Source organism: Candidatus Nanohalobium constans (assembly GCF_009617975.1).
In the GTDB taxonomy this organism is placed as follows: Archaea; Nanohalarchaeota; Nanosalinia; order Nanosalinales; family Nanosalinaceae; genus Nanohalobium; species Nanohalobium constans.
Genome location: NZ_CP040089.1, coordinates 493717 through 704624, shown reverse-complemented (window position 1 = coordinate 704624; position 210908 = coordinate 493717). Strand labels below are relative to the sequence as shown.

Sequence of the window (210908 nt, the reverse complement as noted above, 5' to 3'; positions counted from 1 at the left end):
TCAGAGTTCTTCAGAAATTAAATAATTCTTCTGGATTTTCTTGGTAGCGGTCGTCTTGATTGAGTTCTTTTTCTAATTCTCTTGCTGATTCCTTGCCGTCTGCTAGGTATCGCTCATCTAGCTCAGAAAGCGTTCTGTAAACTGCTGTAGCTGTTACTGCAGCTGACGCAGCTACTTCTGGATCATAGTCCTGGTCTCCAAGTACAAATGAATAACCTGATTCTAGGATTGTTCCCTGAATTAGTCCGCCTACGACTGTTTGAGTTTCTAGAGAAAGATCTTCAGTATCTATTCTATCAGATTTATCTTGGAAATAAAATGAGATTCCTCCGTTTATACCTATGGCTGCTCCGGCAATTATGTTATGGTTATCTATGCTCCAGTCGACTAAATCTTCAACCATACTTCTAAGAAAGATATGAAAGAAAAAATTGTTTTAAAGAGCGCCTATTTCTTTCAAGTTCTCTTCGAGTGTGGCGATTCCTTCTTCTACATCTTCGTAGGTTCTGCCTCCTGTGCAGACTAGGTTTCCACTGCTGAAGAGTAGGAATACTACTTGTGGTTCGTCGAGTCTGTATACTAGTCCTGGGAACTGTTCTGGTTCGTATTCTGTTCCGACTAGTTCGAATGCGATCCTGTTCAGGTTCAGGTTTGCGCCTAGTTCGCTGGAAGCTACGATGTTTTGTACTGTTACTTCTGGTTTGTTGCCTATTTCTACATCTGCTTCCTTCAGTTCTTCGATGATCTTGTGTGTTGCTTCTTTGGCTTGTTCTGGGCTTTTGGTTCCTGTGCAGACTACTTTTCCTGATCCGAAGAGTAGTGCGGCTGCTTTTGGTTCTTTCAGCCGGTATACTAGTCCTGGGAATTGTTCTGGTTCGTATTCTGTGTTTTCGAGGTAGATTGCAATCCTGTCCAGAGGAAGTCTCTGGTCGAATTCTGCGGATGCAACTACATTCTGAATGTCGATGTCGTCGTCTTCAACCATTTTTCTTGATTCACCTTGTGTTTAGAGTTTTTTCCACGAGAGCGAAAATATTCGGGAAAAAGCTGGCCTCGTTTAAAAACTATATATACGGTTTATAAAGGAAACCTTTTAAATATGGTTTAAGTTAAGTTGGTCTAAGTTCAAAGGGATTTTAGTGTTCCAGAAGCCTTCTCTACACTAAGAAATGTATCGTCATCGAATCCGGTGTTAAGTGTTAAAGCAGCCCTAAAGTCATCTTCCATTTCTCTATTAATCTTGACAACTCCTTCCTGTTTCTCTTCATCAAACTTGTTTCCAATAATCCACAAATCGCATTTACTAGCTCCTTGAGTACCCATGTACTTCGTGGCGGAATCCCAAACGGCATCCACGACTTCGCCAATCTCTTTATATTCGCCTCTAACTTTGAACTTGAGATAGCGCTGATTTTCTTGAATGGCTGGAGGAATACGCTTCACTAATCAACCACCTCATGTCCAGCGTAATCAGAACTCTTTCTTCTGGCTTCCAGGTTTTTCTCTAATATTTTCCCGGGCACTTCTGAAACTGCCTTTCTGCCATCGTATCCCAAAGAGCTAATAACTGCTGCCATGTCTCTAGGAGCCCTCAACTGATGTGAACTCTCGGCTTCTGTCGTAAGAATATATGGCGCATTATATTTTTCACAAAGCTTCAGGTTTCTTCTCCAATCTCCAAGTACCTGACTCTGCCTCTTGGAATCTCCTGGAACTTCTCTAAGCGAAAAACAGACTGCGACATCATTCTCAGCAGACTTCTCTGCGTCCACATGATTCATGCCGGAATCCTTCCTCCCTTTACCAGGATGAAGTACTACATCCATCTTTGGTGTGGAGAATGCTTTCCGGTTTAATTCGTGGTTTCCGCCCTGGAAAGCGAGTATATCATAATTTTCCCTATTCTCGTTAATCTTCTGCTTGAGTTCGCCCCAATCATTCGCTTCAAGTATCTTGACTGAAGCACTGATGCTTCCATTGCTCCATCCTAATTCTTCGGCCTCTTCCTCTAGTCCTGGATTTATGAAAAAGTCGTGGAACTGGGGCATAGAAGTTACTGGAATCTAAAATGATTTAAGAAATCCTGCCTGAGAAAATGGGGTGTACAATAGAAATTGATAGGATAGAGGGGAAAGTAAAAAGTTATTTGGTCTTGCCGTCGTTAGCTGCCTGTGAAGGCCTTACTTTTTCCGCGCCTTTGCCTTTGTTGCTTAGTCCTCTGCTTTCTTTGGCTGCTGGTGTCTGACCGTTCTCTGCACGGTTTCTTTTGTCGCAGATCCAGTTGATGTCTTCGTCGTTTTCGATTTCTGGGTGGTCTGGGTCTACCATGATGACTTCGAACCATTTTCGGTTTCCGTCTTCTGCTGCCCAGTAACTGTTCAGTACTTCTAGGTTCTCGTATTTTGAGGAAGCTCTCTGTTCTGCTATTACTTGTTTTGACTTTTTTGAGCTGTACCGGCTTTGTCCTGTATTTGAAGGTGCTCTTCCTGCGTCAGGTCGATGTCTCTTGGTTCCTCCTTTGTCGACCTGGACACGGATTACGTTGAAGCCTTGTTTTGCTTTGTAGCCGAGCTGTCTTGCCTTTGGAATTCTGGTAGGGTTTTCCTGTTTGACCATTTTTGGTTCTCTTCTCCAGTCCTGGAGTCTTTCGCTGTATATTTCTTCCAAGTTCTCCTTGGGCTGTTCGTAGTGTTCCTTTGCATATTTGTAGAAACTCATAGTTTTGCTCAGCTCGTATCCAAACATTTTCCGGAAAATATTATAAATGGTAAACAGAGGTAGCCGTTTCGTTAACTGGTCTGATTGAATCAATCCTACTCGTTCTCAATTAATATAAGAGTTTTTTGTTATTGTGTAGTTGTGATACAATGAGTCCGGTACTGAAAATTTTCGTAGGAGCACTAATGATGGTGCTAGGAATCTTTACATCAATAGAATTCTCAAACCAGCTTCTGAATCTTGTGTTAGGAGGTATTGGTCCGCTGCTGATACTTGTCGGAGCGTTCATCGTCTGGCTTGAAAGCGATGAATGGAAGGTACAGCGACAGGAAAAACAGGAGAAACAACAGAAATCCACTCAGTTCAACGGTCAGCAAACACTTCAGGAACAAGAGACTACGCAAGAAACACAGAAAGACGTGGAAAGAGAGACAAGAGAAGCAGCAAAAGAAATCAAACAAGCAGTCTCATCCAGCACAAGCAATGGATCAAGAGCAGAAGAACTAGTAACAAGCAGCACAGTACAAGAAGTCAAAGAAGCTGTCCAAAACAGAGAAGATATCACAGCAAAAGAAGTCCTAGAAGCAGAGAAAAACAACCAGAACAGGAAAACACTAGTCAACTACCTAGAAAGAAGACTAGACTAACCTAAATTTCTCTCCTTTCTTTTACTTCTGATCCTCATACAAACTTTCAATTTTCTCCTTGGAGTCTGCTTCTTCTTTATCGTCTCTGAAACTCTTTAGTCTTGGGAAGCGCAGTGCGTATCCTGAGTTGTAGGTTGGGCTTTGCTGTATTTCTTCGTATTCTACTTCTACTATTATGTCTGGTTGGACCCAGACTTTTCGACCATCTTCCTTTTCTATTAACGGCTTCAGCCTCTCTGTTATCTCTTCTAGCTGTTCTTCTGTCAGTCCTGTGGCCATTTTTCCGACCTGTTCGTATTCTCCTGTTTCCTTGTTGTAGCATCCGAGGAATAGTCTGCCTAGCCATCCGGCTCTCTCACCTTCACTCCATTTGGCTGCCACGATCGCCAGGTCCAGTGTCTCCATTACTGGCTTCAGCTTGACCATGTATCCGACCCGGTTTCCGGGCTTGTATTCTGCATCCAGCTTCTTCATCATAATGCCTTCATGTCCTTCGGACAGAGATTTTTGCTGCATTTCCTGAACCTTCTCCTCTTCATCGGTGACTTCTCTGTCGACTAGTCTGAGTTCTCGCTCCTCTTCATCGACTATTCTGTCCAGTTTCTCAAGCCTCTCGCTGTACTCTTCCTCAAGGATCGGCTCGTTAAGGTATATCAGGTCGAAAGGTCTGACCTCTACAGGGATCTCGTTCACCTGCTTCTGAATATCATACTTTCTCTTAATCCTCTTGGACAGCTTCTGGAACTCTATCATAGATCCATCTTCGGGATTAAAACCGACTATCTCCGTGTCTAGAATACAGTTTTCAGCATCTATATGTTCCTCAACTTTTTCTACTACATCTGGGAACTGTTCAGTGACATCTTCAAGTCTTCGAGTAAATATTTTGACTTCTCTATCCTTGATATGGATCTGAGCCCTCATCCCATCATATTTATAATCGATAACGGCTGGTTTACCTACTGAATCGAATCCTTCTTCTATTGTATCTACTTTCTTGGCTAGCATCGAGTTGACAGGTCTGAAAAGCTCTAACTTCAGTTCTTCCACCTCTTCTATTCCTTTTGTACATGCCTGGGCCACTTCTGTGAAATCATTGGTGAAGTCGTATGCTCTCTGAATCTTATCCTTGTTTTCTCCCTCGAAGAATGCCTCTGCCAGTGCATCTCTGATTGTTCCTTCTCCAATCCCTATTCTTAGGTGGCTTAGTACGGTTCTTGTTATGTATCGTGCTTCAAGCGGTTCTGATGAGCTGATTAAATCTGCAATTTCTTTTTTCTTCTTGTCTTGGCTTACGGATTGGCTGGACCCTTCTTTACTCATCTCTGCGACTTTCCGCAGTCTTTGAATCACTTTCTCCACTGTCAGTGTTGTGCTCATGAGTTTCTGCTGTTTTTTGTTTTTGGCTAGTTCTTCTGCTGCTAGTCCGAGGTCTCCTTCGTCTCTCCAGAGTTCTTCGACTTCTTTCTCTGTGTATCCTGTTGCTTCTGCTATGATGTCCTGCATCATGCTGCTGGAGAGTCCTATCTCCACTTCGTTCCATTCTGGGTAGATTCGTCCTCTTGCCAGGAGTACCAGGTATTCTAGATCTTCGCCTCCTTCCTTGAATAGTTCTGCTAGAATATCTGTTTTCTCGAGTGTCTTCTGAGTGGATTCCAGTTCCTGGTATTTTTCAGCTAGCTCCGAGTACTTCACAGGAAAAACTTCGTAGCCTGAAAGTTTAAACGCTACCGCTGAGTAAAGTTTGTTTATGTCAAGTTTCGAAAATATCAGATCGCTTTCCTCTTTCCGGCATCCAAGAGATGAGGTGATTCCTCGGGACGTGGTTGGAAAGATTTTGGAGGCTGGACGGAATACTCCTTCTCCGGGGAATGTGCAGTCTTTGGAGTTTATTGCTGTTGAGGATGACCATAGTTTGGAGAATCTGGGGCAGATGCTTGGTGATCACAGGGTTGCGGAGGCCCCTATCAGTGTCATTGTTCTGGCTGATGAGGAGAGGATGAATCGGAAGTTGGGCAGTAATGTCCGTGAATTCTGCTTCTCTGAAGGTGCGACGGCAGTCCAAAATATGCGGTTAGTGGCCGAGGAAGAGGGATTGAGTTCGATCTGGAAGAGCGGTTTCGATGAGCACAGTGTCGCTCAGAACTTCAAGGTGCCGGATGGGAAAATCCCTGTTTCGGTCGTCAGCTTTGCCTTTACGGATAATCCTGTTGAGAATGAGCCTCCGTTCGGCATGAATGAGGTTGTCTATTATGATGAATATGGTCATCAGATCGGCAGTTTCTTTGATGGCATGGAGTGGAGGGGATTAGATGAGGAAACGCGGATTTTCCAGAAAAGGGCTGAAGGGTTTTTTACCCGGTTGAAACGCCGGGTTGACAAGGTTTTATAAATATTCGAGTTCTATTGTTTACTGTTGAATGATAAAATCGTGAGGCCTTTCTTGGAGCCGGAAATAAAGTTTATAACTACCGGTTAGTAAAGGCTTTACAAGGTGTTTCCCACAAAATGGTAGCAAGCAAAGAGACTTTAGACAAGCTCGAGGACATCGGACTGAACATGTACGAGAGGAAGATTTATTCTGCACTTTTAGGCAGAAGTGTCTCCACAGCTGGAGAACTCTCCGAGATGACCAATGTCCCGCGTTCACGAGCATACGATGTACTAGAATCCCTGGCCGAAAAAGGCCTGGTTGTCATAAAATCCTCAAGCCCTATGGAATATGTCTCAATCCCGCCAGAACAGGCAATTGAGAACATCAAACAACAACATAAACAAGAGCTTGAAGACAAACTTGACGATCTTGAAAACTTCAAAGATTCTGAAGCAGTAGACGAACTAGAAAGTCTCTACGACCAAGGAGTAGAGCTTGTTGACCCTGCAGAAATGAGTGGGTCGCTGAAAGGGGAACACCAGATCAATCAGCACATGGGAACCATGATGAAGGATGCTGAGGAAAGTATCAAAGTCATGACTTCGGAAAAAGGATTGAACGACTTGATGGAGAATCATTCCGATCTTCTACAGGAAGCTAAAGACCAAGGAATTAATGTACAGGTACTGGCTCCAGTCACGGACCAGAACCAGTCTTCCTACGAAAAGATGAAAGACTTCGCTGAGGTAAGACACCTTGGCGGTATGGAGGAAAAACTTGAAGGACTTGACGCTCCGGAAGGAGAGTTTACGATCATCGACAACGACGCACTCACAATGTCAATGACTCATGATGATGTTCACTCTACACAGGATACAGCATTCTGGAGTCAAAGCGATCACATGGCAGAATCAGTACTTGATCCAATGTTCAATGTACTCTGGCATCACAGCTCAAATCCGGAAGAAGGTCCGGAGAAACCAGGAAAAACTCCTGGAGACAGTCCAGCAGAATAAAAACTTTGCTAAACTGTCTTCCCTTTTTCAATTTTACTTCTATTCTAAAATATTGAAGCTTTCAATGGAGAACTGCTTTTAAACAGGTCTCCAAGACTCAGCTCCGAACTGAACAATGATAGTAGGGAGAAGCTCGTTTCACTCTTAACTTCAAAAGTGGTCATGTTTTTTCCTGTAAGGTTTTCAGCAGCGGTTACTGCTGTATCACGACCTCCTAACTCATCGACAAGTTCCAGTTCCTCTGCTTTCTCACCTAGGAATGGCTGTGAGGTTGAAACTTCTTCAGTTGAGTTTTGTGACAGGTTTCTCTCAGATTCTACCTGTTTAACGAAGTTCTCGTGCAATGTGTCAACCTGGCTCTGCAAGACCCTCCGTTCTTCGTCGGAAATATTTTTGTACGGGCTGGCTACTCCTTTTAGACCTCCTTTAGAAATGTTCACATACTCGACTCCTAGTTTGTCCAGAAGCCCTGAGTATTCTAGGTAAGAGCTCCTGACTCCGATGCTCCCGGTAAGTGACGCAGAGTCCGCGACAACTTTATCGCAGCCTAGGCTGATCATGTATCCTCCTGAAGCTGCGACATCCCTCATCCGACAAACTGTTGGAACTTCCACATCCTCAATATCACGGTAAACTTCTTTTGAGGCAACTATTGCACCGCCTCCAGAGTTGATCTCGTAGATTACTGCGTCAGCACCTTGATTAACCGCTTGATCATTTAATTCTCTGACATTACTTGGTGTTATCCCTGAGGTAGAGAATGCTCCGCCGCTAGAAGAAGATATCGTACCTGAAAGATCTATCAAAGCAGCTTTTCCACTGTTTTGTCCAAAGCTAAATCCTGAGGCTCCCGCTGATAAAAGCAGCAATACCGATGCTAAAACTAGTTTCTTCATAAATATTACTTGGTTCGGGCTCCGTTTTTAACTCTCACCTTACACTTCAACACACATGTCTGACCTGAAAACCCTGTCCCGAAAAGTCATAGAAAAGATAGAGGAAGAAAACATAGAAGACAAGCAGGAAGTAGAAAAGTTGAAGAAGAACTTCTGTAGCGAACTAGGCTTTAACGGAATGCCAAAAAACAGTGATATACTTAAATTTGCTGAAGAAGACGAAAAACAAGCCAAGAAGACTTTGAAAACCAAACCGATGCGAACAATCTCCGGCATCGCCAACATAGCTATCATGGCAAGACCGGCACCCTGTGGCGGAGGCTGCATTTACTGTCCTAAAGGAAAGGATGCGCCACAGAGCTATACAGGTAAAGAACCAGCGACTAGGAGAGCGATCAGAAACGAGTACGACCCCTACGACCAGGTCCACGACAGGCTTGGACAGTACGAGAAAAATGGTCATAGCATCGACAAATCCAAGCTAATAATCATGGGAGGAACCTTCCCATTCCAGGATCCAGAATACCAGAAAGAGTTTCTGAAGGAAGCATTCAATGGCTTCAATACTTACAGGGAGAATAATGAAAAAGTAGATACTTTAGATGAAGCTAAGAAGATTAATGAAACAGCTGAGATCAGAAATGTCGGCGTAACATTTGAGACTCGTCCGGATATTTGTGAGACAGAGCATATTGACAGGATACTGGAGCTGGGAGGAACCCGGACGGAGATGGGAGTCCAGACAGTCTTCGATGAGACTCATGAAATCACTAACCGTGGACACGGCATGGATAAAGTCATCGAGGCTACAAAGCGCCTGAAAAACGCTGGTTTCAAGGTAGCATACCACTTGATGCTGGGGCTTCCTGGAGAAGGCTATGAGGAAGATATTGAGAAGTTCAGGAAGACTTTCTCTGACTCTGATCTTCAGCCTGACGAAGTGAAAATCTATCCTTGTGAAGTGATTCAGGGAACAGAGCTCTACCGTCAGTATGAGGAAGGAGACTTTGACCCGATAGATGACGAAGAAGCAAAGGAAAGGTTGAAGAAGGCGCAGAAAGATATTATTCCTCCGCATGTACGAGTCAAAAGAGTGATGCGTGATATTCCAAGTACAGAGGTCGATGCTGGTCCACAGTTGACTAATATGCGGCAGATGGCTCTACAGGAACTTCATGAAGAAGGAGAGAGGTGCAGCTGCATTAGATGTAGGGAAGTAGGGCATGTCAAGAGGACTCATGATCTAGAACCGCATGAAGAGAATATTGAATTGATTGAAAGAGACTATGAAGCATCTGGAGGACATGAGTACTTCCAGAGCTTTGAAGATACTGAAGCAGATATTATCCTAGGATTTACTCGTCTCCGAGCACCGTCTGAATCATTCAGGGAAGAAATCAACGATGATACATTAATAGTCAGACAACTAAAGGTAATGGGGTCAGCAACCGATATAGGTTCAGAAGGAGATGTCCAGCACAAAGGCTACGGAACGAGGTTGATGGAAAGTGCAGAAGAGAAAGCCAGAGAACTTGGAAGGGATAAGGTAGTTGTTATCTCAGCCGTAGGAACCAGAGAGTACTACAGGAAGTTTGGTTATGAGAAGGAAGGTCCTTACATGGTCAAGTATCTTGACTGATTATTCTCTTTTCAAAATCTGTTTCCTCGACTTTACAGGATTCTTTGATTAATTCGAAGTAGGGTTTTCTCTTTCCTTCAACTTTCTTAGTGTGGTAGATTACTTTTTCCGGTTTCTTCATTTTCAGGAATTTTTTGACTTCTGGCAGCAGTCTTTCAATATCTTCTTTCCTAAGAAGCTTGTCGTACTCTGGTATAGGTTTTTCAGATGGTATGAGACCATATTTGCCAGATAGGATTGCGAAGTCTTTCTCTTTTCTATCTGCGAGTTCCTTTACTTCTCTTATCCTGCTGGAGTCGTATCTTTCTATTGCAGGTATTTCTCCTTTCCCTGTTTTCTTGTCTTTAGAGCAGTAGGTAATATGCAGTCTCATGTTCATGTGTACTAGATTTGGATGGTAAAATAAAGAGAGAAAGGGTAAAAAAGTGTGAAGTGTTTTGAGAGCCCCCTCCCCAAGGAGCTGTGCTTGCTGATGAATTGGTCTTTAGTTGGAGTGTGTTGCTTTGAGGGTTTGCCATTGCTCGGAGAACTCGTCTTTCATGTGCTCCAAAGCAATCTTTTCCTCTTCGCTTAGTTCGTTATTTTCTACTATCTCTCTGTAAAGCTTGTATGGGTGGGTAGGAACATCATCATTCATGTTTTTTTGGAATCGCTTCTCGAATTTCTCTCTATGTTTTTCTACTTTGTCTTCAAGAACTCCTTCCTCTTCCCATTCATCAGCGAGCTTCTCCTTCTTGCTCTTTCCGAGGTCCCAGAGGCTCGCCATAATTCAAAAACTGGTATAAACCTTTATTAACATAACGCAACGCTCAGCGCCGTTTAGACAACTCAAAGCAGAATTGTTGTCATCAATAAGAGACAAAGAACTGTGGTGAACGGTTAAAATTGCTAAAGATAAGAAAAAGATTTAAGATGTTTATTCAGCCTTGAAGGGTCTCAACAAGCTCTTCTGCAGCTTTCTCTGCTTGACCGTCTTTGTTCTCGATTATCTGGAAGTAGGCGCCTGTCAGGATTGATACTGCTGATGCCATCTGTTTTGCTGTTTCTCTATACTCTGTGATGCCTTCGATACCGGCTTTTTCCGTGTCTCTGTCTCTGTCTGCTTCCTGGCTTCTCTGGTAAATTGCTTCAGAACTTGCGTCCAGCATTATGATCTTGGAAGGATCCAGTCCTTCAGCAACCCACTTCGGTAGTCCGGGGATGTAACCATAAGGTGATTTGATCGCTGCATGTGTCTCTACAATAATATTCTGGTCTTCTGCGTCCTCTGCAATTGATTCAGCAGCATCAGCTTGAATCTCTTTGTAAGTATCAGTATCGATGTTCTTCATTTCGTCTCTGTGATCTGCAAGTCCTTGCTCTTTGGCGGTTTCAAACATTCTGTCTCCATAGTTTACGACTTTGTAGTCTTCATCTGCGAGCATCATTGCTTCTTCTAGTACTGTTCCTTTTCCTACGCCTGAAAGACCTACAACAATGTTAACACTGTATTCGCTCATACACGCAACTTCTCAGCCAAGTAATTTAACCATTCCTCCTCTCCGGAAAGAGGATCCACAAAACTCAACTCATCCATACAATCAGCCAAATGATCCGGGACACCGGACTCCTTCAACTCCTGGGAGTCCTGATTGAAGAAATCCTTCAAAAACTCTCGAGCACTAGTATACTCGCGCTCAGTCTTCGCAACCAAACGATCATCCTGAACAAAAGTATTATCGTACTTCTGAGTGAACTGCCGTAGATGCTTAGCATTGTGGAAAACCTGAGGGCCTTTCAACTCCTCAACTTTAGGTAGTTCTTCATCTAGCTCAAAGAAGAGTCTTAGTTTTCCGTTCCATGAATGAAACCCTTGTTCATAGATTCTGAAGTCGTTTTTCTCCAGTTTCTGGGTCAGCAGACTCATCAATTTTCTCATCTGTGGGTAGACAAGGTCGTCAACTTCTTTAGGGCGTTCAAAATCTACAACGATAAAGTCGCCACGACCCTCAACCTCCTTCTTCAGTTCGAACTCTGTATACTCGTACTCATCTTCTTCAAAGAAATCTAGACCAGGATCCTCACTGAACTCCCAGCAGAGATGTACAAACCGGGCATAGTTCTCCTCACTGAGAACCGAGGCAACATTCCTCTCTGGATCCACAGGATCAATCAAAATCAGAGAGTCCTCAGAGAACTTGTTTTCCAACTCCTCAGGTAACTCTTCATGATGTCCCTCAGGATCGAACATCTTTTCTCGCTCCCAGTTCTGAGCTGACTCAACTACCTCCCGAAAACCGCCGTATTCAATTATCAAGTTTTCACATAGATAACCGGAGAAGCCCTCAACTTTCAGAGAAGATCCATATAATCCGTTAGATTTCAGAAACTTCTTCAGGATTACAGCATCCTTCCTCAGTTCGTCGTCAATATTTTCCCTGACCCATCTGGAATGATGGGGGCTTCTATCTACTGCAGAACGGATATTCTCTGGTTCAACATCGAAACAGGGAACAATCTCGACTTCATGCTCGTTAATCTCACCTTTTGTGTATGGATGCTCGGCGTAGTCAACTTCGAATTCTCCATTAAATTCCTTGAAAACTTTCTTACCTACTGTCAAGCCTTTCTCTTCTAACTCCCGCCTATCAGTATTTTTTGGGAAGAGAACGAACACATCGATATCCTTGTCGCCAGTCATACAGGTACCTCGACCAGAAGAGCCAGCAAAATGAGTCTCCAAACCGAATTCCTCTAGAATAAAATTGGAAATATTCTGGTACAGTTCTTCTGCTTCTTCAAGTTCTTTACTTTCAGGATATACTTCCTCAAGTATTTTTTCACGAAGTCTTTTCCAGTTCATATATGTTTGAGTTAAGGTTGAGAACCGTATAAAAACAAGGGATAGGAAAATGTAGGAAGAGATTATTTGTTGAGACCTTTGACGAGTTTTCTGTCGTCGATGACCCAGTATTCTATTTCGTCTCCTTCTCCTGCTGTGAGGTCGTCTGGGAGTTCCATTTCGTCTGTTTCGTATGTGTCCATGTCCATGACTTGTGCGATGTTTCCGTCGCGTGAGACGACTTGTCCGATTTTTTTGTCGACATCGGGGCTCATCATCATTGTGTCGCCGGGCTTTGTGATGTGTCGGTCTTTGTCGTCGAATACGCCTCTTGCTTTGATCTTGGCTTTAGCACTTCCGTGCTTACCTGGAGAAGACATTGAAATACTTCTAACTTCGCATGGTTCTCCGTCGATCATTAGGTATGTTCCTTCTGATGCGTCGCTTGCTTCCATCTGTGTTGGCATTTAGAAATCAACTCTGTTAGTATGGATTTAAGAAGACATGATGGCCTTATTGTGTGGCCATGTCGATGTCTTCTTTTTTGACTGTGTTTCTTTCTGCGTGGTCTGCCATCTGGATTGCGTCTCGGCTGATTTCTTCTCCGAGGTCTTCAAGTGCGTTTCTTAGTTCTTCTACTGCGTCTTTTGATACTCTTTCTGCTCCAGCGTTTCTTAGAATCCGTTCTACAGGTGCGTTTGGTAAGCTCATTTTGATCACAAAATTAAAACATCGGTTAACACTTTAAAATATGAACGCATCCAACCTCAAGAAAGCAGTCGTAGATGCCAATGTACTTATCCATAGCAGAGGACAGTTCTCTTTCAACTCTGCCTTGATCCCTCCTAGTGTAGAGCACGAGGTTAAGTCAAACATGGCTCAGATGAAGATGCAGAAACTAGATCTAACTGTAATGGATCCCTCTGATTCTTCTCTAGATTCTGTAAGGGATAAATCTGATGAGATTAACTCTCCGACCAGTGAACAGGATGAGGAAGCCTTGGCATTAGCTATAGATAATCAAGTTCCCTTAATCACGGATGATAAAGCTCTTCAAAACCTGGCTCTGCATTTAGGGGCTGAGTTTGATTCGTTCAATACTGAGAAAGTAGATGAGAAGAGGAAATGGAAGAGTGTATGCGGTAACTGTGGTGCCGAGATTTCTACTCCTCCGTGTCCTCGCTGTGGACATCGCTCTCTACATCGGAAATCATATCCGAAAAGCTGAGAGCAAATTCTTTAGTTAGGATCAGGACAACAGGTCCAAGGATTAGCCCTTTAAATCCTAGAACAAGCGGTCCTGCCAAGAATCCCAGGAAAACAATCAGAGGATGCTCATCAAGCCTCTTCGAACCAATGTAGGGACGCAAAAATATTTCTGGCATAATCTGAAGGAAGATTAGTCCAAAGGTAATGACCAGCATTCCTTTGATAGGTTCTCCGGCACTTGTCATGAAGTATCCTCCGAGAGGAACATAAATCATGAAGTTAGCTACAAGAGGGAGTAATGATGCTACTCCCACCAGGATTGCCCATAAAGGTATCAAAGGTATTGGCGTAGTCAGTGCTGATATAAGCCATAGACCTAGCCCCATTATAGCTCCGAGTATAACTGCTACGATTGCCTGGGTTAGGAAGACTCCTTTAAAAATATTTTCTGTCGAGTTAACCAGGTTTTGGATAATTCTTTTCTCGGTAGGTGGAAGGCTCTTCAGCAACCTATCCAACTCTCTTGATATCCTTCTTCTATCCTTGTACAGGTAAGTAGAGGTTACCAGGAAAATACCTAGGTCAATAATTATTGCAGGCAGTGAAGCAAATAAATCGATCAGTATGCTACTTATGGACTGTGAAAAATTATTGATATACTGTCTGATGTTTTCAATGAAGGTTTCAGGAAGATCAAGGGGTTCTAGAGCACTTATGATTTTATCTTCTAGAGATCCTGTGAATAGGTTTAGCTGTGCTAGTATCTCGAAGAAGTTGTTGATGAAGAAGTACAAGCCTATGGCTACAAAAGCGAACACTGAGAAAATTATTATTGTAGAGGAAAGAAATTCGTTCTGAATATGAGGATTAAGTTTGTCATGCACCTGGGAAAGTATATAGGAGACAGCGGCACCAATTAATATCGCATCAAGGAATGGAAATACGATCAACATGCTTCCTAGTATTAGTATGCTTACAACGAGAAGAGTTTCCCTCTTTGCTCTCAAACCTTCATCCATAATAACTAGGTGTCTGCCAATACATTAAATTTTCTTCGCTCCAATTCGACAAAAACCGAAACAGTTGTTTTGTCACCGCAGAGTAGTCTTTATCGTGAAAAGGTATTTAAAACTTGCGGCGGGTTTTATATCTTACTAGGTGTTCTAAAAAATATGTCAGAAGCTCCACAAAATATTCCACGAAGACAGATTGACGACTACGAAGTACCGGAAGAATGGGAAGAAGACGAAGAAGAGCAAGATGAAACTCCAGAAGGAGAGTTTCCAGACGATGAGGAAGCAGCTCCGGAAGAAGGAGACGAAGGATACGAAGTAGTCCAGGAAGAAGCAGAGGAAGGAGACACAGTACTAACATGTCCAGAATGTGACTCTCAACGCTTCGAAGAAGACTCCGCAAAAGGAGAACTCATCTGTGTAGACTGTGGAATGGTTATCGACGAAGATAGAATCGATGAATCCGCAGAATGGAGAGCATTCAACGCGGAAGAAAAAGAGAAGAAAGCAAGAGCAGGACAACCACTAACATATACCAAACACGACATGGGAGTCTCAACAGAAATAGGAAAAGGCTCAGGAGAACTCTACAAAGTCTCAGGAAACAAACGTGCCCAGTACTACAGACTAAGAAAATGGCACAAAAGGTTGACGAAGTCTAAAGACCGTAACCTAGGGTTCGCACTTTCAGAGCTCAACTCAATGATCTCAAACCTCAACCTGCCAGAAAGCGTACACGAGGAGACAGCAAGACTATATGAAAAGGCAGTTGACCAGGGACTCGTCAGAGGACGATCAATGGAGAGCATTATTTCGGCCATCATATACATAGTAGCCCGTAAACAGGGTACACCGAGAACACTCGACGAAATCAGCGACGCATCAGGAATCGAGAAGAGAGAGATCGGACGCGCATACAGATACGTCGCAAGAGAACTCGGCCTCAGAATCCTACCAGCAAAACCACAGGACTATGTACCAAGATTCGCAGGAAAACTCCAGCTATCGGGAGAAGTCCAGGCAAGAGCAAGAAAAGTAATCAAAGAAGCAAGCGAAAGAGACCTCCTCTCCGGTAAAGGGCCTACAGGAATTGCAGCAGCAGCACTTTATATAGCAGCAGTGCTTGAAGGCGAGAAGAGAACTCAGAGAGAAGTAGCAGATGTAGTCGGAGTAACAGAAGTAACAATCAGAAACCGTTACAAAGAACTAGCAGAAAAACTCGGACTTGAAGACGAGCTAGAAGAGAAAAGTAACTAGCCCTTCAGTTTTTCATTTATCTTTATTTCTTGTTATTCTTAGAAATTCTTTCTCAATTTTGTCTCTAAGAGATAAAATAGCTAAGAAGCCGATAAGGCCTATTAATGTTGCTGCAGCTGAGAATTTAGTGAGTATAAGGATTAGACCTAGATAAATGCTTATCATGCTCCATTCTAACATTTTATCCTGTAGGATAAGCGCAGTTTTTCTAATTTGTGCATAAGTGCTTGCTTGGATTGATAGGAAAAGTAGTATGACAGCCCAAATGAAAAAGACAAATATGCCTGATTTAATAGATTCTTCTTTGGTTATGAGGATTGAGAAGCCTGGAAAAGCTAATCCTAGGGTAGTAAGTGCATTGGTTCTGATTTCTCTGCTTTTCCTTTGTGTCTTCTGTCTTTCATTCTTTTTAGGGGGACAATCTTGGAAGTGCGGAGGATTTCGTAAGAGAGTATATATTTCAAATCCGATATACACTAACAGCATTGAAAATGCCGTTAAGGGGCTGCTAAGAAGAGTTGATGCCACGGAGACGAGTATGTCTGCCATTAATAGTCATTACCACAGTTAGGACATACTGGCTTAGTTTCATCAAATCTTTCGTGACATTCTCCACATTCTACGAGCCCTATTGACTTTTTACTGATTCTTTTAACCATAATATGCCTATTCGGATTGAATTTTAATAATATCTAAAACATCATCTAGCGGTGCGTCTGTTCTGATTCCGGTTGGGCAGAAATGTGTGGGGGATACAGGATAACCGGTTTGTTCCAAGCTCTCTATAACTTCTTCCAGCTTTGGAACCTGTAACTTATGTTTAGAACATAGTTCGTGTATGTCGTAGTAAGGGGTTACTATTTCTGCTTCTCCATGAACTTTTTCCAGGAGTTCTACAGAGTCTTCCCATTCTTCTGGTATTTCTTTCAGCATTTCCTGGGTAAATCTGCGGTCTGCTATTTTTCCGATCCACAATGGTCCTGCTTTCTGTGTTTCGGTTTCGCATCTAGGACATTCATCTATTCTCTCTAGTTTTCTCCATCCACAGTTGCTGCAGTGGCTTATATAGCCGATGTTTTCCAGGCTGTTGTTGCAGCGTTGTTTGGATTCTGTTACTCGCCCCATGATTCGTGTGTAGTGTCTTTCATGCCAGCAGATCTTCGGGTCAAATGCTTTGTCGTATCTAGCATAGTTTTCAAATACTTCTTTCAGATAGATTCGCAGTCCGGTTTCGTGCATGAAGCTGTTCTTCAAAGGTTTGCTGCCATAGCGCCGCTGACATACTGTTGGGTAGCTTCCTGCTGGTGCTGCGTTGTCTGTAGCGCTGAAACCTGCGAATCCGTTGTGGTGTGTTGCTCGTGCTGCGGAGTCCAGGAAGTTTACGAAGCTGCCATAAGGATCGATGTCGACGAAGTGGTAGAAGTTCTTGCTCTGGCTTAGGAAGACATTGGTGTCCTGTTCTGAAACTTCGGCGTCTAAATCGTTTTCTTCAAGCCCTTTCTTCATTGCTTCTATTGCTGAGGGGTTGGCATCGTTCATCCAGACCTTTCCTGAGTCGGTGTATCTCATTCCTCTTATTCCGGAGGCGGCGAGTGCGTCGCAGATCCGCATTTCTTCATCTATCTTTCTTGAGTATACTTTTGCTGCGATTGCGGAGAGATCTCTGTTTGTACGCATTTCTTTGTTGAAGAAGACTTCTGTGTCCATCTCTGCTTCCTTGCTGGAGTAGAATTTTACCCCTCTTTCCTCTCCTTTTTCCATACAGTAAAACAGGTGGTCGACAAAACCTTTTTAAACAAGTCCGGAGAGATCGGTTCAATCGTTTTTATAAACTTTTTAGGGGTGTGTGTTTGATGCGGTGTAATACTAGTGGCTCAAGTTGTAGAAGAAGTTAAGCAGGCAGAGGAAAAGGCTGACAAGATAATTGAACAGGCCGAAGAAGAGAAAAAGCAGAGAATCAGTGATGCAGAAGACAAAGCCGAAGAAGTAGTAGAAGAGGCCAAGGAAAACGCTGAACAACTCAAAAAGTCACGGATGAAAAAATTCAGAGACAACCTAGAAGATGAAAAAGAAAAAATCATCTCTGACGCTGAGGAAGAATCTCACGAAGTCAGAGAATCCGCATCACAGAACATGTCGGAAGCAGAAAACTTTTTGCTAGGAACATTTACAGAAGAATTCCTAAGGTGAACCAGAAATCAGACCTGCAGAAATGACCAAGATATCAGTAACAGGATCCAAGAAATACCTGGACAGAGTCATCGATGAACTCCACGACCTGGAACTGATGGACATCGATCAGTACGAAGGAGAGTTTGATACGGGAGAACCAAATGAAGAAGCAGAAAAACTCTCAGAACTTCTCGTCGACATAAGAAGCGTTCTATCTAAGCTACCGGAGACAGAACCCGAAAAAGAAACTACGACAATCCAGGCAATTCAGGAAAACCTGCCTGAAATAACAGACGAACTTGACGGCCACGAAGCCCAAGAAGAACAGTTAAAACGGCAGATTGAAGGAATCAAGGAACAGAAAAAATTCTTCAAAAAATTGCGTGGATCAGGACTTACAGCAGAAGACCTGAAAGAATCAGAAACACTAAATGTATTCACAGGAAGACTCGACAAAGACTCATTCCTAAAAGAAATAAGAAACGATAGGTTCGAAATATTTGAAGGAGACTCAGCCACAGCAGTAATCTACTCCGAAAAATACGCTGAACAGACAGAGCAAGCAATACAGAACAACAGCAAAAAACAGTTCACAGTTCCAGACACAGAACTTCACGGAACATGTGAAAACATCTATAACAACCTTGAACAGAAAAGAGATCAGCTTGAGACTCAGATTGAATCTGTTGAGAGTCAGAAACGGGAACTAGCGGAAAAATGGAGTGGCAAACTAAACTATATCGAGGACTTCCTCACACAGAAGATTGAGAAGGCGGAAGCACCGATTAATTTTGCTACAACAGACAGAACATTCATGGCATGGGGATGGATCCCAGAAGAAAAGTTCGAGATACTTGAGGAAAGACTGGCAGAAGCATCAGAAGGAAAAATACATGTACAGCGAGAGGAACTAGAAGAAGACGAAGAACCGCCGGTCAAACACGAAAACAATCGTGCAGTACAACCATTTGAATCACTGACAGACCTAGTCTCGGTACCAAGGTACAATGAACTTGATCCGTCCGTAGTTCTATTGTTGACATTTCCATTGTTCTTCGGATTTATGATAGGTGACGCAGGATACGGTCTAACTACACTAGCTGTTTTCTACGCAGGAGCCAAGATGTTCCCGAAGGGAAAAGAGATTTTCCACTCCCTAATGTATGCATCAGTCGCCACAATCATATTCGGTCTGGCGTTCGGTGATGCATTCGGCTATGTCATATTCGGTCACCACAGTGAACTAGCCGCTGCTACAGGCATCCAGCTTTTCGAACAAATACCGATCCTATGGCACAGAGCAGAACACCTAGGACAGGTATTCACAATCTCAGCATTAATCGGACTAGTCCACGTCAACCTAGGATACGGCATCGGATTTTACAACGAATACATTAAACACGGATTGAAAGAAGCATTCCTAGAAAAAGGCAGCTGGTATGTACTACAGGCAGGAGCAGCACTCGCATTCCTAGTCAGCCCGACAGCAGGTCTCCCAGTAATGATCTTAGGATTCCTGCTTATCTTCCTAGGAGAAGGCGTAGAGGGAATGGTCGAAATCCCATCACTACTAGCCAACATCCTATCCTACCTCAGAATCTTCGGAGTATCGGTCGCAGCAGTCGCATTAGCCGCTGTAGTAAACAGCATCGCCAGTACAGCTTATGGTGCAGGCGGACTAGTAGGAATAGTACTTGGAACACTAATCCTAGTCGGTGGACACATCTTCAACACGTTCATTAAAATCATGGAAGGCTTCCTTCAAGGCATCCGTCTACACTACGTGGAGATGTTTGGAAAATTCTATGAAGGAGGCGGAAAAAAATACGCTCCATTCGGAGCACAGGAACCGTAAGGTTCCAGTTAGCAGAAAATCCCTTCGATGGATTTTCAAAACAATATTTTGAGGTGAAATCACAACAATGGCAATAGGAAGTTTCCCAGCAATCAGTGCAGCAATCGCAATCGCAGTATCAGCAATCGCTACTGCATACGCACAGGCTAAAATCGGATCAGCAGGAATCGGAGCTCTCGCAGAAGACGACGACCTATTCGGTTCAGTCCTGATCCTTACAGCCATCCCGGAGACAATCGTAATCTTCGGACTAGTAGTCTCACTGGTTGTAGCAGGATTCATTTAAAAAACAATTTCCAAGGAGGCCGGCAACGGCCTCTCCACATACAATCTTAAACAAAAAAACAAGTACAGGAGAAAAAGAATACTATGGGACTTCAAGACGTAAAAAACGACATTTTGCAGGAAGCAAGAAACCAGGCTTCACAGCTGGAAGAAGAGGCAGAGGAAGAAGCAGATAAGATCTTAAAAGAAGCAGAAAACAAGGCAGAAGAAATCAAAAAAGAAGCTGAAAAACAGGTAGAGGAAGAAAAAGAAGCTGAACGACAGAAAACTGTCTCAAGCGCTAGAATGGAAGCAAGAGAGAAAAAACTCGAGGCAAAGCAGGACAAACTACAGGAAGTGTTTGAAACATTTGAAGAAGAGCTTAGAGACCTGGACGAGGATGAGAGGTCAGAGTTTGTTGAGAAGTCAATTGAAGATGCTGAATTCGAGGTTTCAAAGATAGAAGCCTCAGAAGACTTTGCCAATGCCATTGATGGCAGAAAGTATGACTTAGAAGAAATAGAAAGTCTTGACGGTTTTGTAATTGTATCGGAAAACGGTGAGAGAAGAAAAAACTTCTCAGTTTCCAAAATTGTAGATTCTTACGAGGATAAATATCGTCAAAAAGTCGCTGAAAAACTGTTCGAGGACGAATCATGAGGCTGAACAAAGACTACCCGTACATGTATGCTCGTGTATCGGCAAAGAGAGCGAAGCTGTTCGACCAGAGCGACTACCAGAACCTTGTGAAGATGGGTCCGAACGAGATAACCCGTAAGCTAGGTGAGGGAGAGTACAAAGAGGATATTGACCAGCTTGGATCAACATACTCAGGTGTTCAACTAGCGGAGCTAGCTCTAGCCAAAAACATGACTAGGGAAATGAGTGAACTGGTGGAGATGGCTGATGGAAATCTTCAGGAAGTAATCAAGACCTACCTCAGAAAGTACGACATTCTTACAATCAAAAGAATACTCAGAGCCAAGAAGACAGGGGAAGACTTTCAAGACTACCTTACACCGATATCCGGCCTCAGCTCTGAAGAAATCCAAGAAATGAAGGACAAAACCTTTGAAGAAATCAAAGCATCAATCAGCTTTGAAGACTCAGAGATAGATTATCAACGGAGAATTCAAGCCGCAGACAATCTCTCACAGATCGAGTCTGGACTAGACCAGGCATACTACGACGACATAATGAACCTAGCCAACAAGGCAAAGAACCAGCAACTAAAGGACTTCATACAGGAAGAAGTAGAATACGAAAACCTGAAGATGGTCCTGAGAATGAAAAAATACGGCGTAGAAAACGAGGAAATCCGGGACAGACTGCTGAAAACAGAAAACGGCAGAATCGTCGAAAAAGTAATCAAAAAAGACTTTGAAGAAGGAATGAACCACCTTATCAGAGAAATGAACCTACAGGTCAACCCAGAAATAGAGAAAGTAGAACACGCACTCGAAGTCCACAGACTAGACAACGCAATCAAAATGCTTCACACACAGCCACTCGGACTATCAAGCATCCTAGGATACATCGTCGCAAAGATTACAGAAGTCAAGAACCTAAGAATGCTTCTCAGAGCAAAAGAAACAGGAATCCAAAACCAGGAAACCATTCAGAGACAACTAGTCCTAGCCAGATAAAAAAGGTGAAGAGAAATGAACCAAGAAAAGAAAAAGAAAATAGCAGTAATCGGCAGCCAAGAATTCACACTCGGATTCGAACTCGCAGGAATAAGCAAAACATACAACCCGGAAAACTACGCGGATAAAATCCAGGAACTCGTCAAGAGAGATGACCTTGGAATCCTCGTCACAGAACAAGGGGACATGGAAGAGCTTCCAAAGCGTGTAAGAGGTCAGGTAGAGAGCTCAGTCGAACCAGTAGTCGTAACGCTCAGTGAAACTGCTGAAAGCGAAAGAATGCAGGAAAAAATCAAGAAAGCGATTGGAGCAGACATCACATAGTCTAAAATTGATACTATAGGTGACAAATTAAACATGACAAACAACGAATCTCAAGGAGAGATCTACAAAGTAACAGGACCGGTTGTAATCGCAACCGACATGAACCCACAGATGTACGACGTAGTAAGCGTCGGAAAAGAAGAACTGATGGGAGAAGTAATCCAAATCGAAGGCGAAAAAAGCTACATCCAAGTCTACGAAGACACGACCGGAGTCAAACCGGGTGAACCAGTCAAAAACACAGAACAACCGCTATCCGTAGAACTAGGGCCAGGACTCCTAGGCAGCATCTACGATGGGCTACAAAGACCGCTACCACAACTGGAAGAGCAGTCTGGTAGCTTCATCGCAAGAGGAGAAGAAGCACCAGGAATCGACCTAGACGAAGAACACGACTTCAAACCAACAGTAGAAGAAGGAGACGAAGTAAGCCAAGGAGATGTAATCGGAAAAGTCGAAGTCGACTACGGAACACACAAAGTCCTCGTACCTCCAAATGTCGAAGAAGGAGAAGTCGCAGAAGTAAACTCAGGAAACCACACAGTAACAGAAACAGTAGTCACACTAGAAAACGGCGAAGAAATTCAGATGAGACAAGAATGGCCAATCAGAGAAGCAAGACCAGCAGCAGAAGAAAAACGGCCAGAAGTACCGCTTATCACAGGACAGAGGGTACTTGATGGAATGTTCCCAATCGCCAAAGGAGGAACAGCAGCAATCCCAGGACCATTCGGATCAGGGAAAACGGTAACACAGCAGAGCCTTGCTAAGTTCTCAGACGCAGACATTATCGTCTACATCGGATGTGGGGAAAGAGGAAACGAGATGACAGAAGTCCTCGAAGAATTCCCAGAACTAGAGGACCCACAGACAGGCGACAAAATAATCAATCGAACAGTACTTATCGCGAACACATCAAACATGCCTGTAGCAGCAAGAGAAGCATCAATTTACACAGGAGTAACGATCGCAGAGTACTTCAGAGACATGGGGCTGGATGTTGCACTGATGGCAGACAGTACTTCTAGATGGGCAGAGGCAATGCGTGAAGTATCGGCAAGACTCGAAGAGATGCCTGGTGAAAGAGGATACCCGGCATACCTAGCATCAAGACTCGCAGAATTCTACGAGAGAGCAGGAAGAGTAGAACCACTATCCAACCAAGACCCAGGATCAGTATCAATTGTTGGAGCTGTTTCACCTCCTGGAGGAGACTTCTCAGAACCGGTAACACAGAACACTTTGAGAGTTGTCAAGAACTTCTGGGCGCTTGACTCAGATCTAGCAGAGAAGAGGCACTTCCCATCCATCAACTGGGACGATTCTTACTCGGGATACAGCGACAAACTAGCCGAATACTTCCAGGAGGAAGTAGAAGATGATTGGCCGCAGAAGATCCAGAGAGCAAGAGACTTGCTTCAGAAAGACGGAGATCTTCAGGAAACAGTGCAGCTTGTAGGAAAGGATGCGCTTCCAGATAGGGAAAGACTTACACTGGAAATCGCTACGATGGTCAAGGAGTTCTTCCTGCAGCAGAACGCTTTCCACCCTGTAGACCAGTACTCAAGTCCAGAGAAGACATATCATATCCTAGACTTGATTCTGGAATGGGGTGACAGTGCTTACGAGGCACTTGAAGACGGAGCAGTCGTGCAGGATATAGTGACGCTAAGCAGCAAGAACCGTATCTCAGAGATGCAGACATCAGAGGAATACCTCGAGCTCAAACAAGAGCTTCAAAAGCAGATGCAAGACGAATTTGAAGAGGTAGTTGAGGAGTAGAGGTGATCAAGAATGAAAATCAGAGATTTTCAGGATAGCCGAAAACATAGAGGTGTTTTCAACTAATGACACAACAAGAATACCAGACGATCAGCGAGATTAAGGATCCACTTGTATTTGTGGAGAAAACCGAGAATGTAGCATACGGAGACATCGTAGAAGTAGAGACACCAGACGGAGAAGTCAAGACAGGAGAAGTCCTAGAAACTTCCAAAGATGTAGTAGTCGTACAGCTTTACGAAGATACACAGGGAGTCGGTAGAGATGGCAGAGTCCGGTTCATGGACGAAAATGTCAAGATGCCTGTAACCAAGGATCTCCTAGGCAGAGTACTTGACGGAACAGGGGAACCAATGGACGATGGACCGGAAATCATTCCGGAAGAAGAAAGAGACATTATTGGGGAAGCAATCAACCCATACTCAAGAGAGCTTCCGGAAGACTTTATCCAGACGGGAGTTTCCAGCATAGATGTCATGAACACACTGGTTAGAGGACAGAAGCTTCCTATCTTCTCAGGCTCTGGACTGCCACACAACGATCTTGCTATGCAGATCGCCCGTCAGGCAGATGTCAAAGGAGAAGACACAGACTTCGCAGTAGTATTCGCGGGAATGGGAATCACAGAGGAAGAGAGCCAGGAATTCATCGAAGAACTAGAAGAGACAGGAGCACTAGAACGATCAGTAGTATTCCTGAACAAGGCTAGTGACCCTGCACCGGAAAGAATTATCACACCGCGAATGGCATTGACAACAGCAGAATACCTGGCATACGAAGAAGGAATGGAAGTACTCGTAGTCATGACAGACATGACAAACTACTGCAACGCACTGAGAGAAGTCTCAGCAGCTAGAGAAGAAGTACCAGGAAGAAGAGGATATCCAGGATACATGTATACAGACCTGGCAAACCTCTACGAGAGAGCAGGAATCATCGAAGGAAAGGAAGGATCAGTAACACAGATCCCGATCCTGACGATGGTTGGAGACGACATCACTCACCCAATCCCTGACCTTACAGGATACATCACTGAGGGACAGATCGTAGTTGACAGAGACCTGGACAACCAGGGCTACAAACCGCCTGTAGATGTACTTCCAAGCCTTTCAAGACTGGAAGACAACGGAATAGGTGAAGGATTCACGCGTGAAGACCACGGAGATCTTTCCGACCAGCTGTATGCGATGTACGCAGAAGGAAATGACCTGAGAGACCTAGTATCCATCGTCGGAGAAGACGCCCTTTCAGACAGGGATGAGAAGGTTCTGGAGTTCGCGAGAAACTTCGAAAGCGAGTTCATCGACCAGGGATGGAATGAAAACCGTTCAATCGAAGAAAGCCTGGACAAGGCGTGGAGTCTGCTTGAAGTAATCCCAGAAGGAGAACTAACCAGAGTTGACCCAGAGCTTAGAGAGAAGTACCTAAACACAGAAAGCGAAGAGGAGGAATAACCTCCTCAGGTGATTTTCAATGTCACAAGATGTAAAACCAACCCGTAGCGAAGAACTAAGGCTGAAGGAAAGGATTGAACTGGCTGAGAACGGCCACGAAATTCTTGAGAAGAAGAGAGACGGTCTTATCCACGAGTTCATGGAGGTAATCGACGATGCCAAAGAAGTAAACCAGGAACTGGCTGATCTCTACTCTCAAGCCCGTTTGAAGATGATGCTGGCTAAGATCTACGATGGAGAAGACTCCATCAAGGCTAACGCAATGGCAGAACAGAATGATCCTGAGCTAGAGACAGAAGCACAGAACATAATGGGAGTAGTCGTCCCTGAGATTGAATCAGGAAGTATTCAGAGAGGAGTATTCGACAGAGAGTATGGAATCAGCTCAACCTCTTCAAGAGTTGACTCAACAGCTGACAAATACGAAGAACTGCTGGAGAAGATTGTCGATGCTGCAGAAACTCAGACCAAAATCCTCAAACTTTTGAATGAGATTGAGAAGACGAAGAGAAGAGTTAACGCACTGGAACACAAGATTATTCCAGAGATGCAGGAAGGGCTAGATACTGTTTCACAGGTGCTCGAGGAACGGGCTCGTGAAGAGACTTTCCGTATGAAGAAGATTAAGGAGATGCAGGAACAGTAATTTTCTCTCTCTTTTAGCTTTCTATCTCTTTTTGTATTGCTTTTTCTATTTTATCTGGTTGGAACCCTAAAACGGTTTCATCTCCTATAAATGTTTGAGGCACTCCTCTCTGACCAGTTCTCTGTATCATTCTTTTGGCTTGTTCCTTGTCCTCGCCTACATTATGTTCCTTGTAGCTGTGGTTGTTCTCGTCGAGCCATTTTTTAATTTTTGTGCAGTATGGGCAGGTTGGTGTTGTGAAGACTTCAATTTCTTCCGACATAGTTTGTGCGAGAGAGTTGAACTTTTATACATCTTTTCTATATTTTGTCAAGAACGCTGAGTTTTTCTTCTTCCCATTCTTTCATCCTCTTTCTTACCTTCTCCTTCATTTCCTCCTTGTCTGAAACAGAGTATACATAGTGCCTGCCCTTTCTCCCTTCCTCAACAATGCTTTCTCGCTCAACTAGTCCGGTAGCTCGCAGCTTAGAAAGGTATCTCTGTACAGTAGATCTGTCTTTATTCAGATCTTCTGCAATCTCGGATGCACGAGCCTCCTTTTCGCAAAGATAATACATAACCTCTGTCTCGGAAGTAGAAAGGTTGTATAGGACTTTTAGCAGTTCCTTGATTTCAGTAGGGCACTCCATACTATCTTGTTTCATAGCAAGATGTAAAATTCTTCTCTACAACCCTCATAAAAAGTTTGTGTAATAAAGTTGAACTAAATGCAACAGAAAAAATGGTTGGAAAAACTCACAGAGTTCCAGGAGAACCACGCCCTAGAGGTAGTCTTGTTTTTCATTTTCCTTTCAATGGCTATGATTCCTGGAATGGCGAGAGTTGAGACAATTGTTGCACTGGAAAACATGATGCCAGCCAGTTCAACACCGGTTGAGGGAGTCAATAACTTGAGAGCGGAAGGCATTGGTAAAGACTCTATCGCAGTAAAGATATCGACAGGAAACAAAGAGGATGGAGTTCAGAGTATCCACGAAAACAGTACAGCGGTCTATATCGAAGATCTTTCCAATGATATCAGAGATATCCACGGAGTTACTCAGGTGATGTCACCGTTACAGAGGGAAGGATTAGTAGATGAGAGAGATCAGAACGCCGTAATAACAGCTTATACCTATGTGGGAGATTCTGGAAATGAGATGGACAGAATATTCAAGGATATCGAAAATGAGGCTGAGTATAAGATGCCTGAAGGTGTCGAAACTGAGATTTCAGGTGTTCCAGCAGTACAGCAGAGATTATCCAGCATGGTTGAACGCGATAAAAATGTTACTACGATGATTTCACTTGGCTTAGTATTCTTGATCACTCTAGGTCTTTTTCAGGGTAGTTTCTCTTCCGCATTAATGCCTATAATAGTTGTCGCACTTTCAGTCATCTGGCTCTACGGAACAATGGGCTACTTGGGAATTCCGCTTTCAACGCTTGCTGGATCAGTTGCAGCGCTCGTAATAGGGATAGGAATCGACTACTCGGTTCATATACTCAATACTTACAGGTTCCACAGGAGAGACAACACTATCGGCGAAGCACTCTCTGAAGCAGTCGGTGAAACCGGAGTAGCAATCGTCGCAACATCTATAACCACAATCAGTGCTTTCATGGCATTTTTGTCAGGTGCGATGCCTGAGATGCATCGTTTCGGTTTAATAATGTCGATAGGAATCGGTTATGCTCTCTTGTTCAGTTTCTTCCTCCTTCCAAGTGTTTTCGTGCTTGAGGAGAAAATCATGAAGAAAATCCATGAATCAATCGACTGGAGGCACGACTTCTAGTGGCCGAAAACAAGTTTTCTGAGACGCAGGAAAACCTCTCAAGAGGTGAACTTTTCCGGTGATAATAGAGGAAATGGCTTCAAGACTGGTAGAATACCAGATAGAACAGCCCAAGAAAGTTCTAGTATTGATGGGAGTTCTCACTTTACTTGTTATTCCTGGAGCATTGAACTTGGAGGTCAAGCCAAGTACAGAGGCGATTCTGCCTGAAGATGATCCGACCGTTGAATCTCTGGATACTCTGCGTGCAAAGTTCTCAGGTGACACCACATACATCGTATTCGAATCAGATCAGGACATCAGGAATACCGAGCTGCTGGAGGAGATGAACAGGATTGAGAACCGGATTCAACGGAGTGAAAATGTTCATTCAACCGAGTCACCTGCCTCAATGCTCGTCCAGAAGTATGGTCAAATACCTGAGGACAAGGATAGATTAGACAGGTTTGATTACCGGAGCATGATCTCAGAAAACTACAGAACCGGAATTGTGGCTGTTAGGACTGATACTCAGGCGAATTCTGGTGAGATACAGAAACTCTACGACGACATCCATACAGCGGTACAGTCGGAGACCACTGAGGACTACTATTTAACCGGTTATAATATGATTGACTTGGCAACTTTCCAGGTCATTATATCTGATTTCATGATGATAACAGGGGTCTCGTTCGCAGCCGTCCTACTTGTTTTATTCGGCGTTTTCCGCGACGTTAAGAGGATGATGTTCCCGATTGTACCCGTCATGTTTGGTTTGATCTGGATGCTCGGACTTGGAGGTTATCTCGGCGCCAACCTGACTATAATCTCAATGGTTTCAGCAGCGATGATAATGGGGCTCGGTATCGACTTCGGCATCCACGTCACCAAGAAATACTTCAATACGGAGAGAGGGGCAGAAGGATTAAGCAAGACAATGGTGGAACTTTCAAGAGGACTGCTAGGAGGATCCACAACCACAGGAGTAGGATTCCTTGCATTACTAGCAGCAAACCTTACAGGTATGCACGCACTCGGAATCTTCCTCTTCACAGGAATCATCTCAGCCTACATAGGAGCTGTTTTCCTACTTCCAACCCTGATAATCATGATAGACGGCAAACAAACAGTCTCGTAAAAATTGATACTATGAAACGAAACAACACACACTCAACAGCTCTCAAAATTGCATTAACACTTTCAATTATTACAGTTTCAATCGGGGCAGCTTCATCAGCTCCAAAACTTGACGCAGTAAGCTTCGACCCAGGATTCATAACAGCCGGAGACAGAGTTAACATCTCAGCCAACATGCATGAGACAGATTATCCTGACAAGAACTGGGACGAGGATAAACACCTCAAAGTAGTTCTAAAACCAGATAATCGTTTAACTCGTGAATACATCACTATAGAGGATGACAGAGATGAATCTATAGGTTTCCTTTATCCAAACGGTGTCTGGAATCAGCGCTACCAGGTTAAAGTCGATTCAGGTGCTCCAACAGGAATGTATGACTTCGAATTACATATACAGTATCTGGAAAACGGCGAACCAATAGAGATTCAGACAGAAGACGGGGATTACAACTTTACGGTTATCCGGGATTTTTCGATGCCTGTAGATAATGAAGGAGTGGATCTATCCAGTAACGTCGTCTCGACACAGCCTTCAGTACCGAGGCGGGGAGATAACTACGTTGAGGCGCAGGTAAGATTCACGAACACCGGCAACAAGCCTGTAGAGGAGATTGATCTCAGGCCTTCAACTCCTGAAGGAATACAGCCCTCTTACTCCAGTGACGAAAAATTCTACATCAACAAGTTAATGGAGGGCGACTCAGCGGAGAAAACAATATCCTTCAACCTTGACGAAGATCTTGAGCCAGGTCTGCATACAGTTGATCTATCAGCGACCTATGAAGACGAATCAGGCAACAGCTACAGCGAAGGACTTAATATTCCACTCAGAGTCGAGGGGAGGCCGGACCTGGAGATTGTCAACTCCAGTATGGAGATGAAGGCAGGAGATACATCTCAGCTCAGAGTCAATGTCAGGAACACCGGTGAGCAGGATGCTGAGTCAGTTACGGCAAGAGTGATAGCTGAGAGAAGCCAACCATTCGGCTTAGAGGACCGATCTAATTATATCGGTGAGATCGAATCAGGTGAAACTTCAGAGGCAGTCATGAAGATCTCTGCTGATAGGAGCGCATCGCTGAAGAGGCATCAGCTTAAAGTTCAGTTCCGGGCAAACGGAGACAGCGAGGAAGGTGATCAATCAGTCTACACCTTTACAGAACAGACTGGAATAGAGCTGACGGGGAGAACACAGTCTCCACTTATCTACATCGGTGTCGCAGCTGCTTTTCTTGTACTGGCTGCTATAGTTTACCGTTACAGATCCGGAAGATCTCAGAAATCAGTGGAAGGAGGTGATTAACAGTGAATGCACTTTGCTTTCACTTCGCAGAAATCTCCGGAGGTGATTTCGAGTGAAGAAAAAACAGTTTGTGCGCAGGTTTGCGGGATCCGTGATAACAGCAGCTTTCCTGGCAGGATGGTTTATCCACGAGTACTTCTACCTGGTAACCCTGTTCGCAGGTCTGAATCTTCTGCAAAGTTCTTTCACAGGGTTCTGCCCGCCGGAGAAATTCTATGACAGATTTCTTTCAGGATGAAATCTCTCTTAATAGAATCTTTTTCTTCTTTCTTATTCAGAAAGTTGATATCTTCAAACGAAAGAGATAATACATTTCAGGCTCCATTATCTACTATGTCACGAAAACTTCTACGCACGGAAAGTATGATGAGCAGAGAGGATGCAGCCCAGAAACTTCATGATCTGGCTGATAAAATTGGAGACGGCAAGGTTGAGCTCAAGGCTGGACAGGACAGCATAGAGTTAACACCGTCCGACCAGGTAGAGTTCGAGATCGAAGTCGAGGAAGAAAAAGATGGCGATCTGTCGATCGAGATGGAAGTAGAATGGTCTGAAGAAAGTCAGGGAGAAGATCTGGAGATAAATTAAATCACTGATTTTTATCTGCTGTTTTTCCCTTTCTTAATTGAAATTATTAGTGGATCAGGGTGGATGCTGAATTTGGGTGTTATTTGGGTTGTTGTGTTATAAGAGATCTTCGGCAATTCCTTTTTGGGTTTTCCAAAATCTGAGAAGTTAAATGGGATTATTGTAGTTTTGATGATAGCGGTTGGAAAATGGATAATTTCAAGAAAGCACTTTGGTGGCTTATCGCAGGGAGTAGAGGAGGAGATAACAGGTTGAGGATTATAATGTTTCTCCGGGATAGCCCGAGTAATGCCAACCAGCTTTCAGAAGTGCTTGATCTTGATTACAAGACGGTAGAGCATCATTTGGAGAAGCTTCAGGACAGCGAGGTTATAGAGACGATGAGAGAAGGCTACGGTAAAAACTATTTTTTGACAGATAAAACGCAGAAATACATGGATGAAATAGAAAGAATCGCAGAACAATCAGGTGTAGAGAAATGAAGCCAGAAAACGAGCTAAAAACAATAATCGTCGGAAGCCTAATATTTGGAGCAGCCACAGCAATACTTGCCAACAACCTGATGACTTTCTTCGGCCACAGAAGAATATTCGAAAACATCATACTCGCCAAAGTCTTCTTCACATCAGCAAACATCGTCCTCCTGTCAGCACTCTCCATCAACTACTACAAACTCTACAAACAGATGGGAACAGACATGGGCAGAAGCCTCACAATCTTCAGCCTTGCACTCCTGATGTATGCCACAGCATCCAGCCCGCTGGTACAGACACTCTTCGGCATCAAAGGAGGCCTCGGACTCGGAGTATTCGCCTACCTACCAGACATGTTTGTGACAGTGGCCTCTGGTGTTATTCTCTACGAAACCTATCAGTAAACCGTACACCATCTAAAAAGACGGTGTACTTTTGAATTAAGATGGGAAAATCTATTCACATGTATGAAGAGAAAGAAAAATTACTGAGGAAAATAGTAAATCATGAACACTTTGACCCATACGAACATATAGAAGAACTCAAAGAACTTGACAGAGCTGGCTATATTGACGCAGAAATCAAAAATGATGATGTGTCGCGAAGAACCACATTCATAACGGATGTCGATGAAACCAAACTTAGAAATTTAGATCAATATGACTTAGAAAGAGGCTTAATTAAACCTGAACCGGAAGGAGATGAATACATCTTAAAGTTAGATGGTAAAAATAAGAAAAGTACTTTTTCCCTTATTCAGAACTTTAATATCACCGGAATAAGTATTGCATTCGAATCTTTGATAGATCCGTTTAAAGAGTTATTTAAACATTTAAAGAAAACTTTAAGCTCTGATTGAATTTGGGTGTTAGTTGGGAGAGGAGGGTTTAAATCCCTGTGAACTGTTTCTGGGTATGAAAGAGAACTATTTCAATAAGTTGAAGGACGAGTCTACTAAAATCGTGTTAACGGTCTTTTTCCTGTCTATTGTGTCGGTCGCGGCTTTGATGGCTTTACAGGCCTCAGGTGATGGTTCGACGGAGAGTAGCGTTGAAGAGGTGTTTTTTGTCGGTGGTGAAGGCCCTCAGGAGCGTGCGGAAGTGTATAAGTTCAGTGATTCGGAAGGCGGCGATCCTGTCGTGATGGTTCCGGGTCTAGGCCTTGACGAGTATATTTACACGGATACTCCGGATGATAGAGATGGCTGGGCTCAGATATTCGATGAGAAAGGGTACACTTCTTATGTTTACAATCCGCCGAACATCGTCGACTCGAATGAGACAGTGGATGATTCAGTAAGTACATCTCAGTGGAGTCTTGGTCGTGCGTGGAGCAAGTGGGGCTTCGGACCACAACAGGGAGAAGCTTACGACGACAGCAAGTATCCTGTCAGCCAGATTCAGGAACTTGAGGATAACTTCCCGCAGTACACATCGACCCGTTCAGGACAGGGAGGAGCTTCAGGTCAGTCTAGTAGAACTGAAGGTCAAGGTGGGCAGTTCGATGGAAACCTCTCAGGACAGAGTCAACAGTCAGGAAGAAGCAGTCAAGGTTCAGCTCAGGGAGGCATGAGCTTCGGCTCGGAGGCCTCCACAGAAGCACTGATCGATCTACTTGAAAGAACCGGTCCTGCAACAGTAATCGTTCACTCGGCGGAAGGAGCCACAGGTTTCGAGGTAGCAAGGCAGAGGCCTGAGCTTATTGAGACCTTAGTCGCTGTTGAACCTGTTGGATGTCCTGAAACAGAAAGCCAGGTGTTCAGCGGCACGGAGTTCGTCGCAGTCTACGGCGACTACGTCCAAGAAAGAGGACAGACAGGTAGAAAACAGGCATGTGAAACAACCATCGACCTCATCAACGAGAACGGTGGAGAAGCAGAGATGATCTCACTACCAGACATGGGCATAGAAGGCAACTCACACCTGTTGATGCAGGGAGAAAACAATCAGGAGATAGCAGAGAAGGTTATGAGTGAAGTTCAGAGTTAATAAATTCTATTTTCTTTTTCCCTCTTTTTTGAAAATCCCAAATCCTCAGCTTGCTAAAAGATACAATTAGCACTTAATCGCTTGGGACACGCTACTCAGAAATTTTAGAAAAGAAAAAGTGAGAAAATTTTATTCTCTAGTGTCCATGCCTAATACGGAGTAGAGTCCACATTTGCTTGTGAATCCTGTTGCCAGCAGTGCGATCGCTACAACTCCCAGGATTGGTGATGCAATCTCGGGTAGTGTCAGACTGGAAGGCAGTACATCAGCCAGTATTCCAAGCGATAGTAGCCCTGCTACTGCTCCTAGTGTGATGCGGACGATGCTGTCAGTGTCTCCCACGTTTTCTTCCATATTACTGGTTATGGGTTCTTTACGTAAATATCTGTCGGGGTTTCAGGTGTTTATGTTGAGTTCTACCGGTGTTTCGTGGTTGATGTTGTCTCTGACAGGGCATCTTTTCTCTGCTTCTTCGAAGATTTCTCTCAGTGTTTCGTCGTCGGTGTCAGCTTCTGCCTTTATGTTGAGTTCGATTTCCTGGAAGCCTGCTCTTTCATCTGTTTCCTTTCCCTGGAATTTTGCTGGATTGAGTTCTCCGGAGGCATCTATCTCAAGTGATTCAAGTTCAACCCCTTTCTCTTTTGCGACCAGATGCGCTACAACGTTGAGACAGCCTGTAAGTGCTCCGAGTTCATACTCTACAGGATTTGGAGCGGAACCGGTTCCACCTTCTGCCTCTGGTTCGTCTATCTCAAAACTGTATCCTCTGACATTTACTTCTACCTTTGTCTGGTTCTTTGATTCTGCGTGTACTTTGGACTTCATTTTATCACAGTAGAAAATTTTGAAATGCGGGGGTTTATAGCTGGTCTTTATTTCACCCATGCTTCATCTTTATTTCCTTCTCTTAGGTTGTCTTGTCCCCAGGAGATCATTTCTTCAACGAGAGGGATCAGTTTTTCTCCGAACTCTGTTAGGTCATATGTGATCTTCACAGGCTTGTCGTCCTCTACATTTCTGTTGATTATGCCTTGTTCCTCCATTCTGTCCAGGTTGTTGCTTAGGGTCTTGTTGGTTATGCCACCCACTTCTTTCTTTATCTCTGAGAAGCGAATTTCTTCGTTATCATGAATGTGGTATGTGATGACAGGAACCCACTTGTGACCGAGAATCTTTGAAGTAGATTTCAACGCACACCACTCCTCACTTTTACACCAGACAGGGATACTGCCCTGTTTTTTAGACATGCCGTATCGACCTCGAAACCATGTATCACTAAGTCCACTTGACCCTTTAATATCCTTTGTAAACCTTGTATCAATATGAAACCAGAATTCTTGTCAGAAAATATGAGTTCAGATAGTAAATCAGCATACTCAAAAATTAGAGAGGGTCCAGAATGACTGAAGAAGGTTTAACACTTGAATTTACTGCAAAGCAGGCTGCGATTTTCTCTCTCGCAGCAGGTCTTGTAGTTGGCGGTCTAGGAGGGTTCGCTGCAGGAACAATGGCGGCACCTAACCAAGATAAGACTGGGACTGAGAACTTAGATCCTAACCCTGGTGATGAGGCAGAAGCTTCAACCGGTCAGACTCCAGAGGAAACATTCCGTCAAATCTCCAACGATCTAGAGCTCGATACGGATAAGGTGATGCAGTGTTACCAGGAATCAGATAACGAGGAAGCCTTGGAAGATAGAAATACTGCAGCTCAAAAATTGGGCGGCTTTGGAACTCCAACATTCTTCGTAGGGAACCAGGAGAAAGGTTTCGTCAAGATTACGGGTGCACAGCCGCTTTCAAGATTTGAACAAGCATTCAAAACAGTCAGAAGCGATAGTCCCGGAAATTTGACAACTTTAGATGGAATTGAGCTTGAAGGCGAGCCGAGCAAAGGCGATGAGAACGCATCGATCAAAGTCGTAGAATACAACGAGTTTGGTTGTCCGTTCTGCGCTGAATGGCAGGGAATAGATGCCTCAGGCAGAACTCCTATCGACAAGATGAACATCGCAAGTAATCTTGAAAGCCAGTACATTGACACTGGCGAAGTAGAGTTCATCTCGAAGGACTATCCTGTCCCACAATTACATCCGAACGGACCTATGGCTCACCAGGCAGCGAACTGTGTATATGAGCATGAGCAGGATAGTTATTGGGATTTCCATGACGAACTCTTTGAAAGAAGAGATCAATGGATGGCAGGATAAGATGGCAATCCAAGTAAAAGTGAATCCGCAGGCATGGAAGAGAGGTCTTTCACAGGGTCTCAAGGGCTCTGTTTCAAATAGGAAGAGGGCTCTAGGTACTGCAGCGGTATCGCTCTCAACCTTTCTCCTCACTATTTTCTCTGCTAATCCTGGTTACTCGCTCCAGATGCTGTCTTCAGGTATGCAGTACTGGAGTATAGCATTTACAACTCGCTTAACTGGTATGATAATGAATGCGGGTTATACAGGTCTTCTACTTACAGCAGGGTTTTCAATGCTTGTAGGAGTGACGATGACCAATACGGTCGTTCAGCTCAGAATGAATAGAATCAACCTAAGCTCTCTGGGCGCCCTTCCAGGATTTCTTGCAGGAGGATGTGCTTCTTGTGGTGTTGGGGTACTCTCGCTCCTCGGTTTTGGCGGAGTACTAGCATCAATGCCGTTTGCGGGGAACAGTCTGAGGCTTGGAGGGGTTTTACTGCTTGTAGCCCTCATAATAAGAACAGGAAACCCTGACGCCTGCAAAATTTAAACAAAACTTTTCTCACTATCCATTTTTTTAATTCAGCCTTCCTCAGCAATATGTGTATGAATTTCGGTTCCTTCATCAAATCTTACCCTGAGAAATATCTAGGGAAACTGTTTTCGAAGATTTTTTGGCCTCCACCAACTGTTGCAGTACTGGCTCATGGTGAAAACGATGATGTTCTTGCTTTAGAATTGGATGGAAGTTACCGTCTTCCAGGAGGCTTCATGGACGAAGATGAGGATTTGAAAGAAGCAGCCAGAAGAGAAGTTAAGGAGGAAACCGGTTTCGAAGTAGAGATTACACAATTACTGGATGTTGAACAGAACGGAAGCGGAGGACCGGAAATATTCTTTGAAGCAGAAGTAGTTAGAGGAGATAAAGATGGGTCTTGGGAAGGAAAACCTGAATTCATCGATAAAGAAGAGATTAAAGAAAAAGTGTGGGAATTAAAACACTCACATATCCATGAGTATCTTTTCCCAGATGACTAGTTACTTTTCTTCCTCCTCAGAGTCTTCTTCACTTTCTACTTCTTTCTCAGCTTTTTCCTGAAGGTTTGGAACCATTTCCTCTGTGTCTGCTGCTTTGGCGACTGAGGTGGTGTCCATGTCTGGTGCCATCTTCTCTGCTTCCTCCGTCTTCTCTTCCTTCATTTCTTGGTACTCTTTGCCTACTTTCTTGACGAATTCTCTGGTTTCGTTCTTGAGCTCGTAGATTTCTTTGTCTTCTAGGTCGTCCATCTCTTTCTCCTTGACTTTTTCAACTACTTTCTCCCATCTGTCGAACATTTCCAGGTGTTCTTCGTCGACATCAAGGTTCTGCTCTACTACCTGTGGGAGGTCGTCCTTGTCTTCCGGTGGTTCGACATCTTGTGCTCTGAGTGCTGCGACATTGGCCTTGAGGAACTTCTTGTAGTCGTCGACCAGTCCTCTGACCTTCTTCTTTGCACCCATCTGAGAGACCAGCTTGTGCATTCTTCGGACATAGTCGTCTGTCTTCTCCATCATCTCATCTAGTTCTTCACCAGTCACTTCCTCAGGATTTTTCTCACCTTTGTCACCGAAGTCGTAGATTTCCTGAGCCATGTCAACATACTCCTGCTCAAGCATATCCTGCTCTACAAACATTTCCTCAAGCTTCTCTGGAACTTTCTCCTTTGGAGGAGGATTTGCTCCTGAAAGCATGATTGGTGCCTGACCGGCGTTAGCCATTGCCTGTTCGAGTTTGTGAGGAAGTGAAGACTTCATCGTTTTCTCTGCTTTCTTGTATCCTGCTGCACCAAGTTTCAATCTTTTCTTGACTGATTCCTGTGTTCCACTGATCTTTCCTCTTTCCAGCAGTCTTTTAGCTGGCATAAAGATCCCTGTGTCGTATACCGGGCTGCCGTTACGCACGGCTTCGATAGCTAGAGGTTCTCCTTTCCTAAGTGAGTCCCAGAACTCGGTAAGGAACGGGAAGTACTGGATAGTAATTCTATCATCTGTTTCCTTAGCAAGGTCTGTAACCTTTTTCCTAATCTTCTTTTTAGCATCTTCAGGAACATCTTTCTGTAATTTAGTATCATCTAAAACAACAAGTGTATCGATATCTGAGTCGTGTCCGTGCTCTCCTTTGGCAACGCTCCCCCAGACGGCTACTACTTTCACTTTGTCGCCGAGTTTATCTAGTAGTTTGTCTGAGAACTCTTGTGCAGAATCCATCCTTCTTTCCTGGGACTTTTCACGCATTTCTTTCATTTTATCCTTAGAACTCATGCTATCACAATTCCATGTTAAGACCGCATCCTTTTATACTTTACTAAATATTTGTTACTTTGTGGTAAACAATAATTTTCGTGGTTGGGTGAAGGAGGAGTTGGGTAGAAGTATTCAGCCTTATTCTGAAGAAATGTCGCGGCAAGATGCTCTAGATACAGCCAGTTACTTTTTCGATGATTTTGAAGATGCTGATCAGTTAATGTTCCATGCAGGGAAGAGTGAAGCCGAGAACAGTGAGAGATTAGAGCTGGCGGAACAGACAGCTTTCCTGATGTACTCTGCAGGTCACAACCCTCAAATTTACGCACATGAATATCATGAAGACTTGATAGAAGAATCTGAAGTACTGCATAAAGATATAGTTAACTTCGTAGATCCAGAAACAACCGCTCAGGAGATGCACAAGATGTTGGAGGATGATCCAAATGCTAAGAGAGTTTACGCTACAAATGAATACCATGTAGATGGAGTTGAACAAATAGCACAAAAACTAGATGACAATAATTATCTCGTTCTAGGCTATGGAGACGAACCGGAGATGCGGCTAGGAGAAGCAGCCAGGATGACAAGAAATGGACTATTTACTCCAAGATACAACGGCGAAGACAGGATTGAAAAAATAGGCAAGAAAGCTCTCAAATACATAAAATCCAAGTTCTGACTACTGATATTCTTCGCCTTGCCATTCTTGAGGTCTGTTCTGTCCTTGGTCAACAGCTGCCTTACTTGAGAAAGTGTAATCGAATTCTTCGGCTTCTAACAGTCCTTTCAGTGGGTCGAAGGCGTGTTCCTCGATTTTTGCCCATTCGCGGCTGTAGTTGGCTTGCTCCATTCCGAAGAATCGGGCGATCATAGCTTCTCTCTCGTCTTCTGGTTCTTCTCCTGGTGTTACATTGCTTGGGTCCAGTTCTTCAGGTGTTACACCTATTTCAATTAGGTTCATTGTAAGCCGCATCATGTAGCTGGACTCTGCTTTATGCTCCGCTAGCTCAAACAGTATCGTGGACGGCTCGTTCTCATTCCGGGTAAAACCGTTGTCCACAAACCTGTAAAGCCATTTATACAGTAGTTCATTGCCTCTTTCAAAAGCTCCGTGGTGCGTACCTCTCTGACCTTCAACACCTGGATCCATCAAGTGCATCTGCCGCAGAATATTTGCTACAGGTTTCTCAGAGTCAATATCCAGCGCCCAGTCAGAATCAGCCAGGTACTCCTCCATCTCGAAAAATCTCTCCATCTCATCCAAAGGCGGAGCACCCAGAGAAGCAACATGCTCCATATCAATCGTAAACTTAGCAGGACGCCCATCAATCTCATCATTCAACTCCTCCAAACCGCCCAACTCACCATTCTCCTCAAACATCCTTCTAGTAGTCAAATTAATCGCATGAGCAGCAACAGCAATATCCTTCGGACGCCACACCTTAAACCGCATCTGAGGACTACCAGCCATAGTCTCCAAATTCACACCAATACCAAAACGATTCATCCACTCAACCCAAGTCCAACCCTCATTCTGAACTTCCTCAACCTCATCATCACTCAAACCAAAGTCACGACCCTTCAAATCAAACTTAGCCTTCCTCTGAGTAAAATGAGCCCAACAATAACAAGCACCAACAGCCGCAGCCACATCACGCTGGAACTCAGGATTATCCTCTAATAAATCCAAGTAATGGTACACATCCTCCTTATCATCATCGTCTTTATCCTCATAAACACCGTTACGAGGATTTTCTAAATCTAAATTGACATCATCCCTATCACCCCATCTTTCCTCCACAATACTCTCCCAAATAAATCGAGGAGCATCCCAACCCTCATGATCATCATTCTCAACCTCATCTGAAGAAGACATCCAAGCCGGAATAATCAAATAAAAAATAATCGACTCCTTCCACATCTCACGCTGAAACTGTTGGCCCTGTAAAATACGCTCGAGGAGATCCTCGTGCATATCTTCCTCATCCATGTCTTCCCGGTCGCTTGCATCGAATTTGCTTAAGTCTTTTCCCGCAAAGACCGTAGCAGCCTCTTCTTCAATATTGTATTCATTTTTTCCAATTTTGTAAGCATTCTCTAATAATCTGATTTGTTGGATTTCTAAATGGCTCTGTAGACCGCTCCATTTTGCATCTTGAGACATGTATTGATCTTCGGGATCCGGACTCTTTCCATCCCATAGCTTATCGAAGGCGGTTCCTATAGCATTTAATGTTGAGTCTCGGACTTGCTTGATATCTACCTTAGAGGCTACATCTTGTCTGAACCTTTCTCTATATTCCTCTGGAATTTGATTAAAAGGCGCTAAATCATCTATCGATAGACTTTCTATTTGATAAAGTACATTGTCCATTCTCTGTAATGGTGGGGGACTTTCTTCCGCTCTCGCATATCTTTGAGTGAGTAGTTGCTTCAAACTGGTAATTTCTTCCTGAATAACTCCATTATAAGTTGTTGGATTTCCTTGATCGTCTCTTTCTATATCTGGAGCGAGTATAGGAAATGCAACTTCTAGCTCTATCTCTTGGTCAAGTATTTCTAGCCACTTCCTTCCAACTCCTTGATCCTGTCTTCTTCCTGTTAATATAGTTCCCAACTTGTCAGAGATATCGTCTGCTTCATCATGGAAAAGTTGCTTTGCTGCCTCATGTTGAGATTTTCTCCACTTGATATCGAATGTATCTGAATATGTAGAGAAGCTTTGATATTGTTGGAAAGGATAGTTAGATATTTCTAAAAAAAGCGTGTGGTATAATTTTCTGAGGAATTCAGGGTTTTTGTAGATGTTTTCTCCTCTGTAGTTTCTTTTTTTGATGCTGTCTTCGTCGTATTTGTTTATTTCGTATCCGAATGGGTCTAGTCCTACGTCGTTGGCCATTCTTTCTTCGAGTGCTGGCATAGGTGAGGTGGAGATGTGTGGGTTCATTCGACCGATGTTGAAGAGTGGTTCGTCGTCTTTGCCCATTTTTTCGACGTGTTTTTTGAATTGTGCTAGTTCTTGGAGGTAGTTTGTGAAGTATTGTTCGGTTGTGTCGTATCCGTATTCTTCTCCTCGGGCGCTTTTTTCTGCTGTGCAGAATCCTGCGTTCATGTCTGGGTGTGTTGTTATGTCGAGTCCTAGTTGGTGGATTGTGGAGATCATGGAGTCTCTTTCTAGTGTGAATGTGGCGGGGTTGGTGATTTGGAGTTCCATGACGCTGCCGCCTACTTGTGCTGCGTAGCCGATTCTCTGGTCCATGGGTGTCGGTACTTCTCCCACATCCATCGCAGAAGAGTTGCCGATCAGGTAGTTCATGTCGGGGAAGCCTTTCTCTTTGTCTTCTTCGTCGTCTCCGCCGAATTTCTCTTTCATCCGTTCTAGTATGAAGTTTGCCATTTTATCGCCTATTTCATTGTGTACATTCCGAAGTCTAGTTTCAATCCCCAGTAGTAGTTGTACCGTAGTTCTGTGGTGAAGTCGTCGAGAGGTTTACAGCCGGAAGGTATTTTGAATTCGTCGGTTTGGCCTGTGAATTCTCTTAGGGTTTTGGAGAAGCCTTCGTACATGTCATCATCGTTGTCGCTGTCTTGATTGTCTGGATGGAGTTCTATATCTAGTATCTCATCGATTTTTTTGAGGTATTTGTCGTTTATTGCTTCTGTGGCTGTTTCTAGTCCGTCTTCCACTCTTCTGATGTCTGATGAGAGCTGTATTGGTGCTTTTTCATCGTCGTCGAGTTTTTCTCCTACTTTTTCTCTCAGTTCTCGGACTGACATTTCTTCGTCGTTTCTGGCTTCCTTCAGTTTATCGCCTTCTTTAGTTTCGAATTTGCCGGTGTAGTCGTCCATCATGTCTTCAACCAGTTTTTCATGCTTATCGATCTTAGGTTGTACGAAGTTGTCGAAGACGTGTTTGCATGTGAAGAAGGGGTACCACATTACTATTCCGGCTGATGGTCCTTCTGCAGGTGTTTGTGGCTGTGAGAATCCTGCGATGTTGGCGTGGATGGTTTTAATCATCATTACGCGGTAGTGCGTTGGTTCTTCGTCTAGTTCGTCTGCTATCATCATTTCTCCTTCGTGCAGCCGCATTCCTTTGTGGACGATCCAGTCTATGGTTCGGAACATTGTGGAATTGCCGCGGATATTCAGATTTGAGGTTAATTGGGCTTGGTCGTCGCCCATCCTGTTTATCATCGCGGCGTCCCGTACATAGGGCTCCAACCATTCCTCTGTTTCTTCGATGGATCGCTGAATGTTCTTCATCTGTCCTTTCAGATCGTTCAATTTTCTTTCGACTTCGGAGCCGTAGAGGTCTTTCCATTTTTCGTACATCTTCCATTTCTTCTTCAGCACGGCTTTCTCGTTTGTAGGTATGTCCGCCAGGGGACCATCCTCTAGATCGTCTTCGTCCTTGTCATCGTATCTTTTGGCTCGCTGCTCTGCAGTTTCTAGGTCCTCAACGCCTTCCATCTCGTTGAAGTCTGCTACTATGGAGGGATAGATGTTCTGGTCTCTGTAAGCTTTCAAACTCATCTGATCACCGCCCTGCCGCGGACTTTGTCCTGCTCCATCGACCAGTTCGATGAAGTCTCCTTTCAAAAGTACTTCGTCATGTGAATTGATGGCTTCTACTCGAGACCTCAGTTTTCTGATATCGTGTTGAAGCATGTGCTTCTGTTTCTCCAGTTGTTGGTAGCTCTGCATCGTCTGCTTAATATTGTTTTCCGCCTGTTGTTTTCTCTCCATGAACTGGGCGTGCATCTGGCTCTGAGGGGAGATATGGATTGATTCGGAAATCTTGTTTATTTCGTAATCTAGGCTTGAGTCTAGTTCATCGACGGCTACCCACATTCCTGTGTAAGCTGTTCCCTGATCGCTTGAACGGAACTTCAAGTATTTCCACCGGTTCAGCATACTCATCAGGGATTCGCCTTCGCCAAAATCGTCCAAGTGCTGAACTTCGCCGTTCTCTATCTTCTTCTGCAGATCATCGTTGCTACCTTCTTCCCAAGCCTTGAAGACATGTCCGAACTTGCAGGTTTTTCCGGGTTTGCCACCGTGGCTCATCAAGTAGTGATTGGTTTAGGTTTTACTTAAAATTGGGACTCTTCTGCATAAACGGTTAAAACCCTGGCAATACAATTTTTTGTTTAGTAATGGCTCAACCACTTTTGAAACGACGGCTGAACCCGCTGCTCCTGATCTCTACCGTAGCTGCTCTTTCGCTTTTGGCGGGTGTTGCAGTTTTATCTCAGGATCAAATCAGCGATAAACAGAACAGGATCAGCGAACTCAAGGAAGAGAGAAACAGTTTGGATACTGAAGTAACTCGGTTGGATGCCCGTGTTTCCAACATGTCTGTTAAGCTTCGTGAGTATGAGGGAGATTTAGGTGAGTTGAGGGCTGAGAAACAGAACTTGAGTGATACTGTTGATGAGAAAAATGATAGGATTTCTGAGTTGGAGAGTGAGGTTGAGAATGCTCGGGAAAGCAGGGATTTAGAGGATACTCTAAATGATATTAACTCTTCTATGAGTGTTGTATGTGCGGAGAGCTCTGGAGGTTCTGGAGCAGAGCATAACTGTAATCGATGGGGTCATGAGGTAGGAACAAGCAATGAGGGTTGAGAAACTGCTTAAGCGGCTTCGAAGAGAATTTATCAAGGTCAATCTTATCCAGGCTTTCCTGGACTCGTTAACAGCCTTTCTAGCTGTAAACCTTGTCCTGTTTATTTTGAATATTACTCTTGTCAGTGATTTTCTACATTACCGGATCTTAGCAGCCTCAGCTTTCATCTTTCTCTTGGCTGATTGGGTTTATCGTTCTCGGAAGTATAGGTTGGAGATTTATGAGGAGGAGAATCCTCAGCTCCGTGAGATTTTGAGGACTGCGCGGGATAATTTGGATAGTCAGAATGTTGTTTCTCAGGCGATGTTTGATGATTTGATGCAGAGGGCGAGGAGTGTTACTTCTGAGAGTATTATTCCGGGGGCCGAGATTATTAAGAAGATTGTTTTGATAGGTGTTTTGAGTTTTTTGACTGCTTTGTCTGGTTTAACTGATTTTCAGCCTGTGCAGGAGAGTAGGGAGGTTTTCTCTCAGTTGCAGCCTGAGGATATACTTAATCCTGAGCCTGAGCAGTTGAAGAATGGGTCTGAGATTTATGGTGAGGCTAAGGATATTCAGGGCTCTGCTACTGATCTTGAGATAAATGTTACTGGCGATGCTAGTGGAGGTTCTGACGGTTCTGGTGGTTCCGGGGCTTCTGAGGATTTTGTTTTCCGGTCTTCTGATCCTAGTATGCCGGAGGATGTTGAGTTGGCGAGAAGGTATAGCCTGGCTATCAGGGACTCGGGTTAAAGTTTAGTTGCAGCGTTGTAGTATAGAATTTAAATTCTATCGTGGTCTAGTAATTTTCTATGAAAGTAAGCAGTATGGATGAATCCGGCAAGTACGATAAAGCGAATGAACGCCTTGCGCAGGTCAAGGAAGAAGTAGGAAAGGTAATGGTCGGTCAGGAAGATGTTATAGAGCAGGTCCTGATATCCATACTTTGCGATGGGAACATACTTCTCGAGTCAAACCCGGGAATGGGTAAGACAAAGATGATAAGCACTATATCAAAAGTTTTAGGTCTGGAGTTCTCCCGTATACAGAATACGCCGGATCTGATGCCGTCCGATATCACAGGTACGCATATAGTCGATGAATCGGCAGATACAACTGACTTCGTATTCCAAAAAGGACCTATTTTCGCTAACATGATTTTAGCGGATGAGATTAACCGTGCTACTCCTAAAACGCAGTCCGCATTACTTGAGGCGATGCAGGAGAAGCAGGTAACTGTAGGCAACAATTCTTACAGCCTGGATGACCCGTTCTTCCTTATGGCTACGCAGAACCCGATTGAACAGGAAGGAACATATCCATTGCCGGAAGCACAGAGAGACCGTTTCATGATGAAGGTTGAACTAGATTATCCAAGCCTCGAGGAAGAGAACAAAATCGTAGACCGGTTTACCTCTGAGCTGGACTTTGAGCCAGAGCTTGAGAATGTTATCAGTCGCTCTTCTCTGATCCGTTTGCAAGAGTTCACTAGAAAAGTTCCTATAGCGAATGATCTCAGGGAAAAAGCCGTAAACATCGCCTCTGCCACTCGTGAAAAGGAGGAACTGGATTATGGTGCTTCTCCAAGAGCCTCGATGAACATCGTACTGGCATCGAAGGCTCGTGCATTGATCGAAGGAAGAAATCATGTCTCAGAGAAAGATATTAAGGAAGTAGCTAAACCAGTCCTACGCCACAGGATTGGATTAAGTTTCCAGGCAGAGAAGCAGGGGATGAATGAGGACAAAATTATAGATCAAATAATCGAACAACAATGACGAAGACAAGTTTTCCCTATCAGCCTTCAAAAGGTGAAATCTGAGTGATAGAGATAGACTTCCTGGATGAGCTGGACAGGTTTCAGCGTGCTCTGGATAAGAATTCTGTCGAAGTGAATCAAGGGGAGCAGAAATCAGATTTTTCCGGTCAGGGAATGATCTTCAAAGACCACAAAAAATATGTTCCTGGCGATGATATTCGGAAAATAGATTGGAAAGCGTATGCCAGGACCAAGGAACTTTTTGTCAAGAGGTTTCAGGAGGAGAAAAATGTTACTCTTCATATAGTGGTGGATAGAAGCAGTTCCATGGACTACGGCAGTGTAAACAAGTATGAGTACGCCGCTAAAATCGGGTTAGGTCTGGCTTACATGGCTAACAAAACTAATGACCGGTTCAGGTACTCTGTGTTCTCAGAGACACTTACTGACTTGACTGCCGCCCGCAGGAACGCCAATCTCGGTCAGCTGGTAGATACAATGAACTCTCTGCGTAAAACTCCGGAAAGCCAGGTAGGAGAATGCTTGACACAGTACAGCTCAAGAATCAAAAACAAGTCTATCGTAGTGATTCTTTCCGATTTCCTGGTCGACATCGAGAAAATTGAGGATGCATTGCAGAGTTTGGCTGGCTCAGAGGTTGTCCTAGTTCAAACACTTTCCGGGGAGGAAATGGATCCGGACATGAAGGGCGACAAAATTCTAGAAGATCCTGAGTCAAGCTCAACTCTTAGGACATACTTGACAGGGAAAGTAAAGTCAAAGTATCAGAGCAAGCTTCAGAATCACATCGGTGAGATACAGGAGAAAGCAGCTGAGAACAAAGCAGATTTTGTACAGGTCAACACAGAGGACGAATTCTTCGAATCATTCTTCAATGTATGGCAAAGGTTGAACAGGTAGAAAACATTTTAGGCAGAACAATGTTTTGAGATGAAGTTCCAGGGATTCAAAACGGTAGAAGGCAAGCCAGCGATTTTCCATGAAGAGATGGACTTACTGGTTATAGCTGACCTACACCTAGGCTTGGAAGGAAGTATGACCTCGAAAGGAAGTTATGTGCCTAAATTCCAACTCGATGACATCAAGGAAGAGATCCAGGAACTTCAGGACGAGACACAGGCGTCACGGATACTTGTCAACGGCGACCTGAAAAACCAGTACTCAACCAGTTACACAGAAAAACAGGAACTCGATGAATTCCTAGAATTCCTGCAAGAAACTTTCGAAGAAGTCATCCTGATCAAAGGAAATCATGATACGATACTCGATAACACAGCTGAAAAACACGGCTTGGAACTAAAAGACTACTTTGTCGAAAACGATATCCTGTTTACACACGGACACATGAAGCTCGGAAATTTTGATGAGGAGTATGATACGGTCGTCATGGGTCATGAACACCCTGCACTAGCATTAACTGATGACGTAGGAGTGAAGGAGAAAGTATCCTGTGTTCTGTACGGAGAACTCGAAGAGGATTTGAGCCTCATTGTCTTGCCAGCTTACTCAAAGATCTCTAATGGTTCTGAAGTCAACAATATGCCTCGCAGCGAATTCCTATGCCCGGTTCTAAGAGAATACGGCGTAGATGGTTTGAAGGCGACAGCAGTCTCCAGAGAGGCCGGAAACTTCGAGTTTCCAGAGATCTCAAAAATCAATTAGGGAAGCAAGCAGTATCAGCCCTGCTACACCGGATGCAGCGATGAAAGAACCGTTCAGGCTCCAGATTGATGCTACTGTTCCTGCGAAGAACGGTCCGATGGTCTGCCCGATGTGTTTGGCTAGTTCGTTGAAACCTGTCATCTCTCCTTCTATCTCGTTAGGTACTTCCTCATCGAAGATTCCGTGGATGGCGGGAGACATTCCTGATGTGAATACCCGGGCTAAGAAGAACAATGCACCGGTCAAAACCAGGCTTTCTACCAGTGACATGGCGAAGAGAGTAGGTATCAGTAAAACTGTCAACAGTCGTACTGTACGGTGTTTTCCGATCTTGTCTGCTATGTCGCCGAAGATAAACTGGAATATTTTAGACAGGGCTGCAAATCCAAAGATTAAACCCATTGTAGTGAAATCAGCGTTCATCTGATCTAGTAAAAGCGGAACAGCAAGCCAGTAAAACGAGAAGATAATGGAGTAAAGAAATATGAGTGAAAGTTCCTGCCTCAAATTAACCCAGTTCTCCTTCAAGTGATGGAAGTCGTTGAGGTATGTGTTGCGGTGCAGCAAATCCTCGGTAGAGCTTTTCAAACCTTTCTCAGTCTCCGCCCCGATATAGAAGTAGTAAACTAAAACCGCTAATGAGGATGAGAGAACCCACAAAGCCATTGGAATCCCGAATCCGTATCCCTGTATCAGGAACCCGCCAATCACAGGACCGATAACTATCGCCATGTTAATCCCTAAAAGAAATACGGAAATTGATTCAGAGCTGTTCTCCTCGCTTGAACTCTTCAAAGTCAAGCTCCAGCTTCCATTCCAGATCAAGGACTTTGCAGCTCCTTCGACCAGTTTTCCAGCAAAAAGCAAAGGTGTAAAAGCAGTGTAGTAGAAGATTGGGGGAAAAATGGCTGTTAACAAACCGATTAAGATAACTATTTTCTCACCTGCTCTCTGAACCAGGTTGCCGACCGGGATATCCAAAAGTATAGGTATTGCCGAACCTATGGAGGTCAAAATACCTACAAGAAAAACAGACTCAACATTATTCTCGAAGAACACGGGCAGAAAGTTCCAGACTGTGCTCCGACCAATCCAGGCAAAAAGAAAAACTGCGGACAAATATTTAGCAATATCAGGTATTTTGTCAAGCTCCATGTACAAAGATTAAGTAAAAACCGGTTTTAATAGGTTACGAAACCAGGATCTTCCTCAGTTTCCTCCTCTTCTTGCTCCTTCTTTTCCTGCCGCTCCTTACGCCTTTCCTCCTGCTTCTTATACTCTCTCTTAGCCTTCTCCTTAATCTCGTTATAACGCTGCTTCGCAGGATCAGTATCCTCGGTCCCGGCCTCTTCCTTCTTCACCTTGTTATAACGATCCTCAGAATCCTCAGAACTGGAAGAATCTTTAGCCGCCTCAACAAACTCGTTCAACTCTCATCACCTTTTTTACCTGTGAAAGGAAGCTTACGGGCAAACTCAATCATCCTACCAATATTCTCAGCGGTATCCTCGATAGACTCGGCAGACTCTTCAGCCTTCTGAACCAGGTCATCCATCCTCTTAAGCATGTACAGAGAAGCCACGAAAACTGCTAGAAAAACTATTTTCACGATGATATCCAATCCCAGATTCACGGCCTGCCAATCAACCATAACCAATTTTCACTTACCAGCGGGTTTATATCTATCGGTAAACTAACTCAACATTTCCCGGGTTCTGCAAAGCATTAAAAGCTTCTAACCCGAATTTTTGCCTGTGATAACATGGTAGAAGTCCCAAACGATACTGAAGTAGAAGACCTTCCGTTCACACATGCTAGAATCAAAAGAATGATCAGAGACAAAGCCGGAGAAGGACAGTACGTCCGATCAAACGTATACTACGGTCTCAACCTTCTTCTAGGAGAGATCGCACAGGAAATCATCGACAACATGATGGAAACCGACGCAGCATATGTCGAAAAACACCATCTCGACACAGCAGCAAGGAAATACGAAAAAGTGGAAAACATCATCAAAGAAAAAGAACGAGTCAGCCGCAAACTAGAAGCACTCAGCGCAGATATAGAAAAACTATCACGGGAAGTCAACCAGGCAGACCACTAACATTTTCTTTCTCCTCTGTTTTTCTCTCAACTTATTCTTCTTTCACCATGGTTTGATTTAACAATATCACGGCGTTATCATTTACTGTGAAATTCGAATCTGAAGTAGTAACTGAAGAATTACTTCCTGCGGTCAGAAGCGTAGTAGCTTCAAGACTCCAGGACGAATACGGCCTAAACCAGTACGAGATAGCGGATCAACTGGAAGTTACTCAGCCGGCGGTCTCCCAATACCTGAACCAGAAGAGAGCCAATCAGAGGATAGTAGAGGACCTGAAAGAAGACCCGCAAACCGGTATACTGCTCAACGATATCGCAGACAAAGTAGCGAAAGATGAAAGCTATGTAGAAGAACTAAGAAACATAATCACCACAGTAAGAGACAAAGGAATAATGAAAGAAGAATTTGGAGAAGCCGAGAGAATAATCTAGCTCCTTACTTGAAGCTGTAACCTGTCTCTTCCTCAACTTCTTCCTCAGCCTCGCCTACAAGCTCCTCAACCTTCTCTCTTACACCGATCTCAGGCATCTCTTCAGGTAGCTCTACGTCCCAATCCTCCGGAATCAGCTCGGAAACATCTTCCTCACCGCTGTAAAGATAGGCTGCGACTCCACCGCCACCTATCAAAACCAGTAAGAAGAATCCGATCAAGTACATCTGATTCCTCTGCTTCTTCTGGAACGTATCCTTTTTCTCGGAGAAAGTTTGAGACGCCTGCTCAAAGCTTGAATCAATACTTGAGAGATGAGACTTTACCTCGTAGTAATTACCTTTCTCAGCAGCCTTCTCAGCCTTTGAAACCGTCTCAGTAAACTGACTGATATCCTCATCGCTGGCTTCAAGATTTCCAATTTTGGAAATATTCTCGTTCAAAACATCTCTCTTGCTCTTCCAGTCCTGAAGACTTGACTCGATACTCTGCTTCTGATCCTCGGTCGCCCTTACAACAACTTCAACAGTTTTTGAGGCATCATAGTTAGCAGTCTGAATCTTCAAATCGTAAACACCGACGTCAAGGCTGGAAGCATCGACAGTAATACTTCTCTTAACGCTGTCACCTTCCTCAAGCCCTGTAACTGTTCTAGTCCCGTCCCAGGCAGCACTGCTGGAAGTAACTTCAACGCTGTTCAAGAAGAAAGGAGCGCCGTTTTCAATACTTAAATCAAAGGTCTTCGACTCCCCTGAAGTCACTTCAAAACGGTCAGGAGCACCCAGGTTAATCTCCGGATTCCTGTTAGGATAATACTCGAAATCAAAGCTTGAGACATCGGTTAATCCGGTACCGTCTTCAGCACGGACATAAACCGTATGACTCCCTCTGCTCAAGTCACCGGGCTCCACCTTGAAATCATGATCAATAACAGTAGACTCGGAATCCTCCAGATCAACCTGGCTGCCCTCACCTAACTCGGTACCAGCATCAAAGTAATACTCCAAGGACTCAATACCCGAAGCATCATCATTAACCAAAACACTCAAATCAAAACCACTGTTAAAAGTAGAAACACCTTGAGGCTGCTCCAAACGATCCACACTAGGAGCATCAGTATCCCAAACCATACGCTTCTCATCAACCAACGTCTCACTGTTACCAGCCTCATCCTCAGCCTCAACAGTCAACTCAAAACTACTGCCAGCATAATCATCACTATCAAACTCACAACTAGCAGTCTCATCCTCATCAGAAGCATCGATATTTGCATTGTCTACCTCATCACCATCAACCTCGCAAATAACAGTAGTGTCGGAAACAGTATCCGGCTGGAAAGAAATATCCAAATCCTGATCCTCATCCTCAAAACCAGTCAAAACACTACTCTCAGACTCAACCCACTCAACACTAGCACTAGAATCACCATCCCATTCAGAATCAAGAGTGAAAGTCTCATCCTGCTTCTCTATATTACCTGCTTCATCATCAGCAGTTACAGTTACTTCAATCTCATCTCCTTCTTCTAAGTCTTCAGTATCAATATCAAATTCAACATCACAAGTATCGTCTACGTCGCAGTTAGGGTCTTTTTCATCATCTCCATCGACAGAGACATCCCCGTCGTTAGAATCAACGCTGATCTCAGCTCCAGTTACTTCACTGTACTCATCAGAAACCTCGAAAGTGACTGTAGGATCCTTTTGGACAAACTCGCCGTCTCCATTGTACTCAACTTGGGGCTCTCCAACATCTAAAGTAACTGTTCTATCGTCTGTGGAATCTTCTCCTGAGGTATTAGCCTTAAGCTCTAAACCTTCATAGCTTCCTATATCAGAATCAACGCCGGTCTTAGTATATGTTCCTTTCGTGGAAGACTCACTCATAGAGTCTGCTGACTCCCAGCCGTCGCCTTCATCATAATACAACTCTACGTCATCTAGCCCATCATTGCCAGTTACTGTTAGTTCAAATTCATCGTTTATGTGGGCGTTTTCATCGGGTTGGTCCCACTGAAGTGCTGTTCCTAGGCTGATTGTTAGGGTTGTTAGTGTGAGTAGTAGAAGTGTTTTTTTCAGAGGTGATCTGATAGTAATCACTGTTTATTGTATTGGCTATCGGGTTTTAAGTAAATTTGATGTTTGTGGTGGGAGAAGTGTTTTTTTGGGTGTTATGTTTTGTTTTTGGTTGTTGAGGCTGTTTTTGGACTAGTTTTTTGGGTTTCGGGAGGGGTTTTGCTGAGGTTTTTTACTTTTTTGTTTCTGTTTGTTTTGTTGTGGGTTTGTTGTCTAAGTGGTTGGAGCGTGGTGTTTTTGCTTTTGTAGTTGTTGTGCTGTTGTTGTTTGGTGTTTTTCAGGGTGTTCAGGTGCAAAGTTTTACTCTGGATTTGTTTTTTGTGGTTGTTGAGTTTGCTTTTTTGGATGCTGTTTCTTCCAGTCTGGGTTTTGCTGCTTTTTTCTTTTTCTCAGCCTTGATTTTTGGGTATAGGCTTTTTTCTTGGAGTGATGTTGACTATGGTGATGCAGGGGGTTCTGTTGTGTGTGTTGTTCCGAGTTATCAGGATGCTGATGTTCTGCATAGAAGTGTTGAGTCCTTACTAGGATCGGATTATGAAGATTTGAAGGTTGTTGGTGTTTTGGAGGAAGATGATGAGGAAGGTTTGAATATAGCTGAAGGGTTGCAGGAAAGGTTTGATGGATTCGAGTACATGGTTAATGGTTATCCGGGAAGTAAGGCGGGTGCGTTGAATTATGCTGTTGAGAATACTGAGTCTGATTATGTTGGTTTCTTTGACGCTGATCAGGTGGTTGATGAAGAGTTTATTTCTTCTGCAGTAGTAGAACTCAATAATTCTAGTGATGTGGTGCAAGGGAGAAATATGCCTGAATCTCAGGATTTTTTTGGAGGTTTGACATACTATCAGGATTTGTTCTTTAAGCTACCTCGCCAGCTAACTAGATATATTACTGGGTTCAGGCTTGTACTAACGAAATCAACAATTTTCAAGAGAGAAAAATTGAATAAATTAGGGAAGTTTGATGAGGAATTACTTACTGAGGATATAGATTATGCTTTCAGAACTTATAGGAATGATTTGAATGTGTCAACTTTTCTTAAATTGGGTTCAAGGGAAGCTTCTCCTGTCTGTTTTGATGATTGGTGGTGTCAGAGAAAAAGATGGATGTTGGGGTATTTCCAAGTCCTCAGCAAAAATATAGGTATTTTAAGGAGAAATTGGAGTAGTAGAAGTTTTTTATCTGTATTGCTGGGAGTATTTAGTATCTTTGGAAGTTTTTTTATGCTTCTCCTTGTATCTAAGTTCTTGTTGCTGGTCTTTATGGGAGTAAGTTCAATCTACATCCTCCCTGTATTAATAATTTATCTGATTGCTATATCTGGTCTCGTGAATAATTCTCTATCTGAGAACCGGATTGGAAGAATCAAATCTTGGCCTGTTTCTCCCTTTATCTTCCCTATATTCAGCTTGATAACGATAAAATCCTTTGTTGAGTTTCTATTAGGGAGAAATAAGACATGGTATAGGGTAAAAAAGAAAATCTAATCTAATTGAGTTTTTTTATAATTTGAGAGTAGAGCTTGCCACTATCTCTAATATTTCTTTCCAGATTGTTTTCATAATCTATTTCTATTAAGCCGAATCTAGGCCAAAATCCTTTATCCCATTCAAAATTATCTAGCAGGCTCCAGTGGAGGTACCCTAGAATCTCTGTGTTTTCAGCATTTTCCAGTTCTGAGAGAGACTCCTGAAGATATGATTTTCTTTTCTCATCATTACTGTCTGCTATACCGTGTTCTGTTATGAGTATAGGTTTGTCCCATTTTGACATTTCCTCAACTACTCTGACAAGGCTTTGTGGTGACTGACTCCAGCCAAGATCTGATTTTATTTCTTCTGATGTTCGACCTAACAAGTCAATATCATGTTTAAAATAATGATTTACTCCGATGAAGTCCTGCTCCTCTATTGTTTTCTCAATTAGGTAACCTCTTTCTATGCGTCTTAATGCCTTCGCAATCACCTTATTTGGTATTAAGTCATTTACTGCGTTGAAATTCGTCATATTGTTAGCTGTTGCAACCATTGAATCAGGGTGATTTCTTTTTATCTCAGCGTAGGTCTTTTTATGCACTGATAGGAAATTTCTAAGGCATTTAAATGCGGAGTAGGGTGCTTTTCTCCCTGGAGCCCAATTACCCATTATATACGCATTAAAGATAAATCCTAAGGGTTCGTTTAAGGTTATCCAGTATGTAACTTTGTCTCCAAATTCGTCTATTACTTTTTCAACATATCTGAGAAAATAATCTTTGTTTTCTGGGTTGGTCCATCCTCCTTTTTCAGAAAACCATTTAGGATTCGTGAAATGCCATAGAGTGACTATTGGCTCCATTCCATTTTCTCTGACTTCGGAGATATAATCCCGATAGTAGCTTATTGCTTCCTCTGAAAATTCTCCTTCTTTTGGTTCTACTCTAGACCATTCAATTCCAAAACGGAAAGCATTAAGACCCATATCTTGTGCAAGCTGTATATCTTCCTTGTACCGGTTCTTATGGTTGATAGCTTCGCCTGACATGTAATTTTGGGGAGAAGTAGCTTTCTCACTTATTTTATCCCAAATTTTTAACGATCCAAAACTGGATTCTGCCTCTTTTGCTAACTTCTCAGCATTATTCTTCTCCCATTCTGTCCAGTTATTTTCATTATGTCCCTCAACCTGGTGTGGAGACATGGACGCACCCCAAAGAAATTCTCGACTCACAGAAATGGGGTAAAATCCTAATCTTTTTTATCTTCAAACCTCTCAACAGCCTTCTTCCTCTCCTCATCATGGTCGATAATAGGTTCAGGGTAGTCTTCTCCTATTTTTACTCCGCAGTTTTCCTGTTCGATTTGATTCATCTCATGCGGCTTGTGGATATGTTCGTCGGGAACATCTTCGAGTTCTGGAACCCATTTTCTGATGTATTTTCCGTCCGGGTCGTAGTCTTCTCCCTGAGTGAATGGGTTGAAGACTCTGAAGTACGGCTGTGCATCTGTTCCTATACTGTAGGCCCACTGGATTCCTCCGACCATTGAGGCGATCTCCGCATCGATAAACATCTTGTTGAAGTATTCGTGTACGTCTTTCCAGTCCAGCCAGAGGTCTTTACATGCAAATGATGTTACTACCATCCTTAGTCGGTTGTGCATCCACCCGGTCTTTTTCAACTGTCTCATGCCTGCGTCGACAAACGGTACTCCGGTTTCTCCGTTTATCCATGCTTCCCAATCTTCCTCAGCTTCCTCTTTTGAACGCCACTCTATTTCCTCGTACTGTTCTAGGAATGGTTTTTCTGTGGTTTCTGGCCAGTTCCAGAGTACCTGTATGTAGAAGTCTCGCCAGGCCAGCTCCTCTTGCCAGGTCTTGATTCCGGAGGTATCGTCGTTTGGGTTTCTGGCTTTGATTCTCTCTGCTTCCCAGAATACCTCTCTGATTGAGACTGTTCCGAACTTTAGGTGAGGGGAAAGTTTGCTGGTCGCATCTTTCCATGCATAGTCTCTATTTTCGTCGTAGTTCCAGATCTTATCTTTGAAGTCTTCTATTCGTTCCAGGCCGTTTTCTCTTCCGCCTTCCCAGACTTCCATGTCTTCAGGTTTTTCGTATCCTAATTCTTTCAGCGAGGGGATTTCATCAGATTCTAGTTCTGGTGTCTTGTATTCTTTAACTTCCTGCGGTCTCTTCTTTTCGTTTTTGAACCATTTTTTGCTGTAGTATGTGTAGACTTTGTAGGGGGTTCCTGAGTTAGTCAGTATTTCCTCTTTCTCGAACATGACGATGTCCTTGAATGTCTCAACAGGTATCTCCAGTTCTTCTTGAACTTTCTGGTCTCTTTCCCTGCTGTACGGGGTATAGTCTCTGTTATGGTAGACTGCGTCCGCATCAGTTTCTTTTATTAGTTTCTGTAGTTCTTCGACGGGTTTGCCTTTTCGAACTATGAGCTCTTTTCCCTTTTCATCGCCTAGATTATCTCTGAGTTCTTTCAGGCTGTCGTGCCAGAACTTAACTCTTGGGTGGCCTAGAGTCGAGTTTTCAAAGTAGTTTTCGTCTACGCAGTAGAAGGGTATTACTTTTTCGTGTTCTTTAGAGGCTTCTACTAGGGCTGTGTTGTCGTGTTCTCTGAGGCTTCTTCTGATCCAGACTATGGCTGTCATTTTTACTTCAATTGATTATTGGTTCCAGGGCATTTTGAATTCTTCCTCTTCATTCGCCTCTGATTCTGCCTCACTTAACAACTCAAAGGCTTTCTCATACGCCCAGTAAGCGAATTTAGTTCTTTCTTCATCGAGCTCGTCAATACCAAGTTCTTGATAGGAGTCATGAATATCTTCCAGTGCCTCATACACCCGCCTAGAATTTTCGTTAAATTCCTCTTTTTCTATGCAGCCGCTATTCTTCGCGTTCTCCTTAAGGTATTCAGACTCCTCAAGGAACCTGCCTATTTTTTCCCTATGCAAGCTCACATTCTAAACGGCTTATAAAATCTTAAATCATTGATTCTGGAAGAACTTGTCCAGTTTTTCTTTCTCGTCTTGAGGTCCTATAAGTATTATTGAGTCTTCTTCCTCTATCTCAGTTTCTGGTTCGGCATTCATGGTGTCTTCTTCTTTTATTATTGAAGTGACGAGGAATTCGTTTGGGAATTTCTTTCGGTGTTTCATCTGTTTGATTGTTTTTCCACGGAGAGAGGAGTCGTCTTTGATTGATGCTTTCAATACTTCTCTGTCGCCTGAAAGGTTAGCCAGTTTCACGAGGTAGGGGTGTTCTACTGCTGATAGGAATTCTGAGAGAAGTAGGTCTGTGTGTCCGATGGCTTGTGCGTCGATTATCTGGAATGCTTCGAAGTATTCGTCGTCTTCCATCCGTGAGACTACTTTTGGCACACCGTATTTTTTCCCGAGTGAGCATACTACCATGTTTTCGTTGTCGTCTTTCTGTGTTGAGATCAGTACATCGGCTTGTGTTATTCCAGCGTCTTCCAGTGCTGAAAGTGTTGACGGTGCTTTGTTAATGACTGTTGCCCCGCTTGAAGAGTACAGTCTCTCACATTTGTCTTCGTCCTCTTCTATTACTACCACATCGTGTCTGCCTTCCAGTCTGTCAACCAGTCTTCTGGAAAGTGTGTTGATTCCGGTGATTACAATGTACATTACTTTGAATCTGGGAGAAAGCTCCTATTAAATATTGCCAGAAGCGGAAGCATCTCCAGACGACCCGCCAACATCAACAGGATCCAGATACTTTTGCTCATCCAGCTCAGCTCTACCATCTGTCCGCCCTCCATAAACACCGGTCCCATGTTTCCTGCTGAGGAAACCGCCCCAGACAGGGCTGCCTCGAAGGTAACGCCATCAAGAGCTAGAACAGAGACAGTGCCAGCGAAAACGACCACAACCCAGACAAAGAACAGCACTGAGATGGTTCTGATGGTCGACCTATCCATTATTTCTTCATCAATCTTAACCTCGTTAACAGCAGTTTCCGGAAGGCTGTAAGCTCGGATACGGGTTTTAACAAGTTCTATCAATGCTTTCAATCTGAAAACTTTGATTCCTCCCGCAGTTGAGCCAACAGATCCTCCAGCAAACATTGCAGCAATTATCACAACTTGAATTGCTGTTGAAAGCGTGAGGAGTGAGGCAGTCCCAAATCCTGTGGAAGAAATAATGGCTGCGGACTGGAAGGCTGAGTCGAGAAGAGCGCTGCTACTTCCCATATATCCGAGGAAGAAGACTCCTGTCATGGCGATAAAGATCTGCATATACATCTTTAATTCGGAGTTCTTCAATGCACTAGCCTCTCCACGCAGGAACCTGTAAAGTAAGACAAAGTTAACTCCACCTATAAACATGAATGGGATTGTGGCAGCCTGGATCTCCGGCGAGAAACCTCCAAGGCTTTGGCTGGTCGTTGAGAAGCCTCCTGTAGATAAAGTGGAGAAACCGTGAGTGATAGCGTTGAAAGGCGTCATCCCTAGGGCGACGAATGTTCCTATGATTACTGAGGTGATGAATCCGTATACGCGCCAGAGTTCGATTATAGACTTTCTAAGTGAAGGTCTTATGCTGCCTGGATCTGTCTTATGTGTCTCAGCGGAGAAGAGTCTGCGGGAGATGCCTCCGCTTTCTCTTATAACTGCTATGAAGAAGGTTAGAATTCCAAGTCCGCCAACCCACTGCATCAATGATCTCCAGAAAAGTATTGAGTTAGGTAGTTCCTCGGGTGTTAGAAACATTGATATCCCTGTGGTTGTCAGTCCTGCTGCTGATTCAAATACTGCGTTGATGAAACTCATCTCTGATAGAAGCGGTACGCCTCCTAGAAAGGTGGCTATGCTCCATCCTAGTACTGTGGCTATAAGAGCTTCCTTTACAGAAGGGTCGCTGCTCTTTCCTCCGTGTTTCAAGATAAAACCAGCGATTAAACAGGCGATCGATGCGTAGATAAAAGGAGCTAGTATGTGACTAGGCTCTGAGTAGTAGAGTCCTATCAGCACGGGTGAGGCAAGTATCGGGGCAAAAACCAGCATGAACCTTCCGATTATCTGAGAAACCACTCTAAGCCTCATACACTTAACCGGTTCTCAGTTCTCGAATAAAAATTCATACCTGCAACACATCCTCATTTGATTCAAAAAGGTTGTCTCCGATTTGTTTCATGCTCGGGAAACTGAGGTAGATTAAATTATGCAAATTACAATCGGAACACAAGACGGCGAAACATTTCAGACGGAATCAGAAGAAACAAGCCAGTTAGTCGGAAAAGAAGTAGGAGACGAATTCGAAGGCGGAATAATCGGTCTATCAGGATACACACTGAAGATCACTGGCGGAAGCGACAAATCCGGAATCCCAATGAGAGAAAGCATTGAAGGAAGCGAAAGAAAAAGAGTAATGATAGGAGAAGGACAAGGAATCAACGAAGATGAAGATGGGGTCCGAAGAAGAAAAAGTGTTAGAGGAAAAAGAATTTCAGACGAAATCCAACAATTAAATACAACAGTCGTCGAAGAAGGAAGCAAATCAGTCGAAGAACTTCTAAGCGAAGACGAAGAAGAATAAATTATGAACGAAATTCAAAGAATTTCTGGACTCACAGAAAATCACTGGGTGATTTTCGAGTGACAGATCAGATTCCAGAAGTAAACATCGGCCTAGTAGGGCATGTAGACCACGGAAAGACCACACTGACACAAGCACTTTCCGGAGAATGGACGGATCAGCACAGTGAGGAATTGGAGAGAGGAATCACAATCCGAATCGGTTACGCTGACATCACATACTACAACGATGACGGCGAACTAAATGTCGAAGGAAACGGGGAAGAAGAGAGAACTGTTTCTCTTGTCGATGCCCCAGGCCACGAAACACTGATGGCAAATGTACTCTCCGGAGCAGCCATTATGGATGGTGCAGTCCTTCTAGTAGCTGCTGACGAAGAAGTGCCACAGCCTCAGACCCGTGAGCACCTGGCCGCACTGGACATCGCTGGAATCGACAATATCGTAATAGCGCAGAACAAGATTGACCTGGTTTCCGAAGAGGAAGCCAAGGAAAACTATGAACAGATCAAAGAGTTCGTTGAGGGCACGGTAGCTGAAGACGCACCGATTATTCCGATCAGCGCCCAGCACGAAGTCAACATTGATGCGCTTCTAGAGGCAGTTGATACTGAGATACCTACCCCTGAAAGAGATCTTGAGTCAGATCCTAAGATGCTTGTAGCTCGTTCTTTCGATACTAACAAGCCAGGAACATTCCCAGAAGAACTGAATGGAGGAGTGATTGGAGGAAGCTTGGTCAAGGGAGAACTAGAGCCTGGTGACGAAGTTGAACTCAAGCCGGGAATCCGGAAAGACGGGGAAAAATTCGAAACAGTCACTACTGAAATCCAGAGTATCATCCAGGGTAACTCTCCTGTGGAAACAGGAAGGCCTGGAGGACTGTTAGGAATTGAAACAGATCTTGATCCGTCAATGGTTAAGTCTGATGGTCTTGCAGGAAATGTCTTAGGGCTTAAAGGAGAGCTTCCGGATGTTACAGATACTGTTGAGGTTGAGGTCGAGTTGATGGAGCGTTTGGTTGGTGCTGAGAACGATGAAGAGATTGAGAATATCAAAGAGCACGAGCCACTGATGCTTAACATCGGTACAACGAAGACTGCAGGGGTTGTAACTCAGGCAGGTAAGCATGTACGCCTCGACCTTAAAATGCCGGTATCCGTAGAGGAGAATGACCGAGTAGCGATTTCGCGACAGGTGGGCAGTCGATGGCGGCTAATCGGTCACGGACGGATAAACTCGACAGAATAAAAAACGCAGAGTTTTTAAACAAGGAATCAGTTACTGGTTAATATTGATGGCAATTCTATCCGAAACTCTGTCCAACTTTGCTTCAGGACCTATGTTGCGTATACTGGGCGCACTCCTAATCTTAGCATTAGGACATCTCAGCATTAAACTGGGTTTGAAAGCAGTTAGAAAGTATACTACAGAAAAAGCTACTGTAAAAGAGCTGCGTCAGCATGAGGATAGAATTAAACTTGTTTCTAATACTCTAGATGCTATAGTAGTTGTAGTTGCATTGGCATACCTGAATGTGGGCATAAGCTCCCAACTGCAACAAACTCTTGTTCAGAATGCTCCGAATGTATTGTCAGCTATTTTAATAGGTTTCCTTGGCGTGATAACGATAAACATAGCTGAGAATGTTTTCAAGGACTTTTTCCAAACATTGGGGTTAAAGAAGTATGTCAGAGAGGCAGGTATTTCTTCAGCATCATTTAATGTTCTTTCTACAGGGATCAAGGGTTTTCTGTATCTTGTGCTGGTGCAGATACTGCTTTACCAGCTGCAGTTGAATATAGCATTGGTAAATCAGTTGCTTAACGCGTTTGTATGGGCATTTGCTTTGTTGGCGGCAGGACTGGTTTTCTACTCCTTGAAAGACTTGTTCCAGAATCTCGGCGCAGGTTTGTATCTTAAGAATTCTCGGGTTATCAGACCGGGTGAAGAAGTAAAGCTTGATGATGAGACTGGTGAGATAAGGGAAGTATCTTTGTTTGGCACGACTCTTGAAACCAAAGATGGTTATACGTCTCTTACGCCTAACAGAAAGGTCTTGGATTCTGGGATCAAGTTTAAGAAGTCCAAGAATGACTTGGAGACTCTTCAAGAGATAAACTCTTACTTTAAGTCTTCTGAAGATGAAAACACAGCAGCCACTGCCCAACTAGCTCTTGAAATATTTGAAAACTACTACAGCAGGGATGATATAATAGATAAGCTAGAAGGTGAAGAACCCGAGGATGTTCAGAAACTGGTTGAGGATGCGTCTGAAGGAGAGATTAAGACCGCCTTTATAGAAGCTGATAAAGTTTCAGATCTAGGAACTGAGTTCAAATCCTGGTTCAATGATGGAGCCTTAATTATCTCAAAACTGGATAAATCAGGGCTGTTCATGGATGCTGAAGATGACTATACTTTGTCTGTAGCTGTTGAATCGGGAGAGGTATTGAACATTGATACTCGGAGAGGATCTGAGAACGGAGTCTACTATGTCGCAGGCAACAGGATGAAAGAATTAATGAGCGGTGAGGATGGCTACATCGTGTTAGCACGAGAAGGCACCAATGCGCACTGGAGACTGAAGAACGATCTTATCTACAGTGAAAAAGAAGAGTACGAAGATCTGTCTAAGACACTGGAAAACAGGCTTAGAAAAATCATGAGGCAAGGCAGAGTGCTGACAGATGTGATGCCGGTATCAGTTAGGGGTTACATTGAGAAGTGGAGCAGAGAGAAAGACGAATTTTCAAGAGAATGGGGCGTAAACAGGGAGGATACAAGTGGATCTTCTAAGAATCAGTGACTCGGAAACAGAAGAAGATTTCGAAAACTTCTTCGAACAAGTCCAGACAAAGTCACTTGACCAGTTAGCCCCTCAAGTAATAGATCAAGTGCCGGATGTCAAAGTAGACGGAGAAACAGTAGACAAATACGACGCAGTCTACGCCGAGATACCAAGTAAAAACGCTGTATTCGGCAGAGTACTTCTAGAAATGATAGAAGAAAAAGGAATACCAGTCAACATATCCTCAACATCATTCTTCACAGCAGCAAAGAAAAACTACCTATACCATGTACTAACACAGAAAAACATTGAATGCCCGAAGACAGTTTCGATAGCCTCAGAAAAAGCTGCAAGAGGAATAGAAAGACACATCAAAGGCCCAGTAACAGCAAGAAGATTCGAAGAACTAGAAGAAGTAGAATCAAAGAAACTTGACACAGTAGAATCCATACAAGGATTTACAGAGGGAGTAGAATATGGAGAAGAATTTATCCTCTTCCAAGAATACAGTTCAGGCGACAAATACTACTGTCTGGTTCTAGGAGATAAGGTAATATCGCTTAAAGATAATACAGAAGACTGGAAGTTCTCAAAAGATAAACTGAAATACTCTAACATTTCGAACGACAAGAAAGAGATAGTTCAAGGTGCAGCAAATGCCTTAGGTGCTGATATCATAGAGGTAAAGCTTAGAGGACAAGAAGTGGTCGACATGAACCCTCAACCGGATCTCCAGATGTATGAGAGAAAGGCAGGGCAGGATGTACATCAGAATGTCTCCCAGGTTCTCAAAGGTGAACAAAAATGAAATTAGGAATTATCTATGGAGAAATCTCCACAAAACACCAGTTACTGATGGAGAGAGCAGAAGAAATATTCGACTCTGTCCTCGCAGCACCCATAGAAGGAATAAAATTCGTGCATGGAGAAGAAGAGGAAAAAGTACTTTACAAAGACACAGATCTCACAGAGTTCGACGCAGTATACATAAGAACAGCCGACAACGACATGATGTTCTCAGAACACCTAGTAGAGGTACTAAACGAATCAGGAGTCGTCACCCAGGCAGAGAACGACACATACGCATACGAATCAAACAAGTTCTACAGTATGAAGATACTAGCTGAAAACGGAGTAAATGTTCCTGACAGTATATACACGCTTTCCCCAGAAGTAGCAGTAGAATCTGCCAGAGAACTAGGCTATCCTGTAATCATGAAAACAGTCAGAGGTGCAGGAGGAGAAGGAGTGATGAGAGCAACATCAGAAAACGAGTTAAAACCTGTAATGGATACAATGAAGTCCTTTGAACAGGAGATATGCCTCCAGGAATTCAAAGAACACGGAGGAAAAGATACCAGAGTCACCAAGATCGGCGACTACATAACAGGATACTCCAGAAGCAGCAGTGGGGACGAATGGCGTTCAAACATATCCGGAGGAGGCGACAGAGTCAAAGCCAACATAACAGATGAAATGAAGCAAGTAGCTTTCGCAGCCTCAGCATCCATGGGATTCGACATCTGCGGAGCAGATATAATCGGAGAAGAAGAACCATATGTACTTGAGGTAAACGGCTCATTCGGAATAAGCGAAGAAATGAACCAGCTTATAGGAGAGGATGTAATCCTCAGAATGGTAGAAAGAATGCACGAAAGAGCAATGGAAAAACAAGCACATTAACTACTCTCAGCTAATTCTCCTATGGCTTCAACTACTTTTTTCATCCAAGGCTTCTCTCGACTCTCTTTCCTGCCAGGACCGTGATAATAAATACCAGGCTGAGAGTTGAGCTCCACGATCATAGGTTCTCCGTCAGAAAACATGACATCCACAGTATAGATTACCGGTCTATAATCGTCTAATTCACTGGCTACTTCCTCAACTATACTCAAAGCTTCCTTAGGAACATCATCCAAATCAACATACTTTTTCGATCCGCCCTGAGCCACATTACTGAGCAACTCTCCCTCTTCAGGGATTCTAAGGTAACTGCCAATAACCTCATCGTTCACAACTATCACACGCAAGTCATGAGGACCCTCCACACCCAGCTCGTCTGTACCTAAATTCTCCATAATTTTCTGAACTATCATTTCATCCCAGTCCTCAGGCACCTCAAACTCAGAAACATCCTCCACAACACTAATACCCTCTCCAGAAGACCCGTAACGAGGCTTAACGATAACCTTACCATACTTTTCGATCATCTCCTCTACATTTTTCTCACTAGCCTTCCTGGTTTCAGGTATGTACTCCTCAAACCTTTCGAATGTCTTCAACTTGTCTTGACACAGCTCAGCAACCTCAGGATCATTCAAAATACCGACATCCTCTTTCATCTCTTTCTTCAACTCGTACTTCCCTTTATCATGTCGGAAGAGATCATAAACGCCGTCTAACTCAACTTTTTCTACTTTTCTCCATTCTTCGCCGTTCCAATGCCAGGCCTTTTGCATGCTCTCATCTCTGTACCATGTGTAGTCTCCGCAGACTACTCTGATATCTTTCTCTGCCAGCATCTCCATGTACTCTGCGTAGTCCTGGCTTTTCCAGTCTTTGGAGAAGGGTTGGTCTGCGTTTTCCCATTGTACTTCTCCTTCCCACCACAGGAATGCGACGGTCTTATTCATCTTGTTCAATCCTCTTTCGAAGCATCTTCAAAATATTGCGGATTTTCGGCAACTCCTTCTCCTTCTTCTTAACAGGGTGATGGTAGTAAGTCCCTGGTTTAGAATTCAACTCCACAATAACAGGAGTCTCCTCATCGTCAAACATGAAGTCAACCGAGAAAATACCGGGCTGGAACTCTTCAAACTCCTCCTTAATCTCTTCAATTATCTCTACTACGCTTTCAGGCAGTTCATCTCTGTCCACATACTTCTGATTTCCACCACGAGAAATATTGCTGATTAAGCCATCCTCAGGAACTCGGATATAGTTACCGTTCTGAATCTCACCATCAATAACAATCGTCCTCAAATCATGAGGACCCTCCACACCGAACATCGGCGCGCCATCAGTAGGAACAAAACGCTGAATAATATGCAACTTCGGATCCTCTGGTTCATTAAACTCGCTGGTATCCTCTAAAACTTCTACTCCTTTCCCGGCAAAACCGTAACGAGGCTTAAACACGATTTTCCCGTCTTCAAGCATTTCCTCAGAATTCTCCCTAGTTGCGGTCCGAGTCTCAGGAACATAATCCGAGAAAAGCTCATAAGTCTTCAACTTATCTTTACAGATCTCCTCTAACTCAGGGTTATTGGCAACAGGTAGCTCTTCAAAAATCTCCTGCTTCAAATCTTTAGTTTCGTTGTCAAATTTGTATTTATCATAAACCCCATCGAGACCCACATCTCGAACCTTCTCCCAGTTCTCCCCGTTCCAGCACCAGGCTTTATCCAGTTTTCCGTTGCTATACCACTTGTATTTAGCGAAGTAGACTTTCAAGCCTTCATCATGGGCTATCTCAGTGTATTTTTCGAAGTCCTTGCTTCTTTCTCCTTCAAATGGTTTTTCTCTATTCCATTCAACTTCTGCATCCCACAGGAAAGCAATATTTTGCTCGCTCATGAAATCATAACTCTTACTTCAATACTCTTTAATTCTTCTGAAAAGACTGGTTAACTTATGCAGCCTGAGGAAATCGACCAAAAGCAAGAAGTCCTAAAATTTGATCAAGATAAGATCATACAGGAACTCTCAACAGCCGCAGAAAAACTGCTGGAACAGGCTTCATGGATCTCCAACATCAACATACAAAACAAAAAACAGGAAAGAAAACGATTCAAAAAAGCCAGAGAAAAAGAAGAAAACTTCAAACCAAACTTTGAATACAGCAAAACATCCTACGATGAAGAAAAACTTCTTGAACTTATTGAACAATGCATAGAAGCTGTAAAACTAATTGAAGAAGATAATCTGGAGAAATATGGTGCAAAGAAGCTTACTTCACAGGAAATGCAGAACTTCTTCCAGGAAATATTCCAGGAACTCAAACTCTACACCAAATTAGCTGCCAATATAGAAGATGAAGGCTCTTGGAGAAGATATTCGGAAGAGATCTGGTCAATGGTCGGTGAAGAAACTGTTCAAGACTCGCTACAGAAACTTCAGGAACTGGAAAAAGAAGAACTGGAGGAAAATATTTCTCCTGAAGAACTCAGAGACATGTTCGAAGCAGAAGTAGAAAGACTGGGAATGGACTACCAAGTAGAGCTTAGAGAAGTTTCAGGCTGTTTCAACATCCCTGAAAAAGAAACAGTTGTAGTGTCAAAAGGCGAAGATAGTCAAAGGATGTATTCCGAGGAAGAAGCCAGGATGCTGACCAAACATGAACTGTTTCACGCAGCAAGAGCATACAACGGATTCAAAGCAGGACAGAAAAGCGGCTTTCCAAAAATCCTAGGGCTCCACACACCGTTCTACGACAGAGCCGAAGAAGGCGGAGCACTATACAGAGAAGAAGCAACAGGAACAGCATACAAAAACAAAGCTTTCGACTACCATCTCAGACTAGTCGCAGCATACAAAATCAGCCAATCCGAAAACTATCGAGAAGACTTCCAAGAAATAGTCGAAGAACTAATAGAACTAGGCGGTTCAGTAGACAGAAGCTTCTACCTCGTAGCCAGAAACCGGGAAGCACTAAGGCACCACATATACAAAGCAGGAAGAAACGACTGGAAAAACATAGAAGACAAAGACAAGATGCTCATCGGCAAAGTAAACCAAGAATGGGCTGACAAACTCGAGAAAGAAATAGGCGGCATGATAAAGGAACCAGAAATAACTGCTGACAAACTCTTCAACCCCTCAATTTAACGATTAAACTCAAGTCAAAAATTATGAGCCGCGAAATCATACTCGACACCAACTTCCTCACAGCACCATTCCAACTCGACTCAATCGACATATTCCAAGAAATAGAAAGAATCTTCCCAAATTCTGAGATTTATACTATTGATGATGCGCTCCAAGAAGCACAAAGCATAGAACAAGGAAAATACGGCAACCTAGTCGAAAAACTGATAGAGAAAAAAGACATAGAAGTACTCGAAACAGAAGGACAAGGCGAAGTAGACGACCTACTAGTACAAATCAGCAGAGACTATGTAATCGCCACCAACGACAGGGAATTGAAGGAAAGGTTGCTGGAGGTAAATGCTGAAGTCATTCATATCCGAAATGAAAGCTACCTAGAAGTACTGAACAGGAAAGATCCCGGATTCTAGTCTTGAGATTTTCCTGTTTTTTCCGCAGGTTGCTGGCTGAAAAGTACTTGATTATCTGCATCTAATCCGTCAATCATCCAGTTATCGCTTTTTGCTTGATGATGACACAGTAGTCTTCCGAAAGATGCATCACCTGTAAAGTCCTTATGGCCAAATAGATTCCATCCCTCGTAGTCTATTACATCAGGACTTGAGATTATTGTTTCAGTTCTCTCTGCTATTCCTTTTACTTTTCCCTTGTCTTTGTAGAGTGTGGTCCAAACTAGAGTGATTTGATCTACATCGAAATCTTCGTAGTTTGACTTTATTACTTTCTTGACTTGCTCAATGTCTTCTTCCTTACATCCTTCGACTTCGTATTCTGTTCCGTTACCGGTGATTTTTCTCTTTTCAGAGGAGTAGTCTGTGATTCCGATTAAGAGGTGCCTTTCACATTTTTTGATATCCTCTAGATTTTCAGTACTGGGAAACTGTTTTCCCGATGCCTTGCTGTAATGAGTCTCGAATTTTCTTTCGATTTCTTCATCTTCTAAATCCACTATAGAATTGAATCTCTTGCATTCGACAAGTTGAGTTTCCTTATCTTCTTCCTTGATTATAAATTCACAGACGCTTTCGTGATTGCACTCTTGTGTCAAGTCAGGAAAAGTTTGGTTCAAATGATTTCCATACCACGCTCTAACTCTGCTTTCGAAAAGCCAGGACCTAGACTTGCTGGGGCTTACGCTGTTTAATCCCTCTTTTCTGTCGCTTTCTTCTCCAATATTTGTGATTTCATCGATTGTTAGTTCTGATTCTGTTGGCTTTTTCTCTATATTGCCGCTTAGAATGCTGAGACATGTTGCATCTAAAGTAGATTTCAAAAGTGCCTCAGAGGCATCAAATCCGATTTCCTGTTCTGACGAAATTTCCTCAAGTTTTTCAAGACGATTTTTCAGAAGGCTATTTTCTTTTATTTCTGTCTCTGAGCTGGCTATCACCAAGAAAAATTCTCTTAGAGAATCCGCAAAGTTTGGCATATTGCCAGTTTATCACGAAACTCTCATCTTATTTTTGGTAACTGTGAAACTCTTGTTGAGTGGGAATGCCATTTAAAGCTTGTCTTCGATTTCAGTTTTGTCTTGTAGAGGTAGAGGAACTGTATGTACAAAAGATTAACAATTCAGGATTCCGTCCGTGTTCCACCGCAGCATCTTGGTGAAAATGTTTCAGACAGCGTCAGAGATGGCCTTAGAGAAGAGGTTGAAGGTGACATCGTTGAGGATGTCGGCGTTGTTATCGGTGTCGAGGATGTGAACAGTGTTGAAGGCGGCGATATCGAGCCTGAAGACGCAGGGGTTCACTACCAGGTAGAATACGAAGCAATTGTCTACGATCCAGAACTGCATGAAGTGGTTACTGGTGAAGTAGTTGATATTACAGATTTCGGAGCATTCATCCGTATCGGGCCATTCGACGGTCTATGCCATGTTTCACAGGTAATGGATGAATATGTCAACCTGGACGAAGATGCTCAAATGCTTATCTCAGAAGATCAGGACAGAGCATTGGAAGTCGGTGACACACTTACAACAAGAATTATCGCAGTTTCTCTTGGTAAGAAAGATACTAATAAGATTAACCTGACGATGCGTCAGCCAGGACTCGGTAAAGAAGAATGGATCGAAATGTACGAAGAAGAAAAAGCCGAACAAGAACAAGAAGACGAAGAAGAGGAAGAGTAATTCATGGCTGAGAAAGCATGCAGAGACTGCAACAGGATTGTAGAGGATGAGTCAGAATGTCCTGTATGCAGAAACAACGACCTATCCGACTCTTGGAGCGGACTAGTCGTAATCTACGACCCGGAAGATTCTGAAATCGCAGATAAAATCGGTATCTCAACACCTGGCAGATACGCTGTCAGAGTCAAATAAAAAAAGTGAATACTATGGAAGTTCAACTAACATCAGTTAAGGAGAATCCACTTCTCGATCGCAGAGAAGCAGAAGTCAAAGTAAACCATGAAGGAGAAGAAACTCCTTCCAAAGAAGATGTCAAAAACCGTGTAGCAGCAGAAAACAACCTGAACGAAGAAGAAATCAATGTAGACTCGATTTACACAGGCTATGGTAAAAACAATTCCACAGCCACACTCAAAATCTTCCAAGAGTTCGAGTACGATGAAGAACTACAGGAAGAAACAATCGAGGAAGAAGTCGAAGTCACACAAGACCTGGCAGACGCAGTAGCAGGAACAATCACAGAAGCCAAGGAAACACTTCAGGCAATGGAAGAAGTCGACTGGAAAGCCGCAATCGAAGCAGAGAAACAAGATAAAAACCGTACAACACTAATTGACTGGTTAGAGAACCAGAGGTGAACCAATAATGGGAAAACATGAGAAAGTTCAGATTCACGAGAAATACGATGAAGAAGGGAACTCACAGGGAGAGAAGTGCCCAAGATGTGGATCATTCCTAGCAGACCACGAAGACCGCATGAGCTGCGGCAAATGCGGCTACACAAAACACTCCTAAACTAACTACTTTTTTCTCTTGCAGTTTCTCTACATGAAAATATACTTCGCTACCGGTAACTCTGGTAAGGTTGAGCATGCACAAAATATTCTTTCTGAATGTGAAGTTGAACAGTTAGATGTTGAAACTGTGGAGCCTCAGTCCGGTTCAATCGAGGAAATTGCTCTTTCTAAGGTGAAGCAGGTTGTTGAAAAGTCGGATCTTGAGGATAGTACTTTTCTTATCGCTGATGACTCGGGTCTCTTTGTGGATTCTTTGAATGGGTTTCCAGGTCCTTTAAGCTCTCCTTTCGACAGTATGGTCGGAAAGGAAAGATTACTCGACTTAGTTGATCCAGGTGCTGATGCCAAGTTCAGAGCGGCTATAGCGCTGCATGTTCCTGATGGTGAAGATCGGGTTTTCACTGGCAAGGTTGAAGGAGAAATTGTTGAACCAAGAGGTGAAGGAGGGTTCGGTTACGATCCGTTGTTCCTGCCAGAAGGAAATGATAAGACCTGGGGCGAAGATCCAGAGTTCAAGGATGAAAATTCTCACAGGGAGGAAGCTCTTATTCAGCTTAAGGAATTCATTGAGAGAAAGTACTGAAAACTCTTTCTTCTAATTTATTTGATATGAAAGTTCTTGGAATTGAAAGCACTGCACATACATTTGGAGTTGGAGTAGTCAGTGAAGACGAAGTGCTGTGTAGTGTGAAGTCGATGTTTGAGCCGGATGAGGGCGGTATTCACCCTCGTAAGGCGGCTGAGCATCATTATCAGCATGCTTTGGAGAAGTTGAATGAGGCGAAACAGAAAAGCGCTGATTTTGATGAACTTGATGCGATTGCTTTTTCTCAAGGCCCGGGTATTCCTCAGTGCTTGGATGTTGGGGCAGTCGTGGCAAGAAGCCTGGCTGAGAAACACGACATCCCTCTTCTAGGAGTCAACCACTGCTTATCACATATCTCCATCGGCACTCGAACCACTAATGCGGAGGACCCTACCACTCTCTATGTCTCCGGAGGAAACAGTCAGATAATAGAATACAGATCTGGGCGATACCGAGTGATCGGAGAAACACAGGACATCGCACTGGGAAACGCACTAGACAAACTGGCTCGTGACTTGGGTTATCCACATCCTGGAGGACCGGAAATAGAGAATCAGGCAGGTAAAACTGATGAAATAATCGAATTAAGCTATCCTATCAAGGGAATGGACTTCTCCTTCTCTGGATTAGTCACGGAAACTCAGAGAAAGATTGGAGATGTCGAAGAACCGGTTCTCTGCAACAGCTTCCAGGAACATGCCTATGCAGCTGTAGTAGAGGCACTGGAAAGAGCGATGAGTCAGAGCGGTTCGAAAGAAGCACTTCTTACAGGAGGAGTCGCAATGAACTCTAGACTGCGTGAAATGGTGGAAAAGATGTGTGAACAGAGAGATGCAGAAGCATACTTCCCGCCGCCAGCATACTGCATGGATAACGGTGCGATGATTGCCCACCAAGGATTAATTCAATTGAAAAATGGTGATAAAGGGCTTGATTTGACGTATTCAGGTGTTAAGCCGGGTTGGCGTCCAGATCAAGTCGAAGTTGATTGGATTTAGTAGTTTTAAGCTATTAAGAAACTAGTTATAGGTTTAGAAAGGGTCTTAAACTTGTATAGAAAAGTAGAGGGCGTGAGATACTATGGTTGACGGCAATTCTTTAGGTAGGCGTGACTTTCTTGAAAAATCTGCTGGAGGGATTACTGAGTTAACCAGAGGTACCACTGCAGAAACTATGGAGGACGAGTATGGAGGATTTTTCAATCCAAATGAAATTTAAAAAAGTTATCCTAATAGGCTTCTTACCTCTTTTATTACTGGTAGTTCTGCTTTTTTCCTTACCAAAAGAAGTTGATTATGGTCCTGAACCTGTTGAAGAGCCTGAGGTAGATGCTAGGTACTATGAAGGGAATGAAACGCTGGTGTATGAGGTAGTTGATGGAAAATTCACATCTAAAAGCAGCAAATTGTTCTTTACCAAGGAATTTGAAGATGAGAATTATACTTTGAAAGCCGGTGGAAAGACTAAGAAAACAAGTGTCTGGGCGGAGGAATCATTTCTAGGTTTATCCGATTCTGGAATCGTGGATTTTCCGGTGACGGAAGGTGAAAAAGTAGCTATAATCAGTGATGGTACGGATTCAGACGGGGATGGGCATATCGGTTTAGAGAAAGGAAGAATATTTCTGAACAGTAAGTATCGCGGTAGGGATGCTATGATCACTTACTACAGCATAATCAACGGCACAGCATATGAAATGGGAGTAGTCAATTCAAGCACGACATAATCTTACCCGGGTCAGGAACCATTTTTAGATTTTAGCTGCGAAAACCTTGACTGTGAAGAGAGGGTAAATTAAGTATGAATCTCCAGGAATACCGAGGAAGATTAGATGAAGGCAAAATCGGAGTCTATCCAACCGAGACAGCGTATGGAATCGCAGCAGACGCATTAAATCAAGAATCAGTGGAGAAAGTATACGAAGCGAAGCAGAGACCGAAGTCTAAGCCTTTGACAACTATCTGCTGTGACTTGGAGCAGGTTGAAGAACATGCTAATTTGACTGAAGATGAAAGAAAATTGATTGAGGAGTTTATGCCAGGACCACTAACTTTAGTCGTAGAGAAAAAGAGTCATGTGCCAGATAACTTGAATGAAAGTTTTGTCTTCCGTATTCCAGGCAGTGAAACTGCTCGAAAACTGGCTGAAGAAGGACCTATAACTGCTACCTCTGCAAACATCTCGGGCGAAAGTACTTCTTACAGCGTTGATGATATCTCTGATGAATTACTGGAGAAGGTTGATTTCGTGGTTGATGAAGGTAAGTTGAGTGATGGTCCTACTTCGACTATCGCAGAAGTTAATAACGGAGAAGCCGTACTTCATCGTAGGGGACCGATCTCTGAAGAGGACCTCCAAGAAGTGTTGAAGTAATGGTTGTAGGAGTACAGGCAGCGGCGTTAGCAGTGGTTTCAGCAGCAGCCCTAGCCATAATCTTCCACAAGCTCAGACAGCCCACGGTAATCGCATACATTTTAACAGGACTGGTTCTAGGACCAGCGGTATTCGGAGTAACTTCACACAGCGAAGCCATCAAACTGTTCTCAGAACTCGGTCTTGCATTCCTACTGTTCCTGATCGGCTTGGAAATCGATGTTGAGGATGTAAAGGAAATTATAGGTCCTACACTTCTAATAGGAGGTCTTCAAATGGTCTTCATGTTTATATCAGGCTTCATAATAGGAAACCTGCTTGGCTTTACAACTGTCCAGGCAGCATTCACAGGAGTATTCCTGATGTTCTCCTCAACGGCAGTAGTAGTAAAAATGCTTTCCGACAAAGACCAGATAACTTCTCTACCAGGAAGGCTGGATGTAAGCATACTCTTACTTCAAGACATAGTTGTTGTCCTAGGTCTAGCCGCTTTAAACACTTCAGCCAACAGCTTCACTGCCCTAGGATTTAAAATAAGTGAAACGATTGTATTTATACTTTTAACAGCTGTCGTATCTGTAATATCGTCTAAGTATCTTCTTTCAAGACTATTTAATTCGTTTGCTGAGGAGAAACACGGATTCCTGATCTATGCAGTTGCCTGGCTCTTCATTTTTATCCAGGTCTCTCAGTTCCTAAACCTGTCGGTTGAGATCGGCTCATTTCTTGCAGGAATCGGCTTGGGAAGGCTAAAGATCAGTGAAGAGGTTATGGAAAGAATCAGACCGCTCACAGATGTATTCATGGCAGTCTTCTTCATAGGAGTAGGACTCAAGCTTACACAAGACGCCATAGCAATGTACTGGATGGAAGCAATCATAGTATCACTGCTGGTTATCCCACTTAAGTTCTTCTCAGGCTTTCTGCTTACAGATTACTCCAAGTTCTCACCTGAAACCTCATTCCTATCCAGCATAAACATGGCACAAATCAGCGAGTTCTCAATTGTCCTAGCAACGCTAGCCGCATCCAAACAAATGATTTCCACAGAGTTCGTCGGCTTTGCCAGCCTCACAGCCATAACAACCATGACAGTATCCTCGTACCTCATAAACTTCAATACCTCTCTTCATTCCAGGTTTGAACACTTGCTTGAAGGATTCAAGTCAGAGGAAAAGAATGATGTAGATATCAGTCGATTAGAAGATCATGCGGTTATCGTAGGCTACGATGCAATATCCCGTGGAATAGTTACAACTCTGGAAGAAAGCTTTGACGATATACTTGTTATTGACTCTGACTCCAACAATATAGATGAACTGAGCGGCTCAAGCTTTGAGTATATCTACGGTGATTTCCGGCATGGTGAGATAAGAAACTCTTCCAGGCTTCAAAGCGCTGAGCTCGTCGTCTCGGTGTCCGGTCAGCACGAGGTAAACCTTCAAGTGCTTGACGATGTAACTGATGCCACAGTCTTCTTAAGGGCTGAAAGCTTGGAAGAAGCCCTGGAGCTGTACGAACTCGGCGCACATTATGTGATACGCAGGAACGAGTTGACGGCAGAGCAACTGCTCGACTACCTCAACCTTTACAGGGAAGAACCGGAGCTATTCAAACAGGAAATAAAAGCTGAAAAAGAAAAAATCAAGTGGCAATCAAGATGAGCGAAATACTGTTTACACTTACACTTATCTTCACGGCAGCAGCAACAGCACTGCTGATTTCCAGAGAACTAGACCAACCAGCTGTACCGCTCTATATACTATCAGGGCTATTCTTAACCAATTTCATGGAACTAAATCAGGTGCTTGACCTATCAAGAGTGGGCATAGCATTCCTGGTTTTCATCTATGGTGTAAAGTTCAGCACACGCAAACTTCAATCAGTCGCAAGAAACGGAGGACTAGCCGCCGTCGTATCCATAGTCATGACAACGACCCTAGCACTGCCCACAGCACTTCTACTACAGCTAAGAGGGATTGAAATAGCAGTATTTGTATCTGCATCAGCCCTATCATCTTCCCTAGTTGGATTAGAGCTTATCAGCGACGACTTAAGAAAAGAACTGGTGCACAGCAGACTAATTGAAACAGTTCAACTCCTTCAAGATCTGGCAGCTGTAATACTGATACTTCTGATCTTCTCAGTAACTCCTTTACACGCCGTAACCTACGGTTTAGTCCTGTTGATCCTGTCTTACAGCTTTAAAAAAGGATTTACAGTTTTCGCGAAAAGCTTCAAAGACTCAACAGAGACAATAATGGTTTTCTCACTTGGAACGCTCGCAGGATTCGTAGGAATCTCCTATATACTGGAAATTCCAACCGTCGTCGGAGCGTTCGCAGCAGGTCTAGCTCTTTCAAAATACCCTTACAGCCTGGAGATAATCGACACAGTTGGAACTCTCAAAGACTTCTTCACAGCAATACTGTTCGTATCCATCGGAGCAATAGCGGCAACCGCAGACACCCAAGTATTCATCACGGCTGCGGCAATAACAGCGTTTACCCTAGTTGTTAATCCTTTCGTGATTTATACTGCTTTGCGTACGGTAGAAGAGAACAGCAGGGTAGCATTCCTAACAGGTCTTGGACTGGATCAGGTAAGCGAGTTCGCAGTAATCATCGCGATACAGGCATACCTGCTTGAACTCATACAGATAGGTCTCCTTCAATCAGTGGTAGTAGCTACTGCAGCAACGATGACATTATCGGCTTACACCAGCAGAAACCAGCAAAAACTGTACAAAATATTCTCCAACCTCTTCGCCACACCAGACGGAATGGAGTCAACCGTCGACGAACCGGAAAACCACATCATCCTCATAGGATATGATGTACAAGGCAAGAAAATTGTCGAAGGTCTTGAAGAGAAACCGGTTGTCATTGAATACGATCCAGAAAAAATAGACGGACTGAAAGAACGAAACATAGACTATGTTTTCGGAGATGTAATGCATCAAAAGCCATGGGAAGAAGCAAACTACAAGGAAGCAGACCTCATAGTCTCAACAGTACCGCTTCGACATGTATCAGACAAGATCATAGGGTTAGATACTGAAGCAGATAAAATACTGCGATCACCGGACGCAGAACAGGCACACCAACTTATGGAAGAAGGAGCAACATTCGTATCAGTACCCAAACATCTCGCCGCGCAGAGACTTACAGAGCACATAAAAGGGATATTTAACAGTCCTGAATACAGACACGAACTGAGACGCAAAAACATGCTACAACTCAGAAAGGAGCTAAGAGAAGAATGAAACAGATACAAGGAGCAGAAGCCACAGTAACAATCAAAGAAAAAGAAGTAGAGAAAGACAGAAAAAAGAAACAGTACCGACACCCAGAACTCGACAAAAGAATAAGAACGGAAAGAAACAAGCAAGAAGCACGAGTACTGCAGAAAGCCCGGCAAAACGGCGTAAAAGCACCGGAAGTAGTTGAAGAATCAGAAACAGAATTTAAGATGCAGAAAATAAAAGGAAAACAACTGAAACAGATAATTGAAGAACAACCAAGCCTCATCGAAGAATTAGCGGTTCAGGTAGCAAGACTCCACTCAGTAGACATAATCCACGGCGATCTAACCACTAGCAACGCAATAGCCCAAGATCAAGAGGTGTACATGATTGATTTCGGTCTTGCATATCATTCTGAGAGGGTGGAGGACAAGGCAGTAGACCTACACTTATTGAAAAATATTCTGGAAACCAGTCACGCCGATAAAGAGGAGCTTTGGAGTTTGTTCTCGGAGAAATACGGGGAAGAAGGAAGTGAAGAAGTACTGGACAAGCTGCCGGAGATAGAAGAGAGAGCAAGGTACAAATAACCTAGTCTCTCTTCGAAGAAGACTTGAAAGACTCAAACACTCTTTCAAACAGATTCTCGGCTGTTTCCTGATTTATATCGATGGCTCTCGGGTTGCGGGCGAAGGCATAGATCCCGGCAGTATCCAAGATGAGGCTTGACAGCTTCAGTCTTCTCTGGAAAACTGAGCGACTTAGATCAAGGTTTTGAATCCGGTAATAAGGAGTTACAGAGGTAATCCTGTTCCAGAATCCGTTTCTTGTATAGAAAAACTCTTTCCCTTCGTAGAAACCTCTATGAACATACTTTAGGCATGCTCCAATGCCTGAAGCAATGGTTAGAGGGACCAGTATATATGGGTTAAATACTGTCTGTGTGAGCTGCGTTGCTCCGAAGTAAAGTCCTGTCAGGACGGTTGAAGCAGATAGGTATCTGCCAAAGTATCTTCTGAAGCTTCGAGCCGGGACGCCTTGAATATCGTAGCTGCCGTGCTGGAAAATCTCGTTTGAAAGCTCTTCAACCCGGCGTTTCTCGGCGAGAGGTACTGCCACTTCCGGACCTTGCTGCTGTTGATCTTGTCCTGAATAACCTGCCGTCTCCACCTTCAAAGTAGCATAACCGAAAAACCTCTGTAACGGGTTCTCCTCAATCCTCAAGTTCTGAATCTTTTCAAACGGAATGCTGCCTTCAGAACGGTTAAGAAGTCCGCGCTCAAACTCAAGGCTCTTACCACGCCGGAAAAGCTTGAAATCATAATACTTGTTCAAATTGGATGCCGCGCTCGCAACCAGACCTCCAAAAACGATAATCCCTCCTAGAATAACCGCTACTGAGAGAAATGTAAGATTGATTGCGTCGTCGATTGCCGGACCAACAGCTCCTAGAAGCCCCATACCGACAAATACTGTGGACAGAGCCTTCCAGTTCAGGGATGTAAGGCTCAGGACAGTAAGCTCCTTCTGACTCAAGGAAAATATCGGAGACTCTTCCTCATCAACTTCCTCTATGTCTTTCCCCTCCTGTTTAAGCTCTCTTACCTGTCTCTGAATGTCCTTAGCTCTCTCCCTGTCAACATACTTCAGTGACGCCTCACTGGTCTTCCCGCCAGCCGTCTCCAAGTTGATTTTTGCGATACCTAGTATCCGTTGGAAAATACTTCGACTGATATCAACATTCTGAATCCTGTGAAGAGGGATCTCACGACGCTGCTTCCGGATAACACCGGATTTGATGTCAAAAGTATCCTCGGTAATCTCAAAGCTGAAGTTCCTCCAGACAAGGTAAAACCAACAACTTATCCCTAGAGATCCTGCAAAAAATATTCCAAGCATAGCTAATGCGTAGCCCGGGGCGAAACTCAGGCTTTCCAATGAACTGAAGGCTCCGATCGCCAGAATGGTTCCAGCTGACTTAACGGCTCTGTAAGGTATCGAAATTTTCGACAGTTTCATACTGCGTCACCGAACTCTTCCTCCGACTCAACAGCAACTTTTCTCAGACGCTCCTGAATATCATCAGCATCCGCCGGTAGAAGCCCTGGAATACCGACATCAGCACCTCTGCTACCGGCAGTATAGACAACAAGCTGTGAAAGCCCGAAAATCCTGTCAACAAGGCTTCTCTGTGTGTCAACATGCTGAACACGGACATAAGGAACCTTAGTCTTCACCTTCGTAACAACACCATGCTCCAGATATAGGTAGTCGTCTCTCATCTCGAAACCCCAGTTCCGGTAACGCAAAACCATGTAGACACTCGTCAAAACTGTTAAAACCGCAAATAAAACTGATGCAACGCTGATACTGAATGTTTCCAAAAATACTAGGCTGCCACCAACTATCGAGGTCAGTACTATTGAAACAAGTAAACCGGTTGCAAGCCAAGGCGCCAAAATCTTCTTCTCCAAGTCCTTCATAACAAACTTCTTGACCTTGCGTCTTTTTTATTCTTCCTGCAGAAAAATGGACTAGAAAAGCTTCCGAATGAACCAACAAACAATAATCACAACCCTACTTATCACAGCATTCACAATATCAGCTGTTACAACAGCAACAGACATAAACTCGGGAAAAACAAAGCAGGCAAATATTACAGCAAAAACCGTAGAAGTAATCGACGGCGACACAGTCGACATACAAAACAACGGAAAGGACACTGTCAGAGTCCTCGGAATCGACACACCGGAAATCAGCGGACAAAACATCCCCAAGGAATACTTCCTGGAAAACACTTCCAAAAGCAGGAAATGCCTCAGAGAGATGGGAGAAAAAGCCTCGGAGTTCGCCCAGGAAAAACTAGCTGACAGGGAAATACAGGTAGCAACAGATTCGGAGGCAGATAGACGCGGAGCCTACGGTCGACTGCTTGCTTATTTAGAATATAATGGTTCAGATCTGGGTCAGGAACTACTGAAGAAAGGATACGCCCGGGTCTACAACTCCAGTTTTGAGAGAAAGGAAAAATACCGTGAACTGGGGACAGAAAGTAGAAGAGAAGGAAAAGGTATCTGGAATGAAAGCTGTGGAGTTTAGCACCTTCAGTACGTCCTGTCCTTAACCTCTTCCAGATATACTTTTGAGTAGACTCTGTCGCGGTGTTCTATGCCGTATGCGACGAACTGGCTCTGGTATGCTGAGATTATCATTCTCTAGTTGACTTCTACAGGTTTTTATCGGTCTTGATCTTCAACCTGTAACAATCTATATCCTGTTCTTCATCTGCCTTTGGATGAAAGTAGAGTTTCACTCCTTCAAACCTTCATCTTCAGCAATCTCATCCATAGTCCGCATATCGTCAAGCCCAATCTCTCCTTCTTCAACTTGTTTCATACGCCGCTTAATCTCCTCAGCATACTCCTTATTCAACTCAGCTCGCTCAACCTCACTCCTCTCCTCAAGAAGCCTCCGAATAGCATCACGAACCAACTCGGACTTATTCTGATACCTGCCCTTCTCAACCTCAGAATCAATCTCCTTCTCTAAACCATCCGGCACATCAACAGTCAAAGTCATAACATGTTAACACCATGATGTTACTCTTATATTTTTTTGCTCTCTTTACTTACTCATCTGCTGATTGTCTGTTTTAAAACATTTTTCTCCCTATCTGTTGTTAGACCAGCACAGTCTTGAGTGGCTTGGCTGGCATACAATCGGTGAAATTATCAATGAGTAGAATGCATAAAGAAGCGCATGGTAGTTCTGGTAGTTCTAAACCTGTTGAAAAAGATAATCCTGACTGGGTTGAGTTTGAGGAAGACGAGATAATTGAAATTATCCTTGAGCTCCGTGAAGAAGGTCTTCAGCCTGCCCAAATCGGTTTGAGGCTTCGTGACGAATACGGTGTCCCGAGTGTTAAGCAGGCAACCGGTAAGAAGCTGACTGAAATCCTTGAAGAAGAGGATGCAGCTCCTGAGATGCCTGAAGACCTGAAGAACCTTGTTGAGAAGGCAGAAAGTATTCAAAGCCATCTTGATGAGAACCCAAGTGATGAACAGGCTCAGAGACAGTTAGAGCTTGCTAAGGCGAAGGTTAGGAAGGTTGCTGACTACCATCGTGAAGAAGGCAATATTCCCGAAGACTGGGAGTACGCAGCCGACGAATAACATACCTTCTACTTATCTTTTATTCTATTCATAGACACTTTGATTCTTTAAACATTCTAAGTTTTTCTAGGGATTATTTTGCTGTTTAACAAGTGGGAAAATAAGAATGGGAGAGATTGGAGTTTTTTACAGGTCTTGTCTCATGAATACTGTGTAACTGGCTGTGAACATGAGGATTGTTTCGCTTATTAGGAAGATGAGGTAGCCTATCGCGTTGTCGATGCTTTCTGATACTGTTGGATCTATCTCATTTCCTGCAGTCTGTAGCAGCATCGTTGAGGTAAAGCTTTGGTATGCTGTGGTTGGTGAGAGGCGTGATACTTTCTGTTTGAATCTGTCTCTCTGTCTGCGAACCTCTTCCCGGCTAATTCTCCGGTCATCGGATTCTTCTACTACTGTTATTCCGTTTGGAGTGGTTCTAGTTTCGCGCATCTGGGTTCCTGCTGTTGCGTCGTACTGGTAAATCTGGCTGGCTGCTATCTGTGCCATCAACGGTGTTGCAAGCGACAGCAGCAGTATAAATATGCTTAGTCCTAAGGCTCTCCATCTTGATCTTAGTAGCGTTGAGAATAGTGTTCCTAGGGCTGTGAAGAATCCCATGTATACTATGGTGCCTATCCAGACAAAGCTCAGTCTTATCACTTGGTTCATTGTCGGCAGTGTGTCTGTCAGGTATATTGTCAGTCCTGATGATGCTAGGAATGCTAGTAGCAGGGCGAATCCCAGGCTGAAGATTCTGGCGATGAACTTGCCGTTTATAATCTCGTCACGGTATACCGGGTATGAAAGCAGTAGTTCTATCGTTCCTTCACTTCTCTCATCGGATATTGCTGCATAGCTGAAGGCTATGGCTAGTCCTCCTGCTGCTATAGGCATGTTGAACCCCATCATGAAGTTGAATATGTCAAGCAGGGTAGGCTTCTCAGGAACCCATCCACCGCTTTGGAATTGATCCATCTTCATCTGGTAATCCTTGAATCCCATGAAGACGGCTCCCATGGAGAAGAGTGTGAAAAGTACTACCATGCCTAGGAATTTTTTGCTGGAGAAGCTGTCTGAGACTTCTTTAGAAGCTACATCCCACATAGAGCCCATCAGGCTTCACCCGTCAATTTCATGTAAGCGTTTTCAAGGGTTTCCTCCTCAATCTCAAAAGTCTTAACGTCTACATCATTTTCCAGTAAAATTCGGAATAGTTCAGACCGTATGTCATCCTCAGTAACTACTTCCACTTCAGTATCATCCACTAAGACCTCGACGTCAAGGCTGCTGTCCTCAACTACTTGGACTAGTTTGTCTGTGTCCTCTGCTTCGATAAGTATTCCTAGGTCGTTGTCTGTCTCTTTGCTTAACTCGGCTTTAGTACCGCATGCAACTATTTCCCCATCCTTCATTATCCCGAAACGGTCACAGAGAGGTGAAATCTCGGTAGTGATGTGTGAAGAAATTATTATCGTTTTGTCTTTCTCCTTGTTTATCTTTTCAGCGTGTTGCCTGAACCGTCTCTTGCCTTCAGGATCTAAACCGGTCGTCGGCTCATCGTAAATAATGATTTCAGGATCCTTAATCAAGGACTGAGCAATCCCCAGCCTCTTTTTCATTCCTGTCGAAAAATCCTTCGGATTCCTATCCGCATCTTCCTCCAAACCAACAAGCTCCAAAAGTTCATCAAAATCAGGCTCAGTGCCTGCTAACTGTGCAAAGTATTCCAGGTTTTCACGAGCCGACATACCGCCGTAAAAACTTATATCAGAAGGCAGGTAACCAATTTTACTTCGTACTTCTTTCCCTCCAGTGTGTTCCTCGCCTTCAATTTTCACTGTGCCGTCGTCTTCCCTCAAAAGCCCGATAACTGTCTGGAAAAGAGTAGTCTTCCCAACACCATTGGGACCGAGAAGCCCAAAGATTTCTCCTTCCTTCACCGAGAGATCAAAGCCCTTCAAGACCTCATGGCTTCCATAACTTTTCTCTACACCCTGCAATTCAATCTTGGACATCCGGATTCACCTCCTACCCAGTCTTCTGTAGACTACTATGAGTAGCACGAGGCTGAATCCCATTATACCTAATCCGATGTATCTCAGGTTGCTTTCCTGTTGAACTTCTACCCTTACTCTTTCAGGTTCTTCTGTAGCCGTCTCATCGGATGAAGCCGAGACCTCTACAAAGTTGTCACCTGGCTGGGCGTTTACAGGTGCTTTGACTGTTACCATGGTTCTAAATGAGTCGTACTGTTCGAGGCTGGGACTGCTGGACTGTGTTAGTTCGGTTTCCCATCCTTCAGGAGCTTCTACATCTACCTCAATGTTGTCGATTGTCACTGTTCCCCGGTTTCTAACTCTTACAGGTATCTGCTTTTCCTCCCCTGGTTTGACACCTATGAAGCTTTCCTCAGCATCTAATGAGATTCTTCTTCGCTCACTGGCATCGCTGCTTTCCCTGATCTCTACAGTAATGTTCTCAGATACTCTGCTCTTATCCTCAGCATAGAGTTCGAAATGGTAAGTTCCTTTCTTCGCAGTCTCCGGAACATCAATCTTGGCGCTGATAGATTCTTCCTTTCCATTGTCAACCTTCAGCTTTGTCACGTTGAAGTCCTGGAAGTTATAAGAGACTTCTGCAGATGTGTTATGGACCGCTCCAAGGCTGAAAGTCTGGTTCACGATTCCAGTGTTCTCAAGAGTCAAAGGGATATCAACTTCTTCACTCTGACCTACAAACACTCTGTCAGGGGCAGAAGTCGACATGTCGGCGTCTGCGAAAATGTTTTCCGAGGCCTTCAGGCTTAGGTTGAGACCTACTCCGTTTTTATCTGAGGTCATTTCCTTGAGTTCGATATCCAGTTCGTCTGAAATATCGAAGGTATGTGGTTTTTCCAGGTCGTAGAGTTCATCTTGAGTTTGTTGCTCAACTAAAAAAGTAGAACCGTCTCTTTCTACAGTAACTTCAAAATATCTCGTACCGTCTTGGTCATCGTACCGAAAAGTGTACTCGTTTAATTCAACTTCCTCCCCGTAACTTAAATCAAGTTCCTGGGTGTTTTGAGCAGTTACGCCCACGCTCATCAAAGATATAACCGTTAAGAATAGTATGTATTTCCTCATGGAAACTAAATGAAAAGGGTTGTGTTTAAAAACTGTGCTAAACTGTTCGAGTATAATCGAACCAAGTTCTCCAACCAACTCTCCATCGAAATACACAACCAATTTAATGCTCCTCCCTCTCAGAATAATCTAGAGATGGTAGACGATATCCTAGATGAAGCCGAACCTGCAGCACAGCAAATCAAAGACTTCGATGGAAAAATCCGTTTAATCGGACAGTACGACGCAGACGGGATAAACGCAACAGCAATCAGCCACGAAATGCTGGACAGACTCGACAAAAACTTCGAATACGAGATACTGAGGCAACTATACGAAGAAGATGTAGAGAGAATAGCAGAAGAAGACGAAGAACTACTCCTATTTGTAGACATAGGATCAGGACAGTCAGAACTTATTCAAGAACACATAATCGAAGAGACGGATAAGGAAGTAGTCGTCGTAGACCACCACGAACCACAGATAGAGGGAGACTTCACCCACCTCAACCCACACTTCCTCGGCATTGACGGAGGAGAAGCCATCTCAGCAGCAGGAATGGCTTATCTCTTGGCTAAGGCAGTCGACGAAGACAACCAGGACCTCGTCAAGTACGCCTTAATCGGTGCCACAGGAGACGTACAGAAACAGGAAGGAGAGTTCCTGGGACTGAACGAAGAACTAGCGGAAGAAGCAGTAGAAAACGATATAATCGAGAAAAGGCAAGGACTTGACCTATACGGAAGAACGACCAAACCTCTGCAGAAAAGCCTGATGTATACCTCCGACCCTCACCTTGAAGGCGTCTCTAACGATGAATCAGGAGCAATCCAATTAGTTAAGTCAGCCGGAGTTGAAATTCGTGAGAACGGCGACTTCAAGACACTGGCAGATCTATCCGAGGAAGAGGAAAAACAGTTAATCCACAAGATGATCAAGAGAGGCTACGAGGTACCACAGCTCCTCAACGACATCTACACACTGCCAAACGGATATGAAATCGACGAATTCTCAACCATAATCAACGCATGTGGAAGACTAGGAGAACCACGGAAAGGAGTTAAAATTTTATTGGAAGATGATTTAGACCTGGCAGAGAAGATTTCAACCAAATACGGTCGAAAAATCAGTTCAGCCCTCAGATACTTCGAAAACAACAAGGAAGACAACGATGTAGTATACGAAGACACAGTAGGCATAATCGACGCAGGTTCAAATATAGGTGAAGACTTCATCGGAACAGTCACAACCATCACCATGAGCAACGGAGCCTTCGACTGTCCGGTAGTCATGGGTGCAGCACATGCAGAAAAAGAACAGATCAAGATTTCCTCCAGGGCGCGGAAAGAAGTAGTAGAAGATGGCTTCAACCTCGGAGAGATCATCGGAGAAATCTGTGAAGAAGTTGATGGTGAAGGAGGAGGCCACAATATCGCAGCAGGTGCGAAGATACCACGAGACAAAAAGGACGAGTTCATGGAAAGTTTGGAAGAAAAAGTGGCTGAAGAGGTCTAAAACGAACTACAAACCTGTCTGAGCTATTGCTTCTTCCATTGTTTCTGCAGTGGTTTCTTTGACTTGGTAATTTCCATCCAAGCCTTCTCCCATTATCGTCTCCTGAAGTGTTTCTGCACTGGTTTCTTCCAGTGGTTCTCCGTCACCTAAGACTAATTCTATTGCTTCACGGTATGTTTCTGCAACGGTTTCTAATGAGTAATTTTCTGAATCGTATTCATTTTCTTCTTGGTTCATTTTGCTTCCCCCTCCTCAGATGTATTTTGCGCATAATTTTTATAAATTCTCCGGTTTCCAGTCCTCTAAATTGAAGTTCGGAATCTTCATTTGATCTAATTCGGTGCTTTCCTCCCAATCTAAGAAAACCGAGTAACCGTTTAAATCCTGAATCAATACATGTTCTGTCTCTGGTACTGTGGTATTTCGAGGTGTTGAGGTGTCGTATGCAGCCATATCGGTCAGATAGAACAGTGTGTCCTGTTCAAGATTGTGCTCGTCGACAACTTCTGTCAGAAGTTTTCTCAATGATTGGTCTCTTCCAGTCCAATCTGTCTTCTCACTTGGACTGATCGAGTGATGATTTTCCGGGTGTTCGAGTTCCATCTGCCTTCTTCCTGAACCTGGGTATATGGAGTAAAAGTTCTCTGGTTCGAAAAATGTCCTGTTATCTACTAATGTTTCAAAATCATCTATACCTCCATTTGGAACGCCATAAGAATCCATAACTAATAATGGGCTGGTATTGTCCCTGTAACTGTCCTTAGTAACGCCATTGAAAACAGGCAACACTTCTCTAAAGCTTTCGTGATCTCCAACATTTAATTTAACGGCATAAGGAGGATCTTCAAGGTTTTGAGGAAGGTAGTCTTGTTCCATGTATGCTAAAGACCCCACAACATATATAATCCGATGCTAACAGAAAGTGAGAAATTTGTGGAAGATATGGAAGAAAAAGTTGCTGAGGAAGACTAATTAAGAACTTCGCTTAGAGCTCCTTCTACAATATTTCTTTTATCAGCTAATTTTGGTATTTCGTCTATCTCGTAGCTCTTTTCGTTTATAATGAGTTTAACTATCAGGTAAGCTATTTGATAGCCCTCAGCTTTTATGCAAGGTTCTTCACCGTTCTGAAATATGTTATCAGGTTGATATGTTCTATCTTCGTCTAAAACATTGATTATTGTTTCTGAATTGACATCTGGGTTTTGATTTGATCGGTAGTGAGGTTTCCAGTTGACTCCTATTTTTTCAGAGACTTGTTCAGCTCTATTCATGGCATGGCCTTCGAAAATAAGATTCTCCAGATTAGTATAAGGAGCACTTTGATTTCTTGAGTAAAATTCCTGGTGAGCCATCTCATGCGCCATCATGTTGATCAGGCAATCTTTCCAGTTCTCTCTGTACCTGACAGCTCTAATCATAACTACATCTCTTTCAAATCCTTCCATCCATTCAGCAAAAGAAAAACCATGAACATACCGGTTGATTGGAGCATCTTCATCAAAAGTTGAGCAGTCTGTCATCGCAAAGTAGAGTTTGAAATCTGTGGAAGCTCCGGTAATATCAGAAATATCCTGGGCGATACTCTCTAACTCTGACCTGAAAAATTCCTTCTCATCACTCTCTGGCTCTCTAGAATACTTTCGGTACTCGTCCAGAAAGTAGTCGTGTTTCTCTTCATCGAAGAACTCTATGTCCATATTCTACCTCTGCTCCACACACCGTTTATAAAGTTTTGACCCGGGTGTTTTGTGTATGGCTAAGGCTGTACTTCAAAAGAACTGGTATAATATTCAGGCGCCGGATATCTTCGATGTTGACGATGTCTCCGAGACGCCTGCAGAAAAGGCTTCACAGGTAAGAGGCCGGACAATCAGAGAAAGTCTAAACGAACTCTTAGACGACTCAAGCAAATACTACATGGATGTAACCTTGAAGGTTACAGAAGTAGAAGGTAACAAAGCCTTCACAGAAATCCAAGGACTTGACTGTTCCTCAGAATTCGTCTCAAGAATGGTTTCCAAGAGAAGCGACCGATTCGACATGGTCCACGATGTAACCACAGAAGACGATAGAGAAGTCAGAGTCAAAATAGTAGGATCAACACTCAGAAAAACATCATCCAGCACACTCTCAGCAGTAAGAGAAGAACTGCAAAACATTCTAGACGAGAAAGCTGGAGAACAGATGTACAACGAGTTCATGGAGAACATCTTCACAGACAACATCCAAGAAGAAATGAGAGAAAAAAGTGAAGAAATCTACCCATTCAGAGAACTCGAAATCCGGAAAACAGAACTCCGGGAATAAACCTTTATTCTTCCAAATTTTCTCTATAGTTCCCGTTCTCTTCTACACTTCACCGTTACAATTGTATTAAAAGAATTTCCGGAAACCACTCTATACACAGACCAAGGGGCCGGTAGCTCAGTCTGGCAGAGCACCAGACTCTTAAACTCGGGCAGAGTTTAATCATGCTTTGCCGCATTTCCTGCGGAAAGCGACTCTTCCCAAAAACAAGAGTTATCTGGTAGTCGCGGGTTCAAATCCCGTCTGGCCCAAACTTTCAAGCTAGGTTTGGTCAACCGTAAGGCGATTTTTAGAAATCTGATTGGTCATTTTTTGATTTGGAATTATTCGCGATATTTCCGTGATTGTCGCCCATTACAGTTACATTTTGAGACTCTTCAGAATTGAGTTCTTCACCGTCTTCACTTATTCTCCTAAGAAATTCATCTACTACTGGTCCTATAGTATCTGGCTTTGCCAGAGCGCCTAAACCTATCAGACCTAAGAAAACCGCAATCACTAAGATCAAAATATTATCAGGTGAGGAAGTGAAGTACATAGTTGCGAAAAGCACAGAAACGAAGATAGAACCTAGACCTGCAACAGCACCATCTCTACTATCTTCATCCATGGTTTAAGATTGGAACTTATCTCTAAAAATTTTTCCCTTGCTAAAACACCTTTGCTTTCTCTATTTTTGGCTGGGCATGCATCGTGCAGTAAGCATCCTCCGGATTCTTCTCGAAGTAGTCTTGGTGTTTTTCTTCGGCTTTCCAGAACTTATCCAACTCCTTCAGTTCGGTGACTATTTCGTCTTCGTATTCTGGTTGTTTTTCTTCTAGGAAACTCTCCGCAACTTCTTTCTGTTCTTCAGAACTATACAGTATTATTGAGCGGTATTGGCTGCCTGTGTCTGGTCCTTGTCTATCTTCTGTGGTTGGGTCGTGGATCCGGAAGAAGAACTCCAAAATCTCCTCATAAGATAGCACTTCCTCATTGAATTGTATTTTGATTGCTTCTGCGTGTCCGGTGTTTCCGTTGCATACTTCCCTATAGGTGGGTTTGTCTGTGTGTCCTCCGGCGTATCCTGAGATTACTTTTTTGACTCCTTCTAGCTGTTGGTATGCTGCTTCGGTGCACCAGAAGCATCCGCCGCCGAGGACTGCTGTTTTCATAGACCTGTATTTGTGTCTGAGTTGGTTTATTTGTTTAGAGTTTGATGCTTCTTTTGATTATCCGTATTATCCGTGATATTTGTGCTGCGATTGGCAGGTTGGTTAGTGCTTGTTCGGTTTCTTGTTCTGCTAGTGTTTCTTCTATAAGTGTTAGTCCTCGGAATTCTTTCAACAATGTGAATGCAGGTATTACGAGGAGTGCGTCGAACCAGTGTTGTTTCAGGAATTTTCTGTCACTTTCTGCTAGTCTGAATGCCATGGCTAGTCTCAGGCTGAAGTATGCTACAAGTATCCAGTTGGCGTAGTTGATGTAAACACTCATTTTAGCTGTCACAGGAACCAGGTAGTTCACTGTCAACAAACTACCTAGCATTATCAATGCGAAAGGCATGAAATGGTCTAAGAAAACCTTGGTCTTGGCAGCATAACTCCTGGGAAAAACACCTTCAACCTCGTCCTCAACCGACTTGACTCGGCTCGCTACATCATCCTGCCAACTCACAAAACACAACTAGTACCAGACCGAAAATAAAACTAACTACCAATAACCTGTACAGAACCAGGGAAAATTACAGTTTCCACAACACCCTTTTAGAAACTTACCACCAAACAAAGAAATACACACGGACCGGTAGCTTAGCCAGGTTAGAGCGCCACGCTGATATGGACTGGTTACGCTCAGATCCACACGCAAAAGAGCATTCTAACGAATGCACTGTGGAAAAACGCGTACAGACCGAGGAAACGTGGAGATCCCCAGTTCAAATCTGGGCCGGTCCACTCCTAATTCTGTTCAATATATTCGTGCAATTTATCAATCTCTACAAGCACCCCCAAGCGAGATTTTTTGGATTTAATTGATTACATATTATTATGCCGAAGCTTTCTAACTGGCTCAGAGAGTATTCTTTAATTTTCAAGCTCCTTATTGTGCTTGCACTTACGATGTCCTGTGAGTGGCTATTTTTTAATCTAGAAGGGTTAAATACAATAAAAACTATTGGGCTAGTATTAATACCTATTTTAGGGGGTATAACAATTTTTTACCTCTTAAATAAGCATAAATTCAATGAAAAAATTGAATTAGGCACGATTGTATTACTTCTACTAATTTTTGGTTTCAGCTCATATACATTGGCCTCAGGAGCCCACCAGAACGAATTTAATAAATTTGAAATTGCTGTGAATGCGCCTGAAGGTGGCCTAAATGAAGTATGGGTTTTTCCAGAATATGGCCTTAATTCAATGACGGGAGAGGCTCAATTTGATAGTAGAAAGAATCAGACACTAAACATTAGCGTTGAGGGCGATGGTTGCTATCTCAAGGATAAATCTAGGTCAATAAATCTAACTATTTCGTCTTCATCTGATGAGTCGATAAAATTTAGGTGTTCTAACTTCAAAAGTCATATTAGTATAGCAACTGCTGAAGAAGGAAAGGTAGCTGATGTAATAAAATATCTGAAATTGAAATCTACAGGATTATTTTTCTCCAGGAACGATGTAAGCTCTCCAGATACAAGTTTGGATGTTGATCAATTCACATCTTATTCTGAGTTAACTGCTATGGAAGACAGTTCTTGGAGACTTAATTTATTTTTAGAACCAGAGAACCGGTTGCTAAAAGTATTTTCTCTTATTTATCGGTCCTTAACTCTAGGATTAGGTGTTGCTTTGGTAGAAAGAGGCTTGAAATTTGTAGAAAAATGATATCTGAAGAATTATCCCGAACAAGAACATTTATGTGGGTCCGAGTGTACGCCAAGCATAAGTATCACGCTTGTGTATAATTGATGGATAGCTCCTTTCTCCAAAAATATTTTTTATCTGAAAAGAAAAATAGAAAGTTAGTTTCTTCCCTCTCAGGACAAAAAGCATGTCTGATAGGTCTATACTTTGGACTATGCCTATCTAACTGAAGAACATACTTGTCCTTGTAGACTCTGAGCTGTACGCTTTCTGAGGTTTGTCTTCTCGATAGACTACCTCAGCAGATGTATGCACTTTTTTGTATATTTTTTGGTGTAGAGGGTGTTTTTACCTGTGTTTTCTCTGTCTTGTTTGTATGGTTTCTGGTAGTGATTGGGAAGGTTTTCTTGAGCCGGTTGGTGGAAAAGTTGAGCGGACTGCTGAGTTGTTGGATGAGGTAAGTGGTGGTGAGAGTGTTGTTTTGAAGCCGTTTACTGATTTTGATGGTCCGGTGCGTAGGCGGAGTTCTGGTGGTGATGTTTTTCACCGAGGTGTTTCTGATGGTTTTGATTCTTTGATCGAGTCTGAGGATATTTTGAATCCGGGCATTATTTCTGGTCGTGGCACCGGTTTTTTGTTGGAGCAGGTCGATTTCCTTGGTCTTGAAGGTGTTGATGTTGCCGGTGAGATGGGTGCTGTTTATTACTTGGCTGAGGATCTGGAGTCTGTTGCTGATGCCCGTGATCCGCGTTATGTCGTTCCTGAAGGAGAGGTCGGAAGAGAGGATATATACAGGTTTAACATGAAGTTCTTCGAATCTCTAGCTGAGGAAGGAGTCCAGTTTATGTACGGAGACAACAAGTCCAATGTAGTAGGCTCAGCTGCCTTAGAAGCTGTAGGAGTAAACCTTGACCAAGATCGTTTCTCTGTAGAAGGAACAGTGTATGAGCATATCTATAGTGATTCGAATGTTCAGAATGTGATATCAAGTATAAAGAACTATCCGGATACCGATGTTGAAGAATTATTCTCGTTTCAAAATGACAAGATCTGCTTTGAGAAAGATTTAGCTGCGGTTGAGGCTGTGACCAATGCCTTTATCGGTAATCCTTTCATCCCATGGCGTTTCTACGATCTAGGAGACGAACTGGCGATGGTGCCATCCTATGAGGCTGATGAAGACTTCAGCTATGACGAATTCGAAAGCATGGTTGACTCTATCACTGAAGAAATAAACCAGGAGTTAGACGCTGATTACTGGTCCAGTCCCTACCACGATTTCTCCTTCGACTTCGGTATAGAAGGTTATCAGAACCTGAAGACCAGGGCAGCACAAACCATAATCTCAGAGCAAAACATACCAAACCAAGGCGTAGTCCTAACGAACACTGGGGATAAACCAACGGATATAATCCAATTAGAACAAAGTGAGCAACAAGTACCGTATGTAGAAGGCAGCCTGTTCTTCGCCCAGGAAAAAACAGAAGCAGAAGAGTACTGCTTGGAAAACGATATTGACCATATCTCTGTTGAAAGTTTCACTGAATCATCCTATATCCAAAATCAAATGGCTGGCAGTTAGAGAGGTATCCGAAGTAGAAAATATATAATTTACTATATTATGTAACTATGATGGCTTCGGCTCAGAATTCTTCAGAATATGTCGAATTGATCGCAGGTCTTCATGATGGATCAGAGGTTGTAGCTGTTGAAGAAAGATTTCCAGGCATATTCAAGGAATATAACGGTAATTACGATGGAGAGGTTGATTTACTTGTATCTGAAGGAGGAATTCCTGAGAAACTAAGGGCTTATGAAGTAAAGGATGTTGAAAGCCTAAATCAACACACTATAGTTTCTCATGCTGCACGAGCAAGGGAACAATGCGAAAATATAGAGGAGCACTTTGAAAGTTTAGGGTATGAAGTTGAAGCTGAATGCCTAATAAACCCTCAAGGTCATCTGGCTGCGGTAAAAGAGATGTATGATTCCTTCGAAAGAGATCTCTTTGATCTTGATGATGCTAAAGACATAATTTCTGAGCCCGGTAGAATGCCTCATCTTAAAGAAGAAGCCTTAGAAGAAAACGAAGAAGGGTTATATAAAATAAATAACGAGTTAGCAGCGGTTCTAGAATCTGGACTCATTCAGCCATAATGCTCTTCCAGGTAATCCACGATATCATCGCTTTCCGGCATCACGGTGTCGGTGTTAGGGTCAACTAGTACAGGTACATTCGTTTGGCCCGATACTTCTTCTACTCTGCTTCTGTCTTCTGGGTCTACTGCTCTCGCTATGAAGTCTATCCCTAGGTCTGTGAATTTTTGCCGTACTTTTGAACAGAATGGGCATCCTTCGAACTGGTAGAGTTCCAGCATCTCGTCGGGTTGTGTCATAAGAAACGGAGGGGTTTAGACTTTTTTCATTCTTGGCTTACTATCTCAGCTGCTCTCTCCAAAACCTCAACATTGTTCTGATAAGTCAGAAGACCTTCCACATCTTTCTTTTTCAGGAAGAATCCTTGTTCATGTTCGTCGTGAGGGTTCTCAGTAATGTCGATCTGAGCTTCTTCGGACACTCTAACTATGAATGCTTTGTATTCTCTCTTTATCTCTTCTCCGTCTTCTTCAAAGGTCCACTCTGCAGTTTCTTCTAGATCGGTGATTTCTTCTATTTCGTCTTCTTTTATTCCTGCTTCTTCGCCTAGTTCAAGTTTAACCGTGTCTTCATAATCATCTTCCTCTAGGTGACCTTTAGGTAGCTCCCAGCCTTCCCAGTTCTTCTTCCTCTTCAGAATGGCGTACCGGTTGTTTCTCCGGCTTTCTTTGTAGGCCACTATGATTACTCCCTTTTCGGTCTTCATATCTCCGATTTGAGATGTCAATGTTTTATTTTTCTCTGTGGAGGCCGGGAAAATCTGTTGTTGGAAGGGTTTGACAGGGAATGGTTTTTATAAGTCGTCTTCGAACTTGTTATTGAGCGGTGTCAAAATGATAGGGCGTCTTAAAGATTTGTTCAGCAACCTGTTCGGTGACTCCGAGAAAGATGATATCGGTATAGGGATTTATGGTCCTCCCAACGCAGGTAAAAGTACCTTGGCCAACGAAATCAGTAAAGACCTGACAGGAGAGGAAATGAGTAATGTATCGGAGGTCCCTCACGAAACAAGGGCTGTAGAGAAGAAAGAGAAAGTAACGATCGAGTCGGACGACGGTAGAAGCCTTGATCTTAACCTTCTTGATATGCCTGGAATCTCAACAAATGTTGACTTCAAAGACTTTACAGAGCACGGTATGGAAGAAGATAAAGCAAAAGGTCGAGCTAAGGAAGCTACGAAAGGGATAGTGGAGGCAATCAAATATTTGGACGATGTTGATGCGTGTCTAGTGATTTTTGATTCCACAGAAGATCCTTATACGCAGGTAAATGTTACTATAATTGGGAACTTGGAAGCTAAGGATATCCCGATTTTGATTCTAGCTAATAAGATTGATAAGGAAGGATCTGATCCTTCAAGAGTCCGTGATGCCTTCCCTCAGCATCCGGTGCTTGAAATCTCCGCTAAGGAAGGAGAGAATATAGATAAACTTTATGAGGAAATAATCGAAAGGTTGTCATAATGAGCGAAGAGGAAGGAGTCACAATAGAGTTCATGTCCGGAGAGAAACTATCCGGCAAGAAATTCCAACAGAAGCTCGAACTTGTACTGGAAAAAGTAACGGACAACTCAGTACTCGTACTGGATGAATCCTGGACTCCTGAAGAAAAAAGAGAACTAATCCAGACATCTATGGAGAAAGTCGATGAAGACTTTCCCGGCGTCGAATTCTTGGGGCTTGACTCAGGAGAATCACGATTTGAGAAAGCTCGAAGCCTTTTCTATGAAAAAATACTGAATGAGAAGACACGGCAGGGCATGACTATTGTAGGTAACAGCCGTGTAATGGAGAAAATCAAGGAGGAACGTGACACAGTCAGCTTCCTCGCCAAACTTGAAGATCAGGCTGATACCTCAGACTAAGGTGATTTCTGATTCCTCATCGTTGTATGAACTGCGGTCGGACATATGAGGACGATTCTGATAAGATTGTTGACGGCTGTGAGTGTGGTTCAAGTCTTTTCATGTATGAGAACGAGCCTGAGATGAGTGAGGAAGAGTTAGAGGAGGAGAAGGCTCAGGTTAAGGACGATATTGAAGAGATGGTTTCTGAAGGAGAAAAGGAGAGGGAGAACATTCGTTTGGAGTTTGATCTGGATTCTATCAGTGTGCAGGAGGAAGGAGTGTATAACATCAATGTTTCCCGCCTGTTGAAGGAGATGCCTCTGGTTATTGAGAAGTCAGAAGGTATTTACAAGATTCACTTGCCTTCGGCGTTTAAGCCTGAGGATAAGGATGTAGAGATTGAGGACTTGAACTAGGCTGGTTTTGCGGAAGTTTTATACGGAGACTGTTCTAAACTAGTTTTTAGGACTGATTTAATTTATGGCAGAACAAGAAGACGATGAAACTGTTAGAGAGGAAGATATTTTCGGACTTCCCAAGCTCTCCACTAACGCCGAGGTAGCAATCTCATTCACATTATTCGTTCTAGGAAACCTGCTGCTGTTCACAGTATTTTACGCTAGTGGCAGACTTGAAGCAGTACCTTTACTAGGACTGACATTGAACGCAGTAGCATACCTCTTCATGATGGAAGCAGTAAGAGAGTTTGAAGAGAAAGACCACTTCCTCTCCAGAAAACTGATGAAAGACTAAGTTAATCAAATCTCCCTTTTTCCCCCTCATTTTTTCCTGCCCTAAACCGGTCGGAATACAAAATGATTAAAACTTTTTACCTATCGATAACTAATATGAGCAAAGAAGTAGACCTGGACTTCCAGTTCTCAAACGATGAACTAGCCAACTTCCTAGAAAACTTCGCAGATAAAATAAGAGAAGGCGAAGTCGGACTAAGCTTCAAAGGAAAAGAAGAAGTCCAGATAACTCCAACACTTCAGAACCAACTAAAACTAGACTTCAAACAACAAGAAGACAAGAAAACACTTGAACTAAACATAAAACTGTCAGAAGAAATAGAAACAACAAGCCAGGGAAGACAGAAAATAGAAGTAGAAATAGTCTAAAAAAACACGCTCTTCCTACTTTACTGTCCGAAACTCTCCAATATTTCAATCATCTTCTGATTCTGCTCAATAATCTTATCCAGTTTTTCTTCTACTCCGCTCATATCCTGAGAACTGCTTGAACCTGAGTTGGAGTTGGTTAACGGGTTGCTGTCCGAATTGGATGGACTGGAACTGGTCTTTCTTTCCTCCTCCTGCTGTCGCTTTTTAGGGCTTTCCTGGCTTAATCCGTCTTCTTCCAATACTTCGATAGGAGTATCATCTCCTTCCTGCTCTTCTTCGGAGGTTTTCTCCGCGTTTTCTTTTAGTGTATCGAAGTTTCCTCCGCCTGCTGAACCTGTATTCTTTTTGTTATTTTCTCTTACTGAATCTTTCACGCTATCATAGTACCCCATTCAAGTCACCATCAAAGTTTTCATCATTCTTTTCATCCTTCTTCTCATTTTTTCTGTCTTCGTTAGTCAGTTTTTCAAGCAGTTCAATTATCCTTTCGTTCTGCCTGTACAATTCTTCGACATCCACATTTTTACCGCTTCCGCTGTTCGAAACCTGGGAACCTGAGGCCACACTCGAAACCCTGTCGCCAGAGCTACCTGAACTGGTGGAACTGTCTACTACTTTGTCCTCTACCTCGGACTTCAACTTACTTTCATTCCGGCGTTGAGAACTGTTTTCCTCAGGATTAATAGTTACTTCGTCCCTACCTGATTCTTCATCCTTGTCAAAAAGCCCCATGCTTAACGCATTACAATCCCTCAAATAAAAAGATTTCAAGGAGATAGACTATTCTATGAAAGCCAAGGTAAAACCTGTAGAGAAAAAACAGGCATTGAAAGAATACCTCAAGCCCCGTACAGAAAACATCAAAGAGACAGAAGACGGGAAACTGGAAGTAGAGATTCAAGAACCAGAAAAACTTTCCAAAATATCGGGCGTAGACTCTTACACTGTTGACGGCGAAGAATATGATGGGATCGGAGGAACACCGATCCACGGAAAGGCCTTTGCCAAGATAGAAAGCCGGAAAGATGCAGCACGAGCATTTCTTGCTACACTAGACGGCTACACACTGTATATCGTAGGTTCGAACCGTGAATGGGATGTACGATCCTTGAAGCAGTACAATTCTGAAATCATCGAACTGAAGAGCCCGGAAGTAGCAGAGAAGTTTGACTTCGACAGAAAAGTAAACTACGGAGACGAAGACTTCCCCGTCAGTGAGGAAGAATTACTTAAGATTTACATGGAATTCCTGGCTTAATTGTCTAGTATTTCTTCTGGAGTCTTAGCACCGAGGTCTATCAGTTCGCTGTCAAAGCTGATTAATTCTGCATCGGCATTCATGGCTAAAGCCATTATTATGCTGTCCATTGGATATGCAAATGTGTCTTTCTGAATCTTGTTGGCTTCCAAGAAGTCTGATGAGTCTGGGATGATTATGTCGACTGAGTTGATTATTTCTTGCTGGATTTCTTCTATTTCGTCTCTTTCGTGACCCTTCTTTTTGGACAGCACTGATCTAATCTCATAAGGTTCAACATAGAAGTAGCCAAGTCGTGATCGGAATTCAGTAATTCTTTCGCGGAAGAAAAGCGATTTTCTTCTTCCGTCAGAACAGCTATAAAAATATTTGAGTCGATGAAAAACTTCATTCTCTTTCCCTGAGTTCCCGTACTTCTTTGACAGAGTCAACATCTAACTCCTTGAATCTAGAAGACAGCCTATCACCCAAGCTATCTTCACCTTCCCCGGAAAAGGTAGCTATATCTCGTGCGAATATCTCCATACTCCACCATCAAGATTCAACTATATTAAATCTAACGACAGAAACCTGTGATACGAAACTTGAGGAAGGACTTAAAACTTCTTAGAAACATACTTTGGATGTGTTAAACGATGGAAAAGGACATTGACTTCGACAGGGTAGAATACTCAACAAACCGGAAAGTACAGAACGATGAAGGAGAGAAAACCGGAAGAGTCAAAATGTTCTCCTACGACAACGAAATGTTCCACTACGAACTCAAATGCCCATACTGCGGCAACGAATGGGAAGACAGCCAGGAACTAGGAAGCCGTCCATGGTGGATCGAATGCCCAGAATGCACAAGAAGCATCAATGTCAACCGCATCAAAGACGCAATGGAAAGAAAAATCAAAGACAGAGGTCCAGACGATGTAGACGACGCCGATGTCGATGTAACCTAAATTAACTTACTTTCCACGACATAGTCATTCTCTTCTCTAATCATTTCTCTTACCTTCTCCAATAAATTCTCAGAAAACTCTTTCAAATCATCTATCTCTTCAACTGTTATTCCAGTATCATGTGACTTCGAAAGTGGCTTACCATCTTCATCTCCGATCATCGGTGTCAGGAAGTATTCTGGTGTTTCTCCGCAGGCGAGTTCAGTGATTTTTCTGACTTTTTCTACTTTAGGTGTTTTCTGGCCTTTACCTGCGTCCCTGTAGTCGCCGCCAAAGACATGGATGGCAACATCTCTCGCCGGATCACGCACCGGATCTACCAAGTAGTATACTCCCTTTCGGCTCTCAGAGAGCGAGGTCGTCATAAAACCGTTTGGACAGTCCGGATTCCTACATGCAGACACCAATTCCCTGGTTTCAGAGGAAAAACTTGAACCTTTCGCATCAGAAAAACCGCATTTCTCACATACAGCAGCCACAGGGCTACGATATCTTCTTCTGAAACCTCCTCCAAAAATCTCATCGAACTCGCCCATGTTGTTCAAAATATTTCTCAACGCGTCATCATACTCCTTACTACTGTACTCCGAGAGGTAGTTAACCTCGAAATCAACAGTCTCACTCTTCAAAACACTAAGAAACTCTGAGATCTCATCAACACGATGCTCCGCAACATTCTCATGATTACCACAAGAACATTCTCGCTGGAAAAACAGTTTCATAACACGGTTCTCCTCCGGTAAATGATGCTCGTGAATATGCGCACTCCAATCGGTATCACAGACCATCAAATCCAACTCCAAATCCAGCTCATCCGCCAAAACAGCAGCATAACAGATGGTCAACAAATTGCCGACATGCAGAGAACCGGAGGGCCTGAAACCGACAGCAACTTTTTCACCATTTAAGTCTGCTTCGCTCAGTTCTCCAAGTGTATTCTTCATCTTTGGACCTAATTAGTCTTCGTATCGGGCTTTTTATCATTTTTACTGATTATCTCTGGTTGGGGAAATGGATTTAGAGTATACTTGGTTGGCAGGAAATCCTGAACACGCTGATACGGACTATTTTGAACTAGGCGACTACCGCTTTAATCAATCCCAGAGATTGTTTCCTCAAAATGAGATGCTTGACGAACATGTAGAACAAAAGGGAAGATACGCAGAAATCTACGGTTTGGAAGATAAAGTAGTTAAGCTGTTAAATCCTTCTAAGTTCGAAAATCAGTGTCTTCCACAGAACTCGGAGCAAAATAGGGAGGCTTACCGAGTCCTAGAGGACATAGATTGTCCAAATGTTTTGACGCCGACAGAAGTTATAAGCGGAGACATACTCTCAGACGGACAAGAAGTAGTGGCTGAAGACCAGTTTGCAACAGTCATTGAGAGAAGAGAAGACACAAGCACTCTCTACGACCATGATACTTCAGGGATCACATGGCAAGAAGCAGAACAGATAATCTCGGATGTGGCTTCAGGCCTATCAGACCTACACAGCCACGGCGTAGTACATCACGATATCCGCCCAGCAAACATATTCTACGACCAACAAAACACAATCCTCTTCGACTTCGACCACTCCACTACGCCATACACCACAGAACCACAAGCACCAGGAGACTACACACTAGAAAAACCTCCAGAAATAAAACAAGGAGGACAGATAGACCAGAGATATGACATCTTCCAACTAGGACAACTCTGGACGGCACTAACACACCAAATACCGAGAACAGCACCACTAGGAGAAACAATCCACAAACTGGACCCAGAAACCGAAATAAACGAAGGAATAAATCCAGAAGTACCTCAGCAACACAACCAACTCATGAAACAAGCACTAAGCTTCAAACCAGAACAACGACCCCAAAATGCAGAAAACCTACTAAACCAGATAAAAACCAGACCAAGTCCAACTATTTAACTCTTAACCGAACCACTCAACAATACAACGCCTCGATAGCTCAGCTTGGCTAGAGCAGTTCCCTTGTAACAAACACATCTTCCCCTTGGGAAGCATGTTCTGTCTGGTTTATCAGACAGGAAAAGCAAGACAGGAACAGGTCCAGGGTTCAAATCCCTGTCGGGGCTTAAGATTCCGACTTTTCTTCAGAATCAGAAACTCTGGCGAAGATATCTTAGACTAACAACCTCGGTTGTGTAGGGTTGCTGGTTATTTCTGACTCAAGGGGTTGAGAAGACTAAGTTCAAGGCAAATCCGATAACTCCTGATAGTATTATTGCGGTAGCTGCAAGGGCTTCTCTTTTCCAGTCACTTCTATTCTGCTTGTAGTCCTGAAATTCATCTTTTGGCAGCCATTCTCTTTGGTTCTCCTTGTAGTTTTGAAAATCTTTCTCTAGTCTTGCTATTCGACCTTTGAGTTCTTCAACTTTGGCCTTATTTTCCCATGTTTGGCTATCGGGATCTCTTGAATCACTCATTTAACATCCCTCTCAGCGTCTTGATGTAGTTCTTTATCTCTGAATATTTTTCATCTTCATACGATCCAAGCCCTATTTCATATCCAGTAGCTATATCTAAAGTGATGGCGCCATGTAATCTTTGATCGTTCTTGTTTATTCGAATCCTGCCTACATTTTCATACTTATAGTATATGTAATCAATCATTCTGCCTCCACTATACTCTAGAACTAGTATATAATCATCTAATAATACATGCAAATCTAAGGCATCCTCGTCGTATTTTTGAGGCTCTGATTCAGAACCATTGAGAATTAAAAAATCAATCATCTTATCAAAATCAATAATATCATTAAGTTCCTCTGAAACATAATCTACTTCGGATTCTGTATAACCCCATGATAGGAGTTGAGATGAAATTTTTCTATGCAGCTCTTTATCTTCTGATGGCATAATTCTTATCTAAAAAACAAATGCTAAAAATTTGTCGGTCAACAACTCCAAGAACACTATAAGGAAGCGTAACATCTGATGGTGCATCAGGCGCCTACTTAGAAGGTCATGGAGGAGCTTTCTCAGAGGAATTTTAGGTGCAGCCTCTGGAGCGGACAAAGAATAAAGTTCAAAAACTCATAAAAGGAACTGTTTATCTATTTTGAATCCAGAATCAGTTCGTTCTTATTCTTTAGACGCCACTCAACAGAATCCTCCTTAGACAAACCCAGGATTGAGGCTAGTGTTTTCGGCAGTTCTACTAGGTATTTTGAGCCTACCTCTTCCGTGATTTCGTCCTCTGAGTTTTCGCCTTTCCGATCCTGGAAAGTATATGCCCCAATATTTTCCGTATCAAGTTTGTCTTCTACTTCTTTCTTCCGGGTGAACCATATCTCTGCGTTTACTTCTCTAAAATCTTTCAACCATTTCAACTGAGTGTGTCTGAGTCCGTCTCCATCGGTTTTTATCTCCACAAACTTGTATTCTCCTTTCTGGTTGAAAGCTAGGAAGTCCGGTACGCCTGGCTTGAAGATATTTGAGATGTCCTTTTGTGCATCTGCTCTGATCTCTCTGCTGAGTGTTTCACAGACTTTAGGGAATCTTTCTTGTAAGTCTTCCAACATTCCTGGTGTGGTCCTGACTACTTGCTCCCAGTTCGCCTCCAATAGTTCCTGTGCATATTCTTCTGATGGTGTTAGTGAGGCTTGTTTTTCGAATGGTATCATGTTCTGTCTTTGATTTTCCGTGTTAACTGGTTTTGAAGTTATTTATTTTTGTGTGGTTTAATTGTTATGTGGGTTGAGGATGGGAGTTACTGAGGAGCATTCTCGTAGGGCGGAAAGGTATGCTACCTTGATCGGTGGTTATGTTTTGGGTTCTATGAGGCGTAGGCTTAGGGATAATGGGTTCTTTAATTATGTTGCTATAGATCCTGAGGATGTTTCTGAAAGTTTTGATGTGTCTCAGGCGGTTGTTTCTCATGCCTTAAGTCATTTGGAGGAGGATAAAGATTATTTGAAAAGGACTTCTGAGGCATTTGGGATCCATGTTGATAATTTTGACTACGATGAGTCAAGTAGCGTTCCTAAAGAGGATCAGATGTATCAATACTTCTTTGATTGTGCGCATGATTTGATTAGATCGGGATCGGCACCTACCTATGAGCATGAGGCTTATGTCTTAGGATTTCTCGCCAAGAATAATGGTGGCGAAGTTTCTACCTCAAAGGCTAAAGATTTCATAGATAAAATATTCTACACCGGTGAATTAATGCAAGGACTAGATTTTGAAGAAGAAAGACTGAAGAATAGGGTCTATACATACGACTGGGTTGAACGCAGAGATGGAAAAATAATATTTAAAGAGGAAGAATTACCTAGTCTCTGACTTACTCTTCCCTTGCTTCCTTCTCTTTCTCGAAGATTTCCGGTAGTTTTTCGACGATGTGGTCGACTGCTTTTTCGTCGGTGGGTACTGTGAACCGTTTGTTGTAGTTCACTGATTCGTCGTCGTTGTAGTAACCTGTGGCAATCTGAATAAAGCTGTTTTCGCTTCCGTCGTCCTGGATGGCTTTGTTTCTTGATACTTCGATGAATTTTTCTCCTGGGAAGTTTCCGTAGTCCTGGCGTTCTTTCTCTATTGTCTCGAATTCTACCATGATTTGATTTTTGCAGCTACAGTAATTTAACAATGATTTTATTGTTGTAAGGATTGTATGCTTTTGGAGTATGAAGGTGAACCGGAAGATTTTCCTAAAGGGATTTATGAGGATGAGACTGAATTAGATGAGGCAGTAGATTATCTTCAGGAATTGATCGGTATTCAAAATGACAGAGCTCTCTTCAACTATGGGAAATCCCGGATAGATGATTTCTGGGGAGTTACATTGGAAGAGCTGTACTCTGAGGCTTTGGAAATTAAAAGAAGAGAAGAAGATGTGGAAGAATTATTCTTCCGGCGTGAAACTCGGAAATCACAGGATACTTGGTTTAAGCTTTGAAAGCTTAGTCGATTGTCAGGTTTTCCCTGGTTTGCTCGACTACTTCTCCGTTTACTGCGACTCCGACACTTGTCTGGTATTCTCCGTCTTCCGCTTGTAGTTCTTGCTCGAAGTTATACTCCGTGTCGCTGGTTTCGTTCTCTGTTGGTTCAAGACTGAACAGGAACTGGATATGCGTCTGATTCTGGAAGATCCTGGTTGATGTACTGTAACTGTTACCATCGGAGTAACTTCCTTCTGCTGCTACAGTGTTCCCTGAGGATGATAGCCCGATGGAACTGGCTACACTCTCACTGTTTGTTGTGTCCTCCTGACTTTCGTTCTCCGTATCTACAGTCATGTTCTCTGACTCATTCTCCGTTTCGTTCTCTGTTTCGTTTGTTGTTCCGGATTCGTTTGCTTCTTCCATAGTTTCGTTTGCATTTTTGAATTCGAGTTCGCTCACTAGGTCTTCGTTGATTAAGTCGTTCCAAGTCTCTGAATTGTTTCTAACAAGATCTATTGATGTCTCTACTTTGTCTGTTACTTCTATGAAACTTGTTTCACGTGACTGGTTTATTTCTCCGGTTATTTCCTGTCCTAGTTCTGGTTCTCCTATGATATTGAAGGTGTCAAACCCTGAACCGTTAATCATTTGGATATCCTTCTCGAAACTGTCACGAGTTACTGGGAAGGTTACGGTACTAGGACTTGAATAGGTAGGAATACCGTAGTTAAAGTTCGAACCTGTTGTCGCAAATAGGTTGTCTTTCTCAGTGTTTTCAAATGTCTCATTGTGAAGCCTAGCTGCCAGTACTTCCGCACTGCCATTTTCGAAACTTGCTTCTATACTGTTGTTCTCGAAAATGTTCTCTAACTCTGTAATATTCTCATCCGTTGTGTGCACTGTTGCTTCCTCTACGCCCTGATCCTCGAGTTCTGTTAAAGCTTCTTCCGACATGTTCTCATCTTCCAGAATAACAGGGTTTTCAGCATCATTCGCCAGCGCCGACAACACTCTATACGATTGAATGGTGTCGTAGAGATCGGTTTGAACTATGTTAACCTGTTCATTATCTTCCGACCAGAAATAGTTTGAAACCTCTAACGAAGTATCTGTAGCCGTCTCACCCCAGACACGGATAGTATTCTCCGTCTCAGTTCTTATCTGTTCCTCAACATTTTCAGATAATGCTGCAGGACCTCCAACAATAACAGCATTATCTACTCCTGAGAAAAACTCAGCTTCTTCATCAGAGAGATTTTCCGGTCCTGCTAAAACCACAGGAACTCCTAAACGTTCAGATACAACATCGGCAATAGTAGGATCTATATGACTGGCACTTGAAGCCACTAACACAGTATCCAACTCAGCCGAGGACTGATTCAACCCGTCCGTCTGATTAGAAGTATTTTGAGCCATTCCCATACCAGTTACCAAAGCCAATGCCACACCGACAACTAAAGCTTTCCATTTCATAACAATCTAAAAAAAGAACCTCACACTACTTAACCACTGCTAGCAAAAAACAAATCCAAAAAAACGCACCTATCTGCTTCCCTACGCGAAGACGGAAATCCTATTTTAAAACTAGTGTACCAAACCAGATAATACAGGAAGGCGGGATGGTGTGACTGAACGGACTGGTTACGCTCAGATCCTACGAAAACCGAAAGGTTTTCTAGAGCAGAAGACCAAATGGTCTTCAACGCACGCAAAGCATGGTTCGCCGAACCATGCACCTTGATGATCAAACTTTCAGAAGTTTGGCGGGATGGTGTAGTGGACTATCATTGGCCGTTTGGGACGGCCAGACCCCGGTTCAAATCCGGGTCCTGCCAAATAATTTTTCTTACAAAATGTGATAAATTTTTTTGCACCGGTAACGGAACAATTCGTCTTTAGCGAAGGTATTTTCTCCGGGGTATTTGCAGACCAAATTAATTAACAAGATAAAAAGAGGGGAAATGTTCCCTAAACTCCTGGTACTCCTATTGCTTCGAAGCCTCCGATTCCTATGGCTGCAAGCAGGTAGAGGATTATAAGTACTGAGATCCAGGCTATGAGTGCGATTGCTGCTGCGTTTATCCAGCCGCCTTCGTAGCTTATTTTTATCACTCCTAGCCATGCTATAAATGTGATTAAAGGTCCAAGGAATGGTATTCCTCCTAGGAAGAAACCGACTATGCTCCATACTACGGCACCGATTAATGCGGTTTTAACTGCTTTGGAGAAGTCGGCTCTGCCTAACGTGAACATTGCTCCAAAATGTATTCCCAAGCCTCCTATTATTATTCCGACGATAAAAACTATAAGATTGTCTAGTAATGCCATGCAAACAATTTATTTCCTCCTTTTTAGTCCTCTTCCGTCTAATTAAATATACGACTGTTTGAAGCTTTCTACTATGCTTGTTTTATTTCAAAGATTCATTGATACATGTTTTATTCTACATAAACCGGTTTAACAGACTCTTGACATCAGTAGGTGCATGCGTGACTATCCAACTTTCGATGAGTTAAGGAAAAAGATGGAAGAGGAGTTCAGAGAAAGGGAGAAGAGAAGGAGAAGAGGAAGAATTAAGAAGAAAATTCAAAAGGCGTTCCTGGTTATGACAGGGATAGTACTGGCTCTCACAATAGCTAAAACTATGTTAGCTCGAAGCAAGGACAGAGACTAACTCAGAAAAATTAATTCTTACAAGCCTTGAGATCTGCTGCAGAATTTGCTCTGCATTTTCCGAAGAGCCTAACAGGTTTCGAAAACTTATAGATTTCGGGCATCAATTTGTAGACAATGAGAATTACTTCGCCAGAGTTTGAAGATGGTGAGAAACTACCTGAAAAACATGGGTATCCGCGGGAGAACACTAGTCCGGAGCTTGAGATAGAAGGTGTTCCGGAGAAGGCTGAATCACTAGTTGTTATAGCCGATGATCCTGACGCGGTTGAACCAGCCGGAAAGATCTGGGTGCACTGGACGATGTGGAACATCCCAGCAGACGCAGATAGAATTGCTGAGGATGAAGCCCCGGGGATTGAAGGTACGACCGACTTCAGAAAAACAGGTTACAACGGTCCTAATCCTCCGGATGGAGAGCACACTTACTACTTCAGACTGTACGCACTAGACACAGAACTTGACCTGGAGGAAGGAGCTTCCCGAGAAGAACTCGATGAAGCCATGGAAGGACATATAATTGAGGAAGCAGAGTTAACTGCCCGATGCGGCAGACTCTCCTGATTCTTCTTTCTTCTTTACCTTTGGTCTAATAAATCAGAGATCAAAAATAATTGACTGTGAGCGAGAAAATAGTAGTTCTCGGCGCCGGATTTCTCGGTGTAAACGCCGCATTAGACCTGGTTAACGCTGGAAAACAGGTAACTATAATAGATGAAACTCTGAAGCATCAGTACATACCAGGAACAGTCGACATAATCAGAAACCGTTTCCAAAGAGAAGAACTGGAAATCAACCTAGAAGAGTTCTTACCCGAACAAATAGAACTGAAAGAAGCCACGGTAAAAGATGTAAGACCTGATGAAAAAACCGTTGAAACACGGAACGGATTGATAGGCTACGACAAACTTGTAACTGGATTAGGAGGCGCACCCGAAAACTTTGGAATCGATATATCCCCAGCAGAACATGCATGGGGCATAAAACCAGCACAAAAACTTTCCAAGAAAGCAGAGAACGCTGAAAAAGCAGTGATCGTCGGAGCAGGTTACGTTGGCATCGAAGTAGCAGGAGAACTAACCGAAAAAGAAGTTGAAACCACTCTCGTAGAAGCAAACACACGACCAATGTCCTACCTGGATCAGAAAAGCTCCGAGAAAATGCTTGAAATACTTCATAACAAAGACATCAAGTTTAAAGGCGGTAAACAGGTTTCTGAAGTCGCTGAAGGATCCGTCACCTTTACTGATGGTGGAGAAGAGGCGGCTGACCTAATTGTATGGGCTGCAGGAGTTAAAGCAAGTGAAACAGTAAAGCAAATATTCTCAACAGGCAGAAAAGGGATTGAAGTCAACCAAGGACTGTCAGCTATAGGCTACAATGATATTTTTGCTGGAGGAGACTGCGTCGATGTCTCAGGGCAGAAAACAGCTCACAAAGCAATGAAGCAAGGAGAAGTAATAGCAGAAAACATTGTATCCAATAGCGAACCGCTGAACCAGGTCGAATCTGAGCAAAACTTCCTTATAGTCAGTATCGGCGATAAAGCAGGGCTTATCTTCCAAAACAAGCTTGTATTCTCAGCAAATTTCCTCAGACACTTCAAAGACTTGGTAAAAACCTACTACTTCACACGACTGAAGATTAAGAAAAAACTGTTTAATGCAGATTTCCTTCCCTGACATCATCGTCAAACGCAAACAAAGCATAACCGACTTTCTCAGGTGTAAAACCCGTTTCCTCCGCTATTTCCCGGATATGCTTCATCATCTCAACATAGTCATCAGGACCGAAACTCTCTTTCCTATCCTCTACATAGTCAAACCTTTCAAGCGATGCCCAGACACGCGTATCGACTATAGCATGTCTATCAGGGTTTAAAGCAGTTAGTACACATGACGCGGTCGGCGCCTTGAAACCTGACAAACCACAGATCAACGAGATTTGCGAAAAATCGCCTTCAACATTCAAGACATTCTCTGTTACTTCTCTACATCTTCCCTCCGAATTTTTTCTTACATGGTATGCGCTACGAGTCGAAGATTCAAACGCTATATCGTAGAGCTGGTCCTGAGTCAAGAAACCTTGTTCACGGTATTTTTCTCCAAATTCCTGGATTTTCTCAGGAAGAACTCCCTGAGTCTTCCTATAGTATTCAAGATATTTTTCTATGAAGTCTGAGTCTAAATCTGTCATTATTGGCTTTTTACCTTTTCTGCAAGTTTTTCCGCGGCTTCACCTGACTCTCTTTTCCCTCTTCTCTCGAAGACTTCTTGGCTTTCTCCCGAACTATCTAAGAATACTTTCTGCACTATTCCTTTCTCTACTTCCAGATCTAGTATCTTTCCAATCACGGGTTCCATGTAGTCCTCGGAAGTGTCACAGATCACGATGAATGCTTCTGCACTACTTCTACTCATTTTTCCAGGAATATCTACAAACTCTGTCTCACTGACTTCGGCTTCTAGCTGAAATTCGGCCAACTGGCTATATGCATGTTTTCCAAATTCCTTTTCTGTTGAGTCCAGGATAAGTACATCCATACTTACTTTCTCTTTCATGACTTGTTAAATTAGCTGCGAAAAATGGTTCAGGTTAAAAATAACTGAGGTCTATTGCATGTGTATGAGTGATGATAAGATCCCAGCATGGTGTGCCGGCGAAGAATGGTGTCCAATGACCGCCGCCTCCAATATCATCGGGAAAAAGTGGCACCCTGTAATCCTCTCAATGCTTATAGAAGAGGAAAAAGGGTTCAACGACCTGAAAGAACAGGTAAAAGGAATATCCAGCAAAGTACTAAGCGAAAACCTGGAAGACCTCCAGGAAAAAGGCTTGATTGAAAGAAAAGTTGTAAGCGAAAAACCTTTCCGAGTAAAATACTCGGTCACACAGACAGGAAGGGAACTAGGACCTGTACTTGACCAGCTACATGACTGGGCAGCAAAACACCTAGAACCTGCAGAAAAACAGGAATCAGTAATTTAATACAATGAAAGAACTGCTCTGGAAATACATCGTAGGACCGATAGTAGCCGATGCAAAAGGAGCAGAAACAGTTTTGTGGAATGGTGTTACAGCAACACCTGGATACAACCCAGTCAACACAGTTTTCTACATTCTACTAGCCTCAGCAACAATATATGCAATCTACAGGCTTTTCCACTCCCGAGAATTCGACATCACTCCTAAGACAGCAGTATACACAACCCCGTTCATACTGCTAGGGGGCACACTCAGATTCCTAGATGATGCTCAACTAGTCCAGTACCCGTACAGCATACCTCTAATAACACCTCTCATATACTTCTTGATAGCTGCAGTATTCCTGCCAGCTACCTACAAACTAGAAGATAAGAAACTAGGATACACAGGCACAGCACTACTCCTACCGGTAATCGCTTATGCTGTAACCGGCTTCAAATCACTTAACATTCTTTATGTTGTAGGCACAGCCGCTCTAACGTTATCAGCAACCGGAATCTACTATTTCTTAGCTGAAAATGACTACAGTTCAACATCGATGATTTTGCTGGCTTTCACCCAGTTCTTTGAAGGATCTGCATCGATGATAAGCAGTTTCTACAGTTACAATCCTAAACAGCTACTGGCTCAGGCTTTCAACTCTATCCTAGGATTTCCGGGTGTATTCGTGATGAAGACAGGAATCCTTCTGCTAGCTCTCTCCATCATCACCGATCTTGAAGACGAGAAAATGAAGGCATTGGCATTGATAACGCTTTACTCAATCGGGCTAGGCACAGGATTCCGAGTATTCCTGAGAGTAGCAGCAGGAATCTAAAAAATTTATCTCTGATCCAACCCGGTTGTATAATAAAATCAGCTGAACAAATAACATCTTAATGAAGAAACTAGTTTTACCGGCTGCAATAATCTTACTCGTATTCACAGTATCTGCACTGGAGACCTCAATAACACCGGTAAAATCATCGGCAAACCAGTCCTCCCCCGCAGTGTTCAACGTAACCCTACAAAACCAAAACCCTGACAACCAGACCTACTCCGTATCCATTCTATCACCAAAATCATCCTGGCTCTACTATCCCAAAACCATCAAAGCACCAGGATACTCAAACAAAACATTCCAGATAACAGCTTCGCCAGTAGAAGACGCGCTACAACAACGATACCGCTTTGACGGAAAAATAAGAGAACAGAAAACCGGCAAAACTAAACAATTCACAGGCATCTTCAACGTCCAACAACCCTACAAACTACACATAATAGACCTAAAACAAGAAAAAACAAGCTTCATCCCCGGAGAAATAATAAACACAGAAATAGAAGTCAAAAACCTAGACAGCCAACCAATAGAAAACTACCAAGTCAAAGCAGCCTACAAAAACAAAACAAAGACAGAAACAGGCACAAGAATACTTCCAGGAGGAACAAGAAGATACGAATTCAGCTTCAGAACAGACAAAAACGCCACGCCCGGAACAAACCAGATAGAATACACCGTAACAGCAGACAACAAACTACAGACCACAGCAGCACAAAAAACCACGATAGAAACAGTAAAGAACATTTCAGAAACACAACAAACCAATAACAAAATCCTAGTATTTGAAAAAACAGTGAAGGCAAAAAACACAGGCAACTCACCTACAAACGTAACATTAACCGCTGAAACACCAGCATACCTACAATCAATCACATCAACAAGCATAAAACCTAACCAAACACAGGAAATAGACGGAAAAACCGTTTACACCTGGCAAAAAACACTTCAACCAGACGAACAGTTCTCAGCAACATACCAAGTAAACTACTGGATCCCGGTAGCAGCCATAACACTGCTGATACTGATGCTGGCAGCGATCAAACTCCTCGGAAACAACATATCACTGATCAAAACCGCAGAAACCGACGGAAACAGCATCAAAATAAACCTAGAAATAGAGAACAACGGCGAAAAAACAATAGAACAACTTGAACTAGAAGAATTCATCCCAGACATAGCAACGGTAGACGAAAGCTTCTCCATGAACACGCCAAAAATCAGGAAAACAAACGAAGGAACCAAACTAACCTGGCAAGTAGAAGACCTAGAGCCAGGAGACCAGAGAATCATACAATACAAGATAAGACCAAAAGTACAGGTAGAGGAAGAAGTAGACTTCCAACCTGCCACCATCAGAGACACGGAAGGAAAGAAAATAGCAGAAAGCAACACCACCTCCGCAGAATTCAATACCTGAACACACCTTAAAAACTTTAACCAGTAAACCAATTCTTACAACACCCGACTAAGCTCAGACGAAAACCTGGCGGTTTTCTCAATGAGTCTAACTCGGGCATATACGCACCCAACTTAGCTCAGTGCGAAGCCAAGTGCTTCTTGAATGAAGCTAAGACAACAAACCCGACTTAGCTCAGTCTGGCAGAGCGTCCGCCTGTAGAGCGGATTGTCCCAGGTTCAAATCCTGGAGTCGGGACTTTACCAAAATTTTTCCTGTGGTCACTATGTATTTCTATGATTTGTCTTGAATCCCATTAGGTGTTCGGTTTTTTCCGAACAACTTGTTGCTGTTTTTAAATAAAACGGTTCTAGAGACTTTTTCATGATAGAATTAATTGATTCACAAAGAGCGTTCTTCGTATTTTTGATAGCTGTAATTATATCCTCTGGCTGTATTGAGACAGGTTCTGCCAATCTAAACTCTGATTTCGGTCTTGATTACAAGGATGTAAATTTAGATTCTTCGGGTCTGGAGGTCTTCGAAGATTCGATGTCTAGAGTAGATCAAGTCTCAGAATATAGTTCGGAGTCAGATAATAGTATGGTGATTAATCTGCCAGGTTTTAGTGTCTCTGTGAACATGACCTCTAACGGAGTTTTTGACCAGAACAGTTCGACTGTAAATACTTCAGGAGTGATGGAACTGGATTTTGTAGGAAACTCTAACTCTACGGAGTTCAGCACCCAAGTCAAATCCGGTGAGAATGGTACGGAAGTTTACAGGGAGGCAATGGGTAAAGAAAACCACACGGAAAAACAGTATAGCAGAGAGGAACTAGGAGTCACACTTGAGGCATTGAGAAGTATTGGTGTTGAAAATGCTTCGGTCCTCGGCGTCTCCAACATTAGTGGGGAGGAAAACATTCTTCTCGACCTTGATGTCAACAGTTCTGAACTGCTGCGTAATTCAGAACATATATTTGAAGCTCACTCGATAGTAATGGAGTCAACCGACAGCGGTGAAGGATTGAAAAGTTCGGATGCCTTCAATCAGACGGAAGCTTACCTCTGGGCTGATAGAGATGACAGAACTCCTTCAAAGTTCGCCTACTATGGTTCAGTGGAGAACGGGTCTGTTCAGGTAAGAAGCGTAACAGAATACAGTAAGAGGTAGAAAGAAATGGGTCTGGATGTCAATGTAGGTGGAAAGAATTCGAACAGTCTTAGCCCCAACCAGGTTCTCCTGTTCTCATCTATTTTCATGATCCTAGGTCTTGCAATTGCTGGCTATGGATTCATGCAGTACCAGGGACAATCAGAAAATGTAGACAAGGCTGTCAATATCACTGCCACAGTGACTGATACTAACATCCGGACTGACTCATCCAGGAGAGGTGGAGTCGACTATCAGGCAGAGATAAGTTTTGAGTACAGTTTTGAAGGAGAAAATTATTCCAGCGACTTCATTCACCCTCTGGACCGCGACAAGGAATTCAACCAGGAAACAGAAGCGGAAAAATTTATTGAAAACTATCCTGCAGGGGAAAAAGTCGATGCTTCAGTTAATCCTGAGAAACCTGGCGAAGCGTTCCTCATCGCAGAGAGATCCGATCAGCCGCTGCTGTTCATGATTATCGGAGGATTTATGGTTATGCTCGGAGCCTACAAAACTACAAGAAGCTTCATCTAAACAATTTAATCATTACTATGAACTACGCCTACCTACTTCCAGCAACATCACTTCTAGAAATCATAGGAATACTGACCTTACTAACAAACAAATCAATTATAGGACCTATCGACATAGGTTTCAGCATTCCTTACCTAGTCTCAGCCAATATCCAGGGATTCGCATTGCTTATAGCCGGATCTATCCTGACAATGTACTTACTCATGCAGATGCAGGAGTAATCCTTCTCAATTTTTTATTATTTCTAATTTGTGGTAAAGATAAAGCTGGGAGATGACGGTTTAATGTCATCTATTAAAAACTTCTTCCTCATCACTGAATTTTAGGTGCAACTCTTGACAAATAAGAACGGCAGTTTACACAGTATTTCTGAAGCAAAGGTCTTCCACCTATCTCTAGTAACTCTTATACTGTTTACTGGTTTCCATTCGGCTACTGCCTCAGAACCACATATTGACTGCAAAGACTCTACTTCAAATCAATTAGAATGCGGCATAAAACTTCCTGAAGACAACAATAAATCCATTAATAAAACAAAATGGAGTATAGAGCACGGAAATATAACAGAAGAAACTAATGAGTATGTTAAAATAGGAAATAAAACAGAGAGAACAAATCTAGATGCTGAAACAACTATAGAAAATCAAACGTACAACTTCAGCCGTCAAATACGTGATAAGAAACTAAGAAAACCTGGGAAAATTGGCGAAAAACAAGATAAAGAAGAAAACATAAATCTAGGTGACTTCACAGACAAGAAAAATGAAAGCAATATAAAAAACAAAACGAATGAAAAAATAAGAAAACCTCCTAAAGAATCATTTAATTCTATTTCAGTGAATGTTAAGTGCCCTGAAAAAGTGAATACCTCGGAGACATTTTACTGCAGCGTTGACATAGCTAAAAACACGTCTTCGGAGTTAGAAACAGAATGGTTCTCAAATGAATTAGACCCAAAAAATCAAGAAGAACTCAAAGCAGAGTTTGAAACAGGGGAAAAATCACAGACAGCACTGATAGGATACAAAATAAGCACTTCCACAACGAAAATCACATCTACACAGAAAGTAGTAATCAAAAATCCCAGAGATATCCGACCTCCTGTGCAAAACCCGGAAAAAGAAGAGAAAATTAAAGAACTAAACAACGCTATCGAGGAGAAAAACAGAACGATCGAAAAACTTAGAAATAAAGTGAAGCAGCTGAAAGAAGAATTAAACAACACTAAATCAAATACTACCATCGGTAAACCGAGAAATCAGTCAGAAGACAACCAAGAAGTTAGAGAAAACGAATCAGAAAACAGTCCGCAACTACCTGAACCAAAAAATAATACAGAGAAAAATCCTAGAAACAATAGGGATAACCCTAGCAATCAATCAAAAGATAGAGGAGATGAAGGGACTCAATCAAGAAATACCTTGATGGACATGATATCTTCAGTACTCATGTAAAAAAGAAGTTATAATGGAAAAACTCCGTTTTTAGGTCTTACTCTAGTCTCCCAAAGCTTTAGCCCATCAATAAACTTCTCAAAATCAAGTATAAAGATTGAACAGTTTTTATTGAATTAGATAATTGTTCCTGGCTTCAAAATGGTTAAAGCAATGATTGACAGATAGAGAATTATCGCTGCGATTCTTAGAAAACCTGCAGCCAAGTTTTTCTTCTCAGGAATAAACTCGGAAAGCCCTGTCAGGAACATACCTGTGAACATGATCAATGTGAAAAGACTGTCATCCACAAAAAGGTGCATCCATAGGAAAAGTGCTGCACCCATGAAGTACACAATACTGACCTTTCTGCGTCCTGAAGGTCGGAAGATGTTTTCCCAGAGTTTTTCTCTAAGCAGTGTCATGTCTGAGTATGTAGGGTGCTTCTTCATAAAAATGAATGTAGGGGGAAATCAGGACGCCTGCAATCTGAAGAAACTTGCTCTGCATTGACTGGCTAGAAAAGGGCTGTTCTAGTTTTGATCGTCCTTTTGTTTAGGCAGCTCTGTATAGTAATTGAACATATCAGTGTAAGATGGATCAATAGACTGCATATTTTCCATTTGAATACTGTTGTCAGATACGAAACCTCTTATTTTGTCATCAACTGTGAAAGTGAAATTATCTATAGCATGTTCTCTCAATTGCTCATTGTTTTCAAGATCAGTTTCCAATACCTCTGGAAGCTGATCCATCAATTTTTGAGGCGAACCTTCAGCCACTATTTCACCGTCAGATAGGAATGCTATACGATCTGCTATCCGGGCATCCAGTGATAGATGAGTTGAGATTACGAATGCAGCATCAGTATTTTTATGTTCCTTGATGATAGCGTGAGTATCTCTAACGGTCTTGAGATCAAGAGCTGCAGTAGGTTCATCTAGAAGATAAACCGGTGCATCATTGCTTAAAGATATCGAAAGTTCTAGCTTCCTCCTCATCCCGCCGGAATAGTTTTCGACTTCTTTATCAAGCTCGTCGTTAATACCCATCTCCTGCGTATATTCTCTCCATCTTCCGGTAAATCTAGGATCTGCTCTCTGGTAGAACTCTATGTTTTCCTTGCCAGTAAGCCGGTCAAGACACAGTGAATCCTGAACCAGCAGACTTGCAAAACCATCTACTCCTCTCACCGAACTCCCAAAAGACTCGATCCTTCCTCCATCAATCTCCTTACTTCCTGCAAGGCAGGAAAGAAGCGTTGATTTTCCAGAACCATTAGCCCCCATGATAACAAGGGTTTCTCCAGGCTTAACTTCCAAATCAAGACTCTTAAGTATTCTATCGCCGTCTAAAGATTTTTCTAGATTCTCAGCATGTAGTACAGATTCGCTCATTTAGGCAACACCTTCTTGTTGTGAAGTTTTCGTACAAGCATGACTCCTGCCAATGCAGAAACCACTCCATAAACAGTCAGCAGACCTAAGGATTCAATGCCTGAAGGCATTGCTGGCGGTACAAGACCTGCCTCCGTATATGCACCTCCCTCAATCAGATGATAACTGAGGACTCGAGTTGAAAGCGAGTTCGGTATGATGTTTAACAGATTTTCACTAACCATAGCTGCTTCCGGCATCACCCCGTTGTTTCCGGTTATCAAAGTAGCAATCACGGCTGTTATGGTGGTTAAAAGCTCTGCATATCGCTCATTACTGGCTGTCATAACCATTGGTATTGAGACAATCATCCATAACACACACGAAAAAGCAAATGCCGCAATAATCACAGGAATAGAATTAAGCCCTCTTACTGAGTACGATGCTCCCGTAACCAAGCCTATAAAAACTGTTGTCAGGAATGCTACTGAAGATATAGTTATGCCTGCAGACAATCTGCCTGCTAAATCTGCTGTAGGCATCATAGGCATAGAACGATAGGTCTCATACCGTTGATCCTCAAGATCAATAATTAACTGATTGCCAAATACATAAAGACATACAATCATAGATCCAAAAATACCTATACCAATAGACAATCCTGCCTTCATAGTCGGAGGCGCTGAGCCTAAAGATGCGTTGTAAACAAGATACATGAATGGAGCAAAACCAAGAGCAATAAATATCAAAGACCAACTATTCAAAAATTCATGTATACTGCGTAAGTAAAACGCCTTAAACTGTTTACACCAGTTTGAAAAGCTTCTATGATCTTGACTATCGGCTTTCTCTTTTGACATTCTAAAACCGCCCAATATTTTATTTATAGCTAATTAACATTAAAAGCTGCCTGTGCTGCGTCCTAGGGATCTCAAGATATTCTCCTTGAACTTCTCAAAATAATTCATAATCACTACTTGGGTTCTTCAAAAAATTAAATTAAGAAGGGAAGAAGGAGAGGAAGAATCTCTAGATTTCCTGTCGGGTGAACAAGACAAAGCTTGCTCCGAAGAACAGAACTGTCTGCCCTGCTAATAGTCCTAGATTGCCTAGCGATGAGTTCAGGCTTTCCATCACCGATGGCTCGTTCTCTGCCTCGCTGCCGCCAGTACTGATTCCTACGCTACTTGGGTCTTGTCCGAGCATGTAGGACATGAAGTTGCCGTAACTTCCGGAAGGCGCCAGCTTCGTGATCGTGTTTCTGATCTGCATTCTTTCTTTATATGATTCACTGAGACCTGTGCTTCCTTCTCCAACCGTTATGTCGTTTCCTTCAGATTCTTCTACGAGCACATCAGAAAGCATGAAAGCCATCTGAGGCACTACGAGTGTTGAAAGAACTAGCACAAGTATTCCTCCAGTGAGTGCTGTCGAGCTGTCGTTGAATACTGTGGAAAGCAATGCGCCTAGTCCAAAGATGCATGACATATAAATGACTGTACCTCCGAGCATCAGCAATATTCGAGACGCTGCGACTCCAGTCACTGCTGCACCGGTCATGCCTATGATTACTGCTGAAGCAACCATGAATGATGCTGCTGAAGCAATTGTCAGTGTGAAGATCCCTGCCATAAACTTTCCAGTGATGATACTGTCCCTATGTAGTGGATATGAGGTCAGCAGCTTCAAAGTGTTCTTATCCCGTTCACCGGATACTGTGTTGAAGCTGAGCAGCAAAGCCAGTAAGCCTCCGATAAGTGGGAAGTTAACACCTTGCGTCAATGTGGTAAACGCGTCAAGGACGGAAGGTTTCTCAGGGGCAAATCCGTACTGTGAATCAGAGTTCTGAGACTCCTGGAACCTATCCATACTGTCTTGATAACTCTGTGCGCCCTGGAATGCTGTGGCTGCTGTAAGAAGCAAAAGCAGCCCGAATACGATCAGGAACTTGTTGCTGTTCATCTGGTCGGCAATCTCTTTCCGTGCGACTGTCAAGGCTTTCATCGGTAATCACCTCTTGTTATCTCAAGATAAGCTTCCTCCAATGTATCTACGCCCTCTTCCTCAATGATTCCTTGAGGCGTGCCTGAGACCTTGATGTTTCCATCCTTTAACACTCCAATTCTGTCACATATGTCCTCTAACTCGTGGAGGATGTGCGAGGAAACGATTACAGTAATATTTTTTTCCTCGTTGATGTCTCTGATGAGGTCTTTGAAGTCTTCCTTTCTTTCCGGGTCGAGACCTGTGGTTGGCTCGTCGAAAAGAATGATCTCAGGATCTTTAATCAGGGTTTGAGCGATTCCCAGCCTTTTCTGCATTCCATGAGAGAAACCTGAAACCTTCTTATCGGCTTCATCTCCAAGATTAACCAGTTCCAATAGCTCATCAATGTCCGGATCCTCTTCAACAAGGTCTGCAAGGTATTTCAGGTTCTTTCTTGCTGTCAAATTGTCGTAGAACCTGATGTCCGCAGGTAGAAAGCTGACATCCTTTGCTACTTCGAAAGTATCTCTATAGGCGTCCTCTCCCAGGATTTCTACATCTCCAGATGTCGGAGTCAGCTGCCCCATAATTGTTTGGAACAACGTGGTTTTTCCTGCTCCGTTCGGTCCAAGCAGTCCGTAGACTTCACCTCGCTGTATCTCCATTTCCAGGTTTTCCAAGGCTTTAAAGCCGTCAAAACTTTTGCTTAAGCTGTTTATCTCCACAACTGTCATTTTAAGTTAATTCACCTTCTTCCGAATACTTTGTAAACTCCTAAAACAAGTAATATAGTGATTAAAGCAAGGACAGCACCGATCAAGCCGAAGCCACCGCTGCTGTCCGAAACATTAACTCTAACATTTCTTTCATCAAAATCCTCAGTATTCTCTAAACCTACATCAACAAAATAATCGCCGCTAGTCGCAGTCGAAGGAACAGAAACACTTAACTCAAAATCCTTAAACTCTCCGTCCGTAATATTCTCTGTTTCCTCCGGAGAAACCGTGTAGTTCCAGTTCTCAGGCGTCGTAACACTGGGTTTCACATTTTCTACTGTTGAGCCACCGATGTTTTCCACTCTTAGTGTAGTCTCAACTGTTTCACCAGAGCTCTTCTCTAGGTAGCTCTCGTCTAAAGTCATTCTAAGCTCTCTTTCCGACTCCGAAGAATTAACAACTTGGAAACGAAACTCTTCAAAAGAACTACTCCTGTCAGAAACTGAAAAATTGATTATTGAAGTCCCTGAGGTCAGGTCTTCATCCAAGTTTATGTCGGCAGTAACCTCTTTCTCTTCGCCTGGCTCAACAACGAGCTTCGTAACATTATATCCTTCATGAACAAAATCCGTTGATACCAGTTCTGAGGATTCCGCCCTCAGATCATATGCTTCCTCTACTCCGCCCGAGTTTTCCACTGTCAAAGGTATTTTGAAGTCGTCTCCAGACTGCTTAACTATGTATTCTGGCGCCGAAATGTTGATTTGTGAAGAACCGAACGCTTCCTCACTTGTCCAAACAGTCATGTCTAGGCTGTCTTCTTCTCTATCCATTTCGTTTATGCGAAAGTAAAGATCCTCGTCAACCCTCATTTTCTCGCCAAGTAACTCATAGAAACTGTCACCTGAAAATTGCTCTACCAAAACGCCATCAGAATCTGTAATAGTCAAAACATCTCTGCTGTGGCTGTCGACAGACCTATAAGAGAATTCATGGCTGGTCCACTCTACTTCATCTCCAGAATGTATCTCCACTTCCTCCTGGAATAAATTTATCTCTCCGCCGCTAACTGGTGAAATCCCGGATGCCATAGGGATCAAAATAGCCACAAAAACTATGCCACAAGTCTTGAAATTTGTCATAAATCACTCTCACTTCCAGCAAGATCTTAAATACTTTCTTTCCGTTCGGCTCCAGTCGAACAAAGATTCTCCAAGCATATTGGTCTCACGCGTTGCCTGTAAGACATCATGAAAAGTAAAGTCTGCTTTACATTTATAAGTGTCAAGGTTGCTTTACATTGTGTGGTATTATGAGTTTCGGAAACTGGACTAAGGCGAAAAAGATACATCACGGAGTACTTCTAATAGGCATGATTCTATCAGTTGCTGCTTTTGGTGCTGGTATGGAGCTGATTTCAGCAGGAGTGATAATTTTAGCCATCGGCACGATGGCATTAATCAAAAGGCAGAGCGATCGACCTGTCTACGATGAACGGGATATAAGCCTTGCTGAGGAGTCTACTCATCAAGCTGTAATGCTTTCAGGAGCGTTCCTTGGAGTCGTGATGATAGTTATCTCTATAGGAATGGGTCTAGGAAGATGGAGTTATCCGGAGTGGATAGCACCGTACTACCTTTCATGGGGTGCTATAATCGGATTAACAATTGTCATTGAAGTACTGAAACGATACAAGGTGATAGAATAATGGCGAAAGACATTGGAGACAAGCTTAAAGAGTACGGATTTATTTTCGCAAGCGGGCTAGCAGGAATAATATTCGCAACAACAGTACTGCTTAACGAACCAGGAAACGCCTTTGACTACCTGGTGATTCCTTCGGGAGTTGTGATCGGAAACATCGCAGGTAGGAAGATTCGTAGATCCATGGGCAAGCCAGCCTCAGATGAACGAGACATCCAGAACTATGAGAGCGGTATGAGCTGGGGATTCATAACATTTGCAGTCCTGACAGCAGTCCAAGCCAGCACAGCCCTCAACATAGCTGTAACTGAAATCCTGATGTGGTCTGTTGGAGTAGCATTCACAGTAACGCTGTACGCTGAAATCAGTCAAAGCGGGTTGAAAGGATTGATGGCGCGATGAATTGGGATAATCTGCTTTCGATGCGGATGAATGCCTTAATTTTTGTCTATTTTTCCGCAGTTTCCTTCGCAATCGATGGTTTACTCGGACAGAACCTTCTCTATATCTCCTCTCTATCTGCCTTAATAGTTCTGGGAGAGAACATATGGAGTATTAACCGTGAAACCCCTGTAATAGATGAGAGAAAGGAAGAGTTGTTAACAAAGGGAATGGCTTGGTCCTATATTACAGCTACACTGGTTACAGTATTTATGCTCGGAACTAATGCCGTTGTAAATGCTGAAGCAGTCACTGGTGTGCTCGAGTTTGGCATATGGACCTTTGTCATGTATATCTCATTAAACCTGCTGTACCAGCAGTTCGGAGGCGATGGAAAATGAAGGATGAAGATGAACGCCAGAGAATAATTCACGCGGAAAGCGGAAGGAATGCAATGCTTGTCGCAGTACTGCTTTCATCAGTCTTCCTCTTACACAGACTCTATACTACAGGGGAGATCGACTCAGGTCTGATGTACAGCTTTCTAGGAGTATTAACTGCTTATGTTGTATCGGTACTGTATTACAGAAGGAAAGGCGTAAAAAACAGTCTAAGTCTATCAAGCTTGAGGTAAGATTAAGAGAGTATGAAGATAGAAAACCAGATGAAAAAGTTCCGGAAAAAAGAAGATATTACGCAGGCTGAATTGGCGGAAGAAGTAGGTGTATCCCGTCAGACAATAAATGCTATAGAGACAGGGAAATATGATCCTAGTTTAGAGCTGGCTCTTAAAATCAGTGATTTTTTCAGTACTGATGTGGAAAAAATATTCAAACTAAAAAGAGGATAGATACTATGCAAGCCGTAATGACTACACTCGCAGCAGGCTTATTCATTGCAGCACTTGGAATCCTTATACGCTACAGAGGAGCTACTTCTCTTATCGCAGGATTTGACTTAGAGAAAATCAGTGACGAAGAAGGATTGTCAAATTTTATAGGGCTTAATGCAGTCTATGTTGCATCTCTAACAATTGTTATAGGTCTGATAGAGTATTCGCAGTTCCAGAGCAAAATTTACTGGTACATCTACACTGCAGCAGTTGTACTCCTGATTCTCAGAATGATAGTTGGTGCTAGAGATTACAATTAAACCTCGGAAAAAGTCTTCCCCTCCGATTTTTCTTTTTCCCTCATCTATCCATTATGGTGTTGTAGTTGAGGAAATCTTTGGTCTGGAGTCGAAATGATTAAGTCTGTGGAGTTCTATTTGTTTATCAGGTGAATTAACATGGGTTTCTCTATCTCCGGTCCTTTCCCGTTTTTCATGAATGATGAATGGGAGAGAAGCATCGTACTAAGATTCGGATCATACACAAGAAGCAGAAGTTCAGGTATCCACTTCAAAATACCGTTTATAGAGAAACCAGTGACAGTACCTGTCTATGAGGACTCTGTCGACGTGATGAAGCAGGAAGCGATCACTAGAGACAACGTTCCTGTTGAAGTCGATGGAGTAGTATTCTTCGAAGTAAAGGATAATACAGAAGATGTCAAAGATGCTATAGTCAATGTCGGAGACTACAAGAGACAGACTTTGAACTACGCTACCTCTATCTTGAGGGATCAGGTCGGTAAGAAGGAGTTAGACGATCTCTTGCAGAGACGGGATGAGATTGGTGATGAGATTCAGCAACAGCTGGATGATAAGACGGATTCGTTCGGTGTTAATGTCCTTGATGTGGAGATTCAGAACATTAACCTGCCTGAAAAGATGGAGAGGGCTATGGCCGCACAGGCAGAGGCTGAGAGAGATAGACGTGCCCGGCGAACCAATGCTCAGGGAGAACTGGAAGCCGCTGTCAAACTCCGCCAAGCCTCCGAAATAATAGGTGACAAAGGCTACAGAATGAGAACACTACAAACACTAGACAGTGTCGCAGCCGAAAACTCCACCATCGTAACATTCCCAACAGAACTGATTGGGGGCATGAGTTCGGGAGAATCAGAGACCGGTCTGAAGGAGATTCTAGATAATGTTTCAGATCTTGATCTTTCCGAGTATGATATCGGTGATGTGGCTGAGAACTTGAAGGACGGGGATATTGATATCCGGTAGTTTCTGTTTAAATTTTTTTCTTCCTGTTATCTCTAACTTGTGATGTTTTCAACAGATAGGATCGGTGAATATCTTGAACCTGAGGTTTTGTCTGAAGATGTTCCACCAGACTATTTTGACGCCACTGAACTCTATGAGTCGGTAGATGACGTGTTAGACAACCATGACGAAGCGGTTATCAAGGAAGATGGGCTCTATGTCCCTGGAGATTCTGTTAACTGGTCTAATGTAAATGAAGAATTTTTTCAGGAGTCTACTGAGAAATTTAATGGTTATGCAGTGTATAGAAATTGTTTAGAAGTAGCTGCAGGTTTAGGCATAACCTTCGCTGGCTTCAGATATAGCGATTCTTTCTTAACTGGTATAGGAGCTGCACTAGGTGCAAAAGGAACTTACTCATTGATAGAAAATATTTCACATCTCGAAAAATAAGAAGGATAAAAAGGGAAATCGAAATAAAACCTATTCGGCTTAGGCTCTATGCGAAGGTTCTTTCTGGTTTATCTGACCTCGTGTTTTTGGGTTGTGAACTGGTTTTTCGGCAGCTGTTTTTGTTTTTTGGTGGAGTTCTGGGTGTTGGAAGCGAATCTTCTCGACTTTTTCGTTGTTTGGTATTCTTTGTTTTTGTTGAGGTGTCGTTGTTTGTTTGGTAGCTGGTTTTCCAATCTGCGTAGCTTCGACCTGGAGGCAAAATATGTCCGAGTTTTTTCGATCGGGTTCCTTTCTTTCCTGTTCCCTGAGTTGAGAACCAGGCAAGGAAGCCCAACCTACTCACCATGTATCACATATACACGGTAAACAGATTGGAGATATTAGTCGAGAAGATATACTTGCAACTCACAGAGTCCACTGCAAATCCGCGAAGGTGGCTCATGTGAGTCATATACCAACATTGTGATCTGGCATTTAAAAAAGTTTCTGAGAACAAGAGTTTTCTACACTTGTTTTAGTTAGGAGTTCTCTCGACCACATAGAAGTTAAGGAAAGAGAGAAAGGAGGAATTATCCGTGGAATTCTTTGAAGTCGCCTATCCGGTCGCCGTATTTTCTGGAGAGCATTCTTCTGAATAGTACTTCTACTATTACGAATACTCCTAGGCTTGCTGCTATGTATCCCCACTGCTGTAGTGTGAGCGGCACCACATTGAATAGGTCGGCTAGTGGTGTGTAGAGTACGGCTAGGTGACTGGCGATTGAGAGTCCTATCATTGCTACTAGGTACTTGTTGTCGCTGAGGTTGAGACCGTAGTCTCTTCGGATGATTGGGAACATCAGTAGTTCGAAGAATGCCAGTGCCATGAACAGCATCGTCTGCGCCATGACAAAGTTTCCGATGTTCATGAAGAACAGTGGCAGACAGATTAGGGCTGCAACCGGTCCTGTGAAGGCTATCATTGACAGGATTTTCTTGTCTATGATAGGTTCGTCCCTGCCTCTCGGCGGGCGCTCCATTATACCTTTGACCTTCGGGTCCTCGCCCAGGGCAATCGCTGGCGGACCATCGCTGGCGAAGTTAACCCAGAGAATCATTACGGCTGTCAGAACAACTGACTCGGAAGTATTGAACTGTTCAGGGAACAGGAATCCACCGATAAGAGTGCCAAGGAACACAAACATTACCTCTCCTGAGTTGGTGGATAGAAGCTGGTTAGTAACCTTCCTGATATTGTCAAAGATGTGACGACCCTCAGAAATAGCGTCTCTAATCGTAACAAAGTTATCGTCCTGCAAAACCATGTCACTTGACTTCTTCGCGACATCTGTACCTCTCTGACCCATCGCAATACCGACATCCGAGTTCTTCAAAGCTGGGGCATCGTTTACTCCGTCACCGGTCATCGCGACATTGTAGCCCTGGTTCTGAAGAGCCTTTGAGATCTTGACCTTGTGTTCGGGGGAGACACGGGCGAAGATTTCCACCTCTGTAACTTTATCTTCAAGTTCTTCTTCACTCATCTCCTCTATTTCCTGGCCGGTCAGAGCTCCTTCAGGATCGAAACCAAGCTCTTTTCCGATCGCCTTGGCAGTCTCGATGTTGTCTCCTGTCGCCATGACTACTCCGATACCAGCGGTTCTACAGTCCTCGACAGCGCCTTCGACTTCCTCACGGGCTGGGTCGATCATCCCTTGTAGGCCAAGGAATACCATGTCGGATTCAATCTCTTCTTCATCTGCTTCGGGTTCACTTACTTCCTTCCGTGCGAATCCCAGAACTCTCAATGCATCTTTGGCGAACCGGTCGTTCTTATCAAGTAGTTCCTGCTTTTTCTCCTCTGTAAGCTCTTTCTCTTCTCCGTCGATCAGTATTCTGTTGCATCTATCTAGTACTGTTTCTGGAGCGCCTTTCATGTAGGCGTTGTCGTCCTCCGTGACGACTGTCATCCGTTTTCTGTCTGAGGAGAACGGTATGGCTCTTTTTCTTTCCTTATCGTTTTCCAGTCCTGCCTTCATCGCTGATACAAGTAGTGCGACTTCGGTTGGCTCTCCTCTAAAGTCGAGATCCGGATCTGCCTCAGCTTCCTCTGCATTGTTGCAGATCATTCCACATTCAAGCAGCGGCTTCAGATACTCTGAATCTGTTTCGTGGCCGTCTCTCATGAATATACCTTCTTTACTGGTTCCTTTTCCTGTTACATCGAACTCCTCTTCTTGGAAGTAAAGTTTCTCTACTGTCATTGTTCCCTCCGTCAATGTTCCTGTCTTGTCGGTTACGATGTGGTCTACTGATCCTAGTGCCTCGACAACCGGCAGTCTTCGAACTAGTGCATCTTTCTTCAACAGTTTTTTGGATCCTAGGGATAGTGTCAGTGTTACGATGGCTGGAAGTGATTCGGGTATTGCTGCGACCGAAAGACCGATTGCGAGAAGTAGTACTGTCATTGGTCCTGCTCCAGTCAGGAATGCCTGTATAAGTGCAACGACAGCCACAATTCCGACTACAAGGTAACCTATTCTCTTCCCCAGTGCATCTACTTCTTCTTGGAAAGGCGTCTGACCTTGCTCTGCCTCTTCTATTTCTTCGGCGATGTTTCCTACTTCTGTATCCATTCCTGTATCGGTTACAATCATTTTTCCTCTTCCTTTCACTACATGAGTGTTTTTGAACGCCATGTTTGTTCTCTCTGCGATAGGAGAGTCTTCTTCAACCGTTCCAGGTGACTTACTGATGTTCTGGCTTTCACCTGTCAATGCTGATTCGTCTGTGCTAAGGGATTCTGCTTCTAGGATTCTCCCATCTGCTGGTACAGCATCGCCTTGCTCAAGGAAAACAATATCGCCGGGAACGACCTTGGTGGAATCGAGTTCAAGTTTTTTACCGTCTCTCAGTACTGTTGTATTGGGTGTTGACATCTCTTTTAATGCTTCGATCGACTTTTCAGCTCTGTAATCCTGTATAAAACCAAATATGCCGTTGGCGAAAAGTATGGCAAAAATTATAGCTGTCTCGGTCAGATTGGCTTCATGTCCTGGTAGAAAACCTACGAGAACTGTTAGAAGTCCTGCTGCCATCAAAAGATAGATCAGGTTGTCCTGAAACTGGCTGATGAAGATATCCAGCATCGAAGTAGAGTCATTGTCTTCTATCCTGTTCTCTCCGTATTCCTTCAGGCGGTCTTCAGTTTCGTCAGAACTTAATCCGTCTTCAGTTGTATCAAGATTGGAGAAGACTTCTTCCTTAGTATCGCTGTGCCAGCTCATTAACCACTAATAAGTTCAAACCTAATTAAAAATCCCTTCTTTCAACGCAAGTGGGTGCAGGTCCTGTCTGCTTTTTAGACCTCTCTGCTGTCTGCCCAGTCTTTCAATGTATCCAGCTCGGTCTCGCCGCAGATCCATTCCTCTGATTCTGTGTTGTAGAAGAACGGTACTCCGCCGCATTTTCCATCATCCAGTTCTTTCTGCTTCTCGGCGTTCTCCTGATTGTTCCAGACTTCCAGTTGTTCAACTTCTACATCTTCCTCTTCTTCCAACTGGTCGACTTTCGGCGCCATCTTTTCGCAGTGTGGGCATCCGTCGCCAAAGAACTCGTAAAGTGTCATGATGAGTTATTGTTTTCTGCGTGTTTTTATTCGGGTGCTTACCTTAAGGAAAGAACAAAAAATAGCAGTTTTGTCTGTGGAATTTGGTGCTGTTTCTGGGCTCTTTTCTGGTTGTGTTGGGGTTTTTTATCTGCCTATGAAGCTGTTTTCTATATTGAAGATTCTGCCTTTGTTGTCTGATACTCCGTAGAACTGGTGGTAGCCCTTCTTTTCTTCGATGTCTGCTTTTACTATGTGCTCCAGTGTTCTTCCTAGGTCTTTATGGCTCCAGTATAGGCTTGAGTAGTACGGCTCGCCTTCCAGGTGGTCCCTATCTTCCGGGTTGACTCCGCCTATTCTGATGCTTACTCCGATTTCGAACTCTTCTTCTTTTACTGCTTCCCTCATTTTTCTCTCGGTTTCAACTTTTGATTCTCCGTACGGGCTGTCAGGCTCGTTGTCTCTTGGATCCAGCAGTTTTTCCGGATCTTCTTTTCTCAGGTCGTAGTCATCTTCAGGATCGATGCTGCTTCTGTATGGTTCTGGAGTGTTTTCTAGGCTGGTTTCGGCAGTGTAAGCAGGGATGTTGCCTGTTCCAGCGTGGATTGAAGAACCGTTGATGAATATAGGTACTTCTGCTTTTTCCGCAGCTTGCATAACGTTTTCAAACATCTGCATGTTTCCTTCCCATTTCTCTCCTGTGTTGAAGTTCTCCTTTGAGACGTTCCAAGCTAAGTGGAAAACTGCGTCTACGTGTTCTAAAATCTTCTGTAGTTTTGTCAAGTCTTTTTTGTCAAGTAAATCTAATTTGTGGGTTTCTGTGAAGTAATCTGAATCTTCGCCAACCGATCTGCTGACTCCTATGACGTGGATTCCTTGACTGGTCAAATATTTGCCTGCTGCTCTTGCAACTGTGCCGCTTCCGCCAGTAATCAGAACTTCTCGATTCACGGAATATTTTATACTTGAACTTATGTAAAAAACTGTGTTTTGGCATGTTTAGGGAAAGTTCATGCTGAGAGCGTCTATATCGTGTTGAAGGCTCTCTGCACAACCTCATTCAAGGCAGGATGAATGTGAACTGTGTCCTTGATATCTTTCACATTTTTGTTGCCGGATTTCATCGCTACCAGTACTTCATGAATGAGTGTAGAGGCTTCTGGTCCTATGATATGGCAGCCGAGGATTTCTCCGTCAGGAGCAGCTAAAACCTTAACGAATCCATCTTCTTCCTTCAGTGCCATGCCCATGCCGGTGTCTGAGTAGTCGTAGGTTACTGATACGAATTTTTCATTTTCTTCCTCGAGTTCTTGCTCTGTTTTTCCGACTCCAGCGATTTGGGGATCTGTGAAGACGGCGTGCGGCATCGCAGTATAGTCTACAGGATATTTGTTGCCTGCGTGACTGTTCTTGAAGACATGTTCGGCTTCCAAGTTCGCAGAATGCTTAAACATGTAGTTCCCTGCTATATCTCCAAGTGCGTATATTCCGTCAACATTGGTTTCCAGGTATTCGTCGACTTCTAGGAATCCTCTTTCATCTTTTTCCAATCCTGCGTTCTTTACTTCGAGTTTGTCGGTATTCGGTACTCTTCCGGTTGCGACTAGTACTTCGTCTGCTTTGAATCTGTGCTCTACTCCGTCTTTGTTTTCCGCAATCACTGTTTTTCTTCCAGCTGCTTTCTCCACCTTTTTTGCGGAGAACTCTGTGTGGACATTGTATTTTTCTTCGGCTAGCTCTGTTATTTTCTTGGATATTTCTCGGTCTTCTCTCTTCAGGAGTTTTTCTCCCATCTCCAGTATTGTTACTTCTGATCCCATGCTGCTGTAGAAATAAGCTAGTTCGAGTGAGATGTATCCTCCGCCGATCATCACTATTTCTTTCGGACAGTAGTTCAGCTTCAATGCATCCTTGCTTGTCAGGTAGTCTAATTCATCTAAACCTTCTATAGGAGGGGTCATTGGTCTGGAGCCTGCGGCCACGATTATTTTTTCCGCAGTGATCTTCTCGTCTTCTACTTCTAGTACTTTTTCGTCTGTAAATCGGGCTTCTTCTCTGTAGAGCGTGTGTTTGTCGCTGGCTTCCAGTGCTTCCTCTATATTGTTTGAATCTTCGGTTACTTCGTTGTTAACTTCTTCGATTATTTTCTGGAAGTTGACATTGTTTATTTTGGAGTCAATGTGGAAGTCCTCGGATTCTTTGATGTTTTTGACAATATCTGCATGATGTATCAGCATCTTACTGGGTATGCATCCGCGGTCGAGGCATGTTCCTCCGAGTGGTCCTGGTTCAATGACTGCTACTTCTTTTCCTCTGCCTGTGTACGCTGAGGCTACATCTAGTCCGGAACCGGAACCGATTACGATTACATCAAACTCTCTCATGTGTTACAGATTGGTTTTACTCTTGTTTAAATCCGGATGTTTAATCTCTTGCTGAGAATTGGAGGAGGGCTGGACCGGTTTTTTAGGATAACTTAATTTGTCTGGTATTCTTCCCCTGTGATGTATTTGATGAATGCTTCTTCTTTCGCTTCTAGTTCCTCTTCTTCGGAAAATTCTGCGCCTGTTTTCTCCTCAACTTCGATTACTGCCTGAGACATTTTCAACTCCTCGTACTTGAGTTTTACATCTTCTAAATACTGTTGATCGGAGAGGAATACCAGTTTTGAACTATCTTCGAAGTTGTCTTTGGCTCTGTCAAGCGCATCCCTAATTTCCTCCCTATAGTTCTCATCTTGATCGTTAAAGGATTTTTCGCAATATTTTTGGAAGTCAAGTATGGCTTGAGCTTTGTTTCGCTGCTTCTGACTTATATCCGAGTTTTTTCTCAGCAGCTCATTGATATCTTCTATACTTCTGAATCTGGGAGATGTGAGTCCAGCTGCCTTGATAAGAGAAACTTCATCTATTTCGCCGTCTTCAGCCACAAGAAAGTGTTAATCTCAAACTATTTAGATGTTACTTTTTAGTGACATCTAAGGGTTTATTTTCCTACTACTCAAATTTTAATATATGGCTAATCTTTCTGGTCAAGTATGTACGGCTTGCAGCGGCGACGCAGAAAAACTTAAGGCAACCGAAGCACTTCAAAAAATGGATGAACTCCACGACGACTGGGAGTTAGAAGACAACCATCACATCAAGAGAGAATTCGAATTCGAGGATTTTCAAGAGGCATTAGACTTTGTTAACAAAGTTGGTGAAATCGCTGAAGAACAGGGACATCACCCAGTAATCAATGATTTTACATGGGGTAAAGCTACAGTCAAGCTTTACACGCACAAGATTGATGGTCTTCACGAGAATGATTTTATCATGGCTGCGAAGATAGATGAAGTATATTAGGCAGAGAAAGAGGTTACAACATCTCTTACAAACTCCCTAACAGTTTCATCTAGTTCATCTTCATTTCTTTCTGGTGTAATATAGAAACCTCTCTTGTCTTCGTTTTCAACATACCAGAATTCTGCATTAACTTGCGGAAGATCGTATTTGGTCTCTTCAAAAACCCTCTCGTGAGAATTAATCCTTTCTGGAAATGTTGTTTCTCTATAAGCTGAGAATATCTTATCCATTGCAGTAACTGTCGGAGCTCCGATTGGTGCTGTCGCAATCCAAAATAATGGATCTTCGCCCTCAACGATACTACGGGCTGTTTCAACTAGAGTTCCTCTGCTATTCAACCGTTCATCTGATTCGGCATAATCTTCAACCATTTTCTGGAAATCTGACTCATTAAAACCGCCCGGTGCTTCTACATAAAACCCATTGGGGTCTAATTCACTTGGCATTGAGTCAGGACCATATTCTGAGATAGTTTCGTCATAAGTAAACGGCAACAAACCCATAATTCCGAATTTGCAGAAAATTTTTATATCTCTGTTGGCGCAGTCAAAACATGGTAGAAAAGATAATCAAAATACCAGAAGAAACAATCAAAAACTCTGAACCTGGCTTCAGTGAAGGTCTCAAAACCTCAGCAACTTCAGGTTTAGCGTTAGGACTATTAATTTCACTCCAACTCCTTTACCTGGACTTTATCTCAATGATTCAGATTCCTATACTAGCTACTACAGGGGTTTTAATAGGTTTAATCGGTCCGGCGATGTCGGCTGTGTCAGTACATCCTTTGATCTATTATTTTGGAGGTAGAAGGTATGAGGAGACCTACAAAGTTTTTGCTTTCCTTACTCCGCATTCGCTTGTTGGCTCTGTTCCCGGCGTGAATATCCTGGGTTTGCCGGCAGTGTTTTTCCTGCAGATCAAGGCTTTGAGTGAGGTCCACCAGCTTGAATGGAGTAGAGCGGTTCTGGCAGCTGCAGTACCTGGAATCGGATTAACAGTTATAGGTGCCTTAGTCTTTGCAGGGGTCAGGTTGTACACACCTTTCCTCTGAAAAACCTTTTCCCCTTCTTTTTAGTTAGACTAAAAATAGTCTTCCCACTGAAACATAAATTATGACCTTCAAAGAAAAATACGGCGATTTCTTCGAAACACTGCATCCCGACTACTGGGAAGAAGAAAGGTTCGTCCCGGCAGTAGGTCCAGAAGACGCAGAGGTTATGCTTGTAGGCGAAGCACCAGGAGCCAACGAAGTAGAAGAAGGCGAGCCTTTCGTCGGCAGAGCAGGGGAAAAAATGAACGATGTGCTTAGAGATATCGGAGCAGACAGAGACGAACTCTACATCACCAACCTCGTCAAGATCCGTCCACCAGACAACAGAGATCCGAAAAAAGAAGAGATAGAAGCATGGGCGCCACTCCTCGAAGAAGAGATAGAGGCAGTCGACCCTGATATAATCCTTACACTAGGCAACTTCGCATCCAAAGAAATGCTAGACACAAAGAAAGGCATAAGCCAGATACACGGCCGAATATTCAGCAGAGAAGGAAGAAAAATAATGCCAGTATACCACCCGGCAGCAACCCTCTACGACAGAAGCAAAACACCAGACCTGGAAAAAGACCTGCGTAAAGCACTGGGAAAGGAAGATACTGGGCAGCAGAAGTTGAGTGATCTCTAAGGATTATCTGTTTTGAAGTTTTCGTTTCAATTAGTTAATTATGTCTCAGGTCTCCGAAGCTCATGAGGGTCAGTTACTGAGATCTCTCTATGAAGAAGATTTAGTATCAGTATATCTTGAAGATGATTCTGGAGAAGAAAAAGATAGTTTAGAAGATGCTCAAGATGCCGATGAACTAGAAGTTGTTCTAGAGTCTGAGTACGAGTGGTCGGAACCGGTTTCAGAAAGAAGTTATAACGGGCTCATGGATTTCGTCCTTCATGCTCTAACAGACTTGTACTCTGAGTATTTAGGTGGAAAAGGAGAAATCTGCCTAGATCCTAGTAATGAGTACCCTGACGGATTTGCGACTAAAGACCAATTGAAGCCTCGAGACTTTCGACACCTCGTTAAAAAATATCCGGGTGCTGAATTTGGCGATCAAGATTTTTCAGATGATAATAAGAACTTATCGAAAAAGCTAAGAATTTTAAGTCAACACGCAGGGAGAGGCGATCAAAAAGTCTTCCCTGAAGGCTTAGCCGAAGGCGAAATCAATGAAGCAATTGAAAAAATGGAAGTGAGTGGAAATTGGATAGATACAAACCTTTAATCGACGACTGGAATGCATTCAAAGAACAGGCAGATAACCATCCGCTGCAGGGAATCCGAAGAAATCCTCTAAAATCCAAAGATGATTTCGAGGAGAAACTAGGTCAGAAATTTGACTACGAGAAAAGTTCTTGGAACGAAAATGTCCACAGAGTCAGCACTGAGACGCCTGGAAAGTCGATGCTTCACTGGAGAGGAGAGTACTATGTCCAGGAAGAGTCAGCAGCACTTCCAGTCACGATTATGGATCCTCAGCCAGGTGAGAAAGTCCTTGATATGTGTGCTGCGCCGGGAGGTAAAGCCACGCAGATGGCAGCCAGAATGAACAACGAGGGCTTGGTTGTGGCTAACGATGAGTCGGCTCAGAGGATGAAAAGCCTTCATGCTAATGTTTACAGAACTGGAAGCAAGATCGTCTCTGCTTCAAACTACGATGGCAGAAATATTCCGGAAGACGAAAAATTTGACCGGATCTTGGTTGATGCTCCTTGCAGTGGCGAAGGAGATAGATACTACAGGAATTTTGAGGCTGCAGACAAGGGTGAGAGCGTAGGACTATCTCGATTACAACAGGACTTGATGAAGAAAGCTGAAAAACTGGTTAAAGAAGGAGGAGTAATAGTTTACTCTACCTGCACTATAACGCCTACGGAAAACGAAAAAGTAGTTTCCAAAGTAATTGAAGAAACTGATTTAGAACTGGAGAAAATTGAAACAGACGCAGAACATGTCAGAGGAGTCTCCAGCTTCGAAGATGAAGAATTTGGCGCTAAAATGAGTAAAACTGTCAGAGTCTATCCGCACCACTTGAATTCAGGGGTGATCTATGTTGCCAAATTCAAGAAATAAAGCGAAAAAATACTTAGAGGAAAGATTTGGAGTTGAAACGAAAGAATTAACTCTCAAAGAGATTTCTGGCGATTTCTGGCTTACCTCATCAGAAGAATCTAATCTGGAGTTTGAGACTGAAGGTATTAGAGCAGTTAGGGTTATGGATATAGGTTTGAAGCCTACTACCTACTTGCTTCAATTGCTAGACGATGAAATAAGCAGGAATGTTATAGAAGTTAACGAAAAGGAAATGAAGACGCTTGAGGAAGGAGGTATGATTCAGAGAACTATGGGTAAGAAAGGATACATCGCTCTGAAGTTTCAGGGCAGAGTTATTGGATGTGGGTTGTACAAGGATGAACTTGTTTCTTCTCGGATCCCTGAGGGCAGGATGAAGGAACTGGTGGATAGTTTTTGAGTGATTTTTTATCGATAGGTTGCGGCTTTACAACATATGTTTGAAGGACAGGGATTCGAGTTAGTTGGGTTTTTACTGGCTCGAGGCCTAGGGTTGACTTACTTAATAGCCTTCTATATTTTTTACACTCAATACTCAGCTCTTGCAGGCAGAAATGGTCTTGATCCCGTCAAGCAAAGAGATGAACAGTTTTGGGAATACTTCAGCCTCTTTCACTTTAACTCATCGAAGAAATTCATTAATTTTTCAGCTTTGACTGGTATCTTACTGTCTTTAACGATTTTAACAGGTATGACCGAGTTTTTGAGTTCTTTTTCTGTAACAGTAGTGTGGATTGCTTTGTGGGTGTTGTTTACTTCTTTTGTTAACTTTGGAGGCGTTTTTACAAGGCCGGGTTGGGAGTTGATGCTGGCTGAGGCAGGTTTTATAGCTATATTTTTGGGTAATGCTTCTGTTGAGACATCTTTCCTAGTCATACTGGCTTTTCGATGGATAGTATTTAGGATGATGCTGGGATCAGCTATTGTTAAACTTAGAGGCGGAGAAGAATGGAGAACTCTAGATGCTTTAAAAACTCATTTTGAGTCGCAGCCTTTCCCAGGTCCGTTAAGCTGGAAGATCCACAGTCTCCCAGATAAAGTTCTAGAATATTTGACAGTTCTGATTCAGTTACCAATGCTTTTTCTTCCGTTCATCTACTTTATGCCACAGCCATTTGCCGCTATAGCCGGAATTCTGACAATAGTGTTCCAAATTCTGATCTTTGTCTCCGGAAACTATGCCTGGCTTAACCTGATTACAGCTGTACTAGCACTCAGCACATTAAATGACAGTATTGTCCAAAGCATCACTGGTCTGGCTACAGGCTCGGCTTCTTCCTATCCTTACTCTGGTTTTCTGACCATTTCCATGATTTTGCTCGCCATCTTCAGTATAAACCCGATTCTGAACTTTTTCTCAAGAAAACCTGCTCAGAACACCAGCTACAACCCCTTCAATGTCGGCAACTCATATGGAGCATTCCCTAAAGTTATGGAGAAGCACTTTGAGATAGGTATAGAAGGCGAGAAAAACGGTGAGTGGAAAGAGTACGAGCTTCACTCAAGCTTTCGGGAAAAAGATAGAAAGCCGGTTCAAATAGCACCGAACCATCACATGCTGGAGTATATTCTCTACTTCTATGTGAATGAGGAAATAGAGCAAAGTGACTGGTTGAATCGACTACTGGAGAAAACTTTGGAACATGAAGGAAAAACACTGACTCTTTACAGATCCATTCCTTTCCAGAAACCTCCTGAAAGAGTAAGAGCTGTAAAATACAGATACGAGTTCACTGATCCAGAAGAAAAGAAACAAACCGGCAACTACTGGAAACGAGAAAAGAAAGAAGTACTGCATACAGTGAATTAAACTGTTATTCACTGTCGATGTATGCGTTCAAAACTTTCATCACAATCAGCAAGGCTGTCAACTGGGCTGCCAGGATTTCAATGCTCTGCGGAGGGAACTGTGTGATCCCAGAGCTGGAGAAAGTACCGGTCTGCTGAAGCAGATAAGCATCCAAAGCCAGGACTCCTAGGACGAATAGGTCGAAGATCACTGACTTGTCGAAGAACTTTTTCAGAAATCCTCCTTCACTGCTTCCACGAAAATTGGTCATATTGGTTTTTTGGAGACTTTTGATAAAAAGTCTTCTGCCCTCCCTCTCCTTTAGGGTTTATAAGAGTAGGGTGTATATGTTTGGTTACAGGCGACCAAAGAGGAAGGGCAACACCCGTACCCATTCCGAACACGGTAGTAAAGTCTTCCATCGATCTGATCGGTACTGCCTTTCGGCGGGACAATCAGGACGTTGCCTGACTATTTTTCTACTCTCCTCTTTACTTAACTCCTACATTCTCTAAATCCTGCTTCAGTTTAGGTACTGTTTTCAGAACTTCTAAATCGCTTCTCTCAACCCATCGAAAATTTGTATGTTCTCTAGACAATTCTATATCCTCACTATCTGTTCTAACTAGGACTGGGTGTACATGTACTTTGGGAATCTCTATAGGGAAGCTTTCGCCGCTTCGAACTATCTCTCCTTTCAAACCGGTTTCTTCTTCAAGTTCTCTGAGTGCTGCGTTTTCCACGGTTTCTCCTTCCTTGATGAAGCCGGATGGGAACTCCCAGTGATTTGGAAATCTTTCCCGATTCTCAGCCCTTTTGACTAGTAGAAACTTCTCTAGTTCCGGGTTGTATACTATGGCTGCAGCGACTTCATCCGATTCCATAACTCTAAATTATGCCCAGTTTTCAACTGCTTTATTATCTCCAAGTGTTTTGAAATCTGAAATCTCCTCAGCTTCCAACCACTCAAACTCGGAAAGTTCCCAGTTCAAATCAACTTCGCCAGAAACATGATCCATCAGTACAGGTTCAAGCCTCCAGAAGCCTTTTTCACCTTCACCGATAAAGAACTCTCCTTTCTCGACTGGTTCAGCATCTAAACTGGTCTCCTCTCTTAGTTCTCGGACGGCAGCTTCTTTTGGATTTTCTCCCGGCTCTATGCCTCCGGATACAAAACTCCATCTACCAGCACTAGAATTCTCAGGACTCCGCTTCACAAACAAATACTTTCCGTCTTTTCTGACTGCGGCCAAAGCAACCCTACCATTCACAACGCCTAAGTGCTCTAAAGCTCTGTACTGGCCCAGAGTATCATATTCATCAAACTTGGTTAAGTCAATCCATTCAAAATCAGTGTGCTCGTTTGAAAGACCTTTCTCGGTCATTGAATCTTTCTTTTCTTCATCTATTCGAAAGTGGACTGGATTCAACCTGTACTTTTCGTTATCTTTGCTTCTGTATGCGTCACCGCGCCTGAAGTTTTTCAAATCCTCTTCTTCCAAACTGAGATTTGTTTCCTCATTAATCTCACGGATGGCAGCCTCTTCTAGGTCTTCATCTTCTTTGACTTTGCCACCCATGAACTCCCAGTAATCATCTTTAGAACGCTTAGCTATCAAGAATTCTCCGTCTGATTTGATCACTGTTTGGACGACATCTTTTGTATCTTGGCTCATATATTAGTCAGGATTATCTGGTTTCAAACATTTTTCCCTTTACAGTTTGTATCCTGGTAAGCCCTCTTCTATCTCTACGCTGTCTAGATGGTTTCCATAATGAGCCCTGATCTCGTTAGTGTTACCTATTATTCCGATTGTCTTCCAGTCATCATCAGCGTAAATTACATCGGCAGTAGAATCTTCCAGCATTCTGTGAACTTTATCATATATCTCATCGACTTTTCCTTCAGGTATCACACCCTCAGAATCAGCCAAAGCCTCAATATCAACTGTTACACTATAGAAATCTTCCTCATCACTTAACCTTTCAATCCTGTCTTTCAATAACTCGGATTTGGCATCTGTAATGCCAGTCATACCCGACCTATCGTCTATTTTACCAACTAAGTTGCCAGAGCTGTATTCAGTGTTTTCATTTCCAATAGCATTGTCTATAGCTTCCTCTGCACTTCTAGATTCTCTTTGATCTTCTCCATCCTCAAGTGCTTCGTCAATAAATGAAGCGAAAGTATTACTTTCTGATGTCATGCCAAAACAAGAACCTCCTACAATTAAAAACCAGATTTCCCGGATTTTGGAAAATTTAAGCCTAGAAAGGTAAATAAGCCGGGACCGAGATTTGAACTCGGGTAAACCGCTTACTGCGAAATTTTTTGGGATTCAATGCTGATTACATTGATCGACTTTTCTCTGCGTGTCGACCTGAGCGCAACCAGTCGTTGCAGGCGGTCACATAAGGCCGCTCTGTCATCCCGGCATGTGAAAGAATTGTGGTGGTTGAAGTTTTAAACTAGGTCGCTGTCATACCTGGTTTTTTGGTGTGGTCTAGAACTACCTGATTTAAATCATTCACTTCACCATGGACCAGCATAGGACGAGGAGGGTTTACAGTTGAAACTCGAAATACTAGGTAATGTTCAAGATGGTGGGGTACCGCATCTCGGCTGCAACTGCAGTGTCTGCGACGCAGCCCGTGAAGACAGAGACAAGATTAAATACGGTCACTCAGTTCTGCTCAAAGAAAACGATAACGACGATTCGATTCAGTACTTGATCGGTGCCTCAGCTGACATCAGGTTCCAGACAACAGGCAAAATATTTGACGGAATCTTCCTAGTCGATAATCATTTCACACATCTAGTCGGCCTCTTGTACCTTGGAGAATTCTCACTCGAAGCAGAAAATATACCGGTCTATTCTCCCGAATTCATGGAAAACTATCTCGACAACAACGACCCTTACCGATACCTGAAAGACCGGGGTAATATCCAGGTACAGAACATGGAGGACGGAGAAACAGAAGACCTACAGGACGGAGTCGAAGTAACGCCTTTCCAGACAGTCAAAAGAACAGAACACACAGGAACACTCTCCTACCTCATAGAAGGAGAAAACAAAACAATCTACTACGCACCGATCATCTACCAAGAATGGACAGACAGGGAACTGGAAAGAATCAGGGACGCCGATGTCGCAATAATCGAAGGCTGCTTCTACCACAGCGACGAAGTCGGAAGATACGCCGACAACCCACCACACCCGCTGATGCCGGACACAATGGACGAACTCGAAGACTCCGATACAGAGGTAATATTCACCCATTTGAACCACACGAATCCAGCGCTGCGTGAAAACTCGGAAGAAAGAGCCGAACTAGAAGAAAGAGGATTTAAGGTTGCTGAAAAAGGAATGGAAATAGAGTTATGAGTGATTTAGCTGATAGATATTTTGAATCGGTTAGGAGCTGGCTTGCTGGTTTAGGAGGAGGTTTCTCAGTTTACGCTTTAAATGAAGAAGGGTATTCTGCCATAGTTTATCTCTTCGTCGTTTTGATTGGGCTTCTCGTGTTTGAGAAAGTTGGCCAGAGAAGAAATATCGGTAACTAATATTCACTGCTCTGGCTCTACATTCCAAAATTTTCCGAAGGAAAATTCTACAATTTCATGGCATTTTCTGAAGCTATCTGCAAATTGAGCCTTATCTAGTTGCCTCCAGGCTATTCCACCAAATTCTCTCTGTTCTTTTTCAGTCATTCCGTCAAAAATAGGTTTGAGTGCAGTGAATTTATCTCTCATATCGTCCCAATCCGAATGTACTCGCGTATTTCTCTCAAATTTTCTCAAATCCTGCAGAAAGTCAATATGTTTCTCTTTTAAATCATCCTCTAATTCTTCAATTAACTTCTTGAAGTTTCCTTTGAATCTTTCCTCTTCATTTTGAAAGTATATAGAATGACATAGGTTCTCCATAAGCACTCCCTGTAAAATCATTGAAGCAGAAGCTAACCCCATAGAAGTTAGTAGATAAGTTTCTTCATAGAGTGAAACTGTGTCAGCTGGCAACCCAGAACCCTCTACATTCTCCATTTTCAGGAGTTCTTGGTTCGGTAAATTTTTCTCAACATTTTGAGCTGCTATTTCGTCCAATTTTTCAAATCTGCGATTAAGCCTTTCTACTTCAAATGGGGGCATAGATTACTACTTGCACTTAACCCTGAAATAGTCCATCTGGTTTTTAACCTTTCCAACTTCAAATTCTCATCATGGGTAGGTTGGGCGGTTTGGGGTCGCCTCTTTCCGGAAATCCTCGTTATGCCGTGAGCCGTCAACCATGGGGGCGGCGGTCTTGAAGGGGTCGCTGGTCTCTGGTCGTTGGTTGTTTGACGATCCGTCCTTCGGGATGGCGCAGGTTGTGAACCGGGTCAGGCCCTGACGGGAGCAGCTCTAAGCAGTCTGTGCCATGTTCGAAGGGTGGCGGATCCGAAACCACGCCGAGACTTCAGTCCTTTCAGGTCGTCCACCCCTGGGAACCCACTGGTTTTCTACCTTTCTGTTTTTACATTTCGACATCTAACATGTTTTCTATGTCTGGAGAACTGCGTTTCTGTCCTAACTGTGGAAGTACTGATGTCGAACCTGATACCACTATAACTAAGACGATAGCAGGTATCGGTGATGTCAACAGTTGGAGATGCAGCGAATGCGAATACTCAGGGCCGATGCCGCAAGGTGATCCTGAAGAAGATTTTGAAGAAAACGGAGAAAATATTAAGTTTGAAGATAAAGCTGAATACAGCAGGATAAGCACGGTTAAACAGCATAATCTGGATCTTGTCTTGACAATAGGATTTATACTACTGGTAATCGTGCTCCTGATTTTAGAAAAGCTGATTTAGGAAAAGTTCAAAATACTTAGATCAGAAAATATGCATGAAGTGAGTATTAAAATGAGTGTTAATTTGAGGGAGTCCGAGTTTTATAGGGGACTGAAAGTAGGTTTTAGAGCTGCTGAAGAAGCAGGAAAGATAATCGATAGCTTTGCTGAAAATGGTTTTCAAACTGAAAGTAAGGAGGATGGGAGTAAGGTTACTGAGGCGGACAAGAGGGCTCAAGAAAGAATTGTAGAAGTAATATCGGAAGAATTTCCCGACGATGGTTTTCTAGGCGAGGAAGACAATTTAGCTCCTGGAAAAGAGGATCGTGTCTGGGTTATTGATCCTGTGGATGGCACCTTCAATTTTGACCGTGGTTTTAACCATTATTGTGTTTCTATCGCGTTGAAAATCGACCATGAAGCTGTTTTAGGTGTCGTTTATTCGCCAGAATCTTCGCTGGAGAAAAGTTATCTCGGTGTTAAGGGTAAAGGCGCTTTCGCTACCGAATCAGGATTGGATGAATTGACAAGAATTTCTGTCTCTGAGCATGACTCTGTAGAGGATTCACTGTTTTTCCTTAGCTCATTTGACATATATGAAGACGAATTAAACGCAGAATTAGATATCCTAGAGCGACTTGCTAGAAGAGATGCAGTTCACAGAAACATAGGTAGCTGTGCCTGGAAATGTGCAGGGTAGCTTCTGGAGAAGCTGAATTCCAGATTGTTCCTCTAGTACATGAATGGGATTATGCAGCTGCGAAATTAATTATCGAAGAGGCTGGTGGCGAAGTCAGGATTCGAGATTCAAAATTCTCTGACAGCACCGAAGTCGTATCCTCAAATGGCATCCTTCAGGAAAAAGTAGAGGATATAGTTTCCGATAACTTCGTATAAATCTGTTTTCTTTTCAATACAATTTTGCCAGATGTTATACCAATAAAGGCGCCTACTAAGATGTCGCTGGGGTAGTGTGCTCCCAGATAGACTCTTGAAATTGCTATCAATGCTGCGAGCGAGTACATAGCCTTTTTGTTGAATCTGCTGCCTAGGACTGCCGCTAGTGTGAATGCTACAGTGGTATGTCCTGATGGGAAAGATGGAGTTGAAGCTATCAGATTGCTCATCATTGTTTCGGGTCTTGATCGAGCTACAGCGTATTTGATTGAATAAGTTAAGGTGCTGGAAAGGATTAGTCCTGTTAGAAGCGTTTCTCCTAATTTTTTCTCTCCTTCTGAGTATATTAGTCCGGTTATTAGGAGGGCTATGGTTATGCTTCCTAGTGCTGTTATGCTCAGCATTATTTCTGTCAGCAGTGGGTTGCGCAGAATCACTGTTTGCTGCATCAGTGCGGCTTCGTTTATCACATGTGGAGTTGGGCAGTTTGATTTACAACTTTTGGGAGCTAACTAATACTCGTGATCCTGTTTTGATCTATGTGTACGGTACCAGCCATGTTTCTGAGGAAAGCTTCAAAGTTATAGACGATGCACTGGAGAAGCATGATCCAAGCGTCGTAGCACTGGAGCTTGATCATCCAAGACTCAATTCTCTTCTAAGTGATGAGAATCAGGATGGAGGACCGATGTTTGCACAGCTTATAAGATACTTTCAGAACAAGGTCGGGTCCAAAACCGGTGTGATGCCAGGCGAGGAAATGCTTTACGCCTACGAAACTGCTTTGGATGAAGGTCGTGATGTTGCATTAGTCGATCAGGATATCCGTGTTACTATCCAGAGACTGGGTGATGTAAGAAGAAAGGAGAAGGTTAAAGCAGGTTTCTCTGTCTTAGTTGGTTTTCTAGGTTTTGGGAAAAAACTGGATGTCTCGAAGATTCCTGAGGATGAGATGATACAGGAACTAGTTGAAGAGATGCAAGAAGAGTTCCCAGGTCTTTACCGAGTCTTGATGGAGGAAAGAAATCGTTTTATAGTGGAAGCCCTTCAAGAAGTAGACAAAAATAATGAAGGCGATGTTGTAGCCTTCCTCGGTGCGGCACATGTCGAAAAGGTAAAGGAGATGCTTGATGAAGTCGATAATCAAAGTACAGTGGAAGCAAGATTCTGAAGGAGAATGGAAGACCCAGCTATTCCTCGCCACGGAAGAAGGATTCGAGAAGAGAGGTTTAGAACCTGGTAGAGGACTTTCCTATGAGGTTTCCAATGAGAGAAGGTGTACTGGGTACGCTCCTAAACCTGGTGAGAGAGCTCCTTGTCCGGAATTCCGGAAGATACAGAAAGGCTCTCAGTGCCCTGAATGCCGAGGAAAAGATATTTACTCAGGCTATGTCCGTGGGGAGCAAAACGATTTAGATGGCGAGTTCTCAGTCTACCTAGCCCAGATCGGAGAAGAGGTCAAAGTTGGTGTGACGAGGAAGGAGAAGATTCCTAGGAGGTGGATTGAGCAGGGAGCGGATTATGGAGCGGAAATATTCTCGGGTTTAACTTCAAATGAGGCACTGGAGAAGGAGGAAGATTTCACGACGGGTAAGATTACTCAGAGGATTAGGAAGGAGAGGAAGACTTCCGATCCACGAAATCCTTCCAGGCTTCAGGAAATTCTAGAAGAGAACGGCTTTGACACAGCAGTTATGGATGTTCAGGAACTTACAGTCTATCCACATCTTAAAGGAGATTTTTCCAGGAAGGGCTTGCTGGAGGGAGAAGTCCAGTCAGTGAAGGGGCAGATTGTTTCTAATGGTAGGGTGGCGATGGCGATGACTTCTGGGAAAGTCTTGAAGCAACCAAGTCAGAAAGGATTGAACAGCTTCTGATAAAGGTTAAATTTTACTGCTTGTAACATAGTTAATATGACAGACTTTGAGAGAGCGTTAGTAAATTCGTTTAATGATTTCTTTGAGGAAGAGGAGATTGAAGGCATCGCGCATAGGAAGAAGCAACACCGTTTTTCCAGCCAGTTATGTGATGTTTTGGTTGATTCGCCTCATGAGACATTTTACCTGGCGATAGAGAACAAGTCTGTCAAAGTTGATTCTACAAATAAACTGTATTTCACTCAGCATTTCTCTACCAGTAATGGCGGTCATCAGGTTGAGAGGATATCTGATTTCATCGATCGTTCCGGTCGGAAGGGCTTTCTAGCGGTCGAGTTTAAGCGTGGTCGTGGAAAGGCTAGGAAGGCTTATATGGTGCCGTGGAGTGATTTACGAGCTGCTTATGAGAATGGTGAAACAGGTCTTCACTTGGATGAGATCAGAGAGTTTCCGGAGATTTTCCGTGACTCTGAGGATTACGACCTGAGGGAGAATATGATGGAGATGTTCACCTAGTTTTTAAGCCAAGTCTTTCGAATTATGACTTGATGGCACCGACAGGCTTCCAATTTTCCGCCGAAGATCTAAGGAATATCCTGATCTCGGGAGTAGTAGTCGGTGCTGCATTCGCAGCCTACAAGACAGTTACTTCTCCTATTCCTATGCTGACACTACTCTTTTTCGGTTTAATTACTGTTTCAGCCCGTGAGATAGGTCAAAGAATGGTTGCACAGAGTATGGAGGCAGAAGTTAGTTCAGAAGTTTCTCGGAGCGGCGCTGTAACTACATTGGTGGTTGCGATGCTGTCATATATCTCCTCTTTTAGTCTTGTGTTCTTAGTACCTGTTTTTTCCAGTTTCTCCGTGGAGAGTCATCAGCATTGGGGAAAAGGGATTGATGCTATCTGGGCGAAAAGAGAGTACTGGCTGGCATCAGCAGGTATAACATCGCTTCTAGTCATTTGGGCACTAGCATTTCTGGGAGATTACAACATTCTAGCAGAGATGATAGCATTATTTACATTCTTCCAATTATTGCCTCTTGACGCTGAGAAAGGAATCTGCGGAAAACTTGACGGTGCATACATCATGCTATGGACAGGATTCACATGGCTAATATTCATGGGATTGACAATAATCGCAATGATACTTTCAGTCCTCTGAAATCTTTAAACCCGAGCTCGCCCAAACTCTAGTTGATGCCTAAGATAACAGTCGGAAGAGATGAAGAAGATAAACAGAAGTACGGCCTTGAGGGCACCGGCAAAATTGGAAAACATCTTGTCGGTGAAAACGAAGAAGCCCATACTGCCAACACAGTTTACTTTGATATCGCCCGACCTCATGTCATGGGGGTCTTTGGGAAGAGAGGAACTGGTAAATCGTACTCGCTCGGGACTATTGCGGAAGAGATTCAGACTTCAAGTGTTGCCCAGAATTGTTCTACTGTTATAATTGATTCTATGGGTATTTACTGGTCTATGAAGCATCCGAATGACAGGGCTGCTTCGATGCTGGAGGGCTGGGATGAGAAGCCTGAGGCGTTCGATGTAAATGTGTATATTCCTGAGGGAAAGGTTCAAAGCTTTGAACAGAATGAGATGCCCTATGACGATACTTTCACGGTTAACCCAGGTGAATTAACTGCTTCTGAATGGGCGATGGCATTAAATATTGATATTAACTCTGAAACAGGTATTTTACTCGACCGAATTATCTCGGAACTTTCTGATAGGTCGGGAGTAGATTATAACTTAGACCATATCATCAAAGGCACTCACAAATTCGAATTCGATGAACACATCAAGAAGAACCTGGAAAACAGGTTAAGAAATGCTAAAGACTGGGGTATATTCGGCGAAGAATCTTCTCTTGGCAAGTTTACGGAGAGAGGAGAGCTTTCCGTGATCGATGTCTCTGTCTTCGGGGAGATGAGTTCGGGTTGGTCTATCAGAAGCCTTGTAGTAGGATTACTCGCTAAAAGAATACTAAGACAGAGGATGGAGGCCCGCAGGGTTGAAGAACTTGAGGAGATGGAAGGCATCTCAGAGAACGAAATGCCTATAGTATGGATGATGATTGACGAAGCCCACCAGTTCCTGCCAGCTAAAGGCGAGACTCCGGCAACACATCCGCTTCTGAGATGGGTGAAGATCGGTAGAGAGCCAGGAGTGTCGCTTGTACTGGCGACTCAGCAACCGGCAAAACTTCATCCGAACGCACTTTCCCAATGTGACATAGTTCTCTCACACAGACTTACAGCCAAACAGGATATCGATGCACTAGGAGAAATAATGCAGACATACATGCGACACGACATCCAACACTACATCGACGCGCTACCCGACAGAACAGGTACAGGCCTGATACTAGACGACAACTCTGAGAGAATCTTCCCTATCCAGATGCGACCAAGAAAATCATGGCACGCAGGAGGAACACCGGACGCATTCACAGACTAGAAGTGATTAAGAAATGCTAACTACCCAAAGTCAAACAGTTCAAGAAGTTCTAAAATCATTCATACTTACACCAATTAAACAGCCTGATATACTCCCAACCGTACTCCCCTTAATTCTCGGCGGACTGGTCATAGAACTCTACTTCGGCAAACACACACGAGAAGACCTCGGATGGAACACATCGGTTGGAAACGCGATAATCTGGGTAACAACAGGAGTAACACTCCTAATGACAACACCAAGCCTAAGCCGCATGGAAGAATACGCAGCCTACAGCCTCATAGGAACCGGAATATTCATAGGGTACATGGACTTCTACCATAAATGGAGTGAAACAGTAGCCTTCGTAGTATCCTCCTCAGGTGTAGTCTACACATTAGCATATATCGGCGTAATCCTGATCAAGACAAGTACACCTATCAACGAAGTTACTCTGAAGGCTTCCGGAATATTTTTCGTAGCGGCTATGGTAGGATTCAAACTCCTACAATCAATGGAAACACCGCAAGACGACTTCGCATTAAACTAGGGAAGCGTTAAGAAAATTCCCTACACAACACTTATCCGTGCTAAAGACAGAAGAAATAGAAAGCCGGACATATCAGGAAGTAATCGCAGCATCAAGCCGCGACCAAAACACCTTAGTCGTCCTACCCACAGGACTAGGAAAAACCATGATCGCACTCATGGTAGCATCCCAAAAACTAGACAAAGGAAAAACACTGTTTCTCGCACCAACCAAACCACTAGTTCAACAACACAAAAGAGAATTCAACAAGTTCCTAGACATACCTGAAGACCAGTTAAAGGTAATGACAGGCGACACAAGGCCAGCCAAGAGAGAAAAACTCTGGCAGGAAAAACAGGCATTCTTCGCAACACCACAGATAGTAGAAAACGACATAATCTCAGGAAAAATACCGTTCGAAGACTTCTCACTGGTTATATTCGACGAAGCACATCGAGCAACAGGAGACTACGCCTACAACTTTATATCAGAGAAAACATCATGTCAAAAACTGGCACTAACGGCCTCTCCAGGGGGCGACAAGGAAAAAATCATGGAGGTCGCTGACAACCTGGAAATAAACAACTTTGAAATCAGGACTGAAGACGACCCAGATGTAGAACCATACATAGAAGACAAAGAGGTCAACTGGAAGAGAGTATCGCTTGACAACCGCTTCCAGACTGCCAACAAAAAGATGGAAGATGCCAAGAGAACCCAGTTGAAGAAGCTTCAGAAACTGGATCAGCTAGACTCCATAAATAATGTTCAGAAAACTGATTTACTGAATCTAAGAGGTAAGTTGTCCTCAAAACTTTCCTCGACTGATGACCCTAAACTCTATTCTGCAATTTCACATGTTGCAACAGCCTTGAAGATGTCTCAAGCTATCGAACTACTTCAGACTCAAGGAGTCAGCCAGGCCTACGACTACATCAGAGGACTGGACAACGACGATTCTAAGGCCGCTGCCAGAGCACTAGAAGACGAGGACTTCCTCAAAGCCAAATCTTTAATCGAATACCTGAGAAAGAAAGGAGAAGAACATCCGAAAATTGATAAGACGCGAGAACTCCTATCTGACCTTTCCGGAGATGAAAAAGCGATCGTATTCACCGAGTATCGTGCCACTGCCGACAAAATACTAGAAGAACTTGAAGAGGAAGGACTTAAGCCTGTCAAGTTTATCGGGCAGCAAGGAGACGATGGAATGAGCCAGACAGAACAGATAGAAACACTCTCAGAATTCGATGATGGCGAACACAATGTCCTGGTATCTACATCGATAGGAGAAGAAGGATTGGACATCCCTGCGGTAGATAAAGTCTTGTTCTATGAGCCTGTGCCTTCTGCTGTCCGTGATATTCAGAGAGCGGGTAGAACAGGTAGACAGGAGGAAGGAGAGGTCACAGTACTTATAGCGGAGGATACAAGGGATGAGGGATACTACTGGAGTGCTCATCACAAGAAGAAGAACATGAAGAAGACCTTGAAGGAGTTGAAGAACTCTGATGAGATAGAGGAGCGTGAGGACGACCTCGATCAGAGGAAACTGGATAGTTATAATGAGGAAAAGAAAGAAGATCAAGCTGAAGAGAAAGATGATGGAATCAAGGTCGTAGCAGATGACCGTGAGAACAGCATCGCGAAGGAGCTTTCTCGCAGCGATATAGAAGTTGAGAAGAAACGCCTTGATGTAGCTGACTTTATTGTTTCTGATCGTACCGGTGTGGAGAGGAAGGAGGCAGCTGACTTTGTTGATTCTATAATTGATAATCGTTTGTTTGACCAGTTGCAGGAGATTACTCAGTTTGAGAATCCTATCGTGATTATCGAGGGAAAGAATCTGTATCATCATCGTGATATCGCTCCTGAAGCCATCAGAGGCGCTATTTCCAGTATGGCTCTAGACTATGGTGTGCCTATTATCTGGACGCAGGATGAGGATGACACAGCTGAGACATTGAAGTCGCTGGCGAAGCGAGAACAGAAGGATAAAGATCGGGATGTACAGGTCAGAGGAACCAAGAGCGGTATGACTCCTGAGGAAACTATGGAGTTTATTGTCTCAGGAATCCCTGATGTGAATACAAAGATTGCGGAGAGGCTTCTAGAAGAATTTGGCACTGTTCGGAAAGTATTCACAGCAAGTAGTGGAGAGTTACAGGAAGTTGATGGAATCGGTCAGAAAACAGCCGACAAAATCACGGACTATGCAACACGAAACTACGAATAATGGCTAAAAAACCGCTTATAGTCGGAGTAGACCCTGGAAGCACATCCGCAGTCGCAGCAGTAACACTAGACGGAGAGGTAGAACTTCTGGAATCAGGTAAAAACTTTCCGCCGCGCGAAATAATCCAGAGACTCATCAAAGTTGGCAAACCGGTCGTAGTAGCATCCGACAAAGGCAAGACACCGAGTAAAGTGGACAAGATTTCTTCATCACTTGGTGCAAAAACTTTTGAGCCGGAAGAAGACCTTTCCCAGGATCGGAAGAAAAGACTTGGGAAAGGAGCCAACAGTCACGAGCTAGATGCACTGGCCTCTGCGGTACATGCCCAAAAACAGCTTCATAAAGAGATACGGAAGATTAACAAGTTGAAAAGCCAGTTAAACCGGGATAAGATAGAGGTAGCTGAGAAGGTCTTCGAAGGCGAGCCTGTAAGAAAATCTGAGGATGCGACGCCAGAGGAACCTGATGAGTATGGTGAAGCTGGAGAAGCTTCTGGATCTGGTGATGACGTGGATCCTGAGAAAAAGCGTTTGGAGAAAAAGGTTGAAAACCTTGAGGAACAGGTTCAACGGCTGAAATCTGAACTTGGTGAAGAGAGAAGTGAGAAGGAAAGCCTTAGGGCTAAGTTAAGCCGGCTGAGAGATGAGGAGCGGAAAGAGGTTAGGAAAGAGGAAGAGGTTCAGAAGCGGGAGGCAGAGATCAAAAGAAAGAATCAGGAAATTGAAGAGCTTGAAGAGGAAATAAGCGATTACAGGATAAGAGAAAAACAGTACAGGAAAGCAGTCCGGAAAATCTTCCACGAGGACCGTGACCTCGTCCGTGTAGTCGATAAGTCGGTTGAAGAAGTACCTGAAAAAGCAGTAACCAGAAATAAAGATCTGATAGAGGTCTTGGAGAACCGCGGCTGCAACATATACCATGTAGACAGGGTAGAGGGCGTTGAACTAAGCGATTTCTACCTGGTAGAATCCTTCCCAGAACCTAAAAACTTTGAATCCATAATTGAAGATTACAAGGATTCCAGATGAGATTTGACTCTGAACAATTTACTGAGACTCAGCAGAAGCTTTTTCAAACACTCCTGTTCATGGCAAAACTACTGGTCGTCGGAGCCATATTTCAGGGAATCCTGTACATACATCCAAACACAGAGTTCCTTCAAAGCTTTCTAGCTGAAATAATAGGTGCGATGCTGAACTCTACAGGAACCCAGACAACTGTCAATGGTATAAGCCTTCTAACCAGTAAAGCAGAATACATCATAACACAGGACTGCCTAGGATGGAAAAGCATAGCAGCATTCTACGCACTGACATTTGCATCCACAAAAAGAACGCTAGAACACCTAAACTACCTGCTGCAAGGAACAGCAGTAATAATAATCGCTAACATAATCAGAGTCTACACCACGGTAGTACTAGCTGAAAAAGGCATAGTCTCATTTGACCTAATACATGATGTGCTCTGGAGTTGGAGCCTGACATTCCTAGTACTGGCTATGTGGGCTTACTGGATGCTAGAACTGAAAGACAGAAAACCAATCTTCCAGCAAAGAATACAGGAAAGAGTCAGAGAATTCAACCGAGAATAATATACTGAAGAACCGTAAAACCTGCATCAGTCAAAACCAAGGCAGCAGGGAACACAGGCATGAAACGCAAACCATGCATAACCTCCACAGTCCCATCCAACTCACTGATCTCCTCCTCACTTACTCCACGAATCTTATCATCTTCCTTCAAAACCTCACCGCCGTCTAACTCATCCACATCAACTTCTTCAACTAGTGCATATTCTTCAACTACCTGCAAAAACCGGTAAAGGAAAATCATGAACGCTGTCGCAGCATAAATCACAGCTGCGTTTTGAAGACTTAGAAAACCAAATATTACCAAAGCTAGGCCTAATTCTAAACCTATTCTCAACCTATCGTCGTACAATTTGTCTCTTAGCTGTTCTCCAAATCCTTTTTTCTTCAAAGCTCTGATTGAAGCAAAGACCAAAGTATAGACGAAAGCTACTGCTACCAGGTTAAAGAACATGTTGAAGCTGTGGCTGATAAATCCTGATGCCGAAAGGACGAGGTAAGGTGCCCCAAAACCTAATGCTGATAATCCAAGTGCGTCTGCACCGCCCCACATACCTTTCCAATAAGCAAACCAGCCATAAAATGAGAAAATCGTTCCTGCAACTACAGAATAAATGAGAGGGTTCCAACTTCCTAAAATGAAGCTTTCCGCTGCGTGAAGTCCTAATCCGCCTATTATCGCGGTTACTGCGAATTCGTCTGGTACATCTCCGAGCTCGCTTCTGACATCAAATATCGATGCTATGAACAAAGTTGCAAAAGTCAATATGTGGGAAAAATGCACTAAAACTGTCATCACATTAGTTTAAATCCAATCAAGACTAAAAAACAGTACCATGAAGGACTGGCAAAAACTACTTCTGGACCCGGCAGCATACACAGTCCTAAGACAACTAGTCCAAGAACCCAAGACAAAACAAGAACTATCCGAAGAAACAGGGATAAAACCGGGAAGAATGGACAAGCTTGTCAAAAAACTGTTGGAAAACGAGTTAATAACTCAGAATGTAGAGAATGGCGTCCGAAAACTCGAACACAACATCAACCACGATCATGTCAAACAACTAAGGATAGAGATAGAAGAATTCACGACAAATCATATTGAAGACGAAGTGAAACTAGGCAACTTCCAGGAAGCAAGGCAAAAAATCCATGACAAACCAATGGTAGAAGACTTGCACAAAAGGAAGTCACTTGCTAAGATAGAGGCACTGCAGAAACTTGAACAACTTCCACAGACAGACAAAAAACAAGATGTAGGTGGGAGCTGGCAGAGTTTAAAAGGTTTCATTCCGCGTCTGTAAAACATTATGACAACTTTTGAATTCTCAGGAGAAATCCAGCTAGGTAACCACGCTCAGCCATTCGACCGTGAAATCGAAGCTGAGTCAGAAAAACATGCTAAAGACAAACTATACTCAGAACTCGGCAGCGAACACAGCAAGCCAAGAAGCAGCATCACAATCGAAGAGTCTCAGGAGGCATAATACCATGGAACAGCAAGAAATGATGCAGGAATACCAGCAACTACAGCAGCAGATGGAAGAAATGCAGGAATATCTTCAACAGGTCCAGCAAAGCAGGGAAAATGTTCAAGACGCGATTACAGCGATCGAAGGACTTGAAGATGTAGAAGAAGGAAGCGAAATCCTAGCACCGATCGGAAAAGGAGCATTCGTCACAGCCAAGATCCAGGACACAGAAAATGTCGTAACCAACATCGGCGGCGACACATACCAGAAACGAGAAAATGACGAAGCAGCAGACGCCCTAGAGCAGGAGAAAGAGAAACTTCAGGAGACCAGAGAAGAACTTGAAGAGAACCTGCAGGAAATGCAGCAGCAGATGCAGCAAATCCAGATGCAGCTCCAGCAACAACAGCAAGAAGCACAACAATAACTCCTTTTTCTTTAAACTTTCATCTCCACAAACTCTTCTTATGCTAGACAAATTCAAAGAATCAGTCAAAGACTTTTCCGAAAATGTAAAGTCAACTGTAGCGGAAAAAGAACTGGACGAAGACACACTCAACCCGCTTCTAGAAGAACTAAGACTCAAACTGCTTCAAAATAATGTCTCGCTCGAAGCAGCAGAAGCCATCGAAGAAGAACTAAGAGAAACCCTACTAGGGGAAAATGTTCGTAGAGGTAAAGCAGAAGAAAAAGTAAACGAAGCAGTCAAACAAGTACTACTAGACCTGCTAGACGATTCATACAGTTTCCTGGGTGAGCTACAAGATGCTGAAAAACCACCAGTCGTCTTCATGATGGGATTCAACGGCTCAGGAAAGACAACGACATCAGCCAAGCTTACAGAGATGCTTCAGAACCAAAGTGAGGGAGTGGTTCTTGGTGCCGGTGATACTTTCCGGGCAGCATCGATAGAACAGTTACAGGAGCATGGAGAAAAACTTGATACCAAAGTCATCAGCCATGAATACGAGTCAGACCCGGCAGCAGTAGCTTATGACGCTGTTGAACATGCAGAGAATGAAGATAAGATTGCATTGATTGATACGGCTGGTAGAAGTCATGCTGATCAAAACTTGATGAATGAGCTGGAGAAGATGGTCAGAGTCAATGATCCGGATATCTCGTTCCTTGTAGTCGATGCCTTATCTGGTAACGATGTTTTGGAGCAGGCAGATGCATATGAAGGGATGTTCGACGCTATAATAGTCACCAAAATGGATGTCGATGAGAACGGCGGTGCTATAATTTCCATAAGTCAGAGAAGCGGTAAACCGGTTGCCTATATCGGCACAGGGCAGAAGTATGGAGACTTAGAGGAGTTTGACAAGGAAGAATTTGTAGAGGAAATATTAGAATAAGTTATCTATTTTTTCTTCTAAATCTCTCATTGATCTTTCTCTGCTGTTGCTTGTAATTTTTTGGTCTTTTATGACTCCCTCATACTTTAATAGATCATCTAAGTCCTCTAAACCAACACTATAAATAGAGGTGGCTAAATCGTACACAGAGTCTATTTGGTCCACTTCATGACTCATCATAAACTCCTTGGCTTCAGCGTCTAGTTCCTGTCTTTCTGCAGGAGTAGCTTCCAAATATTCATCTTTTGCTTCATTTAGTTTCTGTTGAAAAATTGAATAACCTATAGCTGTGCCTGCTGAGACTAAAGCACCTGAAAGTACTTTTTCAGACCAATTCATAGAAAAATCTAGCTAAATGCTGTGCCTTCGTCTAGGCGTTTTTGCATGGATTTCTCCAGTTTCTTCAGTTTGGATTTCAGTGGTTGGAGGTCTTCGTCCATTTCGTCCATTTTGATCTGCTTGCCTTCGCTTCTTTTCTGGATTCGGTCTTTTCTCATTGTGGCGAGTAGGTGGTTGACTTCTGCTACTAGTTGTTCGTATTCTTTGAGTTGTGCTTCGATGTAGCTGATTTCTTCTCCTAGTTCTTCTCGCAGCTCTGCTGTGACTTCGTCCTTGACTTCTTGTTTCATCTGTTCTTTGTCAAGTCCGAACTGCTGCCTGACCGTTGAGTAAAATTTCTCCATTCCCATAATTTTAACGCCTTGTATTTACCTATTCATACTAAAAATCTTTTAAGAGTTGTCCAGGTTTTCAGGAACCACAACTCCCATTTCCTCAAACTGGTCTTGGCTGTAGAACCTGGCTGTCACAGCGCCTAGAACAGCGTCAAACTCCTTAGCTCCGCTGATGTCTCCCTCGATTCCGATCGATTTTAGAGCGTCTTCTCCATCCAGCATCAGTTCTTCAGCGGTTATCTGTGGTTCAAATCTGATTATCTCTGGAATATAATCTAACTGGTGTTTCAAGTGTTTTTCCAGGCTCTGCAACCTTTCAACCTTCCTTTCTTGATGGCTGTTCGGTGTAAAGATGTATCCCTCGTCCTGTAGCTCCTGCTCGGCCTTAGTAAACTCTTTAGGTCCTTGCTCTGTACCTACATCGAAAGCTATAATCTCGGGTTGTTTCTCCTCTACCAGGTCAACTATTTCTTGGTTGGTTTCAACTGAAAAGGTTTCCAGTTCATCTCCTAGAAAAGCGATTTTCGAGTCTTTATCCAAGCTGTTGCTGAGTATAACTCCTGCAATCATTCTTGATTCACCTTAGCCAATCTTTTACCGTTTTCAAAATCTACAAGCGTCTTATTATTCTCCTTTTCTTCCTCAATTTTCTCCTTAATCGCTTTCCTCTCAATCTTGATCAGGAAATCATTCAAAATCTTGTTAAACTCCTGAGGCTTCTCATAAAAACTGAAAACACCTGATTCAACCTCAGAAACCGAAGCACTAGACATCAAATTCTTAGCATAACCTCGATCGGAGAAAATATCTCTAGTAGCATGTACAATCATACACTCCTTCTCAGGCTTCCTAACGCCGAACCTTTCCTGAAATGACTTAAAATCGTTGAAATCAAGGAAGCTGACATCCTTACAGAAACTCCTAACCTCCTTATAACGCATAGATTTCATGAAAAGCTTCTTGAAAAGCTTCACAGGGAAAACTCCTGAGGTCAAACCCTGATAAACTTCCTTAGGAATACCTTTCTTCAACTTCTTTTTAGCCCCGCCAACAACAGTCGCTGAAACACTCTCATGTGCCTCAAAACCCTGTACCAGAGAATTGCTGTAGTTAGCACCTATCAAAACAATATTATCCATTTCATCCTGGTTAATTATCTGTTTCAAAGCCTTTCTATGACCTTCAAAACCTCGGTTACTGACTGTAGGCTGATAAGTTACTGTCCTGTAATCCTCAGAAAAATAATTTACCTGGTACTTCCAAGCCTCTGCTGAGAAAACACCGGGAACAAACACAAGCTGAATCCGTGACTCAATCTCTGAATCATACAAATGCATATTTTCGTCTCCAACTCTTGTCAGCGAAAACTCCATTGTAAGAATAAAACGGTAGTGAAAATCTTTTATCCCTTAAACACACAACTCCTCATAGATGGATAATTCTGCCGTAAAAGCAATCATAATAGCACTCATCTCTGCCGCCGTCGGAGCACTACTCAACCAAAAAACAACAACCATACAAGCAGCAACAACAATACCAATGACAGCCTGGCTCCTCTTCCAATTCAGAACCCTGGAAAAAGCCTGGAAAAGCCTAGGCTTACTACGGAACCCAATACTATCAGGAATAAACGCATTTTTCGCATCTTTCATATACCTATCCTGGAATACGGTGCCATTGATGAAAGCAATCTATCTCTCAACCGGAGTATTCCTACTTGGAGGGGTACTAGGAACACTCATGTACAAGTACTGGAATATTGGTCACTGAGAGACAGACCATTTAATCCTTGCCACTTCATTCCTAGACATGTTTGACAAAATCAAGGACAGCATCCAGAAATTCTCCTCAAGCAATGTAGCAGATGAAGAAGCAGTAGAACAACTAGTCAAAGACATACAAAGAGACCTCATAAAAGCAGATGTAGATGTAAGCCTGGTCTCAGACCTTTCTGACGAAATAAGAGAAGAAAGCCTGGGAGAGAAAAAAGACGGTCTAAGCAGAAAAGAACATGTACTGGAAGTAGTCTATAACAAGCTAGAAGAACTACTCGGAGAGGAATCCGAAGTTGAGATAGAGCCACAGACAATACTACTATGTGGACTCTACGGAGCAGGAAAGACAACTACAACAGGTAAACTAGCGGACTTCTACCGAAAAAGAGGCATGAAGGTTGGAGTCATCGCAGCAGACACTGACAGACCAGCCGCATTCGAACAGCTACAGCAGATTGCGGATGATGTTGAAGCCAGTTTCTACGGTGAGAAAGATGCTGAAGATCCTGTTCAAGTCGTTGAAAACGGTAAGGAAGAGCTGGATGTCGATGTCTTAATCGTTGACTCGGCGGGTAGGAACTCGTTGAATGATGATTTGAAGCAGGAACTCTCTGATATGGAGAAGGTTCTACAGCCCGATGAGAAGTACCTGGTTATCCCTGCCGATATTGGTCAGTCTGCGAGAGATCAGGCTGAGAACTTTGATGATGCAGTAGGACTTTCTGGAGTTATCGTTACTAAGATGGATTCCTCCGCTAAAGGTGGTGGGGCGCTGGTTGCATGTCAACACGCGGATATCTCTGTCAAGTTTATCGGTACCGGTGAGAAGATGGCGGACCTCGAAGTTTACGATCCTGTTGACTTTGTGTCTGATATGATTGGGCAGCCGGACCTGGAAAGCCTTCTGGAGAAGATAGAGGAGCTGGACACCGACCCGGAGGCAATTCTGGAAGGAGAATTTACCTTGGAAGACTTTCAGGAGCAGATGGCATCTGTCACAGACAGTGGAATGATGGAGGAAATGATGAGTCAACTACCATTCTCCTCAGACCAGATCCCAGACAATGTTGCTAACCTGACTGAAGGCAAAATACAATCTTACAATGTCATAATTGACTCCATGACTGATGAAGAAGTAAAAGATCCATCAGTAATCAATAGAGAAAGAAGAGAAAGAATTGCGAACGGTTCAGGAACATCTGTAGAGGATGTTCAGGAGCTGATCAAGCATTACCGTCAAACTAAGAACATGGTTGACAAGTTTGACAAGAAATCTATGAAGCGTGGTAATATGCAGAACATGATGCAGAAGCTTGGGCTGTAGTTTGTTAAACTTTTTTAACTCTTGTTAACTGAGGTTAACATTTGTTTAGTCTGGTTAATACTTCTGAGGAGGAAGTCCTGGAATTCTTCTGCATGAATCCTATGCAAAAGTACTCGGTCTGAGGTTTCAGAGGAGCTAAGTTATTCTAAATCTTCTATTTCAAGCAAGTTTGATGGTTTAAATGATAAAGGGGTCCTAGATCTGGTTGAGGAGAGAAATTCCAAGCTAGCTTCGTTTAAAAGAGAGGAAAATACTGATCTAAAGCAGTCAGTAAATCTGGACAGATTTCGTACTTCAGATTTAATTAAGGAAATAGTGGAAGACTACAAGGGCGAGATACTTGAAAACATGTTAGAAACACTTGCAAACGGCATCATTCTTCATGGTTATCTAAATATAGCATGAGAGGATGAAATATGAGAGAATTTCAGTCATATGTTGAAGAAGGGAACGTTAAGGAGCAGTTGCCAAATCATGGAGAAGCATGATCACTACGAGCACAGGCAGTTACAAGATTTGAACAACAGATACAAAGTAAGGAAATAACTTCCTGTCGATTAAAAATCAACTTTTTCTATTCTATGGCGAGCATCCTCAATATCTGACTTAGTGTACAGTTTTCCCCTACCAATTCTTCTCTTGAAGTCTTTTTCCATGTCATAAAACTCTAGGGCTGCTTTCTCGTCGATCTGTATAAGTTTGAGGTGGGCTGTTTGACTAGTAACTCTTATAGAATTAATGAACTCGGTCCATCTGCCTGGAACAGTTTTATTAGTTGAGGCTACCGCTTTGGTTACTCCCAGAAGCAGGAGAATACTTTTCCTCTGTATTTTGTCTCGCATTTTAGGCACTTAGACCACATATACCTCATACTCCCCTAAACTCCGCCCTAACAAATATTCAACTCAACCAGTATTTAAAGATACTCGGACCTCATATGAATTCATATGATAGCAGTAGTCTCCGACAGCCATGTTCCAACCCGGGCAGAAAAAATACCTGAACCAGTCAGAGAAAAAATGAAGGGCTCAGATCTGATAATACACTCAGGAGACTTCGCCGAACAAGAAGTATACAACGGAATAGAAGAATACGGAGAACTAATCGCTGTAAAAGGAAACTGCGACTTCTTCGACCTACCGAATTCTAAGGCATTTGAGAGAGATGGTGTGAAGTTCGGAGCATATCACGGCACAGGTATTAATCCGCGTGGAGATCACGACACCCTTCAGAAGATAGCTGTGGAAGATCTCGAAGTAGATATATTGATCACGGGCCACACTCACCATGAAGAGCTCACGGAGCTGGAAAACTGTATAATCCTGAATCCTGGCAGCTGCACTGGTGTGGGTGGAGGATCAAGCAGGGAGACAAATCCAACAATGATTGAGATAGATGAAGAGGATATGAAGGCTAAACTCCTCGAGTTAGAAGATGATGAACTAGTAGAGAAGGATTCACTCAAACTAAAATAAGGTTACTGTATAGTACCTAGATACCTTTAGTAACTTTCTCTCGAAGTTTTCATTCATGAAAGAATTACGAGAAGATGTTGAAGGCAAGCGAAACGCAGAATACGAAATCAGTCCGTTATTCCTGAACCGTTACTCTCCACGCGCACTGGAAAGAGACATGAACCAGGAAGATCTGATGGCATTGTTCGAAGCCGCCAGATGGGCGCCAAGCAGCTATAATAATCAGAGCTGGAGATTCATGTACGCAACTTATGAAGACCAGGAATGGGAAGACTTCTGCAGCCTAATGAATGACTTCAACCGCGACTGGGCAGAAAAAGGATACGCACTAGTAGTAGTTGCATCAAAAACAACCTTCGACCACAACGGCGAAGAATCAATAACCCACAGCTTCGACACAGGCGCAGCATGGGAAAACCTGGCGCTGGAAGCAGCTAGAAGAGATCTAGTAGCTCACGGCATGCAGGGATTCGACTACAAAAAAGCAAAAGAAGTACTGGATATTCCTGAAGGATTTGAAGTAGAAGCAATGGTTGCTATCGGCAGTAAAGGAGATGAATCTGAACTGCCGGAGGATATGCGGGTAGAGCCGAACGGAAGGAAAGATATGGATGAGATAGTCGCTCAGGGAAGCTTCGACTTCTAAAAATTTCCTCCTTCAACTCTTTCGTACCAGGTTCTAGCTGTTGTTTTCTAGGAGAAATAGTAAAATTAAATAGAGAAAAAAGAGTTTTTTAGAGAAACAAATTGACTCATTCTAGGAGCTTTAAGCCAGCTCTAGATTTGTTGCCTTTGGACCTCTGTCGCCTTCTTCCTGCTCGAACTCTACATCAGCGCCTTCTTCAACTTCTTCTACGCCTTCAGGTAGTTCGCTCATGTGGAAGAAAACATCGTCGTCAATCTCTTCAGTCTCGATGAATCCGTAACCGTCTCCATCATGGAAGAACTTTACAGTACCTTGCATAAACTAAATAACACCTCCTTTGTAATTTGTAAATAAACAATTCCCACCCATCTTTATAAGGGCGACATACACTTCCTCACATCCAAATAACAAACGAAAAAATGACGCCAAACATGAAACTGGAGAAACATATTTCTGAACAAAAAACTGAAACAAGTTTAGGAAACCTGAAAAACGAAATAAACGACTATCTGAACAACGGTGATCTAGCCCGGTTACTTCTAACAGCGATGGGCGAGAAACCTGCAACAGACGTAGAGGTTTTCCTACCCGATGAAGAAGAATTGAACAAATTGATTTCCAAATTAAACTCTATAGGCTACAACTGCTACGTCAACAGAAACCCTGGAAAGACAATTGCTGAATCATTCACAAAAATGCTGGGAGACACATCTAACACATCAGAAATGATTGAAAAAGCAGAAATAAAGGCTAGAATCTTCTGCACCAAAAAACAGTATTCCAAGGAGTTCTTCAAACCAATTACAGACAAAAAATACAAAACAAAAATGCACAGGAGATACGGAGAATTCCTTCAGTTCGAAGAGGAAAATATAGAATCCTTCATTTACTCAGATCTGCCTATATGGAAAAAAGTCTTCTACCGCCTGAGAAAATCCAAACCAGAAACTCCAATAGGACCTCTAAAAGCCTTAGACAAATACGAAGACAACCCCAGCCAAGAAAAACAGAAACTGGTATCAGCACTAACCTTTGGAAAAGTAGCCGACACCCAGAAAAACTACCGGAAAATGCTTGAAAAAACACGTAAAAGAAAAAACGCAGTTAAAAAATCCGAATTAGAATTAAACTTCTTTCTTGAAAACCTAGCCGACCCAAGAATAGAAATGGAAGACCAAAAAATTTAGAAATTACAGGAAAAAACTCTTCCCTTCCATCCTTTCTTAGATGAATACGTAGCCGACTCAGAGCAAATAAACAAATCTTTTTGGGTCTAACGATGTCTCAACCCGTGCTCCACGTGCTCACTAGGCGATCTCTTACCATCAAAATCTCCAAGCTCTTCCTCAAGCTCCCGGAAATCCTTAGAAAGCTTACCATGATTCTCCGAACGAGTCAAACCCAGGTAAAACTCCTCAACCAACATCTCACGCAGACTAGTATGCTTCTCATGTCTGAAATACGACTTAATATAGCTTTTCAAAAAGCTCTCAAAATTCTGCGGAGTAACCGGAGCCTCATCCAACTCCTCATCCCAGAGAACACTCCACTGCTCAGCTAGCTTATCAAAATCAACGGTGTATTCTCGCGGATCAGAATCCTTAACCACATCCAAGTATCCCTCATCCACAGCACCTAAAATAATTTGCTCAGCCTGCTCATCATCAAAACCATGCTCCACTCCAAGCCGAACACTATTACTCTCATCATCCAAAAAAATATTCCTGAAAACCTTGTAAACCGCAACCGAATTATGAAAATCCATAAACCCTACTAACAACTTCTCTCAATAAAAAACTTCCCAAAAAACGCAGGAAAACTTGGGGCCGGCATGATTTGAACATGCAACCTACCGCTAACTCCTAATAAGCGAGGCTTTAATCATCAAACCCTTTCTCGCGAAAAGGTTCTCATCCCTCCAGTAAAGGTTCTCTGGAGGCGGTCGCTCTCCCAGATTGAGCTACGACCCCTTTACTCTACCACTTGGTCGACCAGTTTTATATTACACTTTGTCAGAGCTTCCAATAACCTGCCGCTGTTGCCATTACTGTCAGACCTGCAAGTGTAAGCGGGAATGCAGGTGTTGCGATGGCAGCGGCGATCCCTGATAGCATGCTGGGTACTGCGTTTCCGAGTGCACGAACGCTTTGATTGGTTCCAAGCGCTAATCCCTGGTCTTTGTCGGCTGCCTTGTTTGAGACAAGCGTGTTCAGACTGATCTGTGTTACAGAGTTGTTAAACTGGAAAAGCGTTACAACTGCCAGGAAAACAGCGATGCTCTGTGGTACTGGCTGGAGGAAGATGAAGAGTCCTGTCAGGAACAGTGTAAAAGGCATAACATTCTCTTCTTCGAACCTGGAAAACAGTTTCGGCACTATGTATCCCTGACCGATTATCAACAGTATACCAATGTATAGGAAGAAGTTGCCGGTCTGGAACTGGCTGAATCCAAAGTTTTTGACCAGGTAGACGGGAATGAATGTTGTGAAGAAGGCGAACCCGGAGAAGTAGAAGAAGTTGGCAGTAAACAGTTTCTTCAAGCCTGGCAGCCCCCATCCTTTCTTTAACTGAGTGAAAGGTTTCTTCCAGTTGATCTTCTTGTCTTCCATTGGACTTGTTTCATGCAGCGATTTCGTCACATAAAGTAGGGAGATGGTTGAGACGGCTGCTGCAAACCAGAAAGGTGTTGTAACTGAGAAAAAATGTAGAAAGTCGGATGAGAGGAATCCTCCGAGGAAAGGTCCGAAGATAAATCCTATTCCGAATGCCATGCCAATTATTCCAAAGTTTTTCGACTTTTTGTCGTCCTCTGTTATGTCTGCGATCGTTGCCTGTGAAACTGAGACCAATCCTCCTGTCAAACCATTGAGAACTCTGGAAGCGAACAATACAGCGATACTGTTGAACATTATGCCCAGTCCAAAGACTATTGAAGAGATAACTGTGCCAAAGACGGATACCTGAATCACTTTTTTCCTGCCATAAATATCACTGATCTCACCCAGGATCGGAGTAGCGAAGAACTGACCTAACGGATAAAGCCCGATAAGAAGACCCAGCAAAACATAACCGATCTGGATTGATACTCCCTCTGAAAGCATATAGAAAGTCGAGCCAGGCTCAGTAAACAACAGCGGTGCAATCGGAATCAGCACCCCAAAGCTGATCACCTCGGCAATAATCGTCAGGAAAAGCGTTCGAATAACTTTTGAATCACTCATGATAACCGACTCAGGGAATTAGTTATTTCAAAACCCTCTGAACTGAGGTTACCGATTTAAAATCTGCCGTCTCTGCATAGGTGTGAAGATAACGGAGAAAGACGGCATCCATATACAAGGAGAAGAGAAGGTAGTTGCCGACTCCAGAAACAGTCAGGGCGACATCAACCTTGTCAGTCACGCCCACTTCGACCACATGCACCTCAGCGACTCAGAAGTAGTTTGTTCAGAACTAACTGCTAAGCTTGCAGGTGCCAGAGCCGGTAAAGAAGTCAAGAGAACAGAACATGACAGAGTTGAATTATACAACTCCGGTCACATACTAGGGAGCTCAGCCGCAAAAATCAAAGGAGAAAAAAGCGTTCTATACACAGGAGATGTCTCCCTAAGAGACAGAGTGTACTTAGACGGTTTCAATCCAGTTTCAGCTGACATACTCGTAGTAGAATCAACTTATGGCATACCAGCATATCGCTTCCCAGAGCAGAGAGTAATAGAAAACAGGATCAAAGACTTTATCCAGAATGAAGGTTCTCCGCTGATTCTATTTGGCTATTCGTTGGGAAAAGCTCAGAAGATTCAGAAACTAGCAGAACAGGCAACTGAAAGACCGATACTGGCACATGGCTCCGTCAAAAACATGAACGATGTCGTAGAGGAATCCGCGGAAAAAGAGTTCAGAGCCATTCCATACGGCGAAAACAAGGAGCTGATGGAAGACAACGGAATACTTGTAGCACCTTCAAACACTTCCCAAAGTGACTGGGTAGAAAAACTTGTAGACAAGACTGGAGCCGTTAAAGCAGGATTCTCTGGCTGGGCGACCACAGACTCATTCAAGTATCGCGGCGGCTACGACGAAACATTTCAGTTATCCGATCACTGCGACTTTGACGGTCTAGTCAAGCTAGTAGAAGAAGTTGACCCGGAAAAAGTGTATGTACAGCACGGATTTGATGAAGAATTCGCATCATACCTCAAAAGAGAGAAAGGATTCAACGCACGAGCATTGAAACAGAATCAGAGCTCTCTTACTGATTTCTAGCTCGGTTAAAAAATTGGATATTTATTCAAAGTTTTTTGAGCTTGTTGAGTCTATGGAGGGAGAAGTAATACAGGATCTTTTGAATGGAGAGACTTTGCCTGCTGATAAGGTATTTCAGCAGCTTGAGGATCCGAGACTGGTCAAGCTAACTGAGAACTTTCCTGATGGAAAAGGCATTGAAATTGATGGTGAAAGAAATCATATTAGCCTGGAAAAAGGATTTGCGTATAAGGCAAAACGCGATCTAGAGAGAAGAACTATTCCTGGAGTCCTAGGAGAAAAAAAGAGGAGTGTTCTTAGAAGAATAATGCCTTTTCCCAGAATACACGCAGAATACAGGACTGAGCTGGTTGAAGAGTTTGGTGATTATAACATATCTCTCTACACTGATCCAGATAACTTTGTGACAGTTTACCATGCCGCTAAAACACCGCAGGAAGCTGAAGAAATAATAAGGGATGGAAAGATCAAGCCCAATATCAATTCAAGATTACGGGAAAAAATTGGTGTAACTCCTGTAATTTATACAAATGAAGATCATAGGGAGATGAGATTCTATCTTGATGGTGAAGGTGTTGTCTTCGAAATAGAAGTACATGAAGCTCGACTCGGGTATGGAAACCACTCAGATACTCTTACAGATGAAATTGACTTAGAGAATGTAGTCTCAGTATATCCTGAAGAGAAAGCTGAACACTATGAAGCCCTGCTAAAATCTCAAGGATACAATCCTGATATAAATCAGTCTTTAACTGATTTCTAAAATATCTTCGCCGTCAACCTCTTTCTCCATTCGCTGAATTACTTGTTTCTGCTTCTCCAGTCTTTCCTCTGCAACTTTCTTTGTATGCTCAAAGTGCATTTCTACTATCTGTTCCTGGTATTCGTCAACTGCAGTGTTCCAGAAGTAGTCCAGACTTTCTTTGAAGCTTCTCTCGTGTTGTGCTGCGTAATGTATCTGCCGCCAGAGATTGCTGACACCAAAGTTTGATAGTTTATCGGCGTCTTGAACTATCTCTCCTTCTACATGTTCTGCTTCTGAGTGGTGGTTCCGGATAATTTCCCTGATTTTCTCAAGTTGATCTTTGGTCACAAACTCTGAGACATATTCTCCGACGATCTTTGCACCTCTCTCATCGTGACCCTCATGTCCTTCAAATGGATCCATCTCACCTTCCTCAATATCCTTGGATCTGCCGATGTCATGGTACAAAGCCGCGATCTCCAGAATTTTCTGGTCAACATCCACATCCAGTTCTTCTTCCAAGTTCAAGACCATTTTATGAGTAGTTGTCAGGTGTTGGTATCGGTAGTTCTTACCGCCTGCAAGTTCGCTGTAACCTGAGAAAACCTGATTTAACCTAGACTTCAACTCCTCCAGCTCATCATCCTTCAGCATATAAATTACTCAGAACAGTTAATCTCTTAGAATTCACGGGTTAAAGAAGAGCTGGTCCATCGCTGCCTCCACAAACTTCTCCTCTTTATCATCGAAAAGCGGTCTGATATCCTCCACAGCTCTCCTGTCTGTGGATGTAAGTTGTGCCCCGAATTTCTGCCTTGCAGATCTTATTACATCAATCTCTTTATCCAGTTCCCTAGAAATTTCCTTGGACGCTTCCTCTCCGTGAGAATCGAAGTCTGTGAGAACAGCTGTTCTCTCCGATCCTCTTGAGACATCTTCAACCAGATCTTCAACTGTTTTTTCGGCCGACATAAAGATTTTGCCTTCGAAGCCAAGTTTCTGGATCATCTTCTTGTCGTCCCAGCCTTCTACGATTATAGAGTCTACTGTCTTCTCTATTTCCTGGATCACATTTTCCAGCTGGTTTTTCTCGATGTAGTCTTCTTTGTTCATTTTTGTTGTGTTTTACGGGCGATTTTCTTGCTGTAGACAGGGTTTACGGCTGCGTGGAAAATATTTTTCACACTCTGCTTGTAGCTTTCCAAACTCTCAGAATTACCGTAATTGACTGTCAAATCTTCTTCAACACTTAAATCTTGAACCCATTTGTCGCCATGGAACTCTCCGAACTCTTTCCGACTGTTCACACTCCTATCCTTGATTCGGGAAACGGCATCGTCATTCAAAAATGCTTCAACCCTGTGGTTAACATCGTCTTCGGATGAAACACGCATCTTGAAACCAAGTTCGTCGGAAACCAATTCGATAAAACCGTCTCTGTACTTCTTCTCTACCTCAAATTTTGGCATAAATACTTCTGCCATCGTCTCAGGAGATACAACTCCAAGAACCTCCTGAACTCGTTCCTTGAACTGTTTAGGTGGGCATGCAAACCTTGAGTCTACATCGAAGTTGTGCAGTGATACATAGTATCCTTCTCCGTCAATATACTTCTCTACATCTTCCGCTCGTTCCTCTGCCTTTTCCGCCTCCTCAGGCGAGTAAGGAATATCAATAAGGAAAACCTGATTCCGCTCCGAATGCTTCATGACGGCATCCGCAGGTGGAGAAAAGCTGAGATTATCGAATGGTGGTGTATAGAGCTTCAGTCCGACGAAGTCTGATTCTAGCCGGGAAAGATCTTCCCTTACCTTTTCCAGTCTTTTCCTGAAAGGTCCAAGAGACTGATGTAGGAGTCGGGCTTGGCTCTGGCTCAGTTTCTTTCTCTTCACCATCTTCGCGACATCTCGGACGATTTTATCAGTGTCAGTATAGATTAGTTCTTTTTGCAGGAACTGGTGGAGTCCTTTGAACTCTACTGTTTCGTACTGGCTCTCAGCTTTTCCTGGAGTGATAAAGATGCCCTTAACTTCGTGATCGGTAAGTTCTGATAGTTCTAATCCGACATCGACAGGGTTGGATTTGATCTGTTCGATGTATTTCTTCATCCTTTTCTCGTCTTCTTCCCCAATCTCGCTTTTGTTCTTGGCATCCAATATCCATATTTCTTTCTTGTCTTTCCTGGTGATCCTGGCGAATGCGTCTGGTCGTGAGTTGTCGCTGAGACTGCCCACTCTCTCGAAGAAGTCCATGTATCCTTCGTACTGTCTGAGAAGGTCAAGGACATCGGTCTGAAATACCTTCCAGTCTCTACCCATTTCTATCTGCCTCACTGTTCACTGGTTTCGATCACCTTGTAACTATCTATCTCGCCGTCGCTGTTTAAATCCAATCCTCTGACCACGGCGTAGAACTGGCCTGCTGAATAGTCTTCAACAACTTCTTCAAGATCCTGGAACGCCTTGACAGCGGCTTTAGTCCCTTTATTCTGCACTCCAGCTACCAGAAATATCTTCTTCTCCCTGTCCTCAGGATTGGATGTCTTAGCAATCACACCGATCCCTCCATCACTGTAGCTGTCCTCAGGAGTCTCCAGCTTTCTGTAAGGAAATTCCTCGCTTGGGAAGAAGGCAGGAAAGCTTTCGTTGAACTCTTTGGCAACCACATTCGTCAGCACGCCTCCCAGTATCAACATGTTCTCCTCCCAGTCCTCTTCCCCTACTACCTCTGTATCAAGCTTGACAACCGGGTTTTCTGTCCTGGAGTAGTTTCCAAGTTTGAACGCTATCTCTCCGGCTAGATGTCCGTCCAGTGCCTGTACCTGGTCTGGTCCGTGCTGCTCTGCTGAGCCAACTACGATAGAACCATTCAGCTCTGAGTCTTTGATTAATGGTTTCAAGAAGCTGGATACTTCTTCACTGTGTTCTGGCATGGGGAAACTTTCTCCTTTTCCGCCGAGGTCCAGTACGAATCCTTTCTGTGTTGGCCTGTAGTATGTTGCTTCTCCCCCGGATTTCTCCTCTTTTCTTTCAACCTCTATCAGACCTGCGTCTTCCAGTTTCTCGAAGTGGTAGTACATCTTCTGTTTACTGCAGTCGAAGCTGTCTGAAAGCGCTGAAGGATAAGAAGGTTTCTCGCTGAGGTTCCGGAGTACTTCAACCCTGATCTCTGAGTTAAGTGCTTCGAGCTCTTTCTCCGTCAGCTCTCCAGCTTCTATCAGGTTTTCGTCTCGGACAAAATCAACCATTGTCAAATATTTTTGACTGGATTTATAAATTCCTTTGGAATGTCTCGCTGAGAACTGCTGTGAAGGGCTCCGTGTCAGGAAAACAGGTAGCAGTCAAAAACTTTTTTCACCAGTTTTCTATACTACTTCAGGTTTTTAAACAGATTGGACTCCTCATAGATGATTGTTATGTGCGGAATTGTCGGATACAATGGAGACAGAAAAGCGTCCGAGATAGTATACAGAGGACTGAAGAAACTTGAATACCGTGGCTACGACTCAGCAGGTATCGCCACAGCAGGAAACCCGACAGTTAAAGTAGAAAAAGGAGAAGGAACAATCGACGATGTATCACCAGAGAAAAAAGACGGCACATCCGGAGTAGGACACACAAGATGGGCCACACACGGTGGAGTAAACGACACAAACGCACACCCACACAGAGACTGTACAGGAGACATCGCAGTAGTCCACAACGGAATAATAAACAACTACGAGGAACTCAAAGAAAAACTAGAAAACAGAGGACACGAATTCAAGTCCGAAACAGATACAGAAGTAATACCACACCTTCTCGAAGAACAACTCGAAGATGAAAAACCGCTGCATGAAGCAGCACAGAATGTCGCAGATACTATAGAAGGAAGCTACGCAGTAGTAGCAGTACTCGACACAGGAGAACTAGTAGCATTCAAAAATGAATCACCACTCGCACTAGGGGTTGCAGACGAAGAATTCTTCCTGGCCTCCGATGTAACACCATTCCTCGAACACACAGACGAAGCCATTTTTCTAGAAGACGGTGAAGTAATCACATTGAATGGAGACTACCAAATCTTCCAGAACGGTGAAGAAGTGGACAGAGAGCCTAGAAAGGTTGACTGGGATGCAGAAGAAGCGTGTAAAGAAGGACACGAGCACTTCATGGAGAAAGAAATCAAGGAACAGCCTCAAACTGTCAAAAAAGCAGCTTTCCAGGATGAGACGGATATGAAGGAAGCAGTTAAGATGGTAGAAGATGCAGAAACAGTATACTTGACTGGTTGTGGAACAGCCAGCTTTGCAGCAAGTCTAGGAGCCAAATACCTGAGAGAAGCCGATGTAGAGGTAGTCACAGAACAAAGCCACGAACTGGAGTACAGGACAGATGAGATAAATGAAGATGATCTGGTGATTGCTGTCAGCCAGTCTGGGGAGACAGCTGACCTGCTCTCAACGCTCGATGATTCTCCAGCACCGACACTGGCAGTCGTCAATGTAGTAGGCTCGACACTCGCAAGGCAATCAGAACATACACTATTCGTCAATGCAGGACCGGAGATTGGAGTAGCATCCACAAAAGCATTTACAGCTCAGATAGCGGTACTCAAACTTGTACAGTACGCCCTTCAAGATGAACTCGAGGAAGGCAGAAGAAGTATACTAGAAACAGCAGAGAAACTTGATGAAGTGTTGAGGAAGAATGAGGGGTTGATGGATGATATCAGTTCTTATCTTCAGGAGAAAAATCATGTCTTCACCATCGGTAGAGATAAAGGTCATGAGATGGCGCAGGAAGCAGCCTTGAAACTGAAAGAGCTATCCTACATCCATGTTGAAGGTTTCCCGGGTGGAGAGTTTAAGCACGGTAATCTGGCGCTTATTGAGGAAGGAGTACCGGTTATCAGCTTCTTGAAGGATACGGGTTACGAGGACGCTATTTCCAATACATTGGAGGCAAAGAGTAGGGGCGCTGATATAATCGGAGTAGGTTCAGAACCAGTTGACAAGTTCAGATTCTTTATTGAGATTCCGAAGGATCCTAACAGTGAAATCTTGGAGATTGTGCCTTTCCAGATGATCGCGTACCTGACTTCGGTGAAGAAGGGTAATGATCCTGATAAGCCGCGGAACCTGGCGAAGAGCGTCACAGTTAAGTAGAATGTAAAGGGTTTTAACTGCTGCACTAGAAAAAGTGTGTATGAAACGAACAGTTGTGCTTCTAACCCTTCTTGCATTTTCAGCAGTTGTATCCGCTCAATCAGTCCCGGACTCGGATTCAGGTCTACAGGAGTTTAAAGAAACATACAACAATCAGACTGAACAAGTTCCTGGCTTTGTAGGAGATATAGTTGGCGGTGAAACAGTAAACATTAATTTCAAGTCAAATAATTCTTCTGAAACGCTTGGAGCCAAGTTCAGTGGCGTGGAGATTCAGAATATTTCCCGTCAAGGTTTTGATGACTACACTCTGGAGGTAAATGTGACTGATGGTGCTGTAAGCTCGGTTGTGGAATCTGAGAAACCTTACAAAGAGCTTAGAGAACAGCTTGATGAGGAAAATATAAGCTATGAGACAAACAGTATTGGAGCAGGGCTTAAGGTAACTATTTTTGAGACGCTTGGCAACCTGGCTTCAATGATAGGTCTCGAGTTCTAAAAACAGGTCTTATTTCTCTTCTTCTCTTAGAATCTTGCATTCAATATTTCTATCGGTTAACTCGGCGCGAAACTCCTTTGCCTCAGGTCCCTTTCCCGGAAAGAATGGCTCACCATAATGATAAGGTACAACCATCTGAGGCTTGATCCTTACAGCAGCCTGGACAGCATCATCGACATCCATAGTATACTCTCCCTCAATAGGAAGGAACGCCAAGTCAACCCTTTTCTCCAAGCTACGCATCTCATCAGTCAAACCGGTATCACCAGCAACATAGAAACTAGTACCGTCTAACACAAAACGATAACCAACACCGCTCCCACGAGTATGATGCTCATTATACATCGGAACAGCCTCAATCTCCACACTGTAAATATCAATATGCTCACCCTCCTTCAAAAACTCGGTATCACGAAAAGGAAGACCTTCCATCGACTCAGGACACACAAAAACAGTCCTATCCGACATAACACTCTCCAAAGCCTCCTCATCATAATGCCCAGCATCAGAATGAGTGATCAAAACAATATCAGCAGTAAAATCAGTATCAACCTTTGAGAAAGGATCAACAGCCACAGTAAAACCATTATCACTTACATGCATAGAAGCATGACCCTCCCACTCAACACTAAAACCCTTGAAATCCATCAAAAATACTACTCCCCAAACAAGAATCAACAAATCAGTCTTAAATTCTCTTCCCAAAAAATGATGAGAGAACAAACCCAATAAAAAAGCTTAACCCCTCAAAACCTATACACAACCAAGACTTGAGCGGGGGTAGCCAAGTGGTCAAAGGCGCTGGCTTTAGGAGCCAGTCGGTTAGCCGTTCGCAGGTTCGAATCCTGTCCCCCGCATCTCTCTTTTTGTTACTGTGCGGCATCATTTTCTGAAATATTTTAACTGTAATGTCCTAAAATGCTAGAAGAATACCATAACAGATAAAACAATTCAGGAAGAAGACTTGATTATGACTGGGATTGTCGAAACAGAGGATACGCTTCATGGCAAACCAAGAGTTCAGGGAACAAGGATAGGAGCAAAGACGCTCTATGAGCTCTACACACTCAGAGACATGTCTTTCGAGGAAATTGCCGAACAGTATCCAAGTATTACTCCTAAAGATGTAGAAACAGCAGTAGAATACATGGAGGAACAGGACAAAGATAAGGCAGCTGCTATAGCTTAAAATACTCCATAGTAATCTGATACTCTCCAGACATTATCCCTCAAATCTTCTTTCGGAATATTCTCCAATATCTTCTCAATTGTATCAGCAACTAGATTCCAGTCACGCAAGTGCATCTGATTATCAATCAAAATACCAAAATGCTCAAACTCTTCGTTTCTCTCCCTGAAATCCTCATCTTTAGTCAGTAGTGGAGCTTCACTCTCCACAGCAAAACTCAGGACTTCTTTGTCAGAAGCGCTACTTTCATGGCTCAAAATCTCTATATCTCTGCCTTCCAACTTATAACCTATCTGAATTGGAACATCCTCATCCAAAACAACCTCACTGAAAAACTCATCCTTTCCCATGTAAAAACTAAGAAAGGCAAATACAAAAATTCCTTTCCATGATCTTCAACTCAAAAATAGCCAGGAAAGATACTAAAAGAATCTGACCCGGAAAATTGAACAGGTGTCTCAGTGAGTCAAAAAACAGTTAGTAACTACAAAAACAACCTTTTCTCCAACCACTTTCTAGAAGAACGAATCCAAGACCTCGATGAATGGCAGGAAACTGATTTTGAGGAAAAATTTGACGAACTGGAAGAGATTTACGATGAGAAACAGAGTTTTCTGTCGGAGAAACTGAACGAGGATCAGACACAGAACAAGTTTATCGACCCGGTTCTGAAGCTTTTAGGTCATGAATGGGTTCCAGAAGCCAGAACTCGGGTTGGTTCTAAGAAGAAAGGCACGATGCTGAATCCGGATTATACTTTCATGGATTTGGAGACGCAGATGGATGTCCACGAAGACGATGAGAAAAGCCACTTCGATGTAAACTACGCAGTAGGAGACGCCAAAGCCTGGAACCGAACACTAGACAAATCAACACAAGATCATACTAACCCGGCATTCCAGATCTACAACTATGTCGACAGACTCAGGGCAGACTGGGGAATACTAACAAACGGAAAGAAATGGCGGCTCTACAGCTACGAAAAATGCGCAGCAGACATATACTTCGAAATAGACCTAGAAGAACTTCTATCAGGAGAAAAGACAGACGAGAAACTGGAACAGTTCAAGTACTTCTACCTATTCTTTAGAGCTGAAAGCTTCGAAGAAGGATTCCTGGAAAAAGTCTACCAACAATCAGTCGAATACAACGAAAGCCTAGAAGACGATTTAGAAGACAAAGTATACAATGCATTAGAAGTCGCAGTAGAAGGATTCTTCGAGACAAACGATATTGAAAAGACTGAGGAAAACATAGACTTAGTACATCATTCCTCACTGATCTTCCTTTACCGGATACTATTCATCCTAAACGCAGAAAGCAGAGACCTATTGCCAACAGACGACGAAGCATACAGACAAGCATTCGGATTGACAGAGCTCAAGAGAATGATTATAGATGAAGAAGAGGAGGACCCACTATTCCAAGACACCACGGTCGCCTGGGACAACAGACTCTCAAGACTATTCGAAGGAATCGACGACGGATACGACCTACACGAAACAGAAATACCTGCCTACAACGGAGGACTATTCGACGAAGAAAACGGAGAAGAAAACCAATTCCTAGCAGAAAACAAATTGTACGGAAGCTACATCAAAGAAATACTAGAACTCTTAGCCACAAACTACGATGAAGAAAAAGAACAAAGAGTAATACTCGACTACAAGGATTTAAACATTCGGCACTTAGGAAGCGTCTACGAAGGACTCCTAGAACACCAATTCAAAGCAGCAGAAGAAAGAAAAATCCTGAAAAACGAAGAATGGCAAAACTTCTCAGAAACAAGCAAAGACTGGGAAAGCTTTGATGAAGAGAAGAGAGTAGAGGAAAACGAGCTCTACCTCACAAACGAATCAGGCGAAAGAAAAGCCACAGGCTCGTACTACACACCAGAATACATCGTAGAATACATAGTAGAAAACACCGTCGGGCCCAAAGTAGAAGAAAAAATTGAACAAGCAGAAGAAAACAATGAGAATGTTCTACCAAAAGTCCTAGAACTGAATGTCTGCGACCCAGCAATGGGATCAGGACACTTCCTAACAGAAGCAACAGAATACATCGCCAACAAACTAGTAGAAAACGCAGACCTAGAAAAACAAGAAATAGACGAAAACGAAGACGAGTTGAACTGGGCAAAGAGACAAGTAGTACAGAACTGCATATACGGAGTCGACATCAACGAACTCGCAGTAGAACTAGGAAAACTAAGTCTCTGGATAGAAACAATGGCAGAAGGAAAACCCTTGAACTTCCTAGACCACCACCTCAAACACGGAAACAGCCTAATTGGATCCGACATAGATGATATTCAGACACATCCAAATGTTGATTCCAGAGACTCTGAAAACCTATCAGATTTCGGAGACTTCATAGAAGACGGAAAAAGAATCCTCAGAAACCAATACAGAAAAATAGAACAGATGCCAGAAAACAGCGTAAAACAGATCCACGAAAAAGAACAGAAATACAAAGAATTCATCCAAGAAAACATTGTATACCAGAATGTCAAGAAAATCTCCAATGTCCACACATACCAACACTTCAACGGAGAACTCTCAACAGACGAATACCACAGATTCACAGGATTCGTACACGAAGACCTAAAACAATTCAAAGACGAAGAATGGTACAAAAACGCCGAAAAAGACTCAGAAAACCGCAACTACTTCCACTGGCAACTAGAATTCCCTAAGGTCTTTTTTGGAGAGCAAGAAGGATTTGATGCAGTAGTCGGCAATCCTCCATATGTCAAAGTTCAGACTATGCCAGAAGAGATGAAAGATTTCTTCCGAGATAATTACTCTACAGTTAGCGGTAAATTTGACCTATATATTCCGTTTACAGAAAAAGCAGAACAGATAGCAGCTCAAGAGCAGAATTTTTCATACATCATGCCTTCTAAATTTACAGAAACTCAGTCAGGAAAGGATCTGAGAAAATTCTTTTTGGATTCTGCAACTTTGAAGCAATATATTGATTTCTCTGAGTTCCAAGTATTTGAGGATGTTATCACTTACACCTGTGTATTTATGGCTCAGAAGAGTTCTCCTGATGACAGTGATGAAATAGAATACAAGAAAATTTCTCAGCGATCAGATGTCGAACAAAAAGAATTCAATCGGATAAGTTATAGTGTATTAGATGAAGATACTTGGAACTTGAGTAAATATGGAAGCGAGCTGTATGAAATCTCGAAGAAACTGAAAGCCTCTGAAGAAACGGTTGCTCTGGATAGCGTATTTGAGCATATTTCAAAAGGAATTGATCCGGGTGGAAGTACAGATATTTTTGTTGTAAACCAGGAAACAGCAAAAGAACTAGAAGACGATTTAGTTAAAGAGGTAATACCAGGAGACTCAATTTCAAAGTACAATATTGAGTCAGATCAGTACATAATTTTCCCTTACCGAGAAGAAAATGGAGATTATGAAGTTATTCCTGAGGATGAACTAAGAGGCACTGAAGCCTATGAATATCTTAAAGAACATGAGAAAGACTTGAGAGATAGAGATTATGTCTTGGACGCCGGCAAAGAATGGTATGAGCTCTGGAACGAGAGACAGCCGATGAATCAAGAAGTAGAAAAGTTAGTAATCTGCAACATGTCAAAAGAAAATAGATTTGCCTACGATAGAGAATCAAGAAACACACTACATACCACATATTCTTTGATTCCAGAATCTTCAGAAGCAGATATTGCCTACCTGAACGGGGTACTATCATCAAAGTTGCTTACCGCCATTTTCTCCATTCAGTCAACTACCGTGAAAGGCGGATACTACCGGTACAATAGAATGTATCTGAAAGACCTGCCAATAACCAGTAAAGACAGATCACAAGAGAAAATAAGCAATCTTGTAGAGAAGATCTCTAAGGATAAATCAGAACTCAACACGATCAACTTAGACATCCAGGACTATCTTGGAAATTACTCAGACGGAAAAACCCTCGGTGATCTTTACAGTCCTGTTGAAGGCCTTTCTGATGAGGTTGTGAGTGATACTTCTGCTGATAGGGATAGTTTGAGGATTGGTAGTGTGGAGTTTGAGGAAAGCAACGACCAACTAATCTTGAAAGTTTCTGCTCGTTACAAGCCTGAGGACAGTGAAGGTATTGATGAGAGTGAGTTGGATCAATGGGGTTACCTTGAAACAGGTAAAGTTCCGGCGATGAAGTTCACAGGCCTGTGCAAGGAGATGAGGAGCCTGGTTCAGGAGTTTACAAAGTTGGCGGTTGATGAAGCCGGTGGTTTCGCAGACTTCAGAGAATCGGCCACAAAGACTAATTCCATTGTCGACAGATTAGAGAAGTTGACTTTGCCGAAGCTGGATGATGTAGAGCAAGGCCTGGAAAAATTCATCGAGAACAGGGAAGAAGCTGAGGAACTGGAAGAGGAGATTCAGGAGACTGATGAATTAATTGATGCGATCGTCTTCGACTTGTATGATTTGACTAGGGAAGAGGTTGAGACTGTCTTGGAGTCCTTGGATGCTGGAGAGAATGAGAAGGAGAGGGTTTTGGAGAAGTTTGGTGAAGTTTCTAAATAAGATATTTTTTATCTCCGTTTTTCGGAGTATACTCTGGAAAGTGGAGAGGTATTTGGTTTAGTTTATAAGTGTTCTCTCCGAATAATAGGTTAGGTGGTATTTATGGGAGATGGTAATGAGGTGGCTAGTGTTCGTATTGATTTGCCGTTGCCGGATGAACGGGTTTTTAGTTCGGGGTCTGTTTCGGAGATTTTGGAGTTGCTGGTTAATAATCCTTATCAGAAGTTTTCCAAGTCTCAGCTTCAGGAATTGACGGGTAGAGGCTGGAGTAGTACTCAGAAGGGGGTAGAAGTGCTGGGAAGCTTAGACCTCATTACTACAGAGGTTGAAGGTAAGAAAAACTTGATCAGTTTGAATACTGAGAAGGTTGACAAGCCAAGTGACCCAATTTTTTCGATTCCTCAGGATTCTTTCAGAGAGCCTGTAAGAAGATTTAAAGAGGAAGTCTTAGGCGAGGTTGATTATGTAGCAGGTATTTTGGTTTTTGGAAGTGTTGCTCGTGGTGAAGCAGACAGAGCGAGCGACATCGATGTGCTTGTAATAGTGGAAGACGATCTTACTTCTGCTAGGAGGCAGGTAACTAATGTTGTATCTGAATTGGAGGAAAAGGAGATTGGGGGTCAAAGGTATGAGTTCGAGGCTCTTGTTGAATCAGTTGAAACCACAGAAAAGAGAGGAGAAAGGATAAGAAATATTTTCAGTGAAGGTTTAGTCCTTCATAGAACCAAGAAACTGGAAAACCTAAAGGAGGCTGTGTTTGGATGACAAACAGTGATATGGAGGATGCACTGGAAGAGGCAATATCTAAGTTTGATGAGAGTCCTCCACATGAGGAAATAGAGAATGGTTTAAATACAGAGGACTCAATGAAGTTGCAGTTGAGAAAGTCCTGTAGATTACTTGATGCATCTGAAAAGTTACTGGAAAAGGACGAGAGCCATTATATAATCATTATTGACGCTTGCTTCATTTCAATTGAGCGAAGCATACAGGCATACCTGCTTGAGAAAAAATTGATTGATGAAGGAGAACCACTATTTGATCACGAGAAAATCTATAGGCTAGGTAGACAGGCCGGACTTTTCGATGAAGACTTTGAACAGAGAATCAAAAATCTGTGGAAGGACAACCGTTCGAAAACATATTACAGAGACGGATTACCTTCAAAAGGTAGAGCGGAAAAAATGTTCAGGTTGGCTGAGGCCGTTCACAATCATATTGTTGGAATGAGTAATTCAGGTCACAAATGTATTTGTAAGTAAATTCTAAGTCTTCGCACTGTTCGTGAAAAATTAATTTTGATAAATTGAAAAATAGGCTGTAGTTTCTTTAGTTTCGGAGTCTATGTTGGCTTTATGGTTATCAAGATTGACGAACTAAGAAAAGCCGAGTTCATCGATGAGTGGGAGAATGGTTTTGGCTGGATTGCGAAACCGGAAGAAAACATGATGAGAACCAGTCATGCGTTTGTGGATGACGGTGTTTATTTGGTTGATCCTGTGGATGCTGAAAATCTCGACGACAAAATTAGCGAGTTTGGTGAGGTTGGAGGCATTATAATATTATTCAGTCGGCATGTGCGTGATTCTGTGGAGTTGGCAGGGAGGTATGATTGCCCTGTGTATGTTCCTGAATGGTTTGAAAGAGAATTGGATGCAGAAGTAAGGAAAATATCGGAGAAAGTTCCTGGTACTGATTGGGAGATCCACACGGTCATCAACTCCAAAGTAAGCAAGGAGGCAGCTCTCTATCACAGAGGAACCAAGTCTTTGATTGTGGCTGATTCTCTAGGTACAGCCAGACATCTCTGCGGAAGAGGAGAAAAACTTGGAATGAGTCCTTTGTACCGTTTCAATCCACCTCATAAACTTTTGGATTTTGAACCGGAGAGAATTTTCTGTGGGCATGGAGAAGGGGTTACAGAGAACGCAACAGAAACTATGAAGGAAACAATCAGGAAAGGCAGGAGGAAAACATTGTCGGCGTACTTTAACGCGTTTTACAAAATGTTTAAGGGCTGATGAATCTCCGATTAGGTGGTTTAGAGTTTTTCTACTAGTTTGTCCAGAGGAGCTGTTGCCTGTTTAACCAGGAATCGATATGAGGTTTCTAGCCAGATTCCTGCGGTGATGCTTCCTATGAATATTGCTGATGTGATTGAGATTAGCTGGTTAAATTCCAGTTTCTGCAGTAGGAGTACTGTGAGTAGTGTGGATGTTAGGAATACTGTTGCTGCGATTCTGCGGCATGTGTGTTTTTTCATATCTGGTCCATGAGGTCGTCTTTTTTGTCCTGGTATTCTTCTTCTGTTATGTTTCCTTTCTCTTTTTCTGAACCTATCTTCTCCAGTTGTTCGGCAGGGTCTTTTTCCTGTAGGTCTTGTTGTTTTCTGATCAGTCCTGATATCTGTACTCCTTTGCCTTCTGGCGTCATTATTTCTTTTTTGCCGGACTTTGTGGTGATTACGAGTTTGTCGAAGTCTTTGCGTTCTTCTACTTGTATGTCGTGTATCTGTCCGAGTTTGATGTCTTCGAACTTGTTTCTTTTTCCGAGTAGTTTGGCTGTGTCTGAGTTGAATATTAGTGCTCTCTTGTTGGTTAGGCAGATTACTGATTTGTCGTCTTTCTTGAGTTTGGCTGTGGACATCATCCGGATTTCCTCGTCTTCGCCTAGTCTGTCTTTCAGTCCTGAGTACTCTTCTGGTTTGGACTGTCCGAAGCTGTCCAGATCTTCGAACTCCTGTTCGTGTTCCTTTTCTGGTTCTTGTTCGAACTCGGTCATGGCTTTGGATTGATTTTATGACTCCGGACTATAATAATTTTTCACATATGGATGGGAAGGAGAGACTGCTGCTCGCAGCCGGATCAATACTGTTCTTCGTATTCGGTCTTCAACTGCTCGGAGAGTCCACACAGGCAGTCGCAGAAACACTCAAAGGAGTGGTCGGAACGCTCGTCACAGGCGACTTATCCGCTCTGGGTGCGGGCTGGCTGCTCGCTTACACGGTTTTAAACGGTGCTACTTCTGGTGCTATCGGAATAGCTTTCTTCGAATCCGGTTTGATTGATCCTTCCATGGTCTACATGTTTATCTCAGGTTCCAGGCTTGGAGCAACATTTATCGTGATCTTCATCGGCTTACTCGAATACTTTCAGGGTAAAAGCGATGATATCCGGGATTCATGTAGCATCGGATTACTCCAGTTCCTAACAACTTACACTGTCTACATCCCGGCAATCCTGATAGGTTACCTCGCCTTGGAAAACTTTGATCTTTCGTTCCTTGAGGTTCAGGCGCCTTCGGCATTTAACTATGGTCTTGACATGTTGTTCGGACCTTTTACATCGATACTGTCCAGAAACTTGCCTTCCACAATCCTCTTCCCTATTTCTATTGGAGTGCTGTTGTTAAGCTTGAAGGCGTTTGATCAATCATTCAAAGGGATAGGCGAGGATAAGTTCCGTTCTAAGTACCTGCGTTTCCAGATGTCCAGCAAATGGATCTCCTTTGGAATCGGAGCAGTGATAACTCTTCTCTCAACCAGTGTAGCCCTATCCGTCGGTATAATTGTTCCCATGTATAATAACGGTTACTTCAAGAGAAAGGAAATTATCCCGTACCTGATGGGAGCTAACCTCACGACAATGATCAGTAACATCATGGCTGCAGCAGTAATAAGCTCGGAGGTAGCCATGAAGATGGCTTTAATCCTTACAGGTTCGATATTTGTCGTTACCTGTGTAGTGCTCTTCTTCTACCAGGAAGTCTACTCTGGAATTCAGAAGGCTTTCAATACATTGATGCTTAACGACCTCTACCTGACAGCTTTCACAGCAATACTTCTGTTAGCGCCTATTATACTGCTGTTGATGTAATAACTGTGTTTGGCAGGTCGCTAAGTGCTGTTTGAATTCCTAAAGGTTTTTTGATAAAGCTTTAAACCCAAGTTTTTCTCAATGCTATAAGTATGCTTGGAAGACAGCACTTGATGCTTTCTGTGGCTTCTGTTTCCGTAGTTCTGGCGCCTTTTCTGCTGCGTGCGGAGTTATTGGTGTTTACTTTGTTTTTCGGTGTTGCTATAGGTTCTTTGATTCCTGATGTTGATGCTCCGGATGCAGCTGTTTTTCATAGGGATGTCAGAGGTTTGAGCGGCGATTTTGGAAGTGCTGTAAACAATTTGGTGGGTCCTGTGCTACCGGTTTTTGGTTACTCTACTAAGTACTTGATTTACAAGCCGGTGGTGAAGTTACTTGAGTTCCTGACCTCGGAGGATTACTGTTTTGAGGAGAAGCATAGAACATTCTCACACTCAGTGCTGGGAGTGTTTACGATGACGGTTTTGACAGGCGTCTACCTGGTGCCGGTTCTGTTGTCCTTGGAGTTGTTGGCTCCGTTCTATCTGCTGGCTTTTCTCTCTGCGTACATGATCGGAGCGTTTCTTCATATGTTGGAGGATAGCTGTACTAAGACCGGTATTGCATGGAACTCTCCGTTCTCCGAGACCAGAATCAAAGGTCAGATCTCAACAGGTAAAGATGTCAGGAAGCCCAGAATCTTTCTCTACTGGCTTGGAATGTTGACGGGAGCCACATTCTATCTCGGTGTAATAGACAAGCGCTTTCTTTCCCTTCCAGCAGTCGCAGCCATCTCAGTAACAGGTCTGGGAGTGTCTTGGCTAGTATTTCTCAAGCTGGTGGCAAAAGCGGAGATAACAAGTTAGTTCAAAAGAATAGGGTAATTCCGGTACTGTGTTAACAGTTTGGATGTATACCGTTAGTGACTCCGTAAATCGGAGTCGTTTCTAATAGTCCTGTCGAATCGGGGCGGGTAGGGCTTGGAAGATGTGCCTCCTTTATTGGAGGTGTAAACGGCGTGAGCCGTGGGTAACTCTTCGGCCCGCCCTTCTGTGTTCCTCTTTATCTTTGATTTTTTCCGAACAGCTTCAACCTGTTTAAAAAGGAGTCGGAGTTATTTCTGTTAGTATGAAACGAATCATACTTACTTCAGCACTGATCTTATTTGTATTTTCCGCTTCATCAGTTGTAGGTGGTCCTGAACCAGGGGAAGGAGAAATGGCTATAACAAATGAAGGATCTTCCGCATCAGGTAGTACGGCTGTTGGACCGAACGGCACTTCTTACAGCACCTTTTTCTCAGTTGTCAATCGTTCCTCTACTCTGTCGGAGCTAGGTGCGAACAATATGACAGGAGTGATTGACTCCGGTTTTGAAGAGGATAAACTGAGTTTTACCGGGATTGTTGAGACGCCTACACCGTGCTACAGCCTTAACCACTCAGTTACTGAGGTAGGTGATGGAGAATACCAGTTCCAAGTTAATTCTGAGGAGGAAAATGGAACTTGTACGCAGGTATTAGCCTATCACAAGTACAATGCATCGTTCCAGACAGATTCACCGTCGAAAGTTGAAGTTTTCCACGGAAACAATTCTACAGAAACATTGACACATCCTGACTACGATACTTCAGGACCGGATCCAAAACCACAGCCTGAAAACAACAAAAATCCGATTTCAGCATTCATCAACTGGTTTAAAGGATTGTTCTCAAACGAACCCGAACAGGTTACCTATCAAGGAGATGAACTTGAAGGACATAAAATTGAAGTAGAACCAAAATAGGAGAGGTTTTCAACCTTTCCTTCTTTTCTCTTTAATTTGAGGAAACTACCTCGATAACATCAAGATTCTCCAGTTCGTGATCTCCACTGATTTGTCTATTTTCTCTACAGTCAATTGCGTGCAGGAAACCTTCTCCAAGATCCGAGTGGATTGTATACGCGAAGTCCTCTGCAGTAGAGTTCTCCGGTACCAGGAAGCAGTCAGGCAGTATATTTCCGTGTTCATCTCCCAGTCCATCTGCTCCACCAGGGAAGATCGCCATGACTCCTAGTTCTTCGAAAAGTGCCTCTTCAAGAGCTTTCTGGACGCCTGTTCCTCCGTACTCCTGCATGAAGTCTCTGATCTTCTCCAATCCCTGCTTTTTCTCCTCAGGTAGGTCATCAGATAGTATTTCGAAGTCTTCATCACCGGGATAATAATCTACCGCACCCTGCTCGGCTGCGTTCTTCAGTGCTTTCTCGGCGTGGGCTGAAGCGGGTATGAAGTCAAGGTGTTCGTATTCTGGGTCTGAAGTTATTTCTTCCCAGTTTTCCTGTGCTTTCTCAGTATCCATCTTGTTCCCGGCGATGATCATTGGCTTAGTCGCTTTCCGGATTGTTCTCGCCAGCTGTTCTTTGTCTTCTTCATCCCAGGTATTGGGATCCAGTTCAAGGTCTTCCTGAAGTATCAATTGTTTGATCTCGTTTTTATTTGTCTGGAAAGCACTCATCTGTTCAGCCAGCTCCTCTTCCAGCTTCACATCTTTCTTATTATGTTTTGTCTCGTATCTATCGATTCCTTTCTCCAGGACCTCTAGGTACCACATATCTAGCTCTTCTTCCAGGAAGTCTATGTCGTCTCTGGGGTCGTGGTCTTCGGTTGGTTCTCCTTCGATATCTGTCTCGCCTGAGAAGTCTACGATATGTATCAGGACATCTGCTTCGTTCAGATCTGAGAGGAACTTGTTGCCCAGTCCTTTTCCTTCGTGTGCGCCTGGAATCAGTCCGGCCACATCTACAAGTTTCACCGGCACATGTCTTGTCCCGTCATGGCAGAAACCTACTCTTGGATCACAGCTTTCGTCAAAGTCCGGTGCTGCGCATTGAACTCGTACATATGCTTCTCCAACGGAAGGATCTATCGTGGTGAAGGGGTAGTTTCCTTCATCGACTGAGTTCATTGTGGCGGCGTTGAAGAAAGTACTTTTTCCTACGGATGGCTTTCCTACTAGTCCGATTTTGTATGGCATATCTGTGTTTCTGCGTTGAAATTTTATTAACTGTGTAAGGGCTTTGATCTTGAACCAGTCAGTTCTCAAGGGTTTTTTCTAGTGGTTAGTTGGTTGGATATCTGCTGTTATGGTTTTAGAGGTGTGTTCGAATGGTTTTTGTTGTCTTTTGGTGTTTGTGCTGGTTTTTTAATTGGTGTCTTTATTTTAATCTAATGTTTTCATATCGATTTATGGCATCGGTTGAAACAAGTGATTCCTCGGTTCTTAATTCTAAACTTGCTGTTAAAATTTTGAGGAGGATTGCTGTTCAGGATGAAGGAGATTACGGCAGTAGCATTGCTGATAGTCTTAATAAGTCACAGGCATCGGTTGGAAGAGTTATCGGAGATTTAAATGATATTGGGTTCGTTGAGAAGGGTAAGAGGGAGAAAGCGCAGTATTACGAAATTGACTACGACAATGTATCGGATTTCTGGTATAGAAAAGTGGTTGAAGAGTTAGAGGAAGTGGATGATGATCTTAAGAGGGAAAAATATCTTGGTGAAGGATATACAACGAAGGACGAGATGCTTTCTGGACTTAAAGAGAATGAAGGGAGTATCAAGCGGATAGTCGCTGCATATCTGGAGAGGGTGCTTCAAAGTGATGTCCGGATTGAAAGATATACTGTTTCGGATCTACTGTTTGAGAGCGTAGGTTTCTCCGTAGGGCACAATATAATTCAGGACGACCAATTACTTGAGAGGTACCCTTATCTTAGAGAGCCGATAGACGCTCTAGTATATCTTTGGAAGATGGATGGGTTCCCAAAATTGTTTAGAGAAACTCTCAGCCAAGAAGAATAACGCATAACACGTGATGTTATTAGTTTAATTTCTTTTTTATTCCGATTTTCTTAAGTCTGCCATAGCTATGGTGTCCAACAAGATTTTCGTAAGTGCAAGCGCTTTAGCTGATAAGGCTAAAAATAAAAAATCTTACAGCCATAAAGAACAAGAATCTGAACTTATTGACACTTTTAGTCTCCCTGAATTAGGGGAGGGTTTTGTAGATTCGAACAATCAGATAGATGATCTGGCGTCTACTATGGGGCGTTTGGTTTCTTTTGGTTTTCACGAGCATGATGATGGAAACATGGATGCTGCTGAAGTTTACTTTATTGCAAAGGATGCACTCATGTTTGGTAAACCTGTTAAAGAGGGTGAGATTCTTCCAGAAGATTTGGTTGAGGCTGCTGTAAGCTACAGTGATGCTCTAGAAGCTAAGGATTGTCATGAATGGGCTCAGTTGGATAGGGAAACAAAGTTGACTTTGGCGGAAGATTTTGAGATGGTTGATCAGTATTTGGATAGCTCCACGGAAGAGCTGTATAGGAATACTACTAGTGAGGAAAAAGATTTGCTTGGTGTTAGGGATGTTGACTCCGAAAATCTGGAAGATCTATGGAATGATATTGTCCAGGATCATGAAGGTTTAAACTTTGTGAAGGGCATATTTGAGAGGAGAGAGGATGCACTAGGGATTAGAGAGGGTTTATATTCTGAACACGAATTATGGTGGTTGGACCATAAGGCAGTGGATTTTTACTCTACTGACTGTGCGATAGCCCGTTATGCTGAGTTAGAAGCTGCAACAGGTTTAGATCAATTTGGACAGCAAGCCTTATCTCTGATAGATGCTAGAGACGGTAGTAAAGCTGAGGCTGTCGGTAAAAGTATGAAGCCTAGCGATGGTATAGCAGGTCCAGGACTGTTAGCGAGTATGTATCTTACAGGAGTTGAAGCCCATGACTCTCACGGCGTAGCTTCAAAAAGGGCAATGCCGGAATTAGTAGCTCCCTATTACAAGGCAACTTTACTTCCACAGTTTGCTGACAGTTATTCGGTTGAGGACCTAAGAGAATATGCTGCCACTTACCACTCTGGGAATATAGAGGAGTTCGCGGAAGCTAAGTCGATTGAACAGGATCCTAAAATGTTCGTCTAAAAAAGTCCGGTTCAAACAGGAATAAAACTTTCCGATCAGACAAAATAACCTGTGAGAAAGCTTCAACTTCCTGGCAGAAGTCCGGAAGGACCCAAGTTAAACGACCAGGACTTTATCTTGGTAGAGGAAAACGGCGTAGCAACGCTTAAACAGATGGCCCGAGAGATAGTTGAAGACAAACTAAGAGAGCAACCAGAGAACGATGGAACTCAAACCCCCTACGCAGGAAACCCGGTGTACAAAGCGATGCACGCCTGCAAATGCTCATCAAGAAGGGAAATCAGCCGTGCCCACCGCATACCAGCCGGAAGAGACCTAAGAAATCAAGAAGTAGATATGATAGTCAACTTATTGACTCGATGGATCATCAGAGAATACAATTTCTTCAAAGAAGAGGAAAGAGCCCAGCAAAGCAACCTGGGCGAATACAGCTAACAGACTCCAGAAATTAGGAAACTAGATAAAATCTTCACTTTCCAAATGCTCAACCACTTCATCCTTATCCAGAGTCTCTTCCTCACCTGATTCCATGTGCTTCATAGTAACCTCATCATTCTCCAGATCTCGTTCTCCCACAATCAAAACTCTTTTTGCATTCATGTCATCGGCGTAGCCTAACTGGCTTCCGAAACCTCTTCCTGCCAAGTCGGTCTCCACAGATAGCCCTTTCCTTCTTAACTTGGTTGCATAATCGAGGGCGGTATCTCTCACTGATTCAGATACTGACAGCACATAGACATCAGTCTCAACATCCTTCAGAGGGTACCGATCCTCCTTCTTCAGAAGCTCGATTGTCGGCGAATAACCGAAGGCAAAACCAACAGCAGGAACCTCTCGGTCGCCGAAAGTACCAACTAATTCATCGTATCGGCCTCCGCCGAACAAGGCTCTTAACTCGCCTTCGCTGTCGAAAGCTTCAAACACAAGACCTGTGTAGTAGGCAAGACCTCTGACAATGGAAAGGTCAAATTCGCACATCTCATATACGCCATGAGCTTCTAAAGCATCTGCTAAGTCATCAAGTCTTTCCAGCCTAGATTTAATTGAACTCTCTTCGTATTCTCCAAATTCTCTCTCATTTTCCTTTATCAATTCAACTTGGCTCCTTAAGTCTCCACTATTCTCTGTAATCTGCAGAACAGTCTGAGCCCTCATTTTATTCCCTATCACATCTGTAACTTCCTTAACAAACTCTTCATCGCTCATCTTTTCTTTATCATCTATGATGTCCGTAACCTCTTTCAGTTCGGAGACTCCCTGAGCCTGAAGAATCTCCTCTAAAATCACTCTATCTCCAATCTTGAACTTGACCCGGTCATCCAAATCTAACTTCTTGAAAATAGTAGCTGCCGCAGCAATAATCTCGGCATCGGCCTCAACACTTTCTAAACCGAAGATATCGAAGTCTCCCTGCAGGAACTCTCTGTCCCTTCCTTTAGTAACATCTTCATACCTCCAGCGCTTCGAAGTATCATACCATTTAACCGGCGTCTTCAAATCTTTCCTCTTCTGGATCAGTCTAGCCCTTGTAGGGGTCTGTTCAGGGATTAAAGTAATCTCGTTATCGCCTTTGTCGGTAAACGCGTACATCTCATCTGTAACAGAATCTTCCTCTTTCTCCGTCCACAGTTCCTGCCTCTCAATAGTTGGAGGGTTAAACTGTCGGAAACCAAACTCCTCAGCAGTCTCATCCACAATTTCAATCAAGTACTTCCAAGTCGCCCACTCGTCCGGATACCTGTCATAAGTACCCTTCAAAGATTCCAAGTTAATCTTACTCATTTTTAGTTGCCTCTTGTTGATAGATTCTTTCCTCTACTTTTTCAAACATGAAGAGAGTAGAAGCTGATTTACTTCGGGAAAAGTTATAGCTGTTTAGAAGGTTTTGAGAATTATTCGAAACTTTGTCTTTCTCCCGTTTTTGGGAGATGATCGTAGTCACCTTTCATTGGTGTATCGCCTAACAACTCTGTAGTCGAATGATTTTTTAAACTGTTTTGGGAAGGGTGTGGGATTGAGATAGATTTTTATCGTTTGTAAATTTAGAGACTGAGTATGGGGGATTTTGTTGGGAAGGATGTAGATAGTCTGCTTGTTGAGATTGATGAGGGCTTCGATGAGCCTTCTTCAAGCCATGTTCCCTTTTTTAGGAGGTATTTCAGTGATGTTAGGGAGATTCTTTCTGATCGGACATTGCCTGATGGCAGTTTGATGAGTAATGAACTTGCTGGTAAGCATTTGGGGGACTATTCTGGTTTGGATGAGTTTGATTCCAGTAAGGCGTCCAGTGTTCTACTTGTTCTGTCAGAGCTGAGTGATAGAGCTGATCAGGAATTTGTCGATTATCGGGTGAGAAAAAAGAATAACCTGTATGTACTGGATGATGCCGTTTTCAGTTTCTTTGATGATATAGAAGGCGGTTTTACTGAATACGATCATATGCATACTGAGGCTAAAGCCATAGAGTATGCAGTAGCTGATTTGAGAAGGAACGAAGACTACAGTGATCAAAAACTCCATGATAAAGTTGAAGATCTCTTGAAATATGATCTCCCGGTTAAAACCATAAAAGACCGGGTCAAAAATAGGATAGAAAAATTAGAACTGGATAAAGACCATAAAGGCCCATACTTCGTGAGAAATAAGTGGCTAAATTGATCTGCCTAATGCTCTGATCATAGGGAGAGACCTTGGACTATTTCTTCCATGAACTCAATCTTAACTTATGAGTTCTAGAAAAGGTTTCAAACTTCCTGCCGGGAAAAATTATCTGATTTTCCAACCCGTTGAACTGGTTTACTGGATCCTATATCTATCTATGGGGTGGGCGGTTCATCTTTTCTTGTATCTGTATCGCAGGGGCTTCATGGTTTTCCACGACATGTTTTTCAGTATTTTATCTGGTTTTAATCCGTGTGGAAGTATCCTGGCACGGCTGGAGTTTTTACTGCGTTCCAGAATTATGAATCCTCGGTCATTCTATCATGTTTTGAAGAATAACTGGAATAGCTCTGATAAACTCTCTGAAGACTGGGACTCTATTCGAAAAAATGTATTGCAGCGAGATAATTACTGTTGCAGAGTATGCGGCGCTGAAAATCTAGAGCTTCATGTCGATCATATCGTACCGAGGAAGTGGAATGGACCACACAGCGAATGCAACTTGAGGACGCTCTGCAGACACTGCCATCGATGTCGTCATTTCAGAAAATTCTAGAATCTTCACTTGTAACTGTTTTTGAATCTTAGTCTTTTTCCTATTCTACAGTGTTTAATCGATGAGACAAGAGTTTATTGAGTTATTAGAATCTAATTTGGATCACGCTGAAAATTTTAAAGAAAAGTTTGACCATGTGCAGGATGGGCAGGATCCTGATTTTGTTACTGTTTGCTGTTCTGATTCTCGTGTGCTTCAGGATCACATGTGGGGTAATGAGCATCCTGGAGAGGTTTTCACCTGCAGCAATATTGGCAACAGAGTCTTCCAGGATATGGAGACTGGTGAAGCTGTCTCTGGAGATGTGCTCTATCCTGTTGCCCATACAGATACGAAGACCATGGTTGTAGTTGGTCACACAAGCTGTGGAGCAGTCACGGCAACCTACAAAGACCTCACTGAAGATATCAACGAACCTTCAGGTATCAGACACTGTATCGACCTGATTAAAGATCGTTTGAAGGATGGGGTGGAGAAGCTGCCGGATGATCTGGATGACTCAGAAGCCATCAATCGACTAGTTGAGTACAATGTTGATCAACAAGTACAGTTCCTCAGAAACTCGGATGAAATACCGGAAGATGTAGATGTTATCGGCGCTGTCTACGACTTCCAGAATGTCTACTCAGGAGACAGAGGACAAATCCACTTGATCAATGTAAACGGAGAAAACTCTGTTGAGAAATTGAAAGAAGAGAATCCTGAGGTATCTGAAAGGTTCGAACGGCTTTGGGAGCCTTAAACCCCTTTTTTATATTATTGTCGGGAGCAAGGCCAGTATTCCTAGTGCGAAGCATATCCAGGCGATTTCTGCTCTGTCTGCGATCTCCAGTACAGCGTCCACGGTGAGGTAGCCGACTATTCCCGCGACGGCTGCTGAGACAAGGTAGATTGGCTGGAAATTGAACTCTGTGAATAGTTCTAGGCCGATACTTCCTGCTGCAACAGCTGGTACACTCATCAGGAATGATAGGTGGAAGGCTGATCTCGCATCAAACTCTCTGAACAGAAATCCAAAGGCTGTTGTGCCTGAACGGGAGACTCCAGGGATTATGGAGAATCCTTGTAGTATTCCGACGAAGATAGAGTCTTTCAAGTTTACAGAGCTGTATTCTCTTGACTCGCTTTTATTGTAAAGTCGGAGGATTCCTGTCATGAATAACGCGGCTGACATCAGGATGTAGAAGATTGTCGGGTTCTGTACTGCGGCTTTGATGCCTGTGAAGTAGATCGTGGCTCCGATTATTCCGGTTAATGCGGTGGATGATCCGAGGAAAATAGTTAAACGCCCGTTTTCCTCCTGAGTTAGTTTTCTTGGGTTGTCCAGTATTTCTTGAGGTTTGAGGGCTTTGTTGAGGCAGTATTTGATTATTTCTGTGTATTCTTTTCTGAAGTAGAGGAATGCTGCGATCATTGTTCCTGTGTGGAGGAAGATTGATGCGTTCAGTGCTTGTCCTGGGTCTGTTCCTAGTACTTGTGTTAGGATGAGTGTGATTACTGCTTCGCTGGAGACGGGGAGCCATTCGGTGATTCCCTGTACGATTCCTATTATTACTGCTTCGGTCAGGTTCATAGTTGTAACTCTGTTCTTTGTTGTTGAAAAAGTTCTTTAGTTCTTGTATTTTTTGAATACTTTTTCTATGTCTTCTGCGATTTCTCCTACCTGATCTTCCTGTATGTCTCCCAGGTTTTCAGCTATTACATGCCTTAGTTCTTCGAATACTGCTGGTTCGACGACTACCGGTTCTTCTCCGGACTTGGAGTATGTTTCATCAGAAGGTACTACAGCAGCATCCAATTCTCCTCTATCCTTCTTAGCCCAGTACTCTACTATACGCGAGACATGATCTTTGCTGGAAACAGAGTAACAGATATCAGCATCTAGTATCCTAGATTTCTTGAAGAGAAAATCTACCTCTGATTTAGTATCTTTATGATCTCCTGTAAGCAGAAAACTGTGTTCCTCAAACTCCTCCGCAAAATTACTTTTCAAAAAACTGTGAACTCGTTCGCCGCCCATAACTACTATCTGAATTGATTCAAAACCGGTTTTAGAAGCAAATTCGAATGTTTTGGAAAGTCTATCGTGCATTACGTGTTTAAAATCTTTGCCACCGGTTACTTTTCCGTCATAGGCGTGGACTCCAATAACTGCTTTGCTCATGTATTTTGATTAACTGTGCTGTACTTCTAAATTCTTGTCTGCTGCCGAATAGAATCTACTTAAAAATAATCACCAAATGACAGATTATAAGAGGTATTACTAAAAATGGCTCAAAAATTCGACGAAGCCGAAGACAGACTATTCGGAGACATCTACATCTGCAGAAAATGCAATGCAAAAAACAAGACAGATAATCCGGAAGAAACTTCATGCCGGAAATGTGGATACAGCAACCTAAGACACAAAAACGAGCAGTTTGCAGGATAAAAAACTCTCCAACAGGTTTTTCTTTCCCCCTCTCTATTTAGTTTCTCCTTTGAAACCACTTTTTTGTGTGCCGCGTTAGCTCAGCTGGTAGAGCACGTCCTTGGTAAGGACGAGGTCCCGGGTTCAAATCCCGGACGTGGCTAAATTTTTTCACGGGAGGGGGCGTTCCCATTTTTTGAGTTTTCTTTACTTGGCTCTTGCCTATAAGGTTACTTGTTTATTGTTTTGATGTAAGGAGGTGTTATATTTTGAAAGGTACAGTTAAGTTCTTCCACGATCAGAAGAATTACGGTTTTATTGAAACTGATGAAATGGATGAGGATGTTTTCTTCCACAGTGATGAAATGGACGGCGATCTGAATGTTGAAGAAGGTACTGATGTCGAATTTGATCAAGAAGAAGGCGACAGAGGTCCTAAAGCAGTCGGCGTTACAGCAGCTTAAAAAATACAGTTATTTGCTCGGCTTGATTGCCGCAGCGTATTTTTTAGCGTCAAATATTTTTTCTCTTTCTTTGTTTTCTGTAGTTTTTGTTGTGTTTTTGTAGTTGTTATTGGCTATAGTTTTCCTAATATTGTTTCCCAGTCTTTGTTTTTTCGTGGGTGTGTTTTGGTGTATCGGCGTATTTTGGTGACGACTGATGGCAGTGATGGTTCTTTGGATGCTGTTGATCATGCCAGGGTTTTAGCTGAGAAGTTTGATGCTGAACTGTATATCTTGTATGTGGTAGATGTTTCAGCTGGTCCGCAGAGTATTTCTGATGTAGTGGTTGAGAGCTTGCGTGAGATCGGTTTCAAGGTTACCAAGGAGATTCAGGAAGAGTTGGAAGATGAGGGTATTCAGGCTGATGCTTTTGTTGAGTATGGTTCTCCAGGTGAGACTATACTGGATTTTGCAGATGAACGGGGTGTTGACCTGATAATCATGAGTAGCCATGGGAGGACAGGAATTGACAGGTTTTTGCTTGGCAGCGTCACTGAGAAGGTGATTAGAAACTCTAAGATGCCGGTTTTAACCGTTAAGTATCAAGATTGAATTCTTATCCGGAGAAGGGTTTTTTGTCTTGTGTGAAGTAATTAAGTTCTTTGAATTTGTATTAGTGTTATGGCTCAGGAAGTTGAGGAGATGGATCTTCGTCGAAGCATTGTTGATGCTAAGGATGGGAACGAGAGAAAGTTCAAGGTTTTTACAGGTCAGTTTTATGTTATGAGAAGTGCTTTGCGCTATTTCTGTGTTAAGAAGAAAATGTCTTTCACTTCATCCAAAATAGCTGACAATTTTCCGGTCTCTGCTCCCGTAACAGGCTCATGTCTTAAAATATTGGAGGAGCTTGGAGTGGTCGAGGCTAGAACTGAGTCAAGTTCGCCTAACCGTTACATGCCAGAAGATGTCAACATGGAGAGGATGCAAAAAGTAGAGGAAGTGCTTATAGATAACTATGAAATAGACGAGTTTCTTCCGTAAATATTTCTCTCACATTCAACTATGTCCTGCAGTGTTTCAGTTGGCTGGTAGTACACTTCTTCATCACGTAACTCGATAATTCCTTGGTCCTCCAAACTTGGAACTACTTGATGTCTCACCTGTACTTCGGTGCTTCCCTCTGGTGTCTCTAGATTATCCATAAGTTGGTCTATGCCTATACTTTCCAAATCAGAGCTTTCCATTATTAGGACTGTCTCAGCTCTAACAGGATTTGATAAAGCCTGACTAACATCTGCGACATAATCGATATCAGCTGCTTCATTATACTCTAGGACTTGCTTGTAAGCATCCAAGTGGTTTTTCACAGTTTTATCAGGAGAATAAGTCACCAAGAAAGAATCCTCCACAACACCAGCATCCTTCAGCTTAGGCATGTGTTTATGCTGAAGATTAGCCTCGTTTCTTTCGGTTCGTCCGTCGAGCATCTCCGCAATGTTTCCAACAGTGTTAACCGGTTTCTCATCCAACAGCATCAACAACTCAAGTCTCACAGGTTTTGACATCAAATCATTGTTATCAGCTGCTGCATACAGATCAGAACTAGATAAGACCAAACCAGGTTCTCTCATTATAAATCGGATTTTTCCAGCTGTTATATAATATTTTCCCCACAAATTTACGTTTCAATGCCTGGTTCTTAGAGCGTCCTTCACTTTTTCAATCATTGGTTACCTATGGTAACATTATGAGTTCTATTCCCAAGCTAGGTCTCGGTACCTGGCAAAACACGGAGTCAGATGAATGTGCAAAATCAGTTCAAACAGCTTTAGAGATAGGCTACAAGCATATTGATACAGCCCAAGTATACGAAAACGAAGAACATGTTGGCAAGGGAATCAAGGAAGCTGATATCGACAGAGACGATTTCTTCCTGGCATCCAAAGTCTGGATAGACCAGCTCTCTGAAGAAAATGTGGTACCCAGCATGGAGGAATCACTGGAAAAACTGGGAGTTGACAAGGTCGACTTGATGTACATTCACTGGCCCTCCGGAGACTACCAACCAGAAGAGACTCTGGAAGCGATGCAAGAACTAGTGGAGAAAGGAATGGCTAAGAATATAGGTGTCAGCAACTTCACGCCAGAACAAGTTGACGAAGCCATGGGAATAGCAGGAGAAGATATCATCGCCAACCAGGTCGAAATGCATCCACTACTTCAACAAGAAGAACTACTGGAAAAATGCAGGGAACACGATATCACATTAGTCGCTTACTCACCTTTAGCTCGTGGCAAAGTATTCGACATCCCTGAGTTAAACGAAATCGCGGATAAACACGGCGTTTCTGAGGCTCAGGTATCCCTAGCCTGGTTAATGCAGAAAGACGGAGTCGTAGCTATCCCAAAAGCATCCTCCGAAGAACACATCAGAGACAACCATGAAGCACAAGACCTTGAATTAGACGAAGAAGATGTAGAAAAGATAGAATCAATCGACAGAGAGGAAAGAGAAGTCGATCCAGGATTCGCACCCTGGTAAAAACCTTCTTTTTTATGTTTCTTCTATTCTGTAAAGCTCCATATATCCGTCTTCCGACTGGTTAGGGTTGTCCATGTATCTAAGGTATAGGAAGTAGGTTTTGTTACCGAAGGAACGGATTTTTGTCGTCGTCTGAAGTGTGCCGTCATGTTTTAAATCTTCTATCTGTTCTGCGTTTTCTTCTTGTTGGGTTTTGAAGTAGAAACGAGCTTTGGGTGCTTCTTCATGTCTTAGCTCTAGGTAGTTGTCGCCGTCAAAAGTAGTATTTACAACTTCATCCTCGGTATCTGCTCTCAGAGAAAAACTTTCAGTGTACTCAGAGTCCCCGTTCTGAAGTAGTGTGTGGCTTGCGAAACCTAGGACTGTTGATAGGAAGAACGCTGCAACAACCAGAACTATGGTGCGCTTCTCCATGAAAGACTTTTTGACACCGGAGATTTTTTATTCACAACCAAACTCAACTACAACTTATGGATCCCATCATAGAAATACTCTCAATCGGAACATTACTACTTGAAGCTGCAATAATTCTAGGATTTGGAGTCTTTACTGCAGCCAGATTCGGATACGCTGAAGAACTCTGGCAGAAAATAGAAAACTACCTGAACGGATACTGGAAAGAACTAAGTTTCGCACTGGCTTTAATCGCTACTTCAGGAAGCCTCTACGCATCAAATATCCTCGGCTACACGCCCTGCCACTTATGCTGGCTGCAAAGAATCATGATGTATCCATTAGTCATCCTTTTCGGAGTTTCATGGTTGCTTGACACAGATGTAGTGGAATACGCCGTACCAATGGCCACAATTGGTGGAGGAATCGCAGGATACCACTATGCAATCCAGAGGATTGAACAGTTCAGTTCTGCTGGATGCTCAATAACACAGGTCAGCTGCGAAACAGAATATACATTCTACATGGGAATCGTAACAATCCCGCTCATGGCCTTCACAGCATTCCTAGGAATCCTACTAGTCAATTGGAAATACGGCGACGAAATCTAAACCTGGAAAACCTTTCTTTCCCCATTTTCTTCCTCAACTTTCTCAGGAGCATCTCTACTCTCCACTTTCTCTATATCTAGTTCTGTGAAGAATGTTGAAGCCTTTTCTTCATCGGCTGTAATGTACAAGTTTTTCTCGGCACGCGTCATCGCAACATACATCAAACGCCGCTCCTCGTCATATTCCCCGGAAAGACATTTTTCCAGGATCTCAGTCCGCCAGTTATCAAAACTGTATGCATAATCGTTCCTCAAGAACTTCTTACACTGCCTCAACCCGATAGGATCTTTATAGATGATACAGGGCGAGAAACCATTCGTGGAAGGGAACTTCGACCGATTGACATCCGAGATAAACACTGCAGGATACTCCAACCCCTTAGCAGCGTGAATAGTCTGTATAGTCACTGCATTCTCGTTACCTGTGCTGTCAACCTCATAGATCTCGCCTTCCTCGATGTTCTCCTCAATAAAGTTAATCAACTGCCCCAGATTCATGTATGTGGAGGAGAAAGTATCTCCAAGCACCTCTATGATCTTCTCAGTAAATCCATTCCTATACCCGTATCTTTCAAACACTTTCTCAGCCACAGCTTCAACCGAATCAGTTTTCTGAAGCTCCAGCTCAAATTTCAACATGTTGATTGGATAATCTCCTTCTTCAAGTATTTTCTCCGCCTCTTCTAATTTGTAGCCTGCTTCTTCCAGGACAACAGCCCAACCCCTTCTAGAGTGCCGGTCCTGAAGGATTCTCAGCCAGGCCAAGAGTACAATTGCTGGATTAGTGGTGAATAATTCTACTCCGCCCTCATAAGCAGCTGAGATGTTGTAGTTCCGGGCTTTTTGCTGTAGGTCTAGTCCAAAGCTTCTAGTACGAGCCAGAACCGCTATATCACTGTAATCGAAACTTTCTTCCTGCTTCAATTCCTGTATCTTGGTAAGAACTGCTTCTATCTCATCCTCAGCTTCTATTCTCAGTACTTCTCCATCTTCCCCTGTCTCTGATTCAAGTGAAGTGATTTCCGGCGTCTCAGGGTTTTCATTGGAGTTGGCAGGAAGCGAAAGGCTTTTCTCAGATATATCAAGTATTTCCTGGGTTGAACGATAGTTCTTCTTCAATTCGATTTTCTCTACTTCTTCAGTTGAAAAGTTTACTCTCTCCTGGCTGCCATTCAGCTCTCCCGAGTATTTCTCCAGCCTATCTTCAAACTCCAGTATGTTTTCAACAGCTGCGTACTGGAAACTGTAGATGCTCTGCTTCCAGTCGCCTACAACACAGAAGTTAGGTTTATCAGCGAGTAGAAGCGCTAGTTTGAACTGTATCTCGTTCGTGTCCTGAAACTCATCGATCATGATATACTCGAAGCTCTCTTCCTCTCTGATTTGAGGTTTTTTGTGTAGTAATGCGTAGGTCAATGCCATCAGGAAACTAAAATTCAGGTAGTTTCGAGAAAGGCAGTACTCCAAGTACTCTGTGTAGAGATCGTGTACAAACTGTTTCAATTCTTCCCTGTCCTCCTGGAATGCTTTTTCACAAAAATCTTTTCTGACCTGTTTAGTTCCATATCCTCCGCGTATATCATCGATGCTAGGAGCATCCGGATCAAAGTTCTTCCATTTATAGCTGTAAAGCCTTCTCCTCAACTCACTCTGTTTGCTACCACCGTTCTCTTTAATCGGCTTATTCTTTTCTTCAAATAACTGTTTAAACTCATCGAAATCGCCGTCCAAGTATTTTTCCGTATCTCCAAACCATGAATTATTTTCAGGCATTATTCCTTTCGCAGCGATCGACTTGAGTAAAGATAACAGGTTGGAGTCGTCCCTAACAATCCTGAAAAAGTCCTGATGCTCTTCATGCCTCTGCTTGAAATTAGATATAAAGTCTTCAAACTCCTGGCGCTCCCGAATCTGACTCTCCAAAACCCGAACATCCTCAGTAAGGTACTCATCTATTCCCAGTATCTGAGGTGCTTCATGACCGTTCCTCTCCAGGATTTTTTGGCAGTGAGCATGGAAAGTGGAAATCGGAGCATCAAAGATTTCAGAGGCTCGATAACCGGATTTCTGGCTGATACGCTCTTTCATCTCATCCGCAGCATTTCGTGTAAAAGTAGCTAGGAAGATATCCTCAGGCTCCTGATCCTCCAAAATATTGATGTAGCGCCGAGTAATCGCGAAAGTCTTACCTGTACCAGCACCAGCATCAACTAGGTAAATACCTTCAGTATTCTCTATCAGTTCTTTCTGCTGCTTATTTGGAGAAAACTCTGTCATCTATTTCTGAAGTTTTGGAGTTGATGTTAAGTTTCTGCTGCTGTTGCAAAAGGTTTTAAATCTTTACAGTCTTTACAGTTTTTACAATGACTGCGACTAAGAGGATTCCGGTTTCTGAGGAGACTTGGAAGAAGTTGGGTGAGGACAAGGAGCCTGGTCAGACTTGGGATGAATTGTTGGAGGAGATGAGGATTGAGAATGAAAAAGCTAGGACTTTGTCACGGCTTGAGGAATCGAAGAACGGCGAGATGAAGGGTAAGTCTCTGGATGAAGTATGAAGTTATTCTGAGCCCTGAGGCACAGGAGTACCTAGAAAAAGTAGATGAGAAGAGCGAGAAAATTATCAGAAACAAGTTGAAATCTCTTTACGAAGCGCCTCATCCACGGCCGAACAGGAAAGCCGAAGGAGATGTAGAAAAAGTCACGATGAACGGACAGGGAATCTACAGAATGCATATCTCAAGAAGCCACACCGCTTTCTACTGGATAAAGGAAGACGAAAACACAGTAGATGTCACAAACATCGTAGACATTGACAAAGCACATAAAATGTACGACTAAAAACCTACTTCAAAATTAAGTCTCTATCATGTAGTTCATCTGGGTTTGCATCGACTGGGAATCTGGAGTCCATGTATTCGTTGATTTCTTCCAGTTTTTCTTGTACGAAATCTTCCATCTGGTCGGCGTCTTCTTTGAAGTAGTTTTCCATTCTGAAGTCGACCAGTTTTTTCAGTGCTTTTTTGACGCCTTTTTCCACATATTTGTAGTCTCCGACTTCCTGCTTTGCGAATTCTTCGAATTCGGCTGCGAACTCTGATTTCAGTAGTTTGTCTTTGTTGAATGGTTCTGGCAGGTTCCTTCCTTCCATGAAGTTACTGTATTGTTGGTATCCGAGTTTTTCCAGTGTTTTGCGCCGATCGTTGCTTTTGGCGACATCCCGGATCATGTATTCGAATACTTCCATTGAAGCCTTCTTTTCCTGGAAGTTTTCAGGATGGTAGGTTATCGTGGTTTTTGTCTGTGCGTCTTCCCCGTTCACACTGTTTCCGAGTTCGTTGAGGAAGTGTAGGAATGTGAAATGGATTTTTCCCTCGACATGTTGCCGGTGAAATGTGATGTAGAGGAGTGGCTGGAAGTCCGGGAACTTTTCGCCTTCATATAGTTCTGGATGTGATTTTTTCAGCACCTTTTGCACTGTGTATTTTCTTCCGGATTTGAAGTCGACTAAGTGGTTTTTGTCGAGTATTAGGTCGACTTTTCCTTTGGCACCTAGCTCCTTATCTTTGAAGTATGCCTCTGTCTCCAGCCCGTCATTTCCTCCTGGAAACTCCTTGACAAAGATGTTCTCGTCTTCTGTTTCAGTGTACTCGTCCAGCTCCAACTCTTTCAGGTCCTGATTTTTCAGATAGCTGCGGATATTCTCCAGACCGATCCGGAACTCCGTCTCCAGATCTTCGAGATCCAACTCGTCGGCGAATTCATCGATTTCTTCCATCATCAAACTTACGATTTCATCCTGTTCGATGTCCTTGGCTATTTCTGGGTTGCTGGCGTGATATTCGGCGTACATGTGGAATAGGTTTCCTTTCCTGAACTTCTCCTGGTCGGCGTCGCTCACCAGTTGGTCCATGAAGTAGAGTCGAGGGCTCTGCACGAAACTGTTCAAACCGGACTGGCTGATAGCCTCGATTTTCTCTGAATCTGTACTGTAGTTTTGTGTTTCAAATCCGTGCTTCTCAGGGCTTTTCTCCGCTTGAACTTTAGTATGCGGCAGCTCTGAGAACGATGAGAACTCTTCATCGATTAATTCGTTGAAGTAGAAGCATGGCATGATCTCCTCGTTTAGTTCTTGGTCCTGAACTAGGAAGTAGGACTTGCCGGATTGGATCAGTGATTTGAAGTCCTTCAAGTTCTTCTGCTCCTGCTCTTCTTTTTCTATCCAGTCCTTGTCTTCTACTTCTCGCATCCAGTCCGTATCCATCCCGACATGGAAGACAATTTCTCTGTTAATCTGTGAAACCTTTGTAGGGTCGGCTAGTAGAACTCCTTCATTTCTTTCCTCTGCTTCGACCTCGAAGCTATCCAAATAGTATCTTATAGAGTTCAAGTTCTCCTGTGAGACCTGTTCGTCCATCAGTTCCAGTTCTTCCAGGACTTTCGGTACCTTGGTTTCTCGCTCTGTCAGCTCATGGTATCTCTCGACTGCGTCTTTGAAGTCAAGGTACTGCACTGCGTTCAGCAGATCCTTGAAATCTTCTGCTTCGGATAAATCATCTAATTTTCTATTGTTGTATCTGGCAGGGATTCTGATATCTAGTTGATGGATTATAGGTCGTACATCCTGCACTCTGACTGTTCCCTTGGTCAGACCGGTACTTAGGAGAGAAAGGAAGGTTCTTACATCTTCATCCTCCTGTGCATGGCTTCGACGCTGGAAAGGGATATCCTCTGCCTCCAAAACCGATTTGATCAATGGCTCGTACTTTGTGCCGGGCTTTACAGCGATACCCACATTTTCTGGCTTCAGTTCCTGCAAGTTTTCCTTGATGCTCTGGGCTATCTCCGATGCTGATCCAAACACCTTGAACTCTCCAAACTCTCTGTTTCCCTCTGTGAAGCTTTCTATGCTGTCGTACTCGTCTGGGAGAATCTTTCTATCGATCTCAGTGAACTGGTACTCTTTCAGGACCGCTACAGTCTCAGCTTCTAGCTTGTAATCTTCAATCTGGTGGTAGGGAGTCTTTGTATCTCTAAGTATTTCTATTATCTCTCTGACTTCTTCTGTGTCGAACTCTGGACGATCAAGTAGTTCTTCCAGTTCACCAGTATGTTTCCAACAGCTCAGGATGTTTTCCAGCAAATAAGATGCTTGTTTCCAGGTCAGGTCTGTTTCCTCAACTGTTTCAAGAAAAATCTTCTTCCTGAAGTCCTGGTCTGCATCAACCAGTTGCATCGGCGTGAAGACTTTTTCATCATCCAAGTAACTGTTGACTGCATCAGCCAGAGAAGCCTCAACGGTCAAAACTAGTTTGTACTTGGATACCTTTTCGGCTAGTTCTTTGGGGTTGAATGCTTTTTCCGTTTCCACAGATTTCTGTTGTTCAAGTTAATTCTTTAACGGTGCCGACCTAAGATATCTGTATGATTGAAATTATCTTGGGAGTTGGACTTCTGGTGCTTGGTGGTGGCGTTCTCTACCTTGGAAAGGAGTTAAGCGAGTTGAAAGGTCTGCAAGAAAACCAAGATTTCGAAGTGGATAAGGAGAAGGTTCAGGGAGCTGTCAGCGAGTCCTGGCAGAACCTGGAACTGGGTGAGAAGATCAAGTCGTTGGAGAAAGAGGTTGAAAACGTCGGTAAAGAAGCAGATCAGATAGAGAAACTGCATCAGGATATCCAGACGATGCTAGAGAACCCCAAGGAACGAGGAGAGTTCGGCGAGAGAAAACTTGAAGACATCCTATCCCGGCACCTCCCAAGCTCGATGTACAGCTTTCAAGGAACGGTAGCAGGGAAGAGGCCTGATGCTTTCATCGAATCAAGCTCCGGTAAAGTATGTATCGACTCAAAGTTCCCGTTAAGCAAGTTCAGAAAAATGCAGGAGGCAGAGACCAAGGAAGAGAGGGAGAGTTTGAAGAAAAAGTTCAGAAGGGACGTAAAGTCTCAGCTGGACAGCGTCGAATCCAAGTATGTAAGACCTGACTCCGGAACAACAGATTACGCATTCGAATTCGTTCCTTCTGAAAGAGTATACTACTACCTCGTCAAGGAGGAATACGATATCCTAGATGAGTACGCGAAGAAAGGAGTTCAACTTGTCTCTCCACTGACTCTGGGTCAGAAACTGGAACTGGTTAAAAACGATGTTCATACCGCTAAATTGTCTCAAAAAGCGGAGGATGTTCAGCAGAGCCTGAAAGAAATCTCTAACTCGTTTTCCAGCTTTGAGTCTGAGTGGGAGACCTACAGGAAGCATATCAAGAACGCGAAGAACAGCTCCGATCGTCTGGAGTCGGAGTTTGAAGGTTTGAAGCAGAGGTTTGAACGGGTTAACGATCTCTAAGAAACTTGTTTAAAATTTGATGTAGTAAATAGAAGCTGCAGAAATAGAGACAATAGGAACGATGATAAAAGAGTAGATCATAATCTTATCAGGTTCGCTGACAAATATTGAGATGGTTAAAACAACCACGGCAATTATAAGATAGGAGAATATTCCGACGCCGAGGCGTCTTAACAGTCCCCGCCAGAAAGCCATGCAAACAGATCCGTGCTGTTCTTTATGAAAGCACATCTCGGTTTTCAGTTTCTGAACTGCGGCAGGCAAAAATTTTAAATCAGTTTTTCCAATCCTTGCCCGTGAATTAAGATGAATCTTGAAGGAAAAGTAGCAATCGTAACCGGTGGTTCAAGCGGAATAGGAAAAGCAGTGGTTGAAAGGTTGGCATGGGAGGGCGCTGAGGTCGTAATAGCTGATTTAGATAATGAGAAAGGTCGGAAAGTTGCTCATGAAGTAGGCGTCGAGTTCAAGGAGTGCGATGTCTCCAACTTTGAAAGTGTGGAACGGGTAGTTGAGGAAACAGTTGAGATGTACGGAAAACTGGATTTAATTGTGAACAACGCCGGTATTGGCAGCGTCGATGGAATCGAGGAGATGGATATCGAGGAGTATCGTAAAATTATTCAAGTCAACTTGGATGGGGTTATGCATGGCTGCAAAGCCGCTGTACCTCACCTCAAAGAGTCAGAGGGATGCATCATCAACATGGCATCGATTTACGGCCTAGTCGGGGACAAAGGCTCAACAGCATACAACACAGCCAAAGGAGGAGTCGTCAACCTAACCCGAAGTGTTGCTAACGATCTAGCAGAACACAATGTAAGAGTAAACTCTATCTGTCCAGGATTCGTCGATACACCTATGACAGCGGACTTGAAAGAAAATGAAGACTTCATGGCACATATAGAAAACATGACTCCGCTTGGCAGGATGGCAGATCCGGAAGAAATCGCCTCAGCAGTGACTTTCCTAGCGTCAGAAGAAGCATCATATATCACAGGAGCAAATATCCCTGTCGACGGAGGATGGACCAGTCACTGAAATAACATTTACTCCCTATTTTCTCTTTCATGAAGCGTATCGAAGATATTTTTGATCAAATAACTGTTAGGAGAGTTTACAGATGAGCGAACTGGAAGGTTTCGAAGAAGGTGAAAAAGTACTTTTCAACGATAGGAAGACTCCTTTAACAGTCCAGGAAGTTTCTGAAGAAGAGCTAGTTGTGGAAGGTCCCGGCGGAGGAGAGTATGAAATCTACTTTGATGAAGACACTCTGCTTGTATGCAGGAAGGGCAACAAACGGTACTCAAGCTACTGCGAAGACCTGAGAAGTGTCGGTGAATGGGTTAGAGACGGTGACTGCTGGAGACATTCCAAAACAGAGGCAGAGATAAGCATAGTCCAGAACGAAAATGGTTTCTACGAGCTGGAGTCGAAAAAATTTCAGGGCGAGCTTGATAATCCGGCTTACGGCTTCACGAACAAGGAGGCAGCCTTGGAAGAGGCTGAGAAAGTAGTCGAAAGTAATCCTGAAGGATAGATTTAGAACTCGATTCATTATAAATAAGGCTGAGAAATAGTATTGTATGGTAACTGAGATTTCTTCTGGTTTAGTTGTTCGAAACAAAAAAGTTCTGATGACTCAAGACTCTAAAACACAGAAATGGAACTTTCCATCCGCAGACGGTAGAAGCGATGAGCTATCTGCTGACACTGCTCAGAGAGCAGTTCAAACACTTACTGAATGTGACACTCAGGTTTCACGGTACAGGGATCGTTTGAAGACCCGTTTCGACCAGGATGAGAAAGAAGTTACCTGGCAGCCTTACAGCATCGAAATAGAAGGAACACCAGAACACGGAGAATGGGTGCCTGTAGATCAACTGGAATCAAAGGATCTGGTACAGCCACTGGAAGAGATGAAAGATAAACTCTCCGACCGGCTCTAAAACATTATTTACCCTTACTATTTCTACTTAACTGATTTTCTATGGAACATCTGATAAACGAACTCTCCGGTATCAAGGGCGTGAAGAATGTAAAGAAATACAATCAGAAAGTCCTGGAAGTAAACTTGTTCAGCAGGGAAGTACCGGGCAGCGAAGCTGAAGAGATCAGCGGCGACCTCCGGAAAATAAGCCAGAACATCAGAAACACACTGGAGGAACACAGGAAGAAAGGAAAGATACAGAACTGGGAATGGATGAACAAACCAGAAAAACAGTATGAGGAAACCCGGCTAGGCACGGATAAAATCAAGGACAGAAAGGAGAAAGGTCATAAGCCGGCTTACTACAGGATATCCGTCAAAAAGTAAGGACTGATACCTCTAGATCTGTGTGCCAAGAGATATATCGTTACAGTTCTAAAAAGATAGTATGGAGAGAAAACTTTTGAACTCGACTAAGAAGATGAGCCGAAAAGAGGCTGGAGAAAAACTACACAACCTTGCAGACAGCATTGCTGAAGGATATGTAAAACTGAAATCAGGGGAGAACTCAGTAGACCTTCAACCCGGAGAACAAGTAGAATTCGAACTTGAAGTAGAAAAAGAAGAAGACGGAGACACATCAATAGAAATCGAAGTGGAATGGCCAGAAACAGAAAAAACAGAAAACATAGAAATACAGTAAACAATACTTCTTTCCCCTTTCTTCACCCATATTCAACCAGCAAGAAACTCAATTAAGTCAAACATGAAACAGTTTTTTCAAAAACCTTTTTTGCGGCGTCCGGGATTTGAACCCGGGTTATGCGCATGGCAAGCACATGTCTTAGCCACTGGACCAACGCCGCTCTGTGTATTTTGAGTTAGTTCGGCAAATAGTTAAAAACTAGGTGGAGCCCTCGGTGGTTTCATTGAGGTAATGATTGGTAATTTGAATGTTCTCCAAGTAAAATTGGTTTATGAGTGAAGAAGATGTCCGTGATTTGATTGTTGTTGGTGGTGCTTCTGCCGCACAGAGTGCTGCTATCTACGCTGTTCGTTCTGGAATCGATGTAACTGTTATCGCTGACGAGTATGGAGGTCAGATCAACAATACTGATGTAGTTGAAAATTACCTGGGTTTTGAACATATTTCCGGACCTGAACTGGCTGATAAATTTCTTGAGCACATGAGAGAGTACGATGTAGAAGAGGAGAAAGGTTTCAAGGTGACGGACATCCGAAAAAACGATAATATCTTCGAAGTTGAAAGAGAGGATGGCGAAGTTTTCCACTCCTACTCTGTGATTATAGCGACCGGTGGCAGTAGAAGGAAACTGGGTGTCTCGGGCGAGGAAGAGTTTGCGAACAAAGGAGTCGGCTACTGTGCAGTATGCGACGGACCTCTCTACAAGGGAGAAACGGTCGCAGTCATTGGAGGAGGTTATGCCGGGACGGAGGCTGCGGACTACCTTTCCGACATCGCTGAAAAAGTATATGTCCTATCCCGCTCCGGAGTACTGAAAGGAGAACAGATCACAATCGACAAAGTAGAAGAAGACGAAAATGTCGAAGTGCTGAGAGAAGCCACTGCAGAAGAGTTCTATGGAGATAATCTACTGGAAGGATTGAAATATGATCACAAAGGTGAGATGAAGGACTTGGAAGTGACCGGAGCCTTCATTGAAATCGGTACAAAGCCTAACTCACAGATCTCAGACCTGGTTGAGACAACTGAATCGGAGCGAATTAAGGTTGACGAGGAGATGAAGACAGGAACGGAAGGACTTTACGCTGCTGGCGATGTAAACAATGTAGGCGTTCAGCAGCTGGCTGTTTCATCTGGTCAGGGCTGTCAAGCTGGTTTGAATGCTGCCGAGTATGTGAAGCAGGAGAAGTCTGGTTTAAATTAAGTTTTTGCTCTCAAGTTCTTTCTTTACCTTTTGATATACGAATTTATGACCTTGACTGGTTGGATGGACACCTTCCTCCAGAAACCTGTTTTGATTTCTGTTCTCCATCATTTTGAACAAATCAATGTATCCTACCTCTTTTTCACTGCATACTTCCTTCTTGATTTCTTCATACTGTTTTAACCGGCTGTAATCGAGTTTTTTCCCAGGTGAGTAAGGTATTTCACCTATTTCCGGGTTGACCGGGAAATCACCTACAAAGATTAACTCGTCACTTAACTCTTTCCCAAGCTCCACGAGATCTACAATATTCTGCCTAAATCCTTCCGGATCAACTCTAACCTGTCCATTCTCCTCTATTACATCGTTGGCTCCAATCTGAATGATCAACAGGTCCTCATACCCTTCTTCCGTCCTGTTCCGGTATTCTTGTTCTAAACGGTTAAGGAGATCTTCAGAGGTATCACCTGTAACTCCTTGATTGAACAGATAGTAGATGTCATCCTCGTCTTGAGTTTCCAAAGCGTTAGAAACCAACGAATTCTCAAGTCTCTGCACCCAGCCTCCTTTTTCACCCCATAAACCTTGAGTTACTGAATGCCCGAAAACCAAGATATTATCCATACATAACTAGATAGTAGTTTATGTACAAAAAGTTGCGGACACCAAACACATTCTATGCCTCAAGAAACAAAGATGACAAAATGCGTGTTCTGCGGCGAATCAGCCACCACAAAGAATAGAAAAGGTCAGCCCGTCTGCAGCGAACACAAGAAGAAAGATCCTAAAGAAGTTGCCTGTCCGGAATGCGGAATGCCTATGAAGATTAAGGAAGGTCGTTACGGATTCTTCTGGGGCTGCGAAGGATACCCACAATGCCAGGAAACATTCCAGATAGAAAACCTAGTTGAAGAGGATTAAATATCAACCTACCTCAACAGAGAAATCCGATTGAATCCAGGCTTCTGGGTTGTCTCGATCATAGATAACAAAGTTGTCGTCTCCAGTTATGAAGCAGCCATATTTATCTTCGTCGTCATTGTCAAGCATATTTCGGTTTATCTTTTCTTCATACTCCTGTAACTTTTCTAGTAATGCAGCTTCACTACTTGAGAGTCCAATAGTTGCAATATTTTCTTCATCTAGAGTTTCGTCGTGTATGGTTAGGTAAGGCTCGTTCCCATCAACTGGCTTTAATTCTGCCAAATACTGTTGGTCAAGATCCGTTAAATCTGAGTTAACATAGGTACTCAAAGGTTTTGCGTCAGATGAGGAATCTGGCATATTTTCACTATAACCTAACAAATAATAAGAGGTTTTTGGCTGAGGGTTCCCCAAGGCATACTATAGACCTGAGTTTTTATTCGTCGTTGAACTCGCTACCGAACCATTCTGCAGGATTTGGTTTTAACCGGTCGAATCCATACTCTTCCATGTATTCGGTGTGACCTAGGTCGATAACCTCTGATCCATTCAGCAACAGGTAGGCTTTACCCGCTTCATATACTTCTTCATCAATTTCCTGTTTAGCTCCCTGGAGAATCTGCTCAAATCCTGAGCTACCTGCCTGCGAGAAGAAAGTGTCCTCAAACTCTTTGTCAACCTCTCCATAGTTCTCATGTAAGTATTCGGCTTCAACAATCCTCGCCGCTAACTCAATTTTCTCATAATCAAAATCATATCTGTCAGCGTTCTCTTTCAGGTGTTCAAGAGATTCTCCATAGCCTGTTTCACCCGCCTGTATATTAGGATTTTGTCCTATTGACGACATTGTAAAACCTAGAAAGAATAGATATCTTTATTTATCCTGCCATACAGACTTAACGATTTCACCGTACAAAAGATCCGGTATTTAAAACTCCAGTAATTGTAAACTGTACATAAAGGGGCCCGTAGCTCAGCTTGGACAGAGCATTCGGCTTCGGAACCTTAAGTCCTGATAAAGGACAAGGTAAATAGAAGATTTCACATCTTCGACAGAAGTTACCGAAAGGTCTAGGGTTCAAATCCCTACGGGCTCGTAATATTAAGCTGTGACTTCAATCGATTTCTAGAATAACTCGTATGGAATGCTCTCTTAAAACTGGTTTTTAATCGTCAAACTTGTTTTCTGGATTGTCGGAATAGATTAGCTCGATTGCTTGTCTTTCCTCCTTACCAAATTCATAGCTTTCCAAGGATTCTTTATCCTCTTGATGCCTGCTGTAGATATTTTCGATTAAACCAAGTAGTTGAGAAGTCTTCCCTCTATATTCAACTGGTGAAAAGTCGCTACGCCATTGGTCCTCAAGTATAGCTGCTGAAGCACCCGCTAAATTAGCGTACATATCTACTGGGTCAGCTTCAGGGTCTATTCTCTTCTCCTTCATCATCCATCTGCCCACAAAAGTAGCTCCGTAAACTACACCTGCCTTAGTCACGTAATTATCCTCTAAATCTACCTGGTTCATTCCTTCAATTATGAAATGTGCACAGCCATAAGAAAAGGCAAAGTGAAAGAATTTGTCTCCATTCCAGCCATCCAGATAAGTCTGGAAAAACTTCTCAGGAACTTCCTGAACAAGCGGTACCGTGTCCTCTACTAACTCAGGATAGACTTCCAAAGTTTGTATACCCAACCCTGATATAACTCCTGCTCCAGCAGCACCGTGTTCCTTGACTTCTTGGTAGATTTTCTCGGCGGAAAACGCTTCTGATTCCTCGGTCACAAAAATCAGTTCACAGAAATATTTTATGAATATAAAGGAAAATGAGAGATAAATCAGTTCCCTAGAATGCTGTCTATTGTCCTCATCTGCATCATGTTGGTGGTTCCTGTGACCGATGTTGGTATCCCTGCTGTCAGGACTAATTCATCGTCTCCTTCAGCTAGGTCAAGTCTCTTCATCCGTTCAGCTGAGCCTTCGACCATTTCGTCTACATTATCTCCGAACTCCTCATAGTATGGCTGTACGCCCCAAACCAGCTGTAGTTGTCTTTCGACTCTTTCGGAATCAGTGAACGCGATGATGTCTGTTTCAGGCCGGTGTTTCGCGATGTTCCGTGCTGTGCTTCCTGAGGATGTGTGTGCTACGATGTAGTCTGAGTCTCCGTCGTTTGATGCTTGCCAGACGCTTTTGCAGATTATTTCTCGTGTGTCGCTGGGTTTTTCTTTGACTGTGTGGTGTACCTGTTTTTCTACGGTGTTTTCGGCTTCCTTTACTACTTCGGACATGAATTCTACGGTCTTTACTGGGTAGTCTCCGATTGCTGTTTCTCCTGAGAGCATGACTGCGTCTGTTCCGTCTAGGACTGCGTTTGCGACATCGGATATCTCTGCCCTTGTAGCAGTGGAGTTCTCGGTCATTGATTCGAGCATCTGTGTGGCGGTGATGACTGGTTTGCCTGCTCTGTTGCATTTTCTGATCATTTCTTTCTGTAGACCGGGAAGTTCTGCTGCCGGCATCTCAACTCCGAGGTCTCCACGGGCAACCATGATTCCGTCGGATTCTTTGAGGATTTCATCAAAGTTTTCGACTGCTTTGCGGTGCTCGATCTTGGAGATGATATGTGCTTCTGATCCGTGGTCTTCTAGAATCTCTCTGACTTCTCTTACATCATCAGCATGCTTTACGAAGCTAAGTGAAATAAAGTCAAAGCCTTTCTCCGCTGCAAAAATGATGTCTTCCCTATCTTTCTTTGTTGGTGCTCTTAAGCCGATGTCTTTTCCGGGTACATTCACTGCCTTTCTAGTGGAGACTTCGCCGCCGAAGATTACTTCGCAGACTGCTTCATCTTCACCTACTTCAATAACATTTAGTTCTATCTTCCCGTCATCGATTCTTACTTCGTCTCCTGCCTCTAAATTCTTCAGAAGATCGGTGTACTGTACAGGAAGCCTTTCATCATCTCCAACTTCTTCTTCGACTGTTAGTATAATTTGTTCTCCGGACTTAAGCTCTGTATCTTCTTCCACTTCACCTAAACGGATTTCAGGTCCTTTTGTATCAGCCATTACCGCTGTTTTCTCACTTGTTTCTCGGACACGGTCGAATGTTTTGCCGTGCTGTTCGTGATCTACATGTGAGAAGTTAAGTCTTACTACGTTTACTCCTGCTTCGATTATTTCTGTAATCTTTTCTTTAGAGTCTGTTGCTGGTCCTATTGTTGAGATTATCTTTGTGTTTTTCATAAAAGTAAGATTTCACCTGTTCCTTCTTGGATGTAAGGGTTTGGTCCTTATTTTTTAAAGCGGGTTTAGGTCCAGGGTAAGTTGTTTTGATTTATAAAGTTGGGATTGTCAAGGTTTATCCGTGTAGATGGGATTTTTGGATAAGTTTAGAGATTATCTGTCCCGGTTACTTGAAGAGGTGGAACAAATGACTGAAGAACAAAAACAAGATACTTCTGAAGCGGAGAAGAAAGGCGAGGATAAGAAAAATTCTAAGAAGAAACAGCAGCGAGTACAGTTCCCACAGTACTTCCAGCAGCAGCGAGGTAAAGCCGGGAAGAAAAACCCGAACAGTACCAACCTGAAAACACCTGTGATGAGAGGCGTAGTTGTCTCAGAATTCGACGGAGACCGAATCTGGGTAGAAGCCAGTGGAAACATGAAAGGACGCTACGGAGTCGAAGTACCACAAGGATACAGCCCAGAAGACCTGCAGCCCGGAACGGAAGTAGCACTGGACCCTAACAGCTTCAAAGTAACAGATGTTGTCAGTAAAGGTCAGGACGCAGAATTCCAGGCCATAGAAACAGACGTAACCTTCCAGGATATCGGAGGACTGGATCATGTCATCAAAAGCCTATCATCAAATGTAGGAGCACAGTTGAACTCTGACAAACTGAACCGTATCCAGGAATGGGGCATGGACATGGACAAAAGTATACTACTAATCGGAAAACCAGGAACCGGAAAGACACACATGGTCAAAGCACTCAGCAATGAATACGACGCAGAAATGTTCATGATCAACGGTCCACAACTAGTTGAGAAATTCATTGGAGAAGGAGCCAAGAAAGTCAAACGCTTATACGAACAGGCAAGAGCTTCTGACAAACCATCAATCGTATTCATCGACGAAATCGATGCAATCGCCAAGAAAAGGCTTGACGACAGGAGACACGGTGGAGAAGAAGTCGAAAGAACCATGAGCCAGTTGTTGTCTGAGCTTGATGGCTTGGACAGCGAAGAAGGAAATGTAATCAGTATCTTCGCCACAAACACACCAGACATAATGGATCCAGCACTACTCAACCGTACAAGTGCGATCGAAGTGCCTGTACCGAACGACGAAGCTAAGGAAGAAATCCTCAAAGTCCACACAAGAAAAATGGACTTGGAAGAGGAACTTGATCTTGAACTCTTGGCAGAGGAACTGGACGATGAATTCACTGGAAGAGATATTCAGCAGATCGTCAAACAGGCAGCAGTCAACGCACTCGACCGCTACGAAGACTACTCAGAAGCAAAAGTCAACATGGAAGACTTCCTAGAAGCAGTCCAAGACCTGAAAGAAGGAAACATGGGCGTAGAAAAAGACTTCCTAAGCGGCGAAAACAAACATCCAAACGAGATGTTCGCCTAAAAAATCTTCATTTCCTCTCTAATTTCTATTGATTATTATGACAGAAATGCAGAAAGAATTCAAGCTAAGTCAGGAAGACATGGCAGAACTACTCAGAGACATCGCCGACGCACTAGAAGATGAAGATCAGTTAAACATGGAGTTCGGCGACAACAAACTAATCCAGCCACTTGAAGGCAAAGTTCCTTTGAGAATTTATCAGGATGAGAACGGAACTGAGATAGGTTTCAAACTAGTCTGATCTTTTTCTCTCAACATAATCCAGTATTTTCTCCATTTTCTGAGTTTTCTCATAGGTACTGGAAGAGGTAAGAAAGTCCTGAGACAGTTTGTAGAGGTAACCATTTAGATCAGATATATTCTCTTTCTCTAACTGAGATAGAATATTCTCCAGGGCTCTGTACATCAAAAACCGTTTCTCGCCGACATCGTCAGTCTCCGAAACCTGTTCAAAGTTTTCCTTTGCTTCTTCAAAACTCATCGGATTTCATATCTCTAATAGCTTCTGCCAGCTTCTCAGGTTTTCTACTGCCGATCATAACATCTCTTTTACCTTCTCGCTTGATTCTAACTCCTTTACTTCCTCCGGTGCTGTAAGCTATTTTTCCAGGTCTCCAGCGCAGACCCCACCCACCAAACTCTCGGATCGGCCGATATTCTTCAGCTGAGAAACTCTCTATCTCATCAAAATTGATTACTCTATCCTTCAGATGAAGAGGAAATAGTTTGATATGTATGCCATCATCTTCAACTTTGACATTTAGTTTGACAGAGTAAAGGAAACCAACTGTAGCTGCTAAAGCCGCAATCATAACCGGAAGTCCTTGGAAACTATTCTGAATGTAGAATGATGCAAAAACTAGGATAAAAGGAGATAATACCAGAGCCCAGAGCCACTTCTGCCTGAACCTTTGAACTTCCTCAAAACCTTCCATCAAAATTCACTCATTCAAGCTCTTCCAAAATCTTCTCTCTAGCGGTTTTCGGATCAGCCTTACCCTGAGAAATACTCATAACCTGGCCGACCAAGAAGTTGACAGCCTCCTCATCACCAGAGTTGTAGTCCTCTACCGCATCAGGATTCTCATCAATAGCTTCCTTGACGAATTCGGTGATTTCGTCATCGCCTGATTTCTTGTAATCTTTTAGATTAAGCCCAAGATCAATGTTATCTGCTTTTGGATCATCGATGCTAAACTCTTTTTCAGGATCTAAGCCTTGTTCAACGAAGTCTCTTAGATACTTTTCTGCTTTCCTTTGGTTAAATTCTCCAGCTTCAAGATGGCTTAAGACTACACGCAATCCAACATATAGGAAGTCTGGAGCACCAGATTCAACATTAACTTCATCATAACTTACTTCGTTATAGTTTAGGACTTTCTTTAACTCCCCGACCATCCATGAAGCAGCCAAATTTGTATCAAATTCTTCTGCAAGTCTCTCAAAGTCATCAGCCATTTCCGGTACTGAAACCAGTGCTTCAACTAGTTTATCCTTCAGACCGTATTCTTCTTTGAACCTCTTGAATTTTTCGTGAGGCAGTTCTGGAATTTCTGCCCTCAATTTTTCTCTGAATTCTTCATCCAGCTCCTGTGTGGTCAGGTCTGGGTCGAAGATGTATCCGTAGTCTTCTTCCGTTTCTTTTTCCCTGAGTTTTTCTGTTATTTCTTGGTTCTGGTTGTAGCTTCTAGTCTGCTGGCTGACTTCTCGACCACGTTTCTTCAACTGTTTCTGCCGGCTGATTTCGTAGCTTAGTGCTTTTTCTATCCCCGCTGTTCCGGTAATGTTTTTGACTTCAACTCTCTGGCCGCCGTCGATCGAGATGTTGGCGTCGGATTTCAGTGCAAAGTTGCTTTCTGGATAGTATATTTCCAGGTATTCCAGCATCTGGGCGAGCTGTTGCAGATATGCTCGTGCTTCTTTCGGTGATGTAAAGTCTGGTTCCGTTACTATTTCCAGTAGTGGTGTGCCGGATCGGTTGTAGTCGACTAGTGTATAGTCTGAGTTTCCGATGTCTCCTCCTTTGTGCCGAGTCTTTGCTGGGTCTTCCTCTATGTGAAGTCGTGTTATTCCGATGTCTTTCTTTTCGTCACCTACCTTGATCTCCACTTCTCCATCCTCAGCGACAGGGACCTCATACTGGGTGATCTGGTAGTCCTTAGAAAGGTCTGGATAGAAGTAAGTCTTACGAGAGAAGAACACTTCCTCATTCACATCGCACTGAAGAGCTTGCGAAGTCTTGACTGCATGCTCCAGTACTTTCTTGTTCAATCTTGGTTTGGAACCTGGATGACCGAGACATGTAGGACAGACATGAGTATTTGGTTCTTCGGCTTCTTCGTTTGGACAGCCACAGAATAACTTAGTCTCAGTATCTAACTGTATGTGAGTCTCTAGACCAATCATTACATCAGTTTCTTCCTCACTCACTGAGAATCACCTCCTGTATATGTATAGGCGATATCCAGTATCTTCTGTTCATTGAAATGATCTCCAACAATGTGAAGACCGGTCGGCATTCCCTCACTTTTCCCATTAGGAACACTTATCATCGGCATGCCAGCCAGGTTAGGTCCAACAGTCAAAGTATCCATGGCATAAATTTCTGACGGACTCATATCTTCTGCTTCCTCGATTTTCGGAGCAATATTCGGCATTGAAGGAGAGATAACAGCATCAAATTCCTCAAATACTTCCTTGTACTGATTAATTATCTTTGTCCTGACTTTAGCAGCTTTGATATAGTATTGGTCACGGTAACCTGCCTGGCGAGTATATGTTCCCAATAGGATTCTTCTCTTAGCCTCTTCGCCAAATCCTTCGCTTCTAACTTCTGAGAAGTATTCGTTGAAATCTTCAAAGTCTTCAGGATCTTTCTCCATTCCGTAACGCATTCCGCTCATTTTTGCTAGGTTGGTGGAGGCTTCGCTCATTGCCAGTACATAGTAAGCTGGTACGGCGATATCTGCTGATAGAAGCGGCATGTCAACTTCCTCAACTTCAAAACCTCTTTGTTTTAGTTCGTCGATAGAATCTTGGAAGTTCTCCATGACTCCTTCCTCTACTCCATCAAGTTCCAAGTATTGTTTCGGTACAGCAACTCTGCCCTCCGTTTCATCCAAGTTTTCTGAGTAGTTTGGTACTTCCTTGCTGGAAGTTGTCTGATCGTTTTCATCTTCTCCAGCTATTATTTCCAGTCCTTTTGCTGTTCCATAAACGGTCCTAGCTAGAACTCCAATCTTATCCAGAGAGTTAGCGTAGTCAACCAAACCATAACGAGAAACTCTTCCATATGTTGGAGTGATTCCTACTACGCCATTGTATGCTGCTGGATTGGTGATTGATCCGCCTGTAGATTCTCCCAGTGAGATTAATGGTTTGTCCATTGCTGCGACAACTGCTCCAGCACCGCCCGAACTTCCTCCTACAACTCTTTCCTTGTCGTGAGGGTTTTTCGGTGTTCCAAAGGCGCAGTTGGTTGAGAATGTTCCGAATCCAAACTCGTCCTGCTGAGTCTTCCCGTAGAAACTGGCGCCTGATTCTTTCAGTCTTTCAATTACTGTTGCATCGAATACAGGCTGATAGTTCTCAAGTATTTGGCTGCCTGCAGAAGTAGTAGTGTCTTCAGTACAGATTGCATCTTTGGCGATGAAAGGAATTCCATTCAATTCTCCGGTATTACTTTCTTGTGTTATTTCTCTCATGAAGTTGAGTTCCTGGTTTTTTTCTTTGAGTTCGCTGAGAAATTCTTCGTGATCGACCTGTTTTTCTCCTTCTACTACTTCCCGCAAGTTCATGAATAAGCGTTCCGCGAGGGAATCTTAAAAATTCACTCTTGAATGTGGCCGCAATAAGATACCTATAGTTCAATTGATGTGTAGTCGCTCCAGATTTCGAAGCCTTTTTCTTCAGCTGCTTCTTTCATCTTTTCAGTGTGCATCTGGTTGAGGTGTTCGGAGTTACTAAGCAAAACCACTCGTTGCGGGTTAGCCTCTTTGATCTGTTCTTCCAGTACTTCCTGATTTGCGTGTCCTTCTGCGTCGAAGAGTTGGCCTTCAACGAAGAATAGGTCGGCATCGTTGTAAACATTTGATTCTTCCAGTTCCCACGCATCTGGCGCAAAGACAACTTTTTTCTCGCCTTTCTGTACTACATAGCCCTGTGTCGTTCCTTCTTCGCCGTGATCTATTCCGAAAGTGCTGATTTCAAGATCATGGAAGCTCATTTCCTGGTTTTTCTCAAGTAACTCGAAGTCGATATTGCCGCTTTCCTTGACTCTTCCATGAAGATGATACTCTTCTAAGTGTTCTTCTGTAGTCTTATTTCCTATAATTTTGAGCTCTCTGTCATGCCAGCCGTTAAAGTCAAAATCTTCTGGATTAAAGACATGATCCTCATCAGTCAAAGCCACATGGTTAAGCTCCTGAATACCCCAGAAATGATCATAATGGAAATGCGTCACAAGAAAACCATCTACATCATATACTTCCTCGTGATGCAGCTGTTCTTTGATGTCTGGAGAGATATCAACGACCACAGTTGATCCATCTGTCTCGATTAAGATTC

General features: G+C 43.1%; 271 protein-coding genes, 11 tRNA genes, 1 rRNA gene, 1 other RNA gene and 1 pseudogene (2 of these 285 only partly in view). 166 read left to right on the top strand and 119 right to left on the bottom strand.

Annotation, left to right across the window (positions count from 1 at the left end; all coding sequences use genetic code 11):
* Window positions 1-25, top strand: partial view of an NUDIX hydrolase gene (locus tag LC1Nh_RS04345; protein ID WP_153550484.1) — the 3' portion only. It extends 446 nt beyond the left edge of the window; the window shows 25 of its 471 coding nt (coding positions 447-471); its start codon lies off the left edge, out of view; its stop codon occupies window positions 23-25.
* Here the strand turns inward: LC1Nh_RS04345 and LC1Nh_RS04340 are convergent.
* The 5 genes from LC1Nh_RS04340 to LC1Nh_RS04320 form a co-directional block, all read right to left on the bottom strand.
* Complete coding sequence (locus tag LC1Nh_RS04340) at window positions 11-403, bottom strand: hypothetical protein (RefSeq protein ID WP_153550483.1); 393 nt, start codon at window positions 401-403, stop codon at window positions 11-13. The genes LC1Nh_RS04345 and LC1Nh_RS04340 overlap by 15 nt on opposite strands.
* Window positions 404-436: 33 nt before the next feature.
* Window positions 437-985, bottom strand: coding sequence for a TATA-box-binding protein (locus LC1Nh_RS04335; RefSeq protein WP_153550482.1), 549 nt, complete (start codon window positions 983-985; stop codon window positions 437-439).
* A gap of 140 nt (window positions 986-1125) precedes the next feature.
* A complete protein-coding gene (locus tag LC1Nh_RS04330) occupies window positions 1126-1443 on the bottom strand; it encodes an Rpp14/Pop5 family protein (RefSeq protein WP_153550481.1) in 318 nt (105 codons plus the stop codon).
* Entirely contained in the window at window positions 1443-2048 is a 606-nt protein-coding gene (locus LC1Nh_RS04325) for an RNase P subunit p30 family protein (protein WP_153550480.1), read from the bottom strand. The genes LC1Nh_RS04330 and LC1Nh_RS04325 overlap by 1 nt, the downstream gene beginning before the upstream one ends.
* A 94-nt stretch (window positions 2049-2142) precedes the next feature.
* A complete protein-coding gene (locus LC1Nh_RS04320; RefSeq protein WP_153550479.1) occupies window positions 2143-2718 on the bottom strand; it encodes a 50S ribosomal protein L15e in 576 nt (191 codons plus the stop codon).
* Between the two features lie 149 nt (window positions 2719-2867).
* Between LC1Nh_RS04320 and LC1Nh_RS04315 the strand changes: the two genes are divergently transcribed.
* Window positions 2868-3365 (top strand): hypothetical protein, encoded by a 498-nt coding sequence (locus LC1Nh_RS04315; protein ID WP_153550478.1) that lies wholly within the window; start codon window positions 2868-2870, stop codon window positions 3363-3365.
* Between the two features lie 21 nt (window positions 3366-3386).
* On the opposite strand, the gene LC1Nh_RS04310 is transcribed toward LC1Nh_RS04315, so the two are convergent.
* Window positions 3387-5060: an ATP-dependent DNA ligase gene (locus LC1Nh_RS04310; RefSeq protein WP_217907016.1), complete on the bottom strand. Its 1674-nt coding sequence runs from the start codon at window positions 5058-5060 to the stop codon at window positions 3387-3389.
* Window positions 5061-5115: 55 nt separating this feature from the next.
* Here LC1Nh_RS04310 and LC1Nh_RS04305 point away from each other — a divergent pair, with 55 nt between their 5' ends.
* Entirely contained in the window at window positions 5116-5757 is a 642-nt protein-coding gene (locus LC1Nh_RS04305) for a nitroreductase family protein (protein ID WP_153550476.1), read from the top strand.
* Window positions 5758-5873: 116 nt separating this feature from the next.
* Window positions 5874-6755 (top strand): TrmB family transcriptional regulator, encoded by an 882-nt coding sequence (locus LC1Nh_RS04300; protein WP_153550475.1) that lies wholly within the window; start codon window positions 5874-5876, stop codon window positions 6753-6755.
* Window positions 6756-6799: 44 nt separating this feature from the next.
* On the opposite strand, the gene sppA is transcribed toward LC1Nh_RS04300, so the two are convergent.
* Complete coding sequence (gene sppA, locus LC1Nh_RS04295) at window positions 6800-7651, bottom strand: signal peptide peptidase SppA (protein ID WP_153550474.1); 852 nt, start codon at window positions 7649-7651, stop codon at window positions 6800-6802.
* Between the two features lie 55 nt (window positions 7652-7706).
* On the opposite strand from sppA, the gene LC1Nh_RS04290 reads away from it, so the two are divergent.
* Window positions 7707-9290: a tRNA uridine(34) 5-carboxymethylaminomethyl modification radical SAM/GNAT enzyme Elp3 gene (locus LC1Nh_RS04290; protein ID WP_153550473.1), complete on the top strand. Its 1584-nt coding sequence runs from the start codon at window positions 7707-7709 to the stop codon at window positions 9288-9290.
* Here LC1Nh_RS04290 and LC1Nh_RS04285 read toward each other — a convergent pair.
* The 6 genes from LC1Nh_RS04285 to LC1Nh_RS04260 form a co-directional block, all read right to left on the bottom strand.
* Window positions 9274-9663 (bottom strand): DUF6884 domain-containing protein, encoded by a 390-nt coding sequence (locus LC1Nh_RS04285; protein ID WP_153550472.1) that lies wholly within the window; start codon window positions 9661-9663, stop codon window positions 9274-9276. The genes LC1Nh_RS04290 and LC1Nh_RS04285 overlap by 17 nt on opposite strands.
* Before the next feature lie 111 nt (window positions 9664-9774).
* Window positions 9775-10056: a hypothetical protein gene (locus tag LC1Nh_RS04280; RefSeq protein WP_153550471.1), complete on the bottom strand. Its 282-nt coding sequence runs from the start codon at window positions 10054-10056 to the stop codon at window positions 9775-9777.
* Window positions 10057-10210: 154 nt separating this feature from the next.
* Window positions 10211-10789 carry an adenylate kinase gene (locus LC1Nh_RS04275; protein ID WP_153550470.1) on the bottom strand — a complete coding sequence of 193 codons (579 nt, stop codon included), beginning with the start codon at window positions 10787-10789 and terminating at the stop codon, window positions 10211-10213.
* Window positions 10786-12132: a CCA tRNA nucleotidyltransferase gene (gene cca, locus LC1Nh_RS04270; protein WP_153550469.1), complete on the bottom strand. Its 1347-nt coding sequence runs from the start codon at window positions 12130-12132 to the stop codon at window positions 10786-10788. The genes LC1Nh_RS04275 and cca overlap by 4 nt, the downstream gene beginning before the upstream one ends.
* A 62-nt stretch (window positions 12133-12194) precedes the next feature.
* Window positions 12195-12578, bottom strand: a complete 384-nt coding sequence (gene eif5A / locus LC1Nh_RS04265) for a translation initiation factor IF-5A (RefSeq protein WP_153550468.1) — start codon at window positions 12576-12578, stop codon at window positions 12195-12197.
* A gap of 46 nt (window positions 12579-12624) precedes the next feature.
* Window positions 12625-12822 (bottom strand): histone family protein, encoded by a 198-nt coding sequence (locus LC1Nh_RS04260; RefSeq protein ID WP_153550467.1) that lies wholly within the window; start codon window positions 12820-12822, stop codon window positions 12625-12627.
* A gap of 40 nt (window positions 12823-12862) precedes the next feature.
* Here LC1Nh_RS04260 and LC1Nh_RS04255 point away from each other — a divergent pair, with 40 nt between their 5' ends.
* Window positions 12863-13339, top strand: coding sequence for a PIN domain-containing protein (locus LC1Nh_RS04255; protein ID WP_153550466.1), 477 nt, complete (start codon window positions 12863-12865; stop codon window positions 13337-13339).
* Here the strand turns inward: LC1Nh_RS04255 and LC1Nh_RS04250 are convergent.
* Window positions 13275-14339, bottom strand: coding sequence for an AI-2E family transporter (locus tag LC1Nh_RS04250; RefSeq protein WP_153550465.1), 1065 nt, complete (start codon window positions 14337-14339; stop codon window positions 13275-13277). The two genes, LC1Nh_RS04255 and LC1Nh_RS04250, sit on opposite strands and share 65 nt — an antisense overlap.
* Window positions 14340-14492: 153 nt before the next feature.
* Between LC1Nh_RS04250 and LC1Nh_RS04245 the strand changes: the two genes are divergently transcribed.
* Window positions 14493-15590 (top strand): transcription initiation factor IIB, encoded by a 1098-nt coding sequence (locus LC1Nh_RS04245; protein WP_153550464.1) that lies wholly within the window; start codon window positions 14493-14495, stop codon window positions 15588-15590.
* A 12-nt stretch (window positions 15591-15602) separates the two neighbouring features.
* Here LC1Nh_RS04245 and LC1Nh_RS04240 read toward each other — a convergent pair whose 3' ends face one another.
* Both LC1Nh_RS04240 and LC1Nh_RS04235 read right to left on the bottom strand, forming a co-directional pair.
* Window positions 15603-16139, bottom strand: a complete 537-nt coding sequence (locus LC1Nh_RS04240; RefSeq protein ID WP_153550463.1) for a hypothetical protein — start codon at window positions 16137-16139, stop codon at window positions 15603-15605.
* Between the two features lie 117 nt (window positions 16140-16256).
* Window positions 16257-17351, bottom strand: coding sequence for a tRNA (guanine(10)-N(2))-dimethyltransferase (locus LC1Nh_RS04235; protein ID WP_153550462.1), 1095 nt, complete (start codon window positions 17349-17351; stop codon window positions 16257-16259).
* Between the two features lie 108 nt (window positions 17352-17459).
* On the opposite strand from LC1Nh_RS04235, the gene ahaH reads away from it, so the two are divergent.
* The 9 genes from ahaH (at window position 17460) to LC1Nh_RS04190 (ending at window position 25733) form a co-directional block, all read left to right on the top strand.
* A complete protein-coding gene (gene ahaH, locus LC1Nh_RS04230) occupies window positions 17460-17780 on the top strand; it encodes an ATP synthase archaeal subunit H (protein WP_217907015.1) in 321 nt (106 codons plus the stop codon).
* Window positions 17781-17802: 22 nt separating this feature from the next.
* Window positions 17803-19617, top strand: a complete 1815-nt coding sequence (locus LC1Nh_RS04225; protein WP_153550460.1) for a V-type ATP synthase subunit I — start codon at window positions 17803-17805, stop codon at window positions 19615-19617.
* A 67-nt stretch (window positions 19618-19684) separates the two neighbouring features.
* Window positions 19685-19903, top strand: a complete 219-nt coding sequence (locus LC1Nh_RS04220) for an ATP synthase subunit C-like protein (RefSeq protein ID WP_153550459.1) — start codon at window positions 19685-19687, stop codon at window positions 19901-19903.
* Between the two features lie 83 nt (window positions 19904-19986).
* Window positions 19987-20541, top strand: coding sequence for a V-type ATP synthase subunit E family protein (locus LC1Nh_RS04215; protein ID WP_153550458.1), 555 nt, complete (start codon window positions 19987-19989; stop codon window positions 20539-20541).
* Window positions 20538-21527, top strand: coding sequence for a V-type ATPase subunit (locus LC1Nh_RS04210; RefSeq protein ID WP_153550457.1), 990 nt, complete (start codon window positions 20538-20540; stop codon window positions 21525-21527). Before LC1Nh_RS04215 ends, LC1Nh_RS04210 begins: the two co-directional genes overlap by 4 nt.
* Before the next feature lie 15 nt (window positions 21528-21542).
* A complete protein-coding gene (locus tag LC1Nh_RS04205; RefSeq protein WP_153550456.1) occupies window positions 21543-21851 on the top strand; it encodes a V-type ATP synthase subunit F in 309 nt (102 codons plus the stop codon).
* A gap of 33 nt (window positions 21852-21884) precedes the next feature.
* Window positions 21885-23633, top strand: a complete 1749-nt coding sequence (locus tag LC1Nh_RS04200; protein WP_153550455.1) for a V-type ATP synthase subunit A — start codon at window positions 21885-21887, stop codon at window positions 23631-23633.
* 65 nt (window positions 23634-23698) lie between these two features.
* Complete coding sequence (locus tag LC1Nh_RS04195) at window positions 23699-25087, top strand: V-type ATP synthase subunit B (protein WP_153550454.1); 1389 nt, start codon at window positions 23699-23701, stop codon at window positions 25085-25087.
* A gap of 19 nt (window positions 25088-25106) precedes the next feature.
* Complete coding sequence (locus LC1Nh_RS04190; RefSeq protein ID WP_153550453.1) at window positions 25107-25733, top strand: V-type ATP synthase subunit D; 627 nt, start codon at window positions 25107-25109, stop codon at window positions 25731-25733.
* Window positions 25734-25746: 13 nt separating this feature from the next.
* Here the strand turns inward: LC1Nh_RS04190 and LC1Nh_RS04185 are convergent, their stop codons facing one another.
* Together LC1Nh_RS04185 and LC1Nh_RS04180 are read right to left on the bottom strand one after the other, a co-directional pair.
* A complete protein-coding gene (locus LC1Nh_RS04185; RefSeq protein WP_153550452.1) occupies window positions 25747-25995 on the bottom strand; it encodes a glutaredoxin family protein in 249 nt (82 codons plus the stop codon).
* Between the two features lie 37 nt (window positions 25996-26032).
* A complete protein-coding gene (locus LC1Nh_RS04180) occupies window positions 26033-26377 on the bottom strand; it encodes an ArsR family transcriptional regulator (protein ID WP_153550451.1) in 345 nt (114 codons plus the stop codon).
* Between the two features lie 63 nt (window positions 26378-26440).
* On the opposite strand from LC1Nh_RS04180, the gene LC1Nh_RS04175 reads away from it, so the two are divergent.
* The 9 genes from LC1Nh_RS04175 to LC1Nh_RS06185 all read left to right on the top strand — a co-directional run bounded on the left by LC1Nh_RS04175 (window position 26441) and on the right by LC1Nh_RS06185 (window position 32978).
* The gene (locus LC1Nh_RS04175) at window positions 26441-27508 is read left to right on the top strand and encodes an efflux RND transporter permease subunit (RefSeq protein WP_153550450.1); all 1068 of its coding nucleotides are present in this window, start codon (window positions 26441-26443) and stop codon (window positions 27506-27508) included.
* A gap of 58 nt (window positions 27509-27566) precedes the next feature.
* Window positions 27567-28625 carry an MMPL family transporter gene (locus tag LC1Nh_RS04170; RefSeq protein WP_153550449.1) on the top strand — a complete coding sequence of 353 codons (1059 nt, stop codon included), beginning with the start codon at window positions 27567-27569 and terminating at the stop codon, window positions 28623-28625.
* Between the two features lie 11 nt (window positions 28626-28636).
* The gene (locus LC1Nh_RS04165) at window positions 28637-29929 is read left to right on the top strand and encodes a COG1361 S-layer family protein (protein ID WP_153550448.1); all 1293 of its coding nucleotides are present in this window, start codon (window positions 28637-28639) and stop codon (window positions 29927-29929) included.
* 52 nt (window positions 29930-29981) lie between these two features.
* Window positions 29982-30167 carry a YgaP family membrane protein gene (locus tag LC1Nh_RS04160; RefSeq protein ID WP_153550447.1) on the top strand — a complete coding sequence of 62 codons (186 nt, stop codon included), beginning with the start codon at window positions 29982-29984 and terminating at the stop codon, window positions 30165-30167.
* Between the two features lie 95 nt (window positions 30168-30262).
* Complete coding sequence (locus tag LC1Nh_RS04155) at window positions 30263-30517, top strand: amphi-Trp domain-containing protein (protein ID WP_217907014.1); 255 nt, start codon at window positions 30263-30265, stop codon at window positions 30515-30517.
* A gap of 188 nt (window positions 30518-30705) precedes the next feature.
* Window positions 30706-30999: a winged helix-turn-helix domain-containing protein gene (locus LC1Nh_RS04150; protein ID WP_153550445.1), complete on the top strand. Its 294-nt coding sequence runs from the start codon at window positions 30706-30708 to the stop codon at window positions 30997-30999.
* Window positions 30996-31394 carry a DUF8036 family membrane protein gene (locus LC1Nh_RS04145; protein WP_153550444.1) on the top strand — a complete coding sequence of 133 codons (399 nt, stop codon included), beginning with the start codon at window positions 30996-30998 and terminating at the stop codon, window positions 31392-31394. Before LC1Nh_RS04150 ends, LC1Nh_RS04145 begins: the two co-directional genes overlap by 4 nt.
* 41 nt (window positions 31395-31435) lie before the next feature.
* A complete protein-coding gene (locus LC1Nh_RS04140; protein WP_153550443.1) occupies window positions 31436-31849 on the top strand; it encodes a hypothetical protein in 414 nt (137 codons plus the stop codon).
* Between the two features lie 55 nt (window positions 31850-31904).
* Window positions 31905-32978 (top strand): alpha/beta hydrolase family protein, encoded by a 1074-nt coding sequence (locus LC1Nh_RS06185; RefSeq protein WP_256727618.1) that lies wholly within the window; start codon window positions 31905-31907, stop codon window positions 32976-32978.
* A 129-nt stretch (window positions 32979-33107) separates the two neighbouring features.
* Here LC1Nh_RS06185 and LC1Nh_RS04130 read toward each other — a convergent pair whose 3' ends face one another.
* Genes LC1Nh_RS04130 through LC1Nh_RS04120 form a run of 3 tightly spaced genes read right to left on the bottom strand, consistent with a single transcriptional unit; the run spans window position 33108 to window position 34225 of the window.
* A complete protein-coding gene (locus tag LC1Nh_RS04130) occupies window positions 33108-33332 on the bottom strand; it encodes a YgaP family membrane protein (RefSeq protein WP_153550442.1) in 225 nt (74 codons plus the stop codon).
* Between the two features lie 42 nt (window positions 33333-33374).
* The gene (locus tag LC1Nh_RS04125; RefSeq protein WP_153550441.1) at window positions 33375-33803 is read right to left on the bottom strand and encodes an OsmC family protein; all 429 of its coding nucleotides are present in this window, start codon (window positions 33801-33803) and stop codon (window positions 33375-33377) included.
* A 47-nt stretch (window positions 33804-33850) separates the two neighbouring features.
* The gene (locus LC1Nh_RS04120) at window positions 33851-34225 is read right to left on the bottom strand and encodes a winged helix-turn-helix transcriptional regulator (protein ID WP_153550440.1); all 375 of its coding nucleotides are present in this window, start codon (window positions 34223-34225) and stop codon (window positions 33851-33853) included.
* A 152-nt stretch (window positions 34226-34377) separates the two neighbouring features.
* On the opposite strand from LC1Nh_RS04120, the gene LC1Nh_RS04115 reads away from it, so the two are divergent.
* From LC1Nh_RS04115 to LC1Nh_RS04105, 3 genes are read left to right on the top strand one after another with little or no spacing between them, the layout of a single operon-like run.
* A complete protein-coding gene (locus LC1Nh_RS04115) occupies window positions 34378-35187 on the top strand; it encodes a thioredoxin domain-containing protein (RefSeq protein WP_153550439.1) in 810 nt (269 codons plus the stop codon).
* The gene (locus tag LC1Nh_RS04110; protein WP_153550438.1) at window positions 35117-35719 is read left to right on the top strand and encodes a hypothetical protein; all 603 of its coding nucleotides are present in this window, start codon (window positions 35117-35119) and stop codon (window positions 35717-35719) included. The genes LC1Nh_RS04115 and LC1Nh_RS04110 overlap by 71 nt, the downstream gene beginning before the upstream one ends.
* A 56-nt stretch (window positions 35720-35775) precedes the next feature.
* Window positions 35776-36207 carry an NUDIX hydrolase gene (locus tag LC1Nh_RS04105; protein WP_153550437.1) on the top strand — a complete coding sequence of 144 codons (432 nt, stop codon included), beginning with the start codon at window positions 35776-35778 and terminating at the stop codon, window positions 36205-36207.
* Here LC1Nh_RS04105 and LC1Nh_RS04100 read toward each other — a convergent pair whose 3' ends face one another.
* Window positions 36208-37470, bottom strand: a complete 1263-nt coding sequence (locus LC1Nh_RS04100; RefSeq protein WP_153550436.1) for a nucleotidyltransferase domain-containing protein — start codon at window positions 37468-37470, stop codon at window positions 36208-36210. It abuts the gene before it with no gap.
* Between the two features lie 61 nt (window positions 37471-37531).
* Between LC1Nh_RS04100 and LC1Nh_RS04095 the strand changes: the two genes are divergently transcribed.
* Entirely contained in the window at window positions 37532-38134 is a 603-nt protein-coding gene (locus LC1Nh_RS04095; protein WP_153550435.1) for a hypothetical protein, read from the top strand.
* Here the strand turns inward: LC1Nh_RS04095 and LC1Nh_RS04090 are convergent, their stop codons facing one another.
* Window positions 38135-40852 (bottom strand): hypothetical protein, encoded by a 2718-nt coding sequence (locus tag LC1Nh_RS04090; protein WP_153550434.1) that lies wholly within the window; start codon window positions 40850-40852, stop codon window positions 38135-38137.
* 8 nt (window positions 40853-40860) lie between these two features.
* Window positions 40861-42525, bottom strand: a complete 1665-nt coding sequence (locus LC1Nh_RS04085) for a helix-turn-helix domain-containing protein (protein ID WP_153550433.1) — start codon at window positions 42523-42525, stop codon at window positions 40861-40863.
* Window positions 42526-42614: 89 nt separating this feature from the next.
* On the opposite strand from LC1Nh_RS04085, the gene LC1Nh_RS04080 reads away from it, so the two are divergent.
* The 5 genes from LC1Nh_RS04080 to LC1Nh_RS04060 are packed head-to-tail and all read left to right on the top strand — an operon-like array spanning window position 42615 to window position 46507.
* Window positions 42615-43085 carry a coiled-coil domain-containing protein gene (locus tag LC1Nh_RS04080; RefSeq protein ID WP_153550432.1) on the top strand — a complete coding sequence of 157 codons (471 nt, stop codon included), beginning with the start codon at window positions 42615-42617 and terminating at the stop codon, window positions 43083-43085.
* Complete coding sequence (locus tag LC1Nh_RS04075; protein ID WP_153550431.1) at window positions 43075-43818, top strand: DUF7502 family protein; 744 nt, start codon at window positions 43075-43077, stop codon at window positions 43816-43818. The genes LC1Nh_RS04080 and LC1Nh_RS04075 overlap by 11 nt, the downstream gene beginning before the upstream one ends.
* 59 nt (window positions 43819-43877) lie before the next feature.
* Window positions 43878-44843 carry an AAA family ATPase gene (locus LC1Nh_RS04070; RefSeq protein ID WP_153550430.1) on the top strand — a complete coding sequence of 322 codons (966 nt, stop codon included), beginning with the start codon at window positions 43878-43880 and terminating at the stop codon, window positions 44841-44843.
* 44 nt (window positions 44844-44887) lie between these two features.
* Window positions 44888-45745 (top strand): DUF58 domain-containing protein, encoded by an 858-nt coding sequence (locus tag LC1Nh_RS04065; RefSeq protein WP_153550429.1) that lies wholly within the window; start codon window positions 44888-44890, stop codon window positions 45743-45745.
* A gap of 30 nt (window positions 45746-45775) precedes the next feature.
* Window positions 45776-46507 (top strand): metallophosphoesterase, encoded by a 732-nt coding sequence (locus LC1Nh_RS04060; RefSeq protein ID WP_153550428.1) that lies wholly within the window; start codon window positions 45776-45778, stop codon window positions 46505-46507.
* On the opposite strand, the gene LC1Nh_RS04055 is transcribed toward LC1Nh_RS04060, so the two are convergent.
* Genes LC1Nh_RS04055 through LC1Nh_RS04045 form a run of 3 tightly spaced genes read right to left on the bottom strand, consistent with a single transcriptional unit; the run spans window position 46493 to window position 48158 of the window.
* Window positions 46493-47662, bottom strand: a complete 1170-nt coding sequence (locus LC1Nh_RS04055; protein WP_153550427.1) for an MFS transporter — start codon at window positions 47660-47662, stop codon at window positions 46493-46495. The genes LC1Nh_RS04060 and LC1Nh_RS04055 overlap by 15 nt on opposite strands.
* A 26-nt stretch (window positions 47663-47688) precedes the next feature.
* On the bottom strand, window positions 47689-47937 hold the full coding sequence (locus LC1Nh_RS04050; protein WP_153550426.1) for a hypothetical protein: 249 nt from the start codon (window positions 47935-47937) through the stop codon (window positions 47689-47691).
* Window positions 47934-48158 carry a hypothetical protein gene (locus LC1Nh_RS04045; protein WP_153550425.1) on the bottom strand — a complete coding sequence of 75 codons (225 nt, stop codon included), beginning with the start codon at window positions 48156-48158 and terminating at the stop codon, window positions 47934-47936. The genes LC1Nh_RS04050 and LC1Nh_RS04045 overlap by 4 nt, the downstream gene beginning before the upstream one ends.
* Before the next feature lie 111 nt (window positions 48159-48269).
* Here LC1Nh_RS04045 and LC1Nh_RS04040 point away from each other — a divergent pair, with 111 nt between their 5' ends.
* Both LC1Nh_RS04040 and LC1Nh_RS04035 read left to right on the top strand, forming a co-directional pair.
* Window positions 48270-48611, top strand: coding sequence for a hypothetical protein (locus LC1Nh_RS04040; protein ID WP_153550424.1), 342 nt, complete (start codon window positions 48270-48272; stop codon window positions 48609-48611).
* Between the two features lie 86 nt (window positions 48612-48697).
* Entirely contained in the window at window positions 48698-49042 is a 345-nt protein-coding gene (locus LC1Nh_RS04035) for a transcriptional regulator (RefSeq protein ID WP_153550423.1), read from the top strand.
* 4 nt (window positions 49043-49046) lie between these two features.
* Here LC1Nh_RS04035 and LC1Nh_RS04030 read toward each other — a convergent pair whose 3' ends face one another.
* Window positions 49047-51140, bottom strand: coding sequence for a COG1470 family protein (locus LC1Nh_RS04030; RefSeq protein ID WP_153550422.1), 2094 nt, complete (start codon window positions 51138-51140; stop codon window positions 49047-49049).
* A gap of 176 nt (window positions 51141-51316) precedes the next feature.
* On the opposite strand from LC1Nh_RS04030, the gene LC1Nh_RS04025 reads away from it, so the two are divergent.
* The gene (locus LC1Nh_RS04025) at window positions 51317-52603 is read left to right on the top strand and encodes a glycosyltransferase family 2 protein (protein ID WP_217907012.1); all 1287 of its coding nucleotides are present in this window, start codon (window positions 51317-51319) and stop codon (window positions 52601-52603) included.
* Between the two features lies 1 nt (window position 52604).
* On the opposite strand, the gene LC1Nh_RS04020 is transcribed toward LC1Nh_RS04025, so the two are convergent.
* From LC1Nh_RS04020 to LC1Nh_RS04000, 5 genes are read right to left on the bottom strand one after another with little or no spacing between them, the layout of a single operon-like run.
* Window positions 52605-53825 carry a glycoside hydrolase family 1 protein gene (locus tag LC1Nh_RS04020; protein WP_256727615.1) on the bottom strand — a complete coding sequence of 407 codons (1221 nt, stop codon included), beginning with the start codon at window positions 53823-53825 and terminating at the stop codon, window positions 52605-52607.
* A gap of 17 nt (window positions 53826-53842) precedes the next feature.
* Window positions 53843-55258: a cryptochrome/photolyase family protein gene (locus tag LC1Nh_RS04015; RefSeq protein WP_153550419.1), complete on the bottom strand. Its 1416-nt coding sequence runs from the start codon at window positions 55256-55258 to the stop codon at window positions 53843-53845.
* Window positions 55259-55273: 15 nt separating this feature from the next.
* Window positions 55274-55567, bottom strand: coding sequence for a hypothetical protein (locus LC1Nh_RS04010; RefSeq protein WP_153550418.1), 294 nt, complete (start codon window positions 55565-55567; stop codon window positions 55274-55276).
* Window positions 55568-55594: 27 nt separating this feature from the next.
* The gene (locus LC1Nh_RS04005; protein WP_153550417.1) at window positions 55595-56254 is read right to left on the bottom strand and encodes a potassium channel family protein; all 660 of its coding nucleotides are present in this window, start codon (window positions 56252-56254) and stop codon (window positions 55595-55597) included.
* On the bottom strand, window positions 56254-57672 hold the full coding sequence (locus tag LC1Nh_RS04000) for a TrkH family potassium uptake protein (protein WP_153550416.1): 1419 nt from the start codon (window positions 57670-57672) through the stop codon (window positions 56254-56256). The genes LC1Nh_RS04005 and LC1Nh_RS04000 overlap by 1 nt, the downstream gene beginning before the upstream one ends.
* A gap of 118 nt (window positions 57673-57790) precedes the next feature.
* Between LC1Nh_RS04000 and LC1Nh_RS03995 the strand changes: the two genes are divergently transcribed.
* From LC1Nh_RS03995 to LC1Nh_RS03975, 5 genes are read left to right on the top strand one after another with little or no spacing between them, the layout of a single operon-like run.
* The gene (locus LC1Nh_RS03995; protein ID WP_256727614.1) at window positions 57791-58165 is read left to right on the top strand and encodes a 30S ribosomal protein S6e; all 375 of its coding nucleotides are present in this window, start codon (window positions 57791-57793) and stop codon (window positions 58163-58165) included.
* 59 nt (window positions 58166-58224) lie between these two features.
* The gene (locus LC1Nh_RS03990; RefSeq protein WP_153550414.1) at window positions 58225-59415 is read left to right on the top strand and encodes a translation initiation factor IF-2 subunit gamma; all 1191 of its coding nucleotides are present in this window, start codon (window positions 58225-58227) and stop codon (window positions 59413-59415) included.
* 46 nt (window positions 59416-59461) lie between these two features.
* On the top strand, window positions 59462-60973 hold the full coding sequence (locus LC1Nh_RS03985; protein WP_153550413.1) for a mechanosensitive ion channel domain-containing protein: 1512 nt from the start codon (window positions 59462-59464) through the stop codon (window positions 60971-60973).
* Window positions 60951-61763, top strand: coding sequence for an ATP-grasp domain-containing protein (locus LC1Nh_RS03980; RefSeq protein ID WP_153550412.1), 813 nt, complete (start codon window positions 60951-60953; stop codon window positions 61761-61763). Before LC1Nh_RS03985 ends, LC1Nh_RS03980 begins: the two co-directional genes overlap by 23 nt.
* Window positions 61760-62638, top strand: a complete 879-nt coding sequence (locus LC1Nh_RS03975; RefSeq protein ID WP_153550411.1) for an ATP-grasp domain-containing protein — start codon at window positions 61760-61762, stop codon at window positions 62636-62638. The genes LC1Nh_RS03980 and LC1Nh_RS03975 overlap by 4 nt, the downstream gene beginning before the upstream one ends.
* Here LC1Nh_RS03975 and LC1Nh_RS03970 read toward each other — a convergent pair.
* Window positions 62635-63588, bottom strand: a complete 954-nt coding sequence (locus LC1Nh_RS03970) for an ATP-grasp domain-containing protein (protein WP_153550410.1) — start codon at window positions 63586-63588, stop codon at window positions 62635-62637. The two genes, LC1Nh_RS03975 and LC1Nh_RS03970, sit on opposite strands and share 4 nt — an antisense overlap.
* Window positions 63581-64531, bottom strand: a complete 951-nt coding sequence (locus LC1Nh_RS03965) for an ATP-grasp domain-containing protein (RefSeq protein ID WP_153550409.1) — start codon at window positions 64529-64531, stop codon at window positions 63581-63583. The genes LC1Nh_RS03970 and LC1Nh_RS03965 overlap by 8 nt, the downstream gene beginning before the upstream one ends.
* 57 nt (window positions 64532-64588) lie before the next feature.
* Between LC1Nh_RS03965 and LC1Nh_RS03960 the strand changes: the two genes are divergently transcribed.
* Window positions 64589-65782, top strand: coding sequence for a tyrosine/phenylalanine carboxypeptidase domain-containing protein (locus LC1Nh_RS03960; protein ID WP_153550408.1), 1194 nt, complete (start codon window positions 64589-64591; stop codon window positions 65780-65782).
* A gap of 23 nt (window positions 65783-65805) precedes the next feature.
* Complete coding sequence (locus LC1Nh_RS03955) at window positions 65806-66192, top strand: type II toxin-antitoxin system VapC family toxin (RefSeq protein WP_153550407.1); 387 nt, start codon at window positions 65806-65808, stop codon at window positions 66190-66192.
* Here the strand turns inward: LC1Nh_RS03955 and LC1Nh_RS03950 are convergent.
* Complete coding sequence (locus LC1Nh_RS03950; protein ID WP_153550406.1) at window positions 66189-67211, bottom strand: hypothetical protein; 1023 nt, start codon at window positions 67209-67211, stop codon at window positions 66189-66191. The two genes, LC1Nh_RS03955 and LC1Nh_RS03950, sit on opposite strands and share 4 nt — an antisense overlap.
* 123 nt (window positions 67212-67334) lie before the next feature.
* On the opposite strand from LC1Nh_RS03950, the gene LC1Nh_RS03945 reads away from it, so the two are divergent.
* The 12 genes from LC1Nh_RS03945 (at window position 67335) to LC1Nh_RS03890 (ending at window position 75506) form a co-directional block, all read left to right on the top strand.
* Window positions 67335-67916 carry a DNA-directed RNA polymerase gene (locus tag LC1Nh_RS03945; RefSeq protein ID WP_153550405.1) on the top strand — a complete coding sequence of 194 codons (582 nt, stop codon included), beginning with the start codon at window positions 67335-67337 and terminating at the stop codon, window positions 67914-67916.
* A 3-nt stretch (window positions 67917-67919) separates the two neighbouring features.
* Complete coding sequence (gene spt4 / locus LC1Nh_RS03940) at window positions 67920-68108, top strand: transcription elongation factor subunit Spt4 (protein ID WP_153550404.1); 189 nt, start codon at window positions 67920-67922, stop codon at window positions 68106-68108.
* A 14-nt stretch (window positions 68109-68122) separates the two neighbouring features.
* Complete coding sequence (locus LC1Nh_RS03935) at window positions 68123-68554, top strand: eS24 family ribosomal protein (protein ID WP_153550403.1); 432 nt, start codon at window positions 68123-68125, stop codon at window positions 68552-68554.
* Between the two features lie 7 nt (window positions 68555-68561).
* Window positions 68562-68711, top strand: a complete 150-nt coding sequence (locus LC1Nh_RS03930; RefSeq protein WP_153550402.1) for a 30S ribosomal protein S27ae — start codon at window positions 68562-68564, stop codon at window positions 68709-68711.
* Window positions 68712-68744: 33 nt separating this feature from the next.
* The gene (locus tag LC1Nh_RS03925) at window positions 68745-69296 is read left to right on the top strand and encodes a non-canonical purine NTP pyrophosphatase (RefSeq protein ID WP_153550401.1); all 552 of its coding nucleotides are present in this window, start codon (window positions 68745-68747) and stop codon (window positions 69294-69296) included.
* Window positions 69297-69322: 26 nt separating this feature from the next.
* Entirely contained in the window at window positions 69323-70297 is a 975-nt protein-coding gene (gene kae1, locus LC1Nh_RS03920) for a KEOPS complex N(6)-L-threonylcarbamoyladenine synthase Kae1 (RefSeq protein WP_153550400.1), read from the top strand.
* Between the two features lie 82 nt (window positions 70298-70379).
* Complete coding sequence (locus LC1Nh_RS03915; RefSeq protein ID WP_153550399.1) at window positions 70380-70517, top strand: hypothetical protein; 138 nt, start codon at window positions 70380-70382, stop codon at window positions 70515-70517.
* Window positions 70507-71025: a hypothetical protein gene (locus tag LC1Nh_RS03910; protein ID WP_153550398.1), complete on the top strand. Its 519-nt coding sequence runs from the start codon at window positions 70507-70509 to the stop codon at window positions 71023-71025. The genes LC1Nh_RS03915 and LC1Nh_RS03910 overlap by 11 nt, the downstream gene beginning before the upstream one ends.
* A gap of 74 nt (window positions 71026-71099) precedes the next feature.
* Window positions 71100-71672 carry an L-threonylcarbamoyladenylate synthase gene (locus LC1Nh_RS03905; protein WP_153550397.1) on the top strand — a complete coding sequence of 191 codons (573 nt, stop codon included), beginning with the start codon at window positions 71100-71102 and terminating at the stop codon, window positions 71670-71672.
* Window positions 71672-73336: a cation:proton antiporter domain-containing protein gene (locus LC1Nh_RS03900; protein ID WP_153550396.1), complete on the top strand. Its 1665-nt coding sequence runs from the start codon at window positions 71672-71674 to the stop codon at window positions 73334-73336. Before LC1Nh_RS03905 ends, LC1Nh_RS03900 begins: the two co-directional genes overlap by 1 nt.
* Entirely contained in the window at window positions 73333-74937 is a 1605-nt protein-coding gene (locus LC1Nh_RS03895) for a cation:proton antiporter (RefSeq protein ID WP_153550395.1), read from the top strand. The genes LC1Nh_RS03900 and LC1Nh_RS03895 overlap by 4 nt, the downstream gene beginning before the upstream one ends.
* Complete coding sequence (locus LC1Nh_RS03890; RefSeq protein ID WP_153550394.1) at window positions 74934-75506, top strand: KEOPS complex kinase/ATPase Bud32; 573 nt, start codon at window positions 74934-74936, stop codon at window positions 75504-75506. The genes LC1Nh_RS03895 and LC1Nh_RS03890 overlap by 4 nt, the downstream gene beginning before the upstream one ends.
* Window position 75507: 1 nt before the next feature.
* On the opposite strand, the gene LC1Nh_RS03885 is transcribed toward LC1Nh_RS03890, so the two are convergent.
* Window positions 75508-76935: a PH domain-containing protein gene (locus LC1Nh_RS03885; RefSeq protein ID WP_153550393.1), complete on the bottom strand. Its 1428-nt coding sequence runs from the start codon at window positions 76933-76935 to the stop codon at window positions 75508-75510.
* The gene (locus LC1Nh_RS03880; RefSeq protein WP_153550392.1) at window positions 76932-77399 is read right to left on the bottom strand and encodes a PH domain-containing protein; all 468 of its coding nucleotides are present in this window, start codon (window positions 77397-77399) and stop codon (window positions 76932-76934) included. Before LC1Nh_RS03880 ends, LC1Nh_RS03885 begins: the two co-directional genes overlap by 4 nt.
* A 67-nt stretch (window positions 77400-77466) precedes the next feature.
* Between LC1Nh_RS03880 and LC1Nh_RS03875 the strand changes: the two genes are divergently transcribed.
* Window positions 77467-78015, top strand: coding sequence for a thermonuclease family protein (locus LC1Nh_RS03875; protein ID WP_153550391.1), 549 nt, complete (start codon window positions 77467-77469; stop codon window positions 78013-78015).
* Window positions 78016-78225: 210 nt separating this feature from the next.
* Here LC1Nh_RS03875 and LC1Nh_RS03870 read toward each other — a convergent pair whose 3' ends face one another.
* Window positions 78226-78495 (bottom strand): ribbon-helix-helix domain-containing protein, encoded by a 270-nt coding sequence (locus tag LC1Nh_RS03870; protein ID WP_153550390.1) that lies wholly within the window; start codon window positions 78493-78495, stop codon window positions 78226-78228.
* A 155-nt stretch (window positions 78496-78650) separates the two neighbouring features.
* Between LC1Nh_RS03870 and LC1Nh_RS03865 the strand changes: the two genes are divergently transcribed.
* Window positions 78651-79088 carry a 30S ribosomal protein S15 gene (locus LC1Nh_RS03865; RefSeq protein WP_153550389.1) on the top strand — a complete coding sequence of 146 codons (438 nt, stop codon included), beginning with the start codon at window positions 78651-78653 and terminating at the stop codon, window positions 79086-79088.
* A gap of 126 nt (window positions 79089-79214) precedes the next feature.
* Here the strand turns inward: LC1Nh_RS03865 and LC1Nh_RS03860 are convergent, their stop codons facing one another.
* Genes LC1Nh_RS03860 through LC1Nh_RS03850 form a run of 3 tightly spaced genes read right to left on the bottom strand, consistent with a single transcriptional unit; the run spans window position 79215 to window position 82192 of the window.
* A complete protein-coding gene (locus tag LC1Nh_RS03860; RefSeq protein ID WP_153550388.1) occupies window positions 79215-80183 on the bottom strand; it encodes an ABC transporter permease in 969 nt (322 codons plus the stop codon).
* Window positions 80183-81085, bottom strand: a complete 903-nt coding sequence (locus LC1Nh_RS03855; protein WP_153550387.1) for an ABC transporter ATP-binding protein — start codon at window positions 81083-81085, stop codon at window positions 80183-80185. The genes LC1Nh_RS03860 and LC1Nh_RS03855 overlap by 1 nt, the downstream gene beginning before the upstream one ends.
* A gap of 6 nt (window positions 81086-81091) precedes the next feature.
* Window positions 81092-82192: a COG1470 family protein gene (locus LC1Nh_RS03850; RefSeq protein WP_153550386.1), complete on the bottom strand. Its 1101-nt coding sequence runs from the start codon at window positions 82190-82192 to the stop codon at window positions 81092-81094.
* 135 nt (window positions 82193-82327) lie between these two features.
* Here LC1Nh_RS03850 and recJ point away from each other — a divergent pair, with 135 nt between their 5' ends.
* A complete protein-coding gene (gene recJ / locus LC1Nh_RS03845) occupies window positions 82328-83686 on the top strand; it encodes a RecJ family nuclease (protein ID WP_217907011.1) in 1359 nt (452 codons plus the stop codon).
* A gap of 6 nt (window positions 83687-83692) precedes the next feature.
* Here recJ and LC1Nh_RS03840 read toward each other — a convergent pair whose 3' ends face one another.
* The 3 genes from LC1Nh_RS03840 to LC1Nh_RS03830 all read right to left on the bottom strand — a co-directional run bounded on the left by LC1Nh_RS03840 (window position 83693) and on the right by LC1Nh_RS03830 (window position 85386).
* The gene (locus LC1Nh_RS03840; protein WP_153550384.1) at window positions 83693-83923 is read right to left on the bottom strand and encodes a hypothetical protein; all 231 of its coding nucleotides are present in this window, start codon (window positions 83921-83923) and stop codon (window positions 83693-83695) included.
* 39 nt (window positions 83924-83962) lie between these two features.
* Window positions 83963-84562 carry a hypothetical protein gene (locus LC1Nh_RS03835; protein ID WP_153550383.1) on the bottom strand — a complete coding sequence of 200 codons (600 nt, stop codon included), beginning with the start codon at window positions 84560-84562 and terminating at the stop codon, window positions 83963-83965.
* Window positions 84563-84654: 92 nt separating this feature from the next.
* The gene (locus LC1Nh_RS03830) at window positions 84655-85386 is read right to left on the bottom strand and encodes a DUF2268 domain-containing putative Zn-dependent protease (RefSeq protein WP_153550382.1); all 732 of its coding nucleotides are present in this window, start codon (window positions 85384-85386) and stop codon (window positions 84655-84657) included.
* A gap of 55 nt (window positions 85387-85441) precedes the next feature.
* Here LC1Nh_RS03830 and LC1Nh_RS03825 point away from each other — a divergent pair, with 55 nt between their 5' ends.
* Together LC1Nh_RS03825 and LC1Nh_RS03820 are read left to right on the top strand one after the other, a co-directional pair.
* The gene (locus LC1Nh_RS03825; protein ID WP_153550381.1) at window positions 85442-85996 is read left to right on the top strand and encodes an eS1 family ribosomal protein; all 555 of its coding nucleotides are present in this window, start codon (window positions 85442-85444) and stop codon (window positions 85994-85996) included.
* Between the two features lie 106 nt (window positions 85997-86102).
* Window positions 86103-86247 (top strand) — tRNA-Lys (locus tag LC1Nh_RS03820).
* Between the two features lie 38 nt (window positions 86248-86285).
* Here the strand turns inward: LC1Nh_RS03820 and LC1Nh_RS03815 are convergent.
* The 3 genes from LC1Nh_RS03815 to LC1Nh_RS03805 are packed head-to-tail and all read right to left on the bottom strand — an operon-like array spanning window position 86286 to window position 87652.
* Window positions 86286-86606 carry a hypothetical protein gene (locus LC1Nh_RS03815; RefSeq protein ID WP_153550380.1) on the bottom strand — a complete coding sequence of 107 codons (321 nt, stop codon included), beginning with the start codon at window positions 86604-86606 and terminating at the stop codon, window positions 86286-86288.
* 40 nt (window positions 86607-86646) lie between these two features.
* Window positions 86647-87150 (bottom strand): peptide-methionine (S)-S-oxide reductase MsrA, encoded by a 504-nt coding sequence (gene msrA, locus LC1Nh_RS03810; RefSeq protein WP_153550379.1) that lies wholly within the window; start codon window positions 87148-87150, stop codon window positions 86647-86649.
* Between the two features lie 34 nt (window positions 87151-87184).
* Entirely contained in the window at window positions 87185-87652 is a 468-nt protein-coding gene (locus LC1Nh_RS03805; RefSeq protein WP_153550378.1) for a hypothetical protein, read from the bottom strand.
* Window positions 87653-87775: 123 nt separating this feature from the next.
* Between LC1Nh_RS03805 and LC1Nh_RS03800 the strand changes: the two genes are divergently transcribed.
* The 4 genes from LC1Nh_RS03800 to LC1Nh_RS03785 all read left to right on the top strand — a co-directional run bounded on the left by LC1Nh_RS03800 (window position 87776) and on the right by LC1Nh_RS03785 (window position 90996).
* Window positions 87776-87930 (top strand) — tRNA-Ile (locus LC1Nh_RS03800).
* A 93-nt stretch (window positions 87931-88023) separates the two neighbouring features.
* The gene (locus tag LC1Nh_RS03795; protein ID WP_153550377.1) at window positions 88024-88860 is read left to right on the top strand and encodes a hypothetical protein; all 837 of its coding nucleotides are present in this window, start codon (window positions 88024-88026) and stop codon (window positions 88858-88860) included.
* Between the two features lie 355 nt (window positions 88861-89215).
* Window positions 89216-90421: a hypothetical protein gene (locus tag LC1Nh_RS03790; protein ID WP_153550376.1), complete on the top strand. Its 1206-nt coding sequence runs from the start codon at window positions 89216-89218 to the stop codon at window positions 90419-90421.
* A gap of 50 nt (window positions 90422-90471) precedes the next feature.
* The gene (locus LC1Nh_RS03785; protein WP_153550375.1) at window positions 90472-90996 is read left to right on the top strand and encodes a hypothetical protein; all 525 of its coding nucleotides are present in this window, start codon (window positions 90472-90474) and stop codon (window positions 90994-90996) included.
* On the opposite strand, the gene LC1Nh_RS03780 is transcribed toward LC1Nh_RS03785, so the two are convergent.
* Together LC1Nh_RS03780 and LC1Nh_RS03775 are read right to left on the bottom strand one after the other, a co-directional pair.
* On the bottom strand, window positions 90987-91235 hold the full coding sequence (locus tag LC1Nh_RS03780; RefSeq protein ID WP_256727611.1) for a glutathione S-transferase N-terminal domain-containing protein: 249 nt from the start codon (window positions 91233-91235) through the stop codon (window positions 90987-90989). The genes LC1Nh_RS03785 and LC1Nh_RS03780 overlap by 10 nt on opposite strands.
* 26 nt (window positions 91236-91261) lie before the next feature.
* A complete protein-coding gene (locus tag LC1Nh_RS03775) occupies window positions 91262-91702 on the bottom strand; it encodes an NUDIX domain-containing protein (RefSeq protein WP_153550374.1) in 441 nt (146 codons plus the stop codon).
* Between the two features lie 127 nt (window positions 91703-91829).
* On the opposite strand from LC1Nh_RS03775, the gene dipA reads away from it, so the two are divergent.
* The 5 genes from dipA to LC1Nh_RS03750 all read left to right on the top strand — a co-directional run bounded on the left by dipA (window position 91830) and on the right by LC1Nh_RS03750 (window position 93963).
* The gene (gene dipA / locus LC1Nh_RS03770; RefSeq protein ID WP_153550373.1) at window positions 91830-92459 is read left to right on the top strand and encodes a divisome-positioning GTPase DipA; all 630 of its coding nucleotides are present in this window, start codon (window positions 91830-91832) and stop codon (window positions 92457-92459) included.
* A complete protein-coding gene (gene dipB, locus LC1Nh_RS03765; protein ID WP_153550372.1) occupies window positions 92459-92860 on the top strand; it encodes a divisome-positioning protein B in 402 nt (133 codons plus the stop codon). Before dipA ends, dipB begins: the two co-directional genes overlap by 1 nt.
* 26 nt (window positions 92861-92886) lie before the next feature.
* Window positions 92887-93258 carry an OapC/ArvC family zinc-ribbon domain-containing protein gene (locus LC1Nh_RS03760; RefSeq protein WP_153550371.1) on the top strand — a complete coding sequence of 124 codons (372 nt, stop codon included), beginning with the start codon at window positions 92887-92889 and terminating at the stop codon, window positions 93256-93258.
* Window positions 93259-93322: 64 nt separating this feature from the next.
* Window positions 93323-93595 carry a hypothetical protein gene (locus LC1Nh_RS03755; protein ID WP_153550370.1) on the top strand — a complete coding sequence of 91 codons (273 nt, stop codon included), beginning with the start codon at window positions 93323-93325 and terminating at the stop codon, window positions 93593-93595.
* 95 nt (window positions 93596-93690) lie between these two features.
* Window positions 93691-93963, top strand: a complete 273-nt coding sequence (locus LC1Nh_RS03750; RefSeq protein WP_217907010.1) for an amphi-Trp domain-containing protein — start codon at window positions 93691-93693, stop codon at window positions 93961-93963.
* Between the two features lie 20 nt (window positions 93964-93983).
* On the opposite strand, the gene LC1Nh_RS03745 is transcribed toward LC1Nh_RS03750, so the two are convergent.
* Both LC1Nh_RS03745 and LC1Nh_RS03740 read right to left on the bottom strand, forming a co-directional pair.
* Window positions 93984-94340: a hypothetical protein gene (locus LC1Nh_RS03745; RefSeq protein WP_153550368.1), complete on the bottom strand. Its 357-nt coding sequence runs from the start codon at window positions 94338-94340 to the stop codon at window positions 93984-93986.
* Window positions 94341-94344: 4 nt separating this feature from the next.
* The gene (locus tag LC1Nh_RS03740) at window positions 94345-94698 is read right to left on the bottom strand and encodes a hypothetical protein (protein ID WP_153550367.1); all 354 of its coding nucleotides are present in this window, start codon (window positions 94696-94698) and stop codon (window positions 94345-94347) included.
* A gap of 55 nt (window positions 94699-94753) precedes the next feature.
* On the opposite strand from LC1Nh_RS03740, the gene LC1Nh_RS03735 reads away from it, so the two are divergent.
* Window positions 94754-95224, top strand: coding sequence for a hypothetical protein (locus LC1Nh_RS03735; RefSeq protein WP_153550366.1), 471 nt, complete (start codon window positions 94754-94756; stop codon window positions 95222-95224).
* On the opposite strand, the gene LC1Nh_RS06180 is transcribed toward LC1Nh_RS03735, so the two are convergent.
* Both LC1Nh_RS06180 and LC1Nh_RS03725 read right to left on the bottom strand, forming a co-directional pair.
* On the bottom strand, window positions 95221-95658 hold the full coding sequence (locus LC1Nh_RS06180; protein ID WP_153550365.1) for a PIN domain-containing protein: 438 nt from the start codon (window positions 95656-95658) through the stop codon (window positions 95221-95223). The genes LC1Nh_RS03735 and LC1Nh_RS06180 overlap by 4 nt on opposite strands.
* Window positions 95612-95749, bottom strand: coding sequence for a hypothetical protein (locus LC1Nh_RS03725; protein WP_153550364.1), 138 nt, complete (start codon window positions 95747-95749; stop codon window positions 95612-95614). Before LC1Nh_RS03725 ends, LC1Nh_RS06180 begins: the two co-directional genes overlap by 47 nt.
* Before the next feature lie 110 nt (window positions 95750-95859).
* Here LC1Nh_RS03725 and LC1Nh_RS03720 point away from each other — a divergent pair, with 110 nt between their 5' ends.
* Window positions 95860-96171, top strand: a complete 312-nt coding sequence (locus LC1Nh_RS03720; protein WP_153550363.1) for a hypothetical protein — start codon at window positions 95860-95862, stop codon at window positions 96169-96171.
* Here the strand turns inward: LC1Nh_RS03720 and LC1Nh_RS03715 are convergent.
* The gene (locus tag LC1Nh_RS03715) at window positions 96168-97115 is read right to left on the bottom strand and encodes a nucleotidyl transferase family protein (RefSeq protein WP_153550362.1); all 948 of its coding nucleotides are present in this window, start codon (window positions 97113-97115) and stop codon (window positions 96168-96170) included. The two genes, LC1Nh_RS03720 and LC1Nh_RS03715, sit on opposite strands and share 4 nt — an antisense overlap.
* 67 nt (window positions 97116-97182) lie before the next feature.
* Here LC1Nh_RS03715 and LC1Nh_RS03710 point away from each other — a divergent pair, with 67 nt between their 5' ends.
* Together LC1Nh_RS03710 and LC1Nh_RS03705 are read left to right on the top strand one after the other, a co-directional pair.
* Complete coding sequence (locus LC1Nh_RS03710) at window positions 97183-98094, top strand: protein kinase domain-containing protein (protein ID WP_153550361.1); 912 nt, start codon at window positions 97183-97185, stop codon at window positions 98092-98094.
* 29 nt (window positions 98095-98123) lie between these two features.
* Window positions 98124-98261: transfer RNA gene (locus tag LC1Nh_RS03705), tRNA-Thr, on the top strand.
* 93 nt (window positions 98262-98354) lie between these two features.
* On the opposite strand, the gene LC1Nh_RS03700 is transcribed toward LC1Nh_RS03705, so the two are convergent.
* The 3 genes from LC1Nh_RS03700 to LC1Nh_RS03690 all read right to left on the bottom strand — a co-directional run bounded on the left by LC1Nh_RS03700 (window position 98355) and on the right by LC1Nh_RS03690 (window position 99812).
* Window positions 98355-98612, bottom strand: a complete 258-nt coding sequence (locus tag LC1Nh_RS03700) for a hypothetical protein (RefSeq protein ID WP_153550360.1) — start codon at window positions 98610-98612, stop codon at window positions 98355-98357.
* A complete protein-coding gene (locus LC1Nh_RS03695; RefSeq protein ID WP_153550359.1) occupies window positions 98605-99045 on the bottom strand; it encodes a hypothetical protein in 441 nt (146 codons plus the stop codon). Before LC1Nh_RS03695 ends, LC1Nh_RS03700 begins: the two co-directional genes overlap by 8 nt.
* A gap of 197 nt (window positions 99046-99242) precedes the next feature.
* A complete protein-coding gene (locus tag LC1Nh_RS03690; protein ID WP_153550358.1) occupies window positions 99243-99812 on the bottom strand; it encodes a VRR-NUC domain-containing protein in 570 nt (189 codons plus the stop codon).
* Window positions 99813-99891: 79 nt separating this feature from the next.
* Between LC1Nh_RS03690 and LC1Nh_RS03685 the strand changes: the two genes are divergently transcribed.
* Window positions 99892-100473 carry a hypothetical protein gene (locus LC1Nh_RS03685; protein ID WP_153550357.1) on the top strand — a complete coding sequence of 194 codons (582 nt, stop codon included), beginning with the start codon at window positions 99892-99894 and terminating at the stop codon, window positions 100471-100473.
* A gap of 1 nt (window position 100474) precedes the next feature.
* Here the strand turns inward: LC1Nh_RS03685 and LC1Nh_RS03680 are convergent, their stop codons facing one another.
* The gene (locus LC1Nh_RS03680) at window positions 100475-100744 is read right to left on the bottom strand and encodes a hypothetical protein (protein ID WP_153550356.1); all 270 of its coding nucleotides are present in this window, start codon (window positions 100742-100744) and stop codon (window positions 100475-100477) included.
* A 57-nt stretch (window positions 100745-100801) separates the two neighbouring features.
* On the opposite strand from LC1Nh_RS03680, the gene LC1Nh_RS03675 reads away from it, so the two are divergent.
* A complete protein-coding gene (locus LC1Nh_RS03675; RefSeq protein ID WP_153550355.1) occupies window positions 100802-101086 on the top strand; it encodes a hypothetical protein in 285 nt (94 codons plus the stop codon).
* Window positions 101087-101090: 4 nt separating this feature from the next.
* Here LC1Nh_RS03675 and LC1Nh_RS03670 read toward each other — a convergent pair whose 3' ends face one another.
* The gene (locus LC1Nh_RS03670) at window positions 101091-102545 is read right to left on the bottom strand and encodes a cell wall-binding repeat-containing protein (RefSeq protein WP_153550354.1); all 1455 of its coding nucleotides are present in this window, start codon (window positions 102543-102545) and stop codon (window positions 101091-101093) included.
* A gap of 289 nt (window positions 102546-102834) precedes the next feature.
* Here LC1Nh_RS03670 and LC1Nh_RS03665 point away from each other — a divergent pair.
* Window positions 102835-102907 (top strand) — tRNA-Pro (locus tag LC1Nh_RS03665).
* A gap of 133 nt (window positions 102908-103040) precedes the next feature.
* Here LC1Nh_RS03665 and LC1Nh_RS03660 read toward each other — a convergent pair.
* Window positions 103041-103400 (bottom strand): hypothetical protein, encoded by a 360-nt coding sequence (locus LC1Nh_RS03660; protein ID WP_153550353.1) that lies wholly within the window; start codon window positions 103398-103400, stop codon window positions 103041-103043.
* A gap of 157 nt (window positions 103401-103557) precedes the next feature.
* Here LC1Nh_RS03660 and LC1Nh_RS03655 point away from each other — a divergent pair, with 157 nt between their 5' ends.
* The 3 genes from LC1Nh_RS03655 to LC1Nh_RS03645 all read left to right on the top strand — a co-directional run bounded on the left by LC1Nh_RS03655 (window position 103558) and on the right by LC1Nh_RS03645 (window position 105427).
* Entirely contained in the window at window positions 103558-103746 is a 189-nt protein-coding gene (locus LC1Nh_RS03655) for a hypothetical protein (protein WP_153550352.1), read from the top strand.
* A 116-nt stretch (window positions 103747-103862) separates the two neighbouring features.
* Window positions 103863-104309 carry a YbhB/YbcL family Raf kinase inhibitor-like protein gene (locus tag LC1Nh_RS03650; protein ID WP_153550351.1) on the top strand — a complete coding sequence of 149 codons (447 nt, stop codon included), beginning with the start codon at window positions 103863-103865 and terminating at the stop codon, window positions 104307-104309.
* A 56-nt stretch (window positions 104310-104365) separates the two neighbouring features.
* A complete protein-coding gene (locus tag LC1Nh_RS03645) occupies window positions 104366-105427 on the top strand; it encodes an NAD(P)/FAD-dependent oxidoreductase (RefSeq protein WP_217907008.1) in 1062 nt (353 codons plus the stop codon).
* On the opposite strand, the gene LC1Nh_RS03640 is transcribed toward LC1Nh_RS03645, so the two are convergent.
* Window positions 105405-105941 carry a hypothetical protein gene (locus LC1Nh_RS03640; RefSeq protein WP_153550349.1) on the bottom strand — a complete coding sequence of 179 codons (537 nt, stop codon included), beginning with the start codon at window positions 105939-105941 and terminating at the stop codon, window positions 105405-105407. The genes LC1Nh_RS03645 and LC1Nh_RS03640 overlap by 23 nt on opposite strands.
* The gene (locus LC1Nh_RS03635) at window positions 105941-106306 is read right to left on the bottom strand and encodes a hypothetical protein (protein ID WP_153550348.1); all 366 of its coding nucleotides are present in this window, start codon (window positions 106304-106306) and stop codon (window positions 105941-105943) included. The genes LC1Nh_RS03640 and LC1Nh_RS03635 overlap by 1 nt, the downstream gene beginning before the upstream one ends.
* A gap of 58 nt (window positions 106307-106364) precedes the next feature.
* Here LC1Nh_RS03635 and LC1Nh_RS03630 point away from each other — a divergent pair, with 58 nt between their 5' ends.
* From LC1Nh_RS03630 to LC1Nh_RS03595, 8 genes are all read left to right on the top strand, one after another.
* Window positions 106365-106733: a winged helix-turn-helix transcriptional regulator gene (locus LC1Nh_RS03630; protein WP_153550347.1), complete on the top strand. Its 369-nt coding sequence runs from the start codon at window positions 106365-106367 to the stop codon at window positions 106731-106733.
* Between the two features lie 4 nt (window positions 106734-106737).
* Window positions 106738-107547, top strand: a complete 810-nt coding sequence (locus LC1Nh_RS03625) for a DUF63 family protein (protein WP_153550346.1) — start codon at window positions 106738-106740, stop codon at window positions 107545-107547.
* Between the two features lie 61 nt (window positions 107548-107608).
* A complete protein-coding gene (locus LC1Nh_RS03620; RefSeq protein WP_153550345.1) occupies window positions 107609-108967 on the top strand; it encodes a hypothetical protein in 1359 nt (452 codons plus the stop codon).
* Window positions 108968-109130: 163 nt separating this feature from the next.
* Window positions 109131-109204: transfer RNA gene (locus tag LC1Nh_RS03615), tRNA-Tyr, on the top strand.
* A 126-nt stretch (window positions 109205-109330) separates the two neighbouring features.
* Window positions 109331-110122 carry a hypothetical protein gene (locus LC1Nh_RS03610; protein ID WP_153550344.1) on the top strand — a complete coding sequence of 264 codons (792 nt, stop codon included), beginning with the start codon at window positions 109331-109333 and terminating at the stop codon, window positions 110120-110122.
* 6 nt (window positions 110123-110128) lie between these two features.
* Window positions 110129-110638 (top strand): DUF3592 domain-containing protein, encoded by a 510-nt coding sequence (locus LC1Nh_RS03605; RefSeq protein ID WP_153550343.1) that lies wholly within the window; start codon window positions 110129-110131, stop codon window positions 110636-110638.
* 17 nt (window positions 110639-110655) lie between these two features.
* The gene (locus tag LC1Nh_RS03600; RefSeq protein WP_153550342.1) at window positions 110656-110859 is read left to right on the top strand and encodes a hypothetical protein; all 204 of its coding nucleotides are present in this window, start codon (window positions 110656-110658) and stop codon (window positions 110857-110859) included.
* Window positions 110860-110973: 114 nt separating this feature from the next.
* Window positions 110974-112092, top strand: coding sequence for a hypothetical protein (locus tag LC1Nh_RS03595; RefSeq protein ID WP_153550341.1), 1119 nt, complete (start codon window positions 110974-110976; stop codon window positions 112090-112092).
* Window positions 112093-112208: 116 nt separating this feature from the next.
* Here the strand turns inward: LC1Nh_RS03595 and LC1Nh_RS03590 are convergent, their stop codons facing one another.
* From LC1Nh_RS03590 to LC1Nh_RS03565, 6 genes are all read right to left on the bottom strand, one after another.
* Window positions 112209-112523 (bottom strand): DUF8011 family protein, encoded by a 315-nt coding sequence (locus LC1Nh_RS03590; protein WP_153550340.1) that lies wholly within the window; start codon window positions 112521-112523, stop codon window positions 112209-112211.
* 81 nt (window positions 112524-112604) lie between these two features.
* The gene (locus tag LC1Nh_RS03585) at window positions 112605-113468 is read right to left on the bottom strand and encodes an ABC transporter ATP-binding protein (protein WP_153550339.1); all 864 of its coding nucleotides are present in this window, start codon (window positions 113466-113468) and stop codon (window positions 112605-112607) included.
* The gene (locus tag LC1Nh_RS03580) at window positions 113465-114163 is read right to left on the bottom strand and encodes an ABC transporter permease (RefSeq protein ID WP_153550338.1); all 699 of its coding nucleotides are present in this window, start codon (window positions 114161-114163) and stop codon (window positions 113465-113467) included. Before LC1Nh_RS03580 ends, LC1Nh_RS03585 begins: the two co-directional genes overlap by 4 nt.
* A 313-nt stretch (window positions 114164-114476) precedes the next feature.
* Window positions 114477-115451, bottom strand: a complete 975-nt coding sequence (locus LC1Nh_RS03575) for an ABC transporter permease (RefSeq protein WP_153550337.1) — start codon at window positions 115449-115451, stop codon at window positions 114477-114479.
* A complete protein-coding gene (locus LC1Nh_RS03570) occupies window positions 115448-116167 on the bottom strand; it encodes an ABC transporter ATP-binding protein (RefSeq protein ID WP_153550336.1) in 720 nt (239 codons plus the stop codon). Before LC1Nh_RS03570 ends, LC1Nh_RS03575 begins: the two co-directional genes overlap by 4 nt.
* Window positions 116168-116178: 11 nt before the next feature.
* Window positions 116179-117291 carry a COG1470 family protein gene (locus LC1Nh_RS03565; protein ID WP_153550335.1) on the bottom strand — a complete coding sequence of 371 codons (1113 nt, stop codon included), beginning with the start codon at window positions 117289-117291 and terminating at the stop codon, window positions 116179-116181.
* Window positions 117292-117461: 170 nt separating this feature from the next.
* Between LC1Nh_RS03565 and LC1Nh_RS03560 the strand changes: the two genes are divergently transcribed.
* From LC1Nh_RS03560 to LC1Nh_RS03525, 8 genes are all read left to right on the top strand, one after another.
* The gene (locus LC1Nh_RS03560; protein WP_153550334.1) at window positions 117462-117857 is read left to right on the top strand and encodes a DUF2178 domain-containing protein; all 396 of its coding nucleotides are present in this window, start codon (window positions 117462-117464) and stop codon (window positions 117855-117857) included.
* On the top strand, window positions 117857-118255 hold the full coding sequence (locus LC1Nh_RS03555; RefSeq protein ID WP_153550333.1) for a hypothetical protein: 399 nt from the start codon (window positions 117857-117859) through the stop codon (window positions 118253-118255). Before LC1Nh_RS03560 ends, LC1Nh_RS03555 begins: the two co-directional genes overlap by 1 nt.
* A complete protein-coding gene (locus LC1Nh_RS03550; RefSeq protein ID WP_153550332.1) occupies window positions 118252-118635 on the top strand; it encodes a hypothetical protein in 384 nt (127 codons plus the stop codon). Before LC1Nh_RS03555 ends, LC1Nh_RS03550 begins: the two co-directional genes overlap by 4 nt.
* On the top strand, window positions 118632-118868 hold the full coding sequence (locus tag LC1Nh_RS03545) for a hypothetical protein (RefSeq protein WP_153550331.1): 237 nt from the start codon (window positions 118632-118634) through the stop codon (window positions 118866-118868). Before LC1Nh_RS03550 ends, LC1Nh_RS03545 begins: the two co-directional genes overlap by 4 nt.
* 12 nt (window positions 118869-118880) lie before the next feature.
* Complete coding sequence (locus LC1Nh_RS03540; RefSeq protein ID WP_153550330.1) at window positions 118881-119084, top strand: helix-turn-helix transcriptional regulator; 204 nt, start codon at window positions 118881-118883, stop codon at window positions 119082-119084.
* Window positions 119085-119101: 17 nt separating this feature from the next.
* On the top strand, window positions 119102-119386 hold the full coding sequence (locus LC1Nh_RS03535; RefSeq protein WP_217907007.1) for a DUF3784 domain-containing protein: 285 nt from the start codon (window positions 119102-119104) through the stop codon (window positions 119384-119386).
* Window positions 119387-119524: 138 nt separating this feature from the next.
* Window positions 119525-120352, top strand: coding sequence for an SPFH domain-containing protein (locus LC1Nh_RS03530; RefSeq protein ID WP_153550328.1), 828 nt, complete (start codon window positions 119525-119527; stop codon window positions 120350-120352).
* Between the two features lie 42 nt (window positions 120353-120394).
* Window positions 120395-120784, top strand: a complete 390-nt coding sequence (locus LC1Nh_RS03525; protein ID WP_153550327.1) for a hypothetical protein — start codon at window positions 120395-120397, stop codon at window positions 120782-120784.
* A gap of 569 nt (window positions 120785-121353) precedes the next feature.
* On the opposite strand, the gene LC1Nh_RS03520 is transcribed toward LC1Nh_RS03525, so the two are convergent.
* The 5 genes from LC1Nh_RS03520 to LC1Nh_RS03500 all read right to left on the bottom strand — a co-directional run bounded on the left by LC1Nh_RS03520 (window position 121354) and on the right by LC1Nh_RS03500 (window position 127299).
* A complete protein-coding gene (locus LC1Nh_RS03520) occupies window positions 121354-124050 on the bottom strand; it encodes a cation-translocating P-type ATPase (protein ID WP_153550326.1) in 2697 nt (898 codons plus the stop codon).
* A gap of 74 nt (window positions 124051-124124) precedes the next feature.
* Entirely contained in the window at window positions 124125-124391 is a 267-nt protein-coding gene (locus tag LC1Nh_RS03515; RefSeq protein ID WP_153550325.1) for a thioredoxin domain-containing protein, read from the bottom strand.
* Window positions 124392-124517: 126 nt separating this feature from the next.
* On the bottom strand, window positions 124518-125321 hold the full coding sequence (locus LC1Nh_RS03510; RefSeq protein WP_217907006.1) for an NAD-dependent epimerase/dehydratase family protein: 804 nt from the start codon (window positions 125319-125321) through the stop codon (window positions 124518-124520).
* Between the two features lie 74 nt (window positions 125322-125395).
* On the bottom strand, window positions 125396-126754 hold the full coding sequence (locus LC1Nh_RS03505; RefSeq protein ID WP_153550323.1) for a dihydrolipoyl dehydrogenase: 1359 nt from the start codon (window positions 126752-126754) through the stop codon (window positions 125396-125398).
* A gap of 92 nt (window positions 126755-126846) precedes the next feature.
* The gene (locus LC1Nh_RS03500) at window positions 126847-127299 is read right to left on the bottom strand and encodes a hypothetical protein (protein WP_153550322.1); all 453 of its coding nucleotides are present in this window, start codon (window positions 127297-127299) and stop codon (window positions 126847-126849) included.
* 85 nt (window positions 127300-127384) lie between these two features.
* Here LC1Nh_RS03500 and LC1Nh_RS03495 point away from each other — a divergent pair, with 85 nt between their 5' ends.
* Entirely contained in the window at window positions 127385-127717 is a 333-nt protein-coding gene (locus LC1Nh_RS03495; protein ID WP_153550321.1) for a 4a-hydroxytetrahydrobiopterin dehydratase, read from the top strand.
* Here LC1Nh_RS03495 and LC1Nh_RS03490 read toward each other — a convergent pair.
* On the bottom strand, window positions 127714-128220 hold the full coding sequence (locus LC1Nh_RS03490; protein WP_153550320.1) for a hypothetical protein: 507 nt from the start codon (window positions 128218-128220) through the stop codon (window positions 127714-127716). The genes LC1Nh_RS03495 and LC1Nh_RS03490 overlap by 4 nt on opposite strands.
* Before the next feature lie 50 nt (window positions 128221-128270).
* On the opposite strand from LC1Nh_RS03490, the gene LC1Nh_RS03485 reads away from it, so the two are divergent.
* The 6 genes from LC1Nh_RS03485 (at window position 128271) to LC1Nh_RS03460 (ending at window position 132646) form a co-directional block, all read left to right on the top strand.
* Entirely contained in the window at window positions 128271-128768 is a 498-nt protein-coding gene (locus tag LC1Nh_RS03485; protein WP_153550319.1) for a hypothetical protein, read from the top strand.
* Between the two features lie 61 nt (window positions 128769-128829).
* Complete coding sequence (locus tag LC1Nh_RS03480) at window positions 128830-129396, top strand: uracil-DNA glycosylase (protein ID WP_153550318.1); 567 nt, start codon at window positions 128830-128832, stop codon at window positions 129394-129396.
* Window positions 129397-129436: 40 nt separating this feature from the next.
* Window positions 129437-129988: a hypothetical protein gene (locus tag LC1Nh_RS03475; RefSeq protein ID WP_153550317.1), complete on the top strand. Its 552-nt coding sequence runs from the start codon at window positions 129437-129439 to the stop codon at window positions 129986-129988.
* On the top strand, window positions 129967-130836 hold the full coding sequence (locus LC1Nh_RS03470) for an RsmB/NOP family class I SAM-dependent RNA methyltransferase (RefSeq protein WP_153550316.1): 870 nt from the start codon (window positions 129967-129969) through the stop codon (window positions 130834-130836). The genes LC1Nh_RS03475 and LC1Nh_RS03470 overlap by 22 nt, the downstream gene beginning before the upstream one ends.
* A complete protein-coding gene (locus LC1Nh_RS03465; protein WP_153550315.1) occupies window positions 130817-131236 on the top strand; it encodes a hypothetical protein in 420 nt (139 codons plus the stop codon). The genes LC1Nh_RS03470 and LC1Nh_RS03465 overlap by 20 nt, the downstream gene beginning before the upstream one ends.
* Window positions 131237-131272: 36 nt before the next feature.
* A complete protein-coding gene (locus LC1Nh_RS03460) occupies window positions 131273-132646 on the top strand; it encodes a lipase maturation factor family protein (protein WP_153550314.1) in 1374 nt (457 codons plus the stop codon).
* Between the two features lie 4 nt (window positions 132647-132650).
* On the opposite strand, the gene LC1Nh_RS03455 is transcribed toward LC1Nh_RS03460, so the two are convergent.
* Window positions 132651-132896: a hypothetical protein gene (locus LC1Nh_RS03455; protein ID WP_153550313.1), complete on the bottom strand. Its 246-nt coding sequence runs from the start codon at window positions 132894-132896 to the stop codon at window positions 132651-132653.
* Window positions 132897-132982: 86 nt separating this feature from the next.
* On the opposite strand from LC1Nh_RS03455, the gene rrf reads away from it, so the two are divergent.
* Window positions 132983-133097: ribosomal RNA gene (rrf, locus tag LC1Nh_RS03450) — 5S ribosomal RNA — on the top strand.
* A gap of 19 nt (window positions 133098-133116) precedes the next feature.
* Here rrf and LC1Nh_RS03445 read toward each other — a convergent pair.
* The 4 genes from LC1Nh_RS03445 to LC1Nh_RS03430 all read right to left on the bottom strand — a co-directional run bounded on the left by LC1Nh_RS03445 (window position 133117) and on the right by LC1Nh_RS03430 (window position 135061).
* Window positions 133117-133509 carry an NUDIX domain-containing protein gene (locus LC1Nh_RS03445; protein ID WP_153550312.1) on the bottom strand — a complete coding sequence of 131 codons (393 nt, stop codon included), beginning with the start codon at window positions 133507-133509 and terminating at the stop codon, window positions 133117-133119.
* A 9-nt stretch (window positions 133510-133518) separates the two neighbouring features.
* Complete coding sequence (locus tag LC1Nh_RS06170; protein WP_153550311.1) at window positions 133519-134301, bottom strand: NUDIX hydrolase; 783 nt, start codon at window positions 134299-134301, stop codon at window positions 133519-133521.
* Window positions 134302-134340: 39 nt separating this feature from the next.
* Window positions 134341-134832, bottom strand: coding sequence for a hypothetical protein (locus LC1Nh_RS03435; RefSeq protein ID WP_153550310.1), 492 nt, complete (start codon window positions 134830-134832; stop codon window positions 134341-134343).
* A 76-nt stretch (window positions 134833-134908) separates the two neighbouring features.
* Window positions 134909-135061 (bottom strand) — tRNA-Cys (locus tag LC1Nh_RS03430).
* A 134-nt stretch (window positions 135062-135195) separates the two neighbouring features.
* Between LC1Nh_RS03430 and LC1Nh_RS03425 the strand changes: the two genes are divergently transcribed.
* The gene (locus LC1Nh_RS03425; protein ID WP_153550309.1) at window positions 135196-136011 is read left to right on the top strand and encodes an MBL fold metallo-hydrolase; all 816 of its coding nucleotides are present in this window, start codon (window positions 135196-135198) and stop codon (window positions 136009-136011) included.
* Window positions 136008-136190 (top strand): hypothetical protein, encoded by a 183-nt coding sequence (locus tag LC1Nh_RS03420; protein WP_153550308.1) that lies wholly within the window; start codon window positions 136008-136010, stop codon window positions 136188-136190. The genes LC1Nh_RS03425 and LC1Nh_RS03420 overlap by 4 nt, the downstream gene beginning before the upstream one ends.
* A 3-nt stretch (window positions 136191-136193) precedes the next feature.
* On the opposite strand, the gene LC1Nh_RS03415 is transcribed toward LC1Nh_RS03420, so the two are convergent.
* The gene (locus tag LC1Nh_RS03415) at window positions 136194-136670 is read right to left on the bottom strand and encodes a hypothetical protein (RefSeq protein WP_153550307.1); all 477 of its coding nucleotides are present in this window, start codon (window positions 136668-136670) and stop codon (window positions 136194-136196) included.
* Between the two features lie 173 nt (window positions 136671-136843).
* Between LC1Nh_RS03415 and ffs the strand changes: the two genes are divergently transcribed.
* The 3 genes and pseudogenes from ffs (at window position 136844) to LC1Nh_RS03400 (ending at window position 138354) form a co-directional block, all read left to right on the top strand.
* Window positions 136844-137122, top strand: an RNA gene (gene ffs, locus LC1Nh_RS03410) — signal recognition particle sRNA.
* 45 nt (window positions 137123-137167) lie between these two features.
* Window positions 137168-137479, top strand: a complete 312-nt coding sequence (locus tag LC1Nh_RS03405; RefSeq protein WP_153550306.1) for a hypothetical protein — start codon at window positions 137168-137170, stop codon at window positions 137477-137479.
* 30 nt (window positions 137480-137509) lie between these two features.
* Window positions 137510-138354: pseudogene (locus LC1Nh_RS03400) on the top strand (inositol monophosphatase family protein).
* Here LC1Nh_RS03400 and LC1Nh_RS03390 read toward each other — a convergent pair.
* Window positions 138312-138824: a phosphatase PAP2 family protein gene (locus LC1Nh_RS03390; protein WP_217907003.1), complete on the bottom strand. Its 513-nt coding sequence runs from the start codon at window positions 138822-138824 to the stop codon at window positions 138312-138314. The pseudogene LC1Nh_RS03400 and the gene LC1Nh_RS03390 sit on opposite strands and share 43 nt — an antisense overlap.
* Window positions 138825-138841: 17 nt before the next feature.
* On the opposite strand from LC1Nh_RS03390, the gene LC1Nh_RS03385 reads away from it, so the two are divergent.
* Genes LC1Nh_RS03385 through LC1Nh_RS03345 form a run of 9 tightly spaced genes read left to right on the top strand, consistent with a single transcriptional unit; the run spans window position 138842 to window position 147027 of the window.
* Entirely contained in the window at window positions 138842-139525 is a 684-nt protein-coding gene (locus LC1Nh_RS03385) for a TraB/GumN family protein (RefSeq protein WP_217907002.1), read from the top strand.
* Window positions 139485-140231 carry a DUF2797 domain-containing protein gene (locus LC1Nh_RS03380; protein WP_153550301.1) on the top strand — a complete coding sequence of 249 codons (747 nt, stop codon included), beginning with the start codon at window positions 139485-139487 and terminating at the stop codon, window positions 140229-140231. The genes LC1Nh_RS03385 and LC1Nh_RS03380 overlap by 41 nt, the downstream gene beginning before the upstream one ends.
* Before the next feature lie 36 nt (window positions 140232-140267).
* Window positions 140268-140747: a PDDEXK family nuclease gene (locus LC1Nh_RS03375; protein ID WP_153550300.1), complete on the top strand. Its 480-nt coding sequence runs from the start codon at window positions 140268-140270 to the stop codon at window positions 140745-140747.
* A gap of 32 nt (window positions 140748-140779) precedes the next feature.
* Complete coding sequence (locus LC1Nh_RS03370) at window positions 140780-141394, top strand: hypothetical protein (protein WP_153550299.1); 615 nt, start codon at window positions 140780-140782, stop codon at window positions 141392-141394.
* Window positions 141395-141429: 35 nt separating this feature from the next.
* Window positions 141430-142692: an ATP-binding protein gene (locus LC1Nh_RS03365; protein WP_153550298.1), complete on the top strand. Its 1263-nt coding sequence runs from the start codon at window positions 141430-141432 to the stop codon at window positions 142690-142692.
* 13 nt (window positions 142693-142705) lie between these two features.
* Window positions 142706-143221: a hypothetical protein gene (locus LC1Nh_RS03360; RefSeq protein WP_153550297.1), complete on the top strand. Its 516-nt coding sequence runs from the start codon at window positions 142706-142708 to the stop codon at window positions 143219-143221.
* A gap of 37 nt (window positions 143222-143258) precedes the next feature.
* On the top strand, window positions 143259-145436 hold the full coding sequence (locus LC1Nh_RS03355) for a DEAD/DEAH box helicase (protein ID WP_153550296.1): 2178 nt from the start codon (window positions 143259-143261) through the stop codon (window positions 145434-145436).
* Window positions 145436-146464 carry a DUF460 domain-containing protein gene (locus LC1Nh_RS03350; RefSeq protein WP_153550295.1) on the top strand — a complete coding sequence of 343 codons (1029 nt, stop codon included), beginning with the start codon at window positions 145436-145438 and terminating at the stop codon, window positions 146462-146464. Before LC1Nh_RS03355 ends, LC1Nh_RS03350 begins: the two co-directional genes overlap by 1 nt.
* Entirely contained in the window at window positions 146461-147027 is a 567-nt protein-coding gene (locus LC1Nh_RS03345) for an exosortase/archaeosortase family protein (protein WP_153550294.1), read from the top strand. Before LC1Nh_RS03350 ends, LC1Nh_RS03345 begins: the two co-directional genes overlap by 4 nt.
* Here LC1Nh_RS03345 and LC1Nh_RS03340 read toward each other — a convergent pair.
* Window positions 147014-147820: a hypothetical protein gene (locus LC1Nh_RS03340; protein WP_153550293.1), complete on the bottom strand. Its 807-nt coding sequence runs from the start codon at window positions 147818-147820 to the stop codon at window positions 147014-147016. The two genes, LC1Nh_RS03345 and LC1Nh_RS03340, sit on opposite strands and share 14 nt — an antisense overlap.
* A 40-nt stretch (window positions 147821-147860) precedes the next feature.
* Between LC1Nh_RS03340 and LC1Nh_RS03335 the strand changes: the two genes are divergently transcribed.
* From LC1Nh_RS03335 to ftsY, 4 genes are read left to right on the top strand one after another with little or no spacing between them, the layout of a single operon-like run.
* The gene (locus tag LC1Nh_RS03335) at window positions 147861-148328 is read left to right on the top strand and encodes a MarR family transcriptional regulator (RefSeq protein WP_153550292.1); all 468 of its coding nucleotides are present in this window, start codon (window positions 147861-147863) and stop codon (window positions 148326-148328) included.
* A gap of 6 nt (window positions 148329-148334) precedes the next feature.
* On the top strand, window positions 148335-148511 hold the full coding sequence (gene rpl18a, locus LC1Nh_RS03330) for a 50S ribosomal protein L18Ae (RefSeq protein ID WP_153550291.1): 177 nt from the start codon (window positions 148335-148337) through the stop codon (window positions 148509-148511).
* A gap of 4 nt (window positions 148512-148515) precedes the next feature.
* Entirely contained in the window at window positions 148516-148923 is a 408-nt protein-coding gene (gene pfdA / locus LC1Nh_RS03325) for a prefoldin subunit alpha (protein ID WP_217907000.1), read from the top strand.
* A 40-nt stretch (window positions 148924-148963) separates the two neighbouring features.
* Window positions 148964-149854 (top strand): signal recognition particle-docking protein FtsY, encoded by an 891-nt coding sequence (ftsY, locus tag LC1Nh_RS03320; RefSeq protein ID WP_153550289.1) that lies wholly within the window; start codon window positions 148964-148966, stop codon window positions 149852-149854.
* Here ftsY and LC1Nh_RS03315 read toward each other — a convergent pair.
* Genes LC1Nh_RS03315 through LC1Nh_RS03300 form a run of 4 tightly spaced genes read right to left on the bottom strand, consistent with a single transcriptional unit; the run spans window position 149846 to window position 151901 of the window.
* The gene (locus LC1Nh_RS03315) at window positions 149846-150193 is read right to left on the bottom strand and encodes a hypothetical protein (RefSeq protein ID WP_153550288.1); all 348 of its coding nucleotides are present in this window, start codon (window positions 150191-150193) and stop codon (window positions 149846-149848) included. The two genes, ftsY and LC1Nh_RS03315, sit on opposite strands and share 9 nt — an antisense overlap.
* An 8-nt stretch (window positions 150194-150201) precedes the next feature.
* Window positions 150202-150543 (bottom strand): hypothetical protein, encoded by a 342-nt coding sequence (locus LC1Nh_RS03310; protein WP_153550287.1) that lies wholly within the window; start codon window positions 150541-150543, stop codon window positions 150202-150204.
* 42 nt (window positions 150544-150585) lie between these two features.
* The gene (locus LC1Nh_RS03305) at window positions 150586-151098 is read right to left on the bottom strand and encodes a hypothetical protein (protein WP_153550286.1); all 513 of its coding nucleotides are present in this window, start codon (window positions 151096-151098) and stop codon (window positions 150586-150588) included.
* Window positions 151095-151901: a hypothetical protein gene (locus tag LC1Nh_RS03300; RefSeq protein ID WP_153550285.1), complete on the bottom strand. Its 807-nt coding sequence runs from the start codon at window positions 151899-151901 to the stop codon at window positions 151095-151097. Before LC1Nh_RS03300 ends, LC1Nh_RS03305 begins: the two co-directional genes overlap by 4 nt.
* 58 nt (window positions 151902-151959) lie before the next feature.
* Here LC1Nh_RS03300 and LC1Nh_RS03295 point away from each other — a divergent pair, with 58 nt between their 5' ends.
* Together LC1Nh_RS03295 and LC1Nh_RS03290 are read left to right on the top strand one after the other, a co-directional pair.
* Window positions 151960-152298: a hypothetical protein gene (locus LC1Nh_RS03295; protein WP_153550284.1), complete on the top strand. Its 339-nt coding sequence runs from the start codon at window positions 151960-151962 to the stop codon at window positions 152296-152298.
* A gap of 39 nt (window positions 152299-152337) precedes the next feature.
* Window positions 152338-153627 carry a signal recognition particle receptor subunit alpha gene (locus tag LC1Nh_RS03290; RefSeq protein WP_153550283.1) on the top strand — a complete coding sequence of 430 codons (1290 nt, stop codon included), beginning with the start codon at window positions 152338-152340 and terminating at the stop codon, window positions 153625-153627.
* 557 nt (window positions 153628-154184) lie between these two features.
* On the opposite strand, the gene LC1Nh_RS03285 is transcribed toward LC1Nh_RS03290, so the two are convergent.
* Complete coding sequence (locus tag LC1Nh_RS03285) at window positions 154185-154469, bottom strand: hypothetical protein (protein WP_153550282.1); 285 nt, start codon at window positions 154467-154469, stop codon at window positions 154185-154187.
* A 105-nt stretch (window positions 154470-154574) separates the two neighbouring features.
* Here LC1Nh_RS03285 and LC1Nh_RS03280 point away from each other — a divergent pair, with 105 nt between their 5' ends.
* Together LC1Nh_RS03280 and LC1Nh_RS03275 are read left to right on the top strand one after the other, a co-directional pair.
* On the top strand, window positions 154575-155102 hold the full coding sequence (locus LC1Nh_RS03280) for a YfcE family phosphodiesterase (RefSeq protein ID WP_153550281.1): 528 nt from the start codon (window positions 154575-154577) through the stop codon (window positions 155100-155102).
* 55 nt (window positions 155103-155157) lie between these two features.
* The gene (locus tag LC1Nh_RS03275) at window positions 155158-155748 is read left to right on the top strand and encodes a nitroreductase family protein (RefSeq protein WP_153550280.1); all 591 of its coding nucleotides are present in this window, start codon (window positions 155158-155160) and stop codon (window positions 155746-155748) included.
* Between the two features lie 120 nt (window positions 155749-155868).
* Here LC1Nh_RS03275 and LC1Nh_RS03270 read toward each other — a convergent pair whose 3' ends face one another.
* A complete protein-coding gene (locus LC1Nh_RS03270; RefSeq protein ID WP_153550279.1) occupies window positions 155869-156066 on the bottom strand; it encodes a cold shock domain-containing protein in 198 nt (65 codons plus the stop codon).
* A gap of 113 nt (window positions 156067-156179) precedes the next feature.
* On the opposite strand from LC1Nh_RS03270, the gene LC1Nh_RS03265 reads away from it, so the two are divergent.
* Complete coding sequence (locus LC1Nh_RS03265; RefSeq protein ID WP_153550278.1) at window positions 156180-156935, top strand: hypothetical protein; 756 nt, start codon at window positions 156180-156182, stop codon at window positions 156933-156935.
* An 86-nt stretch (window positions 156936-157021) separates the two neighbouring features.
* On the opposite strand, the gene LC1Nh_RS03260 is transcribed toward LC1Nh_RS03265, so the two are convergent.
* From LC1Nh_RS03260 to LC1Nh_RS03250, 3 genes are all read right to left on the bottom strand, one after another.
* The gene (locus LC1Nh_RS03260; RefSeq protein ID WP_153550277.1) at window positions 157022-157513 is read right to left on the bottom strand and encodes a hypothetical protein; all 492 of its coding nucleotides are present in this window, start codon (window positions 157511-157513) and stop codon (window positions 157022-157024) included.
* Between the two features lie 56 nt (window positions 157514-157569).
* Window positions 157570-157718: transfer RNA gene (locus LC1Nh_RS03255), tRNA-Trp, on the bottom strand.
* Between the two features lie 42 nt (window positions 157719-157760).
* Window positions 157761-158969 carry an MFS transporter gene (locus LC1Nh_RS03250; RefSeq protein ID WP_153550276.1) on the bottom strand — a complete coding sequence of 403 codons (1209 nt, stop codon included), beginning with the start codon at window positions 158967-158969 and terminating at the stop codon, window positions 157761-157763.
* Window positions 158970-159051: 82 nt separating this feature from the next.
* Here LC1Nh_RS03250 and LC1Nh_RS03245 point away from each other — a divergent pair, with 82 nt between their 5' ends.
* On the top strand, window positions 159052-160014 hold the full coding sequence (locus tag LC1Nh_RS03245) for an MBL fold metallo-hydrolase RNA specificity domain-containing protein (protein ID WP_256727597.1): 963 nt from the start codon (window positions 159052-159054) through the stop codon (window positions 160012-160014).
* Between the two features lie 52 nt (window positions 160015-160066).
* Window positions 160067-160777 carry a hypothetical protein gene (locus LC1Nh_RS03240; RefSeq protein WP_153550274.1) on the top strand — a complete coding sequence of 237 codons (711 nt, stop codon included), beginning with the start codon at window positions 160067-160069 and terminating at the stop codon, window positions 160775-160777.
* Here LC1Nh_RS03240 and LC1Nh_RS03235 read toward each other — a convergent pair.
* Genes LC1Nh_RS03235 through LC1Nh_RS03220 form a run of 4 tightly spaced genes read right to left on the bottom strand, consistent with a single transcriptional unit; the run spans window position 160763 to window position 164006 of the window.
* On the bottom strand, window positions 160763-161413 hold the full coding sequence (locus LC1Nh_RS03235; protein ID WP_153550273.1) for an HD domain-containing protein: 651 nt from the start codon (window positions 161411-161413) through the stop codon (window positions 160763-160765). The genes LC1Nh_RS03240 and LC1Nh_RS03235 overlap by 15 nt on opposite strands.
* Before the next feature lie 33 nt (window positions 161414-161446).
* Window positions 161447-161872, bottom strand: coding sequence for a toprim domain-containing protein (locus tag LC1Nh_RS03230; protein WP_153550272.1), 426 nt, complete (start codon window positions 161870-161872; stop codon window positions 161447-161449).
* Entirely contained in the window at window positions 161869-163077 is a 1209-nt protein-coding gene (locus tag LC1Nh_RS03225) for a hypothetical protein (protein ID WP_153550271.1), read from the bottom strand. The genes LC1Nh_RS03230 and LC1Nh_RS03225 overlap by 4 nt, the downstream gene beginning before the upstream one ends.
* An 11-nt stretch (window positions 163078-163088) precedes the next feature.
* Window positions 163089-164006: an ArsR/SmtB family transcription factor gene (locus tag LC1Nh_RS03220; RefSeq protein ID WP_153550270.1), complete on the bottom strand. Its 918-nt coding sequence runs from the start codon at window positions 164004-164006 to the stop codon at window positions 163089-163091.
* Between the two features lie 168 nt (window positions 164007-164174).
* On the opposite strand from LC1Nh_RS03220, the gene glmS reads away from it, so the two are divergent.
* A complete protein-coding gene (glmS, locus tag LC1Nh_RS03215; protein ID WP_217906999.1) occupies window positions 164175-165905 on the top strand; it encodes a glutamine--fructose-6-phosphate transaminase (isomerizing) in 1731 nt (576 codons plus the stop codon).
* A 40-nt stretch (window positions 165906-165945) separates the two neighbouring features.
* Window positions 165946-166404, top strand: a complete 459-nt coding sequence (locus tag LC1Nh_RS03210; protein ID WP_153550268.1) for a hypothetical protein — start codon at window positions 165946-165948, stop codon at window positions 166402-166404.
* A gap of 9 nt (window positions 166405-166413) precedes the next feature.
* On the opposite strand, the gene LC1Nh_RS03205 is transcribed toward LC1Nh_RS03210, so the two are convergent.
* A complete protein-coding gene (locus LC1Nh_RS03205) occupies window positions 166414-167109 on the bottom strand; it encodes an MBL fold metallo-hydrolase (protein WP_153550267.1) in 696 nt (231 codons plus the stop codon).
* Window positions 167110-167178: 69 nt separating this feature from the next.
* On the opposite strand from LC1Nh_RS03205, the gene LC1Nh_RS03200 reads away from it, so the two are divergent.
* Window positions 167179-167261: transfer RNA gene (locus LC1Nh_RS03200), tRNA-Leu, on the top strand.
* Between the two features lie 113 nt (window positions 167262-167374).
* Entirely contained in the window at window positions 167375-167593 is a 219-nt protein-coding gene (locus tag LC1Nh_RS03195; protein ID WP_153550266.1) for a DUF433 domain-containing protein, read from the top strand.
* On the opposite strand, the gene LC1Nh_RS03190 is transcribed toward LC1Nh_RS03195, so the two are convergent.
* Complete coding sequence (locus LC1Nh_RS03190) at window positions 167590-167943, bottom strand: DUF5615 family PIN-like protein (RefSeq protein WP_153550265.1); 354 nt, start codon at window positions 167941-167943, stop codon at window positions 167590-167592. The genes LC1Nh_RS03195 and LC1Nh_RS03190 overlap by 4 nt on opposite strands.
* A 111-nt stretch (window positions 167944-168054) precedes the next feature.
* On the opposite strand from LC1Nh_RS03190, the gene LC1Nh_RS03185 reads away from it, so the two are divergent.
* The 4 genes from LC1Nh_RS03185 to LC1Nh_RS03170 all read left to right on the top strand — a co-directional run bounded on the left by LC1Nh_RS03185 (window position 168055) and on the right by LC1Nh_RS03170 (window position 174167).
* The gene (locus LC1Nh_RS03185) at window positions 168055-172146 is read left to right on the top strand and encodes an Eco57I restriction-modification methylase domain-containing protein (RefSeq protein ID WP_153550264.1); all 4092 of its coding nucleotides are present in this window, start codon (window positions 168055-168057) and stop codon (window positions 172144-172146) included.
* 102 nt (window positions 172147-172248) lie between these two features.
* Complete coding sequence (locus LC1Nh_RS03180; RefSeq protein ID WP_153550263.1) at window positions 172249-172911, top strand: nucleotidyltransferase domain-containing protein; 663 nt, start codon at window positions 172249-172251, stop codon at window positions 172909-172911.
* Window positions 172908-173408, top strand: a complete 501-nt coding sequence (locus LC1Nh_RS03175) for a DUF8154 family protein (RefSeq protein ID WP_153550262.1) — start codon at window positions 172908-172910, stop codon at window positions 173406-173408. The genes LC1Nh_RS03180 and LC1Nh_RS03175 overlap by 4 nt, the downstream gene beginning before the upstream one ends.
* A 93-nt stretch (window positions 173409-173501) precedes the next feature.
* The gene (locus tag LC1Nh_RS03170; protein ID WP_153550261.1) at window positions 173502-174167 is read left to right on the top strand and encodes an MBL fold metallo-hydrolase; all 666 of its coding nucleotides are present in this window, start codon (window positions 173502-173504) and stop codon (window positions 174165-174167) included.
* A gap of 20 nt (window positions 174168-174187) precedes the next feature.
* Here LC1Nh_RS03170 and LC1Nh_RS03165 read toward each other — a convergent pair whose 3' ends face one another.
* Window positions 174188-174409 carry a hypothetical protein gene (locus LC1Nh_RS03165; protein WP_153550260.1) on the bottom strand — a complete coding sequence of 74 codons (222 nt, stop codon included), beginning with the start codon at window positions 174407-174409 and terminating at the stop codon, window positions 174188-174190.
* Entirely contained in the window at window positions 174406-174927 is a 522-nt protein-coding gene (locus LC1Nh_RS03160) for a PH domain-containing protein (RefSeq protein ID WP_153550259.1), read from the bottom strand. Before LC1Nh_RS03160 ends, LC1Nh_RS03165 begins: the two co-directional genes overlap by 4 nt.
* A gap of 17 nt (window positions 174928-174944) precedes the next feature.
* On the opposite strand from LC1Nh_RS03160, the gene LC1Nh_RS03155 reads away from it, so the two are divergent.
* The 3 genes from LC1Nh_RS03155 to LC1Nh_RS03145 all read left to right on the top strand — a co-directional run bounded on the left by LC1Nh_RS03155 (window position 174945) and on the right by LC1Nh_RS03145 (window position 177785).
* The gene (locus LC1Nh_RS03155; protein ID WP_153550258.1) at window positions 174945-176021 is read left to right on the top strand and encodes a Na/Pi cotransporter family protein; all 1077 of its coding nucleotides are present in this window, start codon (window positions 174945-174947) and stop codon (window positions 176019-176021) included.
* A 92-nt stretch (window positions 176022-176113) separates the two neighbouring features.
* Window positions 176114-176866 carry a metal-dependent hydrolase gene (locus LC1Nh_RS03150; RefSeq protein WP_153550257.1) on the top strand — a complete coding sequence of 251 codons (753 nt, stop codon included), beginning with the start codon at window positions 176114-176116 and terminating at the stop codon, window positions 176864-176866.
* Between the two features lie 262 nt (window positions 176867-177128).
* Complete coding sequence (locus tag LC1Nh_RS03145) at window positions 177129-177785, top strand: hypothetical protein (protein WP_153550256.1); 657 nt, start codon at window positions 177129-177131, stop codon at window positions 177783-177785.
* Window positions 177786-177816: 31 nt separating this feature from the next.
* On the opposite strand, the gene LC1Nh_RS03140 is transcribed toward LC1Nh_RS03145, so the two are convergent.
* Window positions 177817-179013: a redox-regulated ATPase YchF gene (locus LC1Nh_RS03140; RefSeq protein ID WP_153550255.1), complete on the bottom strand. Its 1197-nt coding sequence runs from the start codon at window positions 179011-179013 to the stop codon at window positions 177817-177819.
* 212 nt (window positions 179014-179225) lie between these two features.
* Between LC1Nh_RS03140 and LC1Nh_RS03135 the strand changes: the two genes are divergently transcribed.
* The 3 genes from LC1Nh_RS03135 to LC1Nh_RS03125 all read left to right on the top strand — a co-directional run bounded on the left by LC1Nh_RS03135 (window position 179226) and on the right by LC1Nh_RS03125 (window position 181416).
* The gene (locus tag LC1Nh_RS03135; protein WP_153550254.1) at window positions 179226-179840 is read left to right on the top strand and encodes a helix-turn-helix domain-containing protein; all 615 of its coding nucleotides are present in this window, start codon (window positions 179226-179228) and stop codon (window positions 179838-179840) included.
* Between the two features lie 67 nt (window positions 179841-179907).
* Complete coding sequence (locus LC1Nh_RS03130; RefSeq protein WP_153550253.1) at window positions 179908-180981, top strand: hypothetical protein; 1074 nt, start codon at window positions 179908-179910, stop codon at window positions 180979-180981.
* Window positions 180982-181032: 51 nt separating this feature from the next.
* Window positions 181033-181416: a DUF4186 family protein gene (locus tag LC1Nh_RS03125; RefSeq protein ID WP_153550252.1), complete on the top strand. Its 384-nt coding sequence runs from the start codon at window positions 181033-181035 to the stop codon at window positions 181414-181416.
* A 21-nt stretch (window positions 181417-181437) separates the two neighbouring features.
* On the opposite strand, the gene hisS is transcribed toward LC1Nh_RS03125, so the two are convergent.
* Window positions 181438-182763, bottom strand: a complete 1326-nt coding sequence (gene hisS, locus LC1Nh_RS03120; protein WP_153550251.1) for a histidine--tRNA ligase — start codon at window positions 182761-182763, stop codon at window positions 181438-181440.
* Between the two features lie 273 nt (window positions 182764-183036).
* Here hisS and LC1Nh_RS03115 point away from each other — a divergent pair, with 273 nt between their 5' ends.
* The 3 genes from LC1Nh_RS03115 to LC1Nh_RS03105 all read left to right on the top strand — a co-directional run bounded on the left by LC1Nh_RS03115 (window position 183037) and on the right by LC1Nh_RS03105 (window position 184940).
* Window positions 183037-183639, top strand: coding sequence for a hypothetical protein (locus tag LC1Nh_RS03115; protein WP_153550250.1), 603 nt, complete (start codon window positions 183037-183039; stop codon window positions 183637-183639).
* Between the two features lie 67 nt (window positions 183640-183706).
* Entirely contained in the window at window positions 183707-184198 is a 492-nt protein-coding gene (locus tag LC1Nh_RS06220) for an HNH endonuclease (protein ID WP_153550249.1), read from the top strand.
* 61 nt (window positions 184199-184259) lie between these two features.
* Window positions 184260-184940: a carbonic anhydrase gene (locus LC1Nh_RS03105; protein ID WP_153550248.1), complete on the top strand. Its 681-nt coding sequence runs from the start codon at window positions 184260-184262 to the stop codon at window positions 184938-184940.
* A 9-nt stretch (window positions 184941-184949) separates the two neighbouring features.
* Here the strand turns inward: LC1Nh_RS03105 and LC1Nh_RS03100 are convergent, their stop codons facing one another.
* Together LC1Nh_RS03100 and LC1Nh_RS03095 are read right to left on the bottom strand one after the other, a co-directional pair.
* Window positions 184950-185771 (bottom strand): undecaprenyl-diphosphate phosphatase, encoded by an 822-nt coding sequence (locus tag LC1Nh_RS03100; RefSeq protein WP_153550247.1) that lies wholly within the window; start codon window positions 185769-185771, stop codon window positions 184950-184952.
* A gap of 36 nt (window positions 185772-185807) precedes the next feature.
* A complete protein-coding gene (locus tag LC1Nh_RS03095; protein ID WP_153550246.1) occupies window positions 185808-186362 on the bottom strand; it encodes a hypothetical protein in 555 nt (184 codons plus the stop codon).
* A 105-nt stretch (window positions 186363-186467) separates the two neighbouring features.
* On the opposite strand from LC1Nh_RS03095, the gene LC1Nh_RS03090 reads away from it, so the two are divergent.
* The 5 genes from LC1Nh_RS03090 to LC1Nh_RS03070 all read left to right on the top strand — a co-directional run bounded on the left by LC1Nh_RS03090 (window position 186468) and on the right by LC1Nh_RS03070 (window position 188092).
* The gene (locus tag LC1Nh_RS03090; protein ID WP_153550245.1) at window positions 186468-186629 is read left to right on the top strand and encodes a 50S ribosomal protein L40e; all 162 of its coding nucleotides are present in this window, start codon (window positions 186468-186470) and stop codon (window positions 186627-186629) included.
* Between the two features lie 69 nt (window positions 186630-186698).
* Window positions 186699-186771: transfer RNA gene (locus LC1Nh_RS03085), tRNA-Thr, on the top strand.
* Window positions 186772-186877: 106 nt separating this feature from the next.
* Entirely contained in the window at window positions 186878-187072 is a 195-nt protein-coding gene (locus LC1Nh_RS03080) for a cold shock domain-containing protein (protein WP_306172205.1), read from the top strand.
* Between the two features lie 168 nt (window positions 187073-187240).
* Window positions 187241-187663, top strand: coding sequence for a universal stress protein (locus LC1Nh_RS03075; RefSeq protein ID WP_256727661.1), 423 nt, complete (start codon window positions 187241-187243; stop codon window positions 187661-187663).
* Between the two features lie 69 nt (window positions 187664-187732).
* Entirely contained in the window at window positions 187733-188092 is a 360-nt protein-coding gene (locus tag LC1Nh_RS03070; protein ID WP_153550243.1) for a hypothetical protein, read from the top strand.
* On the opposite strand, the gene LC1Nh_RS03065 is transcribed toward LC1Nh_RS03070, so the two are convergent.
* Window positions 188065-188682 carry a hypothetical protein gene (locus LC1Nh_RS03065; protein WP_153550242.1) on the bottom strand — a complete coding sequence of 206 codons (618 nt, stop codon included), beginning with the start codon at window positions 188680-188682 and terminating at the stop codon, window positions 188065-188067. The genes LC1Nh_RS03070 and LC1Nh_RS03065 overlap by 28 nt on opposite strands.
* A gap of 125 nt (window positions 188683-188807) precedes the next feature.
* On the opposite strand from LC1Nh_RS03065, the gene LC1Nh_RS03060 reads away from it, so the two are divergent.
* Entirely contained in the window at window positions 188808-189593 is a 786-nt protein-coding gene (locus LC1Nh_RS03060) for an aldo/keto reductase (protein WP_217907085.1), read from the top strand.
* 12 nt (window positions 189594-189605) lie between these two features.
* Here the strand turns inward: LC1Nh_RS03060 and LC1Nh_RS03055 are convergent, their stop codons facing one another.
* A complete protein-coding gene (locus LC1Nh_RS03055) occupies window positions 189606-190007 on the bottom strand; it encodes a hypothetical protein (RefSeq protein WP_153550240.1) in 402 nt (133 codons plus the stop codon).
* A gap of 56 nt (window positions 190008-190063) precedes the next feature.
* Between LC1Nh_RS03055 and LC1Nh_RS03050 the strand changes: the two genes are divergently transcribed.
* Window positions 190064-190597, top strand: a complete 534-nt coding sequence (locus LC1Nh_RS03050; RefSeq protein WP_153550239.1) for a disulfide oxidoreductase — start codon at window positions 190064-190066, stop codon at window positions 190595-190597.
* Here LC1Nh_RS03050 and LC1Nh_RS03045 read toward each other — a convergent pair.
* Window positions 190594-192873 (bottom strand): UvrD-helicase domain-containing protein, encoded by a 2280-nt coding sequence (locus LC1Nh_RS03045; RefSeq protein WP_153550238.1) that lies wholly within the window; start codon window positions 192871-192873, stop codon window positions 190594-190596. The genes LC1Nh_RS03050 and LC1Nh_RS03045 overlap by 4 nt on opposite strands.
* 86 nt (window positions 192874-192959) lie before the next feature.
* Between LC1Nh_RS03045 and LC1Nh_RS03040 the strand changes: the two genes are divergently transcribed.
* Both LC1Nh_RS03040 and LC1Nh_RS03035 read left to right on the top strand, forming a co-directional pair.
* Complete coding sequence (locus LC1Nh_RS03040; protein WP_153550237.1) at window positions 192960-193151, top strand: hypothetical protein; 192 nt, start codon at window positions 192960-192962, stop codon at window positions 193149-193151.
* Complete coding sequence (locus LC1Nh_RS03035; RefSeq protein WP_153550236.1) at window positions 193141-193434, top strand: type II toxin-antitoxin system RelE family toxin; 294 nt, start codon at window positions 193141-193143, stop codon at window positions 193432-193434. Before LC1Nh_RS03040 ends, LC1Nh_RS03035 begins: the two co-directional genes overlap by 11 nt.
* Before the next feature lie 4 nt (window positions 193435-193438).
* On the opposite strand, the gene LC1Nh_RS03030 is transcribed toward LC1Nh_RS03035, so the two are convergent.
* Window positions 193439-195964: a PD-(D/E)XK nuclease family protein gene (locus LC1Nh_RS03030; RefSeq protein WP_153550235.1), complete on the bottom strand. Its 2526-nt coding sequence runs from the start codon at window positions 195962-195964 to the stop codon at window positions 193439-193441.
* A gap of 53 nt (window positions 195965-196017) precedes the next feature.
* Here LC1Nh_RS03030 and rmuC point away from each other — a divergent pair, with 53 nt between their 5' ends.
* The 6 genes from rmuC to LC1Nh_RS03000 all read left to right on the top strand — a co-directional run bounded on the left by rmuC (window position 196018) and on the right by LC1Nh_RS03000 (window position 199565).
* Window positions 196018-196935 (top strand): DNA recombination protein RmuC, encoded by a 918-nt coding sequence (gene rmuC / locus LC1Nh_RS03025; RefSeq protein WP_153550234.1) that lies wholly within the window; start codon window positions 196018-196020, stop codon window positions 196933-196935.
* A 306-nt stretch (window positions 196936-197241) separates the two neighbouring features.
* Window positions 197242-197973 carry a meso-2,3-butanediol dehydrogenase gene (gene budC / locus LC1Nh_RS03020; protein WP_153550233.1) on the top strand — a complete coding sequence of 244 codons (732 nt, stop codon included), beginning with the start codon at window positions 197242-197244 and terminating at the stop codon, window positions 197971-197973.
* 82 nt (window positions 197974-198055) lie between these two features.
* On the top strand, window positions 198056-198472 hold the full coding sequence (locus tag LC1Nh_RS03015; protein ID WP_153550232.1) for a hypothetical protein: 417 nt from the start codon (window positions 198056-198058) through the stop codon (window positions 198470-198472).
* Window positions 198473-198518: 46 nt separating this feature from the next.
* The gene (locus LC1Nh_RS03010; RefSeq protein WP_217906996.1) at window positions 198519-198881 is read left to right on the top strand and encodes an NUDIX hydrolase; all 363 of its coding nucleotides are present in this window, start codon (window positions 198519-198521) and stop codon (window positions 198879-198881) included.
* Window positions 198882-198922: 41 nt separating this feature from the next.
* Window positions 198923-199249 carry a hypothetical protein gene (locus LC1Nh_RS03005; RefSeq protein WP_153550230.1) on the top strand — a complete coding sequence of 109 codons (327 nt, stop codon included), beginning with the start codon at window positions 198923-198925 and terminating at the stop codon, window positions 199247-199249.
* A 61-nt stretch (window positions 199250-199310) separates the two neighbouring features.
* Entirely contained in the window at window positions 199311-199565 is a 255-nt protein-coding gene (locus tag LC1Nh_RS03000) for an amphi-Trp domain-containing protein (protein ID WP_153550229.1), read from the top strand.
* Between the two features lie 91 nt (window positions 199566-199656).
* On the opposite strand, the gene LC1Nh_RS02995 is transcribed toward LC1Nh_RS03000, so the two are convergent.
* A tRNA-Gly gene (locus tag LC1Nh_RS02995) sits at window positions 199657-199728 on the bottom strand.
* 111 nt (window positions 199729-199839) lie between these two features.
* Here LC1Nh_RS02995 and LC1Nh_RS02990 point away from each other — a divergent pair.
* Window positions 199840-200772, top strand: coding sequence for an NAD(P)/FAD-dependent oxidoreductase (locus LC1Nh_RS02990; protein ID WP_153550228.1), 933 nt, complete (start codon window positions 199840-199842; stop codon window positions 200770-200772).
* Here the strand turns inward: LC1Nh_RS02990 and LC1Nh_RS02985 are convergent.
* On the bottom strand, window positions 200764-201396 hold the full coding sequence (locus LC1Nh_RS02985; RefSeq protein ID WP_153550227.1) for an SGNH/GDSL hydrolase family protein: 633 nt from the start codon (window positions 201394-201396) through the stop codon (window positions 200764-200766). The genes LC1Nh_RS02990 and LC1Nh_RS02985 overlap by 9 nt on opposite strands.
* A gap of 54 nt (window positions 201397-201450) precedes the next feature.
* On the opposite strand from LC1Nh_RS02985, the gene LC1Nh_RS02980 reads away from it, so the two are divergent.
* Window positions 201451-201693 carry a topoisomerase DNA-binding C4 zinc finger domain-containing protein gene (locus LC1Nh_RS02980; RefSeq protein WP_153550226.1) on the top strand — a complete coding sequence of 81 codons (243 nt, stop codon included), beginning with the start codon at window positions 201451-201453 and terminating at the stop codon, window positions 201691-201693.
* Between the two features lie 3 nt (window positions 201694-201696).
* Here the strand turns inward: LC1Nh_RS02980 and LC1Nh_RS02975 are convergent, their stop codons facing one another.
* Together LC1Nh_RS02975 and LC1Nh_RS02970 are read right to left on the bottom strand one after the other, a co-directional pair.
* A complete protein-coding gene (locus LC1Nh_RS02975) occupies window positions 201697-202056 on the bottom strand; it encodes a DUF7331 family protein (RefSeq protein WP_153550225.1) in 360 nt (119 codons plus the stop codon).
* A gap of 76 nt (window positions 202057-202132) precedes the next feature.
* On the bottom strand, window positions 202133-202543 hold the full coding sequence (locus tag LC1Nh_RS02970; protein ID WP_153550224.1) for a hypothetical protein: 411 nt from the start codon (window positions 202541-202543) through the stop codon (window positions 202133-202135).
* 115 nt (window positions 202544-202658) lie between these two features.
* Here LC1Nh_RS02970 and LC1Nh_RS02965 point away from each other — a divergent pair.
* Window positions 202659-202793, top strand: a tRNA-Arg gene (locus LC1Nh_RS02965).
* A gap of 69 nt (window positions 202794-202862) precedes the next feature.
* Here the strand turns inward: LC1Nh_RS02965 and LC1Nh_RS02960 are convergent.
* Together LC1Nh_RS02960 and pyk are read right to left on the bottom strand one after the other, a co-directional pair.
* Entirely contained in the window at window positions 202863-203480 is a 618-nt protein-coding gene (locus LC1Nh_RS02960) for a hypothetical protein (protein WP_153550223.1), read from the bottom strand.
* Window positions 203481-203533: 53 nt separating this feature from the next.
* A complete protein-coding gene (gene pyk, locus LC1Nh_RS02955) occupies window positions 203534-204943 on the bottom strand; it encodes a pyruvate kinase (RefSeq protein WP_153550222.1) in 1410 nt (469 codons plus the stop codon).
* A 187-nt stretch (window positions 204944-205130) separates the two neighbouring features.
* On the opposite strand from pyk, the gene LC1Nh_RS02950 reads away from it, so the two are divergent.
* Together LC1Nh_RS02950 and LC1Nh_RS02945 are read left to right on the top strand one after the other, a co-directional pair.
* Window positions 205131-206342, top strand: coding sequence for an AAA family ATPase (locus tag LC1Nh_RS02950; protein ID WP_217906995.1), 1212 nt, complete (start codon window positions 205131-205133; stop codon window positions 206340-206342).
* A gap of 37 nt (window positions 206343-206379) precedes the next feature.
* Window positions 206380-206583 (top strand): hypothetical protein, encoded by a 204-nt coding sequence (locus tag LC1Nh_RS02945; RefSeq protein ID WP_153550220.1) that lies wholly within the window; start codon window positions 206380-206382, stop codon window positions 206581-206583.
* Here the strand turns inward: LC1Nh_RS02945 and LC1Nh_RS02940 are convergent.
* From LC1Nh_RS02940 to LC1Nh_RS02920, 5 genes are all read right to left on the bottom strand, one after another.
* Window positions 206575-206823: a hypothetical protein gene (locus tag LC1Nh_RS02940; RefSeq protein ID WP_153550219.1), complete on the bottom strand. Its 249-nt coding sequence runs from the start codon at window positions 206821-206823 to the stop codon at window positions 206575-206577. The genes LC1Nh_RS02945 and LC1Nh_RS02940 overlap by 9 nt on opposite strands.
* The gene (locus tag LC1Nh_RS02935; protein ID WP_153550218.1) at window positions 206813-207277 is read right to left on the bottom strand and encodes a hypothetical protein; all 465 of its coding nucleotides are present in this window, start codon (window positions 207275-207277) and stop codon (window positions 206813-206815) included. Before LC1Nh_RS02935 ends, LC1Nh_RS02940 begins: the two co-directional genes overlap by 11 nt.
* A gap of 10 nt (window positions 207278-207287) precedes the next feature.
* A complete protein-coding gene (gene gatB / locus LC1Nh_RS02930; RefSeq protein ID WP_153550217.1) occupies window positions 207288-208772 on the bottom strand; it encodes an Asp-tRNA(Asn)/Glu-tRNA(Gln) amidotransferase subunit GatB in 1485 nt (494 codons plus the stop codon).
* The gene (locus tag LC1Nh_RS02925) at window positions 208769-210139 is read right to left on the bottom strand and encodes an amidase family protein (protein WP_153550216.1); all 1371 of its coding nucleotides are present in this window, start codon (window positions 210137-210139) and stop codon (window positions 208769-208771) included. Before LC1Nh_RS02925 ends, gatB begins: the two co-directional genes overlap by 4 nt.
* 62 nt (window positions 210140-210201) lie before the next feature.
* Window positions 210202-210908, bottom strand: the 3' portion of a protein-coding gene (locus LC1Nh_RS02920) for an MBL fold metallo-hydrolase (RefSeq protein ID WP_153550215.1). Its footprint extends 100 nt past the window's final position; only the last 707 of its 807 coding nucleotides appear in the window; the start codon falls outside the window, past its right edge; it ends in the stop codon at window positions 210202-210204.

Bases quoted from the DNA above. Each gene is read 5' to 3' on its own strand.
- LC1Nh_RS03835 (WP_153550383.1), bottom strand. From the start codon at position 84,562: ATGGAACAAGACTACCTTCCTCAAAACCTTGAAGATCCTCCTTATGCC.
- LC1Nh_RS03655 (WP_153550352.1), top strand. From the start codon at position 103,558: ATGCGTGACTATCCAACTTTCGATGAGTTAAGGAAAAAGATGGAAGAG.
- LC1Nh_RS03935 (WP_153550403.1), top strand. From the start codon at position 68,123: ATGGAAGTTCAACTAACATCAGTTAAGGAGAATCCACTTCTCGATCGC.
- LC1Nh_RS03875 (WP_153550391.1), top strand. From the start codon at position 77,467: ATGAACCAACAAACAATAATCACAACCCTACTTATCACAGCATTCACA.
- LC1Nh_RS03315 (WP_153550288.1), bottom strand. From the start codon at position 150,193: ATGAATTGGTCTGAAAAAGTACTTTCAGGTGCTTTAGTCTCAGCAGGC.
- recJ (WP_217907011.1), top strand. From the start codon at position 82,328: ATGGTAGACGATATCCTAGATGAAGCCGAACCTGCAGCACAGCAAATC.
- LC1Nh_RS04260 (WP_153550467.1), bottom strand. From the start codon at position 12,822: ATGAGCTTACCAAACGCACCTGTAGAACGGATTCTAAGAAACGCTGGA.
- LC1Nh_RS03865 (WP_153550389.1), top strand. From the start codon at position 78,651: ATGAGTAGAATGCATAAAGAAGCGCATGGTAGTTCTGGTAGTTCTAAA.
- LC1Nh_RS03240 (WP_153550274.1), top strand. From the start codon at position 160,067: ATGGAGGGAGAAGTAATACAGGATCTTTTGAATGGAGAGACTTTGCCT.
- LC1Nh_RS03350 (WP_153550295.1), top strand. From the start codon at position 145,436: ATGGCTAAAAAACCGCTTATAGTCGGAGTAGACCCTGGAAGCACATCC.
- LC1Nh_RS03285 (WP_153550282.1), bottom strand. From the start codon at position 154,469: ATGCGAGACAAAATACAGAGGAAAAGTATTCTCCTGCTTCTGGGAGTA.
- LC1Nh_RS03870 (WP_153550390.1), bottom strand. From the start codon at position 78,495: ATGACTTTGACTGTTGATGTGCCGGATGGTTTAGAGAAGGAGATTGAT.
- LC1Nh_RS03585 (WP_153550339.1), bottom strand. From the start codon at position 113,468: ATGAGCGAATCTGTACTACATGCTGAGAATCTAGAAAAATCTTTAGAC.
- LC1Nh_RS03590 (WP_153550340.1), bottom strand. From the start codon at position 112,523: ATGAAGAAGCACCCTACATACTCAGACATGACACTGCTTAGAGAAAAA.
- LC1Nh_RS03540 (WP_153550330.1), top strand. From the start codon at position 118,881: ATGAAGATAGAAAACCAGATGAAAAAGTTCCGGAAAAAAGAAGATATT.
- LC1Nh_RS03420 (WP_153550308.1), top strand. From the start codon at position 136,008: ATGAGTGATTTAGCTGATAGATATTTTGAATCGGTTAGGAGCTGGCTT.
- LC1Nh_RS03360 (WP_153550297.1), top strand. From the start codon at position 142,706: ATGCTAACTACCCAAAGTCAAACAGTTCAAGAAGTTCTAAAATCATTC.
- LC1Nh_RS03630 (WP_153550347.1), top strand. From the start codon at position 106,365: ATGTGTATGAGTGATGATAAGATCCCAGCATGGTGTGCCGGCGAAGAA.
- LC1Nh_RS02975 (WP_153550225.1), bottom strand. From the start codon at position 202,056: ATGCCAGATTCCTCATCTGACGCAAAACCTTTGAGTACCTATGTTAAC.
- LC1Nh_RS03600 (WP_153550342.1), top strand. From the start codon at position 110,656: ATGAACTACGCCTACCTACTTCCAGCAACATCACTTCTAGAAATCATA.
- LC1Nh_RS04175 (WP_153550450.1), top strand. From the start codon at position 26,441: ATGCAACAGAAAAAATGGTTGGAAAAACTCACAGAGTTCCAGGAGAAC.
- pyk (WP_153550222.1), bottom strand. From the start codon at position 204,943: ATGAAAAACACAAAGATAATCTCAACAATAGGACCAGCAACAGACTCT.
- LC1Nh_RS03130 (WP_153550253.1), top strand. From the start codon at position 179,908: ATGGTGTCCAACAAGATTTTCGTAAGTGCAAGCGCTTTAGCTGATAAG.
- LC1Nh_RS04165 (WP_153550448.1), top strand. From the start codon at position 28,637: ATGAAACGAAACAACACACACTCAACAGCTCTCAAAATTGCATTAACA.
- LC1Nh_RS03090 (WP_153550245.1), top strand. From the start codon at position 186,468: ATGGCTCAAAAATTCGACGAAGCCGAAGACAGACTATTCGGAGACATC.
- dipA (WP_153550373.1), top strand. From the start codon at position 91,830: ATGATAGGGCGTCTTAAAGATTTGTTCAGCAACCTGTTCGGTGACTCC.
- LC1Nh_RS04085 (WP_153550433.1), bottom strand. From the start codon at position 42,525: ATGAGCCACGGTGGCAAACCCGGAAAAACCTGCAAGTTCGGACATGTC.
- LC1Nh_RS04205 (WP_153550456.1), top strand. From the start codon at position 21,543: ATGAACCAAGAAAAGAAAAAGAAAATAGCAGTAATCGGCAGCCAAGAA.
- LC1Nh_RS03165 (WP_153550260.1), bottom strand. From the start codon at position 174,409: ATGAAAAAACACACATGCCGCAGAATCGCAGCAACAGTATTCCTAACA.
- LC1Nh_RS04290 (WP_153550473.1), top strand. From the start codon at position 7,707: ATGTCTGACCTGAAAACCCTGTCCCGAAAAGTCATAGAAAAGATAGAG.
- LC1Nh_RS04325 (WP_153550480.1), bottom strand. From the start codon at position 2,048: ATGCCCCAGTTCCACGACTTTTTCATAAATCCAGGACTAGAGGAAGAG.
- LC1Nh_RS02990 (WP_153550228.1), top strand. From the start codon at position 199,840: ATGAGTGAAGAAGATGTCCGTGATTTGATTGTTGTTGGTGGTGCTTCT.
- LC1Nh_RS06185 (WP_256727618.1), top strand. From the start codon at position 31,905: ATGAAAGAGAACTATTTCAATAAGTTGAAGGACGAGTCTACTAAAATC.
- LC1Nh_RS04105 (WP_153550437.1), top strand. From the start codon at position 35,776: ATGAATTTCGGTTCCTTCATCAAATCTTACCCTGAGAAATATCTAGGG.
- LC1Nh_RS03685 (WP_153550357.1), top strand. From the start codon at position 99,892: ATGGGAGTTACTGAGGAGCATTCTCGTAGGGCGGAAAGGTATGCTACC.
- LC1Nh_RS03530 (WP_153550328.1), top strand. From the start codon at position 119,525: ATGGGTTTCTCTATCTCCGGTCCTTTCCCGTTTTTCATGAATGATGAA.
- LC1Nh_RS03180 (WP_153550263.1), top strand. From the start codon at position 172,249: ATGGGAGATGGTAATGAGGTGGCTAGTGTTCGTATTGATTTGCCGTTG.
- LC1Nh_RS03275 (WP_153550280.1), top strand. From the start codon at position 155,158: ATGAAAGAATTACGAGAAGATGTTGAAGGCAAGCGAAACGCAGAATAC.
- LC1Nh_RS03795 (WP_153550377.1), top strand. From the start codon at position 88,024: ATGCCGAAGCTTTCTAACTGGCTCAGAGAGTATTCTTTAATTTTCAAG.
- LC1Nh_RS03555 (WP_153550333.1), top strand. From the start codon at position 117,857: ATGGCGAAAGACATTGGAGACAAGCTTAAAGAGTACGGATTTATTTTC.
- LC1Nh_RS03100 (WP_153550247.1), bottom strand. From the start codon at position 185,771: ATGAACCTGACCGAAGCAGTAATAATAGGAATCGTACAGGGAATCACC.
- LC1Nh_RS03230 (WP_153550272.1), bottom strand. From the start codon at position 161,872: ATGAACAAAGAAGACTACATCGAGAAAAACCAGCTGGAAAATGTGATC.
- LC1Nh_RS03290 (WP_153550283.1), top strand. From the start codon at position 152,338: ATGTTTGACAAAATCAAGGACAGCATCCAGAAATTCTCCTCAAGCAAT.
- eif5A (WP_153550468.1), bottom strand. From the start codon at position 12,578: ATGCCAACACAGATGGAAGCAAGCGACGCATCAGAAGGAACATACCTA.
- LC1Nh_RS04215 (WP_153550458.1), top strand. From the start codon at position 19,987: ATGGGACTTCAAGACGTAAAAAACGACATTTTGCAGGAAGCAAGAAAC.
- LC1Nh_RS03660 (WP_153550353.1), bottom strand. From the start codon at position 103,400: ATGGCATTACTAGACAATCTTATAGTTTTTATCGTCGGAATAATAATA.
- LC1Nh_RS03260 (WP_153550277.1), bottom strand. From the start codon at position 157,513: ATGGATTTTCATAATTCGGTTGCGGTTTACAAGGTTTTCAGGAATATT.
- LC1Nh_RS03965 (WP_153550409.1), bottom strand. From the start codon at position 64,531: ATGAGCGAGCAAAATATTGCTTTCCTGTGGGATGCAGAAGTTGAATGG.
- LC1Nh_RS04240 (WP_153550463.1), bottom strand. From the start codon at position 16,139: ATGGCAGACATACTCGTCTCCGTGGCATCAACTCTTCTTAGCAGCCCC.
- LC1Nh_RS04220 (WP_153550459.1), top strand. From the start codon at position 19,685: ATGGCAATAGGAAGTTTCCCAGCAATCAGTGCAGCAATCGCAATCGCA.
- LC1Nh_RS02925 (WP_153550216.1), bottom strand. From the start codon at position 210,139: ATGAACTTGCGGGAAGTAGTAGAAGGAGAAAAACAGGTCGATCACGAA.
- LC1Nh_RS03475 (WP_153550317.1), top strand. From the start codon at position 129,437: ATGTCTCAGGTCTCCGAAGCTCATGAGGGTCAGTTACTGAGATCTCTC.
- rmuC (WP_153550234.1), top strand. From the start codon at position 196,018: ATGATTGAAATTATCTTGGGAGTTGGACTTCTGGTGCTTGGTGGTGGC.
- LC1Nh_RS04225 (WP_153550460.1), top strand. From the start codon at position 17,803: ATGACCAAGATATCAGTAACAGGATCCAAGAAATACCTGGACAGAGTC.
- LC1Nh_RS03305 (WP_153550286.1), bottom strand. From the start codon at position 151,098: ATGATTGCAGGAGTTATACTCAGCAACAGCTTGGATAAAGACTCGAAA.
- LC1Nh_RS04245 (WP_153550464.1), top strand. From the start codon at position 14,493: ATGTCAGAAGCTCCACAAAATATTCCACGAAGACAGATTGACGACTAC.
- LC1Nh_RS03720 (WP_153550363.1), top strand. From the start codon at position 95,860: ATGGAAAAGGACATTGACTTCGACAGGGTAGAATACTCAACAAACCGG.
- LC1Nh_RS03135 (WP_153550254.1), top strand. From the start codon at position 179,226: ATGGCATCGGTTGAAACAAGTGATTCCTCGGTTCTTAATTCTAAACTT.
- LC1Nh_RS03005 (WP_153550230.1), top strand. From the start codon at position 198,923: ATGGAACATCTGATAAACGAACTCTCCGGTATCAAGGGCGTGAAGAAT.
- LC1Nh_RS02950 (WP_217906995.1), top strand. From the start codon at position 205,131: ATGACTGAAGAACAAAAACAAGATACTTCTGAAGCGGAGAAGAAAGGC.
- LC1Nh_RS03375 (WP_153550300.1), top strand. From the start codon at position 140,268: ATGACAGACTTTGAGAGAGCGTTAGTAAATTCGTTTAATGATTTCTTT.
- LC1Nh_RS03900 (WP_153550396.1), top strand. From the start codon at position 71,672: ATGGTTGTAGGAGTACAGGCAGCGGCGTTAGCAGTGGTTTCAGCAGCA.
- LC1Nh_RS03460 (WP_153550314.1), top strand. From the start codon at position 131,273: ATGTTTGAAGGACAGGGATTCGAGTTAGTTGGGTTTTTACTGGCTCGA.
- LC1Nh_RS03620 (WP_153550345.1), top strand. From the start codon at position 107,609: ATGAAGAAACTAGTTTTACCGGCTGCAATAATCTTACTCGTATTCACA.
- cca (WP_153550469.1), bottom strand. From the start codon at position 12,132: ATGAACTGGAAAAGACTTCGTGAAAAAATACTTGAGGAAGTATATCCT.
- LC1Nh_RS03570 (WP_153550336.1), bottom strand. From the start codon at position 116,167: ATGACAGTTGTGGAGATAAACAGCTTAAGCAAAAGTTTTGACGGCTTT.
- LC1Nh_RS03345 (WP_153550294.1), top strand. From the start codon at position 146,461: ATGAGATTTGACTCTGAACAATTTACTGAGACTCAGCAGAAGCTTTTT.
- LC1Nh_RS03860 (WP_153550388.1), bottom strand. From the start codon at position 80,183: ATGGGCTCTATGTGGGATGTAGCTTCTAAAGAAGTCTCAGACAGCTTC.
- LC1Nh_RS03560 (WP_153550334.1), top strand. From the start codon at position 117,462: ATGAGTTTCGGAAACTGGACTAAGGCGAAAAAGATACATCACGGAGTA.
- LC1Nh_RS03050 (WP_153550239.1), top strand. From the start codon at position 190,064: ATGGATCCCATCATAGAAATACTCTCAATCGGAACATTACTACTTGAA.
- LC1Nh_RS03250 (WP_153550276.1), bottom strand. From the start codon at position 158,969: ATGAGTGATTCAAAAGTTATTCGAACGCTTTTCCTGACGATTATTGCC.
- LC1Nh_RS04125 (WP_153550441.1), bottom strand. From the start codon at position 33,803: ATGAAGTCCAAAGTACACGCAGAATCAAAGAACCAGACAAAGGTAGAA.
- LC1Nh_RS03380 (WP_153550301.1), top strand. From the start codon at position 139,485: ATGAAGTCGATAATCAAAGTACAGTGGAAGCAAGATTCTGAAGGAGAA.
- LC1Nh_RS04100 (WP_153550436.1), bottom strand. From the start codon at position 37,470: ATGAGTTCTAAGGATAAAATGAAAGAAATGCGTGAAAAGTCCCAGGAA.
- LC1Nh_RS03675 (WP_153550355.1), top strand. From the start codon at position 100,802: ATGCTTTTGGAGTATGAAGGTGAACCGGAAGATTTTCCTAAAGGGATT.
- LC1Nh_RS02980 (WP_153550226.1), top strand. From the start codon at position 201,451: ATGCCTCAAGAAACAAAGATGACAAAATGCGTGTTCTGCGGCGAATCA.
- LC1Nh_RS04285 (WP_153550472.1), bottom strand. From the start codon at position 9,663: ATGAGACTGCATATTACCTACTGCTCTAAAGACAAGAAAACAGGGAAA.
- LC1Nh_RS03365 (WP_153550298.1), top strand. From the start codon at position 141,430: ATGCCTAAGATAACAGTCGGAAGAGATGAAGAAGATAAACAGAAGTAC.
- LC1Nh_RS03195 (WP_153550266.1), top strand. From the start codon at position 167,375: ATGACTGGGATTGTCGAAACAGAGGATACGCTTCATGGCAAACCAAGA.
- pfdA (WP_217907000.1), top strand. From the start codon at position 148,516: ATGGAACAGCAAGAAATGATGCAGGAATACCAGCAACTACAGCAGCAG.
- LC1Nh_RS04340 (WP_153550483.1), bottom strand. From the start codon at position 403: ATGGTTGAAGATTTAGTCGACTGGAGCATAGATAACCATAACATAATT.
- LC1Nh_RS04120 (WP_153550440.1), bottom strand. From the start codon at position 34,225: ATGTCTAAAAAACAGGGCAGTATCCCTGTCTGGTGTAAAAGTGAGGAG.
- LC1Nh_RS02985 (WP_153550227.1), bottom strand. From the start codon at position 201,396: ATGGATAATATCTTGGTTTTCGGGCATTCAGTAACTCAAGGTTTATGG.
- LC1Nh_RS04005 (WP_153550417.1), bottom strand. From the start codon at position 56,254: ATGTACATTGTAATCACCGGAATCAACACACTTTCCAGAAGACTGGTT.
- LC1Nh_RS03985 (WP_153550413.1), top strand. From the start codon at position 59,462: ATGGCAATTCTATCCGAAACTCTGTCCAACTTTGCTTCAGGACCTATG.
- LC1Nh_RS04180 (WP_153550451.1), bottom strand. From the start codon at position 26,377: ATGAAACAAGATAGTATGGAGTGCCCTACTGAAATCAAGGAACTGCTA.
- LC1Nh_RS03065 (WP_153550242.1), bottom strand. From the start codon at position 188,682: ATGAGAGAACCTGGTTTGGTCTTATCTAGTTCTGATCTGTATGCAGCA.
- LC1Nh_RS03435 (WP_153550310.1), bottom strand. From the start codon at position 134,832: ATGACATCAGAAAGTAATACTTTCGCTTCATTTATTGACGAAGCACTT.
- LC1Nh_RS04075 (WP_153550431.1), top strand. From the start codon at position 43,075: ATGAGGGTTGAGAAACTGCTTAAGCGGCTTCGAAGAGAATTTATCAAG.
- LC1Nh_RS03045 (WP_153550238.1), bottom strand. From the start codon at position 192,873: ATGACAGAGTTTTCTCCAAATAAGCAGCAGAAAGAACTGATAGAGAAT.
- LC1Nh_RS03955 (WP_153550407.1), top strand. From the start codon at position 65,806: ATGAGCCGCGAAATCATACTCGACACCAACTTCCTCACAGCACCATTC.
- LC1Nh_RS03095 (WP_153550246.1), bottom strand. From the start codon at position 186,362: ATGAGCAAAGCAGTTATTGGAGTCCACGCCTATGACGGAAAAGTAACC.
- LC1Nh_RS03310 (WP_153550287.1), bottom strand. From the start codon at position 150,543: ATGGGAATGGAGAAATTTTACTCAACGGTCAGGCAGCAGTTCGGACTT.
- LC1Nh_RS04080 (WP_153550432.1), top strand. From the start codon at position 42,615: ATGGCTCAACCACTTTTGAAACGACGGCTGAACCCGCTGCTCCTGATC.
- LC1Nh_RS03490 (WP_153550320.1), bottom strand. From the start codon at position 128,220: ATGGGTTTGTTGCCGTTTACTTATGACGAAACTATCTCAGAATATGGT.
- LC1Nh_RS03055 (WP_153550240.1), bottom strand. From the start codon at position 190,007: ATGGAGAAGCGCACCATAGTTCTGGTTGTTGCAGCGTTCTTCCTATCA.
- LC1Nh_RS03270 (WP_153550279.1), bottom strand. From the start codon at position 156,066: ATGCAAGGTACTGTAAAGTTCTTCCATGATGGAGACGGTTACGGATTC.
- LC1Nh_RS03300 (WP_153550285.1), bottom strand. From the start codon at position 151,901: ATGGAGTTTTCGCTGACAAGAGTTGGAGACGAAAATATGCATTTGTAT.
- rpl18a (WP_153550291.1), top strand. From the start codon at position 148,335: ATGACAACTTTTGAATTCTCAGGAGAAATCCAGCTAGGTAACCACGCT.
- LC1Nh_RS03915 (WP_153550399.1), top strand. From the start codon at position 70,380: ATGGTTGACGGCAATTCTTTAGGTAGGCGTGACTTTCTTGAAAAATCT.
- LC1Nh_RS03830 (WP_153550382.1), bottom strand. From the start codon at position 85,386: ATGGACATAGAGTTCTTCGATGAAGAGAAACACGACTACTTTCTGGAC.
- LC1Nh_RS03975 (WP_153550411.1), top strand. From the start codon at position 61,760: ATGAAATTAGGAATTATCTATGGAGAAATCTCCACAAAACACCAGTTA.
- LC1Nh_RS03670 (WP_153550354.1), bottom strand. From the start codon at position 102,545: ATGAAATGGAAAGCTTTAGTTGTCGGTGTGGCATTGGCTTTGGTAACT.
- LC1Nh_RS03930 (WP_153550402.1), top strand. From the start codon at position 68,562: ATGGGAAAACATGAGAAAGTTCAGATTCACGAGAAATACGATGAAGAA.
- LC1Nh_RS03505 (WP_153550323.1), bottom strand. From the start codon at position 126,754: ATGAGAGAGTTTGATGTAATCGTAATCGGTTCCGGTTCCGGACTAGAT.
- LC1Nh_RS04155 (WP_217907014.1), top strand. From the start codon at position 30,263: ATGTCACGAAAACTTCTACGCACGGAAAGTATGATGAGCAGAGAGGAT.
- LC1Nh_RS03105 (WP_153550248.1), top strand. From the start codon at position 184,260: ATGAGACAAGAGTTTATTGAGTTATTAGAATCTAATTTGGATCACGCT.
- msrA (WP_153550379.1), bottom strand. From the start codon at position 87,150: ATGAAAACAGCAGTCCTCGGCGGCGGATGCTTCTGGTGCACCGAAGCA.
- LC1Nh_RS04320 (WP_153550479.1), bottom strand. From the start codon at position 2,718: ATGAGTTTCTACAAATATGCAAAGGAACACTACGAACAGCCCAAGGAG.
- LC1Nh_RS04250 (WP_153550465.1), bottom strand. From the start codon at position 14,339: ATGGATGAAGGTTTGAGAGCAAAGAGGGAAACTCTTCTCGTTGTAAGC.
- LC1Nh_RS03580 (WP_153550338.1), bottom strand. From the start codon at position 114,163: ATGTATCTTGTTTACAACGCATCTTTAGGCTCAGCGCCTCCGACTATG.
- LC1Nh_RS03925 (WP_153550401.1), top strand. From the start codon at position 68,745: ATGAAAATATACTTCGCTACCGGTAACTCTGGTAAGGTTGAGCATGCA.
- LC1Nh_RS04315 (WP_153550478.1), top strand. From the start codon at position 2,868: ATGAGTCCGGTACTGAAAATTTTCGTAGGAGCACTAATGATGGTGCTA.
- LC1Nh_RS03750 (WP_217907010.1), top strand. From the start codon at position 93,691: ATGAGCAAAGAAGTAGACCTGGACTTCCAGTTCTCAAACGATGAACTA.
- LC1Nh_RS03790 (WP_153550376.1), top strand. From the start codon at position 89,216: ATGGTTTCTGGTAGTGATTGGGAAGGTTTTCTTGAGCCGGTTGGTGGA.
- LC1Nh_RS03070 (WP_153550243.1), top strand. From the start codon at position 187,733: ATGGCTCAGGAAGTTGAGGAGATGGATCTTCGTCGAAGCATTGTTGAT.
- LC1Nh_RS03000 (WP_153550229.1), top strand. From the start codon at position 199,311: ATGGAGAGAAAACTTTTGAACTCGACTAAGAAGATGAGCCGAAAAGAG.
- LC1Nh_RS03480 (WP_153550318.1), top strand. From the start codon at position 128,830: ATGACCTTCAAAGAAAAATACGGCGATTTCTTCGAAACACTGCATCCC.
- LC1Nh_RS03010 (WP_217906996.1), top strand. From the start codon at position 198,519: ATGGTAACTGAGATTTCTTCTGGTTTAGTTGTTCGAAACAAAAAAGTT.
- LC1Nh_RS02945 (WP_153550220.1), top strand. From the start codon at position 206,380: ATGACAGAAATGCAGAAAGAATTCAAGCTAAGTCAGGAAGACATGGCA.
- LC1Nh_RS03695 (WP_153550359.1), bottom strand. From the start codon at position 99,045: ATGCCATCAGAAGATAAAGAGCTGCATAGAAAAATTTCATCTCAACTC.
- LC1Nh_RS03690 (WP_153550358.1), bottom strand. From the start codon at position 99,812: ATGATACCATTCGAAAAACAAGCCTCACTAACACCATCAGAAGAATAT.
- LC1Nh_RS04280 (WP_153550471.1), bottom strand. From the start codon at position 10,056: ATGGCGAGCCTCTGGGACCTCGGAAAGAGCAAGAAGGAGAAGCTCGCT.
- LC1Nh_RS03220 (WP_153550270.1), bottom strand. From the start codon at position 164,006: ATGGTTGATTTTGTCCGAGACGAAAACCTGATAGAAGCTGGAGAGCTG.
- spt4 (WP_153550404.1), top strand. From the start codon at position 67,920: ATGGCTGAGAAAGCATGCAGAGACTGCAACAGGATTGTAGAGGATGAG.
- LC1Nh_RS03970 (WP_153550410.1), bottom strand. From the start codon at position 63,588: ATGAATAAGACCGTCGCATTCCTGTGGTGGGAAGGAGAAGTACAATGG.
- LC1Nh_RS04140 (WP_153550443.1), top strand. From the start codon at position 31,436: ATGGGAAAATCTATTCACATGTATGAAGAGAAAGAAAAATTACTGAGG.
- LC1Nh_RS03785 (WP_153550375.1), top strand. From the start codon at position 90,472: ATGGCTTCGGCTCAGAATTCTTCAGAATATGTCGAATTGATCGCAGGT.
- LC1Nh_RS03815 (WP_153550380.1), bottom strand. From the start codon at position 86,606: ATGGATGAAGATAGTAGAGATGGTGCTGTTGCAGGTCTAGGTTCTATC.
- LC1Nh_RS03170 (WP_153550261.1), top strand. From the start codon at position 173,502: ATGGTTATCAAGATTGACGAACTAAGAAAAGCCGAGTTCATCGATGAG.
- LC1Nh_RS03950 (WP_153550406.1), bottom strand. From the start codon at position 67,211: ATGCCAAACTTTGCGGATTCTCTAAGAGAATTTTTCTTGGTGATAGCC.
- LC1Nh_RS03605 (WP_153550343.1), top strand. From the start codon at position 110,129: ATGGGTCTGGATGTCAATGTAGGTGGAAAGAATTCGAACAGTCTTAGC.
- LC1Nh_RS04040 (WP_153550424.1), top strand. From the start codon at position 48,270: ATGGTAGAAGTCCCAAACGATACTGAAGTAGAAGACCTTCCGTTCACA.
- LC1Nh_RS03680 (WP_153550356.1), bottom strand. From the start codon at position 100,744: ATGGTAGAATTCGAGACAATAGAGAAAGAACGCCAGGACTACGGAAAC.
- LC1Nh_RS03780 (WP_256727611.1), bottom strand. From the start codon at position 91,235: ATGACACAACCCGACGAGATGCTGGAACTCTACCAGTTCGAAGGATGC.
- LC1Nh_RS03640 (WP_153550349.1), bottom strand. From the start codon at position 105,941: ATGACAGATTTAGACTCAGACTTCATAGAAAAATATCTTGAATACTAT.
- LC1Nh_RS03495 (WP_153550321.1), top strand. From the start codon at position 127,385: ATGGCTAATCTTTCTGGTCAAGTATGTACGGCTTGCAGCGGCGACGCA.
- LC1Nh_RS04150 (WP_153550445.1), top strand. From the start codon at position 30,706: ATGGATAATTTCAAGAAAGCACTTTGGTGGCTTATCGCAGGGAGTAGA.
- LC1Nh_RS06180 (WP_153550365.1), bottom strand. From the start codon at position 95,658: ATGTTGACTCTGTCAAAGAAGTACGGGAACTCAGGGAAAGAGAATGAA.
- LC1Nh_RS03015 (WP_153550232.1), top strand. From the start codon at position 198,056: ATGAGCGAACTGGAAGGTTTCGAAGAAGGTGAAAAAGTACTTTTCAAC.
- LC1Nh_RS03175 (WP_153550262.1), top strand. From the start codon at position 172,908: ATGACAAACAGTGATATGGAGGATGCACTGGAAGAGGCAATATCTAAG.
- LC1Nh_RS04060 (WP_153550428.1), top strand. From the start codon at position 45,776: ATGAAGTTCCAGGGATTCAAAACGGTAGAAGGCAAGCCAGCGATTTTC.
- LC1Nh_RS02970 (WP_153550224.1), bottom strand. From the start codon at position 202,543: ATGTCGTCAATAGGACAAAATCCTAATATACAGGCGGGTGAAACAGGC.
- LC1Nh_RS03455 (WP_153550313.1), bottom strand. From the start codon at position 132,896: ATGACCAATTTTCGTGGAAGCAGTGAAGGAGGATTTCTGAAAAAGTTC.
- LC1Nh_RS03910 (WP_153550398.1), top strand. From the start codon at position 70,507: ATGAAATTTAAAAAAGTTATCCTAATAGGCTTCTTACCTCTTTTATTA.
- dipB (WP_153550372.1), top strand. From the start codon at position 92,459: ATGAGCGAAGAGGAAGGAGTCACAATAGAGTTCATGTCCGGAGAGAAA.
- LC1Nh_RS04000 (WP_153550416.1), bottom strand. From the start codon at position 57,672: ATGAGGCTTAGAGTGGTTTCTCAGATAATCGGAAGGTTCATGCTGGTT.
- LC1Nh_RS03565 (WP_153550335.1), bottom strand. From the start codon at position 117,291: ATGACAAATTTCAAGACTTGTGGCATAGTTTTTGTGGCTATTTTGATC.
- LC1Nh_RS03775 (WP_153550374.1), bottom strand. From the start codon at position 91,702: ATGAAGACCGAAAAGGGAGTAATCATAGTGGCCTACAAAGAAAGCCGG.
- LC1Nh_RS03945 (WP_153550405.1), top strand. From the start codon at position 67,335: ATGTACAAAAGATTAACAATTCAGGATTCCGTCCGTGTTCCACCGCAG.
- LC1Nh_RS03545 (WP_153550331.1), top strand. From the start codon at position 118,632: ATGAAGGATGAAGATGAACGCCAGAGAATAATTCACGCGGAAAGCGGA.
- LC1Nh_RS03520 (WP_153550326.1), bottom strand. From the start codon at position 124,050: ATGAGCTGGCACAGCGATACTAAGGAAGAAGTCTTCTCCAATCTTGAT.
- LC1Nh_RS03265 (WP_153550278.1), top strand. From the start codon at position 156,180: ATGAAACTGGAGAAACATATTTCTGAACAAAAAACTGAAACAAGTTTA.
- LC1Nh_RS04190 (WP_153550453.1), top strand. From the start codon at position 25,107: ATGTCACAAGATGTAAAACCAACCCGTAGCGAAGAACTAAGGCTGAAG.
- LC1Nh_RS04115 (WP_153550439.1), top strand. From the start codon at position 34,378: ATGACTGAAGAAGGTTTAACACTTGAATTTACTGCAAAGCAGGCTGCG.
- LC1Nh_RS03740 (WP_153550367.1), bottom strand. From the start codon at position 94,698: ATGGGGCTTTTTGACAAGGATGAAGAATCAGGTAGGGACGAAGTAACT.
- LC1Nh_RS02940 (WP_153550219.1), bottom strand. From the start codon at position 206,823: ATGAGTTTTGAAGAAGCAAAGGAAAACTTTGAACAGGTTTCGGAGACT.
- LC1Nh_RS03710 (WP_153550361.1), top strand. From the start codon at position 97,183: ATGGATTTAGAGTATACTTGGTTGGCAGGAAATCCTGAACACGCTGAT.
- LC1Nh_RS03650 (WP_153550351.1), top strand. From the start codon at position 103,863: ATGAGAATTACTTCGCCAGAGTTTGAAGATGGTGAGAAACTACCTGAA.
- LC1Nh_RS04275 (WP_153550470.1), bottom strand. From the start codon at position 10,789: ATGAGCGAATACAGTGTTAACATTGTTGTAGGTCTTTCAGGCGTAGGA.
- LC1Nh_RS03115 (WP_153550250.1), top strand. From the start codon at position 183,037: ATGGGGGATTTTGTTGGGAAGGATGTAGATAGTCTGCTTGTTGAGATT.
- LC1Nh_RS04130 (WP_153550442.1), bottom strand. From the start codon at position 33,332: ATGGAAGAAAACGTGGGAGACACTGACAGCATCGTCCGCATCACACTA.
- ftsY (WP_153550289.1), top strand. From the start codon at position 148,964: ATGCTAGACAAATTCAAAGAATCAGTCAAAGACTTTTCCGAAAATGTA.
- LC1Nh_RS03225 (WP_153550271.1), bottom strand. From the start codon at position 163,077: ATGGGTAGAGACTGGAAGGTATTTCAGACCGATGTCCTTGACCTTCTC.
- LC1Nh_RS03340 (WP_153550293.1), bottom strand. From the start codon at position 147,820: ATGACAGTTTTAGTGCATTTTTCCCACATATTGACTTTTGCAACTTTG.
- LC1Nh_RS03760 (WP_153550371.1), top strand. From the start codon at position 92,887: ATGAACTGCGGTCGGACATATGAGGACGATTCTGATAAGATTGTTGAC.
- LC1Nh_RS04045 (WP_153550425.1), bottom strand. From the start codon at position 48,158: ATGGTTGATTGGCAGGCCGTGAATCTGGGATTGGATATCATCGTGAAA.
- LC1Nh_RS03145 (WP_153550256.1), top strand. From the start codon at position 177,129: ATGAAACGAATCATACTTACTTCAGCACTGATCTTATTTGTATTTTCC.
- LC1Nh_RS03190 (WP_153550265.1), bottom strand. From the start codon at position 167,943: ATGGGAAAGGATGAGTTTTTCAGTGAGGTTGTTTTGGATGAGGATGTT.
- LC1Nh_RS03960 (WP_153550408.1), top strand. From the start codon at position 64,589: ATGCAGCCTGAGGAAATCGACCAAAAGCAAGAAGTCCTAAAATTTGAT.
- LC1Nh_RS04145 (WP_153550444.1), top strand. From the start codon at position 30,996: ATGAAGCCAGAAAACGAGCTAAAAACAATAATCGTCGGAAGCCTAATA.
- LC1Nh_RS03825 (WP_153550381.1), top strand. From the start codon at position 85,442: ATGGCTAAGGCTGTACTTCAAAAGAACTGGTATAATATTCAGGCGCCG.
- LC1Nh_RS03625 (WP_153550346.1), top strand. From the start codon at position 106,738: ATGAAAGAACTGCTCTGGAAATACATCGTAGGACCGATAGTAGCCGAT.
- LC1Nh_RS03715 (WP_153550362.1), bottom strand. From the start codon at position 97,115: ATGAAGAATACACTTGGAGAACTGAGCGAAGCAGACTTAAATGGTGAA.
- LC1Nh_RS04300 (WP_153550475.1), top strand. From the start codon at position 5,874: ATGGTAGCAAGCAAAGAGACTTTAGACAAGCTCGAGGACATCGGACTG.
- LC1Nh_RS03635 (WP_153550348.1), bottom strand. From the start codon at position 106,306: ATGAAAGAGAAAGTAAGTATGGATGTACTTATCCTGGACTCAACAGAA.
- LC1Nh_RS06170 (WP_153550311.1), bottom strand. From the start codon at position 134,301: ATGAGCCAAGATACAAAAGATGTCGTCCAAACAGTGATCAAATCAGAC.
- LC1Nh_RS03890 (WP_153550394.1), top strand. From the start codon at position 74,934: ATGAAACAGATACAAGGAGCAGAAGCCACAGTAACAATCAAAGAAAAA.
- LC1Nh_RS03140 (WP_153550255.1), bottom strand. From the start codon at position 179,013: ATGCCATACAAAATCGGACTAGTAGGAAAGCCATCCGTAGGAAAAAGT.
- glmS (WP_217906999.1), top strand. From the start codon at position 164,175: ATGTGCGGAATTGTCGGATACAATGGAGACAGAAAAGCGTCCGAGATA.
- LC1Nh_RS04185 (WP_153550452.1), bottom strand. From the start codon at position 25,995: ATGTCGGAAGAAATTGAAGTCTTCACAACACCAACCTGCCCATACTGC.
- LC1Nh_RS04015 (WP_153550419.1), bottom strand. From the start codon at position 55,258: ATGACAGCCATAGTCTGGATCAGAAGAAGCCTCAGAGAACACGACAAC.
- LC1Nh_RS03735 (WP_153550366.1), top strand. From the start codon at position 94,754: ATGAAAGCCAAGGTAAAACCTGTAGAGAAAAAACAGGCATTGAAAGAA.
- LC1Nh_RS03855 (WP_153550387.1), bottom strand. From the start codon at position 81,085: ATGTCCAAGATTGAATTGCAGGGTGTAGAGAAAAGTTATGGAAGCCAT.
- LC1Nh_RS04090 (WP_153550434.1), bottom strand. From the start codon at position 40,852: ATGGCAAACTTCATACTAGAACGGATGAAAGAGAAATTCGGCGGAGAC.
- LC1Nh_RS06220 (WP_153550249.1), top strand. From the start codon at position 183,707: ATGAGTTCTAGAAAAGGTTTCAAACTTCCTGCCGGGAAAAATTATCTG.
- LC1Nh_RS03700 (WP_153550360.1), bottom strand. From the start codon at position 98,612: ATGAGTGATTCAAGAGATCCCGATAGCCAAACATGGGAAAATAAGGCC.
- LC1Nh_RS02935 (WP_153550218.1), bottom strand. From the start codon at position 207,277: ATGGAAGGTTTTGAGGAAGTTCAAAGGTTCAGGCAGAAGTGGCTCTGG.
- LC1Nh_RS03840 (WP_153550384.1), bottom strand. From the start codon at position 83,923: ATGAACCAAGAAGAAAATGAATACGATTCAGAAAATTACTCATTAGAA.
- LC1Nh_RS03525 (WP_153550327.1), top strand. From the start codon at position 120,395: ATGTTTTCAACAGATAGGATCGGTGAATATCTTGAACCTGAGGTTTTG.
- LC1Nh_RS03895 (WP_153550395.1), top strand. From the start codon at position 73,333: ATGAGCGAAATACTGTTTACACTTACACTTATCTTCACGGCAGCAGCA.
- budC (WP_153550233.1), top strand. From the start codon at position 197,242: ATGAATCTTGAAGGAAAAGTAGCAATCGTAACCGGTGGTTCAAGCGGA.
- LC1Nh_RS03370 (WP_153550299.1), top strand. From the start codon at position 140,780: ATGGCACCGACAGGCTTCCAATTTTCCGCCGAAGATCTAAGGAATATC.
- hisS (WP_153550251.1), bottom strand. From the start codon at position 182,763: ATGAGTAAGATTAACTTGGAATCTTTGAAGGGTACTTATGACAGGTAT.
- LC1Nh_RS03155 (WP_153550258.1), top strand. From the start codon at position 174,945: ATGACTCCGGACTATAATAATTTTTCACATATGGATGGGAAGGAGAGA.
- LC1Nh_RS03405 (WP_153550306.1), top strand. From the start codon at position 137,168: ATGTCTGGAGAACTGCGTTTCTGTCCTAACTGTGGAAGTACTGATGTC.
- LC1Nh_RS03755 (WP_153550370.1), top strand. From the start codon at position 93,323: ATGGCAGAACAAGAAGACGATGAAACTGTTAGAGAGGAAGATATTTTC.
- LC1Nh_RS03415 (WP_153550307.1), bottom strand. From the start codon at position 136,670: ATGGAGAATGTAGAGGGTTCTGGGTTGCCAGCTGACACAGTTTCACTC.
- LC1Nh_RS03040 (WP_153550237.1), top strand. From the start codon at position 192,960: ATGACTGCGACTAAGAGGATTCCGGTTTCTGAGGAGACTTGGAAGAAG.
- LC1Nh_RS04070 (WP_153550430.1), top strand. From the start codon at position 43,878: ATGAAAGTAAGCAGTATGGATGAATCCGGCAAGTACGATAAAGCGAAT.
- LC1Nh_RS03150 (WP_153550257.1), top strand. From the start codon at position 176,114: ATGCTTGGAAGACAGCACTTGATGCTTTCTGTGGCTTCTGTTTCCGTA.
- LC1Nh_RS03335 (WP_153550292.1), top strand. From the start codon at position 147,861: ATGAAGGACTGGCAAAAACTACTTCTGGACCCGGCAGCATACACAGTC.
- LC1Nh_RS03445 (WP_153550312.1), bottom strand. From the start codon at position 133,509: ATGGAATCGGATGAAGTCGCTGCAGCCATAGTATACAACCCGGAACTA.
- LC1Nh_RS03210 (WP_153550268.1), top strand. From the start codon at position 165,946: ATGAAACGAACAGTTGTGCTTCTAACCCTTCTTGCATTTTCAGCAGTT.
- LC1Nh_RS04110 (WP_153550438.1), top strand. From the start codon at position 35,117: ATGAGCAGGATAGTTATTGGGATTTCCATGACGAACTCTTTGAAAGAA.
- LC1Nh_RS03575 (WP_153550337.1), bottom strand. From the start codon at position 115,451: ATGAAAGCCTTGACAGTCGCACGGAAAGAGATTGCCGACCAGATGAAC.
- LC1Nh_RS03280 (WP_153550281.1), top strand. From the start codon at position 154,575: ATGATAGCAGTAGTCTCCGACAGCCATGTTCCAACCCGGGCAGAAAAA.
- LC1Nh_RS04200 (WP_153550455.1), top strand. From the start codon at position 21,885: ATGACAAACAACGAATCTCAAGGAGAGATCTACAAAGTAACAGGACCG.
- LC1Nh_RS03880 (WP_153550392.1), bottom strand. From the start codon at position 77,399: ATGAAGGACTTGGAGAAGAAGATTTTGGCGCCTTGGCTTGCAACCGGT.
- LC1Nh_RS04335 (WP_153550482.1), bottom strand. From the start codon at position 985: ATGGTTGAAGACGACGACATCGACATTCAGAATGTAGTTGCATCCGCA.
- LC1Nh_RS04235 (WP_153550462.1), bottom strand. From the start codon at position 17,351: ATGGAAAAAGGAGAGGAAAGAGGGGTAAAATTCTACTCCAGCAAGGAA.
- LC1Nh_RS03610 (WP_153550344.1), top strand. From the start codon at position 109,331: ATGATAGAATTAATTGATTCACAAAGAGCGTTCTTCGTATTTTTGATA.
- LC1Nh_RS04255 (WP_153550466.1), top strand. From the start codon at position 12,863: ATGAACGCATCCAACCTCAAGAAAGCAGTCGTAGATGCCAATGTACTT.
- LC1Nh_RS03725 (WP_153550364.1), bottom strand. From the start codon at position 95,749: ATGGAGATATTCGCACGAGATATAGCTACCTTTTCCGGGGAAGGTGAA.
- LC1Nh_RS03905 (WP_153550397.1), top strand. From the start codon at position 71,100: ATGAATCTCCAGGAATACCGAGGAAGATTAGATGAAGGCAAAATCGGA.
- LC1Nh_RS03160 (WP_153550259.1), bottom strand. From the start codon at position 174,927: ATGACCGAGTTCGAACAAGAACCAGAAAAGGAACACGAACAGGAGTTC.
- LC1Nh_RS03550 (WP_153550332.1), top strand. From the start codon at position 118,252: ATGAATTGGGATAATCTGCTTTCGATGCGGATGAATGCCTTAATTTTT.
- kae1 (WP_153550400.1), top strand. From the start codon at position 69,323: ATGAAAGTTCTTGGAATTGAAAGCACTGCACATACATTTGGAGTTGGA.
- LC1Nh_RS03885 (WP_153550393.1), bottom strand. From the start codon at position 76,935: ATGAAACTGTCGAAAATTTCGATACCTTACAGAGCCGTTAAGTCAGCT.
- LC1Nh_RS03850 (WP_153550386.1), bottom strand. From the start codon at position 82,192: ATGAGGAAATACATACTATTCTTAACGGTTATATCTTTGATGAGCGTG.
- LC1Nh_RS04055 (WP_153550427.1), bottom strand. From the start codon at position 47,662: ATGGAGCTTGACAAAATACCTGATATTGCTAAATATTTGTCCGCAGTT.
- LC1Nh_RS03295 (WP_153550284.1), top strand. From the start codon at position 151,960: ATGGATAATTCTGCCGTAAAAGCAATCATAATAGCACTCATCTCTGCC.
- LC1Nh_RS03485 (WP_153550319.1), top strand. From the start codon at position 128,271: ATGGTAGAAAAGATAATCAAAATACCAGAAGAAACAATCAAAAACTCT.
- LC1Nh_RS03995 (WP_256727614.1), top strand. From the start codon at position 57,791: ATGCAAATTACAATCGGAACACAAGACGGCGAAACATTTCAGACGGAA.
- sppA (WP_153550474.1), bottom strand. From the start codon at position 7,651: ATGAAGAAACTAGTTTTAGCATCGGTATTGCTGCTTTTATCAGCGGGA.
- LC1Nh_RS04305 (WP_153550476.1), top strand. From the start codon at position 5,116: ATGTCAAGTTTCGAAAATATCAGATCGCTTTCCTCTTTCCGGCATCCA.
- LC1Nh_RS04210 (WP_153550457.1), top strand. From the start codon at position 20,538: ATGAGGCTGAACAAAGACTACCCGTACATGTATGCTCGTGTATCGGCA.
- LC1Nh_RS03535 (WP_217907007.1), top strand. From the start codon at position 119,102: ATGACTACACTCGCAGCAGGCTTATTCATTGCAGCACTTGGAATCCTT.
- LC1Nh_RS03035 (WP_153550236.1), top strand. From the start codon at position 193,141: ATGAAGTATGAAGTTATTCTGAGCCCTGAGGCACAGGAGTACCTAGAA.
- LC1Nh_RS04195 (WP_153550454.1), top strand. From the start codon at position 23,699: ATGACACAACAAGAATACCAGACGATCAGCGAGATTAAGGATCCACTT.
- LC1Nh_RS03515 (WP_153550325.1), bottom strand. From the start codon at position 124,391: ATGACACTTTACGAGTTCTTTGGCGACGGATGCCCACACTGCGAAAAG.
- LC1Nh_RS03235 (WP_153550273.1), bottom strand. From the start codon at position 161,413: ATGCTGAAGGATGATGAGCTGGAGGAGTTGAAGTCTAGGTTAAATCAG.